Origin of the sequence: Porphyromonas pogonae (assembly GCF_036320655.1) — a bacterium.
Taxonomy (GTDB): domain Bacteria; phylum Bacteroidota; class Bacteroidia; order Bacteroidales; family Porphyromonadaceae; genus Porphyromonas; species Porphyromonas pogonae.
Genome location: NZ_CP143258.1, coordinates 2327672 through 2558357, shown reverse-complemented (window position 1 = coordinate 2558357; position 230686 = coordinate 2327672). Strand labels below are relative to the sequence as shown.

The 230686-nt window shown below is 40.9% G+C and carries 176 protein-coding genes, 6 tRNA genes and 2 pseudogenes (1 of these 184 only partly in view); 101 read left to right on the top strand and 83 right to left on the bottom strand.

What is annotated here, in order from left to right; translation table 11 throughout:
* The 5 genes from VYJ22_RS10180 to VYJ22_RS10160 all read left to right on the top strand — a co-directional run.
* Positions 1-2590, top strand: the 3' portion of a protein-coding gene (locus VYJ22_RS10180; RefSeq protein WP_329903934.1) for a SusC/RagA family TonB-linked outer membrane protein. It extends 716 nt beyond the left edge of the window; the window shows 2590 of its 3306 coding nt (coding positions 717-3306); the start codon falls outside the window, past its left edge; it ends in the stop codon at positions 2588-2590.
* A 16-nt stretch (positions 2591-2606) separates the two neighbouring features.
* A complete protein-coding gene (locus VYJ22_RS10175) occupies positions 2607-4016 on the top strand; it encodes a RagB/SusD family nutrient uptake outer membrane protein (RefSeq protein ID WP_329903932.1) in 1410 nt (469 codons plus the stop codon).
* A gap of 51 nt (positions 4017-4067) precedes the next feature.
* The gene (locus VYJ22_RS10170; protein WP_329903931.1) at positions 4068-5240 is read left to right on the top strand and encodes a TlpA disulfide reductase family protein; all 1173 of its coding nucleotides are present in this window, start codon (positions 4068-4070) and stop codon (positions 5238-5240) included.
* A 482-nt stretch (positions 5241-5722) separates the two neighbouring features.
* Positions 5723-7102 (top strand): TlpA family protein disulfide reductase, encoded by a 1380-nt coding sequence (locus tag VYJ22_RS10165; RefSeq protein WP_329903930.1) that lies wholly within the window; start codon positions 5723-5725, stop codon positions 7100-7102.
* Positions 7103-7234: 132 nt separating this feature from the next.
* The gene (locus VYJ22_RS10160; RefSeq protein ID WP_329903929.1) at positions 7235-7360 is read left to right on the top strand and encodes a hypothetical protein; all 126 of its coding nucleotides are present in this window, start codon (positions 7235-7237) and stop codon (positions 7358-7360) included.
* Positions 7361-7705: 345 nt separating this feature from the next.
* Here VYJ22_RS10160 and pgl read toward each other — a convergent pair whose 3' ends face one another.
* The 3 genes from pgl to gnd are packed head-to-tail and all read right to left on the bottom strand — an operon-like array spanning position 7706 to position 11465.
* Positions 7706-8416: a 6-phosphogluconolactonase gene (gene pgl / locus VYJ22_RS10155; protein WP_329903927.1), complete on the bottom strand. Its 711-nt coding sequence runs from the start codon at positions 8414-8416 to the stop codon at positions 7706-7708.
* The gene (zwf, locus tag VYJ22_RS10150; RefSeq protein ID WP_329903925.1) at positions 8413-9996 is read right to left on the bottom strand and encodes a glucose-6-phosphate dehydrogenase; all 1584 of its coding nucleotides are present in this window, start codon (positions 9994-9996) and stop codon (positions 8413-8415) included. The genes pgl and zwf overlap by 4 nt, the downstream gene beginning before the upstream one ends.
* Before the next feature lie 5 nt (positions 9997-10001).
* Positions 10002-11465 carry a decarboxylating NADP(+)-dependent phosphogluconate dehydrogenase gene (gene gnd / locus VYJ22_RS10145; protein WP_329903924.1) on the bottom strand — a complete coding sequence of 488 codons (1464 nt, stop codon included), beginning with the start codon at positions 11463-11465 and terminating at the stop codon, positions 10002-10004.
* Between the two features lie 296 nt (positions 11466-11761).
* Here gnd and VYJ22_RS10140 point away from each other — a divergent pair, with 296 nt between their 5' ends.
* Together VYJ22_RS10140 and VYJ22_RS10135 are read left to right on the top strand one after the other, a co-directional pair.
* The gene (locus VYJ22_RS10140; RefSeq protein ID WP_329903923.1) at positions 11762-13999 is read left to right on the top strand and encodes an inorganic phosphate transporter; all 2238 of its coding nucleotides are present in this window, start codon (positions 11762-11764) and stop codon (positions 13997-13999) included.
* Between the two features lie 117 nt (positions 14000-14116).
* Positions 14117-14192 (top strand) — tRNA-Gly (locus VYJ22_RS10135).
* Positions 14193-14310: 118 nt separating this feature from the next.
* On the opposite strand, the gene VYJ22_RS10130 is transcribed toward VYJ22_RS10135, so the two are convergent.
* Positions 14311-15702 carry a cytidylate kinase family protein gene (locus VYJ22_RS10130; protein ID WP_329903922.1) on the bottom strand — a complete coding sequence of 464 codons (1392 nt, stop codon included), beginning with the start codon at positions 15700-15702 and terminating at the stop codon, positions 14311-14313.
* Between the two features lie 96 nt (positions 15703-15798).
* Here VYJ22_RS10130 and VYJ22_RS10125 point away from each other — a divergent pair, with 96 nt between their 5' ends.
* Positions 15799-16695, top strand: a complete 897-nt coding sequence (locus VYJ22_RS10125; RefSeq protein WP_329903921.1) for a LysR substrate-binding domain-containing protein — start codon at positions 15799-15801, stop codon at positions 16693-16695.
* Positions 16696-17273: 578 nt separating this feature from the next.
* Here the strand turns inward: VYJ22_RS10125 and VYJ22_RS10120 are convergent.
* From VYJ22_RS10120 to VYJ22_RS10110, 3 genes and pseudogenes are all read right to left on the bottom strand, one after another.
* A pseudogene (locus tag VYJ22_RS10120) lies at positions 17274-18354 on the bottom strand (IS5 family transposase).
* Positions 18355-18616: 262 nt separating this feature from the next.
* A complete protein-coding gene (locus VYJ22_RS10115) occupies positions 18617-19210 on the bottom strand; it encodes an indolepyruvate oxidoreductase subunit beta (protein ID WP_329903920.1) in 594 nt (197 codons plus the stop codon).
* Between the two features lie 21 nt (positions 19211-19231).
* Positions 19232-20836: a thiamine pyrophosphate-dependent enzyme gene (locus tag VYJ22_RS10110; RefSeq protein ID WP_329903918.1), complete on the bottom strand. Its 1605-nt coding sequence runs from the start codon at positions 20834-20836 to the stop codon at positions 19232-19234.
* A 239-nt stretch (positions 20837-21075) separates the two neighbouring features.
* Between VYJ22_RS10110 and VYJ22_RS10105 the strand changes: the two genes are divergently transcribed.
* From VYJ22_RS10105 to VYJ22_RS10080, 6 genes are all read left to right on the top strand, one after another.
* Complete coding sequence (locus tag VYJ22_RS10105; protein ID WP_329903917.1) at positions 21076-23514, top strand: FAD-dependent oxidoreductase; 2439 nt, start codon at positions 21076-21078, stop codon at positions 23512-23514.
* 804 nt (positions 23515-24318) lie between these two features.
* A complete protein-coding gene (locus VYJ22_RS10100; RefSeq protein WP_329903916.1) occupies positions 24319-25155 on the top strand; it encodes a M23 family metallopeptidase in 837 nt (278 codons plus the stop codon).
* Positions 25156-25161: 6 nt separating this feature from the next.
* Entirely contained in the window at positions 25162-25605 is a 444-nt protein-coding gene (locus VYJ22_RS10095) for a bactofilin family protein (RefSeq protein ID WP_329903915.1), read from the top strand.
* Positions 25606-25876: 271 nt separating this feature from the next.
* The gene (locus VYJ22_RS10090; protein WP_329903913.1) at positions 25877-27067 is read left to right on the top strand and encodes a hypothetical protein; all 1191 of its coding nucleotides are present in this window, start codon (positions 25877-25879) and stop codon (positions 27065-27067) included.
* Positions 27068-27285: 218 nt separating this feature from the next.
* Positions 27286-28362 (top strand): glycosyl hydrolase family 18 protein, encoded by a 1077-nt coding sequence (locus tag VYJ22_RS10085; protein WP_329903912.1) that lies wholly within the window; start codon positions 27286-27288, stop codon positions 28360-28362.
* Positions 28363-29546: 1184 nt separating this feature from the next.
* Positions 29547-30998: a hypothetical protein gene (locus VYJ22_RS10080; protein ID WP_329903911.1), complete on the top strand. Its 1452-nt coding sequence runs from the start codon at positions 29547-29549 to the stop codon at positions 30996-30998.
* Between the two features lie 87 nt (positions 30999-31085).
* Here VYJ22_RS10080 and VYJ22_RS10075 read toward each other — a convergent pair whose 3' ends face one another.
* Positions 31086-32216, bottom strand: a complete 1131-nt coding sequence (locus VYJ22_RS10075; protein WP_329903909.1) for an AAA family ATPase — start codon at positions 32214-32216, stop codon at positions 31086-31088.
* Between the two features lie 198 nt (positions 32217-32414).
* Entirely contained in the window at positions 32415-32855 is a 441-nt protein-coding gene (locus VYJ22_RS10070; RefSeq protein WP_329903908.1) for a hypothetical protein, read from the bottom strand.
* Between the two features lie 489 nt (positions 32856-33344).
* On the opposite strand from VYJ22_RS10070, the gene VYJ22_RS10065 reads away from it, so the two are divergent.
* From VYJ22_RS10065 to VYJ22_RS10025, 9 genes are all read left to right on the top strand, one after another.
* Positions 33345-33418 (top strand) — tRNA-Thr (locus VYJ22_RS10065).
* Between the two features lie 284 nt (positions 33419-33702).
* Positions 33703-35382, top strand: coding sequence for a putative transporter (locus VYJ22_RS10060; RefSeq protein ID WP_329903906.1), 1680 nt, complete (start codon positions 33703-33705; stop codon positions 35380-35382).
* An 11-nt stretch (positions 35383-35393) separates the two neighbouring features.
* Positions 35394-38738, top strand: coding sequence for a transcription-repair coupling factor (gene mfd / locus VYJ22_RS10055; protein ID WP_329903905.1), 3345 nt, complete (start codon positions 35394-35396; stop codon positions 38736-38738).
* Positions 38739-39271: 533 nt separating this feature from the next.
* Positions 39272-40303 (top strand): tRNA (adenosine(37)-N6)-threonylcarbamoyltransferase complex transferase subunit TsaD, encoded by a 1032-nt coding sequence (tsaD, locus tag VYJ22_RS10050; RefSeq protein WP_329903904.1) that lies wholly within the window; start codon positions 39272-39274, stop codon positions 40301-40303.
* Between the two features lie 11 nt (positions 40304-40314).
* Positions 40315-40806 carry a CinA family protein gene (locus VYJ22_RS10045; protein ID WP_329903903.1) on the top strand — a complete coding sequence of 164 codons (492 nt, stop codon included), beginning with the start codon at positions 40315-40317 and terminating at the stop codon, positions 40804-40806.
* Between the two features lie 31 nt (positions 40807-40837).
* Positions 40838-42250, top strand: coding sequence for a PDZ domain-containing protein (locus VYJ22_RS10040; RefSeq protein WP_329903902.1), 1413 nt, complete (start codon positions 40838-40840; stop codon positions 42248-42250).
* Between the two features lie 6 nt (positions 42251-42256).
* Positions 42257-43111 carry a CvfB family protein gene (locus VYJ22_RS10035; protein ID WP_329903900.1) on the top strand — a complete coding sequence of 285 codons (855 nt, stop codon included), beginning with the start codon at positions 42257-42259 and terminating at the stop codon, positions 43109-43111.
* A 245-nt stretch (positions 43112-43356) separates the two neighbouring features.
* On the top strand, positions 43357-44211 hold the full coding sequence (locus VYJ22_RS10030) for a GLPGLI family protein (RefSeq protein WP_329903899.1): 855 nt from the start codon (positions 43357-43359) through the stop codon (positions 44209-44211).
* A gap of 23 nt (positions 44212-44234) precedes the next feature.
* Positions 44235-46850, top strand: coding sequence for a hypothetical protein (locus tag VYJ22_RS10025; RefSeq protein ID WP_329903897.1), 2616 nt, complete (start codon positions 44235-44237; stop codon positions 46848-46850).
* A 107-nt stretch (positions 46851-46957) separates the two neighbouring features.
* Here VYJ22_RS10025 and VYJ22_RS10020 read toward each other — a convergent pair whose 3' ends face one another.
* Positions 46958-48901 carry a DNA topoisomerase IV subunit B gene (locus VYJ22_RS10020; protein ID WP_329903896.1) on the bottom strand — a complete coding sequence of 648 codons (1944 nt, stop codon included), beginning with the start codon at positions 48899-48901 and terminating at the stop codon, positions 46958-46960.
* A gap of 810 nt (positions 48902-49711) precedes the next feature.
* On the opposite strand from VYJ22_RS10020, the gene VYJ22_RS10015 reads away from it, so the two are divergent.
* The gene (locus VYJ22_RS10015) at positions 49712-50380 is read left to right on the top strand and encodes a YceI family protein (protein ID WP_329903895.1); all 669 of its coding nucleotides are present in this window, start codon (positions 49712-49714) and stop codon (positions 50378-50380) included.
* Positions 50381-50795: 415 nt separating this feature from the next.
* On the opposite strand, the gene VYJ22_RS10010 is transcribed toward VYJ22_RS10015, so the two are convergent.
* Positions 50796-51923, bottom strand: a complete 1128-nt coding sequence (locus VYJ22_RS10010; protein ID WP_329903894.1) for a GNAT family N-acetyltransferase — start codon at positions 51921-51923, stop codon at positions 50796-50798.
* Positions 51924-52009: 86 nt separating this feature from the next.
* Between VYJ22_RS10010 and VYJ22_RS10005 the strand changes: the two genes are divergently transcribed.
* A complete protein-coding gene (locus VYJ22_RS10005) occupies positions 52010-53677 on the top strand; it encodes a nucleoside kinase (protein WP_329903892.1) in 1668 nt (555 codons plus the stop codon).
* A 20-nt stretch (positions 53678-53697) separates the two neighbouring features.
* A complete protein-coding gene (locus VYJ22_RS10000) occupies positions 53698-54039 on the top strand; it encodes a translation initiation factor (RefSeq protein ID WP_329903890.1) in 342 nt (113 codons plus the stop codon).
* Positions 54040-54161: 122 nt separating this feature from the next.
* Here the strand turns inward: VYJ22_RS10000 and VYJ22_RS09995 are convergent, their stop codons facing one another.
* A complete protein-coding gene (locus VYJ22_RS09995; RefSeq protein ID WP_329903889.1) occupies positions 54162-56015 on the bottom strand; it encodes a TlpA disulfide reductase family protein in 1854 nt (617 codons plus the stop codon).
* A gap of 346 nt (positions 56016-56361) precedes the next feature.
* Positions 56362-56435 (bottom strand) — tRNA-Ile (locus VYJ22_RS09990).
* A 298-nt stretch (positions 56436-56733) separates the two neighbouring features.
* Between VYJ22_RS09990 and fsa the strand changes: the two genes are divergently transcribed.
* Positions 56734-57402: a fructose-6-phosphate aldolase gene (gene fsa, locus VYJ22_RS09985; RefSeq protein ID WP_329903888.1), complete on the top strand. Its 669-nt coding sequence runs from the start codon at positions 56734-56736 to the stop codon at positions 57400-57402.
* A gap of 76 nt (positions 57403-57478) precedes the next feature.
* Here the strand turns inward: fsa and VYJ22_RS09980 are convergent, their stop codons facing one another.
* On the bottom strand, positions 57479-57670 hold the full coding sequence (locus VYJ22_RS09980) for a hypothetical protein (RefSeq protein ID WP_329903886.1): 192 nt from the start codon (positions 57668-57670) through the stop codon (positions 57479-57481).
* Between the two features lie 283 nt (positions 57671-57953).
* Between VYJ22_RS09980 and VYJ22_RS09975 the strand changes: the two genes are divergently transcribed.
* The 5 genes from VYJ22_RS09975 (at position 57954) to VYJ22_RS09955 (ending at position 66066) form a co-directional block, all read left to right on the top strand.
* Positions 57954-59705 carry a phospho-sugar mutase gene (locus VYJ22_RS09975; protein WP_329903885.1) on the top strand — a complete coding sequence of 584 codons (1752 nt, stop codon included), beginning with the start codon at positions 57954-57956 and terminating at the stop codon, positions 59703-59705.
* A gap of 209 nt (positions 59706-59914) precedes the next feature.
* The gene (locus VYJ22_RS09970; RefSeq protein ID WP_329903884.1) at positions 59915-61507 is read left to right on the top strand and encodes a THUMP domain-containing class I SAM-dependent RNA methyltransferase; all 1593 of its coding nucleotides are present in this window, start codon (positions 59915-59917) and stop codon (positions 61505-61507) included.
* 58 nt (positions 61508-61565) lie between these two features.
* Positions 61566-63710 (top strand): S9 family peptidase, encoded by a 2145-nt coding sequence (locus tag VYJ22_RS09965; RefSeq protein WP_329903883.1) that lies wholly within the window; start codon positions 61566-61568, stop codon positions 63708-63710.
* Positions 63707-64987: a phosphoribosylamine--glycine ligase gene (gene purD / locus VYJ22_RS09960; RefSeq protein ID WP_329903881.1), complete on the top strand. Its 1281-nt coding sequence runs from the start codon at positions 63707-63709 to the stop codon at positions 64985-64987. The genes VYJ22_RS09965 and purD overlap by 4 nt, the downstream gene beginning before the upstream one ends.
* Positions 64988-65082: 95 nt before the next feature.
* Complete coding sequence (locus VYJ22_RS09955) at positions 65083-66066, top strand: DUF6427 family protein (RefSeq protein ID WP_329903879.1); 984 nt, start codon at positions 65083-65085, stop codon at positions 66064-66066.
* Between the two features lie 448 nt (positions 66067-66514).
* Here VYJ22_RS09955 and VYJ22_RS09950 read toward each other — a convergent pair whose 3' ends face one another.
* From VYJ22_RS09950 to VYJ22_RS09910, 9 genes are all read right to left on the bottom strand, one after another.
* A complete protein-coding gene (locus tag VYJ22_RS09950; protein WP_329903877.1) occupies positions 66515-68767 on the bottom strand; it encodes a glycoside hydrolase family 20 protein in 2253 nt (750 codons plus the stop codon).
* A 1443-nt stretch (positions 68768-70210) separates the two neighbouring features.
* Positions 70211-70777 carry a hypothetical protein gene (locus VYJ22_RS09945; RefSeq protein ID WP_329903876.1) on the bottom strand — a complete coding sequence of 189 codons (567 nt, stop codon included), beginning with the start codon at positions 70775-70777 and terminating at the stop codon, positions 70211-70213.
* Positions 70778-70871: 94 nt separating this feature from the next.
* Positions 70872-71018: a hypothetical protein gene (locus VYJ22_RS09940; protein WP_329903874.1), complete on the bottom strand. Its 147-nt coding sequence runs from the start codon at positions 71016-71018 to the stop codon at positions 70872-70874.
* Positions 71019-71311: 293 nt separating this feature from the next.
* Positions 71312-72448, bottom strand: a complete 1137-nt coding sequence (locus VYJ22_RS09935; RefSeq protein WP_329903872.1) for a SusE domain-containing protein — start codon at positions 72446-72448, stop codon at positions 71312-71314.
* 15 nt (positions 72449-72463) lie between these two features.
* Positions 72464-74017, bottom strand: a complete 1554-nt coding sequence (locus VYJ22_RS09930) for a RagB/SusD family nutrient uptake outer membrane protein (protein ID WP_329903871.1) — start codon at positions 74015-74017, stop codon at positions 72464-72466.
* Positions 74018-74041: 24 nt separating this feature from the next.
* Complete coding sequence (locus tag VYJ22_RS09925; protein WP_329903869.1) at positions 74042-75292, bottom strand: TonB-dependent receptor domain-containing protein; 1251 nt, start codon at positions 75290-75292, stop codon at positions 74042-74044.
* Positions 75293-75448: 156 nt separating this feature from the next.
* Positions 75449-76531: an IS5 family transposase gene (locus tag VYJ22_RS09920; protein ID WP_329903867.1), complete on the bottom strand. Its 1083-nt coding sequence runs from the start codon at positions 76529-76531 to the stop codon at positions 75449-75451.
* A gap of 63 nt (positions 76532-76594) precedes the next feature.
* The gene (locus VYJ22_RS09915; RefSeq protein WP_329903866.1) at positions 76595-78349 is read right to left on the bottom strand and encodes a SusC/RagA family TonB-linked outer membrane protein; all 1755 of its coding nucleotides are present in this window, start codon (positions 78347-78349) and stop codon (positions 76595-76597) included.
* Between the two features lie 38 nt (positions 78350-78387).
* On the bottom strand, positions 78388-80514 hold the full coding sequence (locus VYJ22_RS09910; protein ID WP_329903865.1) for a glycoside hydrolase family 97 protein: 2127 nt from the start codon (positions 80512-80514) through the stop codon (positions 78388-78390).
* Between the two features lie 665 nt (positions 80515-81179).
* Here VYJ22_RS09910 and VYJ22_RS09905 point away from each other — a divergent pair.
* From VYJ22_RS09905 to VYJ22_RS09880, 6 genes are all read left to right on the top strand, one after another.
* Entirely contained in the window at positions 81180-81770 is a 591-nt protein-coding gene (locus tag VYJ22_RS09905) for an RNA polymerase sigma-70 factor (RefSeq protein WP_329903864.1), read from the top strand.
* Between the two features lie 370 nt (positions 81771-82140).
* Positions 82141-83253, top strand: coding sequence for a FecR family protein (locus VYJ22_RS09900; protein ID WP_329903863.1), 1113 nt, complete (start codon positions 82141-82143; stop codon positions 83251-83253).
* 3 nt (positions 83254-83256) lie between these two features.
* Entirely contained in the window at positions 83257-86727 is a 3471-nt protein-coding gene (locus tag VYJ22_RS09895) for a SusC/RagA family TonB-linked outer membrane protein (protein ID WP_329903862.1), read from the top strand.
* Positions 86728-86747: 20 nt separating this feature from the next.
* Complete coding sequence (locus VYJ22_RS09890) at positions 86748-88127, top strand: RagB/SusD family nutrient uptake outer membrane protein (RefSeq protein ID WP_329903860.1); 1380 nt, start codon at positions 86748-86750, stop codon at positions 88125-88127.
* 32 nt (positions 88128-88159) lie between these two features.
* Positions 88160-89293 carry a TlpA family protein disulfide reductase gene (locus tag VYJ22_RS09885; RefSeq protein ID WP_329903859.1) on the top strand — a complete coding sequence of 378 codons (1134 nt, stop codon included), beginning with the start codon at positions 88160-88162 and terminating at the stop codon, positions 89291-89293.
* A gap of 2 nt (positions 89294-89295) precedes the next feature.
* The gene (locus VYJ22_RS09880) at positions 89296-90405 is read left to right on the top strand and encodes a TlpA disulfide reductase family protein (protein ID WP_329903857.1); all 1110 of its coding nucleotides are present in this window, start codon (positions 89296-89298) and stop codon (positions 90403-90405) included.
* 115 nt (positions 90406-90520) lie between these two features.
* Here the strand turns inward: VYJ22_RS09880 and VYJ22_RS09875 are convergent, their stop codons facing one another.
* Positions 90521-91828: an IS5 family transposase gene (locus VYJ22_RS09875; RefSeq protein WP_329903374.1), complete on the bottom strand. Its 1308-nt coding sequence runs from the start codon at positions 91826-91828 to the stop codon at positions 90521-90523.
* A gap of 659 nt (positions 91829-92487) precedes the next feature.
* Here VYJ22_RS09875 and VYJ22_RS09870 point away from each other — a divergent pair.
* Both VYJ22_RS09870 and VYJ22_RS09865 read left to right on the top strand, forming a co-directional pair.
* The gene (locus tag VYJ22_RS09870) at positions 92488-93108 is read left to right on the top strand and encodes a class I SAM-dependent methyltransferase (RefSeq protein WP_329903856.1); all 621 of its coding nucleotides are present in this window, start codon (positions 92488-92490) and stop codon (positions 93106-93108) included.
* Between the two features lie 37 nt (positions 93109-93145).
* Complete coding sequence (locus tag VYJ22_RS09865; RefSeq protein ID WP_329903855.1) at positions 93146-94600, top strand: C69 family dipeptidase; 1455 nt, start codon at positions 93146-93148, stop codon at positions 94598-94600.
* 125 nt (positions 94601-94725) lie between these two features.
* On the opposite strand, the gene VYJ22_RS09860 is transcribed toward VYJ22_RS09865, so the two are convergent.
* Positions 94726-94802 (bottom strand) — tRNA-Met (locus tag VYJ22_RS09860).
* 207 nt (positions 94803-95009) lie between these two features.
* Here VYJ22_RS09860 and VYJ22_RS09855 point away from each other — a divergent pair.
* The 5 genes from VYJ22_RS09855 (at position 95010) to VYJ22_RS09835 (ending at position 101843) form a co-directional block, all read left to right on the top strand.
* Positions 95010-95399 (top strand): START-like domain-containing protein, encoded by a 390-nt coding sequence (locus VYJ22_RS09855; RefSeq protein WP_329903854.1) that lies wholly within the window; start codon positions 95010-95012, stop codon positions 95397-95399.
* A gap of 1390 nt (positions 95400-96789) precedes the next feature.
* Entirely contained in the window at positions 96790-97581 is a 792-nt protein-coding gene (locus VYJ22_RS09850; protein WP_329903853.1) for a sulfide/dihydroorotate dehydrogenase-like FAD/NAD-binding protein, read from the top strand.
* Positions 97582-97586: 5 nt separating this feature from the next.
* Positions 97587-99077, top strand: coding sequence for an NADPH-dependent glutamate synthase (gene gltA, locus VYJ22_RS09845; protein WP_329903852.1), 1491 nt, complete (start codon positions 97587-97589; stop codon positions 99075-99077).
* 2 nt (positions 99078-99079) lie between these two features.
* Complete coding sequence (gene priA / locus VYJ22_RS09840; RefSeq protein WP_329903851.1) at positions 99080-101629, top strand: replication restart helicase PriA; 2550 nt, start codon at positions 99080-99082, stop codon at positions 101627-101629.
* A gap of 142 nt (positions 101630-101771) precedes the next feature.
* Positions 101772-101843, top strand: a tRNA-Met gene (locus VYJ22_RS09835).
* Between the two features lie 427 nt (positions 101844-102270).
* Here the strand turns inward: VYJ22_RS09835 and VYJ22_RS09830 are convergent.
* Entirely contained in the window at positions 102271-103527 is a 1257-nt protein-coding gene (locus VYJ22_RS09830) for a phosphoglycerate kinase (RefSeq protein ID WP_329903850.1), read from the bottom strand.
* Positions 103528-103910: 383 nt separating this feature from the next.
* On the opposite strand from VYJ22_RS09830, the gene VYJ22_RS09825 reads away from it, so the two are divergent.
* From VYJ22_RS09825 to VYJ22_RS09785, 9 genes are all read left to right on the top strand, one after another.
* Positions 103911-103983: transfer RNA gene (locus VYJ22_RS09825), tRNA-Phe, on the top strand.
* A 351-nt stretch (positions 103984-104334) separates the two neighbouring features.
* Positions 104335-105408: a phosphate ABC transporter substrate-binding protein PstS gene (pstS, locus tag VYJ22_RS09820; protein WP_329903849.1), complete on the top strand. Its 1074-nt coding sequence runs from the start codon at positions 104335-104337 to the stop codon at positions 105406-105408.
* Between the two features lie 103 nt (positions 105409-105511).
* A complete protein-coding gene (gene pstC, locus VYJ22_RS09815) occupies positions 105512-106423 on the top strand; it encodes a phosphate ABC transporter permease subunit PstC (RefSeq protein ID WP_329903847.1) in 912 nt (303 codons plus the stop codon).
* Positions 106420-107286: a phosphate ABC transporter permease PstA gene (gene pstA / locus VYJ22_RS09810; RefSeq protein WP_329903845.1), complete on the top strand. Its 867-nt coding sequence runs from the start codon at positions 106420-106422 to the stop codon at positions 107284-107286. The genes pstC and pstA overlap by 4 nt, the downstream gene beginning before the upstream one ends.
* On the top strand, positions 107271-108077 hold the full coding sequence (locus VYJ22_RS09805) for a phosphate ABC transporter ATP-binding protein (protein WP_329903844.1): 807 nt from the start codon (positions 107271-107273) through the stop codon (positions 108075-108077). The genes pstA and VYJ22_RS09805 overlap by 16 nt, the downstream gene beginning before the upstream one ends.
* Positions 108078-108128: 51 nt before the next feature.
* Positions 108129-108836, top strand: a complete 708-nt coding sequence (locus tag VYJ22_RS09800; protein WP_329903843.1) for a phosphate signaling complex PhoU family protein — start codon at positions 108129-108131, stop codon at positions 108834-108836.
* On the top strand, positions 108823-109533 hold the full coding sequence (locus tag VYJ22_RS09795) for a response regulator transcription factor (protein WP_329903842.1): 711 nt from the start codon (positions 108823-108825) through the stop codon (positions 109531-109533). The genes VYJ22_RS09800 and VYJ22_RS09795 overlap by 14 nt, the downstream gene beginning before the upstream one ends.
* A gap of 10 nt (positions 109534-109543) precedes the next feature.
* On the top strand, positions 109544-111271 hold the full coding sequence (locus VYJ22_RS09790; RefSeq protein WP_329903841.1) for a sensor histidine kinase: 1728 nt from the start codon (positions 109544-109546) through the stop codon (positions 111269-111271).
* A 91-nt stretch (positions 111272-111362) separates the two neighbouring features.
* Positions 111363-111845 (top strand): Dps family protein, encoded by a 483-nt coding sequence (locus tag VYJ22_RS09785; protein WP_329903840.1) that lies wholly within the window; start codon positions 111363-111365, stop codon positions 111843-111845.
* A gap of 1266 nt (positions 111846-113111) precedes the next feature.
* Here the strand turns inward: VYJ22_RS09785 and VYJ22_RS09780 are convergent.
* Genes VYJ22_RS09780 through VYJ22_RS09755 form a run of 6 tightly spaced genes read right to left on the bottom strand, consistent with a single transcriptional unit; the run spans position 113112 to position 121013 of the window.
* Entirely contained in the window at positions 113112-113831 is a 720-nt protein-coding gene (locus tag VYJ22_RS09780; RefSeq protein ID WP_329903839.1) for a precorrin-2 C(20)-methyltransferase, read from the bottom strand.
* Positions 113824-115638 (bottom strand): cobalt-precorrin-5B (C(1))-methyltransferase CbiD, encoded by a 1815-nt coding sequence (gene cbiD, locus VYJ22_RS09775; RefSeq protein WP_329903838.1) that lies wholly within the window; start codon positions 115636-115638, stop codon positions 113824-113826. Before cbiD ends, VYJ22_RS09780 begins: the two co-directional genes overlap by 8 nt.
* Positions 115635-117446, bottom strand: a complete 1812-nt coding sequence (gene cobM, locus VYJ22_RS09770) for a precorrin-4 C(11)-methyltransferase (RefSeq protein ID WP_329903837.1) — start codon at positions 117444-117446, stop codon at positions 115635-115637. Before cobM ends, cbiD begins: the two co-directional genes overlap by 4 nt.
* 10 nt (positions 117447-117456) lie before the next feature.
* The gene (gene cbiE / locus VYJ22_RS09765) at positions 117457-118689 is read right to left on the bottom strand and encodes a precorrin-6y C5,15-methyltransferase (decarboxylating) subunit CbiE (RefSeq protein WP_329903836.1); all 1233 of its coding nucleotides are present in this window, start codon (positions 118687-118689) and stop codon (positions 117457-117459) included.
* Between the two features lie 21 nt (positions 118690-118710).
* Positions 118711-120126 (bottom strand): precorrin-3B C(17)-methyltransferase, encoded by a 1416-nt coding sequence (gene cobJ, locus VYJ22_RS09760; RefSeq protein WP_329903835.1) that lies wholly within the window; start codon positions 120124-120126, stop codon positions 118711-118713.
* A 23-nt stretch (positions 120127-120149) separates the two neighbouring features.
* Positions 120150-121013, bottom strand: coding sequence for a sirohydrochlorin cobaltochelatase (locus VYJ22_RS09755; RefSeq protein ID WP_329903834.1), 864 nt, complete (start codon positions 121011-121013; stop codon positions 120150-120152).
* Positions 121014-121285: 272 nt separating this feature from the next.
* Between VYJ22_RS09755 and VYJ22_RS09750 the strand changes: the two genes are divergently transcribed.
* Entirely contained in the window at positions 121286-121789 is a 504-nt protein-coding gene (locus VYJ22_RS09750) for a GNAT family N-acetyltransferase (protein WP_329903833.1), read from the top strand.
* Between the two features lie 184 nt (positions 121790-121973).
* Here VYJ22_RS09750 and selD read toward each other — a convergent pair whose 3' ends face one another.
* The 15 genes from selD to VYJ22_RS09680 all read right to left on the bottom strand — a co-directional run bounded on the left by selD (position 121974) and on the right by VYJ22_RS09680 (position 137311).
* A complete protein-coding gene (gene selD, locus VYJ22_RS09745) occupies positions 121974-123014 on the bottom strand; it encodes a selenide, water dikinase SelD (RefSeq protein WP_329903832.1) in 1041 nt (346 codons plus the stop codon).
* Positions 123011-123238: a DUF3343 domain-containing protein gene (locus VYJ22_RS11645; protein ID WP_407988911.1), complete on the bottom strand. Its 228-nt coding sequence runs from the start codon at positions 123236-123238 to the stop codon at positions 123011-123013. The genes selD and VYJ22_RS11645 overlap by 4 nt, the downstream gene beginning before the upstream one ends.
* Entirely contained in the window at positions 123219-124355 is a 1137-nt protein-coding gene (locus tag VYJ22_RS09740; RefSeq protein WP_329903831.1) for an aminotransferase class V-fold PLP-dependent enzyme, read from the bottom strand. The genes VYJ22_RS11645 and VYJ22_RS09740 overlap by 20 nt, the downstream gene beginning before the upstream one ends.
* A gap of 5 nt (positions 124356-124360) precedes the next feature.
* Positions 124361-124957, bottom strand: coding sequence for a sulfurtransferase-like selenium metabolism protein YedF (gene yedF, locus VYJ22_RS09735; protein ID WP_329903830.1), 597 nt, complete (start codon positions 124955-124957; stop codon positions 124361-124363).
* Positions 124958-125049: 92 nt separating this feature from the next.
* On the bottom strand, positions 125050-126075 hold the full coding sequence (gene mnmH, locus VYJ22_RS09730) for a tRNA 2-selenouridine(34) synthase MnmH (RefSeq protein ID WP_329903829.1): 1026 nt from the start codon (positions 126073-126075) through the stop codon (positions 125050-125052).
* Positions 126076-126242: 167 nt separating this feature from the next.
* Positions 126243-127145, bottom strand: a complete 903-nt coding sequence (dapA, locus tag VYJ22_RS09725) for a 4-hydroxy-tetrahydrodipicolinate synthase (RefSeq protein ID WP_329903828.1) — start codon at positions 127143-127145, stop codon at positions 126243-126245.
* Between the two features lie 210 nt (positions 127146-127355).
* A complete protein-coding gene (locus VYJ22_RS09720) occupies positions 127356-128255 on the bottom strand; it encodes a bifunctional riboflavin kinase/FAD synthetase (RefSeq protein ID WP_329903827.1) in 900 nt (299 codons plus the stop codon).
* Complete coding sequence (locus VYJ22_RS09715; RefSeq protein WP_329903826.1) at positions 128243-129529, bottom strand: murein hydrolase activator EnvC family protein; 1287 nt, start codon at positions 129527-129529, stop codon at positions 128243-128245. Before VYJ22_RS09715 ends, VYJ22_RS09720 begins: the two co-directional genes overlap by 13 nt.
* Entirely contained in the window at positions 129529-130389 is an 861-nt protein-coding gene (locus tag VYJ22_RS09710; protein ID WP_329903825.1) for a DUF4292 domain-containing protein, read from the bottom strand. Before VYJ22_RS09710 ends, VYJ22_RS09715 begins: the two co-directional genes overlap by 1 nt.
* The gene (locus VYJ22_RS09705) at positions 130386-132122 is read right to left on the bottom strand and encodes a tetratricopeptide repeat protein (protein ID WP_329903824.1); all 1737 of its coding nucleotides are present in this window, start codon (positions 132120-132122) and stop codon (positions 130386-130388) included. The genes VYJ22_RS09710 and VYJ22_RS09705 overlap by 4 nt, the downstream gene beginning before the upstream one ends.
* Positions 132123-132185: 63 nt before the next feature.
* Positions 132186-132632 (bottom strand): dUTP diphosphatase, encoded by a 447-nt coding sequence (dut, locus tag VYJ22_RS09700; protein WP_329903823.1) that lies wholly within the window; start codon positions 132630-132632, stop codon positions 132186-132188.
* 12 nt (positions 132633-132644) lie between these two features.
* Positions 132645-134453 carry a (E)-4-hydroxy-3-methylbut-2-enyl-diphosphate synthase gene (gene ispG, locus VYJ22_RS09695; RefSeq protein ID WP_329903821.1) on the bottom strand — a complete coding sequence of 603 codons (1809 nt, stop codon included), beginning with the start codon at positions 134451-134453 and terminating at the stop codon, positions 132645-132647.
* Positions 134454-134651: 198 nt separating this feature from the next.
* On the bottom strand, positions 134652-135158 hold the full coding sequence (gene purE / locus VYJ22_RS09690; protein ID WP_329903820.1) for a 5-(carboxyamino)imidazole ribonucleotide mutase: 507 nt from the start codon (positions 135156-135158) through the stop codon (positions 134652-134654).
* Between the two features lie 5 nt (positions 135159-135163).
* The gene (gcvH, locus tag VYJ22_RS09685) at positions 135164-135544 is read right to left on the bottom strand and encodes a glycine cleavage system protein GcvH (RefSeq protein WP_329903819.1); all 381 of its coding nucleotides are present in this window, start codon (positions 135542-135544) and stop codon (positions 135164-135166) included.
* Between the two features lie 228 nt (positions 135545-135772).
* Positions 135773-137311 carry a PAS domain-containing protein gene (locus VYJ22_RS09680; RefSeq protein ID WP_329903818.1) on the bottom strand — a complete coding sequence of 513 codons (1539 nt, stop codon included), beginning with the start codon at positions 137309-137311 and terminating at the stop codon, positions 135773-135775.
* A gap of 390 nt (positions 137312-137701) precedes the next feature.
* Between VYJ22_RS09680 and VYJ22_RS09675 the strand changes: the two genes are divergently transcribed.
* Complete coding sequence (locus VYJ22_RS09675) at positions 137702-139189, top strand: S41 family peptidase (RefSeq protein ID WP_329903817.1); 1488 nt, start codon at positions 137702-137704, stop codon at positions 139187-139189.
* Positions 139190-139207: 18 nt separating this feature from the next.
* Here VYJ22_RS09675 and VYJ22_RS09670 read toward each other — a convergent pair whose 3' ends face one another.
* Positions 139208-139360, bottom strand: coding sequence for a hypothetical protein (locus tag VYJ22_RS09670; RefSeq protein ID WP_329903815.1), 153 nt, complete (start codon positions 139358-139360; stop codon positions 139208-139210).
* A gap of 1182 nt (positions 139361-140542) precedes the next feature.
* Between VYJ22_RS09670 and VYJ22_RS09665 the strand changes: the two genes are divergently transcribed.
* The 5 genes from VYJ22_RS09665 to bioA all read left to right on the top strand — a co-directional run bounded on the left by VYJ22_RS09665 (position 140543) and on the right by bioA (position 146501).
* Complete coding sequence (locus VYJ22_RS09665) at positions 140543-141619, top strand: DUF4831 family protein (protein ID WP_329903814.1); 1077 nt, start codon at positions 140543-140545, stop codon at positions 141617-141619.
* Between the two features lie 44 nt (positions 141620-141663).
* A complete protein-coding gene (locus tag VYJ22_RS09660; protein WP_329903813.1) occupies positions 141664-143652 on the top strand; it encodes a peptide MFS transporter in 1989 nt (662 codons plus the stop codon).
* 11 nt (positions 143653-143663) lie between these two features.
* Complete coding sequence (locus tag VYJ22_RS09655; protein WP_329903812.1) at positions 143664-144122, top strand: hypothetical protein; 459 nt, start codon at positions 143664-143666, stop codon at positions 144120-144122.
* A gap of 113 nt (positions 144123-144235) precedes the next feature.
* Positions 144236-145231 (top strand): biotin synthase BioB, encoded by a 996-nt coding sequence (bioB, locus tag VYJ22_RS09650; protein ID WP_329903810.1) that lies wholly within the window; start codon positions 144236-144238, stop codon positions 145229-145231.
* The gene (bioA, locus tag VYJ22_RS09645; protein WP_329903809.1) at positions 145221-146501 is read left to right on the top strand and encodes an adenosylmethionine--8-amino-7-oxononanoate transaminase; all 1281 of its coding nucleotides are present in this window, start codon (positions 145221-145223) and stop codon (positions 146499-146501) included. Before bioB ends, bioA begins: the two co-directional genes overlap by 11 nt.
* A gap of 30 nt (positions 146502-146531) precedes the next feature.
* Here bioA and VYJ22_RS09640 read toward each other — a convergent pair whose 3' ends face one another.
* Both VYJ22_RS09640 and VYJ22_RS09635 read right to left on the bottom strand, forming a co-directional pair.
* On the bottom strand, positions 146532-147536 hold the full coding sequence (locus VYJ22_RS09640) for a sensor histidine kinase (protein ID WP_329903808.1): 1005 nt from the start codon (positions 147534-147536) through the stop codon (positions 146532-146534).
* Entirely contained in the window at positions 147533-148888 is a 1356-nt protein-coding gene (locus VYJ22_RS09635) for a sigma-54-dependent transcriptional regulator (protein WP_329903807.1), read from the bottom strand. The genes VYJ22_RS09640 and VYJ22_RS09635 overlap by 4 nt, the downstream gene beginning before the upstream one ends.
* A gap of 222 nt (positions 148889-149110) precedes the next feature.
* On the opposite strand from VYJ22_RS09635, the gene VYJ22_RS09630 reads away from it, so the two are divergent.
* Positions 149111-151426, top strand: a complete 2316-nt coding sequence (locus VYJ22_RS09630) for an ABC transporter permease (RefSeq protein ID WP_329903806.1) — start codon at positions 149111-149113, stop codon at positions 151424-151426.
* Positions 151427-151472: 46 nt separating this feature from the next.
* Here VYJ22_RS09630 and VYJ22_RS09625 read toward each other — a convergent pair whose 3' ends face one another.
* From VYJ22_RS09625 to VYJ22_RS09590, 8 genes are all read right to left on the bottom strand, one after another.
* On the bottom strand, positions 151473-151925 hold the full coding sequence (locus VYJ22_RS09625; protein WP_329903805.1) for a hypothetical protein: 453 nt from the start codon (positions 151923-151925) through the stop codon (positions 151473-151475).
* 401 nt (positions 151926-152326) lie between these two features.
* On the bottom strand, positions 152327-153634 hold the full coding sequence (locus VYJ22_RS09620; RefSeq protein WP_329903374.1) for an IS5 family transposase: 1308 nt from the start codon (positions 153632-153634) through the stop codon (positions 152327-152329).
* Between the two features lie 676 nt (positions 153635-154310).
* A complete protein-coding gene (gene truA, locus VYJ22_RS09615) occupies positions 154311-155069 on the bottom strand; it encodes a tRNA pseudouridine(38-40) synthase TruA (protein WP_329903804.1) in 759 nt (252 codons plus the stop codon).
* Positions 155070-155154: 85 nt separating this feature from the next.
* Complete coding sequence (gene topA / locus VYJ22_RS09610; RefSeq protein ID WP_329903803.1) at positions 155155-157629, bottom strand: type I DNA topoisomerase; 2475 nt, start codon at positions 157627-157629, stop codon at positions 155155-155157.
* Positions 157630-157685: 56 nt separating this feature from the next.
* Positions 157686-158072, bottom strand: a complete 387-nt coding sequence (gene crcB, locus VYJ22_RS09605) for a fluoride efflux transporter CrcB (protein ID WP_329903802.1) — start codon at positions 158070-158072, stop codon at positions 157686-157688.
* Between the two features lie 213 nt (positions 158073-158285).
* On the bottom strand, positions 158286-158540 hold the full coding sequence (locus VYJ22_RS09600; RefSeq protein ID WP_329903801.1) for a type B 50S ribosomal protein L31: 255 nt from the start codon (positions 158538-158540) through the stop codon (positions 158286-158288).
* Between the two features lie 326 nt (positions 158541-158866).
* Positions 158867-159565: a superoxide dismutase gene (locus VYJ22_RS09595; RefSeq protein WP_329903800.1), complete on the bottom strand. Its 699-nt coding sequence runs from the start codon at positions 159563-159565 to the stop codon at positions 158867-158869.
* A 146-nt stretch (positions 159566-159711) separates the two neighbouring features.
* The gene (locus tag VYJ22_RS09590) at positions 159712-161043 is read right to left on the bottom strand and encodes a PhoH family protein (protein ID WP_329903799.1); all 1332 of its coding nucleotides are present in this window, start codon (positions 161041-161043) and stop codon (positions 159712-159714) included.
* Between the two features lie 148 nt (positions 161044-161191).
* On the opposite strand from VYJ22_RS09590, the gene VYJ22_RS09585 reads away from it, so the two are divergent.
* Complete coding sequence (locus VYJ22_RS09585) at positions 161192-162862, top strand: formate--tetrahydrofolate ligase (RefSeq protein WP_329903798.1); 1671 nt, start codon at positions 161192-161194, stop codon at positions 162860-162862.
* Positions 162863-162901: 39 nt separating this feature from the next.
* Here VYJ22_RS09585 and VYJ22_RS09580 read toward each other — a convergent pair whose 3' ends face one another.
* A complete protein-coding gene (locus VYJ22_RS09580; protein WP_329903797.1) occupies positions 162902-163057 on the bottom strand; it encodes a hypothetical protein in 156 nt (51 codons plus the stop codon).
* Positions 163058-163247: 190 nt separating this feature from the next.
* On the opposite strand from VYJ22_RS09580, the gene VYJ22_RS09575 reads away from it, so the two are divergent.
* Positions 163248-164156, top strand: a complete 909-nt coding sequence (locus tag VYJ22_RS09575) for an IS982 family transposase (RefSeq protein ID WP_329903796.1) — start codon at positions 163248-163250, stop codon at positions 164154-164156.
* A gap of 126 nt (positions 164157-164282) precedes the next feature.
* Here VYJ22_RS09575 and VYJ22_RS09570 read toward each other — a convergent pair whose 3' ends face one another.
* A complete protein-coding gene (locus tag VYJ22_RS09570) occupies positions 164283-165443 on the bottom strand; it encodes a DNA polymerase III subunit (RefSeq protein WP_329903795.1) in 1161 nt (386 codons plus the stop codon).
* Positions 165444-165481: 38 nt separating this feature from the next.
* The gene (locus VYJ22_RS09565; RefSeq protein WP_329903794.1) at positions 165482-166105 is read right to left on the bottom strand and encodes an anthranilate synthase component II; all 624 of its coding nucleotides are present in this window, start codon (positions 166103-166105) and stop codon (positions 165482-165484) included.
* A gap of 33 nt (positions 166106-166138) precedes the next feature.
* Here VYJ22_RS09565 and VYJ22_RS09560 point away from each other — a divergent pair, with 33 nt between their 5' ends.
* Both VYJ22_RS09560 and VYJ22_RS09555 read left to right on the top strand, forming a co-directional pair.
* Positions 166139-167137 carry an aminodeoxychorismate synthase component I gene (locus VYJ22_RS09560; RefSeq protein WP_329903793.1) on the top strand — a complete coding sequence of 333 codons (999 nt, stop codon included), beginning with the start codon at positions 166139-166141 and terminating at the stop codon, positions 167135-167137.
* Between the two features lie 244 nt (positions 167138-167381).
* On the top strand, positions 167382-167663 hold the full coding sequence (locus tag VYJ22_RS09555) for an RNA recognition motif domain-containing protein (protein ID WP_329903792.1): 282 nt from the start codon (positions 167382-167384) through the stop codon (positions 167661-167663).
* A gap of 81 nt (positions 167664-167744) precedes the next feature.
* Here VYJ22_RS09555 and VYJ22_RS09550 read toward each other — a convergent pair whose 3' ends face one another.
* Positions 167745-168011 carry a hypothetical protein gene (locus tag VYJ22_RS09550; protein WP_329903791.1) on the bottom strand — a complete coding sequence of 89 codons (267 nt, stop codon included), beginning with the start codon at positions 168009-168011 and terminating at the stop codon, positions 167745-167747.
* A 1012-nt stretch (positions 168012-169023) separates the two neighbouring features.
* Here VYJ22_RS09550 and VYJ22_RS09545 point away from each other — a divergent pair.
* Both VYJ22_RS09545 and VYJ22_RS09540 read left to right on the top strand, forming a co-directional pair.
* A complete protein-coding gene (locus VYJ22_RS09545; RefSeq protein ID WP_329903789.1) occupies positions 169024-169404 on the top strand; it encodes a hypothetical protein in 381 nt (126 codons plus the stop codon).
* 400 nt (positions 169405-169804) lie between these two features.
* The gene (locus VYJ22_RS09540; RefSeq protein ID WP_329903788.1) at positions 169805-171877 is read left to right on the top strand and encodes a tetratricopeptide repeat protein; all 2073 of its coding nucleotides are present in this window, start codon (positions 169805-169807) and stop codon (positions 171875-171877) included.
* Positions 171878-171951: 74 nt separating this feature from the next.
* Here VYJ22_RS09540 and VYJ22_RS09535 read toward each other — a convergent pair whose 3' ends face one another.
* The 5 genes from VYJ22_RS09535 to murC are packed head-to-tail and all read right to left on the bottom strand — an operon-like array spanning position 171952 to position 177459.
* Positions 171952-172404 carry a GatB/YqeY domain-containing protein gene (locus VYJ22_RS09535; protein WP_329903786.1) on the bottom strand — a complete coding sequence of 151 codons (453 nt, stop codon included), beginning with the start codon at positions 172402-172404 and terminating at the stop codon, positions 171952-171954.
* Positions 172405-172422: 18 nt separating this feature from the next.
* Entirely contained in the window at positions 172423-173784 is a 1362-nt protein-coding gene (ftsZ, locus tag VYJ22_RS09530; protein WP_329903784.1) for a cell division protein FtsZ, read from the bottom strand.
* A gap of 20 nt (positions 173785-173804) precedes the next feature.
* A complete protein-coding gene (gene ftsA, locus VYJ22_RS09525) occupies positions 173805-175259 on the bottom strand; it encodes a cell division protein FtsA (RefSeq protein ID WP_329903783.1) in 1455 nt (484 codons plus the stop codon).
* Positions 175260-175312: 53 nt separating this feature from the next.
* Positions 175313-176080, bottom strand: a complete 768-nt coding sequence (locus VYJ22_RS09520) for a cell division protein FtsQ/DivIB (protein ID WP_329903781.1) — start codon at positions 176078-176080, stop codon at positions 175313-175315.
* Positions 176077-177459 (bottom strand): UDP-N-acetylmuramate--L-alanine ligase, encoded by a 1383-nt coding sequence (gene murC / locus VYJ22_RS09515; RefSeq protein ID WP_329903780.1) that lies wholly within the window; start codon positions 177457-177459, stop codon positions 176077-176079. The genes VYJ22_RS09520 and murC overlap by 4 nt, the downstream gene beginning before the upstream one ends.
* 535 nt (positions 177460-177994) lie before the next feature.
* Between murC and VYJ22_RS09510 the strand changes: the two genes are divergently transcribed.
* Together VYJ22_RS09510 and VYJ22_RS09505 are read left to right on the top strand one after the other, a co-directional pair.
* Positions 177995-179026: an NAD-dependent epimerase/dehydratase family protein gene (locus VYJ22_RS09510; protein ID WP_329903779.1), complete on the top strand. Its 1032-nt coding sequence runs from the start codon at positions 177995-177997 to the stop codon at positions 179024-179026.
* A 218-nt stretch (positions 179027-179244) separates the two neighbouring features.
* Positions 179245-179382: a hypothetical protein gene (locus VYJ22_RS09505; RefSeq protein WP_329903778.1), complete on the top strand. Its 138-nt coding sequence runs from the start codon at positions 179245-179247 to the stop codon at positions 179380-179382.
* Positions 179383-179425: 43 nt separating this feature from the next.
* Here the strand turns inward: VYJ22_RS09505 and VYJ22_RS09500 are convergent, their stop codons facing one another.
* Complete coding sequence (locus VYJ22_RS09500) at positions 179426-180058, bottom strand: OmpH family outer membrane protein (protein ID WP_329903777.1); 633 nt, start codon at positions 180056-180058, stop codon at positions 179426-179428.
* A gap of 90 nt (positions 180059-180148) precedes the next feature.
* Positions 180149-180370 carry a hypothetical protein gene (locus tag VYJ22_RS09495; protein ID WP_329903775.1) on the bottom strand — a complete coding sequence of 74 codons (222 nt, stop codon included), beginning with the start codon at positions 180368-180370 and terminating at the stop codon, positions 180149-180151.
* A gap of 76 nt (positions 180371-180446) precedes the next feature.
* On the opposite strand from VYJ22_RS09495, the gene VYJ22_RS09490 reads away from it, so the two are divergent.
* Positions 180447-181910 (top strand): aminoacyl-histidine dipeptidase, encoded by a 1464-nt coding sequence (locus tag VYJ22_RS09490; protein WP_329903774.1) that lies wholly within the window; start codon positions 180447-180449, stop codon positions 181908-181910.
* A 2-nt stretch (positions 181911-181912) separates the two neighbouring features.
* On the opposite strand, the gene VYJ22_RS09485 is transcribed toward VYJ22_RS09490, so the two are convergent.
* From VYJ22_RS09485 to VYJ22_RS09475, 3 genes are all read right to left on the bottom strand, one after another.
* Positions 181913-182077, bottom strand: a complete 165-nt coding sequence (locus VYJ22_RS09485; protein WP_329903773.1) for a hypothetical protein — start codon at positions 182075-182077, stop codon at positions 181913-181915.
* Positions 182078-182829: 752 nt separating this feature from the next.
* Complete coding sequence (locus VYJ22_RS09480; RefSeq protein WP_329903771.1) at positions 182830-184032, bottom strand: NAD(P)/FAD-dependent oxidoreductase; 1203 nt, start codon at positions 184030-184032, stop codon at positions 182830-182832.
* A 14-nt stretch (positions 184033-184046) separates the two neighbouring features.
* The gene (locus VYJ22_RS09475) at positions 184047-184664 is read right to left on the bottom strand and encodes a uracil-DNA glycosylase family protein (protein ID WP_329905610.1); all 618 of its coding nucleotides are present in this window, start codon (positions 184662-184664) and stop codon (positions 184047-184049) included.
* Between the two features lie 862 nt (positions 184665-185526).
* Between VYJ22_RS09475 and argS the strand changes: the two genes are divergently transcribed.
* Together argS and mnmA are read left to right on the top strand one after the other, a co-directional pair.
* A complete protein-coding gene (argS, locus tag VYJ22_RS09470) occupies positions 185527-187320 on the top strand; it encodes an arginine--tRNA ligase (protein WP_329903769.1) in 1794 nt (597 codons plus the stop codon).
* A gap of 42 nt (positions 187321-187362) precedes the next feature.
* Positions 187363-188562, top strand: a complete 1200-nt coding sequence (gene mnmA / locus VYJ22_RS09465; RefSeq protein ID WP_329903768.1) for a tRNA 2-thiouridine(34) synthase MnmA — start codon at positions 187363-187365, stop codon at positions 188560-188562.
* Between the two features lie 131 nt (positions 188563-188693).
* Here the strand turns inward: mnmA and rfbB are convergent, their stop codons facing one another.
* Positions 188694-189803, bottom strand: a complete 1110-nt coding sequence (rfbB, locus tag VYJ22_RS09460; RefSeq protein ID WP_329903766.1) for a dTDP-glucose 4,6-dehydratase — start codon at positions 189801-189803, stop codon at positions 188694-188696.
* Positions 189804-191342: 1539 nt separating this feature from the next.
* On the opposite strand from rfbB, the gene rfbA reads away from it, so the two are divergent.
* From rfbA to VYJ22_RS09445, 3 genes and pseudogenes are all read left to right on the top strand, one after another.
* Positions 191343-192212: a glucose-1-phosphate thymidylyltransferase RfbA gene (rfbA, locus tag VYJ22_RS09455; RefSeq protein WP_329903765.1), complete on the top strand. Its 870-nt coding sequence runs from the start codon at positions 191343-191345 to the stop codon at positions 192210-192212.
* A gap of 496 nt (positions 192213-192708) precedes the next feature.
* Positions 192709-193182, top strand: coding sequence for an HU family DNA-binding protein (locus tag VYJ22_RS09450; protein ID WP_329903763.1), 474 nt, complete (start codon positions 192709-192711; stop codon positions 193180-193182).
* A gap of 530 nt (positions 193183-193712) precedes the next feature.
* A pseudogene (locus VYJ22_RS09445) lies at positions 193713-194027 on the top strand (transposase); the annotation flags it as partial.
* A gap of 59 nt (positions 194028-194086) precedes the next feature.
* Here VYJ22_RS09445 and VYJ22_RS09440 read toward each other — a convergent pair.
* Together VYJ22_RS09440 and VYJ22_RS09435 are read right to left on the bottom strand one after the other, a co-directional pair.
* On the bottom strand, positions 194087-195172 hold the full coding sequence (locus VYJ22_RS09440; RefSeq protein ID WP_329903762.1) for an IS5 family transposase: 1086 nt from the start codon (positions 195170-195172) through the stop codon (positions 194087-194089).
* 21 nt (positions 195173-195193) lie between these two features.
* The gene (locus VYJ22_RS09435) at positions 195194-195586 is read right to left on the bottom strand and encodes a DUF4372 domain-containing protein (protein ID WP_329903760.1); all 393 of its coding nucleotides are present in this window, start codon (positions 195584-195586) and stop codon (positions 195194-195196) included.
* 364 nt (positions 195587-195950) lie between these two features.
* Here VYJ22_RS09435 and VYJ22_RS09430 point away from each other — a divergent pair, with 364 nt between their 5' ends.
* The 8 genes from VYJ22_RS09430 to VYJ22_RS09395 are packed head-to-tail and all read left to right on the top strand — an operon-like array spanning position 195951 to position 202905.
* On the top strand, positions 195951-196988 hold the full coding sequence (locus VYJ22_RS09430) for an EpsG family protein (RefSeq protein ID WP_329903759.1): 1038 nt from the start codon (positions 195951-195953) through the stop codon (positions 196986-196988).
* A gap of 6 nt (positions 196989-196994) precedes the next feature.
* Positions 196995-198299: a lipopolysaccharide biosynthesis protein gene (locus VYJ22_RS09425; protein WP_329903758.1), complete on the top strand. Its 1305-nt coding sequence runs from the start codon at positions 196995-196997 to the stop codon at positions 198297-198299.
* A gap of 53 nt (positions 198300-198352) precedes the next feature.
* Positions 198353-199186 carry a hypothetical protein gene (locus VYJ22_RS09420; protein WP_329903757.1) on the top strand — a complete coding sequence of 278 codons (834 nt, stop codon included), beginning with the start codon at positions 198353-198355 and terminating at the stop codon, positions 199184-199186.
* Entirely contained in the window at positions 199183-199701 is a 519-nt protein-coding gene (locus VYJ22_RS09415; protein WP_329903756.1) for an acyltransferase, read from the top strand. Before VYJ22_RS09420 ends, VYJ22_RS09415 begins: the two co-directional genes overlap by 4 nt.
* 53 nt (positions 199702-199754) lie before the next feature.
* Entirely contained in the window at positions 199755-200246 is a 492-nt protein-coding gene (locus VYJ22_RS09410) for a hypothetical protein (RefSeq protein WP_329903755.1), read from the top strand.
* A gap of 2 nt (positions 200247-200248) precedes the next feature.
* Positions 200249-201571: a UDP-glucose dehydrogenase family protein gene (locus tag VYJ22_RS09405; protein ID WP_329903754.1), complete on the top strand. Its 1323-nt coding sequence runs from the start codon at positions 200249-200251 to the stop codon at positions 201569-201571.
* A complete protein-coding gene (locus VYJ22_RS09400) occupies positions 201555-202322 on the top strand; it encodes a glycosyltransferase family 2 protein (RefSeq protein ID WP_329903753.1) in 768 nt (255 codons plus the stop codon). The genes VYJ22_RS09405 and VYJ22_RS09400 overlap by 17 nt, the downstream gene beginning before the upstream one ends.
* 1 nt (position 202323) lies before the next feature.
* Positions 202324-202905 (top strand): sugar transferase, encoded by a 582-nt coding sequence (locus tag VYJ22_RS09395; RefSeq protein ID WP_329903752.1) that lies wholly within the window; start codon positions 202324-202326, stop codon positions 202903-202905.
* Between the two features lie 36 nt (positions 202906-202941).
* On the opposite strand, the gene VYJ22_RS09390 is transcribed toward VYJ22_RS09395, so the two are convergent.
* Both VYJ22_RS09390 and VYJ22_RS09385 read right to left on the bottom strand, forming a co-directional pair.
* Positions 202942-204078: a DegT/DnrJ/EryC1/StrS family aminotransferase gene (locus tag VYJ22_RS09390; RefSeq protein WP_329903751.1), complete on the bottom strand. Its 1137-nt coding sequence runs from the start codon at positions 204076-204078 to the stop codon at positions 202942-202944.
* 360 nt (positions 204079-204438) lie between these two features.
* On the bottom strand, positions 204439-205101 hold the full coding sequence (locus VYJ22_RS09385; protein ID WP_329903750.1) for a porin family protein: 663 nt from the start codon (positions 205099-205101) through the stop codon (positions 204439-204441).
* Between the two features lie 323 nt (positions 205102-205424).
* On the opposite strand from VYJ22_RS09385, the gene VYJ22_RS09380 reads away from it, so the two are divergent.
* A complete protein-coding gene (locus VYJ22_RS09380; RefSeq protein ID WP_329903749.1) occupies positions 205425-206744 on the top strand; it encodes an ATP-binding protein in 1320 nt (439 codons plus the stop codon).
* 339 nt (positions 206745-207083) lie between these two features.
* Here VYJ22_RS09380 and VYJ22_RS09375 read toward each other — a convergent pair whose 3' ends face one another.
* Both VYJ22_RS09375 and VYJ22_RS09370 read right to left on the bottom strand, forming a co-directional pair.
* The gene (locus VYJ22_RS09375; protein WP_329903748.1) at positions 207084-208802 is read right to left on the bottom strand and encodes a fimbrillin family protein; all 1719 of its coding nucleotides are present in this window, start codon (positions 208800-208802) and stop codon (positions 207084-207086) included.
* A gap of 12 nt (positions 208803-208814) precedes the next feature.
* Positions 208815-209690, bottom strand: a complete 876-nt coding sequence (locus tag VYJ22_RS09370; protein WP_329903746.1) for a fimbrillin family protein — start codon at positions 209688-209690, stop codon at positions 208815-208817.
* 959 nt (positions 209691-210649) lie between these two features.
* Between VYJ22_RS09370 and VYJ22_RS09365 the strand changes: the two genes are divergently transcribed.
* Entirely contained in the window at positions 210650-212167 is a 1518-nt protein-coding gene (locus VYJ22_RS09365) for a UDP-N-acetylglucosamine 4,6-dehydratase family protein (RefSeq protein ID WP_329903745.1), read from the top strand.
* 121 nt (positions 212168-212288) lie between these two features.
* Here the strand turns inward: VYJ22_RS09365 and VYJ22_RS09360 are convergent, their stop codons facing one another.
* Positions 212289-213470, bottom strand: a complete 1182-nt coding sequence (locus tag VYJ22_RS09360) for an IS4 family transposase (protein WP_329903744.1) — start codon at positions 213468-213470, stop codon at positions 212289-212291.
* A 257-nt stretch (positions 213471-213727) separates the two neighbouring features.
* Between VYJ22_RS09360 and rplU the strand changes: the two genes are divergently transcribed.
* The 8 genes from rplU to VYJ22_RS09320 all read left to right on the top strand — a co-directional run bounded on the left by rplU (position 213728) and on the right by VYJ22_RS09320 (position 220054).
* Entirely contained in the window at positions 213728-214045 is a 318-nt protein-coding gene (rplU, locus tag VYJ22_RS09355; protein ID WP_329903743.1) for a 50S ribosomal protein L21, read from the top strand.
* 30 nt (positions 214046-214075) lie between these two features.
* Complete coding sequence (gene rpmA, locus VYJ22_RS09350; RefSeq protein WP_329903742.1) at positions 214076-214333, top strand: 50S ribosomal protein L27; 258 nt, start codon at positions 214076-214078, stop codon at positions 214331-214333.
* 501 nt (positions 214334-214834) lie between these two features.
* On the top strand, positions 214835-216112 hold the full coding sequence (gene serS / locus VYJ22_RS09345; RefSeq protein ID WP_329903741.1) for a serine--tRNA ligase: 1278 nt from the start codon (positions 214835-214837) through the stop codon (positions 216110-216112).
* 39 nt (positions 216113-216151) lie between these two features.
* Positions 216152-217096: a thioredoxin-disulfide reductase gene (gene trxB / locus VYJ22_RS09340; protein WP_329903739.1), complete on the top strand. Its 945-nt coding sequence runs from the start codon at positions 216152-216154 to the stop codon at positions 217094-217096.
* An 87-nt stretch (positions 217097-217183) separates the two neighbouring features.
* Positions 217184-217915, top strand: coding sequence for an SIMPL domain-containing protein (locus VYJ22_RS09335; RefSeq protein WP_329903738.1), 732 nt, complete (start codon positions 217184-217186; stop codon positions 217913-217915).
* 48 nt (positions 217916-217963) lie between these two features.
* Complete coding sequence (locus VYJ22_RS09330) at positions 217964-218323, top strand: hypothetical protein (protein ID WP_329903736.1); 360 nt, start codon at positions 217964-217966, stop codon at positions 218321-218323.
* A gap of 70 nt (positions 218324-218393) precedes the next feature.
* The gene (locus tag VYJ22_RS09325) at positions 218394-218978 is read left to right on the top strand and encodes a YiiX/YebB-like N1pC/P60 family cysteine hydrolase (protein WP_329903735.1); all 585 of its coding nucleotides are present in this window, start codon (positions 218394-218396) and stop codon (positions 218976-218978) included.
* Positions 218979-219145: 167 nt separating this feature from the next.
* Positions 219146-220054, top strand: coding sequence for an IS982 family transposase (locus tag VYJ22_RS09320; RefSeq protein WP_159036305.1), 909 nt, complete (start codon positions 219146-219148; stop codon positions 220052-220054).
* 7 nt (positions 220055-220061) lie between these two features.
* Here the strand turns inward: VYJ22_RS09320 and VYJ22_RS09315 are convergent, their stop codons facing one another.
* Positions 220062-220220, bottom strand: a complete 159-nt coding sequence (locus VYJ22_RS09315; RefSeq protein WP_329903733.1) for a hypothetical protein — start codon at positions 220218-220220, stop codon at positions 220062-220064.
* Between the two features lie 278 nt (positions 220221-220498).
* Between VYJ22_RS09315 and VYJ22_RS09310 the strand changes: the two genes are divergently transcribed.
* Together VYJ22_RS09310 and VYJ22_RS09305 are read left to right on the top strand one after the other, a co-directional pair.
* Positions 220499-221953, top strand: coding sequence for an OmpP1/FadL family transporter (locus VYJ22_RS09310; protein ID WP_329903731.1), 1455 nt, complete (start codon positions 220499-220501; stop codon positions 221951-221953).
* Positions 221954-222245: 292 nt separating this feature from the next.
* Positions 222246-223352 carry a DUF2891 domain-containing protein gene (locus VYJ22_RS09305; RefSeq protein WP_329903730.1) on the top strand — a complete coding sequence of 369 codons (1107 nt, stop codon included), beginning with the start codon at positions 222246-222248 and terminating at the stop codon, positions 223350-223352.
* 6 nt (positions 223353-223358) lie between these two features.
* Here VYJ22_RS09305 and VYJ22_RS09300 read toward each other — a convergent pair whose 3' ends face one another.
* Both VYJ22_RS09300 and VYJ22_RS09295 read right to left on the bottom strand, forming a co-directional pair.
* The gene (locus VYJ22_RS09300; RefSeq protein ID WP_329903729.1) at positions 223359-224699 is read right to left on the bottom strand and encodes an MATE family efflux transporter; all 1341 of its coding nucleotides are present in this window, start codon (positions 224697-224699) and stop codon (positions 223359-223361) included.
* 23 nt (positions 224700-224722) lie between these two features.
* Positions 224723-226912 carry a glutamine synthetase III family protein gene (locus VYJ22_RS09295; RefSeq protein WP_329903728.1) on the bottom strand — a complete coding sequence of 730 codons (2190 nt, stop codon included), beginning with the start codon at positions 226910-226912 and terminating at the stop codon, positions 224723-224725.
* A gap of 418 nt (positions 226913-227330) precedes the next feature.
* Between VYJ22_RS09295 and VYJ22_RS09290 the strand changes: the two genes are divergently transcribed.
* From VYJ22_RS09290 to VYJ22_RS09270, 5 genes are all read left to right on the top strand, one after another.
* Positions 227331-227558 carry a 4Fe-4S binding protein gene (locus VYJ22_RS09290; RefSeq protein ID WP_329903726.1) on the top strand — a complete coding sequence of 76 codons (228 nt, stop codon included), beginning with the start codon at positions 227331-227333 and terminating at the stop codon, positions 227556-227558.
* Positions 227559-227581: 23 nt separating this feature from the next.
* Positions 227582-228664, top strand: a complete 1083-nt coding sequence (locus VYJ22_RS09285; protein ID WP_329903724.1) for a 3-methyl-2-oxobutanoate dehydrogenase subunit VorB — start codon at positions 227582-227584, stop codon at positions 228662-228664.
* A gap of 62 nt (positions 228665-228726) precedes the next feature.
* A complete protein-coding gene (locus VYJ22_RS09280; protein WP_329903723.1) occupies positions 228727-228903 on the top strand; it encodes a hypothetical protein in 177 nt (58 codons plus the stop codon).
* Between the two features lie 16 nt (positions 228904-228919).
* Positions 228920-229684 carry a thiamine pyrophosphate-dependent enzyme gene (locus VYJ22_RS09275; RefSeq protein WP_329903721.1) on the top strand — a complete coding sequence of 255 codons (765 nt, stop codon included), beginning with the start codon at positions 228920-228922 and terminating at the stop codon, positions 229682-229684.
* A gap of 21 nt (positions 229685-229705) precedes the next feature.
* Entirely contained in the window at positions 229706-230248 is a 543-nt protein-coding gene (locus tag VYJ22_RS09270; RefSeq protein ID WP_329903719.1) for a 2-oxoacid:acceptor oxidoreductase family protein, read from the top strand.
* Positions 230249-230686 lie beyond the last annotated feature (438 nt).

Below are 230686 nucleotides of genomic sequence, written 5' to 3'. Positions count from 1 at the left end.
TGCTGCTGCTGCTTCAATATATGGAGCGAGGGCCGCTAATGGTGTTATCGTTGTGAGCACTATCACCGGATCACAGGACGAAAAAGTTCATGTGTCTTATGATGGCACCGTTCGCTTTACCCCCGAGCCTAAATTTGGGTATCTCAATCTTATTGACAGTAAAGATTTGGTTGATTTACAAATGTATGGATTTAAATTTTTACCTGGGAAATATGAGTCGCTTAATCTTCGCTATGGAAGAAATCCTCTGTTACTTTCACTGTATAAGCATAAAAGTAATCTTATTACAGACAAACAACTTGAACAGGAATTGAACACCTATAGGAGTCTGGATAATCGTGATCAGATCAGGAGAGAAACACTCCGAACCGGGATCATGCAACAGCACAATCTTTCTATAACCGGAGGGAATGCTAAACATAGATATGCAGCAACACTTAATTACAATCAAGAATTACCCAATAGTAAGTTCTCCAATAATCAATCATTGGGTTTCTCTGTAAGAAACATGATGGAGTTCTATAAATGGTTTAGAGCTGATTTAAGTGTAAACGGAAATTTTGATAGGCGTTCAGCAGATATAGGTATGGATGATGCTTATTCTCTAATCGTTCGAAACCCTTCGTATTATATGCTCAGAGATGGTGAAAACAATCCTATGGAAATGCCCTCAAAGAAGTCCGATTCAGAGCTTGAACGCCTAATAAAACTTGGCTTGCGCAATGAGCATTATTATCCTCTTTTGAATAAGTCAAAAGAAACCTCTTTGGATAGAAATAATTATTACAGAGTTAATGCGGGATTATTCTTTGATATAATTAAAGGGTTAAACTTTGAATTACGTTATCAGTTAGAGACCTCCAGCTCAAAGGATAAGAAACTATATGACAAAGATTCATATATGGTCAATAACATGATCAATGATGCGACTACTTTCGATAAAGAAAAAAACAAGTATATATTGAATATCCCGGAAGGTGGTCAATTGCATGAAATCAGAAGTGATTTTTCGGCCTATACTTTACGTGCTCAAGTCAATTATAATAATACCTTTGACAAACACGTTATTACGGCTTTAGCTGGAGCTGAAAGGCGTAGAATACTTACTACATCATCAAATCTATACTTATTGGGGTATGATGATGACAATTTGGCAAGTAAACCTTACAATGGTATTGATTTAAGTGTCCTTAGAAAAACTGAAGCCGTTTCCGGGGAATTTTCTTTTGATATGTTGAGTAACAATAGAGTAGGTCATCTTGAAGATCGATTTGTTTCTTTTTATGGAAATGCTTCTTATAGTTATGATAATAAGTATAGCTTGACAGGAAGTATTCGTATTGACCAGTCTAACCTATTCGGTACTGATCCTAAGTTCCAATACCGACCTTTATGGTCATTGGGCGGGAGTTGGAATATTACCAACGAGGATTTTATGAAGGGTACAGAATTCTTGGATCGCCTTGTGTTGCGAACAACTTATGGTATTGGTGGGAATGTTCCTAAAGGGGCAGGCCCGTTTCTAACCTTTAGAGGTCCCTCATATGGTCCTATGACAGATGCTTTTTACATGGTGATTGATAATCCACCTAACCCTACTCTTCGATGGGAAAAAACAGCAACAACTAATTTGGGGTTGGATTTTTCTTTCTTCAAGTCGCGTATTAGCGGAAGTTTTGATTATTACTATAAATATTCAACAGATTTGTTGGGCAATCGAGAAGCGGATCCCACACTTGGCTGGGATAAATTACCTCTTAACTATGGTAAGATGTCTAATTCCGGAATTGAGTTTTCATTGAATACTATCAATTTTGATTGCTCAGATTTTTACTGGGGTTCAAGGCTTAATCTAAGTTATAATAAGAATAAGCTGTTGGATGTGCAAAATGCCAATAAAATAGTCTTCAGCTATGCAGCAACTCCTACAGAGGTTACAGGCTATCCGGTTGGTAGTATTTTCAGTTTTCGTTATGCAGGCCTAAGTGCTGAAGATGGCTCTCCCTTGGCGTATACTAAGGATGGGGAAAAAGTTGACTATATCACTTCTGTAGATGACTTGGTGTATTCAGGAACAACAATTCCACCATGGACCGGTAGTTTTTTCAATGATTTCCGTTATAAAGAATGGGGATTATCTTTCTCTTTTATGTTCTATGGAGGGCATGTTTTACGTAATCCTGTTGCTCCCTATCTAAGTAATGGCCCTTCGGCTAATCTAACAAAAGATGTCTTAAATATGTGGAAGCAGCCTGGTGATGAAAAGAACCCGGATGCGTTTCCCGGAATAAAAGGAGCATATATTTCACAAGAAGCCTCATTGATGTGGAGCAGTGCTGACAAACATGTTGTGAAAGGTGACTATATAAGATTAAGAGATATTACATTGTCTTACTCCTTGCCAAATCAATTGATCAGTAATTGGGGAATTGGAGGTATGACTATTAGATTCCAAATTGATAATCCATTTAAGTGGGTTAGAAATAAAAAGGGCCTGGATCCGGAAGCATATTCTTATTCTGGTGGAGATTCACGAAGAACATTGCCTGTCTCACCGAGATATTCGTTTGGCGTATCAGTAAACTTGTAATTTAAGCACACTCATTATGACTAAAATAATTAATTATTGTATCACCGGAGGGGTAGCAATATTGACATTATTCATTACATCTTCATGTGATAAATTTCTTGATATTAAACCTAAAGGAATTACTATTCCTAAATACATTCAAGAGTACGAACAATTACTCAATAACCCTGACTTGACTAAGGCCTCTGATTGCTATCCTTCTTACATGACGGATGATGCTTTTCTTCCGGAAAAAGGAGAGGGGAATGTTCCTGCTCTCAATTCTTTGGAAAAGAATGTTACAAACCTATATACATTCAAATCCGAGACCTTTGGACCTTCCGAGGAGGATCCTATATGGAACCTTTCCTATAATCGATTGTATAATTACAATGTTGTGATTGAAAATATAATGAACTCCAAAGATGGGACTGAAAAAGAAAAACTCTCTATAAAGGCTGAAGCTTTGATGGGGCGTGCTTTTGAATATCTTACTTTGGTCAATGCTTATGCCAAGCATTATAACCCCCAAACAGCAGATAAGGATCCGGGTGTACCTTTGATACTTGACACTGATGTCACCAAGGGTAATCTTACCAGAGCTTCTGTAAAGGATGTTTATATTCAGATAGAAAAGGATATGAAAGAAGCTCTAAAGTATTTACCTGAAACGCCTAAAGGTAATGTATTTAGGGCATCTATGCCGGTAGGTGATGGAATATTTTCCCGTATGTATCTGTACATGGGAAATTATACAGAAGCTTTAAAGTATGCTAATAAATCACTGGAAAAAAACTCTTTCTTATTGGATATCAAGAAATATGATGTCGTTAACCCTACCGCAGCAATAGGGCGGTTGGATATTCCTGAGGATAGAGATAATAAAGAGAACATATTTATTAGATTAGCTCCTTATATCTTTGGCTTAAGTGGTTATATATGTGCATCGGAGGACTTGATTAACATTTACGATAAGGATAATGATAAAAGATTTCTTCTTTATTTTTCAAATAAGCCATTTAATGTTCCTGCAAAATATTATGTGTGGTTGCCTTATCTTAGTCTTAATACTTCAATAGCAACACCTGAGATCTATCTTATTGCTGCAGAATGCGAGGCTCGCATCGGATCGAAGGAAAGAGCTCTGGAACTAATCAACAAGCTTCGGGACAATCGTATTCTCAATAATAAACCTCTTACTGCGAATACAAATGAGGAAGCCTTAAAACTTGTTCTAGATGAACGCAGACGAGAGTTGGTGATGAATGGCTGCTTTCGACTCATAGACCTTAAGAGACTGAACAATGATCCTAAGTTTGCGAAAACAATAGTTCACAAAGTTGGTTCTAAAGAATATAAATTAGAACCCAACTCCCCTAAATATATTTTCCCTATTCCGATTAAAGTGTTAAACTTTAATAAGAATATGAAGCCTAATGAAAGGTAAGGATAACACACTTAAAGGATTTAGATAAATATTCAATAATATTTAATTATAATGAAGAAATTAATTTTAGTTTTGTGCCCACTATTATTCTTAGTGGCATCATGTACACAAAAGGCTCCGGATAAGCTTATTCTGAAAGGAGAGGTCAAAGGCTTTGATATATCAAAATTGTATGTATGCAGAGTCCTTACCGACTATAATCTACCATATCAGGCCATTGACTCGATAGATGTAATTAACGGCACTTTTGAATATCATAATGACACCATTCCCACCGAATTATATGGTCTGGCATTCAAGGGCGAGTATTCACCTTATGATAATGTTATTTATTGTTTCTTGGGTAAAGGAAATATGACGATTAAGATTGATAAAGATCAATTTGGCAATCCTAAAGCCACGGAAGTTACCGGTCTTCCTATCCAAGATGAATATATGAGTTTTATTCACAGTAAAGATAGTATCATGAATAAACCTCTTTTAGATTCTTTAGATAATATCTTTTTTGAAGCGAAGAAGCGTCAAGATACTATTACGATGATGAGAATCAAGGAGGAGAGTGCTCCTTATTATGACAAAGCAATGACTGATGCTAATAAATGGGCTTTAGAAACAGCTCTAAATGACAGAAAAGATTTATTTGGACTTTTCCTTGCTTATTCATACAAGTTTCCGACCAAGAGCTTTAACTCTATGGAGGCTATAAATAACGCCAAGAAATATATAGACTCTTTTGATAAAGAAGCAAAGGAAAGTTCTTACTATAAGAAACTCGTGGAGGCTCTTGAAGCCTCCGCTGTTAGTGCTGTTGGTCAAGTTGCTCCTGATATCAAAGGTACGACTCCTGATGAAAAAGAAGTTAAACTTAGTGATTTCAAAGGCAAGTATGTATTGATTGATTTTTGGTCAAGCTACTGCACATGGTGTAGGGCAGAATCGCCCAATATACTAAGAACATATAAGGAGTTTAAAGACAAAAATTTTGTCGTGCTTAGTGTATCTTCTGATCATGAAAAAGATGCTTGGCTTGAGGCAATTAAGCACGATGGAATGATTTGGGATAATATATTACTGTCAGCAGAAGAAAAAAGCAATATCTTTAAACAGTATAATATTCAAGGTATTCCAGAAATCATTTTGCTGGATCCTGAGGGTAAAATATTAGCAAAATCACTTCGTGGAGAAGATCTCTATAATGCTGTGCGTGATGCGGTGAATAAATAATGTGTTTGATACTGTGACTCCATAAATATCCGGCGTATTTATAAGGTATTTCGGATTTTCCAAAATCCCTACTTTTTTGACAAGATAATCAAGGAGTAGGGATTTTCACATTCAATAGAGAGTTTATTGATAGAGCTATTCTTACATTACATCAGATTTTTCTAAAGTCTCTGTCTCTTAAGGATGCTACTATTTTAGTCTTGATTACAATATATTGGAGCATTTAAACGTATATACATAATAGAAATATAAACTGAATTTATGACGATATAAGTTTAATAACTTCTCCACAGAGAATCCTGTTACTATTACTAATGAACTTTCAATATAAAAATTGAATCTTATATAGACTATTATTTAAAAGGGAATAAATTTCATAACCAATATAATAGCTATTACCACATCTTATGGAGAATAAGTAAAGACGCTATGAACTTACTTTTTGTTTCTTTATGGATAATTAAAATATACAATAAATACATATGATTAACAATATTGTTAAAAAAACACTATTGCTGATGTGCATATCAGTAATAGTATTACTGCCGGGACATTGTCAGAGTAAAACACCCGAAGCCATTATAAGTGGCAAACTTCAGGGCTTTGGCAAAATACCACTGCTTATGCCTATCAATGACCTCAGTAAGTTTGAATTAAATGATAGTGAAAAAATAGCTATAGAAGTGGATGATAATGGTAATTTCACATTAAAAGTTCCACTAAAGCACCCTGCTTACTTCCGTTTGGGCAGAAATATTCTTTATCTTAGTCCTAATGATAATTTACAAATTGAAGTTAATTATGAAGATCCTGCTGTAGGAGTATTCAAAGGAAAAGGAAGTGAAGCTAATGATTACTTAAAGGCAACTCCTTTTCCTAAAGCAGGCTCTTTCTTATTTGGAGGAATCAATATCCAAAAAGATCTACCATCAACATTGGAGTATGTATTGCAGCAAGGGAAGAATAGAGAACAAGATTTGCTTGCTCGTAAAAATCTGTCGAAAGAGTTTATAGACATGGAGAAAGCTCGTATTAAAGCAGATATTGTGAATAGCTTGGGAGACAATTTACTTGCTTATTATTTTTATAAGACCGGTAAGCCTGAGTCTGAAATTCCAAAGATGAGAGAGGAAATCGCAAAATTATCTGATCATACAATAAACACCTATGTCAAAGATTTCGCTAACTCAAAATACTTACAATTAGAAGTCTATCAAGATATAGTCCCTCTTATTATAAAGGGAAATCAAGCAGGTAATCCAGAGGTGAAAACTCTAACCCAGTGGTACAAAGCTTCTGAAATATTTTATGATTTGACCGGCTTTGATAATAAAGCTGATGTGAAAAAGTATGGTCAAGATAAATTTAAACAAATAACGTCTGATAAATATCGCAAGACTCTGGAGAAAGTATATGAGAATCTTGTTGCGTTTGGAGATGGTGATAATGCGTTGAACTTTACGGCAATGGATATTAATGGCAAGGAACAACGTCTTGATCAGTTTAAAGGTAAAGTTATTTTTGTCGATATGTGGGCTACATGGTGTGGTCCTTGTATGAAAGAAATGCCCCAATTTGAGAAGTTAAAAGAGCTATATAAAGACAATCAAGATATTGTATTTATCTCTTTATCTATTGATGATAAAATAAATGAATGGAAGCAGAGTGTTGAAAGTCGCAAAGCCGATGGAGAACAGTGGAATATCAACAGAAATAAACTTAAAGACTATAATATTATAGGAGTTCCAAGGGTAGTTATTATAGATAAAAACTTTAAGATTGCGAAGATGAAAGGCCCAATGCCTTCTTCTGATAATATCAAGGAACTGCTTGATGGTATTATTCAAGGTACAGCACAGTAAAAAGAGGCTGTTGCAAAAGTCAACAGTCTCGTGGATTTTGGAGGCAAAGCCGACAAAAGACACTTTGACCGGGCAGAGAGGGTAAAGTGCAAGGCGATAAGAGTGAGTGCGCAGGGAGTTTACTTCAGGTAAATGACCAAGCGCGAATCTCGCAAGCAACGAAGCAATTTGCCTGCTATGCAACGGTCTCAAAAAAATAAATATTTACACGTCCAATATTCCCCAAGGGGTATATTGATCAACTTGATAATAAATTAGCCCTGATTTTTTCAGGGCTAATTTGCATAGTGGGAAATCATTACTAAATATTCTTAGACATTTATTCAGATATACTTATTTTGATACCTGACGATATAATTATAGCTTGAAATTCTGATACGACAAGTCAACCGTTTTATCGTATCAAGTCGAACGTTTCGTCGTATCAGGACAATCGTTTTGATACGACAAAACTTTTGTCCTGATATATCAGGTATTTCCGGTTATTTGGTAACGCTTATAGATGGAAAATTAAAGGATTTACTTTTATTACAAAAGTCAGTCCTTATTCTTTGTGAGTGTAAAAAACTTAGGAACTATGTCATGATGGCAGTAGTATAAGGTTTATCCTACAGCTATGTCTGTGTATATTTCTAAGTCTTTTGCCTTGTACATAATATTCGCAGCCGGATATCGATCCGTGCTTGTAGGATCCGATAATACTTGCATTAGAAGATCTTTTTTTTCATTTCCGGTAATCATAAATATAATCTTATTAGAGTTAAGAATAGCCTCTCCGGTAAGTCCTATTCTACTTTGTCCACTTTGCGGATGCCTGCTTATTTCATAGATTTTTTTGCTATTGAGCAGATACATTTGATCCGGAAATATTGATGCGGTGTGACCGTCCTCTCCCATCCCCATGAGGGCAACATCAAAAAGGGTAGATGATTGGCGGTTGGTTTTGCTGTTTGCAAGTACCTCTTCAGAGCATCGCTTTGCTTCTGCGGATATATCCTCTGCTTCCCCTCTGATCCGATGTATATTTTCTATAGGTATAACTATATGTCTTAAGAGTGTTTTTGCCACCATGCCGTAATTGCTTTCGGCGTCATCGGGAGAGACACAACGTTCATCCACCCAAAAAAGGTGAATATTCTCCCACCGGATATTATTTTTAAAGGGAGCTGTTGACAGTATCTCAAAAAGGAGTTTTGGGGTTGAGCCTCCGGAAATAGCTATACGTGTCACTCCTTGGTGTGACATCTTTAAAAATACTTCTTGTGCTATGTTGAGAGCAACTTCCTTCTTGTTTATAAAATGTTTTACTATCATAATTCGCAGTATAAATCTGAGTTAGTCAGGTTCTTGCAGGGATTTGTCCATTCGTGCACTTTGCCTTCTTCAATGATATGACTGCTTTCCGGAGGGCCCCATGTACCTGCGGGATATCCATATAGGGGGATCTTCTTATTCTTGCTCCATTCTTGCAAAATGGGGTCAAAGAAATTCCAGCTTGTTTCTACCGCATCACTCCGGGTAAATAGTGTAGGATCTCCAAGCATGCAGTCTTCAAGTAATTTTGAGTATGCGTCACCGGAGGGTACTCCACCAAGCTGATCGTAGGTAAAGTCCATAGACACCTTTTTTACCTCGAATCCCGATCCCGGCACTTTTACGGCAAACTTGAGTACTATACCTTCATTGGGTTGAAGTCTTATAATAAGTTGGTTAGATACTGCGCTTCCATCTTTGAGCCCGAATACAAGGTGCGGAGTCTGTTTGAAGTGTATTACTATTTCCGATACTTTGGTAGGCATCATTTTGCCTGTGCGGATGTAAAAGGGAACGCCCTGCCATCTCCAATTGTCAATGAAGAGTTTCATTGCCAAGAATGTCTCTGTGCGGCTTTTGTCCGACACTTTATCCTCTTCCCGATAGCCTTTGTGTTGTTCATTTTTCCATTTGGAAGCAGTGTATTGTCCTCTTACCACATCTTTACTAATGTCATCCGGTGTTAACGACCTAAAAGATTGATACACTTTCACGACTTCATTTCGAAAAAGTTCTTCATTAAACTGTACCGGCGGCTCCATTGCCGTGAGTGCTACCAATTGTGAAAGATGATTTTGTACCATGTCTCTCATCGCCCCCGTTTGGTCATAAAATCCTCCTCGGCTTTCTACTCCCATATTTTCTACTGCCGTAATCTCCACTCTTTCGATATAATTTCTATTCCATAGAGGTTCAAAGATGCCATTGGCAAACCTCAAAGCCATGATATTTTGGACTGTTTCTTTGCCTAAAAAGTGGTCTATACGATAAAGCTGATTTTCATTGAATGCACTTTTATAGATCTTGTTGAGTTCAAGAGCTGACTTAAGATCATGACCGAAAGGTTTTTCAATGACAATACGCCGGATACTTTCGCATGTTTTCTTTCTGCCGGACTTTGTTTTCTCTGTCGAGGTACATTTGTTGAGACCTATAGCTTTGAGGTGCTTGGGTATTACACCGTAAAGCGATGGAGGGGTTGCCAGATAAAAGATATAATTTGCCGGATTATCAATCTTCTTGTCAAGCATATCAAGAGATGTCTGCAAGCGATTGTATTGAGAAAGATCGGAAGGATCCATCTCCAGATATTCAATGTGCCGTAGAAACTCCTTGGCAGTCTTGGCTTGATACTCTTTTTTGTCAAGGTAAGTCTTGAGACCTTCATCAAGATGCAGGATGAACTTTTCTTGTTCAAATGCTGAGCGCCCCAATCCAAGGATACTAAATCTCTCAGGCATTTTGCCGTTTTTATAGAGTTGGTATAACGAAGGTATCAGTTTCCTTTTCGTAAGATCACCTGAGCCTCCGAAAATAACCAATACCAAACTTTCGGGCATTTTAAATGTCGATTGCTGCATGATTTTTACACGTTATAGTTGGTTGATTTTGTGTCCCCGCCGATACCTGTCCAGTTTTCATGGAAAAATTCTCCTCTGGGTTTATCTATTCTTTCGAAAGTGTGCGCTCCAAAATAGTCGCGTTGTGCTTGTAACATATTAGCCGAAAGCCTTTCACTTGACAGAGAATAAAAATAGTTTAGAGCCGAAGAGAAGGCTGGGGCAGGCAAAGTGCTCTTGGCCGCTTCCGCTACTGTATTTTTCCAAGCCGGGAGGGCATTGATGATCTCTGATTTGAAATATTCGTCGAGGAGTAGGTGACGGAGTAGGGGATTATTGACATAGGCGTCGGAAATCCTATTTAGAAATACTGATCTTATAATACATCCTCCCCTCCATATGCGAGCTATGGCTGCAAGATCAAGATTCCAACCTTTGGCAGCGGAAGCTTCGGTGAGTAATTGAAATCCTTGAGCATAAGATACCAGTTTGGATGCGTATAGGGAGTCGTGCATCTCTTGTATCCTTTCTTCACTTACTTTGTGGTCGCGATGTTCTCGTATGTAAGCTGCGGCAGCTTCGAGGCGCAGGTCTTTCAGAGCCGAGATGTTTCTCTCATATACAGCTGTGCATATCAGATTGAGGGGTACGCCAAACTCGAGAGAACTTATTACAGACCATTTGCCTGTGCCTTTTTGCCCCGCAGTGTCGAGGATTTCATCGAGAAGGAAAGTGCCGTTGATAGTACGGTGGTTGAGGATGTGAGCTGTGATCTCCACCAAATAACTATCCAATTTACCCTTATTCCAGTGAGTAAATACTTCGGACATCTTATCATTGCTCATATTGTACAAGCTCTTCATCAGCCCGTAAGCTTCGGCTATAAGTTGCATATCACCGTATTCGATACCGTTGTGCACCATCTTTACAAAGTGTCCGGCACCGCCTTTTCCTATCCATGTACAGCATGGTTCGCCATCTTCCGCCTTGGCTGCTATCTTTTGGAATATAGGTTTGATATGGGGCCAAGCTTCTTCCGCTCCACCGGGCATAATGGATGGGCCGTTGAGAGCGCCTTCTTCTCCACCCGATATTCCTGTACCTACAAAAAACACACCCTTTTCGCGGAGTTCAAGTTCGCGCCTTTCGGTATCTTCATAATTGGAGTTTCCGCCATCGATGACAATATCTCCGGGTTCGAGTAGGGGGAGTAGTTGCTCAATAACCATATCTACCGGTTTACCTGCCCTGATCATCATCATAATTTTACGAGGAGACTCTAGTGAAGCCACAAACTCCAGTATCTCCGTGAATGCTTCGAAGTTTTTATTCTTGCCACGGTCATTCATAAAACGATCGGTGGGGTTTTCACCCCCAATATGCGGTCTGTTGTATACTGATACCTTGAACCCGTTGCGCTCCATGTTCAGCGCTAAATTTTCGCCCATTACTGCAAGACCGATGAGGCCTATATCCGATTTTTTGTACATATATATTGTTTTGTTTGTTTTTATGCCTATAACAGCCTCCCGCTGCTAAAAGATTGTATGGGAAATTACAAAAAAAATAATAGTTAATGCTAATCATACCATTGATAATGTTGATATTCATGTCACGAATGCATATTGGAAGCATCCCTATAACCACACTGCGTGATTTATTCAACCATTTTTTTAAGTTTATTCTATGATATAACTGTAATTGTGTTTCCAGCTTTAAATATCCTTCTTATATTTGCATCAGAAACTTGAAATTAAAATCTTAGAGTTACATTGTTACTCATTTTATGGAAACAGTATTTGGCGGTATTATTACCTTTCTGTTTATTCTTGCTATATTCGATCTCATAGTAGGGGTAAGTAACGATGCAGTAAACTTTCTTAATTCTGCAATCGGATCCAAAGCAGCATCATTCAAAACCATCATCATTATTGCTGCGCTTGGAATATTTTTAGGAGCCATCCTTAGTAATGGTATGATGGAAATAGCTCGTCACGGCATATTCCGTCCCGAGCATTATACCTTTTATGAGATCATGGTTATCTTTTTGGCAGTGATGATAACAGATGTAATACTGCTGGATTTGTTCAACTCGTTAGGGATGCCTACGTCTACCACAGTCTCGCTTGTCTTCGAGTTATTAGGTGGTTCGTTCTTTATGGCGTTGCATAAGCTTTCTCCGGATAATGGTCTTCACATGCAAGATCTATTAAACACCGAGAAAGCTTTGTCCGTTATTATAGGTATCTTCTTATCGATAGCCATCGCATTTTTCTTCGGTATGGTAGTGCAGTGGATGACACGTCTTGTCTTTACTTTTAATTATAAGAAGACCCAGAAGTGGTTTATCGGTATATTCGGAGGACTGGCTACCACTACTATTATCTACTTTATGCTCATAAAGGGACTTAGCAGTGCCTCATTTATGACAGCAGAGGCTAATACCTGGATACAGGGTAACACACTCATGATTGTGTTATACTCTTTTGTCATATTTACCGTGCTGATGCAATTGTTGCATTGGATGAAGGTAAACGTGTTCAAGGTCGTTGTGCTATTGGGCACCTTTGCATTGGCTATGGCTTTTGCAGGTAATGACTTGGTCAACTTCATCGGGGTTCCTTTGGCTGGCTTCTCTTCTTACACGGATTATATGCAAAACGGCGGGGGCAACTATGATACCTACCTGATGACTTCGCTCAACGATCCTGCACGTACCCCGATAGGTTTTCTTTTGATTGCCGGTGCTATCATGGTGTTTGCTTTGGTAAAATCCAAAAAAGCTCAGGCTGTGGTGAAAACATCTGTGGATCTTTCCCGTCAGGGCGACGGCGAGGAGATGTTCGGATCCTCGGGCATGGCTCGTAGTTTGGTGCGATTCTCTATGAATTTGGCCAATGGTATCAATAAGGCTATCCCTCCCAAAGCGGCAAAATGGATTGATCGCAGATTCTGCAAAGAAGATGTAATTATAGAAAAAGGAGGAGCCTTTGATTTGGTAAGGGCTTCTATCAATCTTGTTTTGGCCGGACTTCTCATTGCGGGAGGTACTTCACTCAAGTTGCCACTCTCTACTACTTATGTCGCATTCATGGTAGCAATGGGTACATCTCTATCAGATAGAGCATGGAGCCGTGAGAGTGCTGTATTCCGTATTACAGGTGTACTTTCCGTTATCGGAGGTTGGTTTATTACCGCAGGTGCAGCCTTTATCTTATGCTTCCTGATAGCTATGATCATCAATTTTGGTGGTCCGGTAGCTATGGTTATTATGCTTGCGTTGGCAGTGTTTATCCTTTTCTCAAGCAACAAGCGTTTTGATAAGAAAAAGAAGAAAGAAAAGAAGGACGATCTGTTTATGGATATGATGGCTTCTAAAGACAGCAAGGAAATATGGAGCCTCCTTAGCCAGCATATCAGACAAAGTGATGTAGAGCTTCTTTCCTTTATCTCCAAAAACTACCTGCGTATAACCAATGGCTTTATCAATGAAGATGTAAGAGCTTTGAGAAAATCACTCAATAAGCTCAATCAACAACGGGAGATGCGCAAAGTAATACGCCGTAAGGAAACACTGGGGCTTCGTAAGATAGATGAGGAATTGGTGATGGAGAAGAATACATGGTTTCACTTGGCTTCCAACAACTGTGAGCAGATGATCTTCTGTCTCAAACGCATCGATGAGCCTTGTAAAGAACATGTAGATAATAACTTCAATCCTATGCCTCCAGAGTGTGTATCGGAGTTCTTGCCCGTGCGTGACAAGATTGTCGATTTTATCAAAGTATCGCAAGATTATCTTGAAAGTGATGTGTTGGGAGATTTGAATTATTTGGGACAGTATTGCAATGAATTGCACCATGACTTGTCCGAGCTACGTCACCGTCAGCTCGAAAGAATACAACACTCTAAGGACAGTCTCAAGATCTCATTGGTATACCTCAATACGTTACAAGAATCTCATGAGCTTGTAAATGCTTTGGAGAATATGCTGAGGTACACCCATAAATTCCTTAGAGAATAATTAGTCTCGTCTGATTAACACCAAAAACTTTACAAAACGCTTGTGTAATTCAGAATTTGACCCTATATTTGCATTGCTTTTGAAAGGGGAATATCTCCTTCTTGAGCAATGTAAAATGCGGAAGTAGCTCAGTTGGTAGAGCATAACCTTGCCAAGGTTAGGGTCGCGGGTTCGAGTCCCGTCTTCCGCTCCAAGCGAAAAGTCATTTAGCCTACCCGGCTAAATGACTTTTCTTTTTATCCCCTGAATAAAGGTGTTGCCATATAGATTATGTATATTCTTAGGGATAAGAGGGAGGTAATGATCTAAGGCTAAGAAACGGCCGGAGTTGCGGCCGTTACAGGAAGTACTGTTTTTACTGGAGCTATAGTTGTCTTGTGATCTTCTTTCAGTGCTTCCCCTATCATTCTCACGGCAGTATCCGTAGAGATATTAGTACTGTTGATAACTAAGTCGTAGTTGTCGAGATTTCCCCAATGTTTACCAGTGTATTGCCAGTAGTGGTTAGATCTTGCATGATTGGTCTTTTCTATGGCTTCGCGAGCCTCTTTGTCATTGAGATGTTCGTATGTTTTCACTCTTTCTATTGCTTTGTCTTCATCGCATCTTACAAAGACACGGAAGCAATGAGGGTTGTCTTTGAGTACACTATCCGCACAACGTCCTACAATCACACAATTGTCTTTCAACGCATGAGAGCGGATGAGATTGCTCTCAGTAACAAATATCCTGTCTGCCGGTGACGGGCTCATACTCAGCGGTATCTCCTTACCGGTAAAGATAAGTTCGAGTAATTGCGGCGTAGATATATTCTGCTCTGTTTCTTTGACCTCTTCATACGAATAGCCGAGTAAACGGGCTGTATCACGTATGATGTCGCTATCGTAGAAGGAATAGCCGAGCTTCTTTGCCAGTTTGAGCCCGATCTCGTGTCCTCCGCTTCCGTATTCACGAGATATGGTTACCACTGTGTGCCATTGATTGGCCGGATGAGTAGCACTGATGGTTTGTGCAGGATGTTTCGTATCTACCATAAATACGTCTAACCAACCTATACGAGGGGCGAAAACCCTTACCATAGCTCCTACAAAAAACATAGAAAACAATGTGCCTATGCCGATAAGCTCCCAGTGCCACCTACCCAGATAAGCGAAACAAAAAGCAATACCTATGAGCACCAGCCCTGTATCTGTGAATATCTTTATTTTACCGAAATCTACTTTCAAAGCCTTGGCAAAGGCTGCGGGAAATCCCTCTCCCGCCAACATCAACACATTGCAACGCACTTCCCATGCTATGCCAAAAGCCAGAATGCTACCCCCGAGAGCCAATTGTCCCCAGCGGAGTGAATAGCCCAGTATCGTATTGCTCCATTGTAAAGGAGCAGTAAGCCACATAGTAAAATCGGTATATACGCCGAAAAGGAGTCCCACTGCAAGTTGGAGTAGTTGTATGGGGTCATAGTTCCTCCTCAGCACTATGATTTGTACTACAACAAAGATGATATGCATGAAAAAGGTATATTCACCTAAAGTAAACCGTGCGCCCGGAATACAACTCAATACGTAGGGCGGACATGAGATGGGTGAAGACCCGAGATTGGCTCGTATGGCGAGCGAGGTGCCGAAAGCGACCACGAAAAGCGAGATCACAAATGATATATAGCGGCGTAGTAGTTCGTTTGTACTTCTTCCTTTCATCATAATACGTGAAATTGTCACTGCAAATATATTGTTTTCTCATCCCGTCTCTTATATTTGTATAATGATTTGTTTTTATAGAAATGATTGATTTTGCCAATGGAACTGACTACATTAAGGTATTTCGTAAAGCTCTCTGAGTATCTCAATTTCACTGAGGCTGCTAAACAACTGTTTATTACACAGAGCACTCTTTCTCTCAGTATAAAGAACCTGGAGGCTGAGCTGGGTGTACAGCTTTTTGAGCGTATAGGCCACAATGTGTATCTCACCGAGATGGGCGAGTTGTTCCTGCCTTACGCCCGGGCTTCTATAGAGCAGGCCCAGGCAGGAGTGCAGGCATTGGTCGGGATGCAAGGAGTTTATAGAGGTGAGCTCCGTATAGGCGTGATCAGTAGTTTGTATCCTATCTTTATGGAGTGTTTACTCCTCTTTACTCGAGACTATCCTGATGTCCATATCGTGATCAGGTACTCTCCTTCCATTATAGAACTAAGTAGTCTCATTGCTGACAATCGCCTGGATCTTGCATTAGGGTATTCTCCCTCACAGCCTATGGCTTTGGTGGAGTGTGAAGAGCTATTCACTGTGCCTCTCATGGTAATATTGAGTTCGGATCACCCTCTTGCCAAACGCAAATTCATAACAGCGGAGATGCTCACCGACTATTCCGTAGTCTTGCTATCCGAAGGAGTTCATACACGTAATATGGTAGATAAGATTTGCAGAAAAGCGGGAGTGCGTTTGCGATCTCATATTGAAGTCAATGAGGTTAGTGTTGCGGTGGAATTGGTAGAAACTGGACGATGGGTATCTATATTGGGTAGACTCAATATTCAGGGGCATGAATCCCTCGAAGCCATTCCGCTCAAGGGGGAGGAGTCCGTGCTCAAAGCGTCATTGCTCAGGCCCAAGGACGGATACCGCAAACCTACTGCTCACAAGTTTGCTGAAATGATCAAAGAATCATGCCTCCGCATATTCCCTCGTAAGTAAAAGTGGTATTATAGAGCCTAATATAGGTTTCTCCCTTGCCTTCCCATTGATATTACATTATATTACTGTCGCTACCTTACACTTGTGAGGTGAAAGGTTGTTTTTCGGGCACTTTGTTGTTGTGCAATTATAGTACTTTGTCTCCCCTTAAAAGGCTTTTGGTATTTGATTAATACGACTCTCCATATGGCATTTCTCTTTATCAAATATACAAGCTTTCGTATCTTTTACGGTAGAAACTTGCAGATTTTCATGATAAAAAGAGCAGTCTCTTCTTCTATCTTCTCGACACCGGACAATTTGCTGAATCAGTAACACCCCTTGTATAAACTTTCGACCAAAATGAATTGGGACGTCTTTGAGGAGGAGTTCACTTCGCTTACTGTAAGGATAATGGACGTCAGGCCAAGCCCATTCAGCTGATGAGACCGTTGAAAAAGTCGGATCGATAGACAGAGACAGAAGACGAGCAGTTTTCCGCTCGATTTTAGAGAATAGACGAAGGAATTTTGATTCTAACTTTCTTGATTTAGCTCATTTTTGAGCTACTTGAGGGGGGCTTCCCCTTCAATCGGAGGCTAGCTTACGCTTTGTTGCATAAGTAGCCTTGGCGCACGTTTGAGGTTGTAGGCCAAAGACTCAATGAGGTTCTGATAATGCGTTTTAGCAATTCCTCGGTAGCGACATCGTCCTCCATGAAACCATCGTATAATGCTACCAAAGCTACGCTCTATCTGCCATCGCATGGAACTGATCAGCCTATTCAATTGCTTTTTACCCTCCGTCAGTGGCACTCCCTTGACTGCTTTGTGCATGGCCATCTATCAAGTTGTGGTCGAACAGATAACCTCTGTTCCTCTTGGATGTGTAACCTTTGTCTGCTAATATCATTGTCTCTTGGGGGAGTTGAGCCTGCTCCAAAAGAGGAATGATTTGTGTCGTATCTGCCACATTAGCCGCTGTGGTGATTACTTCATGTATCAGTCCCCCGGTGTCTGTTAAGACGTGCTTCTTGTAACCGTATCTATATTTGTTGCATTTCTTTACCCAACGAGCCTCTTCATCTACGCCGGGTTTTGTTGAGCAGACTTTGACCTGGTATTCTTCTTCAGCCTCTTTCTCCTGATCGCTACGAGTATCCTCCCGATCATCGCAGATCACAATTTGACACCCTCCCGTTGGTTTGTTGGGACTGTCAACAATGCTTGCGTCCACAATGGCGCCCTCTTTGATCTCCATGATGCCATGTTGTTTCAGTTGCTTGTTGAGAAGCTTGAATAGCTTTGCCATTAAGCCTTTCTCTATAAGCTCCGGACGGAAGCAACAGATGGTCGAGTGATCGGGTGAAACGAAATCCATCGTCAGCCCTAGGAGGGCGCTCCATGTGAGGGAATCGTTGATTCGCTCTTCTACTTGACGATCTGAGAGACCGTACCAAGTCTCCAAAAGCAGGATCTTGAAGAGCATAATGGGACGATAAGAGGAAGCGCCAAATGGGGAGTCTCCCTTAAGGCAATGTTTGTTGAGCAAGTTGGAGATGGGACGCCAATCTACAATGCTGTCAATCTGATGTAAAAAGTTGTTTTTGGTGGCTTGCAGACGACGTTTTACTGCTAGTTCTGTAAAAGATGGGGCCTTGGTGTTCTTTTCCTTACTCATAGAGACTGTTTTGATTGCGGTTTTACATCTCAAATCTAATGATATTCAGAGACATAGGTAAGATTAAAAGGGATATTCTCGTGCAACAGTCTCAATCGAGTTTAAATTTAACAAAATTTATATCATTGTTCTCTAAGATCAATAAAGGTTGTGGTTTTTAGTTGTCATTTTACATCTGGTTATAGTGACTAAATAATACTGCCGCCTATCATCCATATTTTATAGATGCATAGGCGGCAGTAATATTTCTATTGTATCTATATTATCTGTCCTGAACGTATTTTTGAGCGTATCCTCTTCCTGCTCTTACAGCTTTCAGGTTCATATTTACGATCTCTTGCCCCTTACTTTTGAATATATCTTCTATACCTTTTTCTATGTAGTCAAAAGGTATTTCTATAAAAGGAGAGGCTGCTCCCAACATTACGAAGTTAGAAGCTCGGATGTTCCCCACATCATCTCTCGCAATAGCATCCGCATCTATAAGGACATGATGCGGTAGAGATTTTATTTTGTCTAAAACCTCTTGAGTTTCCGGATAATTGGGGATGTTGATAAAAGGTGCTGAATTGGTCACTACATATCCTTCAGGTTTGAGAAATTGGAGGTAACGCAGTGCTTCCATCGGCTCTACCGATAAGATGATATCAGCAGTACCTTGTGCAATGAGGTCAGAGTAAATGGGGGAATCAGACAATCGAAGATAAGATTGCACATCACCACCTCTCTGACTCATTCCGTGGGTTTCAGCTTGTTTGAGATATAAATTGTTTGTCAAAGCTGCCGAGCCGAGAGCTGCTGCTATGGACAAAATACCTTGTCCGCCTACACCGGCTAAAACCATATCTGTTTTCATCGTTTGTAAAAGTTTTTAAGGTTATTTTTTTGCCGATTTGGCTTTCTTGACATCTCTGGCGTTCTTTTGGATACAAATTCTGCGAGGTATGATTACAGAGACACCTCGGTATTCTATTTCTTCACGGATGATTCTGCGTAATTCCTCTCTGTTTTTTGGTACAGGAAGAAGTGTCTTGATATGTTCTGGCTCTACACCTATACCTTTACATATATCTTCAAGTCTATTGAGAGCAGAAGACTCTTGTCCTCCTGTCATCGAGATAGATTCATTGTCTGAGATAATCACCGTTATATTTGACTGCTCTACCACAGCATCCAGTAAGCCTGTCATTCCGGAATGCGTGAAGGTAGAATCTCCTATCACAGCTACAGCCGGGAATAATCCTCCGTCAGCCGCACCTTTGGCCATAGTGATGGAAGCACCCATATCAACACAGGAATTGATGGATTCGTATGGAGGTAAAGCACCTAAGGTATAGCAGCCTATATCCGAATAAACTTGGCTTTGTGAATAATCTTGAAGCACTTCGTTCAAAGCTTCGTATACGTCACGGTGACTACAACCTTTGCATAGCGCTGGAGGTCTGCCTACGACTAAATCAGGCATGCTATCTACCGGCACAATAGGTAAAGAGAATGCTTTGGCTGCATGGTCAGGATTGAGTTCTCCAGTGCGAGGTAATGTGCCGTCGAGCCTACCCTTGATACGGGGATTGCCCGGGAAACCTCTCAAAAACTCTTCTACTACAGGATATCCCTCTTCCATGACTATGATTTCTTCACATTCGTCCAGTAAGCGCATCATTTGCTTTTCTGGGATAGGGTATTGAGTGATTTTTAAAACCGGGTAGGGTACTTTACCTGCAAAAGCTTCCATAAGATAGTTATAGGCAATGCCACATGCGACTATACCTTTACTTTTGTCATTGGCCTCTAAGAGTTTGGTAAATGGGTTTTTCTCGGATGCTACCACAAAAGCGGGTTGTTTGTCAAGCAAGAGTTGGTATCTTTTTTTGGCTATTGCGGGAAGTAATACAAACTGCCTTTTGTCTTCCGGTAGTTTGAGCTCGTTTTCTTTTCTTGGGCTTTCTATGGTTTCTACTCCTGCTCTAGAGTGCGCAAGGCGTGTGGTAATACGTATCATCACCGGAGTTCCCAGATTTTCGGACAGATCGAAGGCGAGTGCTGTCATCTCATAGGCTTCCTGTTGGTTAGAAGGCTCCATCACCGGTATCAAAGCAAACTTACCGTATACACGAGAGTCTTGTTCGTTTTGGGAAGAGTGCATCGAGGGGTCATCAGCTGCTACTATGACTATACCGCCATTGGCTCCTGTGATTGCAGCGTTCATAAAGCAGTCTGCTGCTACGTTCATACCCACGTGCTTCATACATACAAGAGCTCTTTTGCCCACATAGGACATCCCCAAAGCCGTTTCCATGGCGGTTTTTTCGTTTGCGGACCATTGACGGTGGATATTGCGCTCCTTGGCAATGCGGGAACTCTGGATATATTCTGTGATTTCGGTAGATGGTGTGCCGGGATAGGCGTATACCCCGGATATGCCTGCATCTATGGCTCCTTGGGCTATAGCCTCTACTCCCAATAATAATTGTTTATGCATAATACCATTATGATTTAAAGTGATTAACTGTCTATCTCTGTCGGTTCTTACAAATGTATGTAATTATTTTTATATGTATTTTGCATATGAAGACTTTTTATCGGATTATAACTGTGGCTTATAGATATCTTTTGGGATGACGTAGCCGTTGTGTAACATTAGTATCAAACTTTTACGTAATTACTCCTTTCCTTTGCCTGACAAAACGGACTTATTCATGTAACATAAAAATATAAATCATGAAATATGTAATAATAGGCGGAGTGGCAGGCGGAGCTACTGCTGCTGCCAGATTGAGAAGGCTGGATGAGAAAGCGGAGATTGTAATGCTAGAGAAAGGGCCGGATATCTCGTATGCCAATTGTGGATTGCCCTATCATATCGGGGGAGTAATCCGTGAGAGGGAAAAGCTTATGTTGCAAACACCTCTGAGTTTCAAGAAAAGGCTCAATGTGGATGTAATGGTGCGTACCGAGGTCACTGCGATCAATAGAGATCGTAAATCTGTCACAGTCAAAAGCGGGAAGGAAGTTTTTGAGATTGATTATGACAAATTATTGATATCTACCGGAGCTACTCCCATAGTGCCTCCTTTGCCGGGTATTGAGAGTAAAAGGATATTTACTTTGCGTACACCCGGGGATATGGATGCCATCAAAGCTTTTGCAAGTACTCGTAAGGGAGGATCAGTTGCTGTTATAGGTGCAGGGTTTATCGGTTTGGAGATGGCTGAGAATATGCATGAGGCAGGTTTAGCCGTATCCTTAGTTGAGATGGCTGATCAGGTGATGCCGCCTATAGACTTTTCCATGGCTTCTATCTTGGCTCATCATATGCACGACAAAGGGGTTTCCCTCTATTTATCAGAGCAAGTCACGGCTTTTAACGAGAGTTCAGGTGGGGTGCAAGTACAGTTGGCTTCAGGCAAGGCGTTGATGGTGGATATGGTGATTCTTTCTATCGGAGTAAAACCTCTGTCTTATTTGGCACAACAGTGCGGACTGGAACTGGGGAGTCGCCAAGGAATTCGTGTAGATAAGTATCTTTGTACTTCCGATCCTGATATCTATGCTGTAGGTGACGTTATCGAATATCCGCATCCTATCTTGGGCGAACCTTGGCACAACTACCTTGCCGGTCCCGCCAATCGTCAGGCTCGTATCGTAGCAGACAATATGGTGCTGGGTAATCATCTTGCTTACGAAGGATCCATAGGTACGGGCATTGCCAAAGTTTTTGATCTTACGGTGGCTACAACGGGCGTTTCGGCCAAGAGGTTGCAACAACTTAATATTCCTTACCAAAGCTCTATAACGCACTCTTCCTCACATGCCGGTTATTATCCCGGTGCGACATTAATGTCCGTAAAAATTGTTTTTTCACCTGAAAACGGTCAGCTTTACGGATCGCAAATAGTAGGATATGATGGAGTAGACAAGCGACTGGATCAAATTGCACTTATCATCAAGCAAAAGGGTACTATCTATGACCTTATTACCCTGGAACAAGCCTATGCTCCTCCTTATGGCAGTGCCAAAGACCCTATTGCGATAGCAGGCTATGTAGCAGATAATTTGCTTTCAGGCAGAGTGAGAAATTGTAATTGGCGATATGTCTGCAACATAGATCCCTCCAAGAAAATACTCTTAGATGTACGTACTGTAGAAGAGGCTGCGTTGGGAGATATCCCGGGATCCATAAATATTCCCGTGGATTCGTTAAGGGAGGAAATAGACAAAGTCCCTCGCGACAAAGAAGTAATTATATACTGTGCCATAGGGCATAGGGCATATGTGGCCTATCGTATTCTTGAAGCTCATGGATATGATAAAATAAGTATATTATCAGGTGGCTATAAAATCTATTGGCCTGCTGCGACGCCGATATTGCCACTGGAAAGGAACAGACAAAAAAAGGTTGATACACATGAGAGTGAACCTTTAAACCAGGATGTTTCCGAAGTAATAGACGCATGCGGGTTACAATGTCCCGGTCCTATCATGACCTTGAAAAAGAGCATTGATAGTCACAAGCATGGTGATGTAATAGAGATGCACGTTTCTGACCCCGGCTTTAGGAAGGATGTAGGAGCATGGTGCAAGCTTACGGGTAACGAATTGCTTGAGATGAATCAGAGTGGAGGAACTATTGTAGCTAAGATACGCAAACAAATACGATGCGTTGATGATGCCGATATGATGCTGCAAGGAAGAGGCAAGACCTTCATTATGTTTAGCGACGATCTCGACAAGGCGCTTGCTACATTTGTGCTTGCCAATGGAGCGGCCTCCACAGGTGAGCGAGTTACTATATTCTTTACTTTTTGGGGGCTTAATGTGATCAAAAAACAGCATGCTCCCACAGTAAAAAAAGGTCTGATGGATAAGATGTTCGGTTTTATGATGCCCAAAAGTTCTCTTGCCCTGAAGCTTTCCAAGATGAATATGCTGGGTATGGGTACAAAGATGATGAGAAATGTGATGCAGCGTAAGCATATCGATTCGTTGGAATCTTTGATCATGCAGGCCAAAGCTTCCGGTGTAGAATTTATCGCTTGTCAGATGTCTATGGATGTCATGGGGGTAAAAGAAGTTGAGTTGATGGATGGTGTGGAAGTAGCAGGTGTAGCTACCTATATGCAACGTGCCGATCAATCCAATTTGAACTTATTTATATGAAAAATTTTTGATGATTTTCATCGAAAGAATTAGAGGCTTTATCTGATACCCTTTGAAAAATACAGGGAGAGAGCATACTTCCACACTTTATAATCAAGTGTGGAAGTGCTTTTTTATCATCAAATCAATGAGTATCTCTGTTGCTTATCAAAGTTATAGTATCCGGATAACCACATCACAAACCATGGATGGTGGTATTAATATCTTTAATGAGATAGTATTTGTGAGAACCCCTCTTCAGCCATTTTCTGTAGCAAAAAGCCTTAGTACAACCAACGATGATTGTCGACAGAGAAACAATGGTTCGAAAACCAAACCCTGTATTATTATCTATTGAGGAATTGTAGGATCCTTCTCGAAAAACAAATATAACACAAAGCAATGTCGCTAAAAATGCCCATTTTTTACCATTATTTGCTTAATATTTAGTGCTTTGGTTTGGTATGAATTGGAGAAATAGTTTACCTTCGCAACATGGATACATGTTTAATTGCCACACCAAAACCGGTTTTATTAAAAAAAAGAGACATTGTAGAGAATACATCTGTCTACCATTCCGAGATGAGCACTCCTTGTTTCATATCGGATTTTTGTTCCCACATCCCTTCTTCAATAATTTATCAATCAGTTTGTTCTATCTGTTGTGATATCAAGCCAAGTTTATTCAGACTTACTAATGCTAGTCTCACTACACATCAAACAAAACACCGTTACGAACTGATAAAATATTTTGGTGACTACTAGCCAATCTTATACTTGCAGAGGATTTATGACAACAAAAAACAAAACTGATTACAATTAACTATGATACGCCAACGCAAAACTTCAGTACTAATAGTGAGTACGGATGGAAAAACGTCCAAAGTACGTCAAATCCCTACACATTTGCTGCTTCACTGGTGGAAGTATACCGTGCTTTCATTACTGGTAATAGGTGTATTGCTCTCACTCTCGGGCTTGCTGATCTATCGTAATACAAGTGAACTTTATAAGAAGAAACTGGCTAGAGCCGAATATATACGCAGGCAAATTGATGTAAACAAAGCTCGACAAACATTCCTTACCATAGAATCCGGCATTGATCGCTTCAATCATTTTTTGGAAGAGCGAGGGTTGGACAAGATGAAAATGGAGAATACGGAAAATATGGGTGGCCCCAGCGAATTTGACGTGACCGAGATCAACGAGATAGCCGATCATTATGAAAAAAGACTTTCAGATCTCAAAAATACAGTAGAGGCTGTGCCCTTGGGACGCCCTGCCGACGGAGCTATTAGCTCGCGTTTCGGTTATCGTCGCAATCCTTTCTCGGGCAGAGGATCCGAGAAGCATATGGGGCTTGATTTTAGAGGAAGTGTAGGTGATACAGTTAAGACTACAGCGGATGGCATTGTCATTTTTGCTGGAAGAAAAGGAGGGTATGGCAATTGTGTAGTAGTGCGGCACTGTCATGGGCTGAGTACTCTATACGGACATTTATCTAGAGTGAAAGTAAATGTGGGCGACAGTGTGAAAACCGGCGAGCTTGTAGGGCTACTCGGTAGTTCAGGGCGCAGCACGGGACCTCACCTCCACTATGAAATCATCAAAGGTACGGAACGAATAAACCCTGAAACTTATGTAACCATAAAAGATATGTGATTTATTATGTTTGGAAACAGCAACAAAAAGAAAAAGAGAGTAAGCGCCTCCATGATCGACACCTTACCTATCAGTACGGTTATCGGTGGCGATGTTTTATTTACCGGAGATATTACCGGGGAAAGTATGATACGTATTGAAGGCAGAGTAGAAGGCAATGTACGCTTGGGGCAGGGGATTGTTCTGGGCGAAAAGGCTCTACTCAAGGGCGATCTGGAAAGTGAAACGGTGGTAAACTACGGCACTGTCAATGGTAATATTGTGTGCAAAGAGCTGGTAATCAAAAGTACAGGTATCGTCAACGGAAACATACACACCGAATCTATCGAAATAGAAATGGGCGGCCGCTATAATGGTATGCTCGACATGCATGCAAGGCAAAACAATATATTGGAAACAGAAACGGCTACTTCAAAAAACAAATCCGCAGAAAAGAAAGCCGCTTCATAACCTATAACTCCTATGCTTTGCTATCACAACGGAGTTTATGTCCGTAATGATAACTGCGCTATAAACCCCAAAACTTGTCCGTAACATCAAACAAGGGTAAGTTTTGGGGTCTTAATTCATCTTGTCCCCAAATTGTGTATTAGTCACAATACTCTTGCTTATGACAGTGTGTAACTTGGCAATCTTCATAAGACAATGTTAGAGATGCTATGCTTGTTGCCCTGATTTGACTAACTTTGGATGTCACACTGATAATTGAATAGATTTTATTATGCAGAATATTAGTTGGAGATATCGCAAATATATTCCTTGGGCGCTGCTGGGTATAGTGATTGTGGCAGGAGCTCTTTATTTATTTTTAGAGAAGTCGAGTGAGCAATATGATTTTGAAATTACTGATGAGCTTGGCGGCAATATATTCCCCTCAGCCATTATATCGGTAGCTACTACGGACGCAGAGGTTATTAAACCGTCCCATTACCCTTATGTAGGAAATCCCAAGTCCGTTATTTCCGTAAAGATGAAGTCTCGATCAGCTTTTACAAGGGTCAGGATAGAAGTTGCTGCAAGTCCCTTCTGGGCGAAATCAGTATCCGAGTTTGTCCTGCCCAAAGGACGCACCGTATATACCGTATACCCTGATATTATCTGGAATTATGATGCTCTCAGGCAAAATGTACAAGCTGCACCCGTGAGTGTAGTGATAAATGTAGAGGTCAATGGTAAGAAAAAGGGACAGCGCTTACGTACTTTTGCTGTGCGGGGCATCAACGAATGCCTATTGGGCTATACCACTGACGGTAAAAAGTTTCATGATACCAGCCTTTTCTTTGTGGCATATGTCAATGAGGAGAACCCCATGATAGACAAACTACTGCGTGAAGCTCTCAATACCCGTATTGTAAATCGCTTTATGGGATACCACGGCAGCCCTGAAATGGTGGATAAACAAGTGTATGCCCTATGGCATGTGTTGCAGAAACGTAACTTCCGCTACAGCTCTGTCACTACCTCCAGCCTGTCCAGCAATGTTGTGTTTTCGCAGCGAGTACGTACTTTCGATGATGCTCTGGAGTCTTCACAGATCAATTGTGTCGATGGTAGTGTCTTGTTTGCTTCACTGCTCAAAGCCGTAAATATTGATCCCATCTTGGTGCGCACACCTCGTCATATGTTTGTGGGGTACTATACAGACAAGAAGAAAGAGAAAAAAACTTTTTTGGAGACAACTATGATTGGGGATGTAAACCTGGATGACTTTTTCCCTGGTGACCAGCTCGACTCCACGATGCAAGGGAAGTCGCAAAGCCAAATATCTCGTCTCGCTTTCGAAAAATCAAAAGAATACGCCAATAGTAAATTTGCCGAAAGCGAATCGGAAATACGCTCCGGCAAAACGGGATATATGTATCTCGAAGTATCCAAATACATCCGCCGACAAATACAACCGTTGGGCAAATAACTTTTCTTATTTCAGGGGCAATAGATTTACAGCTTCAGGCCTTATTATTTAAGACTTTTTGCCTATCTTGACAGCACGAAAATCAATATAGCCTCACCTCAATTCCGGCTATATTGGAGTTTGTTCTGCTTTTTTTACCAAAACAAATATGATTTCGTTTCTTACGGAATTCTTTTACGCTTCTTTATTTTTATAACGTTTAAAACCAATTTACAGCTATGAAACATTTTTTTATCAAAAGCACAGCTTTTCTTGCTTGTGTGTGGGCAAGTTTCTTGCTCTGTTCTTGCTCCCAAGAGGCTCCTATGACGGATACTTCTTTAGGGGTGCATTCGTCCATCAATGATAAAGGAGGCTTGGATACCTACGACATTTCCCAGCTTACCAACCTCAATGGTGACATGTTGCCTGCCCATGAGGAAAAAGGATCTGCTATCAAAACTATTTGCTATGTTGAGGTAAATGACAATAATATCCTCAACGCAGGAGAATTTACCATGAAAAAAAGTGGAAAACCGTTTGTGGATATCGTGCAGATCTTTGCAGCAAATATCAACTATGACCATGAGACTGATAGGGTATATGTGCATCTCAACCCCAATGTGCAGGAGCTTTTGGAAAAAGCAGATAGGTACATCAAGCCTCTTCAGGACAAAGGGATCAAAGTATGCCTGAGTATTTTGGGCAACCATGACAAGTCTGGTGTAGCAAACCTCGGCCCTGAAAGAGCTCGGGCTTTTGCTGCCGAACTTAAGAGGCTTGTTGATACTTATCACCTTGATGGAGTTGACTTTGATGATGAGTACTCCAAATATGGTGAGCCGGGCGATGGATTTACCCAACCATCGGCCGAAAGTGCTGCTCGTCTCGTTTACGAAACACGCAAGGCCATGCCGGACAAAATCATTACTTGGTATCAGATTGGTCACAGTCCTTCAGGAACTGTAGATAACACGCCGGTGGGAGAGATGATTGACTATGCATATTATGCTTACTATGGAAGTTGGAACGATGGCTCGAGCAAAATACAAGGACTCGTCAAAGCAAAATACGGACCTTATCCCCTGGATATCAAAGGCGGAGTTGTAGCTTCTGATAATAACCTCAGGAGGTTGCGCACTGAAGGCTATGGTGTGAATCTGATGTACAACCTCTGTGTGGTCAAAAAGGATACCGTTCGTATTCAAAACTATACCCAAGGTTTCAGTAAACTGGCAAGGGCTTTGTATGACGATGAAGTGGTCTGGTCCAATGTTTTCTATAATCATAATGATCCCACTCCTCACAAAATATAGTTGTTAGAGGTATTTACTTCTATTTCATTTTGCTTTACTCCCCATAGGCCCAGGCCATTGGGGAGTTTTTTATATCGCATTTGCAATTAGCTTTTGTTATCTCCTTTTGGGGGTATTGCGAGTTACAATATGTTAGGGAATTGGTTATTTGTGAAGAGTTATTAGCTTCATGAGGGTGACAATATCCCAAGTGTTGATATTGTTATTTTATTGTGATATTTGTGTTTTTTCGACTTTATGATATTTATTGGTGGTTTATTGTGTCTATTTGTTTTGTTTGTTTTATGTGTGGAACGTTATAGATGCGTCCCATCCGTTTATGCGAAATTTGTAACTAAGCTGTAATATTTTCTTAGTTAGGTATCTATTTTTTTCTAACTAAGTCGGTGAGATTTCTTAGTTAGAAAAATATAAAGTCTCAGTTAGAAAAATATAGAAGCGTAGTTACAAAAAAAGAAGTCATAGTGCATGGAAAAAAATCGGTAAAAGGCTCAAACAGTCTTTTACCGATTTTTATTTTGATGTTATAGGGGTGTTTTTACAATTTTACAATTTGATATTTTGGGCTGATAATTTTATCCTGACAATATGTAAAAATGATATTTCGAGGAGCTATGTAAGATCGCTCTGACAAAAAAGCTCTCTGTGGAGCTGAGGATAGAATATTAGGTCTCGTTATCATGTAAGCTCGTAGTATAGTAAGTATATAATTAATATCAAATATATTGGAAGTGTTGCCTTTTAGGAGTATTGTTTTATCATCCTTATACAAAGATACAATATTATACTCCCCTTTGTCAAGAGGGAAGGGCATTTTATTCAAAAAACTACTATCTCCAGAGGCGAATTATTTTGTAGAATCGGCGTTTTAGTCATTGAGGTGCTATCTTTTTGATAGCACACTGTGCATATAACGGCTGTATGTAATTGGGATATGTTTGGTAATAACTTTTCATTAGTGTTTTTAGTTGCATTTTGTTAGGTTAATTTTATTCTTGTGACTATGACTCAGTTTGTTATGTGAATTTTAGCTACATGGAAGACTCTTATATCATTAATATCCTGTATTATTACGTGCTATTTTGTAAATAATTTTTATATATCTTTGCGCCGAATGATTTCAAAATCAATCCCTAACTATAATATTATCATTAAATTTTTACTTAAACTTATTAAAGAATCTTATGAGAAAATTAATATTTTCATTAGGAGTGTTGTCACTATTGGTTTCGTGTGGTAAGGACGAACCGGTATTGAGAATCTCTCCCTCTGTAAAAGAAGTGCCGGTCAATAAAAATGAAGAAAATGCTGGTGAAGCAGATAAAGAAGTGGTAGGCGAAGGTGAAAAAACAGAAAATGAGAATAATCCTACGGGTGAGAGCGGGGATGAGAAGGACGCTACCGCAAAAGATGTGAAAGAAGAAGTCAAGGTTGATCTCGAATTGGATGAATTGATTATCTATTTTGCATTTGATAAGAACAAAGACGTTAATGAGGCTCAAAAGGCTATAGAAAAAATCAAGGGAGTTAAAGATATTAATGGTAAGAAAGTTGATATCACTGAAGCCTCTTTAACCAATATGGACGATGCTGTAGGCTCATTCCGATTACATGTAAAGGGTACTATAAATCAGGTTAATTTTCAGAAGGATTTTGATCTTAACGGTTTTAAGAAGGCTGAAGTTAAACTGGAAGATTTTCAGATTGCAAAGCGTGGCTACGGACAGTGGAAGGTTGGTAAGGATGTATATCTGAAAGAATTTAAATTTGATGACCTCTTTATCCATAATAAAGTCAATGAATTTACTGTAGACTATCTTAAAAAATATGTTGCATTCTACGCTTCTAAACAAGATGGAATAAGACGACAGCTTACCGATCAAGAGCTAAGCAAGCTTAATATTGTCGATCTTAAATATTCTAACGGTGCAATCACTTTCAGAACTGCGTATAATAAAGTTGTCAGTGATGTGATTACCTCATTGAGTTTTGATAAGAATGAATTCTATGGAATGAAGATGCATATAACTAACGATTTTGCAAAAGATAAGTATATGCGTGGTGTATACGAAAATCTTAGTTATTATTATCAATTAGCTTTGGATTATGACAAGAAGGTTTATGTTGCCTATTTAGATGCCAATAATAGGAATAGAAATGATCAAAGTAATTCTTTAATGTTTTATACTGAATTACAAGATCAAAAAACGGAAAAAGAGCTTGGTCAAATATTAAATGAGATTAAGGGTTTTAAAAAGCTTTCTGATTTGAAAGATGATTTGATTGTAACCTCAAGTTATGATTTAGCTAAGTCTCTAAAAGAAAAACTAAGTAAAATATCAGATGAGAATGTTAAAAATTACTTGCAAGCTATTGTTAAGAAATGGACGAGATCTCTAAAATTTCATATTAAACGAAATGGAGAAAACAGAGAACTATTTTGGGATGATGCAAGTATGGTAATACAAGGACATAATAATTTTACAAATGACGTATATCTTGAGAATCCAATATTTGAAGTCATATCAGCAACATTCACTGATAAAGATTTAGATATAAAATTGAAACTCGTTGCTGTAAATGACGTTGCTCTTTCTGATGTTGTTTTCAATATTAAAGTTCACAATGTGAAATAAGTCTTATTAGTATAATTTTGTATAAAGAGATGAAAGCGATCGTTTCCAATCGCTTTTATCTCTTTATCGTTTTTCCTGTTTGGAGCTTTAGTAGTTTTCTCTGATCCAAATATCAAAAAACAGGTCGTACACTCTGTACGCATCATTGGATTTGGTAATAAAATCCTTTTCTAATAATCCATTTAGAGCAGACTGCACGGAGCTGGGGGAGGAAAGGCTATAGCGTTTGACAAATTCACCGGAGGTTATAGCCCGAGCTTCTCCTTCATGAGAGATGGCTATAAGAAGATTGCGTTGTTTCTCAGGTAGACGAAATAGAATTTCTTGATAGGTAAATTTAAATGATGTGACTATTGAGGCTATGGCATCATCCAAAGCTAAAATATCGCATTTTGTATTCGGTGGAGTCGTGGAGAAAAGGATATTGAGTATTTTTTGCATATACCATGTAATTCCATGGAAACGCTCATAGATAGCTGTAATTGTCTCGGGTGTTATTGATTTATGTGCAGCCTCGAAATGTTTGCATGCGAAATTGATATATTTCTTCAGGTCTATACTCTCGAGATATATCATGGAAACACTCTGGTAAAATGGTCGTGACGCACTCAAGAACATATTGCCCATAGTGTGGCGTTGACTACCGGCAAAGATAAAGTGGGCGTTGTGACAGTGTTGGATATGAGTTCTCAGCAATGCTTCCACATTACTTTCGGGGTATCCTGTAATTTGCTGAAACTCATCTATTCCTACTATGCAAGGCTTATCAGCTTTGGAGAGATATTCAAAAATTTCTTCTAAAGTTGCTTCCGAATTATGGATGTCACCCAGCTGGACATTGAAAAAAGGATTTCCCATGACATCGAACGTGATACCTGCACTCAAAGATAAAACGCTATTGACGAACTTCTCCATGGCTTTTCTTCCAAAAGGTTTTAGCCCTTCAAGTATAACCTTGCTAAGAGCGAATGTAAAGTCTCTTAATGATTTGCTTGCATAAATATCAACGAAAAATTTATAGTAACCCTTGGATAATTCTTTGGAATGGAAGCAATGCTGAATAAGTCCCGTTTTACCCATGCGGCGTGTGGATACGATGGCTACATTATTACCATTCACAATCTCGCGAATCAAAATGCTACTTTCCTTTTTTCGATCGCAAAAATATTCATCAGATACGTATCCGCCTGTTACAAAAGGATTGTTTATTCTTACCATAGCTTTGCTAATTTATGAATACGTAAATGTAATTATTATTTTTTGATAATTATGATATGATAATTAATGCATCAAGGTATAGATATAATTGACTTTTCATGGGATATATCTGTGGATAAAAAATGAAGAGGATATGCTAACAGCATATCCTCTGGCTAAAAGGATACTGATGAAGTATTATTCCTCTAAACCATGTAATCAGTTGGAATAATCTTCGATGAGTACCAAAGTCCATGTATCGTCTTTGCGAGCAAAGTGATAGAAGACTTGTACTCCCGTATCTACACCTTTAATTTCCACTTTATACCCCCCGTTTTCCGCTTCTTCTTGATTGACTTCGATGTCACATTCATAAGTCTCGGCGTTGGTGAGATCGTCAAACTCCCAATCTTTCTCTTTTAAAATAATCACCGAGTCCGGTGCTTCAGTATCGGTAACTGTAGTTTTGAGAGGAAAGGTGGTGTGAGACTTTTGGAATTTGGGGTCGTGGGCAAATTTGTCGAAAAACTGCTCGAAAGTCATTTTGTCAGACTTTACAGGCATTTTAGTTGCAGCAGTTTTCTGCGGGCTTTGTGCTGAGAGCGTGTTTAGGCTCAGGAAACAAAGCAAAACGATGAGTAAGCTGATGTCTTTTCTCATGTGTAAAAAAATAGTCGTTAAACAAGACGTAAAAGTATAGAAAGGAATGATATCTCAATGACATTTGCACGCTATTTTTTGTGTTTTGTTGCGAAGTATTGTGAAATTATAGTTTCTAAACTTGTTTTCCCAGCCAATAACGAGGTGCAAAGCGATATTCTTTTGTAGTAAGACGAAAAAAATACAGCGTGAAGAAAGAAAATTTTTATACCTGTTACTCTTTATTGGAGTAGAGGTAAAACGGATTGTCTATAAGCCTGCTATCTCTCCCATGTTTATAGTTGTTCCCTGCAATACTGTCGGTCTGGCAGGAGATGCGAGTGTTATTTTTTATGCAAAAATAGGAGAGGGGTATTGCAGATTCAAATAATAGTACTACTTTTGTCGTCGGGTAAGTCCTATACGGCCAGCTCCCAGTGATTCCCCCAGGGTTTGATCGCAGCAAGGGTAATTGGTCGTAGCGGCGCGATATAGATCGCTTACCCACCTGCCTCTTTAGCTCAGTTGGCCAGAGCACGTGATTTGTAATCTCGGGGTCGTTGGTTCGAATCCGACAAGAGGCTCAAAAGTAATTCGAAAAGCCATCCTATCTCATACGATGTGGATGGCTTTTTGGTATAGCGGAGATTCTTAAAGAATAATGTGTGGGATACATCATTACAAAGCCAAGGGTTTGTCTCGGAAGGTATGTTCACATGGGGTTAAAGGCGCTTTTAGGAATATCCGGGGGCAAAGCTTTGCGTGCAAATATTGTAAGCAGATACTGTAATTTAATAAAGATTCATCAAGAGAAGAAGAAATAGTCTTCTTATTCATACTTATTCACTATTCCTGTAAAAGACATCCTATGATTGGATTTGAATCTTGGCTAAGGGATCTTTTTATTGTTCCCTCCATCACACAAACCATTATTATCTTAAGTATTGTATGTGCCTTGGGGCTTATGCTTGGTAAGCTGAGAGCCGGTAACATATCTTTGGGCATCACCTTTGTTTTCTTTGTTGGTATTTTTGTTGCTCATTTTGGTATTACAGTCAATCCTGATATGCTGGCGTTTGCCCAGAGTTTCGGATTGGTTGTTTTTGTTTATGCCTTAGGGTTGGAGGTCGGACCCTCCTTTTTCCCTTCCCTTAAGCGTGGCGGAGTTGCTTTCAATGGGCTTTCGTTGCTCCTGATTATAGTCACGCTGATATTGTGTTGGATGCTCAGTGTATTATTCCATGTATCTATGCCCAATATGCTGGGCATCATGTCTGGAGCTGTGACCAATACTCCCGTTTTGGCTGCTTTGCAGGATACGTTGGGACAAATCAATCCCGCTGGCACTTCTGACCTAGCCAATATGGCTCTTGCCTGTGCCGTTACTTACCCCTTAGGTGTGGTAGGCGTTATTTTGGCATTGTCGATGATGTCTTTTTGGCGAGTGAAAGCTTTGCCCAAGAATGAGGATGAAAGACGCAAGGCCTTTGTCTCCGAGTTTGAGGTAATCAACCCGGCCGTATTCAACAAAACCGTGAAGCAGATCGTGGCGCTTACCGATAGGCATTTCGTAATCTCTCGCGTATGGCACCACGGAGAGCTTATACTTCCCAAATCCAATAGTACCATCATGCAGGGAGATCACTTGCTCATCATATCCAACGAAGATGATGTGGAGCGACTCAGTGCTCTTTTTGGCAAACGCGATGATAGCCATGACTGGAACAGACCTGATATCGATTGGGACGCCATTGACAGTCAATTGGTATCCAAAAGAATTATTATTACCAAAAGTAAGCTCAACGGGGTTAAGCTGGGCACGCTCAAGCTTAGAAATCAGTATGGCATCAATATTACTCGTGTAGACCGTGCCGGCATAGAGCTTTTGCCTGTACCCGATCTTTACTTGCAGATTGGTGACCGCCTTACTGTCGTGGGCGACGACAATGCAGTAAGTCAGGTGTCAAAACTATTGGGCGATCAGATAAAGACCCTCGACAAGCCTAAGCTCGTAAGCTTATTTGTAGGCTTATTCTTGGGCTGCGTATTGGGTATGATACCCTTTTTTATCCCTGGTGTGAGTATGCCCATCAAGTTGGGACTTGCCGGCGGTCCTATTATCTTGGGTATCCTTATGGGTGCATTCGGGCCACGCTTCCATGTACACACTTACATGACCAATAGTGCTATCCAAGTCATCAAACAAATGGGTATCGTCATCTACCTTGCGGGATTGGGACTTGCCAGTGGCGCACACTTCTTCGAGACTATATTCCGCGGTGACGGACTGCTGTGGGTAGGTATCGGTTTTATCATTACATTAGTGCCTACTATCATTATTGGAGTGATTACAAACAAAGTCTTCAAAGTGAGCTTAGGCAAAACAGCTGGTATGATCTGCGGTAGCATGGCTAATCCTATGGCACTCGACTATGCCAACTCACTCGACGACTCTGACGACCCCGCTGTAGTATACGCTACCGTATACCCCATGTCGATGTTTTTACGTATTATTACAGCCCAATTGATGTTACTGATGTTTTTATAAAATGGTAAAGTATGATTGACGGGAAAGATCTGCTAGATCTCTTCGGTGCACATCCTCAGATAAACGCACTGAAAAGCCTTATCAAAAAAGAGAAATCCGTCTCCGTTTCCGGTCTCAAAGGTTCCTCCAAATCTTGTCTTGTGTCTGTGCTCAGCCACGACTATCCTATCCTCTGCATCATGGATGATGAGGATGAGGCGGGCTATTTATATGCCGATGTGGAAAACCTTGTTACCGATCGTCCCGTGCTCTTTTTCCCTTCGGCCTACAAGCGCAGTATCAAATACGGTCACACCGATGCCCCCAATATCATCTTACGAGCCGATGTGCTCACGCACCTTGCTGATCATAGCGGTAAGAAGAAGCATCCCCCCATCATTATCTCTTACCCGGCAGCCATCGCCGAGAGTGTAGTGAGCGGAGACAGCTTGTCGCAAGACATCATGGTCATTACACAAGGACAAATCATAGAGCCCGATTTCATTCGTGATCAACTGCTCGAGTGGGGATTCGAGCGTACCGACTATGTTTACGAGCCGGGGCAGTTTGCCATACGCGGTAGCATCATGGATATATTCTCTTTTGCGAAGGAGCAGCCGTTCCGCCTCGATTTTTTCGACAACGAGGTAGAGAGCATCAGGCTTTTCGAAGTAGAGAGCCAGCTTTCCATTGAGACGTTGCACGAAATAACCCTCATCCCCAACGTTGTAGAAGTGCAGCAGAGCACAAGCAGTCTGCTCGATCTCCTTGCCCCCCACACGCTGGTGGCTACCCATCATCGGGGGTTTTGGTTGGATAAGATCCGAGAGATTTATGATGATGCCCCTTCGCAAAACGACGGTGAGGGATTCGACTCTTTGGAGGAGATGCGCGTCCATTTGGCATCGCCCCATGGTATGGTACAGAGCTATGCCTCATTTAAGCATCTCATCCTGTCCGAAAAATCCGATAGCAGTAACGTTATTTTCAATATATCGCCCCAACCTATCTTCCACAAAGACTACGACAGGCTCACGGAGCAGTTGATCCTCTGGAAAGAAGCCGGACAACGCACTTACCTCACCACTTCGTCCGAGCGTCAATATCAGCGTATTACCGACATCATTGCCGAAAGAGGAGAAGAATCTCTCGTGCCGGAGCGGATAAACACTACGCTGCATGAGGGCTTTGTAGACGAGAGTATAGGGTTGGTACTTTTGACAGATCACCAGATATTCGATAGGTATCACAAGTATAATCTGAAGAGTGACAAAGCTCGATCAGGCAAGGTCACCTTGTCGCTCAAGGAACTCAATACCTTCAGCCCGGGTGATTATGTGGTGCATTCTGATCATGGTATCGGGCAGTTTGGTGGGCTTATCACTGCCGATATAGGTGGTAAGAAGCAGGAGGTAGTCAAGATTATTTACAGGAACAACGATGTCATCTTCGTCAATCTGCATAGTCTGCACAAGCTTTCGCGCTATCGGGCTCAGGAGGATGGGGCGGAAGTGAAGTTGAGTCAAGTAGGCTCGGGAGCGTGGCAGAGGCTTAAAGATAGAACCAAGAAGAAGGTCAAAGACATTGCGCGTGACCTTATCAAGCTCTATGCCCGGAGGCGTGAGGAGCAGGGATTTGCTTTCAGTGCGGACTCTTATATGCAGAATGAGCTTGAGGCTTCTTTTATGTACGAGGACACGCCGGATCAAGCGCAAGCCACGGCAGATATCAAGGCGGATATGGAAAGTCCCCGCCCGATGGATAGGCTGATATGTGGCGACGTAGGTTTTGGTAAAACGGAAGTTGCCGTGAGGGCAGCGTTCAAGGCCGCTGCCGATAGCAAGCAAGTGGCAGTACTCGTACCCACTACGGTGCTGGCTTATCAGCATTATCAGACTTTCACGAAGCGACTCAAGGATTTTCCCGTAAGAGTCGATTACATATCACGAGCACGCACCGCAGCCGAAGTCAAGCGGATATTGCACGATCTCAAGGAAGGCGTCATAGACATTATTATAGGCACTCACAGGCTGACGAGCCGGGATGTGGTGTTTAAGGATCTGGGGCTTCTGGTGATCGATGAAGAGCAGAAGTTCGGTGTCGCAGTCAAGGAGCGTTTGCGCAAGATGCAGGTCAATGTGGATACGCTCACGATGTCTGCCACACCCATCCCGCGCACCTTGCAGTTCTCTCTTATGGGAGCCCGGGACTTGTCCAACATCAACACCCCTCCGCCCAATCGCTATCCGGTGGAGACGATACTCTCCCGCTTTGGCTCCGATGTGATCAGGGAAGCCATCAACTTTGAGATGAGTCGCAATGGGCAGGTGTATCTTGTGCATAACCGTATACAGAACATCCGTGAGGTGGCGGAGCTGGTGAAGAGGGAAGTCCCCGACGCCCGTGTGGTGATAGGTCACGGGCAGATGTCACCCACGGAGTTGGAGAAGATAATCCTCGATTTTTCCAATCAAGAGTACGATGTGCTCATCGCCACCACGATTATTGAGAATGGCATCGACGTACCCAACGCCAACACCATTATCATCGACGATGCCCACCGCTATGGGCTCAGCGAGCTGCATCAGCTCAGGGGGCGTGTGGGGCGCAGCAGTCGCAAAGCGTTTTGTTATCTGCTCACGCCGCCGCTGTCGTCATTGCCCGACGAAGCTCGCCGTCGGGTGCAAGCCATCGAGAGCTTCAGCGACCTCGGCAGTGGCATACGCATAGCCTTGCAGGACCTCGATATCAGGGGAGCCGGTAATATTCTGGGAGCGGAGCAAAGCGGCTTCATTGCCGACATGGGCTATGAGACTTACCAGAAAGTGTTTGAAGAGGCGGTGAGCGAGCTTAAGGCGGAGGAGTTCTCCGAGCTTTACAAGAAGGAGGATGACGACACTGCCGACAGGTTTGTGGTGGAGACTTTGGTGGAGAGTGATCTGGACTTGTCCTTTCCCGAGGACTATGTGCCGCAGGATGCTGAGCGCATATTGCTGTATCGTGAGCTTGACAACCTGAAGACGGACAATGAGCTGGAGGCTTTCAGACAAAGGATGACCGACCGCTTCGGGCGTCTGCCCGTCTCAGCCCTTGAGCTTATACTCGTACCCAAACTCCGTCGTTTGGGGCGCAACTTGGGCATAGAGAAGATCGTGCTGCGAGGTGGTCAGATGAGTTTCCACCTCATCGGCGATGACAAGAGCCTTTACTACCGCTCCAACATGTTTACCAAGCTGCTCACCTTCATAGGCTATCACTCGCGCGAGTGCGAGATCAAGCAGCTCAAAAACCGCCGTATCATTCGAGTCAAAGACATCCATTCCGTGCAGCAGGCCGTGGACAAATGTCTTGAGATCATCAGCCAACCCCTCATCTGACAGCCCTTTTGCATCGCCCCGTGTCGTCTTGCCGCACGAGCTTCGGGGGCTGCAAAGCAGGCGTGAATTTGTAGCCTTGTAAGGGAGTGCAAAGAGAGCCTGCCGGCGATGACAGATGAGGCGTTTTTGCAATGTCGACATATTCCGCCGAAACTGTCGACATATTTGCTCAAAACTGTCGACATATTTGCCCGAAACTGTCGACATATTTTGCCGAAACTGTCGACATATTTTTGGGGGCTTGTCGACATCCCCCTCGGCACAAGTCTACATCCCTTTTCTGATGCCGCTTCATAGCCCCCTGAGCATGCCCCTTGACGTGCCTCTGCTACCACGCCTACACGCCTTGTCCATAACCCTCACAACACCCCCTCCTCCACGCAGCGGCATGCGCCCTTGCTTTGCCCTTTGGGGCAGAATCGCGCTTACGTTTTTGGCTCCATCCACTTATTTTTATAAGTATAATGTACTAAAAAGCGTTAAATGGTCGTATTTATTTTGTTACTTTTGTAAAATTGTAATAAGCAATAATCATGTCTCACAGTAACAAAACTTATATACTCGGCATCGAAAGCTCGTGCGATGATACCTCCGCTTCAGTCATCTGTAACCACACTTTGCTGAGCAACGTCATCGCAAGCCAATCAGTTCACAACGCCTACGGCGGAGTTGTGCCCGAGCTTGCAAGCCGTGCTCATCAGCAGAATATTATCCCCGTCGTGAGCGAAGCCATCAAACGAGCCGGCATAGTAGCATCCGACCTCGACGCCATAGCCTTTACCCGTGGCCCCGGCCTATTGGGGTCGCTGCTCGTGGGCACCAGCTTTGCCAAAGGGCTATCACTTTCGCTGGGCATACCCATGATGGAGGTCAACCACTTACATGCCCACGTATTGGCCCATTTTATTGAAGAAGAGGGTGAGGAGCATTGCAGCCCCCGGTTCCCTTTCCTGTGTCTGCTCGTTTCGGGCGGCAATTCCCAGATCGTACTCGTCAAATCACCCTATGAAATGCAAATTATAGGACAAACCATAGACGATGCAGCCGGAGAAGCATTTGACAAATGCGCCAAAGTCATGGGACTCGGCTACCCCGGTGGCCCCATAGTAAACAAGCTTGCTAATGAGGGCAACCCCCACGCCTTTGCCTTCAGCAAACCTCATGTGCCGGGATATGACTACAGCTTCAGCGGACTCAAAACGTCGTTTCTCTACACCCTACGTGATCATCTCAAAGACAATCCCCACTTTGTGGAGCAGCATAAAGCCGACCTTTGCGCCTCATTGCAAGCTACCGTCATAGACATCTTGATGCACAAATTACGCAAGGCTGCCAAAGAACTTGGCATCAACGAAGTGGCTGTGGCAGGTGGCGTGTCAGCCAATACAGGGCTTAGAGACGCTTTTGCCGATCATGCCCGGCGATATCGCTGGAATATTTACATCCCCAAATTCGCCTACACCACCGACAATGCCGCCATGGTAGCCATGAGCGGTTACTTCAAATACGTCCAAAATGATTTTTGTCCTATCGATGCCGTGCCCTTTGCCCGTGTAACGCTATAAACAAATGAAAGATGGCTGACCAATTGCTGCTCCAAAAACTGATTCAATTACTATCCGCCCGTCACCTCACCATCGCCGTGGCGGAGAGCTGCACCGGCGGGCTCGTCAGTAGCATGCTCACCGATGTAGCAGGAGTATCCAAGGTATATAAGGGCTCCATCGTGGCTTATCACAATGATATCAAAGAGCGAGTGCTCGGAGTCGACCGCCATGATCTCGACAAATACACCGCCGTCAGCCAACCCGTGGCAATGCAAATGGCACAAAATGTGAGGCTACTCATGAGTGCTGACATCGGACTGTCCACAACAGGCTACGCCGGACCATCTACCGACAACCCCGCCGACCCACCGGGCACCGTGTGGATCGGTATTGCATGGGGCGATGACAATGCCTTTACCCAAAGACTCTTTGTGCCCGGAACACGCCGGCATGTGAGGCAACAAACAGCAAGTATTCTTCTCACAAAGACGATAGAAATCATCCAGCAATCAAACAAATAACAGACAGAGACAAGAGATAAGATTGAGAATTATGAAAAGATTAGGACTATTCTTCTTCATGCTATTGACGGGGCTTACGCTCCTGCAAGCCCAAATACCGAGCAATGAAGTATGCCGTGTAGGGATGAGCTTCCAGCGAAGCAACATGACCGGATGGGGATTTGACATGCCCGTGGTAATATCGGTACTGCCCAATAGCGCAGCCGACAAAGCCGGCATTAAGGTACATGACATCATTGAAAAGATCAATGACATATCCACCGTTGGTCTCAACGAGCAGCAGGTAGAGCTTCTTCTCAAAGGAGGAGCTGACATCAGGCTACTCACAATATCCAATCTCACAGGCAAGCATATGGAACGATTCTTGTCAAAAGACTGCAAACCCAAGAATACGCTCACGGAAGCGCAGCTGGCAGAAGGGTTCGCTTTCTATAGCTTGGAGGACATGAATGAGCGCAGACTTACTTATCCGTTTCTTTTCCAAACGGACAAAACATTCAATCCGTCTCATCTTCATACATTCACTTTCTCACAAGTCGATGCCGATATATCGGATAGAGATGCCAAGATTGCCGATATTCTCCGAGAGCAACTCGAAGAAGTGGGGCTCAAAGAAGTCTCCACGGGAGCCGATATCATAGTCGATTGTTTCTATTCCTTGCAATCCAATAAGGATATCACTGTTATACCTGAAGCTCCTATGCGATCATGGAGGTATGACTTTGACAATAAGGAGATGGTGGATTTGCCACTCATCCCACTGGGCGTGCCTGCTGTAGCTGCACCTTACCACCTTGAGTTTACCGTGAGGATGCTCAGTGGTAAAAATCCTAAAGTCGAACTGTGGAAATGTACATCGCAGGAGCTGCTATCAGAACCTATGCCTCTGGAGACGTATGCTGAGTACACTGTGCCCGCTATGATGCTGCAATTTCCTTTCATTCGTCAGGCAGTGAAGCCGGCTTATCGCTTCGGCATACATCGCTACAATGCCATGGGACTCCTTTTTGATTCTTTTGACCTTAGCAAAATCGTAGATGTGGAGCCTGATTCACCTGCATTCAAAGCCGGGATGAGAGATGGTGACAAGATTGTAAAGATCAATGGTGTGGAGATTAAACAATCGTCGCCTGTGGCATTATCCAATGACTATATCAACTTTGTGAACCAAACGAACAAGTATAGAGACATGCGCAATGAGTTTACCAATAGCAGTCAGGTCAAGCACTGTCGTTACTGGGACAAGGAACGCTATGAACAGATAGCCAAGGCTTTTGACAGCAACAAGTACTCCCCCGTGTTCTCTTACCTCTTTTCATTTAGACCATATGTCAATCCGCAAGGCCATACAGAGGCGGTGGTAGAGTTCGAGCGTGACGGGCAGACGTATACCGTACTCGTAACTCCTAAGCTGATGGATGAATCCGTAATATTACCCGATTAAACAAAGATGGAAGATAATAATAAAACAGCCTACCGGTTGGGCAAAATGAATCAACTGGAAGTATTGCGCCTCGTATCTATTGGGGCATATGTTGACGGGGGTAACGGGGCGGAGATTTTGGTACCTAAGAAATATCTTCCCGATGACATAGAGAGTGGTGACCTTTTGGATGTGTTTATCTATCATGACAATGAGGGCCGCCTTATTGGAACTACCCTGCACCCTGTCGCCGAAGTAGGCGATGCCGCCCTGATGACTTGCGTGGGCACCACTGATGCCGGGGCTTTTATGGACTGGGGGATTCATAAGGACATCTTTGTCCCGTTCAAAGAACAGAAGACTCTGATCCATGAAGGTGATGAGTTTGTCGTTTACCTTTATATTGATCTCATAAGCCGTAAGATCGTAGGATCTACCAAAATAAACAAGCACATCGGCAACCTTATACCCGATTATAAGCCGGGAGCCGCTGTAAAAGCCATCGTGTATGAAAAGAATGAGGTCGGATTCAAGGTAATAGTCGATAGTAAATATAAAGGTATCATCTATCGTAATGAATGCCCCATGCCTTTGAATATAGGAGCCGAGCTAACGGCATATGTGGTGAGAATGCGAGAAGACGATAAGCTCGATCTTTCGATAAAGCCCGTAGGATACGACAAAGTGAGTAGCGGAAGTGACAAGCTGATGCGACTGTTGCACCGCAACGGTGGTACGCTTCCCATCGGAGACAAGAGTGATCCGGACCAAATAGAAGCTCTTACCGGGATGAGTAAAAAGACATTCAAGATGGTTGCCGGAGCTTTGTACAAACAAAAGATCGTAGAGATAGAGCCCTTTTCCATTAAAATCATTAATTGATCTGTCGGTATTAATTTCTGTTTCACCAAAATGTTCATAACATATTATTGTATGAATGTTTTGGTGATTGTTTTATATTATCCTTACAAGATGTCGACAGTTTTGGGCGAATATGTCGACAGTTTCAGGCAAATATGTCGACAGTTTCGGGCAAATATGTCGACAGTTTCGGGAGCAGCAAATATTCTTTGTATATTTAACATATTTAGTATCTTTAATATCATTGAAAAATAACATATCGCAAAATGAACAAACACATTCTTTTCATTGCTTTATTAGGCTTGTCAGTGTCGTGCTTATATGCTCAGCAACCCAAAATACAGGGGGCGGGCAACATGTCATTGGACCCTGCCAAAGTATCAATATTGGATCATGCCAAATACCGTGTATATTATGATATGAAGAGGCAACCTGATGCACAATCAGATCACAAGATATCAGGACTATGTATGCTACAGGTGGGAGACTCGGTGAATAAATTCTGGGATTACAATCAGTACAGACGCGATTCTATCTATGATGTAGGTGTTACAGAGAAGAAGTCTGTGCTAGAGTTGATGCCCATCATGCAAGATAAGGCCTTGAGAAACAGATTTAGCCCCATTGTCTTCTTGAATCGAACTTCAAATTTAACTAACGTTTATATCAGTATCGGTCTGAACGACTATACCTACTCAGAAAAAACACCCACGCAGCAGTGGACACTGGCGCCTGGCGATAGCATCATAGCCGGGTACAAATGTAAAAAGGCTACGACTGCTTTTCGTGGAAGAGACTATGTGGCATGGTACACAGAGGAGGTAGAGCTACCATTTGGCCCTTACTTATTCGGCGGATTGCCTGGACTTATTTTTAAACTAACCGATACCCATGGCCACTATGACTTTACGCTGGCAGGACTGGAGGTCATAAAGGGCAATGACCCTATCTATATGTCCGATGGAAAATGGAAAAGCGTGACACGACAAGATGCCATGAAGGCAGAGAAGAACTACTGTGCCGATCCGGTGAAGTCCCTTATTGCTCGTGGCGTGATCATAGACAAAGAGACCCAAGCCTCCGTCCCACCCAAACCATATAACCCCATAGAGCTACAATAATAGTGGAGTTAATAGCCTTGCCGATGAAATTGAGATTATTGTTTTGTGTACTGGCTTGCTTACTTTCCGTTGGTCAGAACCCCCTTTGTGCACAAGAAGCAAGTAAGTATACCCTCAGCATCAAAGATAGCGAGACCAAAAAGCCTATTGCCGATGCCGTATGCCGAGTATTCACTGCATCTGACCAAGCACAGACCTATAGCCTTGCCAATAAGCAGGGAGAGGTATCACTGTCTGCTGATTCGCATAGTGCCTATGTGAGTATCTCACTACTGGGCTATCGTAAGCAAAGAGTGGAGATCCGTATGCTACAGCAGCGCTCTGTGCATACAGTCTATCTAAGTAAGCAGGACTTCAATCTGAGAGAGGTGGTGGTAAAAGCCCAGCCTATCAAGCGCAAAAGCGATACGCTGGTCTACAATGCCTCGTCTTTTGTGGATCAGAGCGACCAATATTTGGCAGATATGCTCAAGAAGCTGCCCGGTGTGAGTGTGGCGGATGACGGCACACTATCATATCAAGGAAAATCGATCAATAAATTCTACATCGAGGGCAAAGATCTCTTGGGCAGTAGATACAACCAAGCATCACAGAATATGCCGGTAGAGGCAGTGTCTCAGATACAGGTGCTGGAAAATCACCAGCCGATAAAGGCTCTCAAAGACAAAACATACAGCGACAATGCCGCAATAAACGTAAAACTCAAAAAAGGTTTCTTGGTGCGACCATTCGGCGAGGCCAAGGGCGGTATAGGCGGTAGTCCTGCTATTTACGATAATACCATATTTCTCATGCAACTCTTGCCCCGCAATCAACTCATGCTTACAGCTCAGATGAACAATAGAGGGCGAGACCTTTCCTCCACAAACAAAGAGCACATCAATGTTATGAATATTGAAAGCTACCTTGCCGAGCCCTATCCTTTCCTTTCTATTGATAATCTATTTATTTCACCGCTCTCACCGCAAAGATATTTGAGGAACAAATCTTTTTCGGCAAGTCTCAATGATCTTGTCGATCTGGGTAAGAATTCCGAGATGAGGTTAGGGATCACCGCCTATAGTGATCGCCGGCATGCAGATAACTTGTATCATTTCGAGACCTTAGATGCGGTGCCGATAACCATACGGCAACAAAGTTATAAGAAGAATAAGCATGATGTATACACGCCAGAGCTGAAGTATGAACTCAATGCCAACAAGATTTACGTTCTGGATGAACTCAAAACATCTTTCTCGCGACTGTCTCAAAGTATGCTGATGCAGGACAATGACAGAAATATCACACAAAATCAGGAGTACAAACCCTCTAAATTCCAAAACAACCTGAAAGCTTCTTTTTCCGCAAGCAAGCTTACTTATGACTTAACCTCATTGATCCAGTATAATAATGAAAAGGAGTGGCTCGATTTTGCCCAAGGAGAAACAGCACAAAATCCTTCACTGCGACAAAACCATTATAAGCAAAAGGAACTTTATACTTACAACAAGATATCTACCATAATCCCCCTGGAGGATAATAAGTATAGCCTGAGTATAGGAGGGGCGTTGAGGTACAAGGATAGTCGGTACACGTCATTCAATGCCGGTAGCAATGAAAGAGGCGAGGCTCAAGTACAATCTTTGCACTCAGGGATTTTGCCGGATATCCTGTGGCGTTATTCATCGGCCGGGCATATTTCGTTTAGCTTGCCCGTGATGTGGACTTCTTTACGCTTGCAATGGGATCGTAAGGTGCAAGACCGGAATGATTTTGTGAGTTGTGCCCCTCACATCAGTTGGAAAAGCAGGCTTACCGACGAATGGACCATGCGTTTGGGTGCATCTTATGAGAAACGTGAGGCCTTGGATGAGTATTACAGCCCGATCCTCCTATTACGTAATTACCGTACAGAGGTTTCTTTACCTACTAAGCTGTATACTGAGACATTGTGTGGTAGCGTATTCAATCTGAATTATCAGAATTTGATCAATATGCTTTTTATGGACTTGACTTGTAGCTACACACGTAATAGAAAGGAGTCTTTGCCGAACTATCAATATGCTCCTTCCTTTACTCTCGTGGGCACAAAGGATAGTGTATATTATGGTAGCAGATTTATTAGCACATACTCTATTGATAAGTCCTTTACAGATCATGGTCTGTCGTTCAAGTTCTCGGGTAGCTATACACTGATGGATTATCTTATTGCTCAGCAAGGAGAGGTCTTTAAGAATAAGTCCAATAATCTGATGTATACTCTGTCATCAAACTTCAAAAAAATCAAATGGCTTAAGATTACATATGACGTCATGGGAATACATGCGTGGAATATCAATGGTGGCAGATCTTCCGAAGTCTTTTCTCGTTTTGCCAACGACGTGAGCATCTATTGCTTTCCGTCAAAGCAATGGGATCTGCAAGTGTCTTACGAAAACACAATAACGGAGATAGCTGCCCGTCAGTATAAACAAACACACATGCTTGATTTCGGGATCAAATATAGAATGAACAAACAGCTCCAGTTTCATGCAAATGTATACAACTTATTCAATAGTGATAGTTATGAGGAAGTATCATATTCCAATGCCAACAGAATTTCCTATAGCATGCCGCTGAGAGGGCGTGAATTTCTCTTGACCTGCCTCTTCAAACTTTAGTTACTTATCTACACAAGCTGGGTTCGACAATAATAAAAAGCTCTTATCCCCGGCAGTAATGCCCATGGACAAGAGCTTTTGAATGTTAGTTCTGATAGAAAAAATCTCTATTCGTCTACAACAAGATTATCTATAATGAAGTTTTGTCTTTCCGGCGTATTCTTGCCCATGTAGAACATGAGTAGTTGAGCCAGATTGTCTTCTTTCTTCATCTGTATTTGTTCCAATCTGATGTTTTCTTCGGTGATCAAGTCCTTAAATTCATCAGCAGATATCTCTCCCAAACCTTTGAATCGGGTGATATGAGCCTTTTTGCCCAACCGCGCTAGAGCTTCATTCTTTTCTGCCTCGCTGTAGCAATATATTGAGCTCTCGGTAGGTGCATCTGTTACTTCTACTTCTTTTTTTACCGGTTTTCTCTTGTTCTTGGGCACTGCAGCGGTAGCATTGAGAAAACGGTGAGATTTCTTATCCTCTTTGGGCAGACTCACTCTGAATAGAGGTGTTTCCAAAATAAATACATGTCCCTTGCGCACGAGATCTGGGAAAAACTGGAGAAAGAAGGTGATGAGGAGTAACCGTATGTGCATACCGTCGTCATCAGCATCGGTAGCTATGATCACTCTATTATAACGGAGGTTCTCCAACCCGTCTTCGATATTGAGTGCTGCCTGGAGCAGATTGAATTCTTCGTTTTCGTAAACAATCTTTTTGGTCAGGCCATAGCTATTGAGAGGTTTGCCTCGAAGGCTAAAAACTGCTTGGTAATTGGGATCCCGGCTAGTTGTTATAGATCCACTGGCCGAATTACCCTCTGTAATAAAGATACTCGTTCGTTCAGGTTCTTTCGCTTTAGGATCATTGAGATGTATGGTACAGTCTCGCAATTTTTTGTTGTGCAGATTAGCTTTTTTTGCTCTTTCTCTTGCGAGTTTGGTTACGCCGCTCATGGCCTTGCGCTCTCTTTCGCTGGCTTGTATCTTTTGTAGCATCTGCTCTGCAGTTTCCGTATGGATATGCAGGTAGTTATCGAGGCGTTCTTTGAGGAAATCTCCTATAAACTTCTGAATCGAAGGCCCGTTAGGCCCCATATCTTTCGACCCGAGTTTAGTTTTGGTTTGACTTTCAAAGACGGGTTCCTCTACTTTGATACTTATCGCAGCCGCCATGCCGCTACGGATATCGCTATACTCAAAGTTTTTACTATAAAACTCCTTAATGGCTCGTGCTACATTTTCCCTGAATGCAGTAAGATGAGTACCTCCTTGAGTGGTATTTTGTCCATTGACAAAGCTGTAAAACTCTTCACCATATTGCTGCGTGTGAGTTATCACAACTTCAATATCCGAATCTTTGAAATGAATGATCGGGTATAAGGCTTCGCCGGTCATATTCTCCTCAAGTAAGTCCACAAGTCCGTTTTTGGATATAAACTTCTTGCCATTGAATATGATAGTAAGTCCGGTATTGAGGAATGTGTAGTTTTTGATCATATTCACTACATAGTCCTCTCTATACTGGTAATTTTTGAACAACAAAGCATCCGGGTGAAATCTTACTTGCGTACCTGAAGGAACATCCATTGGTATTGGCTGAGTTTCATCCAGCAAAGAAGCATGCGAGTAGGTTACTTTTTTCATCAGGCCTTCACGCCATACTGTGACTTCAAATAGGGTAGATAGTGCATTTACTGCTTTGATACCAACGCCGTTGAGACCTACTGATTTTTTGAACGCTTTGGAATCTATCTTTCCCCCGGTATTCATTTTGCTTGTAGCATCTACCAGTTTACCCAGAGGTATACCACGCCCATGATCTCGCACAGTCACTTCACCATCTTGTATGGTGATTTCAATGACTTTGCCTGCTCCCATGATATACTCGTCTACAGAGTTGTCGAGAACTTCTTTGAGTAGTACATAGATTCCGTCATCAGCATGGGTGCCATCCCCCAATTTGCCAATGTACATACCGGGTCGCCTGCGAATGTGCTCGTCCCATTCCAGTGTCTTTATATCACTATCAATGTAAGAGATTGGTTGTTGTTCCATATTAGCGTTTTAGATTCCAAAGTTACAAATTTTCCTATTATCATCTGGAGCTCCCGATAGATAAGGAATTAATTATTTAGACGAATTAGTCTTCCTTTTGCAGCCTATTTCGTAATAGGGGCAATTTATGTCATTTTTGTAATACTTACAATTGGTTAGCATGTAGATCAATAGAGATTCAAAATATTTTGCGAGATTATTCTCTCATTTTATCATATTATAGCAAATAGTTGCTATTGTGTAATAAAAAAGAATGAATGTGTAAAAAAAAGATATTGGGAAGATACTCCTTTTTTATGTGTATGATGTATTTTTATATCTATAATAAAATAAGAAGCTGCAAATAATTATCTCGTTTATCGGACTGTTGTATAGCACGATGATAAACTCTTGAACTGATCCCCCCGGGTAAAGGTGTTCTTCAGTCAAATCTATTAATATAAAATAAAATAAAGCAGGCTTCGTTTTTGATATATAAAGAGAAATATTGATGTTCGAATCTTCAAGATATCAGGATGAGATTAAGGCGAACAAGAAGATGCGTCGCCAAAGAATATTCTACCGGATAGTCAGGTGGGTGCTTTGTTTCCTTTTCCTCATCTTTTTCATATTACTGTCTTTCTGTGGTTATTAGTTCTTTTAGCTACATGCTCATACTTGCATTCTGCAAACTTACTGGAGTAACTATTCTGATTGATGTATGAAGAAAATCCAATATTTAAAAGAAGTGTTAATTTTTCTTGATCAATGCCTGTTTGAACCCTATCAAGGGTAATGGTGTTTTATCATAAGAACACTAACATAATGATTATGAAGAATAAAATAGGATTGCTATCGATAATGGTATTGATATTGCTAATCACAGGTTGTAATAGCAAGAATAAGAAAAATGGTGTGCAAGGAACCGACTCTGTAGCTGTAACTCAGGTAGAGAGCACTCACGAGATAAACATTAATACAGTATATTCTGCTATTCACTGGAAAGGATTCAAACCCGGAGGTAGCCATCACGGCACACTCAAGCTCAAAGAAGGTAAAGCCTATTATCAAGGTGATAGTCTTGTGGGTGGTTATGCAGTAGTAGATATGAAAAGCCTTAAAGTGGAAGATCTGGAAGGTGAAGATGCGGAGAAGCTCAGAGGCCATTTGCTGAGCCAAGACTTCTTCGATGCTGATCAGTATCCCCAAGCACGTTTTGAGATTACCTCTATTTCCCGCAAGACGGCTGATACTCTCGACCTATCTGGCAATCTGACTATCAAGGACGTTACAAAGAATATTAGTTTTCCCGTAGGTATTGGCGATAAGACTATCGATAAGAACAAAGTTTTCTGTGCTTTTGCGGCTCCATTCACGATCAATAGGGTGGACTGGAATGTCAAATACGGATCTAAAAATGTATTTAAGAACCTTGGGGATAAATTTATTGATGATGGTATTGAAATTAGCATAGATTTACAAAGTAATCCTGTAGATTAAATCACAAAAGGTCATTTGCCAATCATGGCCGATGACCTTTTTTCGTATTACTGAATCCCATTATGTTTTTATACCTTAATAGGGTTCTTACCTCCGTATAGTTGACAGCTATTATTTTTCTAGTTAGAGAAATAGCAATACCCTTTTTGATACATGCACACGTGTCTGCTTTTTTGTTTATAAACTCATCCGAGAGTCGCAGATTATAGTCTGCCTTTCCTTGTATCGGTTTTGAGATAGGGTGTTGAGGTATTTTGTTTATAGTATTGACCTATACACTTAGTATTTTATATTTGCCCTTATGGAAGTGCATAAAGCAATCGCTTTGTATTTATCATATCAGAGGGAGTGTTGCGTGTATAAAAACCGCAGGACACTCCCTCAATTGTAATATGAAATAATGCAAGATTTGCTTTTATATTCTTTTGATATACGCTCTTCTTGTCTTATGGTGCTTACGCTCGAAATAGTTCCATTGCATTTGCACGGCGGTATTTGTTTCAAGCTCGGGGTTGCTCTCAGCATACACAATGCCATTCTTTTGGTAAATCGGAATCAAGTCATCGAAAAGAAGTGCATTTACACCTTTGTTCTGATACTCAGGGATTACTCCTATGAGATATAAATCTACTACCTTGTTACGACCATACATCGCTTTGAGGAGGTGGGCAAAGCCAAAGGGCATAAGACTTCCCCGTGCCTTCTTCAGTGCTTTGCTTAGGTTGGGTAGAGTAATGGCAAAACCCACAACCTCATCATCTTGCTCTCGTATGATAGTAGTTACGTAATCCAAACGCACCATAGGGATGTAAATCTTAACGTAATAATCGATCTGCGCCTCCGTTAGCTCCGAAAACCCGTATAGCACAGAGTAAGCTTGATTGAGAGTCTTGAATATCTTGTGGGCATAAGGCATGATCTCTTTACGGGTTTTGAATTTTTTTGTTTTCAATCCGTACTTTTCCCTTACCAGGTTAGAAATCCTTAAATGCTTTTCAGGAATTTCATTGGGTACATATATTTTATACTCTTTCCAGTCTTGATCTTTTATAAACCCTATGCGTTCCAGCTGTTTGGGGTAGTAAGCATAGTTGTATATCGTAGCAAGTGTACCTAGCTGATCGAAGCCTTCGATAAGCATACCCTCATGATCCATATCCGTAAATCCCATAGGTCCTTGCAACATATCTTTGCCTTTTTCTTTGGCCCAGTCCGATACTGCTCTGAACAAAGCATCTACTACCTCATTGTCATTGATAAAATCAACAAAGCCAAAACGTGCGTTGTTTTGGTTCCATGTTTCATTGGCTTTATGATTGATGATACCTGCTATACGCCCTACTATTTGGCCGTTTCTGTATGCCAGAAAGTAGATTGACTCACAGAATTCAAATGCCGGATTCTTATCTTTGTCCAGAGTCATGAGTTCATCATCGATGAGGCCGGGTACATGATAAGGATTGTTTTTATATAAATCAATATTAAATTTTACAAACTTTTTCATGTCGGACTTATCCGATACAATCTTGATTTCTACTGCCATAAAGCAAATGTTTATTGTTTACTCTGAGTTGTGCTCAAAGAGTTTTTATTTTTACCTTTACAAATATAACTGAAATTGTTGAAGATATGGAGATGATCACCTTATTCTGTAAGAACCTTCAAAGATATGATGATTTTCCTATAGGCAGTAGTCTGCAAGAAATAGCATCCTATTATGAGTCACAACTGGGGTTCAAACCTATTAATGCTCAAGTCAATAATAAAACAACCTGTTTAGTTGCAAAGATGTATGAGCCTGCCGATATTTTATTTATTGGTTTGGCTCATGAGAGTGGTATGCGCACTTATATGCGCTCTCTTAGCTTTGTCCTCAGCAAAGCGGTGGAGGATGTTTTGCCCGGTAGTCATCTGTATATAGAGCATTCTCTGGCCAGAGGATATTATTGTGAAATACGTAATTCGCATGAGGTCACTCCTGAGGATGTTTTGTTGGTCAAAAACAGAGCGGACGAGATTATAAAGCAAGACTCTCCCTTTGTTACACATATGGTGCGTACTGAAATTGCTGTAGAAATATTCAAGGCTCAAAATCTTTTAGACAAATGCAATTTGTTGGAAACGATAGGGGCGCCCTATACAGAGTATGTTGAGTTGGACGGATATATCGACTACTATTATGGTTGTCTTGTGCCTTCTACGGGGTATCTCAAGGTATTTGATTTCATTCCATGGGGCAATGGAGCTTTGATGCAACTCCCGCAAAGCTCTAATCCTCTCTGTATTGAAGAAGCCATACCGCAACCCATGATGGGAAAAGTATTCGAAGAGCAAAACAAACTGCTCAAGATGTTTGGAGCCAAATACGTAGGCTCACTCAATAAACTCATCGAAAAGCGAGAAATAGATATGGCGGTGCAGGTAGCTGAGGCTGTACAGGAGAAGCAGATTGCGGGTATTGCCGCTGAGATAGCACGGCGATACACAGAGTCCGGAGCGCGCATTATTCTTATTTCGGGACCATCCTCATCGGGCAAAACTACTTTTTGCAAAAGGCTTATGATCCAGCTTGTCACAAATTATCTGAGGCCTCATGGAATTTCGCTTGATGATTATTTCGTGGATAGAGAGCTTACTCCCAAAGATGATCTGGGTGAGTATGATTTTGAGTCGCTACATGCTTTGGATCTTCCATTTCTAAACCAACAGGTCAAAGAGATATTGAACAATGAGGAAGTCACCGTACCCTCATTCGATTTCGAACAGGGTAAAAGAATATTCAAGAATAAAAAGCTCAAACTTGGAACAGGGGATGTGCTTGTCATGGAGGGTATTCATGCTTTAAATCCTGATTTATTACCGGACATCCCCGTGGAATCCACCTTTAAGATTTATGTAAGTGCACTTACAGGCATAGCTCTTGATTCGCACAATAGAATCCCAAGTACTGATAATAGACTTATCCGTCGTATGGTGCGCGACTCCAAATATCGAGGATATTCTGCCATTGATACTATTGCTCGTTGGCCTAGTGTGAGGAGAGGGGAAGAGAAATGGGTTTTTCCGTATCAGGAAAATGCTGATGCGATGTTCAATAGTGCCATGCTTTACGAATTGGCCGCTTTGCGCCCGTATGCAGAGCCTTTGTTGCTTGAAGTCCCCTGTAATGTGCCGGAATATGCGGAGGCTCAACGCTTGTTACGCTTTTTGGCTTACTTCCGCTTTATCCCCAACAGGCTTATGCCCAATGTATCTCTTATCAGAGAGTTTTTGGGAGGAAGCACTTTTAGATATTAATCCTATAAAGAGATTTGATTATGTCCGATTGGAAAGACCGTTTGGGTATTATGTATAGTACAAACCCCAATTTTAAATATAAAACAGCTGAGTCACAGGATGAGGAAAATACTTTTCCTCCCGAAAAACAGCCTCTGAAAGTAAAGCTGGATAAGAAAAATAGAAATGGAAAAGAAGTATGCCTTGTCACAGGATTTGTAGGCTCTGACGAGAATTGCAACATTCTGTGTAAAACTCTAAAGCAAAAATGTGGAGTGGGAGGGAGTGCCAAGGATAAACAAATCATAATCCAAGGAAACCGCAAAGAACGTGTGCTTGCAGTATTGCACGAACTCGGATACTCGAAAGCTAAGATAATATAGATATACTCAGGGTATAGAAATTGAGTGGCGAAGCTGTACACCCCAAAGGTGCAAAAGCTTCGCCATTCATTTTATAAGAAGCCTATGACAGACTCTTATGTCTCATGGGTATGAGACGTTCATTACTTTTCATCTATAATAGATACCATCATGGCAAGTTCGTTCACCAACTCGGATTCATCTCCCTTATAACCGATAGCTCTAAACCTGATCTTGCCTTCTCTGTCTACGATTACCTTAGCAGGTATAGGTTGAATGCCGAAAGCTGTACTTACTGCAAATTTGCCATCTTTGCTTTCGTCAAGAAGTACGGTGAAGTCTTCCAGTTTACGTTCTTTCAACATTTTTTTGATCATGGCAATTCTCTGTTCCATGTTGTCATTCTCAAAAGCGTTAACGAACAGGAATTTAACCTTTTTGTCCTGTAATTGATGCATCGCTTTTTGCATTCCCGGCATAGACGCTTTGCAGGGGCCGCACCAGGAAGCCCAAAAATCTATTATCACCACGTAACCTTTGAAGTCTGAAAGCTTCACTTCCTTTCCATCCAAATCTTTCAGCGCAAAATCCGGAGCCGGTGTATCAGTCATCTCTTCTTTCAGACTTTTCTTATATGCTGCTATTTCTGCAGTTTTGAGCTTATCGAAAGCCTCCTTGAGCCCTGCATCACTCCCTTTGACTTTTACATAGGCTACTTTATACATGGAGTCTATACCGGCATTGTTTTTTTGCTCGAGCATAAATGCTTCAGATTGGCTTAGAGCTTCTGAGGCTTTGTTATTCTCCAGCAACAATTGTATTAGTCTTTCGTTGATGCTTTTTTGTTGCCCCTCGGTCAGTTTCACAGCTTCTTTTTGAGTCTCCAGAGCTTTGATCTTGTCTCCGCTTTTCTCTAATATGGCTGCGTATGTATCCATATATCCGCCTTTGCGTTGTTCGTAGCGAACTAACTCTTGGGATGATAAGGTTTCTTTCTGAGTTATATTTGCCAGCTCAGTTGCTTTTTGTGCATAGTCTTTTGCTTTCTCAAGATGCTTGTTTTCGTCGCATAGCTTCCAAGCCATTTCATTATAATTGGATGCTTTCTCGAAATCATCTTTGATTTTAGCTATAGAGGCTTCAAAGCTGGGTAAGTCCATCTTCTCTATATAAGCATTCATAATATGAGAATCAAGGAATCTCGATACTTTATTAAGCTCACTTTCAGGATATTTTTGAGTAATTTGCTTGTATATTGCAATAACCTTATCAGGATCTTTGGTTTCAAATAAGCTTCTGGTCTCTTTAAATAAAGCTGTCTCACCTTTGGGAAATCTCTTGATCACACGGCGTTCCAGAGAGTCTTGTTTTGCTTTGTCATCTTGGCTTATGTACGAAATAAGGATAGATATGCCTGCGTCACTTTTGCCTTCTTTTATTTTTTTGTCATAAAACTTTCGGGCAGTGTCTGCTACCTCTTTTTGAGAAGATTTGTCAGCACTATATTTGGCTCTAAGGTATTCCCCTATAAACTCCTCTTTGAGCGCAGGGGTGGTTTTGAATTCTTTTTCAAAGAGTGATACTGCTTTGTCGAAGTTCTTGAATAATCTCATTTGTATTTGAGCGTCATTGATATAAGTCCCTTTTACGGGAGATCCCTTTTTATCAAAAATATTTACGCCCAAATTCTCCGGCTTTTTGTTTTCTTTGCTTTTGAACTCAAATAAGATGAAGGTCGTACTATCAGGAATGGAAAAAGAAGCTGTAACATTCTTGTCATTGATTGTATATGGTATTGCTTCAGTTTTTGTTCTTTGATTCAAATTAAATACGTAGGCTTTTATGGTCATGCCTTCACTGACGAGGTCGCCTGTGTAAGTCATTTGTACTTTACTGCCGGCAATAGGTTTTTCGGGCTCTAACTTTAGATTGCTGTTTTGTGCCTTTACACTGAAGGCACATGCTACAGACAAGAGCAATAGAAATAATTTTTTCATAGGTTATTTACACAATAATTTATTGTTGATTATAAGGGAAGCTTATTGTTTCAAAGGTAATGCTTTTCATAAGTAAATTTTTTATATCATTCAAAAATAAAAAGCAAATGATACATATCAATATAGTCTCTTGCCTTCATTGTTTTATTACTATGACTCTCTTGATTGATTGTGAGTTGTATATTGGTTTGAATATGCCCTAAAAGTTGTGAGCTATCAATGCGTAAATGTAATAATATGACAAAGGTTAAAGTATTTTGAATGGCAGTAGTAGGTATAAAAATAAAAGTCAGCTAACTGCTCTGTAATAGAGCTCAATTAACTGACTTTTATTTATCTTAAAATGTGGTCCCACTTGGGCTTGAACCAAGGACTCCCTGATTATGAGTCAGGTGCTCTAACCAACTGAGCTATAGGACCGATAAAAGAAAAGCTGTGGTGCTATCTTTTATTGCGTTGCAAAAATAAAGGTTTTAATTTAAACCTGCAAGCGTTTACAAGGGTTTGTGTTGTATTTATCAGAGCTGATTTTGTTATATCTTTATAATAAAGAGTTTTAGTTGAATTAAAAAATCAGACTATTTTTCACCGTTCACTTCTTGGGGGAGATGTATTGTATTAATAGTTGTCCAAAGTCTGATTTTAAAAAAAAAGAAGGCGTATCAAAGCATTTAATGATTATCTTTAATGCGATTAGTCAACAAATAAATACCATAATATGAAATTCTTTTTAGATACAGCCAATCTTGACCAGATCCGTGAAGCTAATGACTTAGGTGTTTTGGACGGCGTTACTACCAATCCGTCTCTGATGGCCAAAGAAGGAATTAGCGGTACAGAACGTTGTAACCAACACTATATTGATATTTGCAATATAGTTCGTGGAGGAGATATCAGCGCAGAAGTTATCGCTACCGAATATGATGAAATGATTAAGGAAGGTATGATTCTTCATAATCTGCATCCTCAAATTGTAGTGAAAGTCCCTTGTACGGCTGATGGTATCAAAGCCATAAAATATTTTTCGGACAATGGTATCCTAACTAATTGTACTTTGGTTTTCAGCCTTGGGCAAGCTTTATTGGCGGCTAAAGCAGGAGCCAATTATGTTTCTCCTTTTGTGGGCAGACTTGATGATATTTGTTCAGATGGGATCAGCCTTGTGGGGGATATTGTGGATATGTATCGCACTTATGGTTATGAAACGCAAGTATTGGCTGCTTCCATCAGGCATACTCAGCATATTATAGAATGTTTGCGTGTGGGTGCTGATGTCGCTACTTGTCCATTGTCCGCAATCAAAGGATTGCTGAAGCATCCACTTACCGATAGCGGATTGAAACAATTCCTCGAAGATCATAAAAAAGCAGCAGAAAAGACCAAGTAATATTTAAGATCCAATGCATTCTCAAGCATTGAGCTTATCGTATGCAAGCATGCTTTACATTGTTTGCAAGGGTCACTCATATCCCCCTTGCAAACAATGATAGACAAGTTTTACTTTCATTCTTATCATATTGGTTGTCTCTCCTTGGAGATGGATGATTGATCAGAGTAAAGTGGATAAATAACCCACGTAAAACCAATGATACAAAATGAGACCGTTGCATAGCAGGCAAATTGCTTCGTTGCTTGCGAGATTCGCGCTTGGTCATTTACCAGAAGTAAACTCCCTGTGCACTCACTCTTAGCGCCTTGCACTTTACCCTCTCTGCCCGGTCAAAGTGTCTTTTGTCGGCTTTGCCTCCAAAATCCATGAGACTGTTGACTTTTGCAACAGTCTCAAAATATGGGGACATTATTGGGGTAGGAAAGTGGAAAAGAAGGCACATAGTCACAGACTTACAAGAAATTCAGAGTATTATAATTTGCCCTCAACCCAAAAAGATTATCTTTGTATAACAAGAAAAGAATATATTATTAAATTGCTATACAGATATGGAAAATAACGATCTTTTAATGCAAGTGAGATCGAAAGCGGAGGGATGGCTATCCGCTGATTATGACGATACTACACGCAAAAGTGTGCAGGCAATGCTTGATAACCCGGACTCTACCGAACTTATCGAATCATTTTATAAAGATCTGGAATTTGGTACCGGAGGGCTTAGGGGGATTATGGGAGCCGGCACAAATCGTATGAACAAATATACTGTGGGAGCAGCTACTCAAGGTTTGGCCAATTACCTCAAGCAGCAGTTCGAGTCTCTGGATCAGATAGCGGTAGTGGTAGGACACGATTGTCGCAATAATAGCCGTGAGTTTGCTCAGATTACAGCTCAGGTATTCTCTGCCAATAATATTAAAGTTTATCTTTTTGAAGACTTGAGACCCACTCCGGAAATATCTTATGCTATTCGCCATTTAGGATGCCAAAGCGGTGTGATGATTACGGCATCGCACAATCCCAAAGAATATAACGGTTATAAAGCATACTGGAATGACGGTGCACAGATGATCGCTCCTCATGACAAGAATACCATTGTCGAAGTCAATAAAATACGTTCGGTACAGGATATAAACTTCAATGGCAACGACCGTCTCATCGAAATTATAGGTGAAGAGATAGACACTCTGTTTATCAAGGCAGTAAAAGGACTTTCGCTTAGCCCTGAATCAATAGCCCGCCACAAGGATATGAAAATCGTGTATACTCCTATACATGGTACGGGTGTAAGGATTGTCCCACAAACACTTAAAGCTTTCGGATTCGAAAACATTATTAATGTGCCGGAGCAGGACGTGGTAAGCGGTGAGTTTCCTACCGTAATATCTCCGAACCCGGAAGAGCCGGCAGCTTTGGCTCTCGCTATTAAAAAAGCAGAAGATACGGGTGCAGATCTTGTATTGGCTTCTGATCCTGACGGAGACCGCATAGGAGTAGCTGCGAGAAATGATAAAGGAGACATGATGCTTATCAATGGTAATGAAATCTGCACTCTGCTGACTTATTACTCTATCATGCGTAGAAAAGAGTTGGGTACTCTGAGCGATAAGGATTATGTTGTAAAAACTATTGTAACTACAGAGCTTATCAAAGCTATTGCCGACAAAAACAATGTGAAAATGTTTGACTGCTACACGGGATTCAAATGGATTGCCGATGTGATCAGACAAAACGAAGGTAAATTGGTTTACATCGGTGGCGGAGAGGAAAGCTACGGTTATTTGTGGGAAGACTTTATCAGAGACAAAAGCTCAGTATCGGCTTGTGCCATGTTTTGCGAAATGGCTTCATGGGCATTGGACAAAGGGCTTTCCATCTTCAACCTTTTGCAAAAAATCTATCTTGAATACGGTGTATACAAAGAAAAAGGTATCAGCGTAGTGCGTAAAGGCAAAAGCGGAGCTGAAGAGATCGAGGCTATGATGAAGAATTTCCGGGAAAATCCTATGCAAACCCTCGGAGGATCTAAGGTAACGGAAATCCTTGACTATGCTAAACTCGAAGGGCGTTTGCTCGAAGATGGCGATGTTTACACATTAGATATGCCTACAACCAGTAATGTACTCCAGTACAAGACCGAAGACGGTACCAAAGTTTCTATCCGCCCATCGGGTACAGAACCCAAGATCAAGTTTTACATAGGAGCTAAGCAAATCGTAGAGGATGAAGCTTCTCTTGAAGAAGCTAAGAGAAAGGCTGACGAAAAGATTATTGCTATTTGCTCTGATCTTGGTTTAAATTAATATTTCAAGGCTTATGAAGAAACGACAATGGTATGTAATCTTAAGCCTAAGATGTAAAATCAATTCAATAAAACATGACTTCAAGTCATAATTAATACAATCCGCTCACAAGTCAGCTTGTCACAAGAAGACTGCGAGCGGTTTGTTGTTTCTCTATAAAATAAAAGAACATAGACATTTCACGCAAGATGCAAGAAGGGCACTTTCAAATGACCGCCAAAACATTATTTGGCCTCGAAGAGATATTAGCAGACGAATTAAAGACGTTAGGAGCCAATGATATTGTCATAGGTCGCCGTATGGTAGGATTTACCGGAGACAAAGCATTGCTCTATAGCGCTAATATCAAATTACGCACGGCTTTACGGATACTAAAACCAATCGTAACATTCAAAGCCAAAACACCGGATGATATATACGAACGTCTTGTGAAATATGATTGGTCTGAAATACTATCTTCGGATCAAACATTTGCTATAGATGCGGTAATTTATTCCGAAGATTTTACCCACTCGCAATACGTAAGCTATAAGACAAAGGATGCTATTGCTGATTATTTTCGTGAGCGTGAAGGCAAACGTCCTTCTGTGAGATTGAAAAATCCGGATGTTATGCTCAATATTCATATCTCTCACAATGATGTTACAGTTTCGTTGGACAGTTCCGGTGACAGTTTGCACAAAAGAGGTTATCGTATTGCCCAGACGGATGCACCACTCAACGAAGTCCTTGCTGCAGGTATTATACTCAAAACGGGATGGAGAGGCGAAACAGACCTTATAGATCCTATGTGTGGGTCAGGAACATTTCTTATTGAAGCAGCTCTGATTGCACGTAATATAGCTCCGGGGATCTATCGCTCCGGATATGCTTTTGAGAAATGGCCCGATTTTGACCAGGAGCTTTTCCAGTCGATTTATCAGGATGATTCGGACGAAAAAATATTTGAGCATCATATTTATGGTTCGGATATTTTGCCTGAAGCCATATCCAAAGCCCGTGCCAATGTCTCTCGAGCCGGGCTTGACAGAGATATCTCTCTCGAAGTATCCCCCATGCAACGTTTGGAAGCCCCTGCACAAAAGGCTTTGGTTGTAATGAACCCTCCTTATGGCGAGCGTATTCGTATGCAAGACGCTTCAGACCTTTATGGCATGATAGGAGAAAGACTGAAGCATATTTTTACCGGATGTTCGGCTTGGGTGCTTGCTTACAAACCCGAGCATTTCAATAGCATCGGTCTCAAGCCTTCGAGCAAAACTACTCTGATGAACGGGGGGCTTGAGTGTGAGCTTAGAAGTTATGAGCTATTTGACGGATCTAGAAAAGATTTTAAAGAAAACCCACATAAGATGTTTGTCTCCAAGGGTAATGACGAAAGACCTGCCAGGAGATTTGAAAGATCAGACGATCGTGGTAGTTTCCGCAGGGAGCGTAAGTTTGATAAAAGTACTTCATCTGATGACAGACGACGCGGAGGATTCAAAAAAGAAGATCGTTTCGGAGCCAAAAGTGAGAGAAGAGAAAGACCAGAACGTCGTTTTGATAAGAATAAACCCTTTGGAGCCAAGTCAAGGGGCGATAATGAAAAACGCTTTTCGGATAGAGGTAAGCCTTCAAGACCTGATTTCAAAGGGAATGATTCGGCCAAAAAAGAATGGCCCACTGATCGCTTTAAGAAGGATTGGCCTACCGACCGCTTTAAAAAAGAGGGAGATGACAATGAATATGATGGAACGAGGAAAAGACGGACACCTCAAATACAAGTATTTAAGAATATAGATGATAATAAAGATCAATAACTATAATATAGTATATCTAATATCAATGGGTAAGAAATTATTAATAGGGTTTTTGCTTATGAGTGGAGTTATGCTGAACCCCTGTGCTGCTCAGCAAGGCAAAAAGTCTTTCACTTTAGAAGAGCTTATTCCGGGAGGCAAGGATTTCAGAAATCTATATCCGCGGAATGTTCTGGCCTTGCAATGGGCCGGTAAGCAGTATGTGTACTTCAAAGATGGTAAGATTATTCAGGGAACTCCCGGTAAAACTCTCAAAGAGGGTGTGCTCCTTACAGTAGAAGATCTGAATAAGATATTACCTGCTGATGATCGTGCTCAAAAAATGCCGGGTTTTCAAGTTATAGACAAAGCCACAGGTTTGATGCTGATGTATGGCCAGAAAGGGGAATATCTTATTGATCCCTACGCTAAAAAGCTTATGGCTTATTATCCTTACATTTCAGGTGCATCGGAATTTGATTATAGTCCGCATAATAACTCTGCTGCATTAGTCAAAAATCACAACTTGTATATTCTCAAAGCAGGAGCTAAGGGCGAACAAGATCTTATAGCAGTATCCAAGGATGGTACTGATGCTGTGGTATACGGCGAAGCTGCACACCAGCGTGAATTTGGTATCGAAAAAGGAACCTTTTGGAGTCCCAACGGCGATAAATTGGCTTTTTATCGCATGGACCAAAGCATGGTGGCTCCTTATCCGCTTGTGGATATCAACCAACGTAAGGCTACGGAAGCTCCTGTGCGTTATCCGATGGCAGGGATGCCCAGTCATCATGTTACATTGGGAGTATATGATCTGGAAAGCGGTAAGACTGTTTATATAAAAACAGGTGAGCCCAAAGAAAAATATCTTACCAACATATCGTGGAGTCCTGATGGTAAAACTATTTATATCGCAGAGGTAAACAGAGCACAAAACCAATGTGATGTGACGGCGTATGATGCATCTTCAGGGGCACGTATCAAGGTCCTTTTTACAGAAAAAGATGATAAATACATTGAGCCCACTCATCCACTCGTTTTCGTTCCGGGTAAAAAGGATCAGTTTATTTGGGAAAGCCGTATAGACGGATGGAATCATTTATACCTTTATAATACGGATGGAAAGAAACTACGACAGATCACAAAAGGAGCATGGGAAGTAACTGCATTTATGGGGTTTGATTCCAAGGGCCAAAAGATATTCTTCGAAAGCACGCAGGCATCACCTTTGGAGTGTCACTTGTATACCTCGGATTTGCATGGTAAGAAGATAAAAGATCTCACACCCGTCAAGGGATATCATAGGGCACAGCTATCAGCTGATGCAAAATATGTGATAGATATATATCAATCCACTACCATTCCTCGTAATACAGATATTATTGCAGTAGATGATGTTAAGGTGAAGATAAATTTGCTCACCGCTCCCAATCCTGATGAAGGCTATAATATGCCGGAGATCAGCCTGGGCAAGCTCAAAGCAAATGATGGTAAGACGGATTTATATTACCGACTTGTCAAGCCTGTAAACTTTGACCCGCAGAAGAAATATCCTACCGTAGTATATGTTTATGGCGGTCCCCATGCCCAACTTGTACATGAGACTTGGCATGGTGATGCCCGTGGATGGGATATCTATATGGCTCAGCAGGGATATGTGGTATTTACACTGGACAATAGAGGCTCATCCAACAGAGGAGCTGCTTTTGAGCAAATAGTGCATAGGCAATTGGGTAAGATAGAGATGCAGGATCAAATGACAGGAGTAGAGTTCTTGAAATCCCTACCTTATGTAGATAAAGATCGTATGGGTGTACATGGCTGGAGTTTCGGCGGCTTTATGACAACAAATCTCATGCTTACCCACTCGGATGTTTTTAAAGTCGGTGTAGCAGGAGGCCCCGTTATGGATTGGAGCCGTTATGAGATCATGTATGGTGAAAGATATATGGATATGCCTCAGGAAAACCCTGAGGGTTATGAGGCAGCCAACCTCACCATGCGTGCCAAAGACCTCAAAGGCCATTTGCTCCTAATACATGGTGATATGGATAATGTTGTGGTTCTTCAGCATAGTCTGCTCTTTTTGGAAGCATGTGTCAATGCTCGCACATACCCCGATTACTTCATTTATCCGGGGCATACTCATAATGTGTCGGGGAGAGACAGAGTGCATTTGCATGAAAAAATTACAAGATACTTTAATGACTATTTGAAATGAGAATATTGTTATTAGGCTCCGGAGGACGCGAGCACGCCATGGCATGGCGCATCAACCAAAGCAATATGACCGATGAACTTTTCATTGCTCCGGGCAATCCCGGTATGGAGAGTTTAGGTAAGATATTCCCGGATATTCAGGTCAATAACTTCGAGGGTATCGCATCTTTGGCTTTGAAAGAAAATATAGATCTGTTAGTCGTAGGACCGGAGGATCCCTTGGTGCATGGTATTACCGATTATTTTGCACTCAAGCCTGAGCTTCGTCACATTCGGATAGCTGGGCCGTGTGCGCAGGGTGCAAAGCTCGAAGGAAGTAAAGATTTCAGTAAGGCATTTATGCTCAAATATGGTATCCCTACAGCAGCATACCGCACTTTCACATCAGAAACAATCCATGAAGCCAATGAGTATCTGAAAACGCTCAAGGCGCCTTACGTTCTCAAGGCCGATGGTCTGGCGGCAGGTAAAGGAGTGATTATTGCCCAAAGTCTCGAAGAAGCTCAAAGCGAACTCAAAGAGATGCTGGGAGGTCGTTTTGGCAATGCCGGTAATCGTATTGTTATAGAGGAGTTTCTACAAGGGATAGAATGCTCTGTTTTTGTTGCTTGCGACGGTAGAGATTACCGCATATTACCGGTTGCTAAGGATTACAAACGTATTGGAGATGGTGACACGGGGCCCAATACTGGCGGTATGGGGGCCATATCTCCCGTAAAGTTTGCTGATAAAGATTTCATGTCCAAAGTGGAAGAGCGTATCATAAAGCCCACGATTCATGGACTTATTCAAGAAAACATCGACTATAAGGGGTTCATCTTTATAGGACTGATGAATGTCGCAGGCGAGCCGTATGTAATAGAATATAATTGTCGCTTGGGAGATCCCGAAACCGAGGCGATAATGCTTCGTATAAAATCGGATTTTGCAGATATGCTTTATCGTATTGCTTCGGGCTCATTGGCCGATTATCAGCTGGAAATAGATCCACGCACCGTAGCTACCGTAATCATGGTATCTGGGGGCTATCCCGGCGAATATCAAAAAGGCTTTGAGATACTCATGCCTTTGGATAGTGATGAGACTATCCTTTTCCATGCGGGAACTAAGCGTGACGGACACTCCATTGTAACTAACGGAGGGCGCGTTGTAGCTATAAGTAGTTACGGATCTGACATTGCTTCTGCTATTGAGAGGTCATATGCCAAAGCCTCTCAAGTGGTATTCGAAGGCAAAAACTACCGCCATGATATTGGCAAAGATTTAATGAATTTGTAAATTAAGATTGATGTACCATGCGAAATATGATCTGTATTTCGCATGGTATAATATCTTTTTCCCAACTGTAAGATCACAGACCTCAACATTCCATAATGAGCTATATCGAAAGTAACAATAGCAGAAAACCCTACTGGCTTATCCCTATTAGTTTTTTACTGGGTTTGCTATTGATCACCCTTAACATCTTCTTTAACTCCTTATCTCCCGTAGAGCCGGAGTATTGGATAGATCTTCCTCGGCTAAGCAATATACAGCGCACTGTAGCGGGGCTGGTTGTTTTTGTGCTGGCTGGTTTTTTCGGGATGAAATTGACCAACTATTTTATACTCCTCAGGGTATATGGCAGAGCCCTGTTCTTTATGCTTCTTCTTATATTTACCTGTTCTTTTTTTTATGAATGGGATCGTTTTATTCCCTGTATTCTTTTGGAATTGTGGGCTTTGGCCTGCTTGTATTCCACTTATCAGCAATCATCAGCTCCCGATCATTGTTTTTCTTTGGGTCTCTCTTTGGGCATTGCAGCTATGATATGGCTACCTTCTCTGTGGTTGCTTCCCTTTTTTATTATTGAGCTGTATTTTATGCGTTCGTTTTCATTACGTAATATTTTGGCCATAATTATCGGAGCCATCACTCCTTTGTGGATTTTCATCCCTGTTTTTACAGCACTTCCTACTTTGGGACTCAAAGACTATTACATAGAAAACCTGAATCTGCTTACTTCTTTGGATTTTATATGGCATTACAATGAAGGCTATTTTTTCTGGTATCTCTATCCCTTGGTACTTATACTTATACATATTATCGGGCTTGTTTATCTTTACTCCAGTTACTGGCAGGAGAGAGTGAAAAATCGTACTCTTCTTTTTTCCGCGAGCCGTACCACGACTTATCTGATGACTTTGGCTATGTTTACAGGCCCTTCTTATAAAGGCATGTTGTTTCTGAGTATAATCCCTTTGGGGATACTTTCGGCTCGTGCATTATCCAAGGTAAGGCACAAACTTGACCGTTACCTTATCACCATCATTATTATCCTCTCTATCGCCAGCATTATTCTTCCGCTTTTCTTGTAGAAAGATATCGGTTCTTTAAGCTATGCTTGCCCTTGCTTGGCGTTAGTATTAATAGTATCATATTCCTGAAGAGACCGTTGCATAGCAGGCCAATTGCTTCGTTGCTTGCGAGATTCGCGCTTGGTCATTTACCTGAAGTAAATTCCCTGTGCACTCACTCTTAGCGCCTTGCACTTTACCCTCTTTGCCCGGTCAAAGTGTCTTTTGTCGGCTTTGCCTCGAAAATCCACAAGACTGTTGACTTTTGCAACAGTCTCCTGAAATAAAAAGGAGCTTTTGGTTGGTCTATCGGCTTCATAGTATTATGGTATAAAAAAAGCTTGTCTGCGCTATACTTTTCAGCTTGTGGTGTTTTTCCCGACAAGTCATACAGGTTTATCTGTATAGGTATAGTTTTGACAAGCTCTTTTCGTGCCTGACCTTCTAGGCCAGGCATGCTATGAGGTATCTACTGAACTACTATTTCGTCCACAAAGAGGAAATAATTTTTGATCTTGCTTTGTTTGGCTATCAGCTTTACATAACGAGCTTTCATCGTAGTATTGAAGCTGAATACCTCAAATGAAAGCTTCATCTCGTCTATAGGTACCGTTGTTTTTACAGTTCCCAGTGAGGTAAAGTTTTTGCCATCCGAACTCAAAAGTACCTCTACGGTTTCAGGCATGTAGACCCATGCTCCTTTTACCTGCATAAATTTTGCAAATATTCGGTGCAGTGGTTGCTCCTTTTTCAGGTCTATCACCACATCCATGGTCTCGGTAAAGCCTTGCCAGCGTCCATCGAGATAGGTGGGGCCTCCGCGGTATCCGTCAGTAAGTGCAGTAGCTCCTCCTGCGGGGTATCCTTTGTCGAATTTACTATTGTAAGTCACCGGGCAACCTATCGCTTTATGGTAATCCACACGATAATGTATGGGCTTAAAGATAGGATTGCCGTTTTCAAAGAGTGAAGCCACAATGCTCGCCGAGTCTTTTACCACTATTTTGTCATGGTACAAAGCTGAGTTTTTGGTGGGCATTGTGCCATCGGTCGTATATCTTAATTCGGCGGGGATTTTTTCTGTTTTTGCTTTTACCCTAATTTCTTTAGCTACGGTATCTACTTCCATAGACAAATCTATGTTTTTTAGTGGGTAAGTATTGATTCCTCTTTCTTGTAGTTGTTCATTGTGTATGTTCACTCTTGGGAGGAAATTATCAAATTGTCGTTTGTTTTGAGGTGTCCATACCACTTCAGCAAGAGCCAGTAGCCTAGGAAATATCATGTAAGCACAGTGCTTTTCATTAGGGATATATTCTGTCCATACATTAGCTTGTGCACCCAGGATGTGACGATGTTGTTCAGGTGTCAGGTCTGTAGGCTCAGGATTATAAGAATATACTCTCTCCAAAGTAGTATATCCACCGATAGCTTTAGGTTCGCTCAGAGGATCAGATTGATAAAAATCAAAATACACATAGCCGCCCGGTGTCATCACTACATCGTGTCCTTGACGAGCAGCTTCAATGCCTCCTTTTTCTCCTCTCCAGCTCATTACCGTAGCTTCAGGTGCAAGTCCGCCTTCGAGTATCTCATCCCAGCCGATAAGCTTACGTCCCTTGCTGATCAGGTATTTTTCTATTCTTTTGATGAAGTAGCTTTGTAGCTCTTCCTTGTTCTTGAGCCCTTCCTGTTTGATACGTGCTTGACACTTGGGACATGAACTCCAATTTTTCTTATCAGCTTCGTCACCTCCGATGTGTATGTATCGAGATGGGAAAAGCTCCATGGTCTCATCTAAGATGTCTTCGAGGAACTTAAATACCTTTTCGTTGCCGGCACAGAAATCGCTCGTTTCGTAATCCCACTTACCCAAGCAGTTTAGCTCAGGATATGCTGCGAATACTTCATTACTATGTCCCGGCATCTCTATTTCGGGTATGATAGTAATATGTTTCTTCTTGGCATAAGCTACTATCTCCTTTATGTCTTCTTGGGTATAGTAGCCTCCATAACTTCCGGGTGTACCCTCGTCTACAAACCGGCGGTCATGTCCCCACCACTCATCCCAGTCTTCTATTGTTCTGAAAGCTGCTTTTTGGGTGAGTAGGGGATACTTCTTGGATTCCATTCTCCAGCCACCACCGTCTACAAGGTGCCAGTGAAAGGTATTGAGTTTGTAATAAGCCATTTCATCGAGTAGCTTTTTGATAAATTCTTTGCTCATAAAATGGCGTGATACATCGAGGTGCAGTCCTCTGTACTTGAAGCGTGGTTCATCTTTTATGGTCATGGCCTTGATACGACCTTTATTGTCGGTGAGTTGCAGTATCGTCTGGATACCGTAAAAAAGGCCGTCACGAGTAGAGGACGATAGCTCTATTGATTGTGGAGTAATGTTGAGGTTATATCCTTCGGGATTGTCTGTTTTGCGGCTTGTAATTACAAGCTTGATATTACCTGATTTGGATGTTTTCAGTTTTGCTCCGCAGCGCTCTTTCAGGGCACTATTTAGTAGCTCTACAAGTTGTTTGTCCTCTTGTGAATTTGCGGCCAGCGTGATGCTTGTATTTGATGAGAGTTGGAAGTATCCTCTCCCTAGACTCATCTCTGCAGGTAATGGAATCAGTGCAGGTGCAATCTGATTTTTGGTCGGAACTTGAGCTGTCATAAGCATGCAAGCACAAAGCAGTCCTATAATCAGCAAGTTGATTTTCTTCATTTCTTGATGTTTAAGATGTTTTATATCGTATTGGGATTTATAAATTATAGTTCACTGAAGGAGTTGTAATATGCCCGAAATATCCTTGCTTTACAAAGATACTTCATTATTTATTAATAAAATATATCTTCAGCAATTGGTGAAAATTTAAATAGACTTTTAGGTTATATAATATTATTCATAATATAACGCGATACATTTCTTTATTTATTCTGAGTTGTAAGGGCATTTATCCGTGTTATTATTATGGTAAGATTATAAGAGATATGAAATATGTACTTATATCGGACAAAATGATGTGAGTAGTTTTGTCAAGAGCAAATAAATTAGATTTTGCTCTTGACAAAGGTGGGTACGATGTTGTATCTTTGTATCTACACCGATCACTTTATAAATAGACTAAGAATTAATCAATCATGAATATGGAAACCAAAGTAAATAACATATCACATTTTGCTGAGAATAATTATTTATTCTCCTTGGAAGAATATGTAGCTTTGGAGGGCTTCCGTTTTGCAAAATGTCAAAAACATACGCGGAATATGAAATAGCAAATTGTCAGAATCTAAAATATATTATTCTATATACATAAATCAACCGTAAACGGAGCTGTATGCTCTGTTTACGGTTTTTTATGCACTATGCTCAAAGAGTATCATATCCTCACTACCTTTTATTATTTTTCTAACTACCTTCTATTATTTTTCTAACTAGGTAATTCCATTTTCGTAGTTAGGAAAAAATTGTAACTTAACTAAGAAATTATCACAACGTAGTTACAAAATTAATTAAAGCCGATCAAAAACCTCTTTCATACTTTGGTTGAAAAAATAGTTTTCAAAATGAAAGTTAATTACTGCTTTTGATTTATTTTTTGTTTGTAAATGCATGTTTTATTATTCTTTTTGTAGGATAGATATTCTGGGGTTAAATACTATGAAAAGGCTAATAACACCAGTTTTGAGAGCCGGTTAGTTGCAATTTGTCATTGTTGCATACTTATTGAAGAGGCATTATTATACTACACTTATGAGTGTTTAGTAATATAGGGCAGCTCAAAATGGTGAAAAATAGGAGCTAAAATATATAAATTCCTCCTCTCTAATAGACAAAATCTATTCTAACCTCTTTCATTATTATTTCTTTTTAGAGCATCTTCCCTTTTTATAAAAGCCTCCGTAAAATCTGCTAATAGGAAGCAGATAACCAACACAATGGCATGGCACCACATATAGAGTTGAAACCAAACAGGAGAATAAGAAATAATCCTAATAAACAGATTCAACCCAAAATATATCCGACTAAAAACTTGATCTTACTATATGAATTTCATCTGGTTTATAGATAACTGAGAAATTCAAAGCAGGTTCTGATTTTCAATAAATATTTTTGTTTTACAAATACTTTTAATTTTTATTCTCTGAAAAGTTAATCGATACGAGGTCATAGCCTGAAGGCAATCCCTACAAATAATTCCGGCATAGAAGCAGGGCTCAACAATGTGTAATAAATCATACCCCAAAGATTATCGTCAATCTTGCTCTGACTTCTATTTCCAAAAGGAGCTACAAATTTAAAACCTAAATCTGCAAAAATATACCATTTACCTGATCTAAAAAGAGGGGTCATTCCCCCTATCCCAATTCCTCCTCCTGCGTAATAAGGATGGTCATCTATTGCTGTTTGGTTGAAAAAAAATCCTCCAACCAATTTTGCTCGTGCATAATACCCATTTCCTATTTGACCTTTGAAATAGTACTTCATTATAGGACTGATTGCCAAATTGGGTGGTCCGAATCTGTAATGAGCGTTAATTTCTCCTCCTAATGTTATTTTTGATGATATGGAGAAATCCGTACCTATATTGGCCCCAAAGATGAGATACTGGGGTATTGTGTAGATATAATTTTTATTTTCAATTTTATCTGTGTTTAAGTTTTGCGCAAAAACTTTCATGAAAAAAAAATTACATATTACAAGTATCAAGAGGCAGCTTACCTTAATTTTCATAGTATCTCTATTATTATTGGAGCCATACCTTATAATCAATTGGTGCTTTTTGTTAACCTATATTACAAAGGTATAATAAGTTTTTATATAGCAATTAAAATAAGCAGTTAGTGTATAATGCTCTTATTTTTAACTTTTTATTATTGGTGAAGTTTGTTGTGCTCAATCTTTTATTGATGAATAGAGACCGTTGCATAGCAGGCCAATTGCTTCGTTGCTTGCGAGATTCGCGCTTGGTCATTTACCTGAAGTAAACTCCCTGTGCACTCACTCTTAGCGCCTTGCACTTTACCTTCTATGCCCGATCAAAGTGTCTTTTGTCGGCTTTACCTCCAAAATCCACAAGACTGTTGACTTTTGTAACAGTCTCGAATATGGTAGAGAAGGGGATTTGATCTTCCAAAAGAAATAATCCCCTGAAATTTCGTCTCAGAAATTTCAGGGGATGGAGGGTTTTGTATCATATCAATGTCCGCTGCATAGGCATTGATGTTAATTCATATTATCTTAACTCATTGAGGATATTATGCCGGACTACTTCTTTTTGAGAAAATGGAATTCTCCGGTAAGGTCGCAGAATACCACGTCATAAATGCCCGCTATTTTAGAGGAAATCTTGATGTTGCCACCTCCTTTGGCGCTTTTACCTACCAGAAGTTCTGCTCCTCCCCAACTCGTATCCCATTTAGAGTCGGCTCTAAATTTGATTTCACCTTCTTTGATTGTAACGTCTTGAGCTGTCCAGATATGTTCGTCATATTTTGCTTTGGTAAGCTCAAGATCTTTGTCCCAACTGATGGCACCATTACCAATAATTCCTATTTTGGCGTACTTAGGCATTCCTTTCTCATCAAAAGGCTTGATGCTGTAAGTGAGTTTTTGAGGATCCAGTGTTACCGTATAGTATCCTTCAGTTTTGATATCAGAGATGTTTTCAGCTTTTTCCGTCCCTAATTTACCCGCAGAGACAAAGCCAAGAAGACCATTCCATGTACCCAGATTCTTCTCAGAAATAAATTTGAACTCTGATTTAGCTTTGAATTTACCGGTATAGGTATAGATCTCTATCGCAGGATCATCTGTAAATAATGGGAATCCAGTATAATTATTTTTCCACTCATTTTCGCCAAACATATTCCCGATTAGGAAGTAGTCGGGCAGTTTATTGGAGATTGATGCCGGAGTCAACGTCAATGCCACAGCTTTTGACAAGATAAAAGGCGGTGGTACCGTAGAGCTACCCGCTCCACCTGAAATGAAAGGTGAAGCTTTTATTTGCATATGGAGGGTCGCTTTTTTATCTACTGCAAGTTTTAGCTTCGTAGTAGCCAAATCATTGAGCTCAAGATTGGTAAAACTCTTGGATAGAATATTGGTTCCCATAGCCAAGGAGATAGTATCTTTTTTCTCCTTTTGAGCGGGATTAGAAATAAGCAGTGCGTAGTATACCGCTGTCTTATCATATCCTAAATCCGCCGCAGTCCAGTCCATTTTCAGAGCAACTTCTCCTCCTTTGTCAGGAGCAATAACAACGTCTTGTTTGCTCAGTTTTATGGAGGAAGGGGCTTGTGGATTTATGATAGCACGATCTTCATCTTTGTCGCATGAGGCAAAGGTTGCAAGCCCCATGGCCAGACAAAGAACGCTCTTGAATGCTATATTGATTTTCATAAGATAACTTGTCTTTTAGTAGTTGGGATTTTGTTTCAAATTTTTGGAGTTTGCCTGTACATCATCGGATGGTAATGGGTAAATGCTGTAGTGCTCTGAAACACCACGACCATCTTTGACTCCACCTTTCCATGGCCAAAGGTATGAGCCGGAAGTAAACTTACCGAAACGGATGAGGTCAGTACGGCGCATGCACTCCCAATACAGTTCACGTCCGCGCTCGGCCAATACATCATCCAGCTTGAGCGTGCTGAAGTTACCTGAAGCATTGCCATAGGCACGTTCCCTGATTTTGTTTATATAAGAAAGTCCTTTGGCTTGGTCTGCTCCACCTCTTGCTGCAGCTTCTGCATAGTTGAGATACATCTCTGCTACACGGAAAAGAGGATAGTCAGTATCTGTGAAAGTGCTATTTTGCCCATTCTCTTCTTTTGATGTTACATTGCGGAACTTATATACAAATACACCTTGCATAAATTCGCTTGCCTTTTTGATTTCTTTGTCTTTATACGCCATCATATAGCGTGTATCTTTACTTTTATCAAAAAGAGCTTCCAAGGCAGATGTGGCTCTATTGCCACCCCAACCGCCATTGATCCCCATCTTTTGTTTATGTACAGTGATGGCGTCGGCACTGGACGAAGAATTGATCAGGAAGGTACTACCTCCGTAATTTTTGCTGTGTATACCGTCATAATTAATGGAAAGGATTGTCTCACTATTATTCAGGTTATTATCGGCAAGGAAGAGATTTCCGTATTTAGCCACAGGAGTGTAGCCTGAGTTGATTACTTTTTCAGCATACTCTGCAGCTTCTTTATAATGATTCTCTCTTGCATACACCTCGGCATTGAGATATATTCTTGACAATAGAGCCCAAGCGGCTGCTTGATCCACACGTCCGTATTCATTTCGCTTGGCAGCTTTCAAGTCCGGCTCAAATTCTTTGATCTCTTTGATTAGAAAAGCAAAAAGGTCTTTGCGCATAATCTGTTTGGGATATACTTTACCTGTGCCGAGTTCCTCATTGATAAAAGGAGGATTACCGAAGATATCCATCATCACCCAGTACTGGAAAGCACGCAAGAAGCGAGCTTCGGCTCTGTAGACTTTAACTTCAGGATCTGAAGCTTTACCTTGGGTCTGTACCAAGAAGTCCGTAGCCAGCTTGATCTGGTAAAGGCTACGATAATATAGGCCTTTGACAAAAGGATTGGAAGACGACCAATTCATATTGTGTATATCAGGAACACCGTCGTCGGCCCAAGCACATATAGCCTCGTCTGTACAAAGCTCTTGTAAGTTGAAATAATTACGTAAGAAGTCGCTTGCCCCTTCGTCAATACCTGCTACATCGCCTTGTCCGGCAGGACCTTCGTTACCGGTAAGAGCAAATGCTCCATAAACTTTGGCAAGAGCTTTTTTTGTTCCCTCAGGAGTGTTGAATACCGTTTTGGCTGTATCGGTATTTGTCGGCTCACGATCCAGATCTTTCATGCAAGAACTAAGACCCAGCAACGAACATAGCCCGAGGATACCTATACCTTTTATATTGAAATACTGATTCATAACAGTCTTAATGTTAGTAGATAATTATAAAGAGAATGAAAGATTGAGTGAATAAGTGCGAGGCACAGGATACAAATTATTGTCAATAGCTCTCTCCGGATCTATGCCTTTGTACTTGCTCCATGTAAAGACGTTTTGTACCGTAGCAGAGGCTCTGAGTCCAACATTGTTGAAAAGCTTGCCGAAATCATAACCTAAGGAAAGATTGTCCATCTTGAGGAATGAAGCATTTTTCACATAGTAATCAGACATATACTGTGCTGTGGAAAACTTGCTCTTATAGATCTCTTTAGGTGTATTTTGCAAGAAATTGTTGGAGTTTATTATCTCATTGAAAATAGCCAATGATGACGATACGTTGTCGTAGATATAATTACCTATGCTGACACGTAGAGCTGTGGACAGATTCCACTTACCGTAATTGAGTGATGTGGAGAATCCCATGAACACTTTAGGTTCGGGTGATTTATACTGATATCTGTCCTTCTCGTTGTAGATCCCGTCATTGTTAAGGTCGGCATAGGCTCCTTCTATAGGCTTGCCGTTGGTGTCATAAAGTTGTTTGAAAACAAAGAATGAACCCGGAGCGTGATTGACGGAGTGTATCTGAATATTATTACCTGTCCCGCCTCTGATGCCTCCTGTGAGCACACCGAGGTAATTGGGGTCTTCGGTTTGATTCAGCTTGGTAATCTTAGTTTTGTTCAGTGTGATATTGTAGCTTACATCCCAAGACAACTTTTCCGTTTGTATAGGTGTGGCATTGATGGTAAACTCAAAACCTTGATTGGTGATATTCCCCACATTGGTCAGGAGCTTATTTGAGAAGTTGGATCCTGCTGGGATGGGTATTTCATTCAGTAGATCCTTAGTTTTCTTATAGTAATAATCTATCGTACCCGATATTCTATTGTTTAAGAAGCTGTAATCAAGTCCAATGTTTGTAGTAGCGGTTTGTTCCCATTTGATATCTTTGTCATAAGCTGCCGGACGATACATATTATAGAATGTATTCCCAAATTGATAAGTAGCTGTATTGGAGCTTAAGTTGTATCCCGGAATATAGCTGTAGTTGGCAATACCGTCTTGTTGTCCTGTAACGCCATAGCCAAGTCTGAGTTTGAGATCATTTACAAATGCTACATCTTTGAGGAAGCTCTCTTGCTTGAGACGCCAAGCCAGAGCCAATGACGGGAATATACCCCAGCGATTGTCTTTGCTAAAACGGGAAGATCCGTCGGCACGCACAGTAGCTGTAAAAAGATATTTGTCCAATAGAGACTGTTGAAAAAGTCGGATCGAGACACAGAGACATAAAACGAGCCGTTTTCCGCCCGATTTTAGTGAACAGACGAAGGAATTTTGATTCTAACTTTCTTGATTTAGCTCATTTTTGAGCCTCTTGAGGGGTCAGTGCCCCTCAAGTAGAGTCTAGTTTACGTTTTGTTGCATAAGTAGCTTTGGCGCACGTTTGAGATTGTACGCCAAAGACTCAATGAGGTTCTGATAATGCGTTTTAGCAATTCCTCGGTAGCGACATCGTCCACCATGAAACCATCGTATAATGCTACCAAAGCTACGCTCTATCTGCCATCGCATGGAACTGATCAGTCTATTCAATTGCTTTTTACCATCCGTCAGTGGCATACCTTTGACTGCTTTGTGCATGATGCCATCTATCAAGTTGTGGTCGCACAGATAACCTCTGTTTTTCTTGGATGTGTACCCTTTGTCCGCTAATATCATTGTCTCTTGGGGGAGTTGAGCCTGCTCCAACAGAGGTATGATTTGTGTCGTATCTGCCACGTTAGCCGCTGTGGTGATTACTTCATGTATTAGTCCCTTGGTGTCTGTTAAGATGTGCTTCTTGTAACCGTATCTATATTCATTGCATTTCTTCACCCAACGAGCCTCTTCATCTACGCCGGGTTTCGTTGAGCAGACTTTGACTTGGTATTCTTCTTCAGCCTCTTTCTCTTGATCGCTACGAGTATCCTCCCGATCATCGCAGATCACAATTTGAAGCCCTCCCGTTGGTTTGTTGGGGCTGTCAACAATACTTGCGTCCACAATGGCGCCCTCTTTGATCTCCATGATGCCATGTTGTTTGAGTTGCTTGTTGAGAAGCTTGAATAGCTTTGCCATTAAGCCTTTCTCTATAAGTTCTTGCCGGAAGCGACAGATGGTGGAGTGATCGGGAGAAACAAAGTCCATCGTCAGGCCCAGGAAGGCACTCCATGTGAGGGAATCGTTGATTCGCTCTTCTACTTGACGATCTGAGAGACCGTACCAAGTCTCCAAAAGCAGGATCTTGAAGAGCATAATGGGGCGGTAAGAGGAAGCGCCAAATGGGGTGTCTCCCTTAAGGCAATGTTTGTTGAGCAAGTTGGAGATGGGACGCCAATCTACAATGCTGTCAATCTGATGTAAAAAGTTGTTTTTGGTGGCTTGGCGACGACGTTCTACTGCTAGTTCTGCAAAAGATGCGGCATTGGTGTTCTTTTCCTTACTCATAGAGACTGTTTTGACTACTGGTTTAATATTCAAATATAATGATATCCAGCGATATAGGCAATATTAAAAGGGCAATTCTCGTGCAACAGTCTCCAATAAGCTATAATTGATACGAGAATACCATGAAACCAATGTGTTTTGCGGATAATCACGATCGAATACAGGTGTGGAAATGACTTCCTTAGCAGCCGTATAATCAGGGAACATGTATTCCGTTGTTTTCCAATCCTGGTATGAATAACCTGCCATTACATCGATGCGACTGCTGATTGCTGCTATTTCCTTATTGTAGTTGGCATAGAAGTCAAGTAATAGGTTGCGTTTTTTCTGCTTGTATTCATTATTGGTACCTCCTTTTCCTCCATTTTTGTTATTGCCTCTATACCATTCGAATGCGGCGTTCGCAGGTACAAATATTTTACCATTGCTATCTGTGTAATCGAAGCCGAGGTTAAGATTGAAACGAAGATCGGGCAGGGTAAATGTTTTATAATCAAATTTGATGCTTCCTATAGAACGGAAAACATTGCTTTTGTCATCACGCTGATTGATGAGTGCTACAGGATTGGCGGGAGCAAGTACTGTGATCTTACCGCCGTTCATCCATGTAAAGTATCCGCCGAACTGATCGAAGCCTTCTGCCTTTACCGGTTGCGTAGGATCAAAAACAACAGCGGAGCCGATAGCATCCTTATTGGCAAATCTGTTTTTTGTTCCGGATAGTTTTAGATTGGCATCAATGCTCAGATGATTATCGAAGAACCGTGGGTTAAGGCTGATGCCGCTGCTGATACGTTTCATATTATCCGTTTTGAGCACTCCGTCTTGATAGTACATCCCTATTGAAACACGGTAGGGAAGTGCTCCCAGGGCTCCGCTTATACTAATATTATTATCCGATCCGAAAGCTGCTTGATAGATTTCTTTCTGCCAGTCTGTATTAGCATTGCCCAATAATGATGCTTTTGACGGAGAGTGCTCTTTGATCAATTCTCTGAATTGATCTGCTTTGAGTACATCTACAAACTTAGATGTGAATGCAATAGAATTCTGGGTAGACACGTTAATCTGTGTGCTCTGCCCCATTTTACCTTTTTTAGTGGTAATGATGATAACCCCGTTAGATGCTCGTGAACCATAGATCGCTGTTGCGGAGGCATCTTTCAGTACGTTCATAGATGCTATATCCTGTGGATTGATAGAGCTAAGCACACTGGGTGACCCCTTTGCTGCATTATTTTCGATAGGCACTCCGTCGATCACGATGAGAGGGTCGTTACTTGCATTGAGCGAAGCTCCTCCACGGATACGTATAGTACTTCCGGCACCGGGAGATCCGTTGGGAGTGATTTGTACACCGGCTACTTTACCAACGAGTAATTCGCCCGGTGTAGCTATAGCTCCTTTTTGGAAATCTTTTTCTCCGATGCTGCTAATAGAGCCGGTAAGATCCTTTTTTTGTACCGACCCGTAACCTATGACCACAACTTCTTTGAGTTGCTTACTATCCTCTTTGAGGATTACTTTGAGAGGTAGTGTGGTTGTAGCCAGGGATATCTCTTGTGTGACATAGCCTACATAAGAGATTGTAAGTACTGCATTCTTGGCAGCTTTGAGTTGGAAATTGCCGTCTAAGTCAGTTACAGCTCCGGATCCCGGTTTGTTTTTGATTTGTACTGAAGCTCCTATAACACATTCGCCTTGCTCATCCAATACTTGTCCCTTGATCATAATATCTTGGGCATAAGCCATGTTGATGAATATCAAAGACATGAAAGTCATCAGAAGTACTCTGTACTGTGATTTGGTAGATTTCATCTTATTTGTTACTCTTATTTATTTTATATAATCAATGTTTATTTCAGAGGCATGATGGAAATAGCGAAACCTCCGCCCGGTGCAGATCTCAAATCGAGTTTGCTCCCTTTTTTTACTGTGATCTTTTTTATGTTATAAACTTCGGGATTGTTCTTATAATGAGCCGTGGGAGCATCTGTATATAATGTAGCTGTATACCTCTTGCCGGGATCAAGAAAATCAAGGTTGAGCTGTGATTTATGTCCGTTGTAACCTGCTACATTGCCAATAAACCAATTGTCGGAGTTTTTAGCTTTGCGCGCAATGGTGATGTATTCTCCCGGTTCGGCTTCCAAGATTTTAGAGTCATCCCAATCTACTGCTACATCTTTGATAAATTGGAAAGCATCCATATGTTTCTCATATACTTCGGGTAAGTCAGCTGCCATTTGTAATGGGCTGTACATGGTTACATAACATGCGAGTTGATTACAAATTGTAGTGTTGACATGTGATTTGTTTTCAGGATTATATTTGCTTATATCCATCTGAAATATTCCCGGCGTATAGTCCATGGGGCCTCCCATAAGACGAGTAAAGGGGAGGAGGGTAAGGTGATTGGCATTATTACCTCCGAAGGACTGATATTCTTGGCCTCTTGCTGATTCTTGAGCGATAAGGTTGGGGTAAGTTCTGCTTAGTCCGGTCATGTGCACGGATTCATGAGCATTGACTGAGATCTTGTACTTAGCCGCTTCTGTTACAGCGTAGAGATAGTGGTTGACCATGGATTGACCATAATGATATTCTCCACGGGGGATGATGTTACCTACGTATCCGCTTTTTACTGCATGGTAATTATTATCTACCATAAATTGATAGGCTTTGTGCATATGTCTCTCATAGTTTCTCACTGAACCGGATGTTTCGTGGTGCATGATGATTTTGATGCCTTTGCTTTTGGCATAGTCACGCAGCATAGCCACGTCAAAATCAGGATAAGGAGTTACAAAGTCAAATACAAAATCCTTAGAATTGCCAAACCAATCTTCCCAGCCTATATTCCAGCCTTCGACTAATATGGCATCAAAACCGTGCTTGGCTGCGAAGTCGATGTATTTCTTTACATTCTCATTTGTGGCTCCGTGATGTCCGTTGGGTTTTGTTTTAGTGTAATCTGTTTGACCTATTTTTACATAAGGTAAATCATCTGTATAAGCCCAAGAACTCTTGCCAGTGATCATTTCCCACCATACACCCATGTATTTCACTGGCTTGATCCAATCAGTTGTTTCGTAAGCGCATGGCTCATTGAGATTGTAGATCAGTTTAGAGGCAAGTATATCTCTGGCATCTTTGCTTACAACGATAGTTCTCCATGGGGTATTGAAGGGTGCTTCGATATGTCCTCTGTTACCTTGGGCGTCAGGTGTCAATTCTACAGAGAATACAAAGTTTTTATCATTTAGATCCAAATTGATTGCGGGAAAGTCTATAAGGGCTGCTTCATGTATATTGATGTAAAGCCCATCATCAGATTTGAGCATCAGAGGGGTTTGTACTCCTGTCTTGGAAAATCCCTTTTGAGAGCAGTTGGGAGTATAGGCTTTATCGAACAAGCTTCTGATCTCGGACAATCGACTTGTAGTAAAGTCATATTCTTCCGTATCATAATCTCCCGGTATCCAATAAGCTTTCATATCGCCATTCATTGCAAATTGTGTGAGTTCTTTTTTGACGGTAAGAAAGTTCATCTCTTTGCCGGCAGGGAATTCGTATCGAAATCCAAGACCATCATCGAACAGTCGGAAACGTATGGCAAGATTGTGTCCAGTTTCCTTTTGTTTGAGATTTACCAGTAATTCATTATAATGATTCCTGATATTCTTTACTTCTCCCCAAACAGGCTGCCATGTTTCGTCAAAAGAGGTTTCTTTTTTGTCTATGACTTCAAAGTTTTTGTTCAGGGACTTTTTACTGTCAGTCATTTCGAAGCCTAGTTTACTTGACTTGGTTACTATCTTACCATCAATAAATTTGAGGGCGTAAGCCGGCTCCCCTTGTGCGGTCAAAGAGAAAGAAAGTTCAAGTTTCTTGTCGGGCGAATAAATCTTTTGAGCTGAAGTATTGAGCGCAAAGTAGCACAGACACAACAGCCATAATGAAAGTTGGGTTAATCTTTTCATCAATAAGTTTAGTTTGAAATATTTTTAGTTTTTGTAGTTTATTTAAAGACGTTTGCACGAAAAGCTTCAATAATTATTATCGAGAAGTGTGGTAAATGCAATATCCTTCGTTTTTATTTTGGTGAGGTAAATATAATAAATAGGTTTGCGTTTTATTATTAAAATCGTAAAATCTGCTCTCTTATCTACATTTTAAGCTTTTGTTATTTAGGTATTTTGAGAATAATATTATTGATTTGTATATAATTTACTATAACATGAGTATATAATTTTATTTTTGCGTAAAGAGTCCTTTGTTTAGGCATCTCATTATTATAGTCAAGGAAAGTGTTGAGATAATACACAGATTGATCAGGCCAACCTCGGTGTATAAATATTTTATATTATTATAAATTTTAATCTTTGGCGCCTTTATTTAAACAAAATGTAGGCATAAATAAATAAAAAATGTCACATGATCATCTGAAATAAGAATTATACAACAACTTATTATTTGTAGATGTAAGATAACTTTTATATTTTTCGTTCCATTTCGCATCCTTTAAGGGCATTATTTTAATATTAAAAGCATGCTCTTCTTCAAGACTGAATTACATTTCCACTTGGAAGTAGTTACTCCATTAGATTATATGTAGCAGTCAACAGTAGTATTAAAATACTTTATAATGAGTAAGATTATCAGCGATCCGGATCTTTGGGCCGGATTGAAAAATAAAGATGAGAAAGCGTTCAAAAAGCTTTTTTATCTTTATTATCCCAAGCTTGCGGCTTTTGCGTATAGTTTCTTACATAATGAAATGGATAGTGATATGGTCGCTACCGATGTGTTGCTACGCTTATGGGAAAATGCAGGAGAAATAGATATTACTCATACTCTTAATGCTTATTTGTTTCAGGCAGCGAGAAATCGTTGTACAGACTTTTACAGATCAGAGGCCGGGCGTCCGCAAGGTGTTAGTCTGAATGATGAATTGAGACATCTTTTTATTACTAGCGATGAAATTATGGATTCATTACTTCTTAGTGAGTTGGAAGACCAAATCAATCTTTCTATTCAAAAGCTATCTGTCGAAAGTCGTAAAATTTTTCTGATGAGTCGCCGGGATAATTTAAGTTATGAAGAGATTAGTAATTTAATGGGAATATCAGTGAATACCGTGAAATATCATATGAAAAAAGCCTTGCTTCATTTGAGGCTTGATCTGAGTAATTATCTTATGATTGCCTTATTAATGATGATTATTTCAGCAGAGTAGTTGGTCTCTACTTTATTTATTAATATTTTCTATCTCATGTACATATGCCTATTATAAGAGGTGCTGTAGGAGATGCAGTGTTCAGTATGTGTAAAGCTATGCTGTTTTATAATAGTTCTTTTGTATCATAATGTCGTATATTTGCATCTTATTTGTTCAAATAGATATTTTAATATTTAAAGATTTATTGTTGTAAATTGTTGATTATTAGTTTATAATATTTCAGTGCGTGTTAAGTTTATATTTTTTTAGATGTTATTGATAGCTCCATATATAAAGCTTATTGGTATTTTATTTTAAAAAAAATCACATTTGTACTACCCATCACCTTGGCGCTAACGTCTCATTATTTAGAAATCCTTTTTAATATATGGAAAAGTATCAAAATGAAATGGCCGATATGGAACATCTTATTGTAAAACAATTTGATGGTACTATTGATTGCGATGAATATAATGTATTAAAAAGATGGTATGAAGAGTCTGCTGAAAACCAAAAGGTTTACCATGATATCATTATACTATTGAAGACCCAAGAGATTTCTCGGAATGAAGAGAAATTCCATCATAAGACTCATATAGCTTGGAAAGCAATCCGTAAGCGCCTTCCGTCAGTCCAAAAACGGATGGGATATACAAAAGTGTTTGTTCAGTGGAGCAAATATGCCGCTGTGATTTTCGTCACAGTGGGTATTACCTTATTTGTTTCTTCTAAAATGCAAGATGTAAGAAGAATGCAAGAGGAGGATAACTACCGTATTGATGTGCCTTTGGGCTCTAAGACTCATATAACCTTGCCTGATGGTACTAAGGTCTGGATCAATTCAGGGTCTACCCTTATATATGATAATCTATTTGGTAAAAAGAATCGCAAAGTATATCTCAATGGAGAAGCTTACTTTGATGTTCATAAAAATCCTGAATTGCCGTTTAATGTTCATACCGAGGCTCTCAGTGTACGTGTTTTGGGTACAAAGTTTGATATGAAAGCTTACACTACTGACCCCAAAGCTTATATAACCTTACTCGAGGGTGAAGTAAATGTGAGAGGCAGTAAGACTCAGAGTGAAGGTGTAAATATAAAGCCCAATGAACAAGCTATTTTTTCAATCACAGACGATATTATTAAAATAAGGAAAATTAAAGGCATTGACTATACTTCATGGATAACTTTGGAAACAGAGAGGATTAATAATTCTCAAGATTCATTATTATTACCTAAGGTTTCATCTATAAATATTCCCAGTCGATCCATCCAGACAAATCTATTCTTTGATGAAGAGCCGTTGAGCCAAATCATCAGAGACTTGGAACGGGCATTTAATGTTAAAATAATTCTAAAAGATAATGCCATAGCATCACAAACATTTTACGGAGATTTTAGAAACGGAGAATCTTTTCATGAGATATTAAATATTATAACGAAGAGCAATAAGTTGACCTATACAACAGAAAATAACACCATAATAATAAAAAAGATATAGAGTATGAGGAGAAAATCTTTACCCGAAAGAATAGCATTTGGGCTTCTAATGCTATTATTCCTATTTTTCCACACTTCAGTATTAAATGCACAAGAACAAAAAATTTCGTTTAAGTGCGACAATGTTACCGTGAAAGAAGCCTTAGAAAAATTTAAAACGGTATCCGGTTATTCAATTTGGTTCAAATCAGGAGATCTGGATTTGAAGAAGAGAATTTCTATTTCACAAAAAAATGCATCTATTCATGAGATATTGAAGTATATTCTAGAAAACCAGAAAGTCCATTATATCGTAGAGGATAAAAGCATACGCATAGAAAAGATTACTCCTCAGTCCAAAGATAAACGTACTATCAAAGGACGAGTGACTGATGCTAATGACGGCTCTTCTCTGATTAATTGCAGCGTCAGGATAAAAGGAGCACGTACCAATTGTGTTGTTACAGACTTTGACGGCAATTATTCAATAGAAGCATCTTCTTCTGATATTCTTGTCTTTTCTTATATAGGATATGACACGCAAGAGGTTGCTGTGGGCAAGAAAGATGAATGCAATGTGAAACTTAGCAATAAGGCGGTAAATTTGGATGCTGTTGTAGTGACAGGATACCAAAAGCTTAATAAGTTTAATGTGACTGGTTCTGTGAGTACCATGTCGGTTAAAGATATTGCGGTAAAAAGCAGTAGCGGGCTCAATGGTATTCTTGAGGGCAAAATACCTGGCTTGAGTGTTTATAAAAATAAACTACTCATTCGTGGTGGTGCTTCATTGTCTGCAGGTACGGAACCTTTGATTATTGTTGATGACTTTGAGGTCAAAGAGATCCCTCAGAACATGGATCTTATAGAAAATATCACTGTTCTTAGAGATGCTTCGGCTACAGCTATTTGGGGATCAAGAGCAGCAAACGGAGTGATAGTAATAACTACTAAAAAAGGGCGTAAAAATGATTTTAAGATAACATTGAATAGCAATATTTCTATTGATTCTCGTCCCGATCTAAAAGATTTGCACAGAGCATCTTCATCGGATATGGTGGCTTATGATCAAGACTGTGATAAGCTCAAGTATATCATGAAAGAAATATATGATGGAAGTATCGCCGGATATACGCAGTCGATAGGGACAATCCTAAAATTTAAGAACGGGCAAATAACCGAAAAAGAGATGCAAGACCGACTTCACATGCTATCGCAGATCGATAACAAAAAGCAGCTGTCCGATTTATTCTTGAGAAATGCTTTGGCTCATAATCATCTTTTGTCTATTTCCGGAGGTACTGATAAAGTAGAGTATTATGTTGGAGGTACATATTCGGATAAAGTATCATCTTATATCGGTGACTACGCCAAACATTTTAGTATCAATTCACGAGCTTCATATAATATTACTGATTGGTTCAAACTAAGATCTGATATTTATTTGACATCAAGTCGTAATAAAATCGGTTACTCTGAATTATCTGACAAGCTCTATCAGATGAGTCCTTTCCAGTTGGTTAAGAATGAAGATGGATCTTTGATTCAAGATTATTCTTCTTTCAATGAAGAATTTGCTAAGGATATGGTATCTAAGGGGTATTATTCGCAAGGAAGTAATCTAATTCAGGAAACCAATCTTGCAAATAATAAGGAAAGTGGATTCTCATATAAAATACGTTTGGGGTCTGATTTTAAAATTTTACAGGGCTTAACCGCTACTCTTGACTATCAATATGAAAGAGGAGAATCAAACAATAAATCAATATCTGATGAGCAGAGTAATTATACCAGAACATTGATTAATTCGATGACAGAGCTTGTTGATGACAGAACTTTGCAATATCACCTTCCTAAAGGCAACATCTTAGATGGATCTGATGCTAAGTGGTCTTCATGGGTGTTTAAAGCCGGAGCTAATTTTGTCAGAAACTTTGGAGATGAGGGCAAGCACTATATCAATGCTGTCGGGGGGGTGGAACTTAGGAGCTTTCAAAAAAATACTTTCTCATACCGACGCTTTGGTTATGATGATCAACTCCTTTCTTGGAAGCCATTTGATCAGATAAAAGCGAGTAGGGGGATTCTTTGGTTGAATGGTAGCCTTAATATATATGATGTTAGCTTAGCAGAGCCGTTTAGAGAAAGTACTAACAAAGAAATGTCTCAGTATATGTCCTGTACATATACTTATGATAATAGATATACTTTGAGTGGAAGCCTCCGTATTGATGAATCCAATCTTTTTGGGGTTTCCAGAAAGTACAGGCGTAATCCGATTTGGGCTTTAGGTACAAACTGGCACATTAGTAATGAATCCTTTTTTAACTCTTCTTTAATCTCAAATCTTATGCTGCGCCTTTCTTACGGATTGACAGGTAATTTTGATAGAGGATTAAAGACAACTCCGATGATGACCGCTCGAAGAATTTATATGTCTTCAATAGGTGAGTATATTACTCGAATTGTTACTCCGCCTAATCCTTCTTTGAGATGGGAGCGCACAAGAGCTATAAATACATCATTGGATTTGGGTTTATGGGACAGATTGAATATGACTTTTACTTACTATAACAATTATAGTTACGATCTCTTGGGTAATTCTACTCTTGACCCTACAACAGGATACGAAGAGGCCTTTGTGAATGCAGCTGATATGACTAATCACGGGCTGGAATTTACATTGGATGCCGATCTACTGCGCTTGAACAATTTTACCTGGTCTGCCAATTGGGTGTTATCATATAATAAGAATAAAATTAAGAACAATAATGTATATGATGAGGCCCCTATGCTCAATAGACCTAAGGGTACAGTGAGGTTTGTCGAAAATTATCCACGAGAAGCTATTTGGAGCTATAGATGGGCAGGTCTTGATGCTAAAGGAAATCCTCAGGTATTCTATAAGGGGAAGGATGGACAGCAACAAAAAACAAATCGTTTGGATAATCTTTCTGTGGATGATCTTGAATTTAGTGGCACTTATCAGCCTCGATATTCGGGAGGTTTTTCATCAAGTATTAAATATAAGAACTTTACAGCGAGTGTCATGTTCCTTTACAATTTCGGGCATGTCTTTAGGGTCGAATACCCTTCTATGAATCCGTATTCAGGTTCTTCCGTAGTTAGTGAATTCGTAGCCCGAAGGTGGCGTAAACCCGGAGATGAAAATATTACAGATATACCTGGAATTCCTTTAGACTGGGCAAATTTCACCCTTAATAGAGAGGATTTGGCCATTTTTTCTTCAAATTCAATAAGAAAGGGAGGAATGATAAGGCTTAGGGATATTACTTTTGATTATCAACTGCCTGATAATTTTCTAAAAAGAACACCATTTAAGCGAGTAGAGCTGTCAGCCCGTTTTTCAAATCTTTGGTTATGGACACAGAATAAGGAGCACTATGATCCTGAAGCACTATCATTAGGTGGTCACCCTCAATTTAATCTAAGAGAGCCGATGTCTTTTTCCGGAGCTATAAAAATTGATTTATAATCTTAAATGAGATCAGAATTATGAATAAGATAAAATATTATTTCTGCATTATAGTTTGTGTTTTTCTGAATTCTTGTGGAAAGTTTACTGAAAGTATACCTAAAGGTTATGTTTTACCTGAATCAACGGTAGATTTTACCGGCATGATACGAGATCCGGAAGTAACCGGTGCGGCCTATTCTATTATAGATATTTCTTCTGATAACCTCGATATTCAGGATGACGTATTAAACACGATGGTTATAACTCCAAATGGTAAGGCATACTTATGGGCTGAGTCATATTATTTACTTAATGAAGCAGATAATATTTGGAATAATTCATATCGGGATATTTATCAGATAAATACCGTAATCGACAATATTATGGCAAGCTTGGGAGGAAGCCCTGAAGAAAAAGAAGAAGTTATGGCTGAAGCAAAACTCAGTAGAGCTTACTATTATTGGATACTCAACCAAGTATATTCATTGCCTTACTCGAAAGCTGAGGTGGCAAAAAATCTGTCAGTACCTTTGGCTCTCAAACCTGATCTTGATGCCAAATATACAAGAGCTACAGTGAAAGATGTAATTGATATTATTGAGAAGGATCTTTCCATTGATTCTAAAATACTTTCTCAAAAAAGCAATAATCCTTATAGACCCAAGCCACAGGCATTACATGCAATGAGAGCTCGCTTCTTTTTCTATTTAGGGGAATATGATAAAGCTTTTGATGAAGCAACCAAAGCTTTGGCTTTGAACAATCATATAAATGACCTTCGTAAATGGAGTTTTAAGGATGAAAAAAAACCTCATTCCGGAATTCAAGGTAGACCTATAGATATTGAAAATCCTGAAAATATTTGGTTTAGGAAGACCAACTTGGCGGATATGGGGGCTGTTCAGTGTATAAGTAATGACTTATTAGCCTTGTATGATTCTAAAGATCTTAGGTTTAAATTTAATTTTACCAAGTTAAATAAAATAGGGAAAGAGTATGAAGATGGTAAATTTCATTACGTACAAACTTATGATTATTCCATTAGTGTTCCTGAAATGATGCTTATACAAGCGGAAGTTTTTGCTCGCAGAGGAGGACATGAACAAGAGGCTCTCGATATTCTAAATAAACTCAGAACTTTCAGGTTTAAAGAGAGTGATTATAAGCCTCTGAAAAAAAATGGTAATCAATCTGTCTTAAAAATAGTTTTGGATGAGAGACGTCGTGAACTTGTGATGAGAGGTTTGCGCTGGTTTGATATGAAACGCTTAACTAAGGATGGGACAATTACAACTCCATTTAAAAGAGTTTATCAAGGAAAAGAATATCTATTGGCTCCCGGGTCTAATAGATTTGCATTCCCAATAGCGGAAAGTTTACGTAAAAAGAATCCATTAATAATTAATAACCCAAGATGATAATGAAAAGGCAAACTTTATTTTTATTTATAATGATTGGTTTGTTGAGTGCATGTTTTGCATATGCTCAACAAACTCAAGGTAGTTGTATTTTAAAAGGTCATGTCGATGGCTTAAAAGAATATGATGCTGTTCTTTTGGACTATGATAAGAAGACTGAAATCGCAAGAGCTAAATCTGTCAATGGTGATTTTCAAATAAAGTGTAGCGCAATCCCTTCTGATGGAAGGATGTTTTGCTTGTGGATTCCTCAATTGGGAAATATGGAGCCATCCATACAGGTTTCTTATGATTATATTTTTATAGATAGTCCTGAGATTATCATACAGGCTTTGGTCGAGAAGGATCATGGCCTAAAAATCAAGTCTGTGAAAGGATCCCCGACTATGGATGAATACGAGAGAATTCAGGAACAAAATCCTTTTAATCAGGAATTGAATACTGCGATAGGAGTATATAATAAGGCTTTCGATGAGTATAATAATGTAAAGAGCACAGATGAAAACCTCAAAAAACTCGAACAAGTGGCAAAGAAAATAGATGAGATATACGCCAAACAAGCACAAGTATATCTTCATATGATAGATTCTTTACCCGAGAGTAATGCTTTGGCGGCGATAATCTACTCTTATTTTTTTCAAGCTCATGTGGATGAACAGGAGCGTGTTATTACCCGCTTTTCACCGCATATGATTCATAATTTTTTTATAGATTTAATGAATCAGAATGTTTCCAACGCAAAGAAGTCTGCTGTAGGAAGTGAAAGTCCAGATCTTGTTCTGGAAACAGAAAAAGGCGAAAAGAAAGCAATCTCATCGTATAAAGGGAAATATATCCTGATAGACTTCTGGGCATCATGGTGTGGACCGTGTCGCAAAGAGATTCCTAACATCAAGAAATTATACAATACGTATAAGGACAAGAATATTGAGTTTATAGGGGTCTCTATTGACGATGATAAAAAGAGCTGGCACAAGGCTATTCAGGAAGAGAAACTCCCATATCTCCAGTTGTTCGATGCGGAAAAAAAGAGTATGACTGTGTATTCTTACAATGGCATTCCTTTCATCGTTCTCATCTCCCCTGACGGACGCATTCTTGATAGAAACTTACGAGGAGAGGCATTGGCAAAGAGGTTGGATGAAATATTGAATAAAACTAAATAACAATGAAGAGCAAATATTTATTTCTTGTACTACTCATCGGTACAATGGGCATATGGTCTTCTTGCAACAAGAAAAGCCAGGAGTATAGAATCAATATTTCCGGAGCAAACAATCTGAACGGAAAAGCATATTTGGTTACCGTATTGGATGAATTGGTCAAGGTAGACTCTACCGATATAAAAGATGGTAAAGGCTATTTTCAAGGAAAGTTGGATGATGCTGTATATTATCGCATCCTTTTTAAGGATCAAAAAGTATCATATGATGTTCCCATATTTGTAGACGCAGATGGCCAGTACGATATTGTGCTCAAAGAAGATGGTGTGGGAAATGTCAATGTCATTAAAGGAAAAAGCCAAAGTGACTACCAAAAGTTTGAGGAGTCAGTCAAGTCAATACAAGACTCTCTTGATCATATTTATAGCTCAATGGAAGAGGAATCCGATGCCAGTGTGGCTATGGACAAAAACCTTTTAGGACGTATACAGACATTGACTTTAGAAAAAGAAGAGAAACTGAGAGAGTTTATTATCGGCCATTCCAAAGAGATTACCGGTATTGTATTGACATCGGAGTTGATCTATAATGACTATCCCTCTTTGCATCCTGTTTATGAGAAGCTCGACACCGTGAAGTACAAGGACTCTTATTATATGAAAACTTTTCTGGTAAAGTATCATGAAGCAGCTTCACGGTGGCTGGTGGGAAAAGAGGCTCCCGCCTTCAACACAAAAGATATAAATGGAAAACCCGTTGCTTTGGCAGATTTTAAAGGCCGTAAAGTACTTCTTGATTTTTGGGCTTCATGGTGCAAGCCATGTCGTGAAAAGGCTAAGCAACTTAGAGGCATGCGCGATGAGCTTCTCCGTCGCGGCATTGTGCTGGTGTCTGTATCTCTCGATGATAATGATGCTGCCTGGAAGAGCGCTTCGAAGGAGGATGATATAGACTGGGTCAATACTGCAGAAGGGAAAGGATTTGAAGATAATGATATTGCTAAAATGTATAAGATAAAACAAATACCCACCTTATTCCTGATCGATGAAAAGGGCGTTGTCATTATGCAAAATCCATCTGTAGAAGACTTGATAAAACTACCCGCATCAAATTAGAGCATCGAGATAATTGAGATATAATCTTTTCACTTTAAACTTTATTATTGGGAGGGTATCACATAAATAGCTCATATGAGGTACCCTCTTGAACTTTCTGTTAAATAGTCGTCCCTTAAAAAGCACATTTCAGCGCAATCCTCTCCATTGGGAGTGTTTCGCTGATTTTGTTTATTAGGTACAAAAGAAGCTTCATGGCTCTTTTGAAGTTATATGCCGCTGCAGCTAACATTACATTGATAGCATCCCCGAAGAGCCCTTTGTAAAAGTTACGTCCCAAGCGATAATCTGATTTTAAATGTCCGATAGTTGGTTCTATTCCTGCACGCTTGCAGAAAAGTCGATGCTTCTTTTTACGTTGATAATAACTGTCTTTAGCTTTTGGAGTGTCAGGAATCAATATCTGCGTACCGTTTATTTCTTTTTTTCCACGGTAACCTCTATCTCCGGCCAGTTTCTTAATCCTTTCTCCCGTGAGTCTCTTCACCTGATCGAGGCTTTGCTCTATGGTATGTCCGTCGTACTCATTACGGAAAGAAGAGGCTCCCAAAATCACTCCCGTCATGGAGCGTATAATCGAGACTTTGTTTCCAAACTCATATTTTTTGTGCTCCTTACCTTTACTGATGCATTGAACATCCGGTTCATGAAGAGAATAAATCTTTTGAGTGGAATTACGCCGTTGCGAAAGAATCCTTTCAAAGAGGGAAATGAGTTTGTCGTACTCCCTGTTACTACCTAGGTTTCGTTTAAGTTCCCGAACCAAACGTCCCGCTATTGTTCGTAACCGTTTATCCGCTTTAAGAGCTTTCTTACGGTTCTTGGGATGGTTGCGAAAACGTTGATCCCGATAAATTCTTTTCAATACGAAAGTATAGCTTTGACGAATGGGTAGATTGAGAGCCCTTGCGATTTTGAGAACCTTGCCTACTATCTTCTTATGCAACTTGGCATCTGTAGGATAGGTCACATTCTTTTCCTGCACGGTGGAGTCTATAAAAGCGGTATCGTGGTGATCCTTATCATTTTTGTCATCATTCACACGAATACTTTCTGCAAGAATAAGCTCTATCCCTCTTTCGCCGATACGTTTGCGGAAGTGAACCAGTTCCGAGGCATTGCAGGGAAAGGAAGGTGTAAACTCCTGCATGCCACAAAAATATTGAAAATAAGCGTTCTCACTCCATTGTTCTACAACAGATTCATCTGAAATATTGCGCAAATGCTTGAGAATTAAAAGACCACACATTAAACGAATAGGCTTACCTGGACGACCATTGTCAGGGCAATACAAGGAAGAAAAAGCCTCTTCGAACCTTTTCCAATCGATTTTATGGGAAAGTTTATACAGAGGATGTTGCTGGTTGAGCAAATCGTCCAGCGAAGAGAACAGTGATTGAACTGTTTGAGTAGGGCGTATCATAAAAAAAAATCTGCAAGTTTCTACATCCAAAGATACAAAAACTTGCAGATTTATCAAAGAGTATAAGAATATAATTCGCTGTATATCAGAAAATAAACACAATTTTAAGGGGCGACTAAATAAATTCTACTATTCTCAGTTATTTTGATGATGAGCCCGGCATTTGTCGGGCTCATCTTTTTTTCATTGATTCAATATCTCGGGTGCAACTGCTATTATTACCTTGAGACCGTTGCATAGCAGGCCAATTGCTTCGTTGCTTGCGAGATTCGCGCTTGGTCATTTACCTGAAGAGACTGTTGACTTTTGCAACAGTCTCACATTGCCAGCATTGGGTTTTTACATCTTTGGTATAGCATTGTAGATCCTTTCATTTTGGGCGAACAATTCTATGATATGTTCAATATCTCGCTATCTTATAGCAAGTTCATGATGAATCATGAGGGATAGCTTCTTAAAATCATTATTTATAGGGATTGTTTTATTAAGTAGGCTCATATAGTTTTACATAAATCAGATTTCACCCTTTCAAAGCCTTTTATGAGACTTGGTTTCTCGCTTTCGAAAGACATTGGAGAGGGTTATATTTATGCGATGTATAAATGAGAATAGTCTGAATTTACTATTACAGATACAACGAACAATACTTTAAAAATAAAATGAAACTTTTCAAGTCTTTTATCAGAAATGCCTCCAAGCCGGGCAATACATTTTATGGAAGGCTTATGCTCTCGGGGATGAATCGGGGGCACAATCCTATGGCCGTATGGTGTATAGATAAATACATAAAGCCACATGATCAAGAGGATATTCTTGATATAGGTTGTGGAGGTGGTCAAAATATAGCCAATTATCTCAAACGCACTCAAGGCAAAGTTTGTGGCATAGATTATTCGTCTACAAGTGTGGAGGTATCACTACGTAAGAATAAGAGGGCAGTCGCCACCAAAAGAGCTGAGATCAAAGAAGCTTCCGTGACTTCCATCCCTTATAGTGATGCCCATTTTGATGTGGTGTCTGCTTTTGAAACCATATATTTCTGGCCCGACATCATTGCGTGTTTCAGAGAAGTAAAGCGTGTCCTCAAGCCCGGAGGGCGTTTTGTTGTGTGCAATGAGGCTTCCCGCTTGGAAGGAAATGAACTCTGGACCAAATATCTTGATATGAATATCTATTCGGCTGAAGAAATAGCCCGTTTTATGAAGCAGGCTGGCTTTGAGCGGGTAGATACACATTTATTCGGAAAATCTCAGCGCATCTGTGTGTTGGGGTATCTATGAACATATACCATTAATTATTATACAAAAAAGCATTTTTATGAAAAGAAACATTGACAACGATCTTCGTTACGTCCATGAAGAATACCCTTCGGAATGTACTTCCGTTTTGATTGGAAAGCACATGACTTCAGACGGCTCTATGATAGCTGCACGCTCAGAAGACTGGAACGCCATGCTGGCCAAAAACTTGAAAATATATCAAGATACCGATCATGGCCCTGATAAGTTTGAGGCTCGTGATAGCCCTTTCCGCTGTGACTTGCCTGCAAAAGCTTTGGGCTATACTGCTCTTGAGCCTTATCATTTGCCTGGACATTGGGGCAGTGCAGGCTTTAATAGCGCAGGCGTGGGCATGAGTGCTACAGAAAGTATTTTTAGCAATGATAATGCTCTCAAGGCTGATCCATTGGAAGAGGAGGGGATTGCCGAAAACTCTGTATATAATATTGTGCTTCCCTATGTAAACACGGCTCGCGGAGGGGTTGAGCGATTGGGCGAACTCATTGAGAAATACGGTGTAGCAGAGGGATTCGGTATAGCATTCGTAGACAGTAAAGAAATCTGGTATCTCGAGACAGCATGCGGGCATCGTTGGCTGGCTTGCCGTATCCCTGATGATAAATATTTTGTTACCGGCAACCAAAGCCGTTTCCGAGAGTATGACCCTAAGGACAAGGATAATTTCATGGCATGTAATGATCTTATAGAGTTTGCCAAAAATAATCTGCTCTACGATCATAATGTTGAGGACTTTGACTTTCATACAGCTTATGCCAGAGACATCAAGCTTGATACCACTTATAACTATCCCAGAGTATGGGGGCTTCAGGCCATGTTTAGCCCTTCCATCAAGAATGATGTGACCAAGAATACCTTTCCCGTATTTGCACATGCCGATAAGAAGCTTTCTCTGGCGGACGTAAAGCAAGCTTTCAGGTTTCACTATCAAGGTACAGAGCATGATCCTTATTTACATAGCAACCCCAAGGAAAAGTATCGCCCCGTATCCATTTTCCGCACCACACAGACACACATCCTGCAAGTGCGTCAGGAGTTGCCTGATGCCATAGGTAAGATCAACTATGTGGCCTTGGGAATGGCTGCTTTGGCTCCCTTTATACCTTTCTATCAAGGCATGACTGCTTACATCGATGAGTTTACAAAAGGCACAGATTGTAGTAGCCATGATTCGGCATATTGGAAATTCCGCAAGGTTCAGGCTTTGGGTATGGTCAACTTCAATCGTTATGCTCCCATTATTCAGGAGGTCTATAATAAGTGGGAGGAAGAGACAGCCCAACGGCAAAAAGAGATGGAGGGCAGGTATATGACTATCCATAAAACACAGCCTTTGTATGCCAAAGATTTGGTACAGGAGTTTTCTGAGAATGTAATGCGCTCTGTGCTTAAAGTTACAGATGAGCTTATTGAGGATCTCTTTACCCGTCTTACGGCGGATATACAGGCTGAGTACCGCTTTGCCGGGGCCTGATGCTTATGTATCTCCACAAGGAGAGTTCTCCATCCCTCTCACAGAGGGTACACGGGGGCTCTCCTTTTATACAAGAAGGGGTATAAAAAAGAAGGGATACAAACCTTGTTTGTGTCCCTCGTCTTTGGTAGCGAGACCCGGGATTGAACCGGGGACCTCATGATTATGAATCATGCGCTCTAACCATCTGAGCTATCTCGCCAACATTTTGTGATGTCTTATTCTTTTAAGACGATGCAAAGGTAAAGAAAATAATTAAAATCGCAAGAGTCTCGACGTTTTTTTTGCTTGTAATTACAAGCTTCTATTCAAATTTTATGGGTCTATATAGGGTTATGTTTATGAAAATAAGTGATGAACATCCGGAAATATTTTATATCTTTAAGGAGTCCGATTTAATTGATGTGCTATGAAAAAAGAAAAATACCAGCTTGAATATGTTTTTGATACGGTAACTAAGCAAAGTCTGTGGCGACATGTGAGCGCTCCCGTAGGTTTAGAGTCTTGGTTTGCCGACAATGTTGATGTTCAAGGTTCTCAATATATATTCAACTGGGGAGATACTCAGATTGACAAAGCAAATGTTTTAGACTTGACTGAAGGTGAAAGGATCCGGTTCAAGTGGGAGAATGATGCTACCAATGACTCTTATTTCGAATTTGCTATACATAATATGGAGCTCACGGGCGGTAAAACTCTTGAGATTACTGATTTTGCCACTGATGATGAAAAAACAGATGCTATAGAACTTTGGGACTCTCTTGTAGAGCGTTTAAGAAAAAGTCTTGGAGCTGGGTAGTCTATCTCTGACTTGTGTGTATTTGTACTCACTCCTCACTCCTCATCTTAAGCATGACTACCCTCATAGGTGCGCATTTCTTTTGACACTATAAACTCGGTAAATAGCACGTAGACGAGACCTTCGTCATAGTTTCTCTCCAAATTATTCTTTTTGTCACGCTCTATGCGTTGGCGACTCCGGCATTTTATGTCTTATTCTACCCGATAAGACCATTGGATTTTTATTTCCTAAAATAGATTTACTCATGGTTTTACGGTGTTGAATATTTGTTACCATAGTTCTTTTTCGATTTACTTCTTAGGAGATCCTTGGTTTTTATGGCGTTTGAGAACTATGTGGGCTTATCAAGATATTTTTGACATTTTGTCAAAATTATATTTTGGCTATTTTGTCTACAGACTAGCTTTATGCGGTTGTATTTTAATCAACTAAAAAAGCTTAGTAGGCATAGTATTTTCGTCATATTGGGTATTTCTTAGTTAAGATAATAGGATAATTTGTGCAAAAAATGAGTGAAAAAATTGAGACTATAGTGTTTTTGATATCGAATCTGAAGGCTTATTAAACCAAGTTGCTTGTTTCTGATGAGATCATGAATAATTAAAGTATGTCAGTCTTGTATAGTATTTTTCTTAAGTCCCCCTTTTACTCTGTCTACTTATATTTTTGTAATGCAAATTCTGATACGATGAGTCGGCTCACCGTATAGGATAGGATTATTGACTTGATACGATAAGTCAGTTGACTGTGTACGATAGGACGATTGACCTAATACGATAGGTCAAGTAACCGTATATGATAAATCATCAGGTGTGCAGGTTAGTTGCTTGTTTTGAAATAATAGGGCTTTGGGTATCAGCAGCAGATGAGCCTGTCGCTCTATAGCGTATAGAGCCGAGTAGCGTTGTATATACGTGATATGAGACCGTTTCATCAACGTTTATGGCTGTCAAACTTCTTTGTTGTAGCTAAAAGCTTGTTAGGCAATATTGTATCATGTGTGCTGAAAATAAAAAACGCACTCATACCATCACTGATATTTGTGCGTTATAGAGTTGTCTCATTAGGATTCGAACCTAAACAAACAGGACCAGAATCTGTTGTGCTACCATTACACCATGAGACAGTTTTGTCGGGAGTATACCCCTCTCTTTTGACTGTGCAAAAGTAATACTTTTTCTCAAAAACGGCTATTTTGCTATCAATTTTTTTCGTAGTCTTGTAACGGTGTAGTCTTGATCATATGGTAGATTGCATTTTCTGTAAATATAAGTGTGGGGAATACATCTCGTTGCGGAGTAAATAATTCTAATTGGGCATATTTCTCAAAGTCATCATTTAGTAGTATTTTTGTTAATCTTACATAGAAAATAGAAGATATCATCACATGAACAAAATCGTAACCAAGGAGGCTTTTTCGGATCGTGTATTCAAATTAGTCGTTGAAGCCCCAAGAATCGCAAAAACGCGTAGAGCAGGTCACTTCGTTATAGTGCGTGTGGGCGAAAAGGGCGAGCGAATACCCCTGACCATAGCACAGGCCGACCCTAATGCCGGAACAATTACCCTGGTGATACAGGCCGTGGGTAGATCATCCCAAAAACTATGCGCCTTGAAAGAGGGCGACTATATTCATGACGTAGTAGGCCCTCTGGGCAAAAGCACGGAAATACGTCGAGACGGTACCATAGTGTGTGCCGGTGGTGGCGTAGGTGTGGCTCCGCTATTGCCTATAGTAGAGGCTTTTCACAATGCCGGCAACCGAGTGATAGTGGTACTGGCCGCTCGTACCAAAGATCTTATTATACTGGAAGACCAGATGCGCGCCGTGAGTGATGAGGTGATCATCATGACGGACGATGGCTCTTACGGACGTAAAGGACTTGTAACCGACGGTGTGGAGGAAGTGCTGAAAAGAGAGAAGGTGGATGAATGTGTGACTATAGGACCTGCCATCATGATGAAGTTTGTTTCCTTGCTTACAAAAAAATATAATATCCCTACTGTAGCCTCTCTCAATACCATTATGGTAGACGGTACCGGTATGTGTGGTGCATGCAGAGTCACTGTGGGCGGAAAAACAAAGTTTGTTTGTGTAGACGGCCCTGAGTTTGATGCCCATGAGGTAGATTTTGATGAGATGATCATGCGTTTAAGTTCATATAGAGATTTGGAGTAGAAGTTATGACACAGGAAGAATTAATCAAAGCACGCAGATCAGAGCCTTGGAGAGATGAGTTGCGCAAATCCATATCTCCAAAAAACAGAATGAGTTTTCCTCGTGTAAAGATGCGGGAGTTGGATCCCAAAGCACGAGCCAAAAGTCTGTATGACGAGGTGAATAGAGGACTTACCAAAGATCAAGCCATGGCAGAGGCTCGGAGATGTATCGACTGTCCTGCGCCGGGGTGTATCAGCGGTTGCCCTGTAAGTATTCAGATCCCTACGTTCATCAAACTGATAGAAAAAGGCGAGTTTATGAATGCCGCTTCTGTACTGAGAGAGACGAGCTCCCTACCTGCCGTGTGCGGACGAGTATGCCCTCAGGAGAAACAGTGCGAAAGTAAATGCATCTATACGCTTCAGCTTAAGAAAAAAGCTGTGGCAATCGGCTATCTGGAGCGTTTTGCTGCCGACTACGAGCGTGAGCACAGAAGTACCGAGGGCAAACCTGTGGAGAGGCCCGTACCCAATGGAGTCAAAGTAGCCGTGGTGGGTAGCGGCCCTGCCGGTCTGTCATTTGCCGCCGATATGGCTAAGAAAGGATATGAAGTTACGGTATTCGAAGCTTTGCATGAGATTGGCGGAGTTTTGAAATACGGTATTCCAGAGTTTCGTTTGCCCAATAAGATTGTGGACGAAGAGATAGATATGTTGCGTGAGTTGGGTGTGAGTTTTGAAACAAATACCATCATTGGGCGTACGATATCCTATGAAGAACTGCATGAGATGGGTTTCAAAGGTATATTTGTAGGCAGTGGTGCCGGACTGCCCAACTTCATGGATATCCCCGGAGAAAACCTTGTGGGGGTAATGTCTTCCAATGAATATCTCACTCGAGTGAATCTGATGATGGCGGGCGATGACGATAGCGATACTCCTGTGTTCAAAGGCAAGAGTGTAGCAGTAGTAGGAGGCGGAAATACGGCTATGGACTCTGTGCGTACAGCCAAGCGTCTTGGAGCAGAGCGTGTGATGATTGTATATCGTCGTAGTGAAGAAGAGATGCCTGCCCGTATAGAAGAAGTGAAGCACGCCAAAGAAGAGGGTATTGAGTTCCTCACCTTGCACAACCCTGTGGAATATATAGGTGACGAAAGAGGCAGGGTGGTTTCTATGTCACTGCAAAAGATGGAACTGGGAGAGCCTGATCAGAGTGGCAGACGCAAACCTGTACCTATACCCGGTGCTATCATCTCTATCCCAGTAGATGAGGTGATTGTAAGCATAGGCGTATCACCCAACCCGCTTATTCCCCGCTCGATCCCCGGACTTGAGATCACCAAATGGGGTACTGTGGTGGTGAATGAAAATAACAGAACTGCTATCCCGGATATCTATGCGGGAGGTGACATTGTACGTGGTGGAGCTACTGTGATCCTCGCTATGGGTGACGGACGCAAAGCTGCTGCGGCAATGGATGCTCAGCTTATGGACAAGCAAGAGGAGAAATAAGCATGAAGTATGCCGAGGTCATATTACCATTGGCCGTAAACGGCACATTTCATTATCGTATCCCCTTCTTTCTCGAAGATATGGTGTCGGTAGGAAAGCGTGTTATTGTTCCCTTTGGGACTAAACGCTTTTATACCGGCATCGTTGTTTCTTTATCTGATGCTTTGCCTATGGGCATAACGGATGCTAAGCTCAAGAATATTGATGATGTTCCGGATACACCTGATCAGTGCATCGTGAATCAGGATGATATTGATCTTTGGTACTGGGTGTCTTCCTATTATGCCTGCTCCGTGGGTGAAGTAATGCACGCTGCTCTGCCTGCCGGTCTGCTGCCCGAAAGCAAAACGATAGTGAAGCTAAATACATCTTTCGAGGCGGATTCTGTCTTGGAAACCACAGATCAGCGAATACTGGATCTATTGGATGATGCCAAAGGTAAAGAGCTTAATATGGCTACTTTGCAGAAGCTTGTGGGGAAATCTGCTGTGACGTCATTCAATCGCCTTATAGAGTTGGGTGCTATCTGCCTACAGGAGCAAGTCCTTTCACGTTACACACCTCGCAAGCGTATTTTTATCTCATTACATCCATCCTATGCCACTGATGAGGAAGCGCTGTGCTTGCTACTTGATTCTTTGGGTAGAGCTGTGAAACAAAGGGAGGTGGTAGAGGCTATGATCGACTATTGTGAGTCTGTGCAGTTACCTTTGTCTACCCGTATCCCTCGCTATCTGCTCAGTGGCAGAGTACCCAATGCCCAGTCTGCTATAGATGCTTTGTGTAAGAAAGGAGTTTTGATCAAAGAAGAGCTCGAGGTAAGCCGTATTATTAGTGAAGCAGGGCAGAAACCTCTACCATCGTCACTTGGTAACAATGCCCCTATTACTCATCCTAAAGAACTATCACACGGTGTAACGGTCTACTATGCTTATAACCCGCATGATAAGGAGCGTTTTGTTGTGGAGCATATCTCTCGTGTCATAGCATCCGGCAAGCAAGTATTGTTCCTTACCCCCTCGGCCTATAATCTGCCTTCGTCACATCATTTCATTGAGCAAGTGGAAAAAGCATCGGGAGGCAAGCTATTTTATTATAATTCCTCCACGTCAGATGCTGTAAAGGTGGAACTCTTCCGCCACTTGAGTCGGAGTAGCGAGCCTTGTGTGGTACTCGGTATGCGTGCCGCTGTGTTTGTCCCTATGAAGAACGTGGGACTGATCATTGTGGACGAGGAGCACGAATATCTCTATAAACAGCAAAATCCGGCTCCTCGCTTTCATGCACGTGATGTGGCATTGTGGCTGGCCAAACAAAGAGGTTGTGATGTATTACTTACTTCGGAAACGCCATCGGCCGAAACTCTTTTCAATGTACTGCGGGGTAAATATGAGATAATCAATTGTTACCATCAGGATAATATTCAGGATCTCAATCCCACTCGTGACGAGAGCGTAATGATACAAACGGTGAATATTACTGAAGCCCGCGATCGGAAAACGATGCCCCGTGACAGCTTGGTTACGCCGGAGCTAAAGCACGAAATCAATCGTATGCTGATGCTGGACAAGCGTGTTATGATCTTACAGAATAGACGAGGCTATGCACCATATATTATTTGTAACAATTGTGGGAGCAGAGTACGTTGCCCCCACTGTGATGTGAGCCTTACCTATTATCGAAATAAGAAGGTATTGGCTTGTCGCTATTGCGGATTTACAGATACGGTACCCCAGGTGTGCCCCTCATGTGGTGTGCATGCCTCTGAAATGAGAAGCAATGTAGAGCTTTTTCATTATGCCGGTTACGGATCAGAGCGGGTAGAGGATGAGATACAGACCTTATTTCCGGAAGCATCTATTGTGAGGCTGGATAGTGATATTCTCCAAAGCTCGCGCAAGGCGCAGGAAGCTCATGAAAAAATAGCTCGTGGCGATGTGGATATTTATGTGGGAACCCAAATGATCAAGGGACAGCCTGTCTGGGATGATGTGGGGCTTATAGCCGTACCGCAACTCGAATCCATCTTAGGATTCCCCGATTTCAGATCCTATGAGAGGGCTTATCAGCTATTGTATCAGTTGATATTGCGTTCTTTTTTTGCAGGAGACCAAGGGAATCGTCCGGTGAAGATACTTATCCAGACAGCAGATCCATCCAATCCCTTTATTCAGTGGCTGAGCAAGGGCAACTACAGTGATTTTATCAAAGAGCAACTCGCCGAGCGCAAATTGCTGATGTTCCCTCCCTTTGTGCGTATGACCATCGTGATCATGAAATGCTATGATGAAGACATCATTGAGGAGGCAGCTCAGGAGTATTATGCTTTATTGGAAAAGAACAAAAAGGCAGATATATATATCTTACCTCCTCAGAAACCATCGGTATCCAAAATAGACTTGCAGTATATACGGCATATTATGCTGCGTAGGCCTCTGGATGTGATGTTTGAAGAAGAACGAAAGCTTTTATTGACTTGCAAAGAGTATTTATATGACAATAATGCTACGACCAGAAAAGTGAGAATTTATTTTGATGTTGATCCTTTGTGATTTTTTCTTGTTATACTATTAGACCTATAACCACGCTGTTATATACTTCTCAATGTATACAAAGGCTCTTTTCTTTAAATTATTATTGAAATAAATTTGGAAGTTAATAAAAAAGTTGTACCTTTGCAGTGTCAAAAAATATCGCGGAGTGGAGCAGTGGTAGCTCGTTGGGCTCATAACCCAAAGGTCGTAAGTTCGAGTCTTGCCTCCGCAACTATCAAAAGAGAATCTAAGCAATTAGGTTCTCTTTTTTTGTATGCTTTCTATTGCAGTAGCGTGTTGGGCTTATCGGGTTATGATGGTTAAACAGATAAATGGAGACCGTTGCATAGCAGGCAAATTGCTTCGTTGCTTGCGAGATTCGCACTTGGTCATTTACCTGAAGTAAGCTCCCTGTGCACTCACTCTTAGCGCCTTGCACTTTACCTTCTCTGCCCGGTCAAAGTGTCTTTTGTCGGCTTTGCCTCCAAAATCCATGAGACTGTTGACTTTTGCAACAGTCTCAAATAAACAACCGCAATAAGTCCAATGTAAGAGGGCGGATATTGGGCCTTTTATATATATGCGCCTAAAATGAAACAAGGAGGAGAATGAAAAACATTCCCCTCCTTCAGCTTTAGCTACATATCCTTTGCGGATAATTACTTCTCTATGGCAGCAATGCCGGGAAGTACTTTGCCTTCGATGGCTTCGAGCAGAGCACCACCACCTGTAGATACATAGGATACTTTATCGGCAAGTCCGAATTTGTTTACGCAGGCAACACTGTCGCCTCCGCCTACGAGTGAGAATGCTCCGTTGGCAGTTGCTTCTGCTATAGCTTTGCCTACTGCACGTGAGCCTTGGCTGAAGTTGTCAAATTCGAATACTCCTGTAGGACCATTCCAAAGGATAGTCTTGGAGTTTTTGATAACTTCTTTGAATTTTTCAATGCTCTTAGGACCTATATCCATACCGGACCATCCGTCGGGGATATTCTTGTCGTCGCAAACTTGAGTATTGGCATCATTGCTGAACTTATCTCCACACAAAGCATCTTCAGAGAGCACAAGGTTTACACCTTTTTCTTTGGCTTGTTTTACAATCTCTCTGGCAAGATCCAATTTGTCATCTTCGCAAAGAGAAGATCCTATCTTACCTCCATCAGCCTTGGCAAAAGTATAGGTCATAGCTCCGGTAAGGATAAGATTGTCTACCTTGTTGAGAAGGTTTTCGATGATTTCGATCTTTGAAGACACCTTAGATCCTCCCATGATAGCTGTGAACGGACGATTGATGTCATTCATCACTTTTTCTACAGCTTTTACCTCTTTTTCCATCAGATAGCCAAACATCTTGTGATCTTTGTCGAAGTACTCTGCGATAAGAGCTGTAGAGGCGTGTGCACGGTGTGCTGTGCCGAAAGCATCATTGACATAGCAATCTGCCATGGCCGCAAGTTTCTTGGTAAATTCTTTTTGACTTTCCTTTACTGATTTTTTAGCGGCGGCTTTCTCGTCGTCTGACGCATCCTCAGCCAATCCGCGAGGTTTGCCTTCTTCTTCAGCGTAGAAGCGGAGGTTTTCAAGAAGCAGAGCCTCTCCGGGCTTTAGGTTTTTAGCCATTTCAGCAGCTTCTTCACTCACACAGTCATCAGCAAATTTTACTTCACTACCCAGAAGCTCTGATACATGATTAAGGATGTGACGAAGGGAGAACTTGTCTTCTGCTTTCTTGGGACGACCTAAATGCGAACCGATGATGAGCATGCCCCCGTCATTGAGTACTTTTTTGAGTGTAGGCAGTGCGGCACGGATGCGAGTATCATCGGTGATGTTGAACTTCTCATCCAAAGGTACATTGAAGTCAACGCGTACAAATGCTCTTTTACCGGCAAAATTAAATTGGTCAATAGTCATAATTATCAATCTTTTTAAGCTCCTTGGAGCTGATTACCAAATTTCAATACAAATATAATGATTAATCACTATTTTATAAATATTTATTTATGTCTCAGAACAAACATATATATGATTGTTTCCATACGCTATTCATTTATCCAAATAACCCTTCTAAATAGAGCTTAGAACTGAAAAGTACATGAGAAATTATTGTAACCATCATTCTTTTGTAATTTTTATTAGGGTTACTAATTGTTTTATTCACAGTGTGTATTGTTGATGTCTGTTGTTTAAGATGCAATAGGGAAGTGATGTTTTTGTGTATAATCCTTGCATATGTCGATTATCTGCTCTATATTTGCACCCGTTAAGAACAACGAATTGCTCTTGATAAATGGTTTGGTACCATAGCTCAGTTGGTAGAGCAAAGGACTGAAAATCCTTGTGTCCCCGGTTCGATTCCTGGTGGTACCACTTTGAAGAAATAGATAGAAACTCTCGGATTACATTGTAATTCGGGAGTTTTTGTTTTTCCGTAAAAGAGCGTTTAATTTTCATGAAAAATATAATTGAGCATACCATGATTGTAAGTTGTCGATTGTTGTGGGCTGTTTTTAAGTTCGTGATTTTTGTGTCGGACATCTAAATATCCATTTATGTGTGGAATTAACCGCAATCATTATGCTTTTGTAGATGAAATTTTCATTTTTTCAAGATAAAAACACAATAATTTGTGTGATTCGAGATAATGTAACCATCTCGTAACAAAAATAAAGTAATCTTGTATCGGATTTTTAACCGTTACATTTGATTATAAGAAAGAGAATGAAAAAAGTAATTTCTATTATTACAGTTGCTTTACTCCTGATGGGGTGTGCAGGCGGCAAAAAAGAAAATAAGGGTACCAGTCAACTTGATGGTGCCGGTGCTACCTTTCCTTTACCATTCTACACATTAGCTTTCAAAACTTATCAGGAACAAGGCGGACCTACAGTAAACTATGGAGCTATCGGCAGTGGTGGCGGTATCAGAAGCCTCAAGGACGAGATTGTGGACTTCGCAGCCAGTGATGCTTTTCTCAAAGACGACGAAGCCACAGCTATGAAACCCGTAATACATATTCCTACCTGTATGGGTGCTGTGGTACTTGCATATAACCTCGATGGTGTGCAAGATCTCAAACTGACAGCGGAGGTGATATCAAAAATATATTTGGGTGAGATCAAGAAATGGAATGATAGTGCTATCAAGAGCATCAACCCCGGAGTCAATCTGCCCGACAAAGCCATCACTCCGGTATATCGCTCTGATGGCAGTGGTACTACTTATATATTTAGTGATTACCTCTCCAAAGCTTATGCCCCATGGAAAGACAAGATGGGTGCTGCAAAGTCACTCAAGTGGAGTGTAGGAATTGCCGGCAAAGGCAACCCCGGAGTGGCAGGTGTGATAGCCCAAACGCCCGGAGCCATAGGTTATGTCGGTAGTGAGTATAGCTTCTCGTTGAATATACCTTCTGCCAAAGTGATGAACAAAGCGGGTAATTTTATCAGCCCATCTATCGAGAGTATATCGGCATCAGCCACGGGCAATATCCCAGAAGACACCCGCACCATGATCACGGATGCTGACGGAGCCGAGGCATATCCTATCAGCTGCCTCACATGGATACTTATCTACAAAGATCAAAACTATAAAAACAGATCCATAGATAAAGCCCACGCTACTGTGGACATGCTCAAGTGGATTCTGGGAAGTAAAGCTCAGGAACTGACTCCCAAAGTGCATTATGCACCCCTGCCGCAGAATATTATTGAACTGGCGCTCCGACAACTCAATACCGTTACATACAACGGTAAGGCTCTCGGTGATGTCGCGGAAAACAAAGACAAGAAATAAGTTTAGTTTTTAGAATGAGGAGCGTATATGTTATCGGGAGTTATGACCAATGTCTCTTGAGACATATACGCACGTTGTTTTTTCAATCAAAAAAACTTTTCTAATGGGGCATAATTACTCTATTCATTCATCATTGAACAACCGCCATATCAGACTTAGTATTTTCAAAGATAGGATATTCAGAGCTCTGCTTCTTGTGTCCGGGCTTATAGTCCTGCTAGTCTGTATAGCTATGGCTGTGAGTTTGGTCAAAGACAGTCGTGAAGCTTTTCGCACATTTGGTTTCTGGGGATTTATCAGCTCATCAGAGTGGAATCCTTCTCCCGGTGCAGAGAGTTACGGAGCTTTGCCTTTTATCGTGGGTACATTGGTGACGTCCTTACTGGCTCTTGTTATCTGTATCCCTTTTTCTCTGCCCGTAGCTTTATTTACGGGAGAGTATTTCAGAGGTACCAAAGTCGCAAACATCGTGAGCTCACTCACGGATTTACTTGCGGGGATACCATCGATTGTCTATGGCTTATGGGGATTCTATGCTTTCAGACCTCTTATTATTTCATTGGGTATCAATGAGCAGGGGTTTGGTATCGTTACTGCATCACTCATATTATCCATTATGATCATACCTTATGCTTCATCTTTGAGTTCACAGTTCATCGCTATGACACCTTCGGGCCTCAAAGAGTCGGCATACAGTCTCGGTGCTACTCGGTGGGAAGTGATCAGATCGGTTATTTTCCCCAATTCAAAGACCGGTATCTTCGCTGCATATATCCTTGCTCTGGGGCGAGCTTTGGGCGAGACTATGGCCGTGACTATGCTCATTGGCAATACCAATCAGATACCCCAAAGCCTTGCCGATACAGGCAATAGTATGGCGAGTTTGATAGCCAATCAGTTTGGTGAGGCTGACGGCCTCAAACTAAGCTCTCTGATAGCCATAGCACTGGTGCTCTTCCTCATTACAGCGGTGATCAATGCTGTAGCGAAATATATAATGAAGAAAACACGATGACCACAAATATAAGTCTTAGACGAACCAAAGATAAAATAGCCAAAGGGGTAGTGATCGCCTTTACTATCCTCACTGTATTGCCGCTTTTTATGATCATCGGCACTATCTTTTACAAAGGCTATAAACAGATCAACCTATCTTTTTTTGTGGAGAAATCTCCCTCCGGGCTGGATGCCTTGTTGGCAAAAGCTACAGAAACGGTATTACCGGGCGGTATTGCCAACGGTATAGTTGGTACATTGCTTATGGTATTTATAGCCTCATGTATTGCCATACCTACGGGTATTATGGGAGGCATCTACTTATCCGAGAATAAAGATGCGCATATTGCTAAGACAATACGCTTTTTTACCGACCTGCTTCAGGGCAGTCCTAGTATCGTTATAGGTATCATTGTTTATGCCTGGTTTGTAGTGCCTATGGGGGGATATTCTGCTTTGGCAGGGGCATTGGCATTGTCCATTATGATGTTACCGTTGATTATTCGCTCTACGGAAGAGACTGTACTCCGCTTACCTTCGACCTTGAAAGAGTCGGCTCTGGCACTGGGCTGTCCATACAGAGCGGCCGTGCTCAAGATTATAGTGCCTTCGGCCATGTCGGGGCTACTTACCGGTATCTTGCTTTCGATCTCACGTATCATAGGCGAGACGGCTCCCTTGATGATGACAGCTTTGGGTAGCGGTATTATCAATTGGAACATCGATAGGCCTTCCAGTGCCGTTCCCCTGCTTATCTGGGAGTTTTACAACGATCCCAATCTCCAAGATATGATCTGGAGTTCGTCACTATTCCTGCTGTTTGTTGTTTTATTTTTTAACATTTTGGCAAAAAAACTATCTGCTAAATGGAGCATCTACTAAAAGAAATGGAAAGTAACACCTCACTCACTAATAACCCAGTAATACTTGAGCTACAAGACGTATGCGTTTCTTACACGCCTGAGAAATATGCTGTCAAAAACGTTTCAGCCAAACTGTTCGATAAGGAAATCACAGCTATCATGGGTCCCAGTGGCTGTGGCAAGAGCACCCTGCTCAGAGCTATCAATCGCATGCATGAGCTGTATGATGGCATCAGTGTCAAAGGCAGGCTACTTCTCAACAACGTGGACATCATGCAAGAGCAAGCCATGACCGTAAGGCGCAAGGCAGGTATGGTATTCCAACGCCCCAATCCTTTCCCCACCATGAGCATTGCCGACAATGTATTGGCTGGTTATCTCCTCAATGGCATAAAGCTCTCCAAAGCGAAAAAAGAAGAGATCGTAGAGACATCACTCAAAAATGTGGGATTGTGGAATGAAGTCAAGGATACGTTGCAGAAGAAAGGCTCCTTTCTCTCTGGTGGTCAGCAGCAACGATTGTGCATTGCACGTGCACTGGCTCTCAAGCCCCAAGTACTGCTCATGGACGAGCCTACCTCCGCACTCGACCCCATTGCTACCAATACGATAGAAGAGCTTATTCTGGAACTCAAAAAAGAGATTGCCATCGTCATAGTCACTCACAACATGAGTCAGGCTTCTCGTATTTCTGACAGATCCATGTTTATGTATCTGGGCGAACTGATTGAGTATGACCTCACGTCTAAGATGTTTACCAATCCGTCCGATAGTCGCACTGAAGATTATCTTTCAGGACATTTCGGATAGACCATGGGCTATTGATAAATATTATTTCATTTTATAATCAGAAAAAGAATCATGTTAGCTACCGTCCAACAGCATTATGATAAGATAAGCGAAGACTTCAACCTTTTGTCCAAAATGATATTCAAGCAATTTGATATTGCCCAAAGCATGCTCAACAGCTCATTTGATGAAGAGCTCATTGTCATGATGAAGGATAATGAAGCACTCATCGACGGGCTTGAGGTGAAGATCAAAGAAGAAGTCATCAATGGCATTGTACTTTTTTCTCCGCGGGCTACTGACTTGCGCAAGATAATTTCGTTTTACGAGATGTCTGCTTACTTGGAAAGAGTAGGAGATTTGGTATATTCGCTTAGTAAAATGATAAAAAGAATTAACTTAGAAGGTAAATTGATGTCCAATCTAAGGGAAAGGATACTGGTACAGATAGATCAAACCAAATGGATGGTCAATAATGCAATAGTTTCTTTCGCTTGTGAAGAAGACAAACTTGCATCTAAAATCATTGAAAATGACAAAAACATAGATATAGAGCACCGCAGTATTATCCATGATATTCCTGATATTTTATTTTCACAAGGATATCAGATTACCCCTGACGACATACGCGATTGTATAGAAATATCCCGTATGTCTTACAGTGTGGAACGCATCGGAGATAATGCCACCAATATAGCAGAGGTAGCTATATACCTCATTGACGGCAAGAATGTAAGTCATATAGGAAAATTAAAAAAGCAAAAGAATGAAAAGTCCTAAGAAGATTCTGATTGTCGATGACGAGGAGGATTTGAGAGAGATACTCACATTCAACCTTGAGAGTGAAGACTACAAAGTAGTTTCCACTGATTCTGCTGATGCAGCCCTTGGCATGGATGACATTTCTTCTTATGATCTGATCTTGCTTGATGTCATGATGCCCGGTACTTCCGGATTTAAGATGGCGGAAATACTCAAGAAGCAATCCGACTTTGTTCCCCCTCCCATAATCTTCCTCACAGCCAAGGATACGGAAAACGACTTGCTCACGGGCTTTAGCCTCGGAGCGGATGATTATATTTCAAAACCTTTTTCCATCAAAGAACTGCAAGCCCGTGTCAAAGCAGTGTTGGCTCGTATGGATTCCATATCCGCCGTTCAGCATGTTACCAAGTCACATCCCGATCATATTGTTTTAGGCTCGCTCATGATTGATAAAGTATCTAAGACAGTTTCAATCAATAATCACGATATCCCTCTTACCAAAAAGGAGTTTGAGATCTTGGTGCTACTTTCCTCCGAGCCGGAAAGGGTGTTCTCACGTTCTGACATTCTTGATAGGCTATGGCCCGATGATTGTTATGTAATGGAGCGTACTGTGGATGTACACATCGCTCGCCTTCGTAAAAAAATCGACAATAGTAATGTCAATATTATCAATCGATCCGGATACGGATACAGCATTGTAAACGAATAATTAATTACATATGAAAAGACTAACCTATACCACGAAGCTTTTTACTTATTTTTCCATTATTATCCTACTTTTGGGGAGTGCCATCATCTTATTCCAGCGTAGGTCTGAGACACGTTACAAACGTGAGATGATCAATATGCAAATGCAGGATTATGCAGATGGGATATACCGCTATTTGTCCACGTCAAATGATCGAGACCTCGCGTCCGCAGCCCATATACTGCCTGATTACATGCGTGTCACCGTGATGCTCAAGGATGGTACTGTGCTTTATGACAATAGTATCCCCGACGGGCAAGCTATAGAAAATCATCTCAAACGCCCTGAAGTACATAAAGCGAATATCGATGGCGAAGGTTTTTCTTCCCGTAAATCCAAAACGCTGAACAAGGACTTTTTCTATTACTGCAAATTGTACCATAATGATAGATTTGTCCGTTTGGCAATGCCTTATGAGCGTGATCTGAGGCTTATGACTCCTGACAATGTTTTTCTCTATTTCATGGTCGGTATGTTTATCATTGCCTTTGTGATCTTAGTTATTTTTGAGCGCCGGTTCCACCGTTCTATCTTGTCGTTGCAGCAGTTTATTACCTCTGCCAATCAGAAACAAGGCGATTATGAGCGCATCACGTTCCCCAATACCGACCTCGGAGAGATAGGTCGGGAAGTAATAGAGACTTATAAGATGCTGGATGTGAGTACAAAGCGCTTCAAGACAGAGCGCGAAAAACTTATTCAGCACTTCTCCTTCTCTAATGAGGGTATAGCCTTCTTTTCCAAAGAGCGCAAATTTATTTATGCCAATAGCCATTTCATACAGATACTCAATGCCATTACGGACGAGCCTACGTTTATTCTTGACGAGCGCATCCTCAATGCCGAGGATTTGAAGCCCATAGATGATTTCCTCAAGCAAGGGAAAGAAAGGAAAGAGAATTTCATCAAATACAAGATCAATAAAAATGGTAGTCACTATGGCATCAGAGCACAGATATTTCCCGACAATAGCTTTGAAATCATTTTGAGTAACATCACTGGTTTGGAGGAGGAACGACGCCTGAAGCATGAGATGACCAGCAATATCGCACATGAGTTGCGCACTCCCGTAAGCTCTATCAGGGGGTATATCGAGACAATGTTGCAACAGCCTGATCTTGCACCTGACAAGAAAGAATACTTCCTCCAGCGATCGTACAGTCAGCTACTACGCCTGTCGGATCTCATTAGTGATGTCTCACTTATCAATAAAATGGAAGAATTCGGCCAGCACTATCCCAAAACTGCGCTCAATATCTCAGGAATTTTCGACGAAGTAAAAAAAGATCTTGAGCAGATACTTCAGGAGCATAATATCACTATAGACAATCATATCCCCTCGGATGTATCTATTCAAGGGAATGAGTCCCTAGTTTATGCTATTTTTAGAAACTTGGTAGAGAATTCCATTCGCTATGCGGGAGATGGCGTAAATATAGAGATGTATAAATATTCCGAGGACGATAAATATTACTTCTTCTCCTTCTCGGACAATGGTGTGGGCGTGTCTGCCGAAAGTTTGAACAAACTATTCGATCGCTTTTATAGAGTCGATGAAGGGCGTGGACGTGCACAAGGGGGTTCAGGCTTAGGATTGGCCATTGTCAAGAATGCCGTTATCATGCATGGCGGGGAGATCTCTGCCAAGCAAAAATCAGGTGGCGGGTTAGAAGTTATATTCTCTCTTGCCAAGCATTGAAAACACCTATAGCATCATTGAGAATGTCTGTTGGAGGTTGCTCATGTAAAGTGTACCTTTGTTATATAAATCAATAAAAAGAATAAAAATTATGAAAAAGAGTGTTTTATCAACAACAGGTTTGAAAGAATCAGAAGTAAAGAAAGTAAAAGATCAATTGGCTGTATTATTGGCAGATTTCCAGATTTTTTATTCTAATCTGCGTGGTCTCCACTGGCACATCAGAGGCGAGCAATTCTTTGTTTTGCACAAACAATATGAAGAAATGTACGATGGTGTATCAGAGAAAGTAGACGAAGTAGCTGAGAGAATTTTACAACTCGGCGGTGTGCCCGAAAATCGCTACAGCCAAAGCCTTAAAGTTAGCGAGGTGGCTGAGTACAGCGGTATTACTACTCCCTCAGAGGGTCTTCAACACGTATTCGAGACTTACAAACTTATCATCGCTAAAGAACGCGAGATTGCAGAACTTGCAGGTGAGGCTTCTGATGAAGTTACTGTAGATTTGATGATCGGATATCTCGGAGAGCAAGAAAAGCTTGTCTGGATGTTGGATGCATACATGAATAAGTAATCATCACGGCTCATCAGAGCAGATGTAATATTACACAAAAGCCAATTCATTTTGATCAATGAGTCGGCTTTTCTTATTATGTTTCATTCAACTAATCATTGTTTTATCATGCAGTTATGTGCATAGGACACTGTGTTTTTAAAGGTTGCTTATGCTTGGCTCCACCATCGAGATCATTGAGTAAATCCCATTGACTAAATTTAAGTAAGAGGCTTGATATTTTAGCAAAAAGTTACTTTTTGTCGGTATTTTTTGATTCACGCTTGTTGGGCACAGTGGCTTCAATACTATCACAATAAAGGTCCTTGACAACCGATTTCCGTTGTTGTATCTTTGTCCTTGTACTCTCGGCGTTTTTATTCCATACACCCATTAAGCCTGATTAATAATGAGCCTGCAGATAAGCATACTATGACAAGTAATTTCTCAACTAAATATATAGAACACGGTGTATTCCCTTATGCTCCATTTATTGGATCTTCCCGTATGTAATACTTCGCTTAGTATTTATACAGTACGCCTTCACTATCGACACCGCCAATCCGTAGGCATTTATCGATCTTAACTCATTTATCGACTTTTTCATTCTATCTTCCTTCCATATATTTCGTTCAATCATGTGTACTGCTCTGCTATCGTATGATGGAGGGGCGGCTGATTCATCCTATACGGTTTGCTGACTTATCCTATACGGACATTAGACCTATAGTATACGGACGATTGATTTATGTATACGGACAACTGACTTATCATATAGTGTCGACAACCCCATCATATACCAATGAAGATAATTGAGTTTTGAGATGATTAATGCAACCCTAACTCTAAGGATTTATTATAATAGAAGTATGCATACTATAGATATTTATTTTCGGGCGCTTATGGTAGCAATGTGTTTATTAAGCCCTATTTTCGGATGCGATAAGAGCTTCAAAATATTGTTTCTTATTTATACACAGTATAAATAAGTGTGATGTTTTAACTAAACGATCACTTTTTTTTGGTGAATTATGGGCTTAGACAACTTTTTTAGAATAATGTATTGCAATCTATTACAACAAAACCTATCCTCTGTATATCGGATGCTGATTTTGACATTTTGTCAAAATCAAGGTTTGGTCTTCATGTGCGAGTTATGCTTATGTATTGGAGAGACGGCATCCCCCCCTCGTCAGCTATAAATTGCTATCCGCCTATGCATGACATGTAGTTTCACACATAGGCGGATAGCAAAATTCTGAGATTAACCCCTAATTACACCTCGGTCTACTCCTCATTTTTGATGATCATGATGGAGAAGTAGGGTATCTTACGCGCCTGTATCTCGGCACTGTTGGTTGTGCTGTATTCATTGTCCAAGCCCACGTTTTCGAAATAGGAGTAGGAGTACTGAGGGTGTGCTGTAAGAAATGCTTTGAGCACCGTCTCGGAGAGGGAAACTTTCATGATCACAATAGTCTTTTTCTCTTTGAGATCATGTAGTAGTTGCTCCTCGGTGACTATGCCGGGTACTACCTCCAATGTCTCTTCCTGCTTGGTAATGTGGAGATTTACGGCAGCTGCACAAGCCAAGAATGCAGGTACTCCTGCGATATGATTAACTTCCACACCCTCTTGCATCAGTATCTCACTGATGTAGTGTGTGGAGGAGTAAAAGCCACAGTCTCCCTCTGCTACCACGGAGATAATTTTGCTGTCGTTATGCTCGCGGTATATCTCCATAAGCTTGTAAGCGATTTCGTTGTAGGCAATGTGTGCGGCATCACGTTGTTTGGACATGGGTACGTTGAATACAATCACTTTACGCTCGTCGATGCCCAGCTGATCCAGTATTTCTTTGGATCGAGAGCGGAATGTGCCGCTGAGCGTGTGTGTGCCGGGACAGAATATCATGTCCGATCGTTCGAGTTGCCTAAGGGATTTGAGCGTTATGAGTTCTGGATCGCCCGGCCCCAGAGAGATAAAAAACAGGTTAGATTTATGCATGATGTAGTATGGGATATTTATAGTTTACTTTGCCGCTCTCTTCTATGAGCAATATCTGTAGGTCGCTGTGGGGTATGCAGGGCTTGCACGTCTCGTAACAGTGGCGCAGGATAGCTGTGAAGAAGTTGTGAGCATGCCGGGAGGGCACTTTGTCAAGCAACTCCCTTGCCAGCGTGATGTTTTCTATGATACTGCGTAGGTCATCCAAGGCATTTACTTCGTGAGCCACACTGCAGAGGAAGTTTTTGTTCATGACTACCTTTTTGCTATGGGTATCCAAGTTTCCTTCCGCCAGCTTTACGGCTTTACCTATCATAATCCCCATGTACACTTGTTTGAAGGTGGAGTTATTCACCTCACGCAGTGTTTCTCCGATGAAGTTGCCGTATTGCACAAAGATCTGAGCAGGCTTGTCGGGGAAAATCGCTTTGAGGAAATTCTCACTCTTGCCCCCTGAGTTGATCACGATCATATCACAGAGGGTAGCTTGGGCTACGGAGACTTGGCGGGTTATGGAGGCGATAAAGGCTTCTGAAGAGTAGGGCTTGACCACGCCACTGGTACCGATGATGGAGATACCATCTACGATGCCGAGTCTGGGGTTGAAAGTCTTCTTTCCTATCTCATATCCCTGTGGTACCGATATGGTGACATGTACTCCGCACTCGCAACACTCTCTCACTGCTTGCCTGATCATACTGCGGGGAGTGGTGTTGATGGCAGGTCCACCGACTTCTATACCCAAGCCTGGGAGGGTCACTCTGCCTACTCCCTCGCCTCCGTCGATGACTATATCGTCCGAGTCGTTATTGACCTCTACCCGTGATACTATGCTGATGCCATTGGTGATGTCGGGGTCGTCTCCGGAGTCTTTGATTACTGTGGCCTCCGCATATTGCTCATGCAGTTCAACTTTGCTTATGGGGAGTATCACCTGTTCGCCTTGGGGTAGCGTGATGCTTACCTCTTGCAGAATATCATCGGTGAGTAGTGCCACCAGAGCAGCCTTGGTCGCAGCCGTAGCACACGAGCCGGTAGTATAACCACTGCGTAAGGGAAAAAATGTGGGGCACAGGTTTTCTATCGCTTTTCTCAGGCCTACCTTGCCCTCGACAGATACGAAAGATTTCGGTGTACGTGGGCGACGTATGATGTACAAGGGGGTGTGGTATCGCTGACACATCTTAGCTTTTTCCTCGAAATAGCCTGAGCTACCGCTTTCTTTTGTAATGACGGCATCGGGGTGTATAGTGTGCATAATGCTCTCGTCATCAGGATTCTCAAAATCAAAGTAAAGAATGTGATCTTGCGGGAAGTGATGATCTGTCACAATACGGTTGGACTCATCTCTGTCCAGAATCCTGAAGTATGTTTCGTGCTCTGTCCAGAAGTCTTTGAGCTTGGCTATAGTATTTACCCCGGTCAGCGCCAGTAGTTTTTTGACTCCCGCAGATTTGAGTTTACGTGTCGCATCGTTATAGTCGTCACAGAAAATGCCATCGACATTGAGGTCAAAATTGCGTTGTATCCTCACAACAGGTATCTTCAACTTTAGCGATGCTTGCTCTATATTGCTGTGAAGGTTCTCGGCAAAGGGGTGTGCAGCATCAATGATAAGTAGGATGCCGTGCGAGGTGCAAAACTCTACTATGCGGGGCACATCCATGGCTCCCGTAAGGGGGATACCGTTTTTGAATGTGACTTGTTGCAACGCCCCCTTGGTGGCATAATAAAACGCCTTACCTGCCTCCTCCAGAACTTCAATGCACAAGCGCCCCTCCGTGGTTCCACCGAAAACTAAGATCATGGGCGGAAAAGGTGCTTGAATTGATGGGAGTAGAGCTTGGACAAACCTTTCCTATTGTCAATGGAGTCCCCTACAACCAGCATGGTAGTGAGGGTAAGATTATTGTCCTTCACAATCTTTGCCAGGTCTTTGAGTTCTCCGCGATAGATCCTTTCGTCTTTCCACGTCAGGTGATAGCATGCCGCTACGGGAGTAGTGGGCGGATAGTGCTCCAGCAGTTGGCTCTGTACTTCATCTACAATACCTGCACTCAGGAATATACACATGGTGCTTTGTGAGCGTGCCAGCATGTGTAATTTTTCTTTTTCGGGCATAGGGGTGCGCCCTTCGCCACGGGTGAGGATGATGGTTTGTATCTTTTCGGGAATTGTAAATTGCGATTTGAGTGCTGCAGCAGCTGCTTGGAAGGAGGATATACCCGGGGTAATATGATAGCTCATACCGTATTCGTCGAAAAAAGCCATCTGCTCCTGTATAGCTCCATAGATACAGGGGTCTCCTGTATGTAGCCGCACAATGAATGCGCCTTTGTCATAAAACTCTTTCATGAGAGCAAACTGCTCTTCCAGATTCATCGTCGCAGAACTCCTGACCACAGCCCCATCTTTGGCACACAAGGTAAGCTCCTTGGGAACGAGACTGCCGGCGTAGAGGATCAGGTCGGCTTTTTCGAGAAAATATCTTCCTCTCACCGATATGAGATCGGGATCACCGGGCCCTGCACCTACAATCTCTATATGTCCTGCTCTGAGCTTGTCCTTATCTATTGCCAATGCGAAGGTAAAGTCATTGCCTTTGGAGAAGCAACCTTTTTGCTTCCCTATCATCAAATAGCCGTCATGCGCACTCTTGATGGCACAGCTTTCACTCACGCCGGCGATGCCTGTAACTTCTTTCACTTTTTGTGACGGATTACTTACAGCTACATCCTCAAGATCTTCTGCCCGGTAGATCACGATGGGATATTCCTTGCCAAAATCATGTATCAGTGGCTCGTCTTTTTTAAGCTCAATGGTAGATACATCCTTGATCGCTTCTCGGCGAAATCCCTTGCGTTCTATTTCCGTGAGGATAAAGTCCTTGATGTGATCAGGGTTGCATGCTTTGCGACAGCCGATCCCGAGTGAGAGTACGCGAGGGATGTACTGTAGTGTGGTGATACCAAATTCATGCCTCCGTGGGCTAACTGTAATGATGAGGTCAAAGTTGTCCGGATTGATTTGATCTGCTGCATAAAACAGTTGTACATGCGAGGGAGCTGTGCGCTCGAGATAATCAGTGCCTTTGTCCCTTATCTCCAGGAGTACCGCTGTCTTCTTACCATTTACAAACTCTATGATAGGTTTATTCAGGCTCTCTGTATTAGAGACGGTCATCCAGTCATACAGGTCGCCCAGCATGTCCAATGCCCAAAGGTCATTATTGTCACTTTGAGTAGAGATTACAGGCTGAGCACCAATGATGTGGCTGATGTCGGTACATAGTTTATTGGCACCACCCACATGTCCCGACAGCACCGACACTACATACTTGCCTCCGGAGTCGATATTGATGACTGCAGGATCAGAGTGTTTGTCTTGAACAAAAGGGGCAATGCTGCGGATACAGATGCCCATAGCGCCAATAAAACACCAGCAATCATAATTGCCAAAGCATTCTTTGAAGAAAGAATTGATATCCTCAATCTTAGGATATCGTTCATTGCTATGCAGGGTGAAAATCTCTGCTTCATGGATCTCACTTCGTATAGCTTCCGCTATACCGATCCCCTGTGACGAGATCGTGATGATACCTATATGATGATTCATTTGTGCTATGCTATTTAGTTTGCTTTACGGCTTTGAATATCGTGATGGGGTTGTAGTCGTCCAGTGCCACCCGTGATTGCTCCTCGATCTTCATGCCTGCTTTGTCTATAGCTTTGAGGAACAGAGTGGCACTATCTTGTGACACAGAATTAAATACTAAAATACCCTCATCTGTCATCACCGATTTTAGTTTTTTGACTATCTCTATCAACTTGCCTCCATGCCCGCCTATGAATACCGCATCGGGAGGTGGGAGTTCTCTGATATCGGTATCCAGGAAATCTCCTATATGCGCATTGATCCCGGGACACCCAAATCGTTTGCTGTTGACCTCCATGAGTTCAAGTCCTGATTCTCTGATCTCAAACGCCTCTATGTGCAAGTGAGGAAACAGTCTCTTGGCCTCAATGGATACCGAGCCTGTACAAAAGCCTACGTCCCACAACGTTTTTTTACGGTGCAGATCCATTTTGCTGAGACTTATTAGTCGGATTGGCATCTTGGTAATCATATTCAATCTGCCATCCAGCGGCATGAATTGGTTATCGGGTATTCCCAGAGCCACAGACTCTTGCTTCCTTGCCGTTTGTTTCAGTATGATGCAGTTGGGCATTTCGAAAGTCATGTTCACCATCTCCGATACCTCGCCCCAAGTGCATTTCTGATCCGATTCGTTGCCGAGACGTTCGCCCACAATAAACTCGTAGTCCGTATAGCCGTAGTCGAGCATCCTTTGTGCTATGGTTGATGGAGTATGATTTCTATCGGTCAGTAATCCTATCACCTTTTCTTGATTGATAAGGGCTTTGTCAAACTCGTGCCACGGCCTGCCCGTCAGCGATACACACCTCATATCCTGATAAGCGATGTTGCAAGCCTGAGCCAGTAATTGTAACGAGTTGAAGGCCGGGTACACCTTGACATCCGCTTGGGGGAGACGGTTGATCACCGTATTGGCAAACCCGAAGAAGAGGGGATCTCCCGAAGCGAATACAATCACTTCGTTGTATCCTTCGTATTCTTTGAATACCTTGTCCAAAGGTACTGTGATATTGATCCATTTACTCCCTATGGGCAATATCTCCTTGACTATCTCATAATGTCTAAGGCCTCCCGAGAATACCGTGCCTCGAGATATATGCTCCAGTACTTCAGGCATGAGGTACGGAGCATTGCTATCCGTCAGTCCTATGATATAGAATTTTTGTTCTACCTCAGATTTCTTGTTGTTGCTCCACATCATTGTTTTTTCTTTGTAATGTGTTTATAGATCTCGTCCGGGTTTCAGATGCACAGCATCGTCATAGCAGAGTATAGCGTTTACGAGAGTGGCGGCAAGGTTGCTTCCTCCTTTGCGCCCTTCTACAATGATCTTGGGGATGTGTTTGAAAGGCTTGACCATGTGCTTGGACTCCTGAACATGCACAAAGCCCACGGGCGAAGCTATGATGCCTGACGGCTCGGCTTTCCCTTTGATAATAAGGTCGCAAAGTTCCATAAGAGCGGTAGGAGCATTGCCGAAAACATACAAGGCATTGGGATGCTCTTCTACTGCTAACCTGATGCCGGCCTGTGTGCGTGTGATGTTTTTGGTTTTTGCCATTTCTGCCACACGAGGATCTTGCAAGTAGCATTTTACCGTCATGCCCAGTCGCTCCAATGCTCCTTTCCTGATTCCTGAAGCAGCCATAGTAACGTCGGTGATTATGGTGTCGAATTTTTTAGCCATCATTGCATTGTACATGTTCTCCACTGCTTTGTCGTCCATGCTGATAATCTGCTCCATCTCAAAGTCCGCTGTAGTGTGGATTGCATGCAGAAGAGCCCACTTTCTGTCCAAAGGGATGTCTTTGTTTTTCAGCTCGCTTTCGATGGTGCGGAAGCTTTCTATCATGATGTCTTGTCCAATGCCCTTGCTCTCGCGATCCGTTTGTTGATCTCTGTAATATCCCCTTGGGGTGATAAACTTGTTGTTATGGATGTACGACTGTGAATTGCCGATAATAATCACGGTGAACATATCCACTTTTTCAGGATCAAAGTCAGCCAGTGTAGTCAGCGTTACTTCCTGCTCATCACGTCCGCCTTGACGCACGTATCCTATGGGGGTATTGGGGCTCCGCTCCGCACCGAATATCTCCAGCAGACGATAGAGTTGCCAGTAACGCCCATTGCTCTTAGGATTGTATATTGCCGTCACGAAGTCACCCGTAGCAGCTGCTTTGATTCGTTTTTCGATCACGAGCCACGGAGTCATCAGATCCGATAGCGATATCAGACAAGTATCATGTCCTATGGGGGCTCCCAGTAGAGCAGCCGCTTTCTGGAAAGCACTGATGCCCGGCAATACCTCTATAGTGATGTGTTCGGCTTTGAGTTCTTTTTGCATTTCGAATATCAGCGGAGCCATGCCGTATATACCGGAGTCTCCCGAACTGATAACACATACCGTTTTCCCTTGCAGGGCATATTCATAAGCTTCCAAGGCACGCTGACGCTCTTTTTTCATTCCGCTATCGATGCACACTGTGTTTTCGGTAATATAATCTTCGACAAAACGGAAATAGTATTTATATCCCACCACTACATCAGCGCTTTGGATGGCGTGGAGTGTGGCGGGGGTAATATCTTCAGCGCTACCGGGGCCTATCCCCGTAACAATTATTTTAGATTGGTTCATTATAGTAAGGTCTCTGTGTGATGTTATAATACTTGTTGAAGATGCTTGATCCAGATGTCTACAATCTCAGGTTCGTCTGCCAGTCCCCTAAGTCGGCAGTTCTCGTCTTCGATGACGAAGCCTGCCTTTTGTAGTCTTACCCTCCAGCTCTGATCTTCATCCGCTTCGTCAGGATCATAAGCTCCAGCCATATCATTTTTGGCATGATCTCCGGCTATGGACATGAGGGGCAGTAGATTGATCACTGTACCCCGCGGATACTTCCCGGCAAATACCTCTAAGAGGTGATCTATGGTCATTTCCTCAAAGTCTACTGTACCTATATAAATCCTATCCGTTAGAGTATTGAAATAGTTTTGAAGATCCAAGTACTTCTGATTGGCATCTCTGAATTTTGATTTGTCATTGCCATGTCCCATTAGTACCAGTAGCTCCCCCTGCTCAAGTCTTTGCAAATAAAGTCTAAGCAAAGTATCGCCCAAGAGCTTGATGTCCTCATCACTATCCATAAGCGGTGCGCCCATGACTACCTCCACCCCTGGATGTGTCAGCCTAAACTCTGTGAGCATTTTTTCTTTCACCATCTTATACTCTTCACCCGGTATCACGTGTAGTGACTGGATATTGATGTGTGAATAACCTGCTCCTGCCAATTGGTCGAGGAGTGTGCTCGCGGGATGAAACTGTTCTCCCGTTTTCTCGAACCAACGTTTCATACAGATCTTAGACGTAAAAGCCATATACAGGTCTGTATCCGGGAATCTCTGTGCAAATTGTGATGCTATTTTGTGGAATGTATCATGAGCTTCCTGGTGTGTGCTCCCAAAAGTGACCAGCAATAACGCCGTGTCATGATTTTTCAGTCCGTCGAAAGAAGTCTTAAACATAAATGTACAATGATAAATGATGGTTATATTCAAATATATCGATCGGTGAAATAACCCTAAGTATTACACCTTGATTCTGTGCAAGTCTCCCTTTTTCGGAGCTTTCACTTATCTTTGACAAAGATAATAAATTACACTTACTCAGGTGCTGTTATCGATCATGTAGGGTAGAGGTGCAATGTTCATGCTCCTTGCATTATCGGTAGCTAAGGAGTGAGTAGGTGCTCTAAGCCTATAGTAGATTTTTGACTTATACTACTTATCACAGAGTTATGACAAATTATAATCTTCATATCAGCACAGCTACAGCTCAAGATTTGCCTGAAATCCTTCGTATTTATGAAGGTGCTCGTACTTATATGCGCCTCCATGGTAATCCTACACAGTGGGGCCATGGTAATCCTCCTGTGGCTACAGTAATTGATGACATCGAAACCCGTAAGCTTTACAAAGTGGCGGATAGCAAGGGAAGATTGTGTGCTGTTTTTTTCTTCGAAATTACGGATGACGAACCTACATACCGCATTATCAATGACGGCAAATGGCTGGCACAAGGACACTACGGGGTGATACACCGTATGGCTTCTGCAGGAATAGTTAGGGGTGTTTCTGATTTTGTATTGAGCTGGTGTTTCGATCAACATGCTCATCTGCGCATCGATACTCATAAGGATAATATAAGCATGCAGTCTGCCATCGAAAGAGCCGGCTTTGAGTACTGCGGTATCATCACAGTGACAGACGGAAGCGAACGCCTCGCTTATGAGAAAATATAAGGAGGAATGTTTAGGGTTGCGAATCTTTGGATGACCTAAAAGCTCCAGCATAATATGTTTGCATAGTCCTCCTTATTGCAGAAAAAGGGAGGACGTGTAGTCCGAACGGATAAAACCCTGCGAATCTCTATATTGTAATTAATAGCTCACCCTCTCCCGTAAAATATTTTTTATTCTGCAAAGATTAATGGATTATAAGACGGTGCGTGGCGGGTGCGGTAACCTCTCCGATTACAGCTGCTATAGGGTGCCCATCGATAGCGTTGATATCCTGTACCAGAGCTTGTGCTTTGTCTGCATCAACAGCAATGAGTAATCCCCCTGATGTTTGTGCATCAGCCAAGAGCATCTTATGATCTACCGAACAGTGGCACTGCAGATCATTTCCTACGTAGCGTAGATTTCTAAAAGCTGCTCCGGGGATACATCCGTCAGCTATGAGTGTTTGTACCTCTGGTAGTGTGGGGACAGCATGTGCATACAACTCAAATGTAACATCAGAGGCTTGAGCCATACCCAGGGCGTGGCCTATAAGCCCAAAGCCTGTAATATCAGTAGCTCCTTTTACTCCGTATGATTGCATGATATTTGCTGCCTTAGCGTTGAGATAAGCCATTTGGGACAGAGCCATGTCATAGACTTTATCGCTCACAAGCCCCATTCTCTTGGCTGCAATGACTACCCCTACTCCCAATGGCTTGGTAAGTACCAGCATCTGTCCCACTTGTGCTCCGCTATTGGTGATAAGTTTGTGTGGATCTACTGTGCCTACAACTGCTAATCCGTATTTAGGAGGATTGTCGTCGATCGTATGCCCTCCCATGGTAAACGCTCCGCTTTCGTTGATAACCTCCTGTCCTCCCATGAGAATATCCCGCAATACTTCCAAAGGAATATCTTGTGACGGAAACATGGTAATATTGAGAGCCAATAGAGGCTTACCCCCCATGGCATACACATCTGATAGGGCATTGGCAGCAGCGATGCGTCCGAATGTAAAAGGATCGGAACATACCGGGGGGAAGAAGTCTGTAGTAACAATGAGAGCTGTATCCTCATTGAGTTTATAAACTCCTGCATCGTCATGTGTGGAGATATCGACCATAATATTATGGTCTTTGAGCAAGGGTATATCACTCAGTAAGCCTTTGAGATGCTCAGGATCGAGCTTGGCAGAGCACCCCCCATATTCTACAGTGGAAAGTAAGTCGAATGGGATAGTCATGATTGTATTTCAAAATTAATCTGAGCCTCTCTCAGTATGTTTGTGATAGAGTCGCATTGGTTTCCCGTTATTTGAAGGCTCATACCACACTCTGATGATAAATGATCGGGTACGGATACCACTCGGTGTTTGATGCCTGACTCCTCTACAAGGTGATGTGCCCGGATAAACGATCGGGTAGTGGGGAAAAGAACGTAGTATATATTATCTGCCGAATAAGTCATAAAGCGATTTGATCAAATAGTCCATATCCTGAAATGAATGATAGGGCGAAAGCGAAAAACGCACAGCCCCATGGGGCAATGTACCTAAGGTGCGATGTGCCAGCGGAGCACAGTGCAGTCCGTTGCGAGTAAGGATGCCGTAGCGCTCTCTGAGGGTATCGCCAATAAAAGCAGGAGACATAGTCGCATGTACTATAGAGAACAAATACCCCTGATGCTCAGGGTGGAGACTTTGGAGTAATTTGATGCCGTGTAGCTGCTCTATCTCTCGAAGTACAGCCTGTAGGTCATTCTGCGAAATCCGATATTGGGGGATGTGCTTCATGGCTGTAGCCCAAGCAACCAATCCCAGAGTGTTGGGAGTGCCGGCTATAAACCTATCAGGCATTTCGTACTGCATATCTGTTGTATGCGAGTGCACGCCGTTGCCTCCCGTAGTAAGAGGTTGTAGCTTTTGAGGCTGACGCACATAGAAACCTCCGGTGCCTGTAGGTCCTAAAAGCCCTTTGTGTCCTGTAAAAGCGATGAAGTCCGGTTGCCAGTTGTGGGCATCCTGTGGTTCAGAACCCGGTATCTGTGTGGCATCTGCAAGTAATCTGATGTTGTGGGAGTGGCATACTTGGGCGATATCGTAGAGTGGTTGTTTTACGCCGTTGACATTGCTCTCCATATTCACAATAGCCATGTCATATCCTTCTGGTCTCATTGCCATGAGAGCTTCTGTGTTTACCCTGCCGTCGGAATCATGAGGCATGATGTCGTACGATTGTATTACACCTTTTTCTATCAAACGCTGCAGAGGTCTCATCACAGCATTGTGCTCCATGGGAGAGACCAATACTTTGCCCAGAGGGTAGTCAGAGCCTTGGAGTATCGTATTGATGGCGGTAGTAGCATTGTCTGTAAAGCAAATATTTTCGGCCTGTTCCACTCCCAACCATTTACTCAGATCGTCCCGCAAAGCCTCTATAGCCAGAGTTGCATGCAAGGTTGCTTCGTCTGCACTGCGCCCATAGCTCCCTATAGGATGGTCATAGTAGTGAGCCAGCGTGTGGCACATCTGTGACGGTTTAGGGTAGGAGGTGGTGGCATTGTCAAAATATTTGTTCAGTTCCATTATACTTAGGGGTAAATAATCTTTCCTGCTTTGGTTTGAATATCCATGATGCTATACATATTGGATATGCGACCTACGGATAGTTGCCCTTTTATCTCATAGTAATCGGTACAGGTACCGCACACAATGACTTCTACTCCTTTTTCCTCATGCAGTTTCTTGAGTGAAGCTCCTGTGTCTGTACCTTCGAGAGCAACAAAGACTCCTTTGTTGTACAATATAATATGTGTGGGCATGACATCCATCTCCTCTATAGCATTTACAAAAGCTTTCATCAGTATGCGACCCAGAGCCTCGTCACCTTGCCCCATAAGATCAGATTTGATTACGATGACATAGCTGTCATGAGTCGTTCCTGAGGGCAGTGAACAAGTCTCAGGAGCGAGTGTCGGAACGGTGAATGCTATGGCGGTGTAACCTCGCTCCTCAGTCAGCTTTGTGTCACAATTCATGGACGATAAGTAATCCGTAAGATTGGAACAGGCTGTTGCATTATCCGTCAAGACAGCTACCTGTGATCCCGGAGTAGCTTGTTTAAGTTCCTTTTTGAGCATGATCAGAGGTAAAGGACAAAGTTTACCTCTTGCGTCTATAGTAATCATTGTGAGTCAATTGTTAGTTTATTGTAAATGACATATCACATTCAAATGCGATACCTCTATATAAATCTTATCTGTAAGTCAATGCAGATACTTTATCGGTCTACCAAATCTTGTGTCAGCCTTATCAATTCATTAGCAAGACTTTCGGGATCATCTTTTTCCCCTTTGATTGTCAACAATGGTGGAAGTCCTTGCTTGTCGAATGAGCGTTGGTATGCTTTGTCATAGTACACCAACGTATCTCTTATTGCGGACAAAATATCTCCGGACTTTACATGCTCGATAGCTTGTGTGCAGAGGAGATTGCCCATGCGCTTTTCTATTTTGCCCAAAGCCTCAATGAGCAAAAGCGGATCTATACTGCCGTACTCACGAAAGATATGTTGTGCCCTGGGCTCAACAGGAATATCTATAATGATGGGTCTGGAACTGCGCATCAAAGTCCAAAGCATGTCAGGGATAAACACATGTCCTACCAATTTGCTTTCGTTTTCGAGCCAGATAGGTTTGTGCGGATCCATATCTATAAAAGCATCGTGAAGCAGATTGATATATTGCTCCGTTGTAGGCTGTGGAGCTTGTCCCAATCCTCCGAATATCGACCCTTTATGATTGGCAAGACCTTCGAGATCTACCACTTGTTCTCCTTTGTTACAGAGCTGATGCAAGATCAATGTTTTGCCTGAACCCGTGGGTCCTCCCAGGATGCGTAAGGTGTATTTATTGTTATTAAGAATATGATCGAAATGTGCGCGATATGCTTTGTAACCTCCTTGTAAACGCCATGTTTTGATCCCTACCGTATTGAAAAGCCATTCCATGGATCCACTGCGCATACCACCACGCCAGCAGTAAAGACACAGTTCGCCTCCTTGAGCCTGAGCTTCACGAGCTAATTGTACCATTTTAGGACCTACTATTTGCAATCCATGTTCTACTGCGGGGGTATGACCTTCCTGTACATACAACGTACCTACCTCGCTACGCTCAGCATCCGTAAACAAAGGAATGTTGTAGGCTCCGGGTATATGCCCTTGCATGAATTCTCCGGGAGAACGTACATCGATCACAGGATAAGTACGCCGTTTTCCCAGAAATTCTTCGATAGATATTTCCATTATTCAATGTTGTGGATTCTTAATAATCCAAAGCAAAAGTAGTCATTATTAAATTATTGTGTTCTAATAAACATTATAAAAAGCAATGCGACCAAAGGTAAAAGAACATCTAGTCTCCCTTGATCGCATTGATATTACCTAAGGTAACTCTCTTGGCTGTTGTCTATTTATAAGATCGATTCGAGAGCCTGACGTACTTTGTGATATTCTTCTATGATGAGTTGCTCTGTGTCATGATTCACCGGAGTCAAAGGAAGACGCACTTTGTTATGAGCAATGAGTCCCTGATGATAAAGCAGGCATTTGATCCCGGCAGGATTACCACATACGAATAAAAGTTTGTACATCTCCTTGAAGATCTCTTGTATCTTAGCTGCTAATTCATAGTCTCCTTGAGCCTGAGCATGAATAAGGCGGTGGAAAGCGGACGGAAAAGCATTGCCTATAACAGAAATAACACCCTTGGCACCCACTTCCATAAATTGGATAGAGAGATTATCGTCACCAGAAAGAACGGTGAAATCCTTAGGACTTCCGCCCTCTACGATCTGCTTTACTTGCATTACTATGCCCGAAGCTTCTTTGACGGCAACAATGTTTTTACAATTGTTTGCCAAACGTACGGTGGTATCCGGAGTCATATTTACCCCTGTTCGCCCCGGTATATTATATAAGATAATAGGCAAAGATGTACTCTCTGCCAATGCTTTGAAATGCAAGAAAATACCTTCCTGTGAAGGCTTGTTGTAATAAGGCACTACGGACAGAATAGCATCGATATTCATAGATTCCAATTCTTGGGCTCGTTGCACCAAACTTTGGGTGCAATTGGAGCCTAAACCGACTACAATGGGTTTTCGATGGTTTACAAGCTCTACAACAAAACGTATAATTTCGGCTCGTTCATCAGACATGATGCAAGCCGACTCTCCTGTGGATCCATGAAGCACAAAGAAGTCTATTTGTTGAGACAATTGGTATTCTATTAATCGGCGTAGGGATATGAAATCTACACTTCCATCTTCATTAAAGGGAGTCACCAAGGCTACCCCCATCCCTTGAAAAATCATATTTTCCTGCATTATGTATATCCTGTTTTACTCATTTGCAAATCTAATATTTTTTGATGATTTTACGGTAGTAGATGATGTTAAATCTCATAATGATACCAGATATATACTTATAAATACTTGGAGTAATATGCAAAGGAAAGTCCCTGATACTTCTAAATAGCCAGGGCTATCCAAAGATACAGGAATAAGGTAGTGTGTATTGATCTGCTAATAATCCGCTAGTAACTCCTGGATTTGCTCTCCGTCTTTGCGTATCTGATCTCTTAACTCCTCCATAGAGTCAAATTTTTTATCGTTTCTTGTTAGAGCTACCAGCTCCAAAGTGATCGTACGGTCATAAATATCATCTTTGAAATCGAAAATATTGACTTCTATAGTGATATTATGTCCATTTTCGAAGGTAGGTCTATTACCGATATAAAGCATTCCCCTAAAACGTTTGCTCCCGATATGTATAAATACCGCATATACACCATGTGCAGGAATAAGTTTGTGAGGAGTATCAGGGATAATATTAGCTGTGGGATATCCTAGCGTACGACCGATACGAAATCCACCTACAACCTTACCGGTAATGGTATAGTTGTAACCGAGCAATTGATTGGCTTCGGAGATAAGCCCTGTACCAAGCAGTGCTCTTATACGGCTTGAGCTTACAGTTTTGTCTATGGCGATAAATTCTTCTTGAGATTTACAAACCTCAATCCCGAGGTTGCGCCCTATTTCTCTGTAATCTTCAAATCCTTCTGAGCGTTTATAACCAAAACGATGGTCATAGCCAACCAAGAGATATTCCACATGATATTTATCACGCAGGATGTCACGCATAAAGTCTTCAGCAGAAAGGTGTGAAAGCGTTTGATTAAATTCTATTATTATCACTTGATCCACTCCTGACATCAGTAGTCGTTGCTTTTTTTCTTCAAGCGAGCATAACTGCTGATAGGGGCGGGTAGGATAGATAACTGAAATAGGCGGAACATCGAATGTGATTACAGCTGTAGGCAGGCCTTTTTCTTTCCCGTTTTTTACTAATTCACTCAAAAGAGTTTGATGCCCCATATGTACCCCATCAAAGGTGCCTACGGTAGCGGCTATCTTACCCATGCTGCCGGATTTTGTTTTGTGCGTTCTTTCCAGACTTGGAAATTCAATACTCTCATGTTATTATCATCTGTGGCAATTGTGCCTATCTTTTGTCCTGTTTTGACTCTCTGTCCTTTGGCTACGTTTACACTGATCAAGTTGGAGTATACGGTGAGGTAATTACCATGGCGCACGATAACCGAATTGTTGAATCCCGGCATTACAAACAAACTGGTCACTTCTCCGTCAAATACACAATAAGCTCCATTATCATTTTTTACAGCGTAATCTATACCACCGCTATTGGTGCGTACTCTGGAATGTTCAGAGTGGGTATGTACCCCAAACTGCCCTACGATATTGTAACTGCCTCTTACCGGAACAGGCAGATTGCCTTTGTTCTGAGCAAAGTTGGATGACAATGCTCTTTCTTCAGCATTCATAGCATATCCTCCTATAGTTTCGGCTTTACGTTTGGTTTGTACGGGAGCTGTTTTTTCTCCTTTCTTTCTGGCTGCTGCTTCCAACCGATTTTGTTCTTCACGAGCTTTTCTTTCTGCTTCTGCTATTTCTGCAGCGATTTGCCGTTCTATGCGTCTATTCAGGTTATCAGCTTCACGGCGCTGTTGTGCCAATTTTTCTTTCAGATCTTTTTGTTGGCTTTTGAGAGAAGTTACTTCTGCTGATCGCTGTGCTTGTTCAATCTCGAGCTTTTTCTTCTCCTGCTCTTTCAGTGAGAGGGCAGTGTACTTTTGCGATCTGGTTTGCTGTATTTCGGTACGTTTGTTTACAACTTGTTGTTTTACTTTTTGTAATTCTTGAGCGGCTTGGCGTGTAGCATGAGCATATTGGCCGAGAAAAGATTGGCGCCTAACTCCCTCATCAAAGCTTTTGGCTGAGAATATGAAAAGCAGTCTGTCAAGAGAGCTTTTGCGCTTTTGCATTGCTACAATAGTATTGGCATAATGCATTTTGCAGATATCCTCTTTGGTTTTCAAAGAATCTTCCTGCACGGTGAGTACGCCTATGGATTGTTGTAAAGCATTGACTTGAGAATCCAAAATTTCCACCATTTTCTTGCGTTGCTCTACTTGCTTCTTTACCAATTGAAGCCTACGCTCTTCATTGCGTGTGTTTTTTTGTGTCTCTCTAAGTTGTTTGCTGGTTTCCTCGATGTTTTTAAGCATTTCTCTTCGTTGCTTCTCGAGTTGCCTCACTTTCGATGATTTCGATTGTGCGCTACAAAATCCTACAGCAAGAAATAAAACAATTATGCAATACCAAAACTTTTTCACTACTTGGCCACTTTTTTAATCATTTGTTTCAAGTCATTCAGAGATATTTTCTGATATCCGCTTTTGACATTGGGCTCAACGACACTCTCTTCCACTTTATTCCAATTGAAGCGAGAAAAGCTCATTTTTATGTCTCCCGGATTACGACCTGATAAATTTACATTAATTTCTTGAGTTGAAGGGAAATTTATCGTGCCTGACTCACAAATATAGTCTGTATATTTCCAAGTAGCTTTACCCCTATTTTTAGTATCAGTGGCCGTAAGGCTTTGTACAAGGCCTTGAGTATTGATTGCATAAGCTATATCTACAGAGCCTTTTTTATATGTAAGAGTGGGGATGCCTACAGGATGTTCCAGACTGAAGATCTTAGTCAAAGGGGTATCAGGGGTAAACCCGGGATTGGATATGTAACCCAAGAAAAGTGATTCTAAAACATCATAGTTTACGGGAAAACCCAAATTGTCTGAAAGCTCTTTGTACGATGCTTCCGCATATCTTTTGTTAATCCCGTCTGTAACCGTAATCCCTTCCCGTGTAAACCATAAACGGCTCAATTCGATAAAAGGGAATGGTATTATTATCATACGTATTCCCTTGCCTTTGACCATGGAAAAGTCTACTTTACTACTCATGTCTTTCCGCCCATATTTGATATCGGCATTCAAAGTTGCTTTCAGGCTTGTCCATTCACCTCTTTTGGAATTTACAACATTGATAAGTTCGTTTTTGGACAATCCATTTATGTCAGAACTCAAAGTCTCTGGTTTTGTGACTTTATTGCTGATACCGCAACTCGCCATGATCAAGGCAAGGGAGGCAGTCATGAGTGTGAGGGAGAATATTCTGTTTAGTTTCATTTCTTTTCCGGGATATATTTTTGTTTCTTTATTTTTTCGTCAAGATTTTTGCTACCTCCATTTTTCAATGCTTTAGCCTCATTCCACAATTCTAATGCCTTCTCTTTATTATTGAGCATGTAATAAACATCACCCAAATGCTCCACTACATCCGCATCAGGGTCTTTGGCGCTGAGGTCATAAGCTTTTTGGATATAAAGTTTGGCAAGAGTGTAGTTTTTCTGTAAAAAGAATATCCAGCCATACGTATCCAAGAATACCGCTGTTTCGGGCTGAAGCTTGACACTCATAGCAGATAGCCTCTCTGCTTTGGCAAGATCTCCACCGTGATTCCCCAAGGCATAAGCATAGTTGTTGAGAGCTGTAGTATTTTGTGGATTCAGTTTGATTGCCTTTTCGTAATAATCAAAAGACTTGGCAATATCTCCTTCTTCCGATACCAAATCGCCCAGCTGAGCATACACTTCTGACAAGGGAGCAGCACTCGTTTCCGGGACATTCTTTACTGCTTCCAACAGTAGGTCTTTTGCTTCTTTCTTCTTTCCTTGCATAAAAAGACCTATAGCTCCGTAAAAATAGTAAGGAGCCTCTTGTGGCAAATATTTAATAGCTTCAGATGATATTTTTACTATCTCCGTCGTATCCTGCTTTACAAGTGCATCTTGGAGCAATATGTTCCATGCATTATTGTTCTGCGGACTAAATTCTGTGATTGGCCTTACGGTTTTGATAGCCAATTCGTGTTTCCCTTGTGCTTCCAGCATTTTAGCATATGCAATGCGGGCATCGGGGTTATGCGGATTGTCCTGAATTATTTTCTCAAAAAGGTTATTATACTTGTTAGAAGGAACCCCCTTGTCATCTCTTTGGTTATTGGCAAAAGCCAAGAGTATAGCCAATTTCTGAGGTGTTTCCAGCGAAGAGTCATTGATAAGCTTTTGTATAATGTCAAAAGCGGCTTCTTCTTTGTTTACTCCCAAATAATATTGAGCGAGCGACACATTGTATCCCAAATCAGTACCATCCGTTAGTCCCAGCTTGTTAAGATATTTTTTTGCTTCTTCGTAGTGCTCAGCTTCGAGGTATGCTCCTATCAGCTGAAGAGAGAATTCAGATACATCAGGATATTTATCCGCCAATTTTTTATACTCGTTCAACGCATCATTTTTGGCGCCTACCATATTATATAATTGGGCTTTTACGTTGATGTATTCTGCCTCTTCGGATGGGCTGGATGCGTTTTGCTTCTGAAGTTCATCATACACCTTGATAGCCTTTTTGATGTCACCAGAGCGAGCATACAACTGAGCTAGTTTGTGTTTGAGTTCGTCCTGATCAGGATATTGCTTGATTAGTTTTTCATAAATCCCTGCCGCTTCATTAAATTTTCCCGAAGTAAAATAAAGTGATGCCAGACTCTCTCCATATGTTTTATTGGAGGGCTCCAACGTATAAGCCTTCTCCATGAGTTTTGTCATCCCTTTCTGGTTGTCCAAAGCATAATAAACCCTTGAAAGTTGATAAGACAAAGCTGCATTCTCCGGATTTATTGATGCAGCATGCATCAATAAATCGAATGACTCATTGTAGTGGTTCAAGTTACTTTGCAATACCCCTTCGTAGAAATATGAATCGAACTTAGCGTTCGATGTACTATCCTTTCCCGCTGAATAGCTCCATGAGGTATTGCCTATGATCAGGCAAAGAAAAATGTAATATCGCAATTGACGCATATGCTTGGTGTATATGTGGATCCTGCAACGAGGATGATCATCTTTGTTTTAGTAAATAATAAATTAGTTTTTCCCCGTATGCCCAAATCCGCCTTCTCCACGGGTAGTTTCGTCCAGAATTTCTACATCGCTCCATTCCACAGTGGCGTGACGTGCTACTACCAATTGAGCAATACGATCACCATCGGCCACTATGAATTGTTCTTGTGACAGGTTTACCAAAACAATGCCGATCTCACCGCGGTAGTCAGCATCAAGGGTACCGGGAGTATTGAGTAATGTAATTCCCTTTTTGAGGGCTAGTCCGCTACGTGGCCTTATCTGACCTTCGTACCCGATGGGTAATTGGATGCGCAAACCCGTAGGTATGAGTGCTCTTTGTAATGGTTTCAACACGATAGGCTCTTCAAGGTGCGCTCTCAGATCCATACCGGCAGAAGCTATGGTAGCATATTCTGGCAAGGGATGCCTCGAATGGTTGATGATACTTACTTTTACTTTGTCAGACATTTCTTTTATTTCCTATGATGGTTCTTGCCAGTCTCCGTTTTCTTTGATCAGGTTGACCAGCTGTTCTACTGCTTCTTCTTGAGGTATACCTTTTCTTACCTTCTCTTGTTGTTTGTACAAGTCTATTTTGCCGGGACCCGATCCTACGTATCCGTAATCTGCATCGGCCATTTCACCGGGGCCATTGACTATACATCCCATGATACCTATCTTAAGACCTTTGAGGTGGGAGGTGGCTGCTTTGATCTTTCCTATAGTCTCTTGGATGTTATAAAGCGTGCGTCCGCAACTGGGACAGCTTATAAACTCCGTTTTGCTCATGCGTAGCCTTGATGCTTGTAGTATACCGTACATTGTAGCCACTACTTTGTTTTCCGGCAATGACGGAGCTGATATCATTAGCCCATTGCTCCATCCGTCCAGAAGTATGCTGCCTACATCTGCTGCACATTCCAGTCTGAAAGATGATAAGTCTTGCTCATCATAAACTTTCTTAAGGATGATAGGGGCTTTGATTCCTTTTTTGCGAAGCCATGTGAAGCCCAAACGCCATTCGGCAACGGGGTTGATGCCGAAGGTGTTGAGAATGACTACCGTATTGGGATGAGACTTGATCTCATGCTCCAACTCTTCAGTCAAAGTAAGGTAATCTGCTTCTACAAACCTCACGTCGCCCATATTAGTCCCGTTAGTTGTGCGGTATTCACCTTTATGTAACGTGAGATCGGGCTTCATTTCCCATTCCTTTATTTGCTCTTCTGTAGCTTTTGTCGATATTACTACCGGCAAGGCATTGCCTCCTATCAGCCCTTTAATACAGAAGGTGTCTTTTCTTGCATTCTGCTTATACAGCTCGTATTCATGAGCTGTAGGCAACACTTCCGTAAGAGGCAATTGCTTTTCCCGCTCTACGATGTAATCACGCAGTTTTATTGCTACCGGTATTTCAAACTCAGGATCTTCGCTCAACGAAACCCTGATAGTATCTCCTAAGCCGTCAGCCAATAAAGACCCGATCCCCACTGCGCTTTTGATTCTACCGTCTTCCCCTTCGCCTGCTTCTGTAACTCCCAAGTGTAGCGGGAAAGCAGGCAATCTCTGTTCTTCCAGTGTTTTTACCAATAATCTTACCGCTTGGGTCATCACTATGGTATTGGAAGATTTCATGGAGATTACTATATCTTTAAAGTCATGGTCAAGGCATACCCTAAGGTATTCCAAACAACTCTCTACCATGCCACGGGGGCTGTCGCCATATCGTGCCATCATGCGCTCCGAAAGTGAGCCGTGATTGACTCCGATACGAATAGCGCGTTTGAGCTTTTTGGCTTTTTCCACAAATTCTCCGAAACGCTCTTGCACCACTTTGTTCATTTCCGTGAACTCTGTGTCATCCCATGTTTTGGGTACTGCGTACTTTGTATCTACATAGTTCCCGGGGTTGATACGTACTTTCTCTACGCTGTCCAAAGCCGCATCAGCAGCCTTTGGATTGAAATGTATATCTGCCACCAAGGGTGTTTTATAGCCTTTACCGGTCAATCTCTCCCTTATAATGCCTAAGTTATTAGCTTCTTTTACTCCCTGAGCAGTAAAGCGTAAATAATCGGCCCCCGCATCTATCACTCTTTGGGCTTGCTCCACAGCCTCATCTGTATCCATGGTGGAAACGGAGGCCATAGACTGTATTCTTATAGGGTTATTCTCTCCTATGGGTGTATCGCCAATATTTACTTCAATACTGCGACGCCTTTTATAGATAAATGGAGAATAACCTTCTGTGCCGTCAATTGTCAATGATGATATATCGTTATGATTCATAGATTTTAATCGAGTATTTCAATAACTGCGAGGATATTCCTCTCGCTTTATATTACAAATCTATTTTAAATAACGCTCCTATGCAACAAATTGTTATCATTTGACCCAAAAAACAGGGAAGCGCAAGCAATAGATCTATACTATAGCAAAGGGATATCCTCGCAGTATGAGATTAGCGTGTGGGAGGGGGAGTGAAGCTTAGTTTGTCTTGAACTTATAGCTCAGTTCGCTTAGAGCTTTATTGGCATTGACAACTTTTTCCTTCAATGATTCTTTATAAGCCTCAAGCTTATTGTATAGTTCAGTGTCATTGGTCGCCATCATTTGCACTGCCAGTATCGCTGCATTTTCCGCAGCATTGATGCCTACTGTAGCCACAGGTATTCCCGGAGGCATTTGTACTATAGCAAGCAATGCATCCATACCTTCAAGGGTAGATTTGATAGGTACTCCTATAACCGGGATTGAGGTCATGGATGCGATGACGCCACATAAGTGCGCTGCCATGCCGGCGGCAGCTATAATTACTTTGATCCCTTTGGCTTTGGCATTCTTGGCGAATGCTTCCACCTCAGCGGGTGTACGATGAGCCGATAAAGCTTGTATCTCAAAAGGTATCTGGAGATCATCAAGCCTTTTGGCGGCTTTTTCCATTATGGGAAGATCCGAAGTACTTCCCATAATGATGCTAACTAATGGTTGCATATTGATTATTTGCCGATGAGTTTATTGTAGTCGTCGGCGTTCATTAGACTGTCAATATCTTCAGCATTTGCCGGCTTTACTTTTATAATCCAGCCTTTGCCGTAAGGGTCGTTATTGACCAGTTCGGGCTGATCTTCAAGGTCAGGATTTACTTCCAGTACTTCACCTTCGATAGGCATAAGCAGATCAGAAACGGTTTTTACGGCTTCGATAGAGCCGAATACATCTTCAGCAGAAAGTTCTTCTCCTTCTGTAGCAACATCTACATAGACAATTTCACCCAGCTCGCTTTGAGCAAAGTCAGTAATACCTACGTATACTACACCGCCTTCGATACGTGCCCATTCGTGGTCTTTTGTGTACTTCAGTTCAGCAGGAATATTCATTTTTTTTTGATTGATTTAAAAGGTTGAAAAATAATTATTGTTAATACCTCACAAAGATAGAAAACTATTTTAAGTTGCAAGCTTTTTATCTATGCCTTTTACCCTTTGCCCGGTGGGGCATCGGCAGAGAATCAGGCCATCGCCGTATAGGGCATACAATGATAAATCAAAAACAGGCTCGCAACACCGCAAAGCCACGAACCTGTTTTTCACAAACACTAATCAAATTTAATGGTGTTTCGCTATCATTTCTTTGAGCCGAACCACGAGATCTTCATAAGGAATCTCTCCGTATTTCGATGCCAAAGCCAAAGTGGCTTTAGGTAAAATAACTTTAGCCATAGGCGACTGCAAAAATTTGAATCGCTCATTGATTTCTACAATTTCTTGTTTGAGAAAAGGGTATTGCTTGAAAAGATCAATTAATTTAGTATCCGGGTTAATTTCCGGCGCTCCACCGTCGGGAGCAGGAATATCCTGCTCCTTGGCGGCTTCGCTTACTGCACCGTTCAAATGCTCTCCCTCCCATGTAAGCAAGGTACGGGAGCCTTCCATCTCACGAATGTGAGTGCAATTTTGCATCATTTCCAGTACTCCACGGAAATTACCTTTGTCGTCGCGCACTGCTACATATATAATATAGATAAAGAGTCCGGGCTTATTGATCCAAAACTCGGCTTTGCTCTGCTCTCCGGTTCGGAACTTCTCTATGATTTCTTCTACTACGTGTACGCTTTTGGGTGGATGGCAGTATTTCACCTCTCGGCCAATGACTCCTTTGCTGCGAGGGAATACTCTGTGCTCAGTGTCACTGTAAAATCTGACAATTTCATTTTCGTCTACAAATGATAAGTCGACGGGCAGATGACGGAAGATCAAATTGATTTGTTCCAAGGTGAGCTTGCCCTCTGCCACATTCAATACTCCATTTTCTGATGCTCCTATACCGTATTTACCCATGAGAGCCGCTATGTCTTTAGCCAAGTCTCCACCTATCTCATCTTGAGCCGGGGATGTCTGTTGAGCTTCGACACCTTTGTACGGAACAGGTTTTTCTATCAGACAAAAACCGATCTCGTAATCTCCCTCTGAAATCTTACGAAACTCATCGTCATTGATCATTTGTAAAGAGGTAGGGAGCAATATGGTATTTTCCTTGTCGATCAGATCCAAAAGATGATACTCCAGTTCGTCCTGATGAGCCAAAAACTCATCATTCATATCCCTACGAAGTCTATCGTGCTGGGATGTTATCATATCCCTGACCATGTTATCATAGGTCCACATCGTTTTGCTTGGGCGATCGAAACCCTTTCGCTCCAAAGCAGAATAAAGTTCATTTTGTTTACGTGATAAGTGTATCTTGAATTGTTCCAAAGCCTCAAAAAGTTCAAGCCATTGATTTTTTATGAAAGGCTTGCCATGCAAATTCTTCATCCTATATATAAGAGCTGATACAGCATCGTTTTCTCTGAAATAAGTATCTACAGGATGCCCCGGAGCCAAATGTGGCCTATCATCTTTAAGCAATCCTTGATATAGATTCCTAATGGTAGCTAAGCTCTCTTTAATACATTCGTCATCATCTTGCTGTGCCACGGATGTTTGTTCTGCATATGCCAGTTCTGCGGCAGTAATATTACCTACCTTTTGTTTAAGAGTGTTGGCAGCTTCATCCACTGTTATTAGTCCTTGCTCATAAGCTTCCCTCACCTCTCTCATCATTTTTATTTTCTCCTCATCAATGTGGGGAATATAATTTTTCATCACATCTTTCATAATAACATGTAAATTATTTCATTAAACTTTATTTCTACGTACAAAGATATATTGGAGCAATAGTGTCAAGCCGTCACCTATGTGACAGTTGTTATTACATGCCCCAAAATCCCTATTTGTAGGTATGGCACAACATATCAACCATATACTATATGTATATGGGGATAGAAAGGGGGACTTTAGACGGCTAAAAGTAAGTGTCGGCAATTACTCTCTGAGTAAAGATAGGGCATTGAGAAGCTCCCCTGATTATGGCGATATTCCATACTTTCGATATACCTACCACAACGGTATATGTGTAATTTTAAATCTCTTTATTGTGCCAAATTCAAAAGCATTTTCTATTTTTACGAGGGTATCAAGAAACATTTTATGCTGATGAAAAAATTAAATTTTATTTCCGCACTATTTAGTCTATTTGTAGTATTAACAGCTTGTAGTAAAAACGATGTACCTCAAGAACCTAAAACAGACAAGATTAATCCTGTAAGTGAATTTTGTTATAAAGGGATGAGCCTTTTTTACAAATGGAATGATCAAATGCTTGAAAAGAATCCTAGGATAGAAGATTCGGATCCTGTAAAATATTTCCGATCCCTGTTGTTTGAATACAAAAAGATTGACAAATGGTCTTACATCACAGATAACGCCGGAGAATGGAAAAAGATACTTGAGGGGGATCCGGTAGCTTTCGGTTATGATATTCATGGTTATGCCGACAACTCAAAGGCATGGGTGAATATTAATTATGTCTTTCCTGATAGCCCTGCAGCTAAAGCCGGACTCAAAAGGGGCGATGTGGTAGTAAAAGTAGATGGAGCTATTCTCAACAATGATAATTATAGGAAATTGTTTGGGAAAGAAAGTATCAGTATTGAGGTTATCAAAAAAGATACGGGAAAAGCTACGACCGTTTCCATTACTCCTGAAAGAATTCATACAAATCCTGTACTTGTGTCAAAAGTGATTGAACAAGGTGGTAAAAAAATCGGATATCTATTTTATACCGATTTTATACATGAATTTAATGGCAAACTACACGAGGCATTCATGTATTTTAAGCAACAGCAAATTACCGATTTAGTCATAGACCTGCGTTATAATCACGGAGGAAGTCTTACTTCTGCGCTTTATATTGCATCAATGCTAATTAGGAAGGATTTAGTAGAAAAGAAACCCGTATTTTCTCGTATGGACTATAATCATATTCTCAATAAAATCTATGACGACAAAGCTTTAAAAGAAGGGGTCAATTACAGAGAAAATAAGCTTGGGCAAATATACAAAGATCAGCCTGATCCGTTAAGTGCCAATTTAAATTTGAACAAAGTACACATCATTGCCACGGAAAGTTCTTTTTCAGCATCAGAGCTTCTTACTTATTGTCTCAGGGATTTTATCAAAGTGGTACATGTAGGTACTCCTACAGGAGGTAAGTATGCAGCTTCATGGACTTTGCATGCTTATGACAAATCATTGGGATTACCTGTATATGAAGGGGAAGGAAAAGACCTTACATCTGAGCAAAGAGCAGCTCTTAAGAATTGGGCTATGCAACCCATAGTTAGCGTTTACTCAAATAGCAAAGGCATCTCTTTTGATAAGATCGGAGGGAATCTCAAACCAGATATTGAAGTGGAACCTCAGGAAGAAGATGCAAGCAATTGGGTAGAATTAGGTAACCCCAAAGATTATCTGCTATCTGTTGCAATTAATGATATCCTTGGTAAACCTCGTCTCAGATCTGGTGTGATGACTAAGAATGACTTTAAGGTGAAAAAGATGGATTATAAACCTCAAGCCTTGCTGTTGAAAGAAAATGCAGTAATTCTGAATGATGTAGTTGATCAAGTGACACGAAAATAAGATTGGTAGAGAGTTTCGTTATAAACTGTTTATCAAGTACAAAGGCAGTGATATGTTTAAAACCATATCTCTGCCTTTGTTTTTATATAATTGTGATCCGAGATAATCTTTTGGAGACCGTTGCATAGCAGGCCAATTGCTTCGTTGCTTGCGAGATTCGCGCTTGGTCATTTACCTGAAGTAAACTCCCTGTGCACTCACTCTTAGCGCCTTGCACTTTACCTTCTCTGCCCGGTCAAAGTGTCTTTTGTCGGCTTTGCCTCCAAAATCCATGAGACTGTTGACTTTTGCAACAGTCTCTTTTGCTGAATAATGGATTGTTATAAAATTTTATCGAGGCTCTTGACAAATGGGGGTACGATGTTGTATCTTTGTTTAAGAAATAATCCGTTTACACACCAATATCCGGACTTACTCTACAGATTAAGAACTTATTTATAAAGAATTAGTAATGAAATCAAAGTCTAATAATATATTTCAATTTATTCCTAACAAGGCTTTGTTTGGAGTAAATTGTTGCACGGAAATAAAATGTATGGATCTTACATATTGTCAGAATTAGATTATGTAAACAAAAATATCAAAATGTCAGTATTTAGATAATTATAGGCAAATAAACATAAGAATAACCGCAAATGGGATGTGTAAACTTACCATTTGCGGTTATTTTGTTTCAGAGTCAAAATCATCTATTTTTCTAACTGTGTTGTATTATTTTTGTAATTAAGGTGCAATGTTTTTGTAACTAAGAGCTTCGGATTCCTTAGTTAGGAAAAAAGTAAAGTCTAACTAAGAAAACATCATCACGTAGTTACAAAAATATTGGCGACTGACTTATTGCTTTAAATAGTGATCTGTAAATTCTTGGTTTGTATCATTTTGATATAATTATTTAGATAAATATGTTATTTGTATTTTGTATTTGTCTTTTATGTTTTATTCTGTTTGTTTCGCTTTGAGGTGTTATGGCCTTATAAATATATCAAAATGATAGATCTTAAAATAGCCTATATTATTTTATTAAAGATGTTGTGATAGTCGAATATTATTATGCGCTATGTTTTGATATTTAAATGTTTACAAATCGAACACAAAGATGTGTATTCGTAGTACGGTGAACAGGTTTTGCTTTTGTATCTCTTTTTTCAAGATAAGCTTTTGCTGGAGGGTAATTAATGATATTCTTTAAATAAGAGAATGCTCAATCATCAAACTCGACTTGAAAATCCATAAAAAAAGCTATTGTATATAAAAAATAAGATGCAAAATGATAGTTAATTAAAGGAATAACCAAGATTATTCAATCTAAATTTTGTAGCTTTGTTAGCTGAACATTTATTAGCACATTGAAATATGTTACGAGTAATCAGATTCTCTTATCTTCTCATATTATTAAGTCTTTTTTCGAATATATTTTTTGCACAAGCGCAGACCAATGTGACGCGCTTTGATGCAAGCCAAAATAACGATTATGGTGTAGTGTACAGTTTACCTCGTACACAACTTCTTGTGGAAGCAAAGATTGAAAAAGAAACATACGATCCCGGCCCGCTGGCAGATTATGCATATAAGTATCTTACCATAAATGCCTCCAATCGCAGAGCTGTACACTACAGACTAAAGTCCATAAAGGTTCTTTCTAAAGGAGTCAAAGACGACAAGAATCAGTTTATTGTGCGTTTTGATAAAAAAACCGTGGCTCCTTTCGTTAATCTCACTGATCAGGGTATTATCTATTCTATAAATGGAGACAAACAAAATGATGCGCCTACCCCTCAGGCTCAGAGTGAAAATAACGAGTTAGTTACCCCTCCTTCATTACCACAGGAATACAATCTCGCAGGATCGCAATCCAAACAAGCTGAGATAGCGGCAGGATACTTATTCCATGTAAGGGAAAGTACTATGAATATCGTGACGGGAGATGTGGAGTCGATGCCCAAAGATGGTCAGTCGATGAAACTGGTGCTGGGAAAGCTCAAGAGCGAAGAGATGGGAACGTTACGCCTATTCTGCGGAGATACAATCAGAGAGACTATTACCTATAAAACAGAAGTAGAGCCGGAAGAGAATATTCAGGATAAAGTCATATTCAGGTTTTCACCTCTATTGGGTGCTGTAGCAGCCAATGATTTGGGTGGAGCTCCCGTATACTTTAGTATGAGTGTCGTGGAGAGAGCACCTGAGATGACTGAGAAAGAAATGCGTAAGCATGAAAAAAGTCTTGACGGTGTAGTTTACAATCTTCCGGGTAGTGCCAAGATTATTGTAAAATATGAAGGCAAAACCTACTTTGATGCCAAGCTTCCCATCACCCAGTTGGGAATGCAGCAGAGCCTGACACGCAAGATGTTTAATGATCGCGGCGATACGGCACCGAAAGTATATTTCGACGTCAACACCGGAGCAATCTCAGAAATCAAACAATAGATTGTCCTTAATACATAACCATAAATAATAAAAACATTCACTTTATGCTAAACAAACACCCCAAAGGACTCATAGTCTTAGCCCTTACAAACATGGGAGAGCGTTTCGGATACTACACCATGCTGGCTATCCTCACGCTTTATATGCAAGCCAAGTTCGGCTTATCTTCGGGATTTACCAGTATGATATACGGTACCTTCCTTGCCTTAGTATACTTCCTGCCTATTTTCGGAGGTCTTATCGCTGACAAAGCTTTAGGCTACGGTAAGACTATCTTTATTGGTGTTGTCATCATGTTTGGAGGTTATCTCTTGCTTGCAATGCCAACACAAAACAATCCTTTCGGATTGTCAATGATGTTCCTGTCTTTATTCTTCATATCGGCAGGTACGGGTCTTTTCAAAGGAAACTTGCAGGCTTTGGTGGGCAAGCTATATGACTCACCTCAGTATTCATCTAATCGTGATATTGCATTCTCAATCTTCTACATGTTTATCAATATCGGTGCATTCTTTGCTCCCAGTATGGCTAATGCTATAAACAAGAGTGTATTGGAAAAAGCAAACTTCACTTATGATGCCAACATTCCTAAAGACTATGTAGCCCTCAACAATAAGGTGGTGGACGAGAATGTCTTCATGGACGAATATATCAAGGCAAACCCTAAGTTTACTCAAAAAGACGATAAAGAGAAAGCTCAGATTATAGCAAAGAAGAAGAAAAAGGACGGAGTATTGTTCCCCTCTGATAAAGAATCTGCTCTTTTTAACCTGAAAGCTGCTGGTTTGTACCAGCTAACTATTTCTGATAAAATATCTGATCCTGCCATCAGGATTGAGAAAAAAGAATACGAATTGCTTGAAAGCCGTGCTGTGAATGATCAGGCAGCAAAAGAAGCTGTGAAAGCAAAGATTGCATCTGTACCGGAAGAGGCATTGACAGGATTCTTTACTGCCGACGGTCTTCAAAAATCTTTTGCTGAGCGTTTCGCAGCAGAATATGTAAATAAATCGTTGTCTTCTTCTTACAGCCTCTCTTTCGGCGTGGCATGTATAAGTCTCGTGCTTTCGATTTTGATCTTCTTGCTTTTCCGTAAGACTTGGAAGTTTGCTGACATCACAGTTTCAAGAAAAAGAAAAGGTCAGGCGGAAGCTCAACAAACCAACGTGCCTACAATGAGCAAGCATGAAGTCAAAGAGCGTATGACGGCTTTGTTCCTTGTATTCTTTGTGGTGATCTTCTTCTGGATGTCATTCCACCAAAACGGGTTGTGTATGACTTTCTTTGCACGTGACTATACCACAAGTAATATCACGCCTCAGCATTATATGATGTTCTCTCTTCTTTCTCTATTGCCAGTTATCGTATTTATGTATGGTATCTATATTACATTTATGGGATTGTTTGGTGAGAAGAAGAATCCAAGAGTCGGTATCGTACTGATGATTGTAGGTCTCGTAGCATTGTTTGCTTATTATCAGATCGACATTGCCAAGATAAGCGAAATGATCAAGATCACTCCTCAGATCTTCCAGCAGTTCAATCCATTCTTCATCATCATCCTCACACCGGCTGTAGTAGGTGTATTTACTTACCTTGGTCAAAAAGGCAAAGAACCTTCTGCTCCGAGAAAGATCGGTATCGGTATGCTTATCGCTGCTTTAGGTTTCGTGGTATTGTTACTCGCTTCATTTGGCCTACCAGCTCCTTCTACTTTGCAAGGAACATCGGATGTCTTGGTATCTCCCAATTGGCTTATCGGTACTTATTTCGTACTTACTATTGCGGAGCTTTTCCTCAGCCCTATGGGTCTGTCATTCGTATCCAAAGTAGCTCCTCCTCAGTATAGCGGTCTTATGCAAGGCGGTTGGTTGGCTGCCACTGCTATAGGTAACTTGCTTGTAGGTGTTATGGGTACTTTCTGGGAGCAACTTCCTTTGGTTGCTTTCTGGGGTGTACTGGTTATCTGTTGCGTGCTTTCGGCTGTGTTTATCTTCTCTGTAATGAAGAGACTCGAGCTTGTAACAAAATAAAGAATCATACAGTGTACGCACTAAGATCTCTCAATATAAGGCCTGCCTCACTGACGTTCCGTAGATGGAGTCGGTGCGGCAGTGCCGTTTTTAGAGGCTTAGGCAAAAATGTAGTTATTGTATCTTTGGCAAAGAACGTTCTTGACAGACTTTTTATCAAGACTAAGGCATTGTCGGATTTTTCGTGGAGCGAGTGTTGTATTCTGGATACTGATGTGGAGGATGACGAGGCTTTTCCTGATGAAAAGTTTATCTTGCTTCAGGCTAAAATGGGTGGAAGAGTCATAATTTGTAGCGAAACTTCTGTCGTTACCTTAGCGGTAACATACAATAACCAAGATATTGCAACCTTCGTGCAGCGGTTCCAAACCGCATGCCCGAAGGTTTTCTTTTTAATAAAATGGATAGAGTCGATGATAATTTCTCGGAGATTCTGTCCTGTAGTGCATATGAAAGAAGTAAGTATATAGATCCTTATGCGAGCAGCCTTACAGGACCGGGATACGTATCCTGTTGCTTTTGCTCATAATATTGATAGTTCTATATTCTTTCTTTCGGGCACCGTTTCACTAAAATATATTATATGATCAATTCTATTGAAGAAAAAATCTTAAACGGCGAATGTATTACAGAGCAAGAAGCTCTGCAACTATCGGTAATAAAGGACAAGGAGGCATTGTACGATTGTGCTCACCGCATCACAGAGCATTTTATGGGCAACGTATTCGATACTTGCTCTATCATCAATGCCAAAAGCGGTAATTGCCCCGAAAACTGTAAGTGGTGTGCACAAAGTGCGCATTTTGCCACGGAAATAGAGAAGTATGCATTGGTCAATGCCGGTGAGTGCGTAGCTCAATCGAAATATAATCATAATCAGGGTATCGGTAGGTTTTCTTTGGTTGCCAGTGGTCGTACGGCTACCTCGAGAGAGATAGAAAGTATGGCAGTTACTTATAAAATGATTAAGAAGAACTCTCCAAATCTCAAATGTTGCGCCTCGCTAGGGCTTTTGGATGAAGAGAAATTGCAAAAGCTGTTTGATAGTGGGGTTACCACCTATCACTGTAATATGGAGACTGCTCCCAGTCATTTTCATAACTTATGTACCACGCATACGCAACAAGATAAGGAAGCTACGCTTCGAGCTGCTCGTAAGGTGGGCATGCGTATATGTTCGGGCGGAATTATCGGCATGGGTGAGACTATGGAGCAACGCATCGAATTTGCGTTCTATCTCAACAGTATCGGAACCCTCTCCATCCCTATCAATATATTGCAACCAATTCCCGGCACACCTCTGGAGCATGCGGCTCCTCTCTCTGACGAAGAGTATCTTACTACAGTGGCTCTCTTCAGACTAATCAATCCTCATGCTTTTTTGAGATTCTCGGGAGGTAGAGCACAGATTAGCCGGGATATTCAGAAGAAGGCTATTTACATCGGCATCAACTCTGCCATTACAGGCGATTTGCTTACTACTATCGGCAGTCAGGCGAGGGAGGATATGTCCTTGATACAGGAGATGGGCAAAATAAATACAAACCATAAAGACTGGGAAGTGAGCTATGACCACTGACGAATTACTCCAAACCGATAGGGAGCACCTATGGCATCCCTATACATCCACCATTGACCCTCTGCCCGTTTACCCCGTACGAGAAGCGCATGGAGCAGTCATAACACTGTGCGACGGTACTGAACTTATCGACGGCATGAGCTCATGGTGGGCTGCTGTGCACGGATACAATCATCCACGTCTCAATGCAGCCCTGCAAAAGCAGATGACACAAATGAGCCATGTGATGTTTGGCGGGTTTACGCACGAGCCTGCTGTAGACTTGGCACGTGAGTTATTACAAATATTACCTCAGGGATTGGATCAGATTTTCTATGCCGATTCCGGATCTGTGGCTGTAGAGGTAGCTTTGAAAATGGCTATCCAGTATCAGCAATCTCAAGGACGGAACAGAAATCACTTTGCCACCATACGCTCAGGATATCACGGCGATACGTGGCATGCCATGAGTGTCTGTGATCCTGTTACAGGTATGCATGGTATTTTTGCAGGGCCATTACCCTCTCAGTACTTCTTGCCCCAGCCACAAAGCAGATATGGGCAAGTGTGGGATCCTCGTGACATTCAACCGCTCGAACAACTCTTAGCTGAGAAATCCGAAGAGTTGGCAGCTCTTATCCTCGAGCCCATCGTGCAGGGCGCAGGGGGTATGTATTTCTATCATCCTCAGTATCTCGTTGAGGCTCGCAGGCTGTGTAGCCAGTACGGCGTGTTGCTCATCTTTGATGAAATAGCCACGGGCTTCGGGCGCACAGGAGAGATCTTTGCATACAAGCATGCCAGTTTAGTACCGGATATTATGTGTATCGGTAAAGCTCTTACAGGGGGATATATGACTCTTTCGGCAAGCATTACTACCAAAGCTATTGCCGATATAATCTGTAGTGGCGAGGCCGGTTGTTTCATGCACGGTCCCACATTTATGGCCAATCCGTTGGCATGTGCCGTAGCGGCAGAATCTATAAGGCTTTTGAAAGAATCAGGATGGCAAAAGAAGGTCAGAGCTATCGAGGCTCAATTGAAAGAAGAGCTTGCACCTGCCGCCGACCTCTCCTCTGTCAAGGAAGTGCGTGTGCTGGGTGCCATAGGAGTATTGGAGATGCACAACCCCGTAGATATGGCATCTTTGCAAAAGAAGTTCGTACAAGAAGGCATCTGGATCAGACCTTTCGGGAAGCTATGTTATATCATGCCTCCCTTCATCATTGAGCCGAAGCAGTTGTCACGTCTTACATCAGGGCTTATCAAAGTTCTTAGGAGCGAAGAGTGAAATTATCTACCATGCACAGCTCCTTTATTTTCAGCATGGGAACTTGAGTGTAAATGTCGTATTCCCCGGCTGGGTAGTTACAGCGATGGAGCCATGATGGCGAAGCATAATCTGGCGGCATAGGCTTAGTCCTATGCCGCTTCCGTTTGTTTTGGTGGAGTAGAAAGGCACAAAAATCTTTTTCAATACATCAGGAGGGATAGCTTCTCCATTGTTTGCCACTGTGATATGTACTCCACCCTCGGAGTAAAAGGCTCTTACGGATATTTGGGATAAGTCTTTTGCTGTATTTGTCTCCGCCTCCGATGCATTTCGTATCAGATTGATTAGCATCTGTTCCAGCATCTCCTTGTCAACGGCTAAGGATAGAGTCTCGGGGTAGACATTATAATCAAATACAATCCCCTCCGTTTGTAGCAGTTGGTTCAACGCAATCAGTACAGGCAATAAAGGACGTGATTGGATATTCGGTTCGGGTAGTCTGGTGAGTCTTCTGTAGTTGTTGATGAATGTAAGCAACCCCTCGCTTCGTCTGTGTATGATTTCCATAGCCCTTGACATCGTCTCATAGTCTTTCTCCGGAGAGTTGCTACTTCGTTCACGCATAGTGTCGGAGAGGGAGATGATAGGTGTCATGCTATTCATGATCTCATGTGTAAGTACACTGATAAGCTTTTGCCAAGCATCCGTTTCCGCTTCTTGTTGTACAGTATCGTGTAACTTCTTTTGGAATAGTACCAACGCGGTATTCATCTCCTCTAATAGCATCTTCATCTCCCTTTCCGTATGTTTACCTCGCATGGTAAATCGGTCTGAGAAATCACCTACACGTATGCTCCTGATAAGCGAAGTCATGTAATCGATGAGCCTCATGCGCTCGCGATACAGTGAATACCCCATCATTGCACTCAATATGCCTACCAACGTGGCGGTGTAATAATATGTGTGCATCACCAACAAGATGCACGCTGCGCCCATCAGGAATATAAACAGAGCCTTGAGAGCGAATACGAATGAATAAGGCAACCTCCTCATAAGCCGTATTTCTCCATCTTTCTGTACAGAGCATAACGGGTAATTCCCAGCAAATCTGCCGCTTGATTCATATTCCCGTCTTTTTGCGCCAGCGCTTTCTCTATAGCCTGACGTTCCAGTTCCTCCAAATTCAATGTCTGCTGTAGATTTTTGGCAGACGATGAGCCGTGTAGGGCAAAGTCACAAGGCATGAGCGTATCTCCTGCTGCCAATATCACAGCACGCTCTATAAGATGCTGTAGTTCTCTCACATTGCCCGGCCAGGTATAATCTTTGAGCTTACGCTGAGCCATGGCGGATATTGCTGTAATCTTCTTACCATATTTTGTAGCGTATCTTTTCATAAAGAAATCTGCTAGTAACAGTACGTCATTTCCACGCTCTCTCAGGGGCGGGATATGCAATTCTATGGTATTGATGCGGTACAATAAGTCTTGTCTGAAAGCTCCAGACCTCACCATTTCGTGTATGTCCGCATTGGTAGCGGATATGATACGTATATTTAGAGGGTTCGATACATTGGAGCCCAGTCGCATTATAGCTTTCTTTTCTATTGTAGTCAGTAGCTTTGCTTGCATAGAAAGTGATAGGTTTCCTATCTCATCGAGAAAAACTGTGCCACCCGAGGCTGTTTCCAATCGACCCGCTTTACTTCTCTTGGCATCCGTAAAGGCACCTTTCTCATGACCGAATAGCTCACTCTCGAAAAGTTGCTCCGGTATACTGCCCATGTCTATATGCACAAATGGCATGTTACTACGCTGCGAGTCTCTGTATAGCCTCTGCGCTACGAGGTCTTTGCCCGTACCATTCTCACCCAGTATGAGTATATTGGCATCTGTCCGGCCCAGGTGCTCCATCGTTTCCAGCAGTTGTAGCATTGCATCGCTTTGTGCTATGATCTCATGGTCGGTACGCTGCATGGCAGCCACTTGCTCTCTCAGGTTGCACACCTCACGTCTGCTTTCTCGTAGCTTGAGAGCCGAGGATATCGTAGCCAGTAGTTTTTCTTTCTCCCATGGTTTGGGTATAAAGTCCACTGCGCCCGCCTTGATAGCCTGTACAGCTTTCTCCATATCGGCATACGCTGTGATAAAGATCACGACAGCGTCGGGGTCATACTGCTTGATTCGCTCCAGCCAGTAGTAACCTTCATTGCCACTGCTGGCATCTTTGCGGAAGTTCATATCCAGCAGTATCACATCCGGGTGGTAGGTACGTATGAAATGCTCCAGTCGTTCGGGATGGGGTGATATCCTGATCTTCTCAAAGTGGGGCTCGAGCACCAAGTTCAGAGCGAAGAGAATGTCTTCATTGTCGTCCACGATGAGTATTTGCCCACGCTTATCCATCAGTTTCTGATATTATAGTAACTTAAAGCTCAAAGTTAGTAATAAAAACCCAGCTATTGTGTGCGATAACGAACGCCTGTAAGTGCGTTTACACACACTGTATGTGCTTGTGTGTGTATAGTATAATGCTCTATACTAATACTATGATTCTATGGCACTGACTTTGATTAGATAGCTGTAAAGTCATCGTGAATTATAGGACAATAATAAAACTATCAATGCATGTTTACACACAACCTCAGCATGGCATGGCGCAATCTGCGCAAGTATCGCGTACAAAGTATTATTAGCATCGTAGGGCTGGCTATAGGCTTTACTGCGTTTTCTTTCACCCTTAGCTGGATCAACTATCAGCAGTCCTATGATGCTCATATCCAGGACAAGGATAGGATATATCTCCTCATCCAAGACAAGTCTGTGGGCTCTGTCATAGGCGATGTATCCCATACACAGATGCCCCTTGCCAACTATCTCGAGCAAAACTTCCCCGAGATTGAGGCTGCTACAGCGTTGCGCACGTATCCCCAAACATTCAAGCTCAACGACCGCGACTCTATCATTGATGCCGATATTGCCAGCGTAGACAGCAGTTTCTTCAAAGTCTTTTATCCCCAGTGGCAGTCTCGCGCACCTAAGGCATATACTAAGGGCCAGACCAACTATTTCTTGTCCGACAAACTTATCTCGGTGCGTAACATTAATACCCACGACCTCAAAATCGGGTTTATGGGTGGCTTGCCCGATGTGGGAGTACATACCAACGTACCCTTTCAAGTCCTACAAATGGCCCCTCGTCTGTGTGATACCAATGATCCCGGCCAATGGTGCTCGTGGGGCAATTTCACATACATCAAGCTCCGGCCGGGGGTAAAGATGGATGTGCTTATAAAAAAGCTGAACAAAATACCCAAGCAATACGAATATGCCAATGAACCCAAAGTCATAGCCGTGCCACTACGAGCTGTGTACACCACGATTCCCAACGTAGGTACTACCGTCAAGATCAATCACCTCCGGATATTTGCCATCGTATCTTTTATGGTTACGCTGGGCGCTATCTTCAATTTCCTCATGCTTTTTATCAATCGCATACGGCTACGCAGTCGCGAGCTGGCACTACGCCGTGCCAATGGCGCCGGTACGGCCCAGCTCCTCATCTACCTCATGACAGAGTACTTTATGCTCATCGTATTGTCACTGTTTATGGGATTGGTGCTTTCGGAGCTATTGTTCCATCCCTTCAGCAAATTCTCGCTTATCACTGCCCCACGTAGTTATTTCATGCTGTACTCCCTGCTTTATGCCTTGCTCCTGGTAGTGCTATCTCTGGGTATAGCACTTCTGCCCGTGAGGCACTTTATGCAGAGCAGCATACAGTCCAATCTAAAGCCATCCTCTGCTCCCAATGGTATGAAGTATAACTTCACCATGACATGCCTCTGGTTACAGCTCACGATGAGTGTGCTTCTCATATTTTGCACCACTGTGCTCATGTTGCAGGTACGCTGGCTCAACGATAGTAACGAAGCTGGATTCGACCGCTCGGGTATCCATACCGTGATGAATATGGGTGACGAAGATAAAATCCACGTCGATGAGCTCAAGTCCATCCCTGGTATAGAGCGTGTGATCCACTTCCCGCAGTCGTTCCTGCCACAGACGTCATGGTGTTCGTTTACCGAGGACGATAGCGATGGGCCTGAAGGTGGTGGCTCTCCCAAGACGTACCAGATATTCAATATGGGATCACCTGAAGACTTTGTGCCTTTTTTTAACGTGAAGATACTCGAGGGGCGCAATCTGCACAACGGAGAGAAGGGTGTGTGTCTCATCAACCAAGCTGCTTGTAAGCAATTGGGCGCAAAACACCCCCTGGGCAAGACGCTCAATAAACTTACTATAGTAGGTATAGTACAAGACCTCTATACCTCGCTACCCACAGAGCCCGTGAAGCCCACAATGTTTGTGACCAATGCCCAGGGTATGGGGAGCCTATCGGGTACACTGGCTTATAAATGTGATGCAAAGAATGCTATACGAATCGAAAAGCAAATAAGAAAGACCCTGACCAAGACGATGGTTGGTAATCGCTTTGACCTTTCGTTCTACGATATGGAAAAGCAGTATGCTACTTATACACGTAGCGAGCGCAACCTGCTGCGACTACTGGCGGTGATGACAGGGATAGCCATACTCATTGCAGTATTCGGGATATATTCGATGATTACCCTGAGTTGCAATCAGCGGCGCAAAGAAATAGCTATCCGCAAGGTCAATGGTGCAGGTGTACATGAAATCATGAGGCTTTTTATCCGTCAATATGTAGATATTGTGTTGCTGTCTTGTGCTGTGTCCTTCCCTATAGGATACTTCATCATGAGTCGGTGGGTGGAGCAGTATAGCCGTCAGGTAAGTATCAGATGGTATATTTATGTCATTATTCTGATAGCCATCAATCTGCTAGTATATACATGTATAGTAAGCCGTGTGCTCAAGGCTGCTTATCAAAACCCCGCCAATGTTTTGAAATCCGAATAAGCTATGAGGTTGAAGACGCTAAAATACTGTCGATTTTGATAGGACACTATTCATTGTATTTTTTGAGTTTCCTGATATAGAGGGTTGCAATAAATAAAGAACAAAGACAGAGCAATATTATTATCACAACAGGGATTTTGACATTATCGTTGATTATGTCGTAGATTACTATAGCCAAAATAGTATTTATACACAGCCTCAGGTATTTTACCATATTGCTTACCGTGCTGTATATTTGCTCATCGTTTTCATTTGTTACATTAAACGGATAATGGAAAAAGGTGGGGTGGGTACTCAGCACTCCTAATCCAATATGTACGATGAACATGATAACCGCAAGTAATATGGCCGAGGATTTGAGCCCTGCGGCATCACTCACGTCTTCCACATTGTAATTTGCAGGTAGATTTGTCGGTGCATGATTGTAAGATACCCAGAGGTATAGTAAAGCTAGTACCAATATGATTGCCGACAGTAGATCGGGTAGTTTGATTTTCATCCTCTATAGCTTTTGGTGTTCGCACCAAATATAGTGATAAATTTGATGTATTGTCATGATATGAGCTATATATGAATTGAGTGTTTGCTTGCACCTTTATTTTTGACAAAATGTCAATTGCCATACACTGATGCTAATTTGTTTTGTGATTGGTAATGTGTTGAAAAGTAGAAAACTAAATAAATATTAGAATTCAAGAAGAGCTCTCAAATTTGTGCTGTTTTAGTTAAGTTATACCGCTTATTTAGACTTAGTCTAAATAAGAAACGTGTTTTTTACATCTAAAATCATAGAAAATAAAGTTGCAAATAAATCTTACTGCCGTATAATGGATAATTAATGAATACCTATAATATATTTTGTTTATATGTTCCATTTATTTAATGTTATATAGTCGTCCCTTAAAAAGCACATTTCAGCGCAATCCTCTCCATTGGGAGTGTTTCGCTGATTTTGTTTATTAGGTACAAAAGAAGCTTCATGGCTCTTTTGAAGTTATATGCCGCTGCAGCTAACATTACATTGATAGCATCCCCGAAGAGCCCTTTGTAAAAGTTACGTCCCAAGCGATAATCTGATTTTAAATGTCCGATAGTTGGTTCTATTCCTGCACGCTTGCAGAAAAGTCGATGCTTCTTTTTACGTTGATAATAACTGTCTTTAGCTTTTGGAGTGTCAGGAATCAATATCTGCGTACCGTTTATTTCTTTTTTTCCACGGTAACCTCTATCTCCGGCCAGTTTCTTAATCCTTTCTCCCGTGAGTCTCTTCACCTGATCGAGGCTTTGCTCTATGGTATGTCCGTCGTACTCATTACGGAAAGAAGAGGCTCCCAAAATCACTCCCGTCATGGAGCGTATAATCGAGACTTTGTTTCCAAACTCATATTTTTTGTGCTCCTTACCTTTACTGATGCATTGAACATCCGGTTCATGAAGAGAATAAATCTTTTGAGTGGAATTACGCCGTTGCGAAAGAATCCTTTCAAAGAGGGAAATGAGTTTGTCGTACTCCCTGTTACTACCTAGGTTTCGTTTAAGTTCCCGAACCAAACGTCCCGCTATTGTTCGTAACCGTTTATCCGCTTTAAGAGCTTTCTTACGGTTCTTGGGATGGTTGCGAAAACGTTGATCCCGATAAATTCTTTTCAATACGAAAGTATAGCTTTGACGAATGGGTAGATTGAGAGCCCTTGCGATTTTGAGAACCTTGCCTACTATCTTCTTATGCAACTTGGCATCTGTAGGATAGGTCACATTCTTTTCCTGCACGGTGGAGTCTATAAAAGCGGTATCGTGGTGATCCTTATCATTTTTGTCATCATTCACACGAATACTTTCTGCAAGAATAAGCTCTATCCCTCTTTCGCCGATACGTTTGCGGAAGTGAACCAGTTCCGAGGCATTGCAGGGAAAGGAAGGTGTAAACTCCTGCATGCCACAAAAATATTGAAAATAAGCGTTCTCACTCCATTGTTCTACAACAGATTCATCTGAAATATTGCGCAAATGCTTGAGAATTAAAAGACCACACATTAAACGAATAGGCTTACCTGGACGACCATTGTCAGGGCAATACAAGGAAGAAAAAGCCTCTTCGAACCTTTTCCAATCGATTTTATGGGAAAGTTTATACAGAGGATGTTGCTGGTTGAGCAAATCGTCCAGCGAAGAGAACAGAGATTGAACTGTTTGAGTAGGGCGTATCATAAAAAAATCTGCAAGTTTCTATATCCAAAGATACAAAAACTTGCAGATTTATCAAAGAATAGAAGAGTGCAATTTGCTGTATATCAGAAAATAAACACGATTTTAAGGGGCGACTATATAGCTTGTAATAAAATTATATAGACGATTTAAAATTCTATTATGATAGATCTACCGACTTTATATGATAGGTCTGTCGTCCGTGTACATGAGTTGATTGCTTTATCCTAATAGGTCTTTAGACCTATTAGGACAAGTCTACTGACCTATTATGATAAGTTATTTGTCGAAATTGATGTGGAACAAGGAGAGTCTACAAGATATGGAGGTAAGGATGTAATCTTGTGTGAGGTGTGTTTAAGACAAGGCAGTTATAATGTACACGAAAAAGAGGACCATACGAATAATTCCGCATTCGTATCCTGGATGTAAACACTTATTTATCAGCTTTATCATATTCGTATTTTCATGTAACTCTTATGTCATTATACTATTTGTATAGACTGTATTCCTATTACCGCAAAGATACAATATCAAAAAGACTTTGTCAAGCCATGGTGTAGAGTGTCCCTTTCAAAGAAGAGATAACGGTATGTGAGACCTCGAAAAACTAGCAAAATGACAGCATAAGGTGAATTCTCTGACGTAAATGAAAGCAATAAGAGCTGGATCTTTGAGGTTACTCCGTAATGAATATTTCTTGCGGGTACTTGACTTCTTCTAAGTAAAGGGCATGACCCGGAGCCGAGCTGCCTGCTTGGCAACGGTCTTGGCGTTCGATCACAGTACAAAAATCGGTTACACTCATCTTGCCCCAACCCACTTGAAAGAGTGTGCCCACAATAGCTCTTACCATGTTGCGCAGAAAACGATCGGCTGTGATGGTGAATACGTAATGATCACTGTCTTGTCCTACAGTCCATAAGGCATGTGTGATCTTACAATTGTTTGTCTTGACATCGGTATGAAGCTTGCTGAAGCTTGTGAAGTCTGTGTATCTCATCAGGTGCGATGCTGCTTCATTCATCTCGTCTATGTCGAGCGTGCGATGCATACGAAGCATCAGTCCGTGTGCAAACGGATCCTTGCGCATGGTAATATAATAACGATAGGTACGTGACACGGCATCGAAGCGGGCGTGAGCGTCTGCTTTTACATGCACCATACTACGGATACTTATATCGGGAGGTAACAATCGATCCAGTTTTAGTGCCAGTGCATCCGCTTCGGATTGATCCATATCCAGCTCTACGTGGGCGATCATTTCCCGAGCATGCACTCCGGCATCTGTGCGTCCCGCCCCCAATATAGGTGTAGGTTTACGGAGTATGGTACACAGAGCCTCCTCTATAGTCTGCTGCACTGTCACTGCATTGGGTTGTGTTTGCCAGCCGCTATAGTTGGTTCCATTGTATGATAAGTAAATGAAGTATCTCATCTTTTGTAATGATTTTGCCTGAATGCTAATAAGCAGAGCTTCCGCCAACGAAAGCTCTGCTTGTGGGGAAAGATTTTTTGACCCGTTATGCTTTTGACTTAGAGGTAGAGGCCTTAGACGTTTTCTTGGCAGTCGTTTTTTGGGTAGCAGTCGTTGCCTTCTTAGTGGTTGAAGCCTTCTTCGTGGTTGAAGATGCCGCTTTGCTTGATGATGTTTTACGCTCTTTCGATGCCGCTTTGCTCTTGCCTCTTGCGGTGGTTTTAGTTTTCACCGGAGTTTCTTGCACGATCTTCATACACTCGTCGTATGATAGTTGTTCGGGCTCTTTTACAGTCTTGGGTATCTTGTAGTTATTGCCCTGATACTTGATGTAAGCTCCGAATCTGCCATTGCGGATTTCCAATTCCTTATCTTCGTCGAAAGTTCTCAACAGGCTTTTCTCATCAGCTTCCCGCTTGGCTAGGATGAGCGCTACAGCATCATCGAGTGAAACGTCGAGAGGCTCTATATCTTTGGGGATACTTACAAACTTGGAGTTGTGGCGGATGTAAGGGCCGAAACGACCTATCGCAACTACCACGTCTTTGTCCTCAAACTGTCCTAAAGTCTTGGGCAGTGCAAAGAGTTCCATGGCTTCGTCCAAAGTAATAGTTTCGATGGATTGATTTTTCATGAGAGATGCAAATCGAGGCTTTTTGTTCTCTGCAGCATCTCCTATCTGTACCATGGGGCCGTAGCGCCCAATGCGCACATATACAGGCTCACCGGATACAGGGTCGTTGCCCAACAACTTCTCTCCTACTTTGTGATTAGGATCACGCTCTGAAGCTTGCTCTACAACGGGATGGAAATCTTTATAGAAACGTTGTATAACATTGCGCCATTGTAGGGCACCTTCTGCCACATCATCGAACTTCTCTTCTACACGTGCCGTGAAGTTGTAGTCTACAATCGAAGGGAAATATTCTACCAAGAAGTCATTTACCACAAGTCCTATGTCGGTAGGAATCAGCTTGGCCCGATCTGCACCGTATGTCTCTTTGAGTTCTTTGCGTTCTATCTTACCTGACTTTAATCTCAGCTCAGTATATGCACGTTGTGTTCCGGGTTTGTCGCCTTTCTCTACATAACCTCTGTTTTGTATAGTCTGTATCGTGGGAGCGTATGTAGAAGGGCGTCCGATGCCCAACTCTTCCATCTGACGTACGAGAGCTGCTTCGGAAAAGCGTGCAGGACGCTGAGTAAAGCGCTCTGTGGCTTTGGCATTGATCATATCCAAACTTTCACCCTTGTGTACTTTGGGTAAAAGTTGGCTATCATGTGCCGAGCCTTGCTGTTCGTCATCATTGCTTTCGAAATATACCCCGAGAAAACCGTCGAACAGCACCACCTCGCCTTGTGCTGTGAACTTGTAATCTGATCCTGATACTTCGATGTTGATGGTGGTACGCTCCAACTGAGCATCTGCCATCTGGCTTGCAATAGTGCGCTTGCGTATGAGGTCGTAAAGCTTCTTTTCCTGATTGCTTCCTGTGATCTCTTCCCTGTCAAGGTATGTAGGACGTATAGCCTCGTGAGCTTCTTGAGCCCCTTTGGCTTTCGTTGTGAATTTGCGTGGTTGGTGATATTCCTTGCCCCACTGATCTCCGATGACTTTTTTTGCTGTCCCCATGGCGAGATCGGATAGATTCACAGAATCGGTACGCATGTAGGTAATAAATCCCGATTCGTATAGAGTCTGAGCCAAACGCATTGTCTGAGATACGGAATATCCCAGTTTACGAGCAGCTTCCTGTTGTAAGGTCGATGTAGTAAATGGGGGAGCAGGTGATCGTTTGGCGGGTTTCTTGGTAATACTCTCGATGCTAAATGAAGATTTGCTACATATATCCAGGAAGGCATGAGCTTCCTCTTCTGTTTTGAAGCGGGTTGGTAGCTCTGCTTGGAGGGATTCGCCTCCGGCAAGTTTGAAGTCTGCAATGACTCTAAAGTTACTTTCCGCAACAAAAGCATTGATCTCTCTTTCACGGTCTACAATGAGCCTCACAGCTACAGACTGTACTCTACCGGCAGAGAGTGATGGCTTGATCCTCTTCCAGAGTACAGGCGAGAGTTCGAAGCCTACTATTCTGTCCAAGATACGCCTTGCTTGCTGGGCATCTACAAGATTGATATCGATAGCACGAGGAGTCTCCACAGCTTTCTTGATGGCCGACTCGGTGATCTCATGAAACACTATGCGACGAGTTTGCTCGGGCGATAACCCTAATACCTCGTATAAGTGCCATGCAATGGCTTCTCCTTCACGGTCTTCATCGGATGCCAACCACACCGTCTGTGCCTTCTTTGCAGCCGATTTGAGCTCTTTGACGAGTGCCGTTTTGTCTTCCGGTATTTCGTATTCTGGTTCAAATCCGTTGTTTACGTCCACACTAAATGATTTTTGTCTCAAATCTCTGATGTGACCGTAGCTCGAAAGCACTTTAAAATCTTCTCCCAGAAACTTCCCTATAGTTTTAGCTTTTGCCGGGGACTCTACTATAACTAAGTTTTTTTGCATCTAATTATTACCTTAAATCTTGTTTGTGATGGCAAAGGTAATTTTTCTATTTAGAATTACCACTTTGCGATGGCAATACCGCCCGCTACGGCAACTACCCCTGCCACTATACTAAATAATGTATATGTAATGGCCGCACCAAGACGACCTTCATTGATCAAAATAAGATTTTCCATCGAAAACGTGCTGAAAGTAGTAAAACTTCCGCAAAAACCTGTCATAAATATGAGTTTATATATCAATGGTCGTGCTGAGGAGGTCAACTTCCAAGATAGATAACCTATGATTATGCAGCCTACTATGTTGACTATGAGTGTGCCCACATAGAAAAGATGCTCCCGACCTACCCATTTGATAAAAAAGGCTGAGGTGAGAAAGCGAAATACGGCTCCTACAGCTCCTCCTGCTGCAACATATAGTATTTGGATAATGATATTGGGCATGACACTTATTTTGGGAGATGGATAAAACCATCATTCGAGGCAATGAATAAGGATCCCGTATACACCGGCAGACATATGGATCGTAATATGCTGGGCTTGGGCTTAAAGAATAAAGCGAGCAACTCATGACTTGCTTTACGCAATGAGTTACCCGCTTATGAGTTCTTATAACTTAGCTTTCACTAAGTTTATTATGGAGTATCGTAGTTTCGATTACTTCTTTGCACGATTACCGTAACGGCTCATGAACTTATCTACGCGACCCGCTGTATCGACAAGCTTAGACTTACCTGTGAAGAAGGGGTGTGAAGTACTTGAGATTTCCACTTTGGCAAGAGGATATGTTACGCCGTCAATTTCGATAGTTTCCTTGGTAGCGATTGTAGAACGAGTGATGAATACATCTTCGTTTGACATATCTTTGAATACTACCGGGCGGTAATTTTCAGGATGAATACCTTTTTTCATTATGTTGAAATTTTTTTTGTTTATCGTTCTCTAATTAAATTAATTGGCTGGTAACCGTACTTATAATATGAGAGTTAATGGACTGCAAAGTTATGGATATTTATTAGAAAATCAAATCTTTTTTTACTTTTTAAGAGATATAATTATAAAAGAATTTGTTTTCCCGATTTCCTCCATATGTATTTTTTACTCTCTATTATGTGCTTCACTCTCATTATACAACGCCAATTGTCAACATAATACAGCCGAGTGATATCTTAGGAATAAAAAACGGATCTTTGAGAATTTCTCAAAGATCCGTGGATAAATGAAGTATGCCGAAGCTGTTATTTATTAAAACGCTTTTCGATAACGTTCCAATCAATAATTTTCCATACGGCTTTCAGGTGATCAGCGCGCTTATTCTCATAGTCCAGATAATAAGCGTGTTCCCAAACGTCAATACCGAGCAATGGATGGAGACCTCTTACTACGGGGTTACTTCCGTTGGGTTCTTTCACGATGCTGAGATTGCCTTTGGTATCAGAAGCCAACCATACCCATCCTGATCCGAATAGAGAAGTTCCTTCTTTTTCAAATGCCTGTTGGAACTTTTCGAATGATCCCCACTTCTTCTCGATTGCCTTACCGATGTTTCCTATAGGTGCGCCTCCACCTTGTGGTGAGAATTGCATGAAATAGAGATTGTGGTTGAGTAATTGTCCCGAATTGTCAAATAAGCTGCCTTTGCTGCCCTTTACGATTTTGACGATATCCGTTTCATACTCGAATTGCGTTCCCTTCTTTAGTTTGTTTACATTATTTACATATCCTTGAAGATGCTTACCGTGGTGGAGTTCGATAGTCCTCTTGCTTATAACTGGAGCCAGCGCATCGGTAGCATAAGGGAGTTTGATGAGTGTATATACACTCTCTGTCTTTTGTCCGTTTTGTCCGTTTACATTAGTGATATTCTCTGTTTGTACGGGTTCGGTTGCAACAACTTGTCCTAATAATAAAATAGAACTTAGGAGTAATGTTATCATATTGATTATAAATTAAATGAATAATAAGTCATAAAATGAACAAGGGAACAGATAAAAAGGTTTTTTATATATCTTGAAATCAAATAAAAAAAGCTCTGCAAATATGTAGTGCAGAGCTTTTATCATTTAACTGGAAGGCTGTGGGATCAAAGGAGATTAGAGGCCAACTCGCTTAATTCGCTACGTTCGCCTTTGATCAGATTGATATGTGCAAATATCTTCTCATCCTTCATTTTATCTATCATGTAAGCAAGTCCGTTGCTTTGCGCATCCAGGTATGGAGAGTCGATTTGTTGTATGTCCCCAGTAAAAATCATTTTGGTATTCTCTCCCGCACGTGTGATAATTGTTTTGATCTCGTGCGGTGTCAGGTTTTGAGACTCATCCACAATCGCTATTGTATTAGACAGGCTGCGACCTCGGATAAAAGCCAAAGCTTCTATCACCAGTTTTTCGGATCTTTGGAGGTCTTCTATCTTCCTGATGTCTTGACTACCCGGAGTAAACTGTGCTTTAATCACATTGAGATTATCAAAAAGAGGTTGCATGTAGGGACCCACCTTGGCTTTTTCATCACCTGGCAAGAAGCCAATGTCTTTATTGGCCAATGAAACGATAGGACGAGCCAGGAGGATTGACTGAAAATCTTGCTCCTGTGCTATAGCAGCGGCCAGTGCTAATAAAGTTTTGCCGGTACCGGCTTTACCTGTCAGAGCAACTAACTTGATATTGGGATCTGTGAGTACATCGAATGCGAATGCTTGTTCGGCATTGCGAGGTTGTATTCCTGAAAGCGTAGGCTTGGGTACTTGTCTTATTTTGCCTGTGAATGCATCGATTCGAGCCAATACACTATTTCTATCGCTTTTAAGGATAAAACATTGATTCGGTTGCAACTTGGATGAGAACTCCAGTTCTTCCGAGTCTATGCCTTCAGCTTTACTGTATATCTTGTCTATCAAATCTCCGTCAATACCCTCGAAAGTCTCTTGTGCATCGTTGAAAATATCCGTCGTCAGTACTTTGTCATTGATATAATCTTCCACAGGCATACCCAGAGACTTTGCTTTCATCCTCAGATTTACGTCTTTGGTTACCAGAATGGTTTTTTCATTCTTTTTGTCTTTCTCCTCTTTGAGATTCAAAGCCATGGAAAGGATGCGGTGATCGGGGATAGTCTCGGGGAAAGCCTCAGTGACCTTGGGATGTTTTTGACTTAATGTAATGATGAAAAGTCGCCCTTTACCTTCGCCCAAGTCGGCTCCTTTCTTGAAAAGATCGGTATCAGACAACTCATCGAGCTCTCTTACAAAAGCCCTGGCATTATAATTGATCTGTTCGCTTCCTTTCTTGAATTTGTCTAGTTCTTCCAGTACTACGATAGGAATATAGATGTCATTTTCCTGAAACTTATCAATACACTCATAATCATGGAGAATAACATTAGTGTCTAAAACAAAATTTTTTTTCTGGCTCATAGATAGTGTTTATTTATGTGTTTTTAACCAATTGGCGACTTCAATGTATGAAAGGTATGAATTTTTTTGTTTATTTTACCACTTGTTAATTATAGCTTTTGTTATACTTAACATTGGAACCTAAACTTATATTAAAATTCTCTTACTTATGAAATCAGATATTGAAATAGCAAGGAGTATTGATCTGAAGCCTATTCGCGAAATAGCACACAATATAGGCATTGAAGAGCATAACCTTGAGCCTTACGGCCGATACATCGCCAAAGTACCTCTGGAATGTTTGGCCAAAGGACGACACAAAGAAGGAAAGCTCATCCTTGTCACAGCTATCACCCCCACTAAGTCAGGGGTTGGAAAAACCACCGTTTCTATTGGATTGGCATTAGGACTTAACCGTATCGGCAAAAAGGCCATTGTAGCTCTCAGAGAGCCTTCTTTAGGACCGTGCTTTGGGATGAAAGGCGGAGCAGCAGGCGGTGGGTATGCACAAGTATTACCTATGGAAAATATTAATCTTCATTTTACGGGAGATTTCCATGCCATTACTTCGGCTCACAATATGATCACAGCTCTTCTCGACAATTATATTTATCAAAATCGTAATAATCCGGAACACGGACTTAGTCAGGTGCTCTGGAAAAGGGTATTGGATGTCAATGATAGATCCTTGCGCAATGTAGTCACAGGGCTTGGCGGTATTTCCAATGGTATACCGGCGGAAAGCGGATTTGATATTACACCGGCATCTGAGATTATGGCTATTCTGTGTCTGTCCAATAGCCTTGAAGATTTGAGACGCCGTGTAGAGAATATTTTGTTGGGGTATACCAACAATGGCTCCCCCTTTACTGTAAAAGATCTTGGGGTAGCAGGGGCTATTACTGTATTACTCAAAGATGCAATCAAACCTAATCTTGTGCAAACTTCAGAGAATACGCCTGCCTTTGTGCACGGAGGTCCTTTTGCCAATATAGCACATGGTTGTAATTCCGTACTTGCTACCAAGATGGCTCTTGCCCATGGCGATTATATGATTACGGAAGCAGGCTTCGGCGCAGATCTCGGAGCTGAGAAGTTTTTCAATATCAAATGTCGCACTGCGGGTTTATCTCCTGCACTCACCGTTATTGTTGCTACAATAGGTGGCCTTAAGATGCACGGAGGTGTAGCTGAAGACTCTCTCAAAGAACCTAATATTGAGGGCGTGCGCAAAGGTTTGAAAAATCTTGATAGACATATTTCGAATCTCAAATCATTCGGCCAGGAAGTGGTGGTTGCCTTCAATCGCTTTGCATCCGATACGTCACAAGAGATCTCCCTGGTAGCCGATCATTGTAAGGAATGCGGTGTCGGTTTTGCTATTAACAATGCCTTTGCAGAGGGAGGCTCGGGAGCCGAAGAGCTTGCTCATTTGGTTGTCGATACGATAGAGAAAACACCATCTGCTCCACTCAAATACACTTATGAATTGTCGGATACAATACAGCAAAAAGCCGAAAAGGTAGCTTTGAATATTTATGGGGCTTCCAAAGTCATTTTTTCACCTAAGGCCAAAAAGATGATCAAGAAGATTGAAGACATGGGTTTGGGCAATTTACCCATTTGTATTGCTAAGACTCAATACTCATTCTCTCAGGATGCCAAGGCCTATGGTGATGTGCGCAATTTTGAGTTGGAGGTTGCCGATGTGGTGATCAATCGCGGTGCTGAAATGATAGTCCTCATCATGGGATCTATCATGCGTATGCCGGGCTTACCCAAAAGTCCTCAAGCGCTTCGTATAGATATTGTCAATGGATTTATTGAGGGACTGAGCTAATAGTATAGTTTATCTCTCTATCCTGATATAGTTTATATCTTAGTAAGGGACTACTTCTCTCATGAGGCGTAGTCCCATTCTTTTATGCTCCTTTATGTGTGCGGGTAGAAGTCTCTGCTGGGAAAATAGACAGGAATGAGACCGTTGCATAGCAGGCCAATTGCTTCGTTGCTTGCGAGATTCGCGCTTGGTCATTTACCTGAAGTAAACTCCCTGTGCACTCACTCTTAACGTGAGTTCGATATAAGGGATAATAGGAATAATAGAGTTTACAAGGTGTTGTAAATCAGTGTAATTTCTTATGTATTTCATTGCAAAAGTGGTGAATTATTTGCATCTTAGTAGTTGATAATCAATAAGATATAAACAAACAAAACACCACTTTATGAAAACAAATATAGTTGAAATTTTCTGTCTTACCGATGATTTTTCCAAACTTTTCGATACCTTGATTCAGCAAAGAACCCTTTGCGAAGGAAACAAAAAGCGAAGAAATCGCAAGTTTAGGATGTCCGATGCTGAAATCATGACTATTCTGATTCTTTTCCATCATTCGAGGTATCGCGATTTTAAGTCCTTTTATCTTCAATATATTACGCAACAATGTCATTCGGATTTTCCTTCGTTGGTCTCTTACAATCGTTTTGTGGAATTACAAAGCAAGGTGGCATTCAAACTAATTTCATTTCTCAATATGTGTTGTCTGGGCGAATGCACCGGTATCTCATTCATTGATTCCACACCTTTACGCACCTGCCATATCAAGCGGGCACACGGGCATAAGACCATGAAAGGATGGGCCCAAAAGGGCAAATGCAGTATGGGATGGTTCTATGGTTTCAAACTACATATTGTGATTAACGACCGGGGTGAAATCATTCAATATCAAATCACACCGGGGAATACGGATGACCGTGCTCCACTTAAAGGCGGAACCTTCACGAAGAAACTTTTCGGCAAACTTGTTGGCGACAGAGGATACATCTCACAAAGTCTTTTCGATAAGCTCTTCATTGACGACATACACATGATTACGAAGATAAAGAAAAACATGAAAAACACTCTGATGAGCCTGTATAATAGGATATTACTTAGGAAAAGAGCCCTTGTGGAAACCGTTAATGACCTACTCAAAAACGTTTGTCAAATAGAGCATACACGACACAGAAGCGTCAATAATTTCGCCATTAATTTGATTGCCGGCATAATTGCCTACAATCTGCTACCCAAAAAGCCGGAATTAAACCTAGAAATCATACACAATCCATCAATCCGCTTAGTACACCACGCTTAGACCGAACTCACGTACTCTTAGCGCCTTGCACTTTACCTTCTCTGCCCGGTCAAAGTGTCTTTTGTCGGCTTTGCCTCCAAAATCCATGAGACTGTTGACTTTTGCAACAGTCTCAGGAATGTGTTGCTAACGAAGACCTTTGCTTTTGTATGCCTGAGCAGTAGCTGCAGTGATGTTGAGCAGAAAGTCGAAAAATACCATTTTACTATTTGTATTCTGTTTGATATGCCGTATAGCCAAATCTGTTTCCGACAAAAGCTGTCTTATATTGCCACTATTGATGCAACCCCTTAGCTTCTCTGCATCATTTATTTCCTGGTTGTGCAGATAGTTGAGCTGAGGCATTTGTAGATTATAGATATAGCATTCTCTGAAAAAACCGATCAGATACTCCAGTAAAGCCACTTGAGCCTCCCGGCCTAACGAACTGATTTTCTCTGTCGTTTTTTTCATTTCCAACGGGCTTGCAGAGATAGAACAATGGAGAATATCTCGTAGATATTCCAGTTCTTGCTCCTTTTGATAATTTCCTTCTTGTATATCCAGTGCTTCTCTGAAGTTACCTTGTGCCAAATGTGCCACCTGCCTCAGGTTGTTATCATCGGTAAGTAAGCCATAGCGTTTGAGCCCTTGAGCAATTTCTTGTTCGGTAAGTGGTCTTATATTTGTCTGCTGTGCACGGCTTTTGATTGTCCCTAAAATCTTCCCCGGTTCATGGCTCACCATAAGTATAATGGTATTTGTCGGGGGCTCTTCTATCAGCTTGAGTAATTTGTTGGCCAGGGCTTCGTGCATTCTTTCAGGTTGCCATATGAATACGACTCTGTACTTGGCTTCTGCTATTTTATAAGCCAACTTTTCATCCAGCACATCACTTTCCCTGCTGTATATAATGGGTTGGCTGTTACCTGCACCTATCTGCTCCAGCCAGTCTTTGTGCGTGAAGTAAACGTTCCTTTCTGCGTTATTCTTTCCCAAAAGCATTTTGCGCCAGTCGGGAAGCAGATCGTCACAAATATTTTTACTCCCGTTTACAATAGGATAGAGAAAAATAAGATCCTGATGAGCCAACTGATCATATTTGAGACATGATGAGCAACAACCGCATGCATCTTCTTCGGAAGGATTCAGGCAGTTGATATATCTGGCATATGCAAGCGCGAGGGCTACGGCTCCTGTACCGTCTCCACTTGTAAAAAGCTGAGCGTGGGGTATATCTTGGCGACGAGCGCAAGCTATGAGATGTTTCTTGATCTCATCAAGTCCTATGATATCTTTAAAGTACATCGGGGTATCAATTATTCCTTTTTACAAATATAGCTATTTCATGGGCATGCGGGGTATCGGTTGCTCACACAAGCTTTTGTGACGGCTACGATATCAAGCCAATTATTGATATACTGTGCCCCATGCTCTGTGATAATGCTTTCAGGGTGATATTGCAATCCGAATATCGGTAATGTCCGATGAGCAAAAGCCATTAGTAATCTATCTTCTGTCCCCCATGCTATGGGTTGCAGACATGGGGGCAGACTATCTTTGTCTATGATCCAACTGTGATACCTTCCCACGATGGAGCCTTCCGGGATATGATAGAGAAGGGGATGGTTGGGGTTAGGTATGTGTATGTTGGTAGCATGCCCATGTCTGGGAAACTCAAGCCTCTGCATTTTTCCTCCGAAATGAAGAGCCAGTGCCTGAAAGCCTAAACAAATACCCAGAATGCTATGCGTGTTTTTGGTTCGTCTTATTACCTCATCGAGCTGGGGTGTCTCTTGCGGAAGTCCCGGTCCCGGGGATAGTAATATCCCCTGATATTCTGATAAGTCTATATCTTGTATTTCTTCGGGGATTACTACTGTAATGCAACAACGCCCCGTCTCACGCAGTAGTTGTATGAGATTGAACACGAAAGAATCATGGTGATTTATGACCAAAATATTTAGCATACGTATCGCAAAGGTATTACTTTTGCACTTGCTATGGAATATCAATGGTCAAATAACACTTCCCAAACCTACCGTCTGATGGATGCCTACAGCGGTGACAGTACCCCCTATCTCTTTGCTATTGACTATGAAAGTCAAGAGAGTTTTGTGATACCACACCCTGAGGAACAAAAAGAAATTCTTTTTGCAGTAGAGGGGTATAATAATATGCAGCCCGATGTCCATATCTCGGATATTGAGCCTGTATGGAGTACAAAGCCTGAGCCTTTTTCCGTATATTCAAGGCGATTTCGTCGTATACACGATGCTTTGCTGAGGGGTGATAGCTTTTTGGCAAATCTAACAATAGCCACACCTATCAGTCTCAATCTCTCTCTTCACGACGTCTTTTACCGAAGTTGTGCCCCTTACCGATTATATGTCCCGGGCAGATTTGTTTGTTTCTCTCCTGAGAAATTTGTTACTATTGATGAGCAAGGCGTCATCTCCACTTATCCCATGAAAGGAACTATCGATGCCACCTTACCCGATGCTTCGGATCTTATCCTCAATAATTATAAAGAGACTGCCGAGCACAGTACCATTGTAGATTTGATGCGCAATGATCTCAATCAGGTTGCAGATGAAGTGAGATTGGTAAAGTTCCGGTATCTCGACAGATTGGAGACTATCAATGGCCCTATATTACAGATGAGTTCTTGTATAAGTGGAAAAGTAATGCCAGGGTTTCAAGGTAAGTTAGGCTCTTTGATAAGTCGATTGCTTCCTGCCGGTTCTATATCCGGGGCACCCAAAGAAGCTACTGTGCGAGCCATCCAAGAAGCAGAAGACCGTAAACGAGGTTTTTACTCAGGAGTGTTTGGTTATTATGATGGCTCACGTCTTTACTCAGCCGTTATGATCAGATTTATAGAGCAAGAGTCTGATGGCTCTTTGCTTTTTCGAAGTGGGGGAGGCATTACAATCAACAGCAAAGTAGAAGATGAATATCGGGAAACCCAACAGAAGGTGTATCTTTCGCTTAAAAAATAAGTGTATAAATTACTAAATAATAGGTATTTTATAGGTGTGAGTTGTTTTTTTGTTTATTATTTTCAAAAAACATTTGTGCAAGCCAAATAAAAAGCGTTTCTTTGTTTCCAGTGAGCGTGGCTTGAATCTCGAATTGTTTTATCAGGCTGAAGCATTTTGTACTTGTTATAATCTCCGATTGTCGGTTAACTCGTATTCAGTTCTTACCATGATCCCTTTTTTTCAAATTATTTTTTTTTAAGTTATGAACATTTACGTAGGGAATCTGAATTATCGGGTTCGTGAGGACGACCTCAAAGGTCTGATGGAGCAATTTGGTACAGTACTTAGTGCTCGTGTAGTTACTGATCGTGAATCCGGCCGCTCAAGAGGTTTTGGATTCGTTGAAATGGAGAATGATGATGATGCTCAGAGAGCTATTGAACAACTTCTTGATCAGGAGTTCATGGGTCGTAAGCTCATTATCAAAGAAGCCATGGAACGTCAGGAGCGCCCTCAGAGAGCTCCCCGTGCACCACGCTACTAAGCCAGTACATCCGTTTTGAGTAGCTTATTGCTACTAACCATGTGATGAAAGACATTTCCAATAATTTCAAAATATAGATTTTTAAGTTATTGTTTCCTTATCGATGGCGATATGACTCACGGTCAGGTCGCCATTTTTATTTATGTACTTACGGTACGTTTCTATCCCTGTCGCTTTAAAAGATTTGTGAATAGGATTTATAAATTCGATCATTTGAGTTTCTATTGTAGGGATGTCCTGATTATTAATAATGCTGTGATCCGACAAGGAAATCTTGAGGTGAAGTATTAGGGTTATTGCGTAGCATGCAACCATGGGTGTCTCCGGGCTACAAATATATTGTTTCATATTTAACAAGCTATTGATACATGCTTTATTGAGGAGCATATTCGAGAAAAACGCTTCAGCCTCTTGACAAAGGGGGGTAGGATGTTGTATATTTGTTATACTAATAATACCCATTAAAACTTGCTTCAATTACCACGAATTATTGTATTTAAGGGTTATGAAAAATTTTATTACAATACGAATTCCCAAACTATTACCATCAAATATGAATAAGTACACCTTTACATTGTGCTCTTGTATTAGGTATGCAATTTTTTTATCTTACATTTTGTCATGGTTAGATCATAGAATAAAAAATATCATTTTGTCAGAATGTAAATAATCATTGTGTGACATCATCAAAAAATCCGCAAAGGGGATTCAATCCTTTTTGCGGATTTTTTGATGGAAAAGTTTATGATTCATATTTTTCTAACTAGCTTTTGATATTTTTCTAACTACGTGTTACTATCTTTCTAACTAAGAATTTTCAACTTCCTAACTAAGTAAATAGAAAAGCTTAGTTAGAAAAATATAAAAGAAGCATGATTTATTCCCTGCAACTGATTTTAAATGTATTTTACCGTTATTGAGTGGTTATTTTTACCCATTTATACCTATTTTTCGCCACTCCATGTGTTTTGTTTTACGTCTATTTTATGATTTTTTGTCTTGATATATTTGTATATGGTGTCTTTTTGATATATTTGCGTGTTTTGTGTTTGACTTCGATTTTAGCTTAATAATCAGCTATGTATGTTGATTTTGGAGCTCAGTGTTACATCTCGTGCACAATAATATACTTCGGATTACCATTTATAATATGAGATTTGTAATTTGCCAATTCTGATTATTGGCTTTCAAAGATATTCGGGATTTAGAGATGGAATTATCAAATAGTATTTTACGATTTTTTAAGATATGCATCCTGTTAAAATTGTCAATGTTGAGAGTTAATTCATAATAAAATTGCATCTTTGTAAGGATAAATAAAAAAGCATAAACATACCATTAACTAAAATTAAGAATAAGAATGAAAAAATTTCTCATGACAGCCATTATGGCTATGGGGTTTGGGATAGGAACACTGGCTGTAGCTCAAAATCCTGTGACACCTCCCCCTCCTCCTGTAAAAGTATGCCCTAAGACTTGCTGCGACAAGAAGGATGTGTGCAAGAAAAATTGTAAAATGGAAACTTGTAAAGCATCTCAAAAAGATGTTGCAGAAAAGAAAGATTGTTGCAAAGACTCTGCTAAAGACGGCAAAATGAAAAAAGATTGCTGCAAGGGCAAAGACGGAGCAAAGAAAAAATGCGACAAAGGGACTTGCTCTAAGAAGGGTGAGAGTGCAAAGACTAAATGTGACTCAGTGAAGCATTGTGATAAGCAAAAAGTAGAGCCTGTAAAGAAATAATTATTAGGTTCTCTATTTTTTTTGAAAAATTTGGCGACAATATCCTGAATGTTTAGGGTATTGTCGTTTTTTCTCGTCTGACTTCATCCTCCTTGTATAATGATGAATCTATATTTGGAGACTGTTGCAAAAGTCAACAGTCTCGTGGATTTTGGAGGCGAAGCCGACAAAAGAAACTTTGACCGGGCAGAGAAGGTAAAGTGCAAGGTGCTAAGATTGAGTGCACAGGGAGTTTACTTCCGGTAAATGACCAAGCACGAATCTCGCAAGCAACGAAGCAATTGGCCTGCTATGCAACGGTCTCATTTGGTAGCCTAATTATGTTATTTACCGGTGCACGGCTGATCGAATAAGGTTGCTTTTTATACCTTTGTAATCGAGCATATAGAATATAAATACAGTGAAATCTTCCCCCAAACAGATCAGTACAGAGCCGATATCTTTTAGTACGGCTAATATAATAGAATTCGAGCCCGATCCTGCCAATGAGGAGATGGCATTGGTATTGGAACTTATACGTAATACCAATCAAAGCTTCTTCCTTACAGGCAAAGCAGGAACGGGAAAGTCTACTTTGTTGCGATATATCAAAGCCAATACCCATAAGGAACATGTAGTGCTTGCTTCTACAGGTATAGCTGCATTGAACGTGGGAGGACAAACGATACACTCCTTTTTTAAATTGCCATTTCGTCCCATTACACCGGATGATCCTGACCTCAGCAGAAAGAAAAACAGAGTTTACGAAGTCTTTAAATACCCCAAACAACATCGGGAGTTGATTCGGAAATTGGAACTCATTATCATAGATGAGATTTCTATGGTGCGTGCTGATGTAATCGATGCTATGGATTCCTTGTTGCGTACTTTTACGGGACATATAGCATTGCCTTTTGGTGGTATTCAGATGATTTTTGTAGGAGACTTGTTTCAGCTCGAACCCGTGGTCAAGAGTGACGAGGCCGAAATACTCCAGCGTTTTTATCCTGATAACTATTTCTTTTCAGCACGGGTGTTTGGTCGCAATAGTTTAGTTACCATAGAGTTACTCAAGGTGTACAGACAAGACGATCCTGTATTTGTAGATATCTTGGATCATATACGAGAGGGAAATGCTTCCCCTCAACATCTCAACATGATAAATAAGTCTGTATTACCCGATTACAAGGTAGATCGGGATGAATTTATCATTACTCTGGGAACAAGACGTAATCAGGTGAGCAGTATCAATGAGATGCATATGAATGAATTGCCTGACAAGCCTATACGTATTGCAGGACATATAGATGGAGAGTTCCCTGACAACAACTTACCTACCGACCTGACACTTACGTTGAAGCAAAATGCTCAGGTCATGTTTCTTGCCAATGACAGAGACAAACGCTGGGCCAATGGTACGCTGGGTATTATAGAAGAAATATGTGGTGAGGAACACTATGTCTCGGTTCGTACTGAGTCTGGTGCAGTCTATCGTGTTGATCCTTATATTTGGGAAAACAAACGCTATACTTACTCAGAAAAAGAACATAAGATCAAAGAAGAAGTGATTGGGCAGTTTATGCAGATTCCTCTCAAACCCGCGTGGGCTATTACTGTGCACAAGAGTCAGGGACTCACTTTTGATAAAGTAGTTGTAGATTTTTCTGACGGGGTTTTTGCCGGAGGTCAGGCATATGTGGCGCTGAGCCGATGCAGATCACTGGGTGGTTTGATCCTGAAAAAGCCATTGGGTATACGCGATATCATTGTGCGTTCTCCTATCATCAAGTTTTATAAGAAGGCCAATAATAGGGAAATTATTCGTGGTAGTATAGACAAAGCAGATGCCCAGCGGGGATATGTACAGGCTGCGATGTATTGGAAAAAAGGCGAATACATTAAATCTGTAGAAAGACTCCGCTTTGCCATGGAAAAGAGTAATGAATTTGACAACCCGGTATTTCGTCGCATGCTTTCCTATAAACTCATGGATGCAGAGAAGCAAAAGGTGAAAATTGCTCAACTATCTTGTAAACTGGAAAAGCAACAAGAGCTCATCAATGAACTGGCTAAAGAATATACGGCCATGGGAAATGATTGTATGCAACTCAATGAGCCTGATGCAGCCATCAGAAACTATAACAAAGCCTTGAGGATCAACCCCAACAATATTGATGCAGCCGTGCAGAAAGGTAAGGCATATGCCGTGCTGAATGAGATAAAGGAGAGCCTAAAAACACTCAACGAAGCTGTAAAGCTATCGCCCCTGCACCCCGAAGCATTATTTGTGTTGGGAGAAACTTTGGTGAAGTTTGGATATTATGATGATGCGGAGCAATATCTCTTGAAGGCTATGGCACAAAATCCCAAATCAATCAAAGTGCATCGTACCCTTGTAACCATGTATGACTTTTTGGGCGATGAAGAAAGAGCCGAGCAACATCGTGATGTTATAAAGAAGCTTACTGCATCAAAGACAAAACGTAAATCCTGAATGTGCCATAAAAAACAGCCGAACTTTGAGAAAAAGATCGGCTGTAATAGGTTATTATTGGTGATATTTCCAAATCAGCTGTTAAGTAATTCTTTAACTACGTCAGCTATAAGTTTACCTTCTGCCTGACCCTGTAATTCTTTCGAGGCAGCTCCCATTACCTTACCCATCATTTTGGGATCAGTAACGCCTAAACGCTCTATGAGTTCTTTGATCTTAGGCACAAGTTCTTCTTTGGACAATTGCTTGGGCAGGTATCCTTCCAATACAGAAGCTTCAGCCAGCTCCGTCTCTGCCATTTCAGGGCGTCCGTTAGTCTTATATATCTCTGCAGAGTCTTTTCTTTGTTTGATCATTTTTTGTATGATCTTCATGGCTTGCTCATCTTCAAGCTCACCGTTTGATCCTTTGGCTGTTTTGGCTTCCAGAAATTCTTTTTTAGCTCCTCTGAGAGCTTCGAGGCGTACTTTGTCCCTTGCCAGCATGGCCTCTTTAATGTCGTTACTTATTTTTTCAAAGAGTGGCATAATATAAAATATTTTTTATCAGAATCTGATAGGTTGTTTATTGGTAGAAGAAGGAGAGTCGTTGCTATTTTTGTCGAAATCTCCTCCCGTTATTGTAGTGGGATGATTGTGTGAGATTGTATTTTGCTTGCGCATACGTATCTCTTCTATAGGGCGGGGGTCACGCATCAGCGAAGGTGTTTCTTCCATGATTGCAATGATATCATTGTCGTCCAGCTCGTCTATATTGAGCAAAAGAGGTTTGAATATCTTTTTCTCAAGCTGGTCTTGACCATAATAGTTTCCGATGAGCTCGTTTTCCTGCTCGGTACGGCGCATTTCCTCTTGTTGAGATACTGCATCGGGCAGTTTTCTTTTACCGGGAGTAAGACCATCTCCAATACTCTCCGTAGTAATAGATAAGTCAAACCCTGAGGCCAGTATCGTGATAGCCACTTGCTCACCCAATGAATCGTCCGTGATAAAGCCCCAGATATTGTCAAACCCTGTTTCTATTTTAGCTGTAAACTCATGGATAGGATCAAGCTCGTTTACATCCAGTGGGTGGTCGGATGATTGGTAGATATTGATAAGCACCTTACGAGCCTTGAAAATATCATTATTGTTGAGTAGGGGGGAATTAAGGGCTTCATCAATAGCCTTCTGCATTCTGTTTTCTCCTGAGCCGTATCCTGTACTGATGATAGCTACACCACCATCTTTGAGCGTTGTTTGCACGTCGGCAAAGTCCAGGTTGATACGTCCGGGACGAGTGATCATATCCGAAATACCCCTGGCTGCACTGCTCAGTGTATCATCGGCCTTGTCGAAAGCGTTGTCCAAGGTAAGATCTTTGTAAATGACTCTGAGGCGTTCATTGTTGACAACTAATAAGGCATCAACGTTTTTTCTCATCTCCTGTACGCCTTTGAGAGCTTGCAGGATTTTGTTTCGTCCTTCGAAAAGAAAAGGTATGGTAACAATGCCTACCGTAAGAAGTCCCATATCCAAGGCTACTCTTCCTATTACGGGGCCTGCTCCGGTGCCCGTACCACCACCCATTCCTGCTGTGATGAATACCATTTTGGTGCCGTCCGAGCTCAATATTTGCTCTATCTCTTCTCTACTTTGCTCTGCTGCTACACGGGCTTTTTCTGGCCTGTTACCGGCTCCTAGACCTCGTGTAATTTCAGGTCCCAGAATTATCTGCGAGGGCACATTACTTTTCTTCAAGGCTTGTTCGTCCGTATTACAAAGAAGAAATGAAACGTCATGTACTGTATCGCGCAAAAACATATTCTCTACAGCATTGCCACCACCGCCACCAACACCTATAACTTTAATTATAGGGGAATTATGGGCTTGTTTATAGTCGAAGTCTAATAATTTATTTTCATCCATAGCATCCATATAATAAGCGGTTAGTCGTTGTTTTCATCTGCATTGAAGATGTCCATCATCTTGGTCATCATGTTGCGAGCCCAATTTTTACGTTTGGTTTGAGACTTTTTCGGTTGCTTTTCGTCTTCGTACTCATAATTATCTTCCTCGTCATCGTTGATATTCAAATCGAGATCATCAATATCGTCTGTAATAACTTTGTCGGAAATAATATTTTCTTCGGGGAAATTCCCTGCAAAGGAAGGTTCTGTGACGAGTTTCTCCCCTTCAACACCTTTTGTGGGAATAGAATTGATGAGTTCGTCCAATGATTGTGCTGCATAAGCCACACAATTTTCATTGGCAAGTAGCAACAGCCCTATAGCCGTAAGATTTCTGTCATTATTTACGGCTTCCTTAGATTCGTCTATGAGGTCACGCCTTATGGTTCCTACCCTGAGCTCGTCGAGTTGATCATCCAATTGAGGTATATAAGCATTGACTTTGGCTCCTCCGCCGGTGATTACCAAACCGGCTCCAAGGCTATCCGCCATGCCGGATTGGTTGATAAGATTAAGGTAATTGAATGTAATTTCATTCATTCTCGCTGCAACCAGTCTATTGATATCAAGTTGCTTGATTTCCCTTTCGCTGATCTTGTCAGGTGAGGATATCCTTACTATACGATCCCTGATACCCTCCATGATCATGGACCCTTTAGAAATCTTTAGAGCCTCGGCGTCGGCTTCAACTAATCGAAGGCTTGTTAGGTCTCGTGTTACGTTGTGTCCGCCAAGGGGTAATACATAAAGGGCGGATAGCAACCTGTTTTGATAGATAGAAATAGTAGTACAACCTCCTCCCAGATTTACAAAGGCGCATCCCAACGTTTTTTCTTCGGATGTCAACGTCACGGCAGCTTCCGCTATAGGTGAGATAACTATTCCTGATAATCTGATTCCTACTTTTTCTTCTATCGTGTAACGGATATTGTGTGCTACAGTACGTTTAGCGGTGATCAATTGATAGCGAGCCTCGAGATGCGAGCATCTGATACCTTGCGGATGGATCTCTTGCCTGCCGTCGATGTAGTATAAGGGATCAGCCACATAGAGGATTTCCAAACCTTCGAATCTTGCATCGGATACTTGATCACGTAGTGTTTGCAAGTGCTCTTGGGTGATTACTTGTCCATCATCTCCCAAATCTAAGGAAGCGGCATATTGCTTAGCCATCATAGACTGGCACCCAACACCGGCGTATATAGATGTTATTTTACCACCGTCTTGCAGTTGGTTGTTTAGCACATCTACCATACGCTTTAGCATAGTGGCAGTATTATCTATATTATAAATGCAACCGTGGCGTATGCATCCATTGGAAGGCTCGGTATGAACGGCAATAGGCGAAATGCGTCCGTTGGAAAGCTTTTTTCCTATCATACCCACTGTATATGTGCTGCCCAAATCCACGACAGCGTACAAATCCTCTTTCACCTGACTGTATTTATTATGTTTATTACCGCCTGTCTAAGGCTATTTCTATCTATTTACCTCAAAGAAAGTGTATCAACAGGGTTGGCAAGCTGCGCCACGACCTGTCCCTCAAATTCCAAATTTAATGATTTATAGCTATTCCAGCCCTTTATGGGAATTACTTTTTCTTCAAATAATTGGAGGTTATCCAACTTTTCTTGCCAATTGGGTGTCCTACCCATAATTATTTGAGTAGTACTAAGTCGGGGAGTGAGCATAATGTTATTGTCTCTATCCACATATATCTGTGCAAAATAGTATTTCCAGTGCTCATTATCCTGAATCGTTTTGATCAGATCATATACCTGCTTTTTCGCATAGTCCTCTGTCAAGTATCCGCTTACCAGCGGTACCTTTACAGCATATTTGGGATTACATGGAATGATGCCTCTGCCTGATGATACATAGTATAGACTGTCGCCTGTTTGTACGATGAACATTGGTTCCTTTTGCTCTATCGTGATATTGAGTTTGCTTGTTTTCGGACTCAGGTACACTTCTGCATCATCGAAAAGAGGATTGGATCTCAATATTTGCTCTATTCTGTAAATGTTTATGGAATCACGTGGTTCTCCTACCGCCTTAAAATTTATCTGTTTCAGCTCAGCCAGTACGTCTCTTTGGTTCATGAACATCATATTACTTTTTTGCCCGGACTTCATCGTCACTTCTATACCTTTGCAAGTGCCGGTGTGTTTGTAGTTATAAAAGTAAATACATGCCCAGATCCAATATCCCAGTATAAGTAGGAATCCGATCATTCTGACTATTTTTCCGATCATAAGCTTTCGAGATAATTCTTTACGGGGTGTACCAGCCTGTCAATATCTCCTGCTCCCAACATAAGTACTACTTCAGGGATATCTTCTTTGTGCCTAAGAAGATCTATAAGCTCACTTTTGGGAATCACCGGGATTTCTTTTCCCTCAATATGATCCGCTATAAGCTGTGAAGTAATGCCGGGAATGGGTTTTTCTCTGGCGGGATATATATCAATAAGGATAATCTGATCTAGCAAGGAAAGGCTTGTCGCAAATTCCTTGTAAAAATCACTTGTACGGCTATAGAGATGAGGTTGGAATATACCCAGAATTTCTTTGTGCGGATATAGGGTCCTCACTGATTTGATAGAAGCTTCGAGTTCTTTGGGGTGGTGGGCATAGTCATCGATGAGGATATGTTTAGGCCCATTGAGGAGTCTATCGAACCTGCGATGCGAGCCTCTGAAATTGCTTACTGCTTTTCCTATCTCATCTGTGTAAGCTCCGTTCAGATAGGCTAACCCCATAGCTGCAACGGCATTCTCTACATTGATTAGGAGAGGAACACCCAACTCTGTACGCATGGTGCCTTTTTTGTCTTCATTTTCAAATGAAGGGTAATGCCAATCAAAGAACAATTTCCCGTCCTTGATCTCTATATTATCGGCGTAGAAATCCGCTTCTTCGTTGATCGCGTATGAAAGGCAAGTTACTCCCGCATTACATTTCGGAGTCATGGGTATACCTTTCTTTATCAAAAGATATCCGCCCGGCTGTATCAATGAGGTGAAATGCTCGAAGCTTTCTCTATAAGCCTCAGGGGTACCATAGATATCCAAATGGTCAGGATCGGCCGATGTTACTATTGCCATAGCAGGACTAAGCCTGTGAAAAGATCTATCGAACTCATCGGCTTCTACCACGACCAAATCACTATGTTCCGAAAGTAATAGGTTTGTGTTATAATTATTGGCTATTCCTCCCAGAAAAGCATTACAATCCACATGACTTTGTTTGAGAATATGAGCCAGTAAGGTACTTGTAGTGGTTTTACCGTGAGTCCCTGCTACGCACAGAGCCTTTTCCATACGAGTTATTTCGCCCAAGATTTCTGAGCGTTTGAGTACACGATAACCATTGTTGCGGAAGAAATTCAATTCTGTATGATCTGCCGGTACTGCAGGAGTGTAAACTACCAAAGACTCATTATCCTTAAACTCTTGCGGTATATCCTCTACACTGTCCGCAAAATGGACAGGTATTCCTTCTTCTTGTAATGCTCCGGTAATGGGACTGGGAGTAAGGTCATACCCTGCTACCAGATAATTTTTTGCATGAAAATAACGAGCTATGGCGCTCATGCCTATGCCGCCTATACCTATAAAATATACTTGATTCATTGAAGCCTTTCTTATTTTTAACAAAGATATAATAATCCCTCTAATTTATACACTATAATATACTTGTCATTGATGAATGCCTGTAAGGACAAATTTGGGTAGGTGCAATATCTGACTATTCCTTTTTTAAGTGTTGATTTTTTATTCCTTAATCTCAAATTGCAGGACCTTGACCAGACTCCCTTTTTATTGCCTTCTTATCTGTATGGCAATAACGGTAATATCTTCAATAAACTTTGGGGCTATTCCTCCCGGGCAAATCCTGCAATCTTTTTATACAACGTGATTGATCACGCTTTCATATAGCCTATCTGATAAAGTTTCCTTGATTTTAATATACATCATAAGGCTTATATTGGTGGATGTTTTTTGACTGTTTTTGTAATAAAATCATATTTAAACAAATTTAAACATTCTGTCGGATATACCTGTTATAAATTTGAAAAAGATACGATTTGAACTTTAGTATTTAGTATTATTTTATGGCTGTGTGCCAAAACGGTTATTTCAGGAAATTGATAATCAAACACAATTTATGACAGAGAGCAAAAAGATTAAATCTACAGTACTCGTTACAGGAGCATCAGGTACTGTAGGACGAGAAGTGATAGATCAATTAGTAAAGCTTAATAAATTATATGACGTCAGAGTTTTTGACGTTAAGAATGCGAAGAGTATGAGACTCTTCGACCGTTACCGAGGCAAGATAAAGGTATATTACGGTGACATCACCAAGCCGGAAGATCTCGATGAACCTACTCAAAATGTAGAGTATGTAATTCATTTGGCTGCTATTATCCCTCCTTTGGCTTATAATAAGCCTGAGCTTACGACTAAAGTAAATGTTGAGGGGACTAAAAATCTTTTGGAGGCCTTGGAGACCAACTCTCCCAAATGCTTTTTTGCTTTAAGTTCCTCTGTGGCGGTGTATGGCGATCGTATGTCCAACCCCTATATCAGAGTAACTGATAAAATCCAACCCTCTTATGGTGACAATTACGGCGAAACCAAAGTCCAAATGGAAAATTTGGTGCAACAAAGCAAACTCGATTGGACGATCTTCAGGCTTTCGGCTATTATGGGTGCCGATAATCATAAGATCACGCCTTTGATGTTTTACATGCCCCTGGATACTCCCGTAGAGATTACTACACCGGAAGATACTGCCAGAGCTTTTGTGAGAGCTTGTATGCATCGTGAGGAGTTGAACAAAACTGTTTTCAATCTTGGAGGTGGGGAGTTGTGTCGTACATCTTATCGTAGGCTTCTTCAGCGTAACTTCCATATTTTTGGATTAGGTAAGCTTGACTTCCCTCTTGGAGCCTTTGCGATACGTAATTATCATTGCGGGTATTATGCCGATGGCGATAACCTCGAAGATATTCTTCATTTTCGCAAAGATACTTTGGGCGATTATTATCACAAAGTGGAAAAGAATGCATCCTGGTTCAAAAAGCTTGGAGCACTCACCTTTTCAGATTTGATTAAGAAGGTTCTCTTGCAAAAATCCGAACCTTATGTGGCTTTCAAGCAAGGTGACGCTATAAAGATGAAGAAGTTTTTTTAAGAAAAAATTCTAAACGAAAATGCAGGGTGTGTCCGCTTATATGGGACATACCCTGCATTTTTTCGCATCTATGTAATGATTGCTTAATTGAGACTGTTGCAAAAGTCAACAGTCTCATGGATTTTGGAGGCAAAGCCGACAAAAGACACTTTGACCGGGTAGAGAAGGTAAAGTGCAAGGCGCTAAGAGTGAGTGCACAGGGAGTTTACTTCTGGTAAATGACCAAGCGCGAATCTCGCAAGCAACGAAGCAATTTGTCTGCTATGCAACGGTCTCTAATTGATGGGAGAATAGGAGTAATGTTTTACCTCATCACCTGTGGGAGATTTTTTTTCGGTCTGATCGGAACTTTGTGAATATCTCCCCTCAATCTATGCTTTATCGAGCGCCGGCAAAAACTTATTTTTTAGCTGTCTCTGCAGGCTGTTGTGTAAGATCACCTTTTTTGTAGTGGTCGTTGAGATATTTCACTACTTCTTCGGTGATATCAAGAGCTTTATCGCCATATAGGATATTGTCCATACCTACATTGGTAAGGATTAAGCGGTATCTGCCGTCCTTGTTCATCTCTTCTATATTTTTCTTGATTTCATTTTGCATCTCTTCATTAAGCAATTGCTGCTTTACAGCGAAGTTTTGAGTCAGCTTAGCTTCGAGAGCTTGACCTTCTTGCTGCATTTTCATCAGCTTTTGTTGCTCCATTTGCTGAGCTTCAGCACTTGTAAAGGCGTTTATCCTCATCCTTCTTTCGAAGTCTTGTGCTGCTTTTTGCAGAGCATTAGCCTTACCGGCAAGTTGTGTGCGGTGTTGTTCTGCTTCTTTTGATAGGTTCTCATTGAGATCTTTGTAGTATTGATACTGCGAAAGCAATGAGTCCATCCTCACATAAGCAATGGGCATTTCTGTCTTTCCTGTTTTAGGATCTGTAACTACCGCTGATCGGCTCTTGCAAGTACCGGTGAAAGTCAAGATGAATAGCACAATTACGGCTACTGCCAGTACGGCTTCGATAATGTAATGTTTTTTGTCCATTAGTTAAAATGAATGAAAGAGTTATATTTTGTTTTATTTTCTGCGATTTGATTTTTTATCTGTCCATTGACAACTCTTGAGAAAGAGCTATTACCCGTCTTCTCGTTCGCGCACTCTATCGGCAAGATTCTTGTGATGCTGAGCATCATAGTGCTGGGAAGTGTGGCAGCTTAGCCCCTTGTCCGTGAGCGCTTTATTACCGCTTACATGGGTGTTGGGGAATTTGCCTCCCTTTTGTAGGATAATTCTGATGCAGAGCAATGATACTGCTATTGCTACCAGAATTAAGGTTATTAATAATATACTAAGCATTCTTTTTTTGTTATATTTGTGTGAGACAAAGGTAAAACAATTCTACCTGATAAACATATAAATAATCAATTGAGCAATGGTAATAACAGATTTAAAACCGTCAATAGTGTGGAAATATTTCCACGAAATCACACAAATACCCCGCCCGTCCAAGAAAGAAGAGCGTATCTTGGCTTATCTCGTGCAGTTTGCCAAGGATCATAATTTGGAGTATAAAGAGGACAAGGTAGGTAACCTTGTGATCAAAAAAGCTGCTACTCCGGGATTTGAACATTTACAATCAGTAGTACTCCAGAGCCACGTAGACATGGTGTGTGAGAAAAACTCAGATGTAATACATGACTTTGATAATGATCCTATCCGTACAGTTATCGATGGTGATTGGTTACATGCTGAGGGTACTACATTGGGTGCTGATAATGGTATAGGTGTAGCTGCCGAATTGGCTATCTTGGCTTCAGATGATATACAGCATGGTCCTATAGAGTGCTTGTTTACTGTAGATGAAGAAACAGGTATGACCGGAGCTATGAACCTCGAGCCCGGATTCTTTGAGTCGAATATCCTGCTCAACCTCGATAGTGAAGACGAAGGTGAGCTCTTTATCGGTTGTGCCGGTGGCATGGGACTTATGGCAGAATTTAAATACGATATTGAAGATACCCGTGACGATTATAATTATTTCAAGGTTAAAGTAAGCGGTCTCAAAGGCGGACACTCAGGAGGCGACATCCATATGGGGCTGGGCAATGCCAATAAGATTCTTACCCGCTACCTATACGCTTTGGAAGAGGAAGTGCCTGCATTCAAGCTATGCACCATACAAGGCGGTAACCTCCACAATGCTATCCCTCGTGAAGCCGAGGCTGTGTTTGGTGTAGAAGGTAAAGACAAAGAAAAGGCTCGTGTGATACTCAATGAACTGGCAGCTGCCGTGGAAGATGAGCTCAAGAGAGTAGATTCTTCCGTAAAACTTTCGCTCGAGAGTTGTGAAAGACCTGAAAAGTGTATGGACAATAATACCAAACACAACCTGATCTTAGCTCTCTATGCCTGCCCGCATGGTGTTTTGGGTATGAGTCATGAGATAGAGGGTTTGGTAGAGTCTTCAAACAACTTGGCTTCAATCAAAATGAAAGAACCCGGTATCATTTATGTAGAAACCAGCCAGCGCAGTTCTACCGAATCACTTCGTAATGATGTCGCCAATATGGTCATGTCGGTATTCAAATTGGCAGGTGCTGAAGTAAGTGTAAGAGATCCTTATCCCGGCTGGAAACCCAATTCTGACTCTCCTATTCTCAGAGTAGCGGCCGAGTCATATCGTAGGGTATTCAACCGCGAACCTGCTGTCAAAGCTATTCATGCCGGATTGGAGTGTGGGCTTATTTCCAGTGTTTATCCAGGTTTGGATATGGTTTCTTTCGGTCCTACACTTCGTGACGTGCATTCACCTGTAGAGAAGATAGAGATCAAAACCGTACAGATGTGGTGGGATCACCTGCTGGATTTACTGAAGCATATCCCTGAAAAGAAGTAAATTCAATAGATTTTATAATATTTATAAGGGCAATTCTCTCGGAGGGAATTGCCCTTATCTTTCAATCTCTGCTGTATTAATATGATAAAAATACAGCTCTCTCTCTTAAGAGACCGTTGCATAGCAGGCCAATTGCTTCGTTGCTTGCGAGATTCGCGCTTGGTCATTTACCTGAAGTAAACTCCCTGTGCACTCACTCTTAGCGCCTTGCACTTTACCCTCTCTGCCCGGTCAAAGTGTCTTTTGTCGGCTTTGCCTCCAAAATCCATGAGACTGTTGACTTTTGCAACAGTCTCCTTAAGTTTTTGGAGTGCGGATCTGACGACATAGGCACAACGCATGCTCGTGGCAGATTTATTGATTAAGGTCTCAGCTTTCTATGCCTTAGGGCGGGCGTCCATAGCTTTACAAAATAAAAGCTTGCAATTTGAGTAAATAGATGTGTTTTTCTTTTCAAAATGATCAAATAGGTAGTGATTTTGGTTAAATGTGGTTTCGAGATCATTTCTCATTACTTTCAGATCTCATGATATTAATAGAAATGTAGCTTAGCTAGGAAAAAAGCTTTTTCAATTCCCTACAATAGTAAAGCCGTAAAGAGGATGCCCACACCTCTTTACGCCTTTATTAATATCTGATGTGTTTCCCTACATTCTGATAATTTGATATTTTTATATTTTATAGAATTTTGACAAAATACAACTTCAAAATAGTGCATATCCGTACAACAAATCTTGTTAAATAAGTCATTACATCTCTTATTTTGAAGTATGTTGTTTGTCAGGACTTTCATTGGATGATATCACTGTATTCGGCATTTCTACAAAGATACAACATCTTATCCACCCCATGTCAAGAGGTGACGACAGATTTATTTTGTCATGACGGACAAAAAACGCTCTGCCTTATGCTCAACGTTTTATCTATCGAAGCGATAGTAGTGTAGTAACTTATCATCTTCTCCTTTCAACATTTTTACCACCAAGTCCATCGCTTGCACTGAATATGTTATCCCGTTGCCACCCAGACCCAAGACAAAAATGCTATCACCAAAGTCGCTATGTCTCCCTATATAGGGCAATCCGTCCTTTGTTACTGCGAAAGAGCCTGCCCAGATGTAGTCCGGCTCAAAATTCTTTTCAGGGAAATATTGATCCAGCTTGTGGGCCAGCTCCTTTATCTTAGTGCCTTTGATTTTTTCACTCAGACGTCCGTAACTGTACTTGGCATCCTCTCCCCCCACAAGAAATCTGCCGTCGTCGGTTGCCCTCATATAAATATAGGGATCATCGGTATCCCATATCAATATATTGTCGAGGGTTGGTACATATTCGTTAATCTCTTCCGTTACCGCTGCATAGGTACTATGGAGGGCAGCATACTTTTGATCAAACATAGATAGTGTTTCGTATCCCGAGCAGTAAACAATGTGTTTGCATTCGATATGGGCAAAATTATCGGTACGAATATCCCAGCCACCGGAAGTCTTCTTGACTTCCTCCATCGTTGTACGGTCATATACTTTGAGCCCCCTTTTACTGTTTTTTTGTATTAATTCATGAGCCAGCCTGAAAGCATCTACAGATCCTCCTATTTCGGATAGTATTCCGGGTCTGCTGTGCATAGCAAAATCATGATAGATATCTTCCCTGCTATACCACTTGACGGGCATGCCATTGTCTCGCCTTTGGACAAATTCCTCTTTGAGCCATTTTTCCGACTCCTCATCATGTGCTACTTGTAACGAACGCTTGAGTTCAAAGCCACAGTCAATGTCTTCTTCTTTCACAAGTTTCTGTAGAGTCTTTATAGACTCTATACCTGCCTGATAACATTCTATAGCAGCTTTACTCCCTATTTTCTCTGCCAAATGTATCATGGGTACGTCTATTTCATATTGCAGCATAGCCGTAGTGGCGGATGTGCTACCCATGGCAATGTCCCTTTTGTCTATAAGGACTGTATCATATCCTGCTTTTAGCAAAGCATGACTTACAAGAGCTCCTGTGACACCGCCGCCCACTACGGTTACGTCACACACAATATCTTTTTGGAGCGAAGGGTAGGTATATAACAAACCGTTTTTGAGTACCCAGTAAGTTTCAGGTGATCTTAGATCCATAGCAGTGGTGTTTTTTAGCTTTTTATAATGCCCGTAGTTGTAGGTGTACCAAGCAACATGCCGAGTTCCTCAAACATGGATTTGTAATGCATGCATTTGGTGAGCAAAGGCAATGGATACGCACGTGATGATGACGGCATCCTGTAAAGTCTTATCTCTCGAGAATCAACTGTGAGTGATACCCACCCACCCAATTGGGGTTGGGTCGTTTCTCCCAGAGAAAGTAACAGTGTATCGAGAGCCTTTTGTCCTGTGACCACGATAGCCCGGCATTCCGGGATAGAAGATATGATTGCTTTAATATCAGCACCTCGATCGATCTGAAGGTGTTTGTCTGCCGCATTTCCCTGTAGCCTTGTTATTTCTACAGCAGTATCACCTATAGCAATGCCCATGTTATCGCAGAAGGCTGCACAGAGCTCTTTGGAAAAACGTTTTTCTCCTGCTACGATGAAGTGATCCTTATCATCAAAAAATATGGTACCCAGTATGCGCCACATATCGTTGATGAAATTGGGATAATAAAAATCCATAGACCACTTGGCACGTGGTGGAGGAAAACTTCCCAGCATCAGTAGCTGGGCATTGGGCGGGATGAAGAATCCCAAAGGATGTACTTCTTGGTGTGTCATATAATTCATTACCTCAGCTATTGTTGCCACATGGTTTTTTGCAAGGGAAGTAATAGCATCCCATCACGTGACATCAACTATAGCAATATGCTTCTAAAGATAGAAATAGATTCTGAAGTATAATTGTTTAGCCATAAGATAAATACTTTATTGGCTTACTTTTCAGCCATGGGAGATATTTTTGTGCTTATAGGAGACCGTTGCATAGCAGGCAAATTGCTTCGTTGCTTGCGAGATCCGCACTTGGTCATTTACCTGAAGTAAACTCCCTGTGCGCTCACTCTTAGCGCCTTGCACTTTACCTTCTCTGCCCGGTCAAAGTGTCTTTTGTCGGCTTTGCCTCCAAAATCCACGAGACTGTTGACTTTTGCAACAGTCTCTATAGGGGAGATTCTTCTCTGTTATTTTAATGATTCTATGTTTTTCCAATTCCAGAGAGTCTCTGACCCTACGTTGTGATGAAATGATTTGTCTCCGGGTAATCAGCATTGTATTAGGTATTCATCCTATGAGACCGTTGCATAGCAGGCCAATTGCTTCGTTGCTTGCGAGATTCGCACTTGGTCATTTACCTGAAGTAAACTCCCTGTGCGCTCACTCTTAGCGCCTTGCACTTTACCTGCTATGCAACAGTCTCCAATAATATTCGTTAGGCTTATAATCTTCAATCCCTTAGTGTTGAGTCATCAGAACAGCTCGAGCTTTAGCTACTCCTTTTCGGAAGCCTTATTAGCGACTTTACTGTGGGTTATTTTCACTTTATACCCACACTTCTTATTGGAGGGTTTTTGTCTTTGAGCAATGGCTGTTAGCCGTAATTACGTTATCTTTGCCGTAGAAATAAATACAATTGGTACAGAATATGTCAATAATATCATCATTGGAGCATTCAGTAAATCAAGCTGTAAAAGCTCTGTACGGTGTGGAGCCTGCTGCTGAGCAGATACAACTGCAGAAAACGAAAAAGGAGTTTAATGGTCACTTGACACTTGTGACTTTTCCCTTGCTCAAAATATCTCGAAAAAGCCCCGAGCAAACAGCTACGGAGATAGGAGAATACCTCAAAGAGCATGACTCTGCTGTGTGCAGTACTGAAGTGGTCAAGGGTTTTCTGAACCTTACTATTGCTGCTGCGTCGTGGATAGAACTGCTCAATGAAATTCGCACGGACGAGAATTTCGGACACCGTTCTGCTACGGATTCCAGCCCGCTGGTGATGATAGAATATTCCTCACCTAACACCAATAAACCTCTCCATTTGGGTCATGTGCGCAATAACCTGCTTGGATATAGCTTGGCTGAAATACTCAAAGCCAACGGTAACAAGGTGGTGAAAACCAATATTGTAAATGACCGTGGCATTCATATCTGCAAATCGATGCTTGCATGGCAGAAGTGGGGTGAAGGCATTACTCCTGAGAAAGCAGGTAAGAAAGATGATCATCTCATAGGTGATTTCTATGTCCTTTTTGATAAGCATTACAAGGCTGAAATAGCTGAGCTCATGCAACAAGGTAAATCTAAAGAAGAGGCAGAGGCTGCTTCATTATTGATGATGGAAGCCCGTGAAATGCTCAGAAAATGGGAGCAAGGTGATGATGAGACAGTTGCTCTGTGGCGTACTATGAATGACTGGGTATACAAAGGCTTCGACGAAACCTACAAAAAGATGGGTGTGGATTTTGATAAGATATATTACGAATCCGAAACCTATCTGGTAGGAAAAGAAGAGGTGCTGAGAGGACTCGATGCGGGACTATTTGTCAAAGATGATGATGGTTCTGTATGGGCTGATCTTACCGATGAGGGGCTCGACCGTAAGATACTTCTCCGTGCCGATGGTACATCGGTGTATATGACTCAGGATATAGGAACGGCAAAGATGCGATTCCTCGATTATCCTATAGATAAGATGGTCTATGTTGTGGGTAATGAACAGAACTATCATTTTCAGGTTCTTTCTATCCTGCTTGATCGCTTAGGATTTGAGTTTGGTAAGGGGCTAGCTCACTTCAGTTACGGTATGGTTGAGTTGCCCGAGGGCAAGATGAAAAGCCGTGAAGGTACTGTAGTGGATGCCGACGACCTGATGGATGAAATGATAAAAACTGCTGCCGATATTGCCCAAGAAATGGGCAAAGCCAAAGAAATGCCCGCGGAAGAAGCTTACGAAATAGCTCGTAAGGTGGGATTAGGATCGCTGAAGTATTTTATCCTCAAAGTAGACCCTCGCAAGAATATGACCTTCAATCCCAGAGAATCTATAGACTTCAATGGCAATACAGGTTCATTTATACAATATACTTATGCTCGTATCTGCTCCGTGATACGCCGTGCCGGAGAATCGGGTATGGACATCCCTGCAACCATCACTACAGATCTCAAACTTTCCGAAAAAGAAGAGGGGCTAATCCAAAAGATCTCGGAATATGCCGATGTTGTGAAGGAAGCGGGCTATACCTATAGTCCTGCATTGATAGCCAATTATGTGTACGACTTGGTCAAGGAGTACAATCAGTTTTATCACGACTTTTCTATTCTCAGAGAAGAGAATGATCAGCTAAGGTCGTTCCGCTTGGCACTCTCTCAGACTGTGGCTTCTGTAATCCGTAGAGCCATGAGTTTGCTGGGGATTGAGATGCCTGAGCGTATGTAATTATTTTTGAAGAGGGCATTATTTGCCTGTTATTTTATATATATGAGATTTTCCCCTGATAGCGATAGTCAATTAGCTGCGGAGCTTACTCCATGGCTCAGTTCATTGCAACTTACTCAAGATCTTGCCCATGTCAAGGTAGCAGCTTTGGTTAGTGGCGGTGTAGATAGCTCTGTGGTGGTGCATCAGTTGTGTGCTGCGGGCTTCAAACCTTCTCTATTCTATATTCAGATCGGAATGGATCAGGATGGTTTTGAGGATTGTTCGTGGGAAGACGATATAGAGATTGTAAAACTCATGGCTCGCAGGTATGATTGTCCTTTTGAGATTGTATCGCTTCACGACGAATACTGGGACAATGTGGTCCAATACACGATAGACACTGTAAAGAAAGGCCTTACGCCCAATCCTGATGTGATGTGTAATAAGTTGATTAAGTTCGGCTGTTTTGAGCAAAAATGGGGACATGAGTTTGATTACATAGCTACCGGCCATTATGCTACCACCACACTAGTGGATGGTGTCACTTTTCTCTCCACGGCGAAAGATGCTGTGAAAGATCAGACAGATTTTTTGGCTCAGATCAATTTCAAGCAGGTTTCCAAATTGATGTTCCCTATAGGTCATCTGCTCAAAAGCGAAGTACGTGCCATTGCTGAGCGGGAGAAGTTGCCCAGTGCCCATCGCAAAGACAGTCAAGGAATATGCTTTCTGGGCAAAGTCAATTATAACGAATTTATTGAGCGTGCTTTGGGTACTCAGCCAGGACGTATCATAGACCGTGATACCGGCAAGGTTTTAGGCAAACACAATGGGTATTGGTTTCATACGATAGGGCAGAGAAAGGGGCTTGGCTTGAGCGGCGGTCCTTGGTTTGTGGTCAAGAAAGACGTCAAGCGCAATATCATTTTGGTGAGCCGGGGGTATGATCCTGAGGATCAGTATGGGCGCAATATTGAGATGCACACTTTCGATTTCATTTCGTCTGATCCATGGCGTTTGCAAGGAAAAGCATCGCCGGTAGAGCATCCCGATATACTCACGGAGCCTTTAGCTATTACTTTCAAGATCAGGCATACTCCAGAATTTACCAAGGGGCTTTTACATTATGATCCGGTAATAGGATACCGTATTGAAAGTGAAGACAAAATCCAGGGCATTGCTCCGGGGCAATACGGTGTAGTCTATGACCGTGATCATCAACTTTGTTTTGGTAGCGGCATGATTACAAAAGGGTACTAGCTGATTCTTTTTACTCTTGGCTAAAAGTAGGGTATTACAAAATCATAACTACCCCCAAAAACATCACCTAAGGTATAGATGTCGGCATCTTTTCCTCCCCATTCCTGTAAAATTTTTACGGAAAGCAATATTCACTTGTACATTTGCTCGTAATACTTCAGATAATCACCCGAGGTTACATTGTCCAGCCATTCTTGATTGTCCAGATACCAGCGTACCGTTTTCTCAATACCTTCTTCAAATTGGAGCGATGGTTCCCAGCCCAATTCTTCTTTCAATTTGGTAGAGTCTATGGCATACCGCAAATCATGCCCGGCACGATCGGTGACATAGGTGATAAGATGATCGGATGTTCCTGCTGCATTTCCCAACAAACGATCTGTAACACGAATTAATACCTTGATCAAATCAATATTTTTCCATTCATTGAATCCTCCTATGTTATAGGTATCGCCATCCTTCCCTTCGTGAAAAATAAGATCGATAGCATGGGCATGATCTTCTACCCAAAGCCAGTCTCGCACGTTTTCTCCACGACCATATACCGGTAAGGGCTTATTGTGCCTGATATTATTAATAAAAAGAGGGATCAGTTTCTCGGGAAATTGATATGCTCCATAATTGTTGGAGCAGTTGGAGATAACCGTAGGCAGACCATAAGTATCATGATAAGCCCGTACAAAATGATCACTGCTCGCTTTGCTTGCAGAATACGGAGAGTGCGGATCATACTTGGTCTCTTCCGTAAAGAATGTCTCTCCCATAGCCAATGCACCATAAACTTCATCGGTAGAAATGTGATAGAATCGTTTACCCTTAAAGTCTTTTGCCCAAAACTCCTTTGCTGCTTGCAGGAGGGTGAGGGTACCCATCACATTGGTACGAGCAAAAGTAAACGGATCTTTGATACTTCTGTCTACATGACTCTCGGCTGCAAGATGTATCACACCATTGATCCGATGTTGTTCCATTAGCTTTACGATGCCTTCGTAGTTACAGATATCCTCTTTCACAAAGGTATAGTTGGGCCTATTTTCAATGTCCCTCAAATTGTTCAGGTTGCCCGCATAGGTGAGTTTATCCAGATTGATGATATGATAATCGGGGTATTTGTTTACGAGCAAACGCACTACATGAGAGCCGATAAATCCGGCCCCTCCTGTGATAAGAATATTATGAGTAGTAGTGTGGGATGTATGAGCCGAATAGCTTGCCTCTTCCGGCTTATTGTGAGATATCATTTGTAAATCCTTGATTGTTTCTTTATTATATTTCTTCCTGTCTATCTATCTTTATTCACGAGTGTGAGTATTGCATTGTGCATGATATGTAGAAGAGTTTATTGTGCATTACTCAACTCGTGAGATTACTCTGTACAATTTTTATCATGAACATGCTTTGCAAATATACAGAAAATAAAAAGCTACCCAATGTCTCTACCTTATGATTTGCCTGTATCCCAAACCTCTTATTTACTTATCTGAGTGAAGAGACAAGTTTGTCAATATTTCAGCGATGGAAAGAGATACTAACAATCTAATACTCTTTTTGGACGAAATGATAGCCTTGATACATCGATCTTCAGGGCAACCGCATCAAAACATAAGGTATTGATATTCAGATTCCGTTTTTATCGTTCACCGTCATTGCGAGGGCTCCCGCCCGAAGCAATCCAGAAAGTCTTATTTTGGTTTGTTTGCTGGGTTGCTTCGCCTTTGGCTCGCAATGACTGGCGGTAGCGTGGTTACTTTGGCTATAGTGTGTTTATCGCTTTCCGTCATTGCGAGGGCTTTCGCCCGAAGTAATCCAGAAAGTCTTATTTTGGTTTGTTTGCTGGGTTGCTTCGCCTTTGGCTCGCAATGACTGGCGGTGGCGTGGTTACTTTGTCTGTAGCATGTTTATCGCTTTCCGTCATTGCGAGGGCTTTCGCCCGAAGCAATCCAGAAAGTCTTATTTTGGTTTGTTTGCTGGGTTGCTTCGCCTTTGGCTCGCAATGACTGGCGGTAGCGTGGTTACTTTGGCTATAGTGTGTTTATCGCTTTCCGTCATTGCGAGGGCTTTCGCCCGAAGTAATCCAGAAAGTCTTATTTTGGTTTGTTTGCTGGGTTGCTTCGCCTTTGGCTTGCAATGACTGGCGGTGGCGTGGTTACTTTGGCTATAGTGTGTTTATCGCTTTCCGTCATTGCGAGGGCTTTCGCCCGAAGAATAGGGTTTGATTATCAATAAATTGCCTTATCGGCCTAAATTTGATGCGGTAGCCCTACATCGATCTTCTTTCTTCATTCTTTTATCCAAATCATTGTCGTATCAAAATCTACTACAGACCCCTCAATCCCCACCCATTTCTTCACGGTTTTCGGTAAGCCGAGGGCAGAGCCAAATACCTATTTGAGCTATGCCAAGGCGAGAAGACCTGTAGTCTTGCTAACTAACGGTTTTCGGTAAGCCGAGGGCAGAGCCAAATACCTATTTGAGCTATGCCAAGGCGAGAAGACCTGTAGTCTTGCTAACTAACGGTTTTCGGTAAGCCGAGGGCAGAACCAAATACCTCCTACCAGAATAATATCAATGCAGGTCGCTTTCCCCTTGGAGAAGAGGGCAGTGGGATTGATCACATTGCCATTGTTAAATTATTCAGGATTGTAATTGATATATAGAGCGTGGTAAAGAGATCAATCCGCCTTCTCCCTTGAAGTGACCCGAAAGTTGAACCGTTTAAGTATTACATATTATCTGAAGTTCAAAACTGTTTCTTAACTTTACTGCAAAACTCACTATTTATGAAAGGAATTGTATTGGCCGGAGGTTCCGGTACACGCCTTTACCCCGTAACCAAAGGGGTAAGCAAGCAGTTATTGCCTATCTATGACAAGCCTATGGTATATTACCCTTTGTCCACACTGATGCTTGCGGGCATTCGCGATATCTTGCTGATTTCTACTCCTGATGATCTACCTTCTTTCAAAAGATTGTTGGGCGATGGGGCTGATTATGGCCTTAAACTTACTTATGCCGAGCAACCTTCTCCAGACGGACTTGCACAGGCGTTCCTTATTGGTGAGCAATTTATAGGTAATGATGATGTTGCTTTGGTTTTGGGCGATAACATATTTTATGGACAGAGCTTTGGTCGTATGCTTACTGATGCTGTGGAAGCTGTGAGTAAACAAAGGGCGAGTACCATTTTCGGCTATTATGTCAATGATCCGCAGCGTTATGGCGTGGCAGAGTTTGACGAAGGCGGCAAGGTTATCAGCCTTGAGGAAAAGCCTATTCAGCCTCGAAGTAATTATGCCGTAGTAGGTCTTTATTTTTATACCAATGATGTTGTCAAGATTGCCCAAGAGATAAAACCCTCAGCACGTGGCGAACTGGAGATCACAAGTGTAAACCAAATCTATATGCAACGGGATCAGCTTCGCTTACAGCAACTCGGCCGTGGCTTTGCATGGCTCGATACAGGTACGCACGAGTCTTTGTCCGAAGCATCTAGATTTGTTGAAGTCATCGAAAAACGTCAAGGGCTAAAAATTGCTTGCTTGGAGGAGATTGCTTATCATCAAGGCTGGATTACTCGTAGTGATATAAGTCGCCTAGCTGAACCCATGAAGAAAAATCAATATGGGCAATATCTTCTTTCGCTGATTTAAACCACACCTTAATCCTATAAGGCTTTCCTTCATGTCTTCTTTTATGAGGCCAATCTACACTCTCTTTAGCTAACGGTTTTCGGTAAGCCGAGGGCAGAGCCAAATTCCTATTTTAGCTATGCCAAGGCGAGAAAACTTGTAGCTTTCTAAAGGGGGAAATACCCAAGTACCGTCATTAAACCATCACTATGCCAAAGCAAGAAAACCTGTAGTTTACTAAAGTGAGAGGCAACAACGAAGTAACCTTTTTCACGATAAGATAAGCTATGCCAACTTACTTCCCCCTCATTTTCACAAGCACCCCCAATATCCAAAATCTTTCACCCAATTGATTTGTATTTTATTATATATAAACGTGTTGTGATTTTATTTTAAAAATAATTGCCCAAAAGCTTGACAAGGGGTATCCGATGTTGTATATTTGCAGAGTAACCCAAAGACGTCGGGGTTACAACCATTTATTTTACAATTTATTTACTTTTAATTTTATTTTATCATGAACTTCAATCTATCCAAAAGCGTAGCCAAAGTAGGTCAAAACAAAGGCAAGGTAGTTTATTTTGCAAAGCCTGAAAAAGTAAGAACCATTTCATTTGATGAAGTCGTAACCGATATTTCCGATGCAGGCTCGCTCACTGTTGGTGATGTGCGCAGTGCTATTGAGCGTTTGTCCTATATTTTGCGTCGAGAGCTTCTCAGGGGAAATTCTGTTTGTCTCAACGATCTCGGTACCTATCGTTTTTCTTTCGGGTCCAAGCAACATACCGATCCCGAGAAAGTGGATAGCTCTTCAGTGAAAAAGCCCCGTTTGGTCGTTGCCAAATCAAAAGCCATGCGCCAAGCTCTCACAGGCATCTCCATCAATGTAATGGATACCGACAAGCTCAAGCCATCATCCAAAGGCAATAAACCTGACAATAATACGCCCGTCAATCCTAATCCCGGCGTTACGCCCGGTACAGGACTCTAACGAAAAGTAAACACCGGGTACATCACAAAGCACCATAATCACCCTAAGCAATTCCGCTGATCAGGACAATAAAGTCCGGTCGGCGGAATTTTTTTAGCTTATTTACATCATTCCCGACCTGTCGTTCTTCAGAGCGATGGGTCGGGATCTCTTGTTTTTTCAAGTTACGTTTCACTTTTTTTCTAACTAAGAACTATTATTTTCTTAGTTACGCTACCGGGTACACGTAGTTAGGAAAATATTACAACCTAACTAAGAAAATAATAAAGCCTAACTAAGAAAAAAGTGATAGTAAAAAAAACGTTCCGACAGAGAAATGCCATTTGACAAAACTTTGGAACCTTAATTTGAGACTTAATAATTTGGAAATCATGTTAATAATGCATAAATATAATATATTGTTTCATGAATAGTTAGTCGTCCCTTAAAATCGTATTTATTTTCTGATATACAGTAAATTACACTCTTTTGTTCTTTGATAAATCTGCAAGTTTTTGTATCTTTGGATGTAGAAACTTGCAGATTTTTTTATGATACGCCCTACTCAAACAGTTCGATCACTGTTCTCTTCGCTGGACGATTTGCTCAACCAGCAACATCCTCTGTATAAACTTTCCCATAAAATCGATTGGAAAAGGTTCGAAGAGGCTTTTTCTTCCTTGTATTGCCCAGACAATGGTCGTCCCGGCAAGCCTATTCGTTTAATGTGTGGTCTTTTAATTCTCAAGCATTTGCGCAATATTTCAGATGAATCTGTTGTAGAACAATGGAGTGAGAACGCTTATTTTCAATATTTTTGTGGCATGCAGGAGTTTACACCCTCCTTTCCCTGCAATGCCTCGGAACATGCCCCCCTTACCCCTTCGGAGCTCCAAAGAGGGGCTCCGAAGAGGGCTTTCTCACATTATCCGACACAATGGGACACAATTATCCCCGGAGTTCGATAAAGGTTAAAGGCGATGCTTTCGATAACGTTCTGAGTGTGTGCTTTTGCTAACCCTCGGTAGCGACATCGCCCTCCATGGAACCACCTACAGATGCTTCCAAAGGTACGCTCGATGGTGCTTCGTATAGGGCTTATAGATTTATTAAAGGCTTTCTGCATATCCGTTAACGGTGTATTGCGATGAGACTTGTGCATTATCCCATCTCGTAATCCATGACTTTGTAAGTATGCTCTATTCTCCTGAGAGGCGTAACCTTTGTCCGCAAGAACAGGTGTCTCTTTGGGAATTTCCTCTCCTTCCAATAGTGGGATGAACTCCTTCGTATCACTACGATTGGCAGGAGTGGTAATCACCTTTTGAACTATCCCTTGAACATTCGTCATCACATGTTTCTTGTATCCATACCGGTATCCATGCTTGTACACCCATCTGCCTTCTTCATCGGTTCCTTTGCGCTGACGAACCACGGTTTTCTGATAATCCGCCTCCGCCTTCTTAGCTTCCTCGCTACGTGTATCTTCACGATCCTCGGCCACCTCAATCGTGATACAGCCATTAGGCTTGTGGGGGGTATCTACAATACTTGCATCCACTAATACGCCTTCTCTTACTGAAATATGATGCTTGGATAATTGCTTGTTAAACATCTTTAAGAGTGGATCCATTAGATTAAGCTCTGTCAAGGAGGTACGAAACCGACTCACCGTGCTGTGATCCGGTGAAACCTCTTCCAGCTTCAATCCTAAAAAGCGAGAAAAAGAAATGGAATCATTTACACGCTCCTCCAAGGCAACGTCGCTGAGATTGTACCACGTTTCCAAAAGCAACATCTTAAAAAGAAGTATCACATCATAGGCAGGTGCCCCAACTGCATTCTGTCTCTTCGTGTATTTCTTATTGATCAACGTACGGATGGGGCGCCAATCAATCAATTGGTCAATTTGATTCAAAAATTCATTTTGAACCTTACGATATCGTCTCTGATAAAGAATGTCTCCAAAGGTTACATCCCCTTCTTGTGTGTTTTTTTGCTTGTTTGTCATAATAAACTACTGAGTTTTATACTACAATATACTAAATATATAGCTAATATACAATCTATTAAGACTGTTTTTTGCCAACTTACCGTGCAAAGGTCTCAAATATTGAAAGACGGCATAATAAATAGCTCTGAATACCTGACTATCTCGATGAGCGTTTTGGTATGCAACAGTAGACTTGGAGGGGGCACGACTTATTCCTAAGTGATTGAGATTGCCATTGGCAGAATGAAGACCATTGGAAATATCTCTAACCGAATCGCAATTAGAGAATTGACAGAACATCATGCTCATGAGCTGACTCCACGTGTCATAGCCCTTACAGTGCTTGTCTGTCTTGGCGTTGCGAATGATTGTTTTGATTTTTTCTTTCGGCAGTTGGCCGATTGCTTGCGCAAAGAGTGTTATATTTGACATAGGAAGTAGAGGAGTTGAGGGCTCTTTGCTAAGGTAACTATTTTGTGACTTAGCTCTACTTCCTTTTTCTTTAATCTACAAAACGTTTAGGACAACATTGGATCTACGGGTTAAAATTTTTAGTTTGTATGCCTAATTTTTCCTATTCTACTAATATCTCAACAAAATTTAAAAAATAATCAATAATAACCCTATTTTGTGCTACCTTTGTGCGGATAAAAAAAGATAGGTTTTAAAACTTCTTTTAGGTATAAAAATATAGGATCCAATTACAAAAATATAGATGATTATATGAAAAATAAATTTAGCTCTGTATTTTTTAATTAAAAACTTAAAGTTTAAATCTTGTTTTAATCGATTGGAAATGGAATATATATATTATATTTTTCTTTTAATAATTACTCTTTTTTTTGCTCTTATGGGCTATTATACAAGTAAAAGAAGAATAGATTATTTTTCTTTTATAATTCTGATGGGGCTTTCAATCATAGTTCGGCAAAATTTACATAGTGATATGATTGTATATGCTGATACAATTAAATATATTCATTTGTTTGAGCTACTAGATAATGGATTATACTATGTGAAAGAAGGCCTGTTTTGGCTTACTTCTGCATTTTTATGCCAAAATATTTTTGGAGGACATGTTGAGCCTGTTTTTTACTGTTGGGATGCTATTTGCTTCATTATATTAATATCAATCAGAAATAGATTAAACCTTCCATATTATTTTTTACCGCTTTATTTTATAGCCTTTAGTGGGGTTTTTACATTTCAGAATGTTTATAGGCAATTTATCGCGACTTGCATATTTCTATATGCATTATCTCAGTCTTTAACAGGAGGGAGATATAGATACACCATATTTCTTTTTTTTATAGCTACCCTTATTCATAATTCAGCACTATTGTTTTTGGGAATTCTGCCTATAATTAAAACAAAATCTGGTTTAAACATGTCAAAGTATATCTTTATGATATTGGCAGTGATTATTATTCTACCTTTTGTTGCTAAAACAGATTATGATTTTAATACGGGTTTGAATTTAAATCTACTCTACTCTTTATTGATTTTATGCTTAGGATTATTAATTATTTTTAAATTGAAGTTTTTTAAAAATAATAAAGGCTTGAACCGAATAATTATTCAATATACATTATATATTATGTTAGTATCAATCTCCAGTTCAGCAATAATGGGAACATCTCTTTATGTTGAGCGTATTTCTATATACTCTTTGCAGTTACTAATCCCTGTCCTTTGTTTGATAATAGAATATAATAAATCTATATCCTCTAAAATATCATTGAGATTTTTTTTAATATTTTTATTGTCAATTCCAACATTTGTTTTTCCTGCGACTTTAAGTATGTTAGAAAATTCTAAATGGTTATTCGATTAATATAAAATGAATATTCATATAGCTTTAAAGAGATTTTATATTTCCCAATTAGGTAAAGATATTTTATATTCTTTATTTGCTCAAATTGTGATATTTATTACGGCCTTTATCGTAAATAAAATTATTAGTAACCATTTGGGAATTGGAGGATTTGGTGCATATAATATTATAAAAAGAAGTGCAAATTTACTTGCTGTATTTATTGTTGGAGGGATGAATATCGCACTACCTCGGTTTTTTGCTATGTACAAAGCTCATCTTAAATATCATAAACTATGTGTTTTACAAACATCTTCTTATATAGTAGTTTGTATTAATATCCTAGTTTTAATTATATTTATGCTATTATATCCATCTTTATCTGTAGATTTGTTTTTAGGTAAAAACTTTGGGCATGAATGGCTTTATACACTATTTTTTTATTCTTTAAGTCTAGCTTTAAATAGTATGGTTTTAGCTTATTGTAATGGAAATGGAAAGTATAAAGAGTTTAATGTTATTCAGATTATAACCCAGCTTTTTTATGTATTTGGAGCTGTTTTTTTTTCATTTGATTGTAAATGGCTATTTTTTGTATGGAGCATGCTTATTTTCATTTATTCTCTATTTAAGTTAATCTTTTATACAAGACAAAATCATCTTTTGATTTTGAGATCTTTTAAGTATAGAATTTTAATGATAAAGAAGATTGTTCTTTACGGTTTCCCAAGAATGATAAGTGATATGTTAATGAACTTGGGTGATTTTATTCCTTTACTTATAATTCAAGTTAAATATGGTAATATATCTTTAGGTCTTTTTTCTGCGGCTATATCAATACAGTTGCTCATTGCTCCTCTTTTTGCTTTTACGGGTAATGTAATATTACAGCGAGTTAGTTTATGGAACGCAAAAAAAGAATTCAAAAAGATTTCTAATATGATATTTATTATGGGGGGAATATTTGTTATAATAGCTCTCTTTGGTGCATTTATTATATCATTATTTAGTGATATATTATTAAGGCTATTCTTTAATGACGAATTTCTGCTTGCTAAGAATATGGCTTCAATTCTTGCTTTCTCATTAATCCCAAGATCATTATACTTATTGCTTAGAAATCCACTAGATGCCATATCTTCTTTCCCATATAATTTATTAACCATGCTTTTACGTATTGCTTTATATATTTCCCTATTATATTCTTCATCAAATGTTGAAGAATGTGCCTGGGCATATTTGTGGAGTTATACTTTGGCTGGAGTTTTATCTATCTTTTTTTGGCTCTTTGCCTTTAAAAAAATTAGAAAAAAAATTATAATTCATAAGTGAAGTCTTTTTGAGAATGATATTTTAGATTATTTTAATTAAAATTATTATAGATAATGAATGAGAAAGTGATGATTGATATTAATCAATATCGATTATACAAAGGATGTCTTGAGTTTTACGACGATTTATATCTAGGGAAATTTCAAGATAAAAAATCTTTAAATCTTTTAATGAAGAAATCCGGGGCTCTATTTATAAAACAAGTTTATGACTTCGATTGTACAGCTGAGACTAATTTTTGGTATATCATTCAAGATAAATTTATTGAAATTGATAAGTTTAAATCTAAAAATGTGAAAAAACAGATTAGGAAATCATTATCTACATACAGGTATGAATTAGTTACACCAAAAGAAATGCATAATGTAGGATATAAAATATATTGTGAAGCTTTTTTAAGATATGGAAAAGATAAACCAGACATGGATGAAAATATGTTCCATGAGTATCTTGACGAGGCAATTTCTAGAGGTGTTGAATATTGGATAGGTTATCATGTTGAAGATAATTTACCAGCTATGTTTGAAGCTGTTTTAGTTCAGAAAGATTGTGTTGTTGAAGAAATGGAGAAATTGAGTGTATACTACACTAAAAATAATCCTACATATGGATTGAATTATGAATTAACACGTTATTATCTAAAAGAAAGAGGTCTTAAATATATAATTGCAGGTTCTAGGAGTTTAACAGAGCATAGTAATGTCCAGAATTTTTTAATTGATAAATTTGAATTTAGAAGAGCCTATTGTAGAATTCAACTCCATTATCAGATGAAAATAAAAATTGCTATATTTCTTTTAAAACCATTAAAAAAAATATTAAAACCCTTTTTCCCTTCTTCAATTAGTTCTATGTTAGTATTAGATAATATTTCAAATATAAAATGATGCATAAATTTCTATTGCTATATTCTTGGTTTATATATACAATCATGTTTTTTTTTCCTGATATTCCGGTATTGATGAGGTTAAGGGGCTTTTTGTATGGCCTTATGATGAATAAATCTGGACGAAATTTTCAGGTGGCACATGATGTAATTTTAAAAAGCTTAGAATATATTTCAGTTGGAGATGATGTTTATATAGCCAATATGAGTATTATTATAGCTGGACGAAGCCATATTACATTAGAAGATCAAGTGATGATTGGTCCAAAATGTGTGTTAGTGGATGGTAATCATGGTTTTTATAATCAGTCATATCGTTTCGCTAAAGGAAGTAGTGCTCCTATAATATTAAAATATGGTTCATGGGTTGCTGGAAATTGTACTGTATTAGGAGGATCAATACTGCCCAAAGGCTCTGTTCTGGGAGCTAATAGCTTGTTAAATAAGCCCTATAAAGAATCTAATTCGATTTATGGAGGATTACCTGCTAAACATATTAAGCAGATCAGGCAATGAAATTATAACTATTGCAAATCATTAGAATATTATTTACGTAAAATTTTGTCATAATGGATATTTTCTTTAAATATGATAAAGAGGGGGATGAGACCTTGCTAATGAGAAATTCAGATATAAAAATAACTTATCCTTTAAAAAGTTTTCATGATGTAATTTGGCATATATTATCATTTTTTAGATTTATTTGTGGACAAAAGTCTGCTCGGTTTAGAAGATGGACTCTGATTAATTCTAAAGGAGAGGTAATAAGTTTTGCTCATACAATTGGTAAAATTTTTCAATTCCCATTTATGGAAAATGATGGAATTCATATTGGACCATGTGAAACGTCTATAGATAATAGGGGAAAGGGGTACTATCCATTGATGCTTAATTATATTATACATAGCATGCCTAATAGTAATTTTTATATGATTGTTGATGAGTATAATATATCTTCAATTAAGGGGGTTCTGAAGACAGGGTTCAAGCCATTTGCATTTGGGCGGAGAACAAGATTTTTAAAACGATACATCATCGTTGAACATATTAATGAAATTTAATTATGAATATAGCAATTGTAGGTACCGGATATGTAGGTTTGGTAAGTGGAGCCTGTTTTGCAGAAATGGGGATAACTGTTTACTGTATTGATATAAATGAGGAGAAAATAAATAGTCTCAAAAATGGAATTATGCCAATTTACGAGCCTAATTTGGATACTTTAGTAATAAAAAATGTCAATTCTGGAAGATTGTTCTTTTCAACAAATTTGGCAGAAATCTTAGATAAAGTAGAAATTATTTTTTCTGCGGTGGGCACTCCTCCTGATGAAGATGGATCAGCTGATCTAAGATATGTTTTAGATGTTGCGAAAACTATTGGCTCTAAAATGAATGATTACAAGCTAGTTGTTACGAAAAGTACAGTTCCAGTAGGTACCGCTGAAAAAGTCAGATCTGCTATAAATGGAGAACTTCAAAAACGAAATATTAATATAGAATTTGATGTCGCATCAAATCCTGAATTTCTGAAAGAAGGCGATGCTATTGAAGATTTTATGAAACCTGATAGAGTTGTAGTAGGTGTAGATTCAAATAGAGCTAAAGAACTCATGACCAAACTTTACAAGCCTATGTTATTGAATAACTTTAGGGTTATTTTTATGAATATTCCATCTGCTGAAATGACGAAGTATGCTGCAAATTCAATGCTTGCTACTAGAATAAGTTTCATGAATGATATTGCTAATCTTTGTGAACTTGTGGGAGCCGATGTTTCTATGGTTAGAAGAGGAATTGGATCGGATTCGAGAATAGGTACGAAGTTTTTATATCCTGGGTGCGGTTACGGTGGTTCTTGCTTTCCTAAAGATGTAAAGGCAATTATAAATACAGCTAAACAAAAAGGCTACAGGATGCGTGTATTAGAAGCAGTGGAAGAAGTGAATGAAGCACAAAAGAATATTCTTTTTGAAAAATTTATTGATTATTATGATGGGGATGTTAAAGGAAAGCGAATAGCACTTTGGGGATTAGCTTTTAAGCCTGGAACGGACGACATGCGCGAAGCTCCTTCATTAGTTCTAATTCGTTCTCTGTTAGATGCAGGCTGTGATATTGTTGCTTATGATCCTGTAGCTTTGGATGAGGCTAAAAGAAGGTTGGGGCATAGCATATCTTATGCAGATGATATTTATGGAACTGTTTTAGATGCAGATGCTATTTTTCATGTTACAGAATGGAAGGAGTTTAGAATGCCAAATTGGGAAATAATCAAACGCTCTATGCGTACACCACTCATGATTGATGGTCGTAATGTTTTTGATTCAAGCGAATTAGACGGTTTTACATATTTACAAATTGGGGGAAATGCGAAAAATAAATGATACAGATCAACTAGTATCAATTATAATGCCATCTTATAATGCTTCTAGATTTATTTCAGAGGCAATAGAGTCTGTCATTGCTCAAACATACTCATTTTGGGAGCTTATTATTGTCGATGATTGTTCACAAGATAATTCACTAAAAATAATTAATGATTACATTTTAAAAGATGACCGTATTAAAGTTATACCTTTAAAGTCAAATGTAAGTGCAGCTGAGGCCCGCAATATTGCTTTAAGAAATGCTAAAGGTCGGTTCATTGCTTTTCTTGATAGTGATGATGTGTGGAAATCAGACAAATTGATGATTCATATTAATACAATGAGAAATAATAATTGGGCCTTTACTTTTTCTAATTACGAATTAATGAGGGAAGATGGCACCTTACTCAACAAAGTAATAGAGATGCCAATTGAAATAGATTACTCACATTACTTAAGAAATACAATTATAGGATGTTTAACAGTGGTGATTGATAAGAAACAAGTTGGTTATTTTGAAATGCCTCTAATAAAAAGTAGCCATGATATGGCATTATGGTTACTAATAATGAAAAGAGGATTCAAGGCTTATTCTATAAAAGAGAATATTGCTATATATAGATTAGTTAGTACGTCGAATACATCGAAAAAATGGAAAGCAGCTCAAGATGTGTGGAGAGTTTATCGTAAAATTGAGAAATTGAATATATTTTATTCTACTTATAATTTTTTAGGTTATACTTTTAATGCAATTAAGAAAAGATTGTAAGATGTTCTTTAAAAATATATTCGATCGTGTGGTGTCACTCTTTGGCTTGATTATTTTGAGTCCTGTTCTCTTAATAGTGGCATTGTTGATTGCAATTAAAATGCCTGGAGGTCCGGTGATCTTTAAACAGAAAAGAGTTGGGCAATATGGTAAGTTATTTACTATGGTAAAATTTCGCTCAATGACTGTTTCACATCAAGGTAGTTCAATATCTGTTGCCGGTGAAAAACGAATAACTCCTTTAGGAGCACGACTACGTAAATATAAATTGGATGAGCTACCTGAGCTATGGAATGTTTTGAAAGGAGAGATGAGTTTTGTGGGACCCAGGCCTGATGTCCCTGGTTACGCTGATAGGTTAGTCGGAAAAGATAGAGAAGTCCTGAAATTAAAACCTGGAATTACAGGGCCAGCAAGTCTTAAGTACAGAAATGAAGAGGAGATTTTGGCATGTGTCCCTGATCCGATAAAATATAACGATGAGGTAATATATCCTGATAAAGTAAAGATTAACTTAGATTACTTACACAATTGGTCATTCAAAAATGACATTCTTATAATCTTAAAAACTATTTTAGGATAACAACAAAGGCGGTCAGATGACCGCCTTTGTTGTTTGTTATTTCAATAGATTCCTTATTACTGAGACAACTCTTTCGATATCATTATCTGTTAGTTTGGATCCGCTGGGTAAACATAGCCCATTATCGAATAGCTTTTCGCTGGTGCCATCTCCATAGAAAGGTGCACTATGGAAGACCGGTTGTAGGTGCATAGGCTTCCATAAAGGTCTGCTCTCTATATTCTCTTCTTCAAGCTTTAGTCTTAAATCTTCACGAGTGAAAGCTGCTTCTTGAGGATTGATAGTGATACAGGTGAGCCAAAAGTTGGAATCAAAGTCAGAAGAAGGATTGTCCATAACCTGAATCCCCTTGACATCTGAGAGCAAATGGATATAAAGCTTGTGAATAGCTCTTCTGCGCTGGATATGCTGATCGAGCACAATCATCTGGCCACGTCCTATACCGGCACAGATATTGCTCATCCTATAATTGTATCCTATATGCTCATGCTGGTAGTGAGGAGCGTTCTCTCGAGCTTGGGTAGCAAAGAACATAATGCGCTGGGCATCTGATTCACTCGAACAGACCAATGCTCCACCACCTGATGTAGTAATCATTTTGTTACCATTGAAAGAAAGTACTCCGAAACGGCCAAAAGTACCACATTTTCTTCCTTTGTATTCCGATCCAATGGCTTCGGCAGCATCTTCTACGACAGGAATATCATATTCTTTGGCAATAGCCATAATCTCATCCATTTTTGCGGGCATGCCATAAAGATGTACCGGAATGATGGCTTTAGGTTTTTTTCCGGTTTGTCGCAGCCTATCCTCAATAGCTTCTCTCAAAGCCTTTGGACACATGTTCCAAGTGTAGGGTTCGCTATCAACGAAGACCGGAGTAGCACCTTGATAAGCTATGGGGTTGGCACTCGCAGAAAAAGTGAAGCTTTGACAGATAACTTCATCTCCTGCTTTGACATCAAGCATTACTAAAGCCAAATGAAGAGCTGCTGTACCGGCACTCAAGGCAACTACATTTTTATTTTGATCTAAAAAACCTACTAAGTCTTTTTCAAATCCATTGACATTGGGTCCTAGTGGAACAACCCAATTTGTGTCGAATGCTTCTTGAATAAACTTCTGCTCATGACCGCCCATATCGGCAAGCGAAAGCCATATACGCTCTTTCATTATATTCTGAATTAAAATTGTATTAAACATTATTACAAAGTTAAGACGATATATGATATTTGTGTCTTAATGAGCATGTAAAATATCGGCTATAGCTAATTTTTGTCAAATGTAGTTGGTTTGCTGTAGAATTGAGTATCTAAGTATAGGTTTTTTATTGTTATTGTATTTTTTTGGTAATAGACTGTAAGACATTACCTCCAATTTGTATATTTATCATGTATAGATCTATTATATTCTGTGCTGACTGTTGGGATATAGGAAAGAAGAAAGCTCCACTTGAATTGAAGTGGAGCCTATGTTATTACAGAAGATTAGTGGTAATGTAATAGCTTAAATCACGGAGGAGATAAACGCTGATTAAAATTTAAATCCTGCGGTAATCAAAGCCGAAGCCATCCATGACTTGGTATCGTTTTTGGTGAAAAGAGGTGAGCCCGCAATGCTGAAATCTTTGTTGTGAACCTGTGCAAGTCCCAGCTGTAATGCTCCTTCGATGAAGAATCGGCTGTATTCGAATCCTACAACTCCTGAAAGTCCTGCATCGAAGTTTTTGAATGGTTTTTGATCTCCATTATTGTGCTTTGAGAAGAGATCTATTTCGGTAACTCCCGATGCGATATTGCCTGAAGAGGCTTTGGCTTTACCAGTAATGCCATAGGCGAAATATGGGCCTGCTCCCAAATATACATTACTCTCACAGCCTGTCTCAAAAGTGAATGTGGCATAAATAGGCATCTCAAGATAAGAAGGACTTACTTTAATTTTAGTATCTCCGTATTTTGTATTTTCACCTTTATTGATAAAACGCAATCCCGGACGGACTGAGAAATATTGATTGACGGGTATATCATATGATACTCCTACGGTGTAACCGGGGTGCATAGTGCCATCACCAAAGCCTTTGATCATTGATAAAGTCAGACCGGCTTGGACACGTAGGCCGATGGGATTACTTTCTTGTGCATGAACGCCACAGATACTAAGACCTGCAATCAGGATGAGTGAGAAAATCTTTTTCATTTTGTACTTTTTTAGAGTTGTATTTTTTGTATAACCATATACAAACAAAAGATGTTTTTGAAGAATTTTATTTGGTCGTAATTTTTCTTCTTTTCTTTGTAGATGTCATGGTCTTTACCTTCCCCCTTTAGCAAGCTACAGGTTTTCTTGCCTTGGCATAGCTCAAATAAGATTTGGCTTTGCTCTCGGCTTACCAAAACCTTGGCGAAGGGGGATTGGGAAAACCAAAGAAAAAGAAATTACCGATTACAACGGGTAGAATTCGGTATAATTTATTAACTTTATAACGATGGTAAAATTTACCGCTATAAAATTTAAGACTTATGAAATTCTATAATCGCACAAAAGAGATAGCTGAATTACAGCGAATAAAAGAGATGGTATACAATGACCACTCTAAACTAACCGTGATAACAGGCCGGCGTAGAATAGGTAAAACATCGCTTATACTCAATGCTCTGAAAGATGACCTGATAGTATATCTTTTCGTGAGCCGAAAAAGCGAGGCAGATTTATGTGGTAGTTTTTGTGCTGAAATAGAGAAGCAGTTAGCTGTTTTTGTTCCGAAGATGGACTCTTTTATCGAGGTATTTCGATTTCTACTGGAACAGGCCAAGATTAAAACGTTTACGTTGGTGATTGATGAATTTCAGGAATTTGTCAATATCAACGAGTCTATTTATAGCGAAATTCAGAACTACTGGGATCAATACCGTACAGTAACAAAAATGAACTTCATCGTCAGTGGTTCGATATATTCTTTGATGACCAAAATATTTCAAGATAACAAAGAGCCCTTATTTGGACGTGCCGATGCGATGATGAAGCTCTCACCTTTTACGACTTCTGTATTGAAGGAGATCATGAGCGATTATAAGCCCGATAGTACAAATGATGAATTACTAGCCCTATACACCTATACGGGTGGAATACCTAAGTATGTGGAGCTATTGGTGGATAATAAAGCCTTGACAATCCCTAAAATGATAAAATATATCTGCCAGAGCGACTCTCCGTTTATTGATGAAGGGCGTAATCTTCTAATTCAAGAGTTTGGAAAAAAATACGGCAACTACTTCTCGATATTGGATGCTATCTCTTCGGGGATGAATACCCAATCGCAAATAGAGGCATTTATGGGCGAGAAAAGTATAGGCGGTCAGTTGAGTAAGTTAGAGACGGTGTATGAGGTAATCAAAAAGCAAAGACCTATTTTTGCAAAGGAGGGCTCTCAAACTGTACGATATGAGGTATCGGATAACTTCCTGCGTTTTTGGTTCAGATACATAGAGAGAAATAGAACGCTGATAGAGCTTGGGAACTACGAAGGGCTGGCTCGGTTGATTAGTAACGATTACCCTACCTATTCGGGCAAGACTCTTGAGTTGTACTTTAAACAAAAGATGCAAGAGGGTTTTGAATATAGAGCAATCGGTTCATGGTGGGAGCCAAAAGGGTCACAGTATGAAGTAGATATTGTAGCTATTGGATTGGATGATAAAAAGGCATTTGTCGTCGAAGTGAAACGTCAAAAGAAAAATTTCAAACCTCAATTACTTGAGGCGAAGATAGCCGTTTTGAAAACTAAAGTGCTAAACAAATATGAGATTGACTGTACATGTTGGGATATTACAGATATGTAATGCGATATAGAGGAAACTGAATAAGAGACCGTTGAATAGCAGGCAAATTGCTTCGTTGCTTGCGAGATTCTCGCTTGGTCATTTACCTGAAGTAAACTCCCTGTGCACTCACTCTTAGCGCCTTGCACTTTATCCTCTCTGCCCGGTCAAAGTGTCTTTTGTCGGTTTTGCCTCCAAAATCCACGAGACTGTTGATTTTTGCAACAGTATCCAAGGGGGATACTGCAGCATTGATATCATTTCGGTCGGAGATGTTTGGCTTTGTTCTCCTCTTACCGAAAGCCGTTAACCAAAGGTGTGAGGCACAAAGCTAGTAAGTCAAGTATAAGGTAAATTTCTCTAAGAGGGCTGATGTTTGTCGAAATAGTCTTTCCACAGTTTATCGCCTAATTCTAAGAATACCAGTCTTATTATAGGGAAAGAGAAATACCCTTCTACAGCGCTTTCCATATAGGTTTCGTTGTTTTTAAAGCAAATTCTTTTTCTCCACAATTTTCCCCCGCTACCGGTATCATTATTATCAACATAGTAAATAGCAGACACATTTTCGTCTGCATCGAAGTCTGCACCCCATATTGCCATGGCATGTCTTGGCACAGAGAAGCCAATGGCTTTTTTATTGAGTAATGCCTTTTTTATCTCTTGATTAAAAGTTTGCCTATTCATTCCATTTCGTATAGAGATTCGCTTTGTTGCTGTAACTAAGTTGACGCCACCTGTAATATCATATAAAAAACCCGCTTTAATAGTATCTACTTCTCCGTTATAAATTGCTCCCGGACTAATATATGCCCCAAGCATAAAGTGATTGATCCCATTATCTGTATCTCCTCCATTGTTAGGATGCATTTTCTTGAACCAATCAAAAACATCACTATGTGTATGATCCTTATAGAGAGTAGGGCCTCTGAATTTTTTCTTACTTATCTCTTCATATTTTTTGATGTTTGACTCGTTATTCTTAAGAAACCAGTGTATCATATCAGCAGCGGAAGCAGCCCAGCAGAGATTGGCATCGGCTCCTCCTTTTTGAGGATATGATTTGTTACAATCGAACCAACCATATTCCGCTTTCCAGTCAAGCCCATCTTTCCAGTCGTGGTTTTGTGGCATATTGAGACCATATACCCACAGGGTTTTGTTGCGCACATCTTCCGATACTTCGATGGGTTCTGCTTCTTTCTGCTTTCTTTGCAGATTCAATTTAATTTTGATGCTATGGCCGCTTTGCAACGCATCGAACCTTTTGCCGTTGAGAGAGCCGGCAGCCTGATACAATATGGTTTGGTTATCTATTTTTATCCGTATCCAGCCATCATCATCGTCTTCTTTTTCTTTGAGTAGTGAGAATGGTTGCGGAAACAGTATTGTTGAATATACACCGTTTCTTTTATAGCTTTTTACCCATTCCAAACGAGATGCATCAGTTTCTCCCACTTGATTTTGTGATAATAGAAGTTTACCTCCGAGGTAAGATTTGATTTCGACAGAGGCATCATTGAGCTGAGCTTCCGTAAAACTTTTGTCATTGCTTTGGAGGGATACCTCTACATGGCTCATGAGATGGTTGAATCTTAGCACAACCTCTTGGGATACCCCTGCCGAGCAAGTAGCCCCTAATAGATCAGAAGCGGTAAAGCCTTGAAGGTTTGTTTGGTCAGCAGAGACATAAAACGAAGTTTCCTTACCTGCGGGAGTCTTGAATGCGGGATAATAGGCATGAAAATTTACTTTCTCGTCGGTTGTTGCCGTAGCATTCCAATAAAGATTGGGAGTCCATTGCCCTTTTTCTAAAGTTAGTAGATGACTTTGCCATGGATGTGATTTGGAGTCCGTAAAGCATGTGATTTGATCATTTTCATCAAACATGCCCGTTCCATCCTGATGAGAGGTTACTCTCATTGATGGAGACATCTTTCCCTGAGTAATGGATGTAGAAATCTGTATCCTTTCGGAAGAAGGATCTGAAACTTGAGGAGCATTCTTGTCTTCTTGAGAACAACTGATAAAAGCTAAGATGGAAAAAAATGCAAGAGATATTCTTTTGTATCTAAACACAGCTTTTTGTTATTAAATAGTGATAGAATCAGATATTTCTCCCTGTGTATCCCATCCTGAAATGATAAAAGAATCAAAATGGACACCATTTCTTTTGATGGTAAGATCCAGTTTCAGCATACTGTTGGCTTTTATTTTGTTCAAAATTGTTTTGTTGTCAGGTAGAGTTTTAGGGAGCTGATAGGTATAAGTACGTCCTTGGATTTGAAGGGTGAATTTTGTTTCGCTTACCTCTTGGGGTGGGAGCATGAATACAATATTTTGGCCTGACAAAGTGATATCAGCACGTTCTTCAGTAGTTTTTTCTGTGCCACCTTTGAGTACATTGATTATTGCTACGGGAGCTATATTATGGAGAGTTGTTTTTATTTCTTTAATATCTAAAGAGGAGTAATTTTCATCAGTTTTATAATTGATAACGAGTTTGTGCATGGCATGAGCAAACTTGAGCTGGTGGGGCGCTGTATTATTTAGGGGCACAGTGATAGGTGCTGCGATGAGAGGATCTTTATCACTGGCAGTTCTAACATCAACTTGACATTTATATTCATTATCGAGATTTTGATTGGGATAAATCGCAGCAAAAGTTACTCTCTCAGTAATGGGTGGCAGGTCAAGTTCGTCCCAGTATAATGTGTTGCCAATTGTATAAAGATGAGCAGCGGTTGTTTTTTCGGTTGCAGCCAATAGCTTGATCTTATCCCCGTTAGTAAAATTTCCCGCTCCCGATTCTTGTAACACCGGTGCTTTCATGTATGAGCCCGAAATAGATGTTATAAGATTTACTTTGGGTTTTTCCGGCGTGTGCTCAGAGGAGCACGCTTGAATTGAGAAAAAGACGGCTGTTGCCAGAATTAGTAATGAAATACCGGGTGTATTAATCTTCATATGGATTTGATTTTAAATGTTGATTCATAGATAACTACATCTTCATTGTGTCATGAAAATCTCTTGTGCCTTTGCTCGAAAATTATCGGGCTCACAGGCGCAATAACAGGAAATCTGTTTGAATGGCAAGTCTCTATAAACAAAGATAATCCCTTTTGAGGAATAAACAAAACAATCTATGAATCTGATTGATGTAATCTCTTTTATAAGATAAAGTATAATACATTTTCTTATCATATAACGGAGTGATCAACACGATCTTTCTGTTTATTTGAAAATTGTAAGAGCGTGCTGTACCGTTCATCATCTCATTACAGATTGTTTGTTGTTTTTTTATGAGCTATGATCAAGAATTGTGCCCATGAAATTCGTTGTTTGTAGAACTTACATTGATAGAGTACGTTTTGTATAAAAATGTATATATGAAAGTCTCTCAAGGATGTAAAAATTCTTTTATTTACAATATTTATAGTAACTTTCTGCACTTTTTGGAATGAGACGATTATTAATAACTATCATTATAAATGAAAGCATCTGAGACCTCGAATTGGAAGACTGCTGTGGCAGAATATCTAAGAAAAAAAAGCAATATGCCATACTTTAACAGGTGGATTATTTTCTTGCTAGATGTAGCCGGTTCTGTTATAGCTACATTTTTAACTGTATTTCCTGATTATTACGGTCCTTTTCATGCCAATGTGATTAGTCACCTTTTATTTTATATTTTGGCTTCTGTGGTGGCTTCTGTGGTGGTTATCTTTTCTTTTTCAACACATAAAGGTATCATCAGGCATTCTACAATAAAAGAATTTAACCGGGTTTCCTTGGCAATGTTAGTCAAGGTAGTTTTGTTGTATTCCGCCGTTCATATAATTTATGATTTCCCTCTCAGGTTCTTGTTTATGTTTCTTCTTATAGACTGGGTGGTATCTACATTTTTGCTTATAAGCTTTAGGTCTATGATGGTAAATGTGTATCACCGGGTAATCAATCCTATTACGTTCAAGAGAAGTGCTTGGGTTTATGGAGACATGGGACGAAGCATATCACTCATAACCTTTTTAAATAATGGCTTTTTGGCTCCTTATGCTCCTACACGAGTTATTGCCAGAGGCGAACATAAACGTAATGGTATGCGTATCAATGATGTGCCCGTAAGAGGCTTTGATTCTATGGAAGACATTGATGCAATGATGAGTCAGGGAAAGCCTAACATGATTATTTTCCCGGATTTTGCTTCGGTAAAAAGAGAAAGTGATGAATTGGTGGAATACTGCCTTAAGAACAACATAGAGATGATGGTGGCTCCTGATTATGAAAAAATGACTGATCCTGCCCATGCTCGTAAACGTATCCGTGAAATACGCATTGAAGACTTATTGGGCAGAAACGTGATAACTCTGCCGATGGAAAGTGTGAAAAACCAACTCGAAGGTAAGGTAGTAATGGTAACCGGTGCTGCCGGATCTATAGGTAGTGAAATCGCTCGTCAGCTATCCAAAATGAATCTCAAAGAATTGATTCTTTTTGATAATGCAGAAAGTCCATTGCATAATATTAGATTGGAATTGGAGTCTTCAGGAAGTAATGTGAAATTTCATCCTGTGATAGGAGATATAAGAGCTTCTAAAAGGTTGAAATATATTTTTGAAAAATATCATCCGCAATATATTTTCCACGCAGCTGCCTATAAGCATGTGCCTCTCATGGAAGAAAATCCATGCGAATCGATAGGTGTGAATGTAAAAGGAACACGTCAGCTGGCTTTGTACGCAATAGAATACGGTGTGGAGAAGTTTGTAATGGTTTCTACAGACAAGGCCGTGAATCCAACCAATGTTATGGGTGCAACCAAGCGTGTAGCTGAGATGATGGTACAAACACTCGATGCGGAGATAAAGAAGTCCGGTAAAGAATCTACTAAATTTATCACTACTCGCTTTGGGAATGTCTTAGGTTCTAATGGCTCTGTAATACCCTTATTTAGAAAACAGATTGAAGAGGGTGGCCCCGTAACAGTAACACATCCCGATATCATCCGCTATTTTATGACTATCCCGGAGGCTTGTAGCCTTGTTTTGGAAGCCGGAACTATGGGAAAGGGAGGTGAGATTTTTGCTTTTGATATGGGGCAACCAATGAAAATCGACACATTGGCCAGACGTATGATCAAGTTGGCGGGATTTGTTCCTGATGTGGATATTCCTATTGTATACAGTGGCTTGAGACCGGGTGAAAAACTGTATGAAGAAGTGCTTAATGAGGAGGAAACTACTATGCCTACACCCAATCCTAAGATACGTATTGCTCAAGTGAGAGAGTGTGACCCGCAAGAAGTAACACGTTGCGTCGATGCTATGATTGACGCAGCCAAAAGAATAGAAGTCATGGAATCAGTAAAAGCGATCAAAGAGCTGGTTCCTGAATATTTGAGTAAAAACTCGCCTTACGAAGTGCTGGACAAAAAGCAGAAGTAACTTTAATAATTTCGAAAGGGGATAAGAGTAGGATTAGTTTCATATAATCTAACTTTCTCTATTCACCCAATGTTGTCCTAAATAATTTTTGGTCATAGGATAAGTGTTTGATTGATAAAACTCAACGAAAAATAATCAGTTTGAATCCCGCTGACTCAGAAAGTTGGTCATTTGGAGGCGGAGTAAAAGGTTCGTTGAGCCACTTTTCAAGGTCGATTTTGGTAAATGTATTCAGTCTTAAAGAGACTACGAGATTTGCCAGTGCCCACTTGTAGCGGGCTATTTGTTTGAGCCAACTAAGGAGCAGCATTGTTGTCAAGGCTGTCCATATCTGAATTTCTACGGCATTTCGTGAAGTGCCGATAAAACTTTTTATTCGGAGTAATTGCTTGAGGTTTCGGAAGAAAATCTCAATTTGCCACCGCTGCTTATAGAGTTGGGCAATGGTAGATGCAGCAAGTCTCATGTTGTTTGTGAGCAATTGGATGGTAAACTCATGTTCGTCATTCCAGACGGTAATGCGTCTGATTTGCTTCGGGTACTTTTTGGATGTCTGAACGCCCCTGAGCTCGATAATCTCGTCTATCAGTACGTTTTGCGCTGTGTGTTGAGGTAAATCCAACTCCCGTACACGCTCGTAGAGGAGGTTATCCTTATGTCTGACGACGAAAAATACCTTCTTGCTGTCCCAATAATTCAGCAATTCAAAATTGCAATATCCCCGATCAGCTACTACCACTGAGTGAGGGGCTACGGGGATATCGAAAGATGCCTTATCGTCCGAATATTTCCCGGTAGTAATGTTCACGAATTCAGGAAGAAGACTGTCATAATCAAGTAACGTATGCATCTTTATGGCTCCTTTAGTCGTAGAGTAATGTGCCCAATCGTAAAGTGCCATTGTCAATGTCACCATAGTGGAATCAAGTAGCTTGATGGGGGCTTTGAAGCGAAATTTGGTGCCTCTCCATGATGCCTGCTGTCCTAAATATTGAAAGACAGCATAATAAATAGCTCTGAATACCTCACTATCTCGATGAGCGTTTTGGTATGCAACAGTAGACTTGGAGGGGGCACGACTTATTCCTAAGTGATTGAGATTGCCATTGGCAGAATGAAGACCATTGGAAATATCTCTAACCGAATCGCAATTAGAGAATTGACAGAACATCATGCTCATGAGCTGACTCCACGTGTCATAGCCCTTACAGTGCTTGTCTGTCTTGGCGTTGCGAATGATTGTTTTGATTTTTTCTTTCGGCAGTTGGCCGATTGCTTGCGCAAAGAGTGTTATATTTGCCATAGGAAGTAGACGAGTTGAGGGCTCTTTGCTAAGGTAACTATTTTGTGACTTAGCTCTACTTCCTTTTTCTTTAATCTACAAAACGTTTAGGACAACATTGCTATTCACCTGCAATAATCTTGAGATAATTTGGTGGAAAGGAAATAAAAGAGTATTTTTGCAAACGATTTTCCTATGTAAGGTCTTGTTAAGCAGTATATGAGGAGTATTTCCAAGATGCTCACCTTACGGGGCTAATGAAATAATTAGTATTAATAATGTACGCAATCGCAGAAATTCAAGGACAGCAGTTCAAGCTTGAGCAAGGCCGTCGCTTGTTTGTGCACCACATCAAAGATGTAGAAGCAGGTGCAAAAGTAGAATTTGACAAAGTATTGCTCGTAGACAATGATGGTACTGTTACTGTGGGGCTCCCTACAGTAGAAGGTGCAAAGGTAGTATGCGAAGTAATATCACCTCTTGTAAAGGGAGAAAAAGTACTTATCTTCCATAAAAAGAGACGAAAAGGTTATCGCAAGTTGAACGGTCACCGTCAGCAGTTTACTGAAGTAACTGTAAAAGAAATATTAGCATAACCCTAACCACTAAAACGAAGTAAAAGAATCATGGCACATAAAAAAGGTGTAGGTAGTTCTAAGAACGGACGTGAATCAGAAAGCAAGCGCCTCGGCGTTAAAGTATTTGGTGGTGAAATTGCAAAAGCCGGAAATATCATCGTACGTCAGCGTGGTACACAACATCACCCGGGCGAAAACGTAGGTATGGGTAAAGATCATACTCTATATGCACTTATCGATGGTAAAGTGGTATTCACCCGCAAAAAGAACGATCGCTCGTATGTTTCTGTAAAAGCAGAAGCCTAACGGAACGATTGCTTTTTAGCTAGCTCAATTACATGAGAGGCGCAATTCGCATGCTTAGGCCGCGAGTTGCGCCTTTTCCATTTTGTAGGTTATGATATGTTTTGTATTTTGTGCTTCATTTGATGAAAACCTATGATCACTCGATAAAAGTCACAAATGAGACTGTTGCATAGCAGGCAAATTGCTGCGTTGCTTGCGAGATTCGCACTTGGTCATTTACCGGAAGTAAACTCCTTGTGCGCTCACTCTTAGCGCCTTGTAATTTACCCTCTCTGCCCGGTCAAAGTTTCTTTTGTCGGTTTTGCCTCCAAAACCCACGAGACTGTTGACTTTTGCAACAGTCTCAAATGATAGAGTGAAACGTTTCAAACTATTTTTCGGATAATCCATATCCATCAAAAAAGGACATAGAACACAAAACAGCTCCTTAATAATTGGGCAATCAGAACGTTTTTCTTTAATTTTACAACCTAATAAAACTATTAATACAGATTTAAAATCATGCTCACTCTCAAGCAAATAATCGATAATAAAGAAGAGATGATCAGAAGACTTGCTGTGAAGCGCTTTGACGCACGTGAAGCAGTCGTTAGGGTTATAGCTCTCAATGATAAAAGAAAAGAGAATCAACAAAAGCTAGATAATCTCTTGGCAGAACAAAACTCCCTGTCAAAACAAGTAGGGATGCTGATGAGAGAAGGAAAGAAGGATGATGCTGAAGATATAAAGGTACGGGTAGCCGTATTGAAAGCGGAGAGCAAAGCACTGGACTCTGAAAAAGAAGAAATAGAGAAGGCGTTGAGAGATGAACTCCTATTGATTCCCAATATGCCCTCTGAATTGGTTCCTGAAGGCTCGTGTGCCGAAGATAATGTATGTGTAAAAAGCGGGGGAGAGGTACCGTCATTAGGCACGAGTGCTATGCCTCACTGGGATTTGGCAAAGAAATATGATCTTATTGATTTCGAACTGGGAGTGAAGATATCCGGTGCAGGATTTCCTGTATATAAAGGTTATGGAGCACGTTTGCAGCGAGCATTGATAAACTTCTTTCTGGATAATGCCCGTGAAGCAGGTTTTCTGGAAGTACAACCTCCTTACGTAGTCAATGAAGCATCAGGCTATGGTACCGGACAATTACCCGATAAAGAAGGGCAGATGTATCATGCTACGGCTGATAACCTGTATCTGATTCCTACTGCTGAAGTGCCTGTAACGAATATTTACCGAGATGTAATCCTCAATGAGACGGAGTTGCCTGTTAGGAATACCGCATATTCTGCTTGCTTCCGTCGTGAGGCCGGTTCTTATGGAAAAGATGTACGGGGACTCAATCGTTTACATCAGTTTGATAAGGTAGAGATTGTTTGTATAGACAAGCCCGAAAGGTCTTATGAAAGACTCAATGAAATGGTTGATTACGTGCAAACATTAGTTGAGAAACTTGAATTGCCCTGGCGCATTTTACGTTTGTGTGGTGGAGACATTAGTTTTACTTCGGCTCTTACTTACGACTTTGAAGTATTCTCTGCGGCTCAGGAACGTTGGCTGGAGGTCAGCTCTGTATCTAATTTTGAGAGCTTCCAAGCCAATAGGCTGAGATGTCGTTACCGTGATGCTGAGAAAGGAGTGCAACTTGTACACACTCTGAATGGGAGTGCATTGGCTTTGCCCCGAATTGTGGCAGCATTGCTTGAGAATAATCAAACAAATGAAGGCATCAAAATACCTAAAGCCTTGGTGCCCTATACAGGTTTCAACATTATAACTCTTCCTTGAGTTTAATAAAGGAATTTATTACACATTAAATTAAATAATATGACTACAGAACATGTACGTTGCCTTATTATAGGTTCAGGTCCCGCAGGTTACACTGCAGCTATATATGCATCCAGAGCAAATCTTTCTCCCGTTCTTTACGAAGGACTTCAACCGGGAGGACAGCTTACAACAACCACTGAGGTAGAAAACTTTCCCGGATATCCTGAAGGTATTACCGGTCCCGAGATGATGGATCAGCTCAGAAAGCAAGCTGCTCGCTTCGGTTCTGATATTCGTAACGGTATAGCTGTTGCTTCGGATCTATCCCAAGCTCCATATAAGATAACTTTTGATGATGGGCATATTGTTGAAGCCGATACGGTAATCATTTCTACAGGTGCAACCGCTAAATATTTAGGTTTGCCGGATGAAGAGAAATATGCCGGGATGGGAGTTTCAGCTTGTGCTACCTGTGACGGATTCTTCTACAGAGGAAAGAATGTGGCTGTTGTAGGAGGCGGGGATACTGCTTGTGAAGAAGCTTTGTATCTGGCTTCCCTTGCTAAACATGTCTATCTTATAGTACGTAAGAATTACTTGAGAGCTTCCGAAATTATGCAGGAGCGAGTAATGAAGGCTGAGAATATTACAGTGCTTTTTGAGCATAATACCTTAGGCCTTTTTGGTGAAAACGGAGTTGAGGGTGCTCATTTGGTAAAACGCAAAGGTGAAGCAGACGAAGAAAATGTTGATATTTCTATTGATGGGTTCTTTCTGGCTATAGGTCATAAACCTAATTCCGATATCTTTGCCGATTATCTGGAGCTTGATCCTGTAGGGTATATTATTACAAAAAATAATACCCCATGTACCAATGTTCCGGGAGTATTTGCCGCAGGTGATGTTGCAGATCCTTTGTATCGCCAAGCCATTACGGCTGCAGGTTCCGGATGTAAAGCCGCAATAGAAGCGGAGCGCTATCTTGGAGAGCATTCTTTGTAATTGTAAACATTTTTTTGTTTATTTTTCAAGCTTCGATGTGTAATCGAAGCTTTTTTTGTAACTTAGGCAAGAGTTAAATGCTAAAATATGAGAAAAGACAACATTATTATCGCAGCAATAATAGGTATATGTATGATCTTAGCCGCATATGCCATAGGGAATTCAGCTGTAAAGGCTAAGAGAGGAGATAAGTCTATTCAGGTTACCGGTATCGCAGAACGTAATTTTGAATCTGATCTTGTAGTATGGTCTGCCAAATTCAGTACACTGGAATATAATATGCAAGAGGGATTTTCTAAATTGAAAGGAATGCGTTCCAAAGTTTTAAGTTATCTTAAAACAAAAGGAATCCCTGATAGTACATTGACCTTGAGTAGTGTTGCTTTGGAGAAAAAGACTGATAGTCGATATGAAGGCAACAACTATGTGACATCTTTTGGAGGGTTTGAGCTATCTCAAAGTATAACAATTGAGAGTCATGATCTCAATCTTGTCGAATCCGTGTCGCGTGATATTACAGAGCTTATCAATGATGGAGTGGAAATAGCCTCGGAGGAACCTCGATTTTACTATACAAAGCTTAATGATCTTAAGATAAAAATGCTTCAAGAAGCATCTGAAGATGCTCTCAATAGAGCACAAGTAATTGCTGAAGGAAGTAAAAGCCATGTGGGAAAATTGGTAAATTCTCAAATGGGAGTATTTCAGATTGTAGGATATAATTCTAATGAAGATTATAGCTGGGGTGGGGCATTCAACACCTCAAACAGGCTCAAGACGGCTTCCATCACAGTAAAATCAAAGTATCTCATTAAATAAGTGGGTTTAAGCCTAGTTAAGAAATAAAATTATTTAAAACATATTTTTATGAAGACATGGAAAACTTTTATCAGTCTTATTTTCATAAGCATTGCTTTGGCAGGATGTACTAAAGGCCCTGAGAAGGTGGTAAAAAATTTCTCAGAAAGTATTGCCAAAGGTAAATATGAGGAAGCTAAGAAATACTGTACTGATAGGACGGCTACGGGTATTGACTTGGCTGCCAGCTTGGGAGTAAAGGATTTAAATCCCAATTTTCAGTTCAAAAAAATCAAAGACAGTATTAATGGAAATGAGGCATGGGTTATCTACACTGATGCCAAGGGAAAGAACCAGACAGATACCGTGACCACACATGTGGTGAAAATAGATGGTAAATGGCTTGTTGATGAGAGTGTGCGTAAGTAAATATAAGAATATTTATTCTTGAATATTTATGCAACCCCGACTTGTCAGAGCATTGTGGTGTTTAATTGCAATGCTCTTTTTATTTGGTTGTAAATCAGAGCAGAAGACATCCTTCGGTCCTAATCCTTTGTCCCTGGTTCCGGATAGTCTGGCTCTTCAGGATGCCGATCTTATTTGCAGGTGTGGCAATACTTGGTATTCATCTTATTTCAGAAAGGTGATATCAAAACAAAAGCTTTTTAGCCACATTGGTATATTGACACGTGACTCTATAGATGGGGAATTACATGTCTATCATATGGAAGAAGACGAGTCATTGCATCATCATGGGATGGTCAAAGAGAGTCTTGCCGATTTTCTTAGCCATTCCAGTCAGTTTGGTATTTATCGAGTAATGATGAATGAAGAACTTCGTCACAAAGTGGTCGAGATGTCAAATGAGCTTCTTCTTCGGCGACTGTCATTTGATTCCTCATTTAGCGATAATTCAGAGCAATCTCTTTATTGTACAGAATATGTGGCATTTATTTTTAATTCTCTTAATATAGATCGTATTTACCCCACACTTAAACTTCCGGGGCGTACTTTATATTCTCTGGATGATATTATATATCAGACCCATGCCTCATGCCTGATGATATCTCCCAAATATTAAATAACGTGAGTTCGATATAAGGGATAATAGGAATAATAGGAATAATAGAGTTTACAAAGTGTTGTAAATCAGTGTAATTTCTTGTGTATTTCATTGCAAAAGTGGTGAATTATTTGTATCTTAGGGGTTGATAATCAATAAGATATAAACAAACAAAACACCACTTTATGAAAACAAATATAGTTGAAATTTTCTGTCTTACCGATGATTTTTCCAAACTTTTCGATACCTTGATTCAGCAAAGAACCCTTTGCGAAGGAAACAAAAAGCGAAGAAATCGCAAGTTTAGGATGTCCGATGCTGAAATCATGACTATTCTGATTCTTTTCCATCATTCGAGGTATCGCGATTTTAAGTCCTTTTATCTTCAATATATTACGCAACAATGTCATTCGGATTTTCCTTCGTTGGTCTCTTACAATCGTTTTGTGGAATTACAAAGCAAGGTGGCATTCAAACTAATTTCATTTCTCAATATGTGTTGTCTGGGCGAATGCACCGGTATCTCATTCATTGATTCCACACCTTTACGCACCTGCCATATCAAGCGGGCACACGGGCATAAGACCATGAAAGGATGGGCCCAAAAGGGCAAATGCAGTATGGGATGGTTCTATGGTTTCAAACTACATATTGTGATTAACGACCGGGGTGAAATCATTCAATATCAAATCACACCGGGGAATACGGATGACCGTGCTCCACTTAAAGGCGGAACCTTCACGAAGAAACTATTCGGCAAACTTGTTGGCGACAGAGGATACATCTCACAAAGTCTTTTCGATAAGCTCTTCATTGACGACATACACATGATTACGAAGATAAAGAAAAACATGAAAAACACACTGATGAGCCTGTATGATAGGATATTACTCAGAAAAAGAGCCCTTGTGGAAACCGTTAATGACCTACTCAAAAACGTTTGTCAAATAGAGCATACACGACATAGAAGCGTCAATAATTTCGCCATTAATTTGATTGCCGGCATAATTGCCTACAATCTGCTACCCAAAAAGCCGGAATTAAACCTAGAAATCATACACAATCCATCAACCCTCTTAGTACACCACGCTTAGACCGAACTCACGTTAAATATCGTTTCTTCTCTGTAGAACTCTTCTTTATGGCGCATGGCACCTGTTGAATATTTGAATATATTCTGCAGGTGTTTTTTTTGTCAATTTGAGACCGTTGCATAGCAGGCCAATTGCTTCGTTGCTTGCGAGATTCGCGCTTGGTCATTTACCTGAAGTAAACTCCCTGTGCACTCACTCTTAGCGCCTTGCACTTTACCCTCTCTGCCCGGTCAAAGAGTCTTTTGTCGGCTTTGCCTCGAAAATCCACGAGACTGTTGACTTTTGCAACAGTCTCAATTTTATTATTGATGAAGGATTTATGGTTATTTGTAATTTATAGAAATAAAAACATGCACACTATGCATGTTTTTGTGCAGTAAAATTATTTTAATATATTTGCGCTAGACTTGATTAAAGTCGTAATTATTATTTTAAACTATTAGTATGCGTAAATTATTTACTGCTGCCATTATGGCTTTAGGATTGGGCTTTACTTCTGCACATGCAGGAGGATTGCTTACAAACACCAGTTTGCATATCCTGTATTTGCGAAGTGTAGCTCGCAATGCTTCTACAAAGATTGATGCTGTGTATTACAATCCGGCGGGTTTGGCATTTACCAAAGAGGGTTTCCAATTGTCGGTGAATAGTCAGAGCGCTTTTCAAAAGCGTATTATCAATACTACGTTCGCTCCGTTTGCTTACAACGGAGGATCTCCTACCAAGGAGTTTGTAGGTACCGCATCAGCTCCGGTGATTCCCAGTGTGATGGCTGTGTATAAGAAAGGTGATTGGGCTTTTTCTGCTATGTTTGGTCTTACCGGCGGTGGAGGTAAAGCCTCTTTTTCAGGAGGATTGGGATCTTACGAATCAATCGTGTCTTTGATTCCTGCTTTTACATCCAAATTAGCTCCTCAATTAGGAATCAAGAGATATGATCTTTCCAGCGAACTGCAAGGTCATCAATATGTTTTCGGAACTCAATTAGGGGCAGCCTATAAGATCAATAAATACTTGAGTGCTGCTGCGGGTATCAGAATAAATTACGTAAACGACCGTTACTCAGGTTTTGTAAGTAGTATTAAGGTCAATGATCCTCAAGGAGCTATGGTTCCTGCTACTGCTTATTTTATGACTTTAGCCAATAATCTGGCAAGTACTAATCCTGCTGCAGCTACCCAAATGAAATTACTGGCCGGAGCTACAGGAGACAAAAAATTGGAAGTGAGCCAACGCGGATGGGGGATAACTCCTATTATTGGTCTGAACTTTAATTATGAAAAATTCAATTTTGGACTTAAATATGAGTTTAATACTCACCTCAACGTCGAAAATAAAACTAAAGAAAATACTACCGGTGATGAGAAGTTCAAAAACGGTATAGATACTCCGCATGATATCCCCGCTATGCTTGCATTAGGCGCTTCTTACCATATCCTACCTTCGGTGACGGCATCTTTGGGTTATAACTATTTCTTCGAGAAGCAAACAAAGATGCAAGGCGACAAACAGAAATTTCTGAAGCATGGAACAGCCGAGTATTTGGCGGGTGTAGAATGGAGTGTCAATAGGTGGCTCGATCTTAGCGCAGGTCTTCAGTTGACTCGTAATGGAGCAACAGATCGTTTTATGGAAGATATGAGTTTTAATCTCAACTCCAATTCTGTGGGATTTGGTGCGGGATTCAATCTTACTGATAAGATGACCATCAACGTGGCTTACTTTGTATCCAAATACAAAAAATTCACAAAAGAATCTGAAATATATAACAATCTACCCACTCGTCTTGAGGGGTTAGGTTTACCTCAAAATCTCGCGGCATTTGCTTCTATTCCCGGCAAAGAAGTATTTAGCCGTACCAGCAAAGTATTCGGTATCGGCATTGATTATCGATTCTGATTACTTACAATCCTTTTAATTCTATATATGCAGCACCTCGTAGAGTTCCATGGAAACTCTATGGGGTGTTCCCCTTTAGATCTATGAGATGCATATATTAGATTTGAAATACGTTGGAATATCTCTTCCCAATCTTTATTATATCTTACTTATGCTGTAAACAGGAGCAGGCTTATGTATAAAGATATTGATGAGCTGACCAAAGAATATAAATTCTTAACTTTGGTAAAGATTGTGGAGTACGCCTAAGATAAAGTGGTGGGTACATCAAGGACAAAATAATTCTAAAACAATGTTGAAGCATCTTTTTATATCCTGTTGGCTTATTATATCAGGTATGTACATAGCCAATGCCCAGACAGATACTACGGTTGTGAAGTTGGCAAGAATGCCCCTCGCCAATATTTTTATCGAATATCCTAATAAAACAGGGCATACCATAGCTGCGGAAAAAGACGCACGCCTTACTCCTCGTGAACTCCATCCTGCTTTCTATGGAAGTTTCGATTGGCATAGCTGTGTACATGGTCATTGGATGTTAGCACGTATTTTGAGGGATCATCCCCAAATATCACTTCGTGATAGTATAATTCGCACATTTGACATCAGCTTCACGCAAAGTAATATGCAAGCTGAAGCTGATTATTTCAATCGTCCTATGGCTTCACTTTTCGAGCGGACCTATGGATGGGCATGGCTACTCAAACTCACTCAGGAACTCAAGGATTTGAGTGAGAAAAGCCATGATGTCGAGATAAAACAGAAAGCTTGTATATGGGAGCAAAATGTTCGTATTCTTGCTCAGAAAATAGTCGACCAATGGAAAGCTTATCTGCCTAAACAGACCTATCCTATACGCATAGGTACGCATGGTAATTCTGCTTTTGGCTTGGCATTTGCAATTGATTATGCACAGGCTACTCATGACAAAGAATTTGAGAATGCCTTGATAGCTAAGGCACAGGAGCTGTATCTATCAGATCGTAACATCCCTGCCCAATGGGAACCTGATGCCTCGGACTTCTTTTCCCCCTCACTGATGACTGCAGATCTGATGACCAGAGTGCTTACACCGAAAGCATATGCGTTATGGATCAGTCGTTATTACACTCCAGCAGGCATTAAGCGTATTTGTGAAGCTCCTATTGTCAGTGATTTGAATGATTACCAAATAGTCCATCTTGTAGGGCTTTGTTTTTCCCGTTCCTGGTGTATGGCCACCATTGCCCACCATCTGCCGGCGAAGCATAGGTTGCAATCTTTGTTTCTTTCTAAGGCAAACGAAATGTACCAACATGGGATGAGTATGATATTTCGATCCAATTATGGTGGCGATCATTGGTTGGGCTCTTTTGCTGTTTATTGCAAAGCTATTTTGGACAGAAAGTCCGTTTTTTGAGCCCAACTATGCGCAACGGGCAGCTATCTTCCGCTTCACTGAGCGATAGTATACGTATGCTACAATGCCTTTGAGCATAGATGTTATGGAAATAGCCCACCAAATAGAAGGTAACCCCCAGCCCCATGAAAGTAATAACCATGCCAAAGGAATACGCAGATAATTTCCCACAACACTGATGATAGCAGGAGGCATGGTTCGTCCTGTACCGTAAAGAACTCCTTGTGTTGTGATTTCTAGCATCATCAGGAGCTGTGAATAACCATCTATTTTCAGATATTCCCCACCTACACGGTAAGTTTCAGGGTCAGGAACTATTATGCTGAATACTTCTTGCCCGAAAAAAACAAATAGTATTGTGCCGATAATACCGAATATAAAAGTAAAATTAAGAGCCTCTTTATAGGCCTTGAAAATTCTATGAGCTTTCTTTGCGGTGTAGTTTTGTGCTACTATAGCCCCTAGCGCCGTAGTGACACCTTGAGAGGTATTCCATGTAATAGCTTCCAACTGCCCCCCGGTAGTAAGTGTGGCTACCCCTACGTGGCCCCCGATTTTAGAGACCAATCGCCCCATATACATATTTACAAATACAAAAAGAGAATTGAGTATTGCCACGGGAAGTCCAATCTTCAAAATCTTTTCAGAAAAACTTTTTTGTAGCGGAACAAATAGCTTTAGCCCTGCATATAATCTATCTTTTCGTTTGTAGTGAAATAGGAAATAGAAGAAAACGACCAATTGACAGATCAGAGTAGCCCAGGCAGCCCCTACTGCACCCATCTTGAATCCGAAAATTAGCAAAGGATCCAATATGATATTCATGACAAGCCCCGTACTCATAATTTTGAAAGGTACAGAACTGATCCCTGAAGCATTATATATCCCTGAGAAAGTATTGGACATAAATACGAAGGGCAAGCCAAAGATGATAATGCGTAAGTAATTTATAGCTACGCTTTCTACATCCAGAGCAAGCTCATAAATCTGAAGGATATTTCTCCCGAAAAAATAATATATCGCAGCCAATAACAGGGATATGATGAGCGACATGGTGATGTTATGTGAAGCATACTGCGATGCTTCTGATATATCATCTCGTCCGAGAGCATGCCCCACAGTAACCTCGCTGCCCGTCTTATTGATCGAAGATATAGAATTTGCAAGCCATACCAGTACCGATACCACCCCCACGGCTGCTACAGACTTAGAACCTATACGTCCCAGCCAAGCCATGTCGGTGAAGCTATAAGCCATTTGTATAAAAGAGGTTCCCATAATAGGCAAAGAGAGCTTCATAAGAAGCCCTCTGATATTACCATGGGTGAGGTCTTTGGGTTTTCTCACTATAAGTGTTTTTCAGTTATTATTTATTGTACAAATAGTAGTTCCCTATACTTGGGCAAAGGCCACATGTTGTCATCTACAATAAGTTCCAGGTGATCGATGTGATATCTAATCTGATCCAAGTAAGGTGACACTGTCTCCTGATAAGCCAAAGCTCTGCCTCGTAGATCTTCAATCTGGTTAGCTATTTTTCTGGCTTCCGTCATTTCATAAACCATACGATGTACATTCGAAAGATGATAACTCATCTTAGAAATCAAGTTTTTTGGCCCTTCGGATAGTTTTTCATATTCATCTTCGGGGAATACGTCTTTGAGTTTTGCCACATTGTCGAGCAGCATAGTCTGATATTTTGTGGCTACCGGTACAATATGATTGAGTGACAAGTCTCCTAATACGCGACTTTCTATCTGCACTTTCTTGGTATATATCTCCCATTTCACTTCATTGCGAGCCTCAAGTTCTGCTTGGGTGAGTACTCCCGTAGCTTCGAAGATTTTGATGGACTGCTCTGTTGTGTAAGAGTCATATAACAAAGGTACGTTGGTGTCTATATTTAGGCCACGGCGCTCCGCCTCTATTCTCCATTCATCACTATACCCATTACCATCGAAATGGATAGGTTCAGAGTCTTGCAAATACTCTCTTATCACATGATAGAGAGCTTCCTCATCACTTTCTCCTTTTTTTACACGGCCGTCGATATGATCTGCAAAGTCATTCATTTGGTAAGCCAAAGCCGTACATAGTGCAAGCATAGCACTGGCACAGTTGGCTGACGAGCCTACAGCACGGAATTCAAATCTATTCCCTGTGAATGCAAATGGAGAGGTACGGTTTCTGTCCGTATTGTCCAATAATAATTCGGGTATTTGACCTACACCCAGATGAATGCCTTTCTTTGCATCGAATTGGATTGCATCTTTGGGTTTACTATTCATGAACTTATTGAGTATTGCTGATACTTCCGTACCCAAGAATGTGGATATAATGGAAGGCGGAGCTTCATGTCCTCCCAATCGATGAGCGTTGGTGGCAGAGGCAATACTGGCTTTGAGCAAAGCATCATTTTTGTATACAGCCATGAGGGTCACAGCCATGAAACAAATGAAACGCAAATTGTCGGTCGAGTTTTTGCCGGGAGAGAAAAGGTTTACTCCCGTATCTGTGCCTATAGACCAGTTACAGTGCTTGCCGGATCCATTGACACCGTCAAAAGGCTTCTCATGCAGCAATATCCTGAAATGGTGATGGCTTGCCACTCTTTTCATTGTACTCATAAGGAGTACATTGTGGTCATTGGCAAGGTTGCACTCTTCATATATTGGAGCAAGCTCAAACTGATTCGGAGCAACTTCATTGTGTCGTGTTTTGAGCGGAATACCCAGGCGGTAACATTCTATCTCAAGATCTTTCATAAACTCTTGTACACGTTCGGGAATGGAGCCGAAGTAGTGATCATCGAGCTGTTGGTTTTTAGCACTTTCATGCCCCATAAGCGTCCTTCCGGTAAGTCTAAGATCGGGACGAGCCACAAAAAGAGCTTCGTCCACGAGAAAATACTCTTGCTCCCAACCAAGAAAGGTGGTACAGCGATTTACTTCCGGATAAAAGAAACGGGCTACACGTGTAGATGCTTTTTCTAAAGCTTCCAACGAGCGTAATAGGGGAGTCTTGTAGTCGAGAGCTTCCCCCGTATATGCGATAAATACAGTAGGGATGCAGAGGGTGTCATCGACAATAAAAGCGGGAGAAGACGGATCCCAAGCCGAATATCCGCGAGCTTCGAAAGTATTTCTAAGCCCTCCATTGGGGAAGCTACTTGCGTCAGGTTCTTGTTGGGTGAGCAGTTTGCCGCTCAACTCTTCTATCATGCCTCCATTTCCATCCGGTGTTGCAAAAGCATCATGTTTCTCTGCAGTACCGTCAGTCAGTGGTTGGAACCAGTGTGTATAATGAGTGACACCTTGGTTTGAAGCCCACATTCTCATGCCGGCTGCTACTGAGTCTGCTATATCACGGTCGATAGGTTGACCATTATCAATATGCTGGGATAATTTTTTATATACTTCGTTACTCAAATATTTCTGCATCGTTTTCCTGTCAAAAACGGCTTCGGCAAAGTAGTCACCTACCGACCGATTCTCTTTGTGGGCTGTAACAGGCTTCCTCTTGGCAGCCTCTTCCACTGCGTTAAAGCGAAGTAAAGACATAATTCCGGGTTTGAATGATTACAAATAATGATATTTATAACACCGGGGAGCATACTTGCCCGCATAGCAAGATTGACTATTTATCCCAAATGTATGTGCAAATATACTACACATTTCTTTTTTATAATATCACCGTATGATATGAATATGAAAAAAGTATTTAAGATAAATATTTAATATTCTATCTGGTCTGCAGTGTTGCTTTTTATTAAGAAGTATATATAAAGATGTATTAATAAAATATTCGTTCGTGATATTTTCAATAATTCAACCCGAAATCATGGTCAATTTACTCTTAACTCAAATTAATACATCGAATACAGTATTTATCGAAAAAATATAAATATCTTTGGGTTTATTAGATGAGAAAAAATCGCACAAGAGATAAATATCATTTAACCTTAAACAGTAGACAGTTATGGCAAAAATTAGAGGGGCAGTAGTTGTCAACACGCAGCGATGTAAAGGTTGCAACCTATGCGTTGTCGCATGTCCCACCAAAGTATTAGAACTGCATCCGGAGGAAGTCAACGACAAAGGATATCATTATTCTTATATGAAGAATGAAGAGGCTTGTATCGGATGCGCAAGTTGTGCATTAGTATGTCCGGATGCATGCATCGATGTGTATAAAGTAAAATTGTAAAATCTAAAATCCAAAGAAGAGATATGTCAGAGGAAATCAGATTAATGAAGGGCAATGAAGCTATTGCTCATTCAGCAATAAGATGCGGTATGGACGGTTATTTCGGTTACCCAATTACCCCGCAGTCTGAAGTAATGGAAACTTTAATGGACGAGCATCCTTGGGACACTACAGGGATGGTTGTACTACAAGCGGAGAGTGAAGTAGCCGCTATAAATATGGTATACGGAGGCGCAGCATCGGGAAAGAAGGTGATGACATCATCTTCCAGCCCGGGTATGAGTCTCAAGCAAGAAGGTATAAGCTATTGTGCCGGAGCAGAATTGCCTTGCTTGTTACTCAATGTTATGCGTGGAGGTCCCGGTTTGGGCACTATACAACCAAGTCAGGCCGACTATTTCCAAACAGTCAAAGGTGGTGGTCATGGCGACTATCGTCTTATAACACTTGCCCCGTATTCGGTGCAGGAGATGGTGGACTTTGTACCGCTGGGAATAGAACTGGCTTTCAAATATCGCAATCCTTCTATCATCCTCTCCGATGGTATTATCGGTCAGATGATGGAAAAAGTAGTATTGCCTCCTTATCAGGAGCGTCGTACCGAGGAAGAAATTCGTCAGGAATGTCCATGGGCCACTCAGGGCTGTAAGAAAGGACACAAACCCAATATTATTACTTCACTGGAATTGGAATCTTCTATTATGGAAGAAAACAACCACCGCTTCCAGGAGAAATATAAAAAAATAGAAGAGAACGAAGTCAGATATGAAACATATATGACCGATGATGCCGACTATATCTTAGTGGCATTCGGTTCGTCGGCTCGTATCTGCCAAAAGACGGTACAGCTCGCACGTGAGAACGGACTCAAAGTCGGTTTGTTGCGTCCTATTACCTTGTGGCCTTTCCCTACAAAGCCTATTGCTGAGCTGGCTCAGAGAGTCAAGGGATTCCTCACTGTAGAGCTTAATGCGGGCCAGATGGTCGAAGACGTTCGTTTGGCTGTCAACGGCAAAGTCCCTGTAGAGCATTACGGACGTATGGGCGGTATGTTGTTCTCTCCGGATGAAGTATTGAAAAACTTGAAGAAATTGCTTCATTGCTAATGGATGCAAAGTTTGAGAATTTTATCCATCGGTACTAACGATAATCACAGAAATAACAGAATATGGATTATAAAGAAAGAGATGGTCTTTTGACTCTCATTTTTTATCTTTTGGTATTGATCACCTTTATCAGCTATTTCATATGGCACAAAACATATCCTGCTGTATTCATTACTGTAGGTATTGTAGCCATAGTGCTCCGCGTTATTACCTATATTTTAAGATTTCTAAAACGATAAAAGAACAAGACACAAAATGAATATTTCAGATATTATAAAGCCCGAAAATCTGGTTTACAAGAAACCGGAACTCATGAATGATGTAAATATGCATTATTGCCCCGGATGTAGTCATGGAGTAATACACAAGCTTATTGCCGAGGTCGTTGGTGAGATGGGCATGGAAGAGGAAACTATCGGTATAGCACCGGTAGGGTGCGCCGTATTTGCATATAAATACATAGATATCGACTGGCAAGAAGCTGCTCACGGTAGAGCACCCGCATTGGCTTCTGCCGTAAAGCGCTTGAATCCTTCAAAAATGGTTTTCACTTATCAGGGTGATGGTGACCTTGCTGCTATAGGCACGGCCGAAACTATTCATGCTTGTAACCGTGGCGAAAACATCGTTATTGTTTTTGTCAATAATGGTATCTATGGTATGACCGGTGGTCAGATGGCTCCTACTACCCTCGAAGGTATGGTAACAGCTACATGTCCTCAGGGACGTAGTGTAGAGCTCAATGGTTATCCCCTCAAGATTTCGGATCTTTTGGCTCTGCTCGACGGAACTTGCTATGTAACACGCCAAAGTGTGCACAACCCTGCAAGTGTGAGAAAGGCCAAACAGGCTCTACGCAAAGGTTTTGAAAACTCTATGGCTCGTAAAGGTACATCGGTGATCGAAATCGTTTCTACCTGCAATTCCGGCTGGAAACAATCGCCTGAGAAAGCTAATGAATGGATGATCGAACATATGTTTGCGAAATATCCGATAGGTGATTTGAAAAAGATAGACTAACCTTATACATACTTAATAGACATGACTTACGAGATAGTAATTGCAGGATTCGGAGGACAGGGTGTCCTTTCTATGGGTAAGATATTGGCATATTCCGGTCTTATGGAAGGTAAGGAAGTTAGCTGGATGCCTTCATACGGACCTGAGCAGAGAGGTGGTACCTCCAATGTTACCGTGATAGTGAGTGACGAACCCGTGAGCTCACCTGTAGTAAATGAGTACGACGTAGTTATTGTGCTAAATCAGCCTTCGCTTGACAAGTTTGAACCTAAGGTGAAAAAAGGTGGTATTTTGCTATTCGATTCCAATGGCATTCATCGCAAGCCGGAACGTCAGGATATCAAAGTTTATCAGATCGATGCTACGGATGAGGCCAATAATATGGGGAACCAAAAAGTATTTAATATGCTTGTATTGGGTGCCCTACTCAAAGAAGCTCCTATAGTGACTATGGAGAGTGTGGAAAAAGGTCTAAAAAAATCACTACCCGAGCGTCATCATAAATTGATCCCTATGAATATTGATGCTATTGTAAGAGGACAAGAGATTGTAAAGCAACTCTGATACTGAGCTGTTTCCTTTCATTATATCAAGGGCTTTCTGTAAGGCAATGATTCCTTCAGGAGCCCTTTTTCTATGGTTGTTTATGTACTTTTGGAATTTCAGAGCCGGGTGCCCCTCGGGCATATACAGAGATTTTGCTTTACTGTGCTTATATTTAGGGTATTCTCCAATTGTAAAAATCCTATTATGATAAGTCTGTTGACCTATTATGATAGGTCTCCTGACTTATTATGATAAAACTGTTGACCGTCTATGATAAGTCTCCTGACCGTCTATGATAAGTCTCCTGACCGTCTATGATAAGTCTATTGACTTATTATGATAAAATTATGGACCGTCTATGATAGTTTTAATATCCCAACATGATCAGATGTGTGGGGAAAGGTTAGTACTTGCTGAGGTGCTGTTATGAATTGTTTTATTAACATTTATTCTTCT

Coding starts and splice junctions, on each gene's coding strand:
- VYJ22_RS10175 (WP_329903932.1), top strand. CDS start 2,607: ATGACTAAAATAATTAATTATTGTATCACCGGAGGGGTAGCAATATTG.
- VYJ22_RS10170 (WP_329903931.1), top strand. CDS start 4,068: ATGAAGAAATTAATTTTAGTTTTGTGCCCACTATTATTCTTAGTGGCA.
- VYJ22_RS10165 (WP_329903930.1), top strand. CDS start 5,723: ATGATTAACAATATTGTTAAAAAAACACTATTGCTGATGTGCATATCA.
- VYJ22_RS10160 (WP_329903929.1), top strand. CDS start 7,235: ATGACCAAGCGCGAATCTCGCAAGCAACGAAGCAATTTGCCTGCTATG.
- pgl (WP_329903927.1), bottom strand. CDS start 8,416: ATGATAGTAAAACATTTTATAAACAAGAAGGAAGTTGCTCTCAACATA.
- zwf (WP_329903925.1), bottom strand. CDS start 9,996: ATGCAGCAATCGACATTTAAAATGCCCGAAAGTTTGGTATTGGTTATT.
- gnd (WP_329903924.1), bottom strand. CDS start 11,465: ATGTACAAAAAATCGGATATAGGCCTCATCGGTCTTGCAGTAATGGGC.
- VYJ22_RS10140 (WP_329903923.1), top strand. CDS start 11,762: ATGGAAACAGTATTTGGCGGTATTATTACCTTTCTGTTTATTCTTGCT.
- VYJ22_RS10130 (WP_329903922.1), bottom strand. CDS start 15,702: ATGATGAAAGGAAGAAGTACAAACGAACTACTACGCCGCTATATATCA.
- VYJ22_RS10125 (WP_329903921.1), top strand. CDS start 15,799: ATGGAACTGACTACATTAAGGTATTTCGTAAAGCTCTCTGAGTATCTC.
- VYJ22_RS10115 (WP_329903920.1), bottom strand. CDS start 19,210: ATGAAAACAGATATGGTTTTAGCCGGTGTAGGCGGACAAGGTATTTTG.
- VYJ22_RS10110 (WP_329903918.1), bottom strand. CDS start 20,836: ATGCATAAACAATTATTATTGGGAGTAGAGGCTATAGCCCAAGGAGCC.
- VYJ22_RS10105 (WP_329903917.1), top strand. CDS start 21,076: ATGAAATATGTAATAATAGGCGGAGTGGCAGGCGGAGCTACTGCTGCT.
- VYJ22_RS10100 (WP_329903916.1), top strand. CDS start 24,319: ATGATACGCCAACGCAAAACTTCAGTACTAATAGTGAGTACGGATGGA.
- VYJ22_RS10095 (WP_329903915.1), top strand. CDS start 25,162: ATGTTTGGAAACAGCAACAAAAAGAAAAAGAGAGTAAGCGCCTCCATG.
- VYJ22_RS10090 (WP_329903913.1), top strand. CDS start 25,877: ATGCAGAATATTAGTTGGAGATATCGCAAATATATTCCTTGGGCGCTG.
- VYJ22_RS10085 (WP_329903912.1), top strand. CDS start 27,286: ATGAAACATTTTTTTATCAAAAGCACAGCTTTTCTTGCTTGTGTGTGG.
- VYJ22_RS10080 (WP_329903911.1), top strand. CDS start 29,547: ATGAGAAAATTAATATTTTCATTAGGAGTGTTGTCACTATTGGTTTCG.
- VYJ22_RS10075 (WP_329903909.1), bottom strand. CDS start 32,216: ATGGTAAGAATAAACAATCCTTTTGTAACAGGCGGATACGTATCTGAT.
- VYJ22_RS10070 (WP_329903908.1), bottom strand. CDS start 32,855: ATGAGAAAAGACATCAGCTTACTCATCGTTTTGCTTTGTTTCCTGAGC.
- VYJ22_RS10060 (WP_329903906.1), top strand. CDS start 33,703: ATGATTGGATTTGAATCTTGGCTAAGGGATCTTTTTATTGTTCCCTCC.
- mfd (WP_329903905.1), top strand. CDS start 35,394: ATGATTGACGGGAAAGATCTGCTAGATCTCTTCGGTGCACATCCTCAG.
- tsaD (WP_329903904.1), top strand. CDS start 39,272: ATGTCTCACAGTAACAAAACTTATATACTCGGCATCGAAAGCTCGTGC.
- VYJ22_RS10045 (WP_329903903.1), top strand. CDS start 40,315: ATGGCTGACCAATTGCTGCTCCAAAAACTGATTCAATTACTATCCGCC.
- VYJ22_RS10040 (WP_329903902.1), top strand. CDS start 40,838: ATGAAAAGATTAGGACTATTCTTCTTCATGCTATTGACGGGGCTTACG.
- VYJ22_RS10035 (WP_329903900.1), top strand. CDS start 42,257: ATGGAAGATAATAATAAAACAGCCTACCGGTTGGGCAAAATGAATCAA.
- VYJ22_RS10030 (WP_329903899.1), top strand. CDS start 43,357: ATGAACAAACACATTCTTTTCATTGCTTTATTAGGCTTGTCAGTGTCG.
- VYJ22_RS10025 (WP_329903897.1), top strand. CDS start 44,235: ATGAAATTGAGATTATTGTTTTGTGTACTGGCTTGCTTACTTTCCGTT.
- VYJ22_RS10020 (WP_329903896.1), bottom strand. CDS start 48,901: ATGGAACAACAACCAATCTCTTACATTGATAGTGATATAAAGACACTG.
- VYJ22_RS10015 (WP_329903895.1), top strand. CDS start 49,712: ATGAAGAATAAAATAGGATTGCTATCGATAATGGTATTGATATTGCTA.
- VYJ22_RS10010 (WP_329903894.1), bottom strand. CDS start 51,923: ATGGCAGTAGAAATCAAGATTGTATCGGATAAGTCCGACATGAAAAAG.
- VYJ22_RS10005 (WP_329903892.1), top strand. CDS start 52,010: ATGGAGATGATCACCTTATTCTGTAAGAACCTTCAAAGATATGATGAT.
- VYJ22_RS10000 (WP_329903890.1), top strand. CDS start 53,698: ATGTCCGATTGGAAAGACCGTTTGGGTATTATGTATAGTACAAACCCC.
- VYJ22_RS09995 (WP_329903889.1), bottom strand. CDS start 56,015: ATGAAAAAATTATTTCTATTGCTCTTGTCTGTAGCATGTGCCTTCAGT.
- fsa (WP_329903888.1), top strand. CDS start 56,734: ATGAAATTCTTTTTAGATACAGCCAATCTTGACCAGATCCGTGAAGCT.
- VYJ22_RS09980 (WP_329903886.1), bottom strand. CDS start 57,670: ATGACCAAGCGCGAATCTCGCAAGCAACGAAGCAATTTGCCTGCTATG.
- VYJ22_RS09975 (WP_329903885.1), top strand. CDS start 57,954: ATGGAAAATAACGATCTTTTAATGCAAGTGAGATCGAAAGCGGAGGGA.
- VYJ22_RS09970 (WP_329903884.1), top strand. CDS start 59,915: ATGACCGCCAAAACATTATTTGGCCTCGAAGAGATATTAGCAGACGAA.
- VYJ22_RS09965 (WP_329903883.1), top strand. CDS start 61,566: ATGAGTGGAGTTATGCTGAACCCCTGTGCTGCTCAGCAAGGCAAAAAG.
- purD (WP_329903881.1), top strand. CDS start 63,707: ATGAGAATATTGTTATTAGGCTCCGGAGGACGCGAGCACGCCATGGCA.
- VYJ22_RS09955 (WP_329903879.1), top strand. CDS start 65,083: ATGAGCTATATCGAAAGTAACAATAGCAGAAAACCCTACTGGCTTATC.
- VYJ22_RS09950 (WP_329903877.1), bottom strand. CDS start 68,767: ATGAAGAAAATCAACTTGCTGATTATAGGACTGCTTTGTGCTTGCATG.
- VYJ22_RS09945 (WP_329903876.1), bottom strand. CDS start 70,777: ATGAAAATTAAGGTAAGCTGCCTCTTGATACTTGTAATATGTAATTTT.
- VYJ22_RS09940 (WP_329903874.1), bottom strand. CDS start 71,018: ATGACCAAGCGCGAATCTCGCAAGCAACGAAGCAATTGGCCTGCTATG.
- VYJ22_RS09935 (WP_329903872.1), bottom strand. CDS start 72,448: ATGAAAATCAATATAGCATTCAAGAGCGTTCTTTGTCTGGCCATGGGG.
- VYJ22_RS09930 (WP_329903871.1), bottom strand. CDS start 74,017: ATGAATCAGTATTTCAATATAAAAGGTATAGGTATCCTCGGGCTATGT.
- VYJ22_RS09920 (WP_329903867.1), bottom strand. CDS start 76,531: ATGAGTAAGGAAAAGAACACCAATGCCGCATCTTTTGCAGAACTAGCA.
- VYJ22_RS09915 (WP_329903866.1), bottom strand. CDS start 78,349: ATGAAATCTACCAAATCACAGTACAGAGTACTTCTGATGACTTTCATG.
- VYJ22_RS09910 (WP_329903865.1), bottom strand. CDS start 80,514: ATGAAAAGATTAACCCAACTTTCATTATGGCTGTTGTGTCTGTGCTAC.
- VYJ22_RS09905 (WP_329903864.1), top strand. CDS start 81,180: ATGAGTAAGATTATCAGCGATCCGGATCTTTGGGCCGGATTGAAAAAT.
- VYJ22_RS09900 (WP_329903863.1), top strand. CDS start 82,141: ATGGAAAAGTATCAAAATGAAATGGCCGATATGGAACATCTTATTGTA.
- VYJ22_RS09895 (WP_329903862.1), top strand. CDS start 83,257: ATGAGGAGAAAATCTTTACCCGAAAGAATAGCATTTGGGCTTCTAATG.
- VYJ22_RS09890 (WP_329903860.1), top strand. CDS start 86,748: ATGAATAAGATAAAATATTATTTCTGCATTATAGTTTGTGTTTTTCTG.
- VYJ22_RS09885 (WP_329903859.1), top strand. CDS start 88,160: ATGATTGGTTTGTTGAGTGCATGTTTTGCATATGCTCAACAAACTCAA.
- VYJ22_RS09880 (WP_329903857.1), top strand. CDS start 89,296: ATGAAGAGCAAATATTTATTTCTTGTACTACTCATCGGTACAATGGGC.
- VYJ22_RS09875 (WP_329903374.1), bottom strand. CDS start 91,828: ATGATACGCCCTACTCAAACAGTTCAATCACTGTTCTCTTCGCTGGAC.
- VYJ22_RS09870 (WP_329903856.1), top strand. CDS start 92,488: ATGAAACTTTTCAAGTCTTTTATCAGAAATGCCTCCAAGCCGGGCAAT.
- VYJ22_RS09865 (WP_329903855.1), top strand. CDS start 93,146: ATGAAAAGAAACATTGACAACGATCTTCGTTACGTCCATGAAGAATAC.
- VYJ22_RS09855 (WP_329903854.1), top strand. CDS start 95,010: ATGAAAAAAGAAAAATACCAGCTTGAATATGTTTTTGATACGGTAACT.
- VYJ22_RS09850 (WP_329903853.1), top strand. CDS start 96,790: ATGAACAAAATCGTAACCAAGGAGGCTTTTTCGGATCGTGTATTCAAA.
- gltA (WP_329903852.1), top strand. CDS start 97,587: ATGACACAGGAAGAATTAATCAAAGCACGCAGATCAGAGCCTTGGAGA.
- priA (WP_329903851.1), top strand. CDS start 99,080: ATGAAGTATGCCGAGGTCATATTACCATTGGCCGTAAACGGCACATTT.
- VYJ22_RS09830 (WP_329903850.1), bottom strand. CDS start 103,527: ATGACTATTGACCAATTTAATTTTGCCGGTAAAAGAGCATTTGTACGC.
- pstS (WP_329903849.1), top strand. CDS start 104,335: ATGAAAAAAGTAATTTCTATTATTACAGTTGCTTTACTCCTGATGGGG.
- pstC (WP_329903847.1), top strand. CDS start 105,512: ATGGGGCATAATTACTCTATTCATTCATCATTGAACAACCGCCATATC.
- pstA (WP_329903845.1), top strand. CDS start 106,420: ATGACCACAAATATAAGTCTTAGACGAACCAAAGATAAAATAGCCAAA.
- VYJ22_RS09805 (WP_329903844.1), top strand. CDS start 107,271: ATGGAGCATCTACTAAAAGAAATGGAAAGTAACACCTCACTCACTAAT.
- VYJ22_RS09800 (WP_329903843.1), top strand. CDS start 108,129: ATGTTAGCTACCGTCCAACAGCATTATGATAAGATAAGCGAAGACTTC.
- VYJ22_RS09795 (WP_329903842.1), top strand. CDS start 108,823: ATGAAAAGTCCTAAGAAGATTCTGATTGTCGATGACGAGGAGGATTTG.
- VYJ22_RS09790 (WP_329903841.1), top strand. CDS start 109,544: ATGAAAAGACTAACCTATACCACGAAGCTTTTTACTTATTTTTCCATT.
- VYJ22_RS09785 (WP_329903840.1), top strand. CDS start 111,363: ATGAAAAAGAGTGTTTTATCAACAACAGGTTTGAAAGAATCAGAAGTA.
- VYJ22_RS09780 (WP_329903839.1), bottom strand. CDS start 113,831: ATGCATAAATCTAACCTGTTTTTTATCTCTCTGGGGCCGGGCGATCCA.
- cbiD (WP_329903838.1), bottom strand. CDS start 115,638: ATGATCTTAGTTTTCGGTGGAACCACGGAGGGGCGCTTGTGCATTGAA.
- cobM (WP_329903837.1), bottom strand. CDS start 117,446: ATGAATCATCATATAGGTATCATCACGATCTCGTCACAGGGGATCGGT.
- cbiE (WP_329903836.1), bottom strand. CDS start 118,689: ATGATGTGGAGCAACAACAAGAAATCTGAGGTAGAACAAAAATTCTAT.
- cobJ (WP_329903835.1), bottom strand. CDS start 120,126: ATGAACCAATCTAAAATAATTGTTACGGGGATAGGCCCCGGTAGCGCT.
- VYJ22_RS09755 (WP_329903834.1), bottom strand. CDS start 121,013: ATGTTTAAGACTTCTTTCGACGGACTGAAAAATCATGACACGGCGTTA.
- VYJ22_RS09750 (WP_329903833.1), top strand. CDS start 121,286: ATGACAAATTATAATCTTCATATCAGCACAGCTACAGCTCAAGATTTG.
- selD (WP_329903832.1), bottom strand. CDS start 123,014: ATGACTATCCCATTCGACTTACTTTCCACTGTAGAATATGGGGGGTGC.
- VYJ22_RS11645 (WP_407988911.1), bottom strand. CDS start 123,238: ATGACTTATTCGGCAGATAATATATACTACGTTCTTTTCCCCACTACC.
- VYJ22_RS09740 (WP_329903831.1), bottom strand. CDS start 124,355: ATGGAACTGAACAAATATTTTGACAATGCCACCACCTCCTACCCTAAA.
- yedF (WP_329903830.1), bottom strand. CDS start 124,957: ATGATTACTATAGACGCAAGAGGTAAACTTTGTCCTTTACCTCTGATC.
- mnmH (WP_329903829.1), bottom strand. CDS start 126,075: ATGGAAATATCTATCGAAGAATTTCTGGGAAAACGGCGTACTTATCCT.
- dapA (WP_329903828.1), bottom strand. CDS start 127,145: ATGATTTTTCAAGGGATGGGGGTAGCCTTGGTGACTCCCTTTAATGAA.
- VYJ22_RS09720 (WP_329903827.1), bottom strand. CDS start 128,255: ATGGGTAAGATAGCCGCTACCGTAGGCACCTTTGATGGGGTACATATG.
- VYJ22_RS09710 (WP_329903825.1), bottom strand. CDS start 130,389: ATGAAACTAAACAGAATATTCTCCCTCACACTCATGACTGCCTCCCTT.
- VYJ22_RS09705 (WP_329903824.1), bottom strand. CDS start 132,122: ATGCGTCAATTGCGATATTACATTTTTCTTTGCCTGATCATAGGCAAT.
- dut (WP_329903823.1), bottom strand. CDS start 132,632: ATGTCTGACAAAGTAAAAGTAAGTATCATCAACCATTCGAGGCATCCC.
- ispG (WP_329903821.1), bottom strand. CDS start 134,453: ATGAATCATAACGATATATCATCATTGACAATTGACGGCACAGAAGGT.
- purE (WP_329903820.1), bottom strand. CDS start 135,158: ATGCAACCATTAGTTAGCATCATTATGGGAAGTACTTCGGATCTTCCC.
- gcvH (WP_329903819.1), bottom strand. CDS start 135,544: ATGAATATTCCTGCTGAACTGAAGTACACAAAAGACCACGAATGGGCA.
- VYJ22_RS09680 (WP_329903818.1), bottom strand. CDS start 137,311: ATGAAAAATTATATTCCCCACATTGATGAGGAGAAAATAAAAATGATG.
- VYJ22_RS09675 (WP_329903817.1), top strand. CDS start 137,702: ATGAAAAAATTAAATTTTATTTCCGCACTATTTAGTCTATTTGTAGTA.
- VYJ22_RS09670 (WP_329903815.1), bottom strand. CDS start 139,360: ATGACCAAGCGCGAATCTCGCAAGCAACGAAGCAATTGGCCTGCTATG.
- VYJ22_RS09665 (WP_329903814.1), top strand. CDS start 140,543: ATGTTACGAGTAATCAGATTCTCTTATCTTCTCATATTATTAAGTCTT.
- VYJ22_RS09660 (WP_329903813.1), top strand. CDS start 141,664: ATGCTAAACAAACACCCCAAAGGACTCATAGTCTTAGCCCTTACAAAC.
- bioB (WP_329903810.1), top strand. CDS start 144,236: ATGATCAATTCTATTGAAGAAAAAATCTTAAACGGCGAATGTATTACA.
- bioA (WP_329903809.1), top strand. CDS start 145,221: ATGACCACTGACGAATTACTCCAAACCGATAGGGAGCACCTATGGCAT.
- VYJ22_RS09640 (WP_329903808.1), bottom strand. CDS start 147,536: ATGAGGAGGTTGCCTTATTCATTCGTATTCGCTCTCAAGGCTCTGTTT.
- VYJ22_RS09635 (WP_329903807.1), bottom strand. CDS start 148,888: ATGGATAAGCGTGGGCAAATACTCATCGTGGACGACAATGAAGACATT.
- VYJ22_RS09630 (WP_329903806.1), top strand. CDS start 149,111: ATGTTTACACACAACCTCAGCATGGCATGGCGCAATCTGCGCAAGTAT.
- VYJ22_RS09625 (WP_329903805.1), bottom strand. CDS start 151,925: ATGAAAATCAAACTACCCGATCTACTGTCGGCAATCATATTGGTACTA.
- VYJ22_RS09620 (WP_329903374.1), bottom strand. CDS start 153,634: ATGATACGCCCTACTCAAACAGTTCAATCTCTGTTCTCTTCGCTGGAC.
- truA (WP_329903804.1), bottom strand. CDS start 155,069: ATGAGATACTTCATTTACTTATCATACAATGGAACCAACTATAGCGGC.
- topA (WP_329903803.1), bottom strand. CDS start 157,629: ATGCAAAAAAACTTAGTTATAGTAGAGTCCCCGGCAAAAGCTAAAACT.
- crcB (WP_329903802.1), bottom strand. CDS start 158,072: ATGCCCAATATCATTATCCAAATACTATATGTTGCAGCAGGAGGAGCT.
- VYJ22_RS09600 (WP_329903801.1), bottom strand. CDS start 158,540: ATGAAAAAAGGTATTCATCCTGAAAATTACCGCCCGGTAGTATTCAAA.
- VYJ22_RS09595 (WP_329903800.1), bottom strand. CDS start 159,565: ATGATAACATTACTCCTAAGTTCTATTTTATTATTAGGACAAGTTGTT.
- VYJ22_RS09590 (WP_329903799.1), bottom strand. CDS start 161,043: ATGAGCCAGAAAAAAAATTTTGTTTTAGACACTAATGTTATTCTCCAT.
- VYJ22_RS09585 (WP_329903798.1), top strand. CDS start 161,192: ATGAAATCAGATATTGAAATAGCAAGGAGTATTGATCTGAAGCCTATT.
- VYJ22_RS09580 (WP_329903797.1), bottom strand. CDS start 163,057: ATGACCAAGCGCGAATCTCGCAAGCAACGAAGCAATTGGCCTGCTATG.
- VYJ22_RS09575 (WP_329903796.1), top strand. CDS start 163,248: ATGAAAACAAATATAGTTGAAATTTTCTGTCTTACCGATGATTTTTCC.
- VYJ22_RS09570 (WP_329903795.1), bottom strand. CDS start 165,443: ATGTACTTTAAAGATATCATAGGACTTGATGAGATCAAGAAACATCTC.
- VYJ22_RS09565 (WP_329903794.1), bottom strand. CDS start 166,105: ATGCTAAATATTTTGGTCATAAATCACCATGATTCTTTCGTGTTCAAT.
- VYJ22_RS09560 (WP_329903793.1), top strand. CDS start 166,139: ATGGAATATCAATGGTCAAATAACACTTCCCAAACCTACCGTCTGATG.
- VYJ22_RS09555 (WP_329903792.1), top strand. CDS start 167,382: ATGAACATTTACGTAGGGAATCTGAATTATCGGGTTCGTGAGGACGAC.
- VYJ22_RS09550 (WP_329903791.1), bottom strand. CDS start 168,011: ATGAAACAATATATTTGTAGCCCGGAGACACCCATGGTTGCATGCTAC.
- VYJ22_RS09545 (WP_329903789.1), top strand. CDS start 169,024: ATGAAAAAATTTCTCATGACAGCCATTATGGCTATGGGGTTTGGGATA.
- VYJ22_RS09535 (WP_329903786.1), bottom strand. CDS start 172,404: ATGCCACTCTTTGAAAAAATAAGTAACGACATTAAAGAGGCCATGCTG.
- ftsZ (WP_329903784.1), bottom strand. CDS start 173,784: ATGGATGAAAATAAATTATTAGACTTCGACTATAAACAAGCCCATAAT.
- VYJ22_RS09520 (WP_329903781.1), bottom strand. CDS start 176,080: ATGATCGGAAAAATAGTCAGAATGATCGGATTCCTACTTATACTGGGA.
- murC (WP_329903780.1), bottom strand. CDS start 177,459: ATGAATCAAGTATATTTTATAGGTATAGGCGGCATAGGCATGAGCGCC.
- VYJ22_RS09510 (WP_329903779.1), top strand. CDS start 177,995: ATGACAGAGAGCAAAAAGATTAAATCTACAGTACTCGTTACAGGAGCA.
- VYJ22_RS09505 (WP_329903778.1), top strand. CDS start 179,245: ATGACCAAGCGCGAATCTCGCAAGCAACGAAGCAATTTGTCTGCTATG.
- VYJ22_RS09500 (WP_329903777.1), bottom strand. CDS start 180,058: ATGGACAAAAAACATTACATTATCGAAGCCGTACTGGCAGTAGCCGTA.
- VYJ22_RS09495 (WP_329903775.1), bottom strand. CDS start 180,370: ATGCTTAGTATATTATTAATAACCTTAATTCTGGTAGCAATAGCAGTA.
- VYJ22_RS09490 (WP_329903774.1), top strand. CDS start 180,447: ATGGTAATAACAGATTTAAAACCGTCAATAGTGTGGAAATATTTCCAC.
- VYJ22_RS09485 (WP_329903773.1), bottom strand. CDS start 182,077: ATGACCAAGCGCGAATCTCGCAAGCAACGAAGCAATTGGCCTGCTATG.
- VYJ22_RS09480 (WP_329903771.1), bottom strand. CDS start 184,032: ATGGATCTAAGATCACCTGAAACTTACTGGGTACTCAAAAACGGTTTG.
- VYJ22_RS09475 (WP_329905610.1), bottom strand. CDS start 184,664: ATGACACACCAAGAAGTACATCCTTTGGGATTCTTCATCCCGCCCAAT.
- argS (WP_329903769.1), top strand. CDS start 185,527: ATGTCAATAATATCATCATTGGAGCATTCAGTAAATCAAGCTGTAAAA.
- mnmA (WP_329903768.1), top strand. CDS start 187,363: ATGAGATTTTCCCCTGATAGCGATAGTCAATTAGCTGCGGAGCTTACT.
- rfbB (WP_329903766.1), bottom strand. CDS start 189,803: ATGATATCTCACAATAAGCCGGAAGAGGCAAGCTATTCGGCTCATACA.
- rfbA (WP_329903765.1), top strand. CDS start 191,343: ATGAAAGGAATTGTATTGGCCGGAGGTTCCGGTACACGCCTTTACCCC.
- VYJ22_RS09450 (WP_329903763.1), top strand. CDS start 192,709: ATGAACTTCAATCTATCCAAAAGCGTAGCCAAAGTAGGTCAAAACAAA.
- VYJ22_RS09440 (WP_329903762.1), bottom strand. CDS start 195,172: ATGACAAACAAGCAAAAAAACACACAAGAAGGGGATGTAACCTTTGGA.
- VYJ22_RS09435 (WP_329903760.1), bottom strand. CDS start 195,586: ATGTCAAATATAACACTCTTTGCGCAAGCAATCGGCCAACTGCCGAAA.
- VYJ22_RS09430 (WP_329903759.1), top strand. CDS start 195,951: ATGGAATATATATATTATATTTTTCTTTTAATAATTACTCTTTTTTTT.
- VYJ22_RS09425 (WP_329903758.1), top strand. CDS start 196,995: ATGAATATTCATATAGCTTTAAAGAGATTTTATATTTCCCAATTAGGT.
- VYJ22_RS09420 (WP_329903757.1), top strand. CDS start 198,353: ATGAATGAGAAAGTGATGATTGATATTAATCAATATCGATTATACAAA.
- VYJ22_RS09415 (WP_329903756.1), top strand. CDS start 199,183: ATGATGCATAAATTTCTATTGCTATATTCTTGGTTTATATATACAATC.
- VYJ22_RS09410 (WP_329903755.1), top strand. CDS start 199,755: ATGGATATTTTCTTTAAATATGATAAAGAGGGGGATGAGACCTTGCTA.
- VYJ22_RS09405 (WP_329903754.1), top strand. CDS start 200,249: ATGAATATAGCAATTGTAGGTACCGGATATGTAGGTTTGGTAAGTGGA.
- VYJ22_RS09400 (WP_329903753.1), top strand. CDS start 201,555: ATGCGAAAAATAAATGATACAGATCAACTAGTATCAATTATAATGCCA.
- VYJ22_RS09395 (WP_329903752.1), top strand. CDS start 202,324: ATGTTCTTTAAAAATATATTCGATCGTGTGGTGTCACTCTTTGGCTTG.
- VYJ22_RS09390 (WP_329903751.1), bottom strand. CDS start 204,078: ATGAAAGAGCGTATATGGCTTTCGCTTGCCGATATGGGCGGTCATGAG.
- VYJ22_RS09385 (WP_329903750.1), bottom strand. CDS start 205,101: ATGAAAAAGATTTTCTCACTCATCCTGATTGCAGGTCTTAGTATCTGT.
- VYJ22_RS09380 (WP_329903749.1), top strand. CDS start 205,425: ATGAAATTCTATAATCGCACAAAAGAGATAGCTGAATTACAGCGAATA.
- VYJ22_RS09370 (WP_329903746.1), bottom strand. CDS start 209,690: ATGAAGATTAATACACCCGGTATTTCATTACTAATTCTGGCAACAGCC.
- VYJ22_RS09365 (WP_329903745.1), top strand. CDS start 210,650: ATGATGGTAAATGTGTATCACCGGGTAATCAATCCTATTACGTTCAAG.
- VYJ22_RS09360 (WP_329903744.1), bottom strand. CDS start 213,470: ATGGCAAATATAACACTCTTTGCGCAAGCAATCGGCCAACTGCCGAAA.
- rplU (WP_329903743.1), top strand. CDS start 213,728: ATGTACGCAATCGCAGAAATTCAAGGACAGCAGTTCAAGCTTGAGCAA.
- rpmA (WP_329903742.1), top strand. CDS start 214,076: ATGGCACATAAAAAAGGTGTAGGTAGTTCTAAGAACGGACGTGAATCA.
- serS (WP_329903741.1), top strand. CDS start 214,835: ATGCTCACTCTCAAGCAAATAATCGATAATAAAGAAGAGATGATCAGA.
- trxB (WP_329903739.1), top strand. CDS start 216,152: ATGACTACAGAACATGTACGTTGCCTTATTATAGGTTCAGGTCCCGCA.
- VYJ22_RS09335 (WP_329903738.1), top strand. CDS start 217,184: ATGAGAAAAGACAACATTATTATCGCAGCAATAATAGGTATATGTATG.
- VYJ22_RS09330 (WP_329903736.1), top strand. CDS start 217,964: ATGAAGACATGGAAAACTTTTATCAGTCTTATTTTCATAAGCATTGCT.
- VYJ22_RS09325 (WP_329903735.1), top strand. CDS start 218,394: ATGCTCTTTTTATTTGGTTGTAAATCAGAGCAGAAGACATCCTTCGGT.
- VYJ22_RS09320 (WP_159036305.1), top strand. CDS start 219,146: ATGAAAACAAATATAGTTGAAATTTTCTGTCTTACCGATGATTTTTCC.
- VYJ22_RS09315 (WP_329903733.1), bottom strand. CDS start 220,220: ATGACCAAGCGCGAATCTCGCAAGCAACGAAGCAATTGGCCTGCTATG.
- VYJ22_RS09310 (WP_329903731.1), top strand. CDS start 220,499: ATGCGTAAATTATTTACTGCTGCCATTATGGCTTTAGGATTGGGCTTT.
- VYJ22_RS09305 (WP_329903730.1), top strand. CDS start 222,246: ATGTTGAAGCATCTTTTTATATCCTGTTGGCTTATTATATCAGGTATG.
- VYJ22_RS09295 (WP_329903728.1), bottom strand. CDS start 226,912: ATGTCTTTACTTCGCTTTAACGCAGTGGAAGAGGCTGCCAAGAGGAAG.
- VYJ22_RS09290 (WP_329903726.1), top strand. CDS start 227,331: ATGGCAAAAATTAGAGGGGCAGTAGTTGTCAACACGCAGCGATGTAAA.
- VYJ22_RS09285 (WP_329903724.1), top strand. CDS start 227,582: ATGTCAGAGGAAATCAGATTAATGAAGGGCAATGAAGCTATTGCTCAT.
- VYJ22_RS09280 (WP_329903723.1), top strand. CDS start 228,727: ATGGATTATAAAGAAAGAGATGGTCTTTTGACTCTCATTTTTTATCTT.
- VYJ22_RS09275 (WP_329903721.1), top strand. CDS start 228,920: ATGAATATTTCAGATATTATAAAGCCCGAAAATCTGGTTTACAAGAAA.
- VYJ22_RS09270 (WP_329903719.1), top strand. CDS start 229,706: ATGACTTACGAGATAGTAATTGCAGGATTCGGAGGACAGGGTGTCCTT.